Origin of the sequence: Bombilactobacillus mellifer (assembly GCF_000970795.1) — a bacterium.
GTDB classification, from domain to species: domain Bacteria; phylum Bacillota; class Bacilli; order Lactobacillales; family Lactobacillaceae; genus Bombilactobacillus; species Bombilactobacillus mellifer.
On sequence record NZ_KQ034028.1, the window covers coordinates 584,927 to 769,086 of the forward strand.

177 protein-coding genes, 2 tRNA genes, 3 pseudogenes and 3 other annotated features (1 of these 185 cut by a window edge) are annotated in these 184,160 nt (G+C 38.7%); of the genes and pseudogenes, 146 read left to right on the top strand and 36 right to left on the bottom strand.

Annotated elements, in window-relative coordinates:
* The 16 genes from thrS to JG30_RS03000 form a co-directional block, all read left to right on the top strand.
* Window positions 1-263, top strand: the 3' portion of a protein-coding gene (gene thrS / locus JG30_RS02925; protein WP_046316016.1) for a threonine--tRNA ligase. 1,681 nt of this gene lie to the left of the window's left edge; the window shows 263 of its 1,944 coding nt (coding positions 1,682-1,944); its start codon lies beyond the left edge, outside the window; its stop codon occupies window positions 261-263.
* 307 nt (window positions 264-570) lie between these two features.
* A complete protein-coding gene (locus JG30_RS02930; protein WP_046316018.1) occupies window positions 571-2,439 on the top strand; it encodes a fructose-bisphosphatase class III in 1,869 nt (622 codons plus the stop codon).
* 43 nt (window positions 2,440-2,482) lie between these two features.
* Window positions 2,483-2,593, top strand: a sequence feature (ribosomal protein L20 leader region).
* Window positions 2,594-2,642: 49 nt separating this feature from the next.
* Entirely contained in the window at window positions 2,643-3,158 is a 516-nt protein-coding gene (gene infC / locus JG30_RS02935; protein ID WP_046316020.1) for a translation initiation factor IF-3, read from the top strand.
* A gap of 16 nt (window positions 3,159-3,174) precedes the next feature.
* Entirely contained in the window at window positions 3,175-3,375 is a 201-nt protein-coding gene (rpmI, locus tag JG30_RS02940) for a 50S ribosomal protein L35 (protein WP_046316022.1), read from the top strand.
* 34 nt (window positions 3,376-3,409) lie between these two features.
* The gene (gene rplT, locus JG30_RS02945; protein WP_046316023.1) at window positions 3,410-3,766 is read left to right on the top strand and encodes a 50S ribosomal protein L20; all 357 of its coding nucleotides are present in this window, start codon (window positions 3,410-3,412) and stop codon (window positions 3,764-3,766) included.
* Window positions 3,767-3,887: 121 nt separating this feature from the next.
* On the top strand, window positions 3,888-4,397 hold the full coding sequence (locus tag JG30_RS02950) for a YqeG family HAD IIIA-type phosphatase (protein WP_282433254.1): 510 nt from the start codon (window positions 3,888-3,890) through the stop codon (window positions 4,395-4,397).
* Window positions 4,390-5,508 (top strand): ribosome biogenesis GTPase YqeH, encoded by a 1,119-nt coding sequence (gene yqeH / locus JG30_RS02955; protein ID WP_046316025.1) that lies wholly within the window; start codon window positions 4,390-4,392, stop codon window positions 5,506-5,508. The genes JG30_RS02950 and yqeH overlap by 8 nt, the downstream gene beginning before the upstream one ends.
* A 10-nt stretch (window positions 5,509-5,518) precedes the next feature.
* On the top strand, window positions 5,519-5,833 hold the full coding sequence (locus JG30_RS02960; protein ID WP_046316027.1) for a YhbY family RNA-binding protein: 315 nt from the start codon (window positions 5,519-5,521) through the stop codon (window positions 5,831-5,833).
* Between the two features lie 15 nt (window positions 5,834-5,848).
* A complete protein-coding gene (locus tag JG30_RS02965) occupies window positions 5,849-6,502 on the top strand; it encodes a nicotinate-nucleotide adenylyltransferase (RefSeq protein WP_046316028.1) in 654 nt (217 codons plus the stop codon).
* Entirely contained in the window at window positions 6,480-7,058 is a 579-nt protein-coding gene (gene yqeK / locus JG30_RS02970; RefSeq protein ID WP_046316030.1) for a bis(5'-nucleosyl)-tetraphosphatase (symmetrical) YqeK, read from the top strand. The genes JG30_RS02965 and yqeK overlap by 23 nt, the downstream gene beginning before the upstream one ends.
* A 14-nt stretch (window positions 7,059-7,072) precedes the next feature.
* Window positions 7,073-7,432 carry a ribosome silencing factor gene (gene rsfS, locus JG30_RS02975; protein ID WP_046316031.1) on the top strand — a complete coding sequence of 120 codons (360 nt, stop codon included), beginning with the start codon at window positions 7,073-7,075 and terminating at the stop codon, window positions 7,430-7,432.
* Window positions 7,429-8,577, top strand: coding sequence for a nucleotidyltransferase (locus JG30_RS02980; protein ID WP_046316033.1), 1,149 nt, complete (start codon window positions 7,429-7,431; stop codon window positions 8,575-8,577). The genes rsfS and JG30_RS02980 overlap by 4 nt, the downstream gene beginning before the upstream one ends.
* A 9-nt stretch (window positions 8,578-8,586) precedes the next feature.
* Window positions 8,587-9,147: a DUF177 domain-containing protein gene (locus tag JG30_RS02985; protein ID WP_046316035.1), complete on the top strand. Its 561-nt coding sequence runs from the start codon at window positions 8,587-8,589 to the stop codon at window positions 9,145-9,147.
* Window positions 9,148-9,208: 61 nt separating this feature from the next.
* The gene (gene gndA / locus JG30_RS02990; RefSeq protein ID WP_046316038.1) at window positions 9,209-10,627 is read left to right on the top strand and encodes an NADP-dependent phosphogluconate dehydrogenase; all 1,419 of its coding nucleotides are present in this window, start codon (window positions 9,209-9,211) and stop codon (window positions 10,625-10,627) included.
* Between the two features lie 175 nt (window positions 10,628-10,802).
* Window positions 10,803-11,492 carry a response regulator transcription factor gene (locus JG30_RS02995; RefSeq protein WP_046316039.1) on the top strand — a complete coding sequence of 230 codons (690 nt, stop codon included), beginning with the start codon at window positions 10,803-10,805 and terminating at the stop codon, window positions 11,490-11,492.
* Window positions 11,489-13,003 carry a sensor histidine kinase gene (locus JG30_RS03000; protein ID WP_046316041.1) on the top strand — a complete coding sequence of 505 codons (1,515 nt, stop codon included), beginning with the start codon at window positions 11,489-11,491 and terminating at the stop codon, window positions 13,001-13,003. The genes JG30_RS02995 and JG30_RS03000 overlap by 4 nt, the downstream gene beginning before the upstream one ends.
* Before the next feature lie 199 nt (window positions 13,004-13,202).
* On the opposite strand, the gene yidC is transcribed toward JG30_RS03000, so the two are convergent.
* Entirely contained in the window at window positions 13,203-14,198 is a 996-nt protein-coding gene (gene yidC / locus JG30_RS03005) for a membrane protein insertase YidC (RefSeq protein ID WP_046316044.1), read from the bottom strand.
* 13 nt (window positions 14,199-14,211) lie between these two features.
* The gene (locus JG30_RS03010) at window positions 14,212-14,484 is read right to left on the bottom strand and encodes an acylphosphatase (RefSeq protein ID WP_046316046.1); all 273 of its coding nucleotides are present in this window, start codon (window positions 14,482-14,484) and stop codon (window positions 14,212-14,214) included.
* Window positions 14,485-14,587: 103 nt separating this feature from the next.
* Between JG30_RS03010 and JG30_RS03015 the strand changes: the two genes are divergently transcribed.
* The 14 genes from JG30_RS03015 to JG30_RS03080 all read left to right on the top strand — a co-directional run bounded on the left by JG30_RS03015 (window position 14,588) and on the right by JG30_RS03080 (window position 27,460).
* Window positions 14,588-15,352, top strand: a complete 765-nt coding sequence (locus tag JG30_RS03015; protein ID WP_046316048.1) for a TrmH family RNA methyltransferase — start codon at window positions 14,588-14,590, stop codon at window positions 15,350-15,352.
* A 44-nt stretch (window positions 15,353-15,396) separates the two neighbouring features.
* A complete protein-coding gene (locus tag JG30_RS03020; protein ID WP_046316050.1) occupies window positions 15,397-15,894 on the top strand; it encodes an HD domain-containing protein in 498 nt (165 codons plus the stop codon).
* A gap of 29 nt (window positions 15,895-15,923) precedes the next feature.
* Window positions 15,924-16,119 (top strand) — a binding site (T-box leader).
* Between the two features lie 49 nt (window positions 16,120-16,168).
* Window positions 16,169-17,212, top strand: coding sequence for a phenylalanine--tRNA ligase subunit alpha (gene pheS, locus JG30_RS03025; RefSeq protein WP_046316052.1), 1,044 nt, complete (start codon window positions 16,169-16,171; stop codon window positions 17,210-17,212).
* A 4-nt stretch (window positions 17,213-17,216) separates the two neighbouring features.
* Window positions 17,217-19,637: a phenylalanine--tRNA ligase subunit beta gene (gene pheT / locus JG30_RS03030; RefSeq protein ID WP_046316054.1), complete on the top strand. Its 2,421-nt coding sequence runs from the start codon at window positions 17,217-17,219 to the stop codon at window positions 19,635-19,637.
* 66 nt (window positions 19,638-19,703) lie between these two features.
* The gene (mltG, locus tag JG30_RS03035; RefSeq protein WP_052725174.1) at window positions 19,704-20,861 is read left to right on the top strand and encodes an endolytic transglycosylase MltG; all 1,158 of its coding nucleotides are present in this window, start codon (window positions 19,704-19,706) and stop codon (window positions 20,859-20,861) included.
* A 449-nt stretch (window positions 20,862-21,310) separates the two neighbouring features.
* The gene (gene greA / locus JG30_RS03040) at window positions 21,311-21,787 is read left to right on the top strand and encodes a transcription elongation factor GreA (RefSeq protein ID WP_143443878.1); all 477 of its coding nucleotides are present in this window, start codon (window positions 21,311-21,313) and stop codon (window positions 21,785-21,787) included.
* Window positions 21,788-21,836: 49 nt separating this feature from the next.
* Window positions 21,837-22,130, top strand: coding sequence for a HesB/YadR/YfhF family protein (locus JG30_RS03045; protein WP_046316056.1), 294 nt, complete (start codon window positions 21,837-21,839; stop codon window positions 22,128-22,130).
* Window positions 22,131-22,229: 99 nt separating this feature from the next.
* Complete coding sequence (locus tag JG30_RS03050) at window positions 22,230-24,341, top strand: peptidoglycan D,D-transpeptidase FtsI family protein (RefSeq protein WP_046316057.1); 2,112 nt, start codon at window positions 22,230-22,232, stop codon at window positions 24,339-24,341.
* Window positions 24,342-24,413: 72 nt separating this feature from the next.
* Window positions 24,414-24,563, top strand: a complete 150-nt coding sequence (gene rpmG / locus JG30_RS03055) for a 50S ribosomal protein L33 (RefSeq protein WP_046316059.1) — start codon at window positions 24,414-24,416, stop codon at window positions 24,561-24,563.
* A 68-nt stretch (window positions 24,564-24,631) separates the two neighbouring features.
* The gene (locus tag JG30_RS03060; protein ID WP_046316060.1) at window positions 24,632-25,189 is read left to right on the top strand and encodes a 5-formyltetrahydrofolate cyclo-ligase; all 558 of its coding nucleotides are present in this window, start codon (window positions 24,632-24,634) and stop codon (window positions 25,187-25,189) included.
* Window positions 25,186-25,863, top strand: a complete 678-nt coding sequence (locus tag JG30_RS03065; RefSeq protein ID WP_046316062.1) for a rhomboid family intramembrane serine protease — start codon at window positions 25,186-25,188, stop codon at window positions 25,861-25,863. Before JG30_RS03060 ends, JG30_RS03065 begins: the two co-directional genes overlap by 4 nt.
* Complete coding sequence (locus JG30_RS03070) at window positions 25,860-26,090, top strand: YqgQ family protein (protein ID WP_232354628.1); 231 nt, start codon at window positions 25,860-25,862, stop codon at window positions 26,088-26,090. Before JG30_RS03065 ends, JG30_RS03070 begins: the two co-directional genes overlap by 4 nt.
* Window positions 26,083-27,042 (top strand): ROK family glucokinase, encoded by a 960-nt coding sequence (locus JG30_RS03075; RefSeq protein WP_046316063.1) that lies wholly within the window; start codon window positions 26,083-26,085, stop codon window positions 27,040-27,042. The genes JG30_RS03070 and JG30_RS03075 overlap by 8 nt, the downstream gene beginning before the upstream one ends.
* A gap of 16 nt (window positions 27,043-27,058) precedes the next feature.
* Window positions 27,059-27,460 (top strand): rhodanese-like domain-containing protein, encoded by a 402-nt coding sequence (locus tag JG30_RS03080; protein ID WP_046316065.1) that lies wholly within the window; start codon window positions 27,059-27,061, stop codon window positions 27,458-27,460.
* 82 nt (window positions 27,461-27,542) lie between these two features.
* Here JG30_RS03080 and JG30_RS03085 read toward each other — a convergent pair whose 3' ends face one another.
* Window positions 27,543-27,737, bottom strand: coding sequence for a DUF3042 family protein (locus tag JG30_RS03085; protein ID WP_052725175.1), 195 nt, complete (start codon window positions 27,735-27,737; stop codon window positions 27,543-27,545).
* Between the two features lie 101 nt (window positions 27,738-27,838).
* Between JG30_RS03085 and miaA the strand changes: the two genes are divergently transcribed.
* From miaA to JG30_RS03110, 5 genes are all read left to right on the top strand, one after another.
* The gene (gene miaA, locus JG30_RS03090; RefSeq protein ID WP_046316067.1) at window positions 27,839-28,768 is read left to right on the top strand and encodes a tRNA (adenosine(37)-N6)-dimethylallyltransferase MiaA; all 930 of its coding nucleotides are present in this window, start codon (window positions 27,839-27,841) and stop codon (window positions 28,766-28,768) included.
* 1 nt (window position 28,769) lies between these two features.
* On the top strand, window positions 28,770-30,020 hold the full coding sequence (locus JG30_RS03095) for a methionine gamma-lyase family protein (protein ID WP_046316069.1): 1,251 nt from the start codon (window positions 28,770-28,772) through the stop codon (window positions 30,018-30,020).
* A gap of 82 nt (window positions 30,021-30,102) precedes the next feature.
* The gene (locus JG30_RS03100; RefSeq protein ID WP_046317185.1) at window positions 30,103-30,468 is read left to right on the top strand and encodes a MerR family transcriptional regulator; all 366 of its coding nucleotides are present in this window, start codon (window positions 30,103-30,105) and stop codon (window positions 30,466-30,468) included.
* A 24-nt stretch (window positions 30,469-30,492) separates the two neighbouring features.
* Window positions 30,493-31,833 (top strand): type I glutamate--ammonia ligase, encoded by a 1,341-nt coding sequence (gene glnA, locus JG30_RS03105; protein WP_046316071.1) that lies wholly within the window; start codon window positions 30,493-30,495, stop codon window positions 31,831-31,833.
* 56 nt (window positions 31,834-31,889) lie between these two features.
* Window positions 31,890-31,963 (top strand) — tRNA-Arg (locus JG30_RS03110).
* 511 nt (window positions 31,964-32,474) lie between these two features.
* On the opposite strand, the gene JG30_RS08865 is transcribed toward JG30_RS03110, so the two are convergent.
* The 3 genes from JG30_RS08865 to JG30_RS03120 are packed head-to-tail and all read right to left on the bottom strand — an operon-like array spanning window position 32,475 to window position 33,872.
* Window positions 32,475-33,275, bottom strand: coding sequence for an ImmA/IrrE family metallo-endopeptidase (locus tag JG30_RS08865; protein ID WP_084616644.1), 801 nt, complete (start codon window positions 33,273-33,275; stop codon window positions 32,475-32,477).
* Window positions 33,218-33,547 (bottom strand): hypothetical protein, encoded by a 330-nt coding sequence (locus JG30_RS03115; RefSeq protein ID WP_046316073.1) that lies wholly within the window; start codon window positions 33,545-33,547, stop codon window positions 33,218-33,220. The genes JG30_RS08865 and JG30_RS03115 overlap by 58 nt, the downstream gene beginning before the upstream one ends.
* Window positions 33,540-33,872, bottom strand: a complete 333-nt coding sequence (locus tag JG30_RS03120) for a helix-turn-helix domain-containing protein (protein ID WP_046316076.1) — start codon at window positions 33,870-33,872, stop codon at window positions 33,540-33,542. Before JG30_RS03120 ends, JG30_RS03115 begins: the two co-directional genes overlap by 8 nt.
* Before the next feature lie 1,027 nt (window positions 33,873-34,899).
* On the opposite strand from JG30_RS03120, the gene JG30_RS03125 reads away from it, so the two are divergent.
* The 4 genes from JG30_RS03125 (at window position 34,900) to JG30_RS03140 (ending at window position 39,716) form a co-directional block, all read left to right on the top strand.
* The gene (locus JG30_RS03125; protein WP_046316078.1) at window positions 34,900-35,808 is read left to right on the top strand and encodes a DMT family transporter; all 909 of its coding nucleotides are present in this window, start codon (window positions 34,900-34,902) and stop codon (window positions 35,806-35,808) included.
* Between the two features lie 1,294 nt (window positions 35,809-37,102).
* Window positions 37,103-37,600 (top strand): hypothetical protein, encoded by a 498-nt coding sequence (locus JG30_RS03130; RefSeq protein WP_143443880.1) that lies wholly within the window; start codon window positions 37,103-37,105, stop codon window positions 37,598-37,600.
* Window positions 37,587-38,492 (top strand): ComEC/Rec2 family competence protein, encoded by a 906-nt coding sequence (locus JG30_RS03135; RefSeq protein ID WP_046316082.1) that lies wholly within the window; start codon window positions 37,587-37,589, stop codon window positions 38,490-38,492. The genes JG30_RS03130 and JG30_RS03135 overlap by 14 nt, the downstream gene beginning before the upstream one ends.
* A gap of 837 nt (window positions 38,493-39,329) precedes the next feature.
* Entirely contained in the window at window positions 39,330-39,716 is a 387-nt protein-coding gene (locus tag JG30_RS03140; RefSeq protein WP_046316083.1) for a MerR family transcriptional regulator, read from the top strand.
* A gap of 124 nt (window positions 39,717-39,840) precedes the next feature.
* Here JG30_RS03140 and JG30_RS03145 read toward each other — a convergent pair whose 3' ends face one another.
* Entirely contained in the window at window positions 39,841-41,034 is a 1,194-nt protein-coding gene (locus tag JG30_RS03145; protein WP_046316085.1) for a MalY/PatB family protein, read from the bottom strand.
* Window positions 41,035-41,258: 224 nt separating this feature from the next.
* On the opposite strand from JG30_RS03145, the gene JG30_RS03150 reads away from it, so the two are divergent.
* Entirely contained in the window at window positions 41,259-41,627 is a 369-nt protein-coding gene (locus JG30_RS03150) for a DUF3021 family protein (protein ID WP_046316087.1), read from the top strand.
* Between the two features lie 317 nt (window positions 41,628-41,944).
* On the opposite strand, the gene JG30_RS03155 is transcribed toward JG30_RS03150, so the two are convergent.
* Together JG30_RS03155 and JG30_RS03160 are read right to left on the bottom strand one after the other, a co-directional pair.
* A complete protein-coding gene (locus JG30_RS03155) occupies window positions 41,945-42,703 on the bottom strand; it encodes an SIR2 family NAD-dependent protein deacylase (RefSeq protein ID WP_052725176.1) in 759 nt (252 codons plus the stop codon).
* Window positions 42,696-43,073 (bottom strand): carboxymuconolactone decarboxylase family protein, encoded by a 378-nt coding sequence (locus tag JG30_RS03160; protein ID WP_046316089.1) that lies wholly within the window; start codon window positions 43,071-43,073, stop codon window positions 42,696-42,698. Before JG30_RS03160 ends, JG30_RS03155 begins: the two co-directional genes overlap by 8 nt.
* A gap of 360 nt (window positions 43,074-43,433) precedes the next feature.
* On the opposite strand from JG30_RS03160, the gene JG30_RS03165 reads away from it, so the two are divergent.
* The 5 genes and pseudogenes from JG30_RS03165 to JG30_RS03180 all read left to right on the top strand — a co-directional run bounded on the left by JG30_RS03165 (window position 43,434) and on the right by JG30_RS03180 (window position 46,654).
* The gene (locus JG30_RS03165; protein ID WP_245626284.1) at window positions 43,434-44,006 is read left to right on the top strand and encodes a DapH/DapD/GlmU-related protein; all 573 of its coding nucleotides are present in this window, start codon (window positions 43,434-43,436) and stop codon (window positions 44,004-44,006) included.
* Between the two features lie 35 nt (window positions 44,007-44,041).
* Window positions 44,042-44,909 (top strand): annotated as a pseudogene (locus JG30_RS03170) (aldo/keto reductase); the annotation flags it as partial.
* Window positions 44,910-45,297: 388 nt separating this feature from the next.
* On the top strand, window positions 45,298-45,420 hold the full coding sequence (locus JG30_RS09255; protein WP_282433255.1) for a hypothetical protein: 123 nt from the start codon (window positions 45,298-45,300) through the stop codon (window positions 45,418-45,420).
* Entirely contained in the window at window positions 45,420-46,352 is a 933-nt protein-coding gene (locus tag JG30_RS03175) for a plasmid recombination protein (protein WP_084616647.1), read from the top strand. The genes JG30_RS09255 and JG30_RS03175 overlap by 1 nt, the downstream gene beginning before the upstream one ends.
* A gap of 92 nt (window positions 46,353-46,444) precedes the next feature.
* Window positions 46,445-46,654: a hypothetical protein gene (locus JG30_RS03180; RefSeq protein WP_046316093.1), complete on the top strand. Its 210-nt coding sequence runs from the start codon at window positions 46,445-46,447 to the stop codon at window positions 46,652-46,654.
* 87 nt (window positions 46,655-46,741) lie between these two features.
* Here JG30_RS03180 and JG30_RS03185 read toward each other — a convergent pair whose 3' ends face one another.
* The 3 genes from JG30_RS03185 to JG30_RS09260 all read right to left on the bottom strand — a co-directional run bounded on the left by JG30_RS03185 (window position 46,742) and on the right by JG30_RS09260 (window position 47,612).
* Window positions 46,742-47,014, bottom strand: coding sequence for a hypothetical protein (locus JG30_RS03185; RefSeq protein ID WP_046316095.1), 273 nt, complete (start codon window positions 47,012-47,014; stop codon window positions 46,742-46,744).
* A 13-nt stretch (window positions 47,015-47,027) separates the two neighbouring features.
* The gene (locus JG30_RS03190) at window positions 47,028-47,306 is read right to left on the bottom strand and encodes a hypothetical protein (RefSeq protein ID WP_046316097.1); all 279 of its coding nucleotides are present in this window, start codon (window positions 47,304-47,306) and stop codon (window positions 47,028-47,030) included.
* Window positions 47,307-47,477: 171 nt separating this feature from the next.
* The gene (locus JG30_RS09260; RefSeq protein ID WP_282433256.1) at window positions 47,478-47,612 is read right to left on the bottom strand and encodes a hypothetical protein; all 135 of its coding nucleotides are present in this window, start codon (window positions 47,610-47,612) and stop codon (window positions 47,478-47,480) included.
* 245 nt (window positions 47,613-47,857) lie between these two features.
* Between JG30_RS09260 and JG30_RS08955 the strand changes: the two genes are divergently transcribed.
* From JG30_RS08955 to JG30_RS03205, 4 genes are all read left to right on the top strand, one after another.
* Window positions 47,858-47,947: a type I toxin-antitoxin system Fst family toxin gene (locus tag JG30_RS08955; protein WP_143443882.1), complete on the top strand. Its 90-nt coding sequence runs from the start codon at window positions 47,858-47,860 to the stop codon at window positions 47,945-47,947.
* Between the two features lie 527 nt (window positions 47,948-48,474).
* Window positions 48,475-49,479, top strand: coding sequence for a protein rep (locus JG30_RS03195; protein WP_046316098.1), 1,005 nt, complete (start codon window positions 48,475-48,477; stop codon window positions 49,477-49,479).
* Between the two features lie 25 nt (window positions 49,480-49,504).
* Window positions 49,505-50,380: an aldo/keto reductase gene (locus tag JG30_RS03200; protein WP_046316100.1), complete on the top strand. Its 876-nt coding sequence runs from the start codon at window positions 49,505-49,507 to the stop codon at window positions 50,378-50,380.
* A gap of 557 nt (window positions 50,381-50,937) precedes the next feature.
* Complete coding sequence (locus JG30_RS03205; protein WP_046316102.1) at window positions 50,938-52,821, top strand: BspA family leucine-rich repeat surface protein; 1,884 nt, start codon at window positions 50,938-50,940, stop codon at window positions 52,819-52,821.
* 263 nt (window positions 52,822-53,084) lie between these two features.
* Here the strand turns inward: JG30_RS03205 and JG30_RS09035 are convergent, their stop codons facing one another.
* Complete coding sequence (locus JG30_RS09035) at window positions 53,085-53,240, bottom strand: hypothetical protein (protein ID WP_218837826.1); 156 nt, start codon at window positions 53,238-53,240, stop codon at window positions 53,085-53,087.
* 241 nt (window positions 53,241-53,481) lie between these two features.
* Between JG30_RS09035 and JG30_RS03215 the strand changes: the two genes are divergently transcribed.
* The 4 genes and pseudogenes from JG30_RS03215 to JG30_RS09285 form a co-directional block, all read left to right on the top strand.
* On the top strand, window positions 53,482-53,775 hold the full coding sequence (locus JG30_RS03215; protein ID WP_143443883.1) for a hypothetical protein: 294 nt from the start codon (window positions 53,482-53,484) through the stop codon (window positions 53,773-53,775).
* 870 nt (window positions 53,776-54,645) lie between these two features.
* The gene (locus JG30_RS03225) at window positions 54,646-55,104 is read left to right on the top strand and encodes a MarR family winged helix-turn-helix transcriptional regulator (protein WP_046316111.1); all 459 of its coding nucleotides are present in this window, start codon (window positions 54,646-54,648) and stop codon (window positions 55,102-55,104) included.
* Window positions 55,105-55,129: 25 nt separating this feature from the next.
* Entirely contained in the window at window positions 55,130-56,524 is a 1,395-nt protein-coding gene (locus JG30_RS03230; protein ID WP_046316113.1) for an MDR family MFS transporter, read from the top strand.
* Between the two features lie 336 nt (window positions 56,525-56,860).
* Window positions 56,861-57,133 (top strand): annotated as a pseudogene (locus JG30_RS09285) (ABC transporter permease); the annotation flags it as partial.
* 363 nt (window positions 57,134-57,496) lie between these two features.
* On the opposite strand, the gene JG30_RS03240 reads toward JG30_RS09285, so the two are convergent.
* Both JG30_RS03240 and JG30_RS03245 read right to left on the bottom strand, forming a co-directional pair.
* On the bottom strand, window positions 57,497-58,090 hold the full coding sequence (locus JG30_RS03240) for an ATP-binding cassette domain-containing protein (RefSeq protein ID WP_046316117.1): 594 nt from the start codon (window positions 58,088-58,090) through the stop codon (window positions 57,497-57,499).
* A gap of 47 nt (window positions 58,091-58,137) precedes the next feature.
* Window positions 58,138-59,322, bottom strand: a complete 1,185-nt coding sequence (locus JG30_RS03245) for a hypothetical protein (protein ID WP_046316118.1) — start codon at window positions 59,320-59,322, stop codon at window positions 58,138-58,140.
* Between the two features lie 404 nt (window positions 59,323-59,726).
* On the opposite strand from JG30_RS03245, the gene JG30_RS08600 reads away from it, so the two are divergent.
* Window positions 59,727-61,682: an ABC transporter ATP-binding protein/permease gene (locus tag JG30_RS08600; RefSeq protein WP_052725177.1), complete on the top strand. Its 1,956-nt coding sequence runs from the start codon at window positions 59,727-59,729 to the stop codon at window positions 61,680-61,682.
* 502 nt (window positions 61,683-62,184) lie between these two features.
* Here JG30_RS08600 and JG30_RS03255 read toward each other — a convergent pair.
* The 9 genes from JG30_RS03255 to JG30_RS03295 all read right to left on the bottom strand — a co-directional run bounded on the left by JG30_RS03255 (window position 62,185) and on the right by JG30_RS03295 (window position 68,472).
* A complete protein-coding gene (locus JG30_RS03255; protein ID WP_046316119.1) occupies window positions 62,185-62,466 on the bottom strand; it encodes a type II toxin-antitoxin system YafQ family toxin in 282 nt (93 codons plus the stop codon).
* On the bottom strand, window positions 62,459-62,701 hold the full coding sequence (locus JG30_RS03260; protein ID WP_046316120.1) for a type II toxin-antitoxin system RelB/DinJ family antitoxin: 243 nt from the start codon (window positions 62,699-62,701) through the stop codon (window positions 62,459-62,461). The genes JG30_RS03255 and JG30_RS03260 overlap by 8 nt, the downstream gene beginning before the upstream one ends.
* Before the next feature lie 949 nt (window positions 62,702-63,650).
* Window positions 63,651-64,415 (bottom strand): Ltp family lipoprotein, encoded by a 765-nt coding sequence (locus JG30_RS08875; protein WP_084616649.1) that lies wholly within the window; start codon window positions 64,413-64,415, stop codon window positions 63,651-63,653.
* 134 nt (window positions 64,416-64,549) lie between these two features.
* On the bottom strand, window positions 64,550-65,194 hold the full coding sequence (locus JG30_RS03270) for a LexA family transcriptional regulator (protein ID WP_046316121.1): 645 nt from the start codon (window positions 65,192-65,194) through the stop codon (window positions 64,550-64,552).
* 63 nt (window positions 65,195-65,257) lie between these two features.
* A complete protein-coding gene (locus tag JG30_RS03275) occupies window positions 65,258-65,593 on the bottom strand; it encodes a helix-turn-helix domain-containing protein (RefSeq protein WP_071236998.1) in 336 nt (111 codons plus the stop codon).
* Window positions 65,594-65,977: 384 nt separating this feature from the next.
* A complete protein-coding gene (locus tag JG30_RS08605) occupies window positions 65,978-66,631 on the bottom strand; it encodes a LexA family protein (protein WP_052725178.1) in 654 nt (217 codons plus the stop codon).
* A gap of 56 nt (window positions 66,632-66,687) precedes the next feature.
* On the bottom strand, window positions 66,688-67,164 hold the full coding sequence (locus JG30_RS03285; RefSeq protein WP_046316123.1) for a helix-turn-helix domain-containing protein: 477 nt from the start codon (window positions 67,162-67,164) through the stop codon (window positions 66,688-66,690).
* Window positions 67,165-67,483: 319 nt separating this feature from the next.
* On the bottom strand, window positions 67,484-68,116 hold the full coding sequence (locus JG30_RS03290; protein WP_046316124.1) for a hypothetical protein: 633 nt from the start codon (window positions 68,114-68,116) through the stop codon (window positions 67,484-67,486).
* Window positions 68,117-68,133: 17 nt separating this feature from the next.
* Window positions 68,134-68,472 (bottom strand): helix-turn-helix domain-containing protein, encoded by a 339-nt coding sequence (locus tag JG30_RS03295; protein ID WP_052725179.1) that lies wholly within the window; start codon window positions 68,470-68,472, stop codon window positions 68,134-68,136.
* Between the two features lie 157 nt (window positions 68,473-68,629).
* Here JG30_RS03295 and JG30_RS03300 point away from each other — a divergent pair, with 157 nt between their 5' ends.
* Window positions 68,630-68,821 (top strand): helix-turn-helix domain-containing protein, encoded by a 192-nt coding sequence (locus tag JG30_RS03300; protein ID WP_046316126.1) that lies wholly within the window; start codon window positions 68,630-68,632, stop codon window positions 68,819-68,821.
* A gap of 608 nt (window positions 68,822-69,429) precedes the next feature.
* On the opposite strand, the gene JG30_RS03305 is transcribed toward JG30_RS03300, so the two are convergent.
* Window positions 69,430-70,248, bottom strand: a complete 819-nt coding sequence (locus tag JG30_RS03305; RefSeq protein ID WP_052725180.1) for an Ltp family lipoprotein — start codon at window positions 70,246-70,248, stop codon at window positions 69,430-69,432.
* A gap of 1,069 nt (window positions 70,249-71,317) precedes the next feature.
* Here JG30_RS03305 and JG30_RS08610 point away from each other — a divergent pair.
* From JG30_RS08610 to JG30_RS08625, 9 genes are all read left to right on the top strand, one after another.
* Window positions 71,318-73,291: a BspA family leucine-rich repeat surface protein gene (locus tag JG30_RS08610; RefSeq protein WP_052725181.1), complete on the top strand. Its 1,974-nt coding sequence runs from the start codon at window positions 71,318-71,320 to the stop codon at window positions 73,289-73,291.
* Window positions 73,292-73,587: 296 nt separating this feature from the next.
* A complete protein-coding gene (locus JG30_RS08615) occupies window positions 73,588-75,858 on the top strand; it encodes a BspA family leucine-rich repeat surface protein (RefSeq protein ID WP_052725182.1) in 2,271 nt (756 codons plus the stop codon).
* A gap of 278 nt (window positions 75,859-76,136) precedes the next feature.
* Window positions 76,137-78,623, top strand: a complete 2,487-nt coding sequence (locus JG30_RS08620) for a BspA family leucine-rich repeat surface protein (RefSeq protein ID WP_052725183.1) — start codon at window positions 76,137-76,139, stop codon at window positions 78,621-78,623.
* Between the two features lie 405 nt (window positions 78,624-79,028).
* The gene (locus JG30_RS03325) at window positions 79,029-79,325 is read left to right on the top strand and encodes a hypothetical protein (protein WP_046316127.1); all 297 of its coding nucleotides are present in this window, start codon (window positions 79,029-79,031) and stop codon (window positions 79,323-79,325) included.
* Between the two features lie 130 nt (window positions 79,326-79,455).
* Window positions 79,456-79,602, top strand: a complete 147-nt coding sequence (locus tag JG30_RS09045; protein ID WP_179854018.1) for a hypothetical protein — start codon at window positions 79,456-79,458, stop codon at window positions 79,600-79,602.
* Window positions 79,603-79,617: 15 nt separating this feature from the next.
* Window positions 79,618-80,001, top strand: coding sequence for a BspA family leucine-rich repeat surface protein (locus tag JG30_RS03330; protein WP_046316129.1), 384 nt, complete (start codon window positions 79,618-79,620; stop codon window positions 79,999-80,001).
* Window positions 80,002-80,274, top strand: coding sequence for a hypothetical protein (locus JG30_RS03335; protein ID WP_046316131.1), 273 nt, complete (start codon window positions 80,002-80,004; stop codon window positions 80,272-80,274).
* Window positions 80,217-80,342, top strand: a complete 126-nt coding sequence (locus JG30_RS09300; RefSeq protein ID WP_427846152.1) for a mucin-binding protein — start codon at window positions 80,217-80,219, stop codon at window positions 80,340-80,342. The genes JG30_RS03335 and JG30_RS09300 overlap by 58 nt, the downstream gene beginning before the upstream one ends.
* Before the next feature lie 282 nt (window positions 80,343-80,624).
* Window positions 80,625-82,910, top strand: a complete 2,286-nt coding sequence (locus JG30_RS08625) for a BspA family leucine-rich repeat surface protein (RefSeq protein ID WP_052725184.1) — start codon at window positions 80,625-80,627, stop codon at window positions 82,908-82,910.
* A 516-nt stretch (window positions 82,911-83,426) separates the two neighbouring features.
* Here JG30_RS08625 and JG30_RS03345 read toward each other — a convergent pair.
* From JG30_RS03345 to JG30_RS03350, 3 genes are all read right to left on the bottom strand, one after another.
* Window positions 83,427-84,005 carry a DNA adenine methylase gene (locus JG30_RS03345; protein ID WP_282433261.1) on the bottom strand — a complete coding sequence of 193 codons (579 nt, stop codon included), beginning with the start codon at window positions 84,003-84,005 and terminating at the stop codon, window positions 83,427-83,429.
* Complete coding sequence (locus JG30_RS09265; RefSeq protein WP_255526336.1) at window positions 83,975-84,295, bottom strand: DNA adenine methylase; 321 nt, start codon at window positions 84,293-84,295, stop codon at window positions 83,975-83,977. Before JG30_RS09265 ends, JG30_RS03345 begins: the two co-directional genes overlap by 31 nt.
* 327 nt (window positions 84,296-84,622) lie before the next feature.
* Window positions 84,623-84,856 carry a helix-turn-helix domain-containing protein gene (locus JG30_RS03350; RefSeq protein WP_046316133.1) on the bottom strand — a complete coding sequence of 78 codons (234 nt, stop codon included), beginning with the start codon at window positions 84,854-84,856 and terminating at the stop codon, window positions 84,623-84,625.
* A gap of 263 nt (window positions 84,857-85,119) precedes the next feature.
* Between JG30_RS03350 and JG30_RS03355 the strand changes: the two genes are divergently transcribed.
* The 5 genes from JG30_RS03355 to JG30_RS03375 all read left to right on the top strand — a co-directional run bounded on the left by JG30_RS03355 (window position 85,120) and on the right by JG30_RS03375 (window position 93,376).
* Complete coding sequence (locus JG30_RS03355; protein ID WP_046316135.1) at window positions 85,120-85,428, top strand: hypothetical protein; 309 nt, start codon at window positions 85,120-85,122, stop codon at window positions 85,426-85,428.
* 330 nt (window positions 85,429-85,758) lie between these two features.
* Window positions 85,759-86,931, top strand: a complete 1,173-nt coding sequence (locus JG30_RS03360) for a cation:proton antiporter (protein ID WP_046316137.1) — start codon at window positions 85,759-85,761, stop codon at window positions 86,929-86,931.
* 258 nt (window positions 86,932-87,189) lie between these two features.
* Complete coding sequence (locus JG30_RS03365; protein WP_052725185.1) at window positions 87,190-88,023, top strand: hypothetical protein; 834 nt, start codon at window positions 87,190-87,192, stop codon at window positions 88,021-88,023.
* Window positions 88,024-88,492: 469 nt separating this feature from the next.
* Window positions 88,493-90,994, top strand: coding sequence for a lectin-like domain-containing protein (locus JG30_RS03370; protein ID WP_143443884.1), 2,502 nt, complete (start codon window positions 88,493-88,495; stop codon window positions 90,992-90,994).
* A 165-nt stretch (window positions 90,995-91,159) separates the two neighbouring features.
* Window positions 91,160-93,376: a glycoside hydrolase family 3 C-terminal domain-containing protein gene (locus JG30_RS03375; protein ID WP_046316140.1), complete on the top strand. Its 2,217-nt coding sequence runs from the start codon at window positions 91,160-91,162 to the stop codon at window positions 93,374-93,376.
* Window positions 93,377-93,552: 176 nt separating this feature from the next.
* Here JG30_RS03375 and JG30_RS03380 read toward each other — a convergent pair whose 3' ends face one another.
* On the bottom strand, window positions 93,553-94,098 hold the full coding sequence (locus JG30_RS03380) for an NAD(P)H-dependent oxidoreductase (RefSeq protein WP_052725186.1): 546 nt from the start codon (window positions 94,096-94,098) through the stop codon (window positions 93,553-93,555).
* The gene (locus tag JG30_RS08630) at window positions 94,089-94,304 is read right to left on the bottom strand and encodes a hypothetical protein (RefSeq protein ID WP_052725187.1); all 216 of its coding nucleotides are present in this window, start codon (window positions 94,302-94,304) and stop codon (window positions 94,089-94,091) included. Before JG30_RS08630 ends, JG30_RS03380 begins: the two co-directional genes overlap by 10 nt.
* Before the next feature lie 782 nt (window positions 94,305-95,086).
* On the opposite strand from JG30_RS08630, the gene JG30_RS03385 reads away from it, so the two are divergent.
* The 26 genes from JG30_RS03385 to JG30_RS03510 all read left to right on the top strand — a co-directional run bounded on the left by JG30_RS03385 (window position 95,087) and on the right by JG30_RS03510 (window position 120,216).
* Window positions 95,087-99,742, top strand: coding sequence for a hypothetical protein (locus tag JG30_RS03385; RefSeq protein ID WP_046316142.1), 4,656 nt, complete (start codon window positions 95,087-95,089; stop codon window positions 99,740-99,742).
* A gap of 158 nt (window positions 99,743-99,900) precedes the next feature.
* Window positions 99,901-100,092 (top strand): CsbD family protein, encoded by a 192-nt coding sequence (locus JG30_RS03390; RefSeq protein ID WP_046316143.1) that lies wholly within the window; start codon window positions 99,901-99,903, stop codon window positions 100,090-100,092.
* A gap of 29 nt (window positions 100,093-100,121) precedes the next feature.
* A complete protein-coding gene (locus tag JG30_RS03395) occupies window positions 100,122-100,811 on the top strand; it encodes an NAD(P)H-dependent oxidoreductase (protein WP_046316145.1) in 690 nt (229 codons plus the stop codon).
* Complete coding sequence (locus JG30_RS03400; RefSeq protein WP_052725189.1) at window positions 100,801-100,980, top strand: hypothetical protein; 180 nt, start codon at window positions 100,801-100,803, stop codon at window positions 100,978-100,980. The genes JG30_RS03395 and JG30_RS03400 overlap by 11 nt, the downstream gene beginning before the upstream one ends.
* Window positions 100,981-101,071: 91 nt before the next feature.
* Window positions 101,072-101,144: a sequence feature (ribosomal protein L21 leader region), on the top strand.
* Between the two features lie 8 nt (window positions 101,145-101,152).
* Window positions 101,153-101,461: a 50S ribosomal protein L21 gene (gene rplU, locus JG30_RS03405; RefSeq protein ID WP_046316148.1), complete on the top strand. Its 309-nt coding sequence runs from the start codon at window positions 101,153-101,155 to the stop codon at window positions 101,459-101,461.
* A 7-nt stretch (window positions 101,462-101,468) separates the two neighbouring features.
* Window positions 101,469-101,822, top strand: coding sequence for a ribosomal-processing cysteine protease Prp (locus JG30_RS03410; protein ID WP_046316150.1), 354 nt, complete (start codon window positions 101,469-101,471; stop codon window positions 101,820-101,822).
* 12 nt (window positions 101,823-101,834) lie between these two features.
* A complete protein-coding gene (gene rpmA, locus JG30_RS03415) occupies window positions 101,835-102,116 on the top strand; it encodes a 50S ribosomal protein L27 (RefSeq protein WP_046316152.1) in 282 nt (93 codons plus the stop codon).
* A gap of 98 nt (window positions 102,117-102,214) precedes the next feature.
* The gene (efp, locus tag JG30_RS03420) at window positions 102,215-102,778 is read left to right on the top strand and encodes an elongation factor P (protein WP_046316154.1); all 564 of its coding nucleotides are present in this window, start codon (window positions 102,215-102,217) and stop codon (window positions 102,776-102,778) included.
* Window positions 102,779-102,794: 16 nt separating this feature from the next.
* Window positions 102,795-103,214: an Asp23/Gls24 family envelope stress response protein gene (locus JG30_RS03425; protein ID WP_046316156.1), complete on the top strand. Its 420-nt coding sequence runs from the start codon at window positions 102,795-102,797 to the stop codon at window positions 103,212-103,214.
* 14 nt (window positions 103,215-103,228) lie between these two features.
* Window positions 103,229-103,642, top strand: coding sequence for a transcription antitermination factor NusB (gene nusB / locus JG30_RS03430; protein ID WP_245626286.1), 414 nt, complete (start codon window positions 103,229-103,231; stop codon window positions 103,640-103,642).
* 67 nt (window positions 103,643-103,709) lie between these two features.
* On the top strand, window positions 103,710-104,573 hold the full coding sequence (folD, locus tag JG30_RS03435) for a bifunctional methylenetetrahydrofolate dehydrogenase/methenyltetrahydrofolate cyclohydrolase FolD (RefSeq protein WP_046316159.1): 864 nt from the start codon (window positions 103,710-103,712) through the stop codon (window positions 104,571-104,573).
* A complete protein-coding gene (xseA, locus tag JG30_RS03440; protein WP_179854019.1) occupies window positions 104,560-105,897 on the top strand; it encodes an exodeoxyribonuclease VII large subunit in 1,338 nt (445 codons plus the stop codon). The genes folD and xseA overlap by 14 nt, the downstream gene beginning before the upstream one ends.
* On the top strand, window positions 105,890-106,138 hold the full coding sequence (locus tag JG30_RS03445; RefSeq protein WP_046316163.1) for an exodeoxyribonuclease VII small subunit: 249 nt from the start codon (window positions 105,890-105,892) through the stop codon (window positions 106,136-106,138). The genes xseA and JG30_RS03445 overlap by 8 nt, the downstream gene beginning before the upstream one ends.
* A complete protein-coding gene (locus JG30_RS03450; RefSeq protein ID WP_046316165.1) occupies window positions 106,135-107,022 on the top strand; it encodes a polyprenyl synthetase family protein in 888 nt (295 codons plus the stop codon). Before JG30_RS03445 ends, JG30_RS03450 begins: the two co-directional genes overlap by 4 nt.
* On the top strand, window positions 107,019-107,843 hold the full coding sequence (locus JG30_RS03455; RefSeq protein WP_046316167.1) for a TlyA family RNA methyltransferase: 825 nt from the start codon (window positions 107,019-107,021) through the stop codon (window positions 107,841-107,843). The genes JG30_RS03450 and JG30_RS03455 overlap by 4 nt, the downstream gene beginning before the upstream one ends.
* 13 nt (window positions 107,844-107,856) lie before the next feature.
* Window positions 107,857-109,584, top strand: coding sequence for a DNA repair protein RecN (gene recN / locus JG30_RS03460; RefSeq protein ID WP_046316168.1), 1,728 nt, complete (start codon window positions 107,857-107,859; stop codon window positions 109,582-109,584).
* Between the two features lie 59 nt (window positions 109,585-109,643).
* Window positions 109,644-110,261 carry a guanylate kinase gene (gene gmk / locus JG30_RS03465; protein ID WP_046316171.1) on the top strand — a complete coding sequence of 206 codons (618 nt, stop codon included), beginning with the start codon at window positions 109,644-109,646 and terminating at the stop codon, window positions 110,259-110,261.
* Between the two features lies 1 nt (window position 110,262).
* Entirely contained in the window at window positions 110,263-110,541 is a 279-nt protein-coding gene (gene rpoZ, locus JG30_RS03470) for a DNA-directed RNA polymerase subunit omega (RefSeq protein ID WP_046316173.1), read from the top strand.
* A 91-nt stretch (window positions 110,542-110,632) separates the two neighbouring features.
* Window positions 110,633-113,032: a primosomal protein N' gene (gene priA / locus JG30_RS03475; RefSeq protein ID WP_046316175.1), complete on the top strand. Its 2,400-nt coding sequence runs from the start codon at window positions 110,633-110,635 to the stop codon at window positions 113,030-113,032.
* A 4-nt stretch (window positions 113,033-113,036) separates the two neighbouring features.
* Window positions 113,037-113,987, top strand: a complete 951-nt coding sequence (gene fmt, locus JG30_RS03480) for a methionyl-tRNA formyltransferase (RefSeq protein WP_046316177.1) — start codon at window positions 113,037-113,039, stop codon at window positions 113,985-113,987.
* Window positions 113,965-115,311, top strand: coding sequence for a 16S rRNA (cytosine(967)-C(5))-methyltransferase RsmB (gene rsmB / locus JG30_RS03485; protein ID WP_245626287.1), 1,347 nt, complete (start codon window positions 113,965-113,967; stop codon window positions 115,309-115,311). The genes fmt and rsmB overlap by 23 nt, the downstream gene beginning before the upstream one ends.
* Window positions 115,312-115,318: 7 nt before the next feature.
* Window positions 115,319-116,074, top strand: coding sequence for a Stp1/IreP family PP2C-type Ser/Thr phosphatase (locus tag JG30_RS03490; protein WP_046316180.1), 756 nt, complete (start codon window positions 115,319-115,321; stop codon window positions 116,072-116,074).
* Window positions 116,067-118,034, top strand: coding sequence for a Stk1 family PASTA domain-containing Ser/Thr kinase (gene pknB, locus JG30_RS03495; protein ID WP_046316182.1), 1,968 nt, complete (start codon window positions 116,067-116,069; stop codon window positions 118,032-118,034). Before JG30_RS03490 ends, pknB begins: the two co-directional genes overlap by 8 nt.
* Before the next feature lies 1 nt (window position 118,035).
* Window positions 118,036-118,911, top strand: a complete 876-nt coding sequence (gene rsgA, locus JG30_RS03500) for a ribosome small subunit-dependent GTPase A (RefSeq protein ID WP_046316184.1) — start codon at window positions 118,036-118,038, stop codon at window positions 118,909-118,911.
* Between the two features lie 10 nt (window positions 118,912-118,921).
* On the top strand, window positions 118,922-119,578 hold the full coding sequence (rpe, locus tag JG30_RS03505) for a ribulose-phosphate 3-epimerase (protein WP_046316186.1): 657 nt from the start codon (window positions 118,922-118,924) through the stop codon (window positions 119,576-119,578).
* Entirely contained in the window at window positions 119,578-120,216 is a 639-nt protein-coding gene (locus tag JG30_RS03510; RefSeq protein ID WP_046316188.1) for a thiamine diphosphokinase, read from the top strand. The genes rpe and JG30_RS03510 overlap by 1 nt, the downstream gene beginning before the upstream one ends.
* A gap of 32 nt (window positions 120,217-120,248) precedes the next feature.
* On the opposite strand, the gene rpmB is transcribed toward JG30_RS03510, so the two are convergent.
* A complete protein-coding gene (gene rpmB / locus JG30_RS03515; RefSeq protein ID WP_046316190.1) occupies window positions 120,249-120,434 on the bottom strand; it encodes a 50S ribosomal protein L28 in 186 nt (61 codons plus the stop codon).
* Window positions 120,435-120,658: 224 nt separating this feature from the next.
* On the opposite strand from rpmB, the gene JG30_RS03520 reads away from it, so the two are divergent.
* From JG30_RS03520 to rplS, 15 genes are all read left to right on the top strand, one after another.
* Entirely contained in the window at window positions 120,659-121,024 is a 366-nt protein-coding gene (locus JG30_RS03520; protein ID WP_046317210.1) for an Asp23/Gls24 family envelope stress response protein, read from the top strand.
* A 15-nt stretch (window positions 121,025-121,039) separates the two neighbouring features.
* The gene (locus tag JG30_RS03525; RefSeq protein WP_046316192.1) at window positions 121,040-122,713 is read left to right on the top strand and encodes a DAK2 domain-containing protein; all 1,674 of its coding nucleotides are present in this window, start codon (window positions 121,040-121,042) and stop codon (window positions 122,711-122,713) included.
* A gap of 43 nt (window positions 122,714-122,756) precedes the next feature.
* Window positions 122,757-124,784 (top strand): ATP-dependent DNA helicase RecG, encoded by a 2,028-nt coding sequence (recG, locus tag JG30_RS03530; RefSeq protein WP_046316194.1) that lies wholly within the window; start codon window positions 122,757-122,759, stop codon window positions 124,782-124,784.
* 15 nt (window positions 124,785-124,799) lie between these two features.
* A complete protein-coding gene (gene plsX, locus JG30_RS03535) occupies window positions 124,800-125,804 on the top strand; it encodes a phosphate acyltransferase PlsX (protein ID WP_046316196.1) in 1,005 nt (334 codons plus the stop codon).
* A 14-nt stretch (window positions 125,805-125,818) separates the two neighbouring features.
* Window positions 125,819-126,061, top strand: a complete 243-nt coding sequence (gene acpP, locus JG30_RS03540) for an acyl carrier protein (RefSeq protein WP_046316198.1) — start codon at window positions 125,819-125,821, stop codon at window positions 126,059-126,061.
* 64 nt (window positions 126,062-126,125) lie between these two features.
* Entirely contained in the window at window positions 126,126-126,824 is a 699-nt protein-coding gene (rnc, locus tag JG30_RS03545) for a ribonuclease III (RefSeq protein ID WP_046317212.1), read from the top strand.
* Between the two features lie 11 nt (window positions 126,825-126,835).
* Entirely contained in the window at window positions 126,836-130,390 is a 3,555-nt protein-coding gene (smc, locus tag JG30_RS03550) for a chromosome segregation protein SMC (RefSeq protein ID WP_046316200.1), read from the top strand.
* Between the two features lie 4 nt (window positions 130,391-130,394).
* Window positions 130,395-131,708, top strand: coding sequence for a signal recognition particle-docking protein FtsY (gene ftsY / locus JG30_RS03555; RefSeq protein WP_046316202.1), 1,314 nt, complete (start codon window positions 130,395-130,397; stop codon window positions 131,706-131,708).
* Complete coding sequence (locus JG30_RS03560) at window positions 131,701-132,042, top strand: putative DNA-binding protein (protein ID WP_046316204.1); 342 nt, start codon at window positions 131,701-131,703, stop codon at window positions 132,040-132,042. The genes ftsY and JG30_RS03560 overlap by 8 nt, the downstream gene beginning before the upstream one ends.
* Before the next feature lie 10 nt (window positions 132,043-132,052).
* Complete coding sequence (gene ffh / locus JG30_RS03565) at window positions 132,053-133,489, top strand: signal recognition particle protein (RefSeq protein ID WP_046316205.1); 1,437 nt, start codon at window positions 132,053-132,055, stop codon at window positions 133,487-133,489.
* An 83-nt stretch (window positions 133,490-133,572) separates the two neighbouring features.
* Window positions 133,573-133,851, top strand: coding sequence for a 30S ribosomal protein S16 (rpsP, locus tag JG30_RS03570; protein WP_046316206.1), 279 nt, complete (start codon window positions 133,573-133,575; stop codon window positions 133,849-133,851).
* Window positions 133,852-133,861: 10 nt separating this feature from the next.
* Window positions 133,862-134,107: a KH domain-containing protein gene (locus tag JG30_RS03575; protein ID WP_046316208.1), complete on the top strand. Its 246-nt coding sequence runs from the start codon at window positions 133,862-133,864 to the stop codon at window positions 134,105-134,107.
* Window positions 134,108-134,164: 57 nt separating this feature from the next.
* Window positions 134,165-134,689 carry a ribosome maturation factor RimM gene (gene rimM / locus JG30_RS03580; protein ID WP_052725190.1) on the top strand — a complete coding sequence of 175 codons (525 nt, stop codon included), beginning with the start codon at window positions 134,165-134,167 and terminating at the stop codon, window positions 134,687-134,689.
* The gene (trmD, locus tag JG30_RS03585) at window positions 134,679-135,407 is read left to right on the top strand and encodes a tRNA (guanosine(37)-N1)-methyltransferase TrmD (protein ID WP_046316211.1); all 729 of its coding nucleotides are present in this window, start codon (window positions 134,679-134,681) and stop codon (window positions 135,405-135,407) included. Before rimM ends, trmD begins: the two co-directional genes overlap by 11 nt.
* Window positions 135,408-135,524: 117 nt before the next feature.
* Complete coding sequence (rplS, locus tag JG30_RS03590; RefSeq protein WP_046316213.1) at window positions 135,525-135,881, top strand: 50S ribosomal protein L19; 357 nt, start codon at window positions 135,525-135,527, stop codon at window positions 135,879-135,881.
* 203 nt (window positions 135,882-136,084) lie between these two features.
* On the opposite strand, the gene lexA is transcribed toward rplS, so the two are convergent.
* Complete coding sequence (lexA, locus tag JG30_RS03595; protein ID WP_046316214.1) at window positions 136,085-136,711, bottom strand: transcriptional repressor LexA; 627 nt, start codon at window positions 136,709-136,711, stop codon at window positions 136,085-136,087.
* A gap of 95 nt (window positions 136,712-136,806) precedes the next feature.
* Here lexA and JG30_RS03600 point away from each other — a divergent pair, with 95 nt between their 5' ends.
* The 6 genes from JG30_RS03600 to JG30_RS03625 all read left to right on the top strand — a co-directional run bounded on the left by JG30_RS03600 (window position 136,807) and on the right by JG30_RS03625 (window position 144,398).
* Complete coding sequence (locus JG30_RS03600; protein WP_046317216.1) at window positions 136,807-137,058, top strand: DUF896 domain-containing protein; 252 nt, start codon at window positions 136,807-136,809, stop codon at window positions 137,056-137,058.
* Between the two features lie 63 nt (window positions 137,059-137,121).
* Window positions 137,122-137,337 (top strand): YneF family protein, encoded by a 216-nt coding sequence (locus JG30_RS03605; RefSeq protein WP_046316217.1) that lies wholly within the window; start codon window positions 137,122-137,124, stop codon window positions 137,335-137,337.
* Window positions 137,338-137,400: 63 nt separating this feature from the next.
* Entirely contained in the window at window positions 137,401-139,131 is a 1,731-nt protein-coding gene (locus JG30_RS03610) for an ABC transporter ATP-binding protein (RefSeq protein ID WP_046316221.1), read from the top strand.
* A gap of 16 nt (window positions 139,132-139,147) precedes the next feature.
* Window positions 139,148-140,932, top strand: coding sequence for an ABC transporter ATP-binding protein (locus JG30_RS03615; protein WP_046316224.1), 1,785 nt, complete (start codon window positions 139,148-139,150; stop codon window positions 140,930-140,932).
* 169 nt (window positions 140,933-141,101) lie between these two features.
* A complete protein-coding gene (locus JG30_RS03620) occupies window positions 141,102-143,486 on the top strand; it encodes an SH3 domain-containing protein (protein WP_052725191.1) in 2,385 nt (794 codons plus the stop codon).
* Between the two features lie 123 nt (window positions 143,487-143,609).
* Complete coding sequence (locus tag JG30_RS03625; RefSeq protein WP_046316226.1) at window positions 143,610-144,398, top strand: nucleoside phosphorylase; 789 nt, start codon at window positions 143,610-143,612, stop codon at window positions 144,396-144,398.
* Between the two features lie 44 nt (window positions 144,399-144,442).
* Here JG30_RS03625 and JG30_RS03630 read toward each other — a convergent pair whose 3' ends face one another.
* On the bottom strand, window positions 144,443-145,072 hold the full coding sequence (locus JG30_RS03630) for a lysophospholipid acyltransferase family protein (protein ID WP_046316228.1): 630 nt from the start codon (window positions 145,070-145,072) through the stop codon (window positions 144,443-144,445).
* 59 nt (window positions 145,073-145,131) lie between these two features.
* Here JG30_RS03630 and JG30_RS03635 point away from each other — a divergent pair, with 59 nt between their 5' ends.
* From JG30_RS03635 to JG30_RS08640, 29 genes and pseudogenes are all read left to right on the top strand, one after another.
* Complete coding sequence (locus JG30_RS03635) at window positions 145,132-145,851, top strand: tRNA1(Val) (adenine(37)-N6)-methyltransferase (protein ID WP_046316230.1); 720 nt, start codon at window positions 145,132-145,134, stop codon at window positions 145,849-145,851.
* Complete coding sequence (locus JG30_RS03640) at window positions 145,848-146,108, top strand: GIY-YIG nuclease family protein (protein WP_046316232.1); 261 nt, start codon at window positions 145,848-145,850, stop codon at window positions 146,106-146,108. Before JG30_RS03635 ends, JG30_RS03640 begins: the two co-directional genes overlap by 4 nt.
* Before the next feature lie 128 nt (window positions 146,109-146,236).
* Complete coding sequence (gene rpsB / locus JG30_RS03645) at window positions 146,237-147,052, top strand: 30S ribosomal protein S2 (protein ID WP_046316234.1); 816 nt, start codon at window positions 146,237-146,239, stop codon at window positions 147,050-147,052.
* An 83-nt stretch (window positions 147,053-147,135) separates the two neighbouring features.
* Entirely contained in the window at window positions 147,136-148,014 is an 879-nt protein-coding gene (gene tsf, locus JG30_RS03650) for a translation elongation factor Ts (RefSeq protein ID WP_046316236.1), read from the top strand.
* A 98-nt stretch (window positions 148,015-148,112) separates the two neighbouring features.
* Window positions 148,113-148,844 carry a UMP kinase gene (pyrH, locus tag JG30_RS03655; protein ID WP_046316238.1) on the top strand — a complete coding sequence of 244 codons (732 nt, stop codon included), beginning with the start codon at window positions 148,113-148,115 and terminating at the stop codon, window positions 148,842-148,844.
* On the top strand, window positions 148,837-149,394 hold the full coding sequence (gene frr, locus JG30_RS03660) for a ribosome recycling factor (protein ID WP_046316240.1): 558 nt from the start codon (window positions 148,837-148,839) through the stop codon (window positions 149,392-149,394). The genes pyrH and frr overlap by 8 nt, the downstream gene beginning before the upstream one ends.
* Before the next feature lie 47 nt (window positions 149,395-149,441).
* Window positions 149,442-150,158, top strand: a complete 717-nt coding sequence (uppS, locus tag JG30_RS03665) for an undecaprenyl pyrophosphate synthase (protein WP_046316242.1) — start codon at window positions 149,442-149,444, stop codon at window positions 150,156-150,158.
* A gap of 22 nt (window positions 150,159-150,180) precedes the next feature.
* Window positions 150,181-150,996: a phosphatidate cytidylyltransferase gene (locus JG30_RS03670; RefSeq protein WP_046316244.1), complete on the top strand. Its 816-nt coding sequence runs from the start codon at window positions 150,181-150,183 to the stop codon at window positions 150,994-150,996.
* A 19-nt stretch (window positions 150,997-151,015) separates the two neighbouring features.
* Window positions 151,016-152,287 (top strand): RIP metalloprotease RseP, encoded by a 1,272-nt coding sequence (gene rseP / locus JG30_RS03675; RefSeq protein WP_046316246.1) that lies wholly within the window; start codon window positions 151,016-151,018, stop codon window positions 152,285-152,287.
* A gap of 24 nt (window positions 152,288-152,311) precedes the next feature.
* The gene (locus tag JG30_RS03680; RefSeq protein ID WP_046316248.1) at window positions 152,312-154,024 is read left to right on the top strand and encodes a proline--tRNA ligase; all 1,713 of its coding nucleotides are present in this window, start codon (window positions 152,312-152,314) and stop codon (window positions 154,022-154,024) included.
* 23 nt (window positions 154,025-154,047) lie between these two features.
* Window positions 154,048-158,358, top strand: a complete 4,311-nt coding sequence (locus tag JG30_RS03685) for a PolC-type DNA polymerase III (RefSeq protein ID WP_282433257.1) — start codon at window positions 154,048-154,050, stop codon at window positions 158,356-158,358.
* Window positions 158,359-158,492: 134 nt separating this feature from the next.
* On the top strand, window positions 158,493-158,966 hold the full coding sequence (gene rimP, locus JG30_RS03690; protein WP_046316249.1) for a ribosome maturation factor RimP: 474 nt from the start codon (window positions 158,493-158,495) through the stop codon (window positions 158,964-158,966).
* A gap of 17 nt (window positions 158,967-158,983) precedes the next feature.
* A pseudogene (nusA, locus tag JG30_RS03695) lies at window positions 158,984-160,033 on the top strand (transcription termination factor NusA); the annotation flags it as partial.
* Between the two features lie 65 nt (window positions 160,034-160,098).
* Window positions 160,099-160,407 carry an RNase P modulator RnpM gene (gene rnpM / locus JG30_RS03700; RefSeq protein WP_046316251.1) on the top strand — a complete coding sequence of 103 codons (309 nt, stop codon included), beginning with the start codon at window positions 160,099-160,101 and terminating at the stop codon, window positions 160,405-160,407.
* Entirely contained in the window at window positions 160,404-160,709 is a 306-nt protein-coding gene (locus tag JG30_RS03705) for a L7Ae/L30e/S12e/Gadd45 family ribosomal protein (protein ID WP_046316253.1), read from the top strand. Before rnpM ends, JG30_RS03705 begins: the two co-directional genes overlap by 4 nt.
* A 13-nt stretch (window positions 160,710-160,722) precedes the next feature.
* Window positions 160,723-163,353 carry a translation initiation factor IF-2 gene (infB, locus tag JG30_RS03710; protein ID WP_046316255.1) on the top strand — a complete coding sequence of 877 codons (2,631 nt, stop codon included), beginning with the start codon at window positions 160,723-160,725 and terminating at the stop codon, window positions 163,351-163,353.
* A gap of 25 nt (window positions 163,354-163,378) precedes the next feature.
* Window positions 163,379-163,729 carry a 30S ribosome-binding factor RbfA gene (gene rbfA / locus JG30_RS03715; RefSeq protein WP_179854021.1) on the top strand — a complete coding sequence of 117 codons (351 nt, stop codon included), beginning with the start codon at window positions 163,379-163,381 and terminating at the stop codon, window positions 163,727-163,729.
* Window positions 163,730-163,844: 115 nt separating this feature from the next.
* Complete coding sequence (gene truB / locus JG30_RS03720; protein WP_046316258.1) at window positions 163,845-164,744, top strand: tRNA pseudouridine(55) synthase TruB; 900 nt, start codon at window positions 163,845-163,847, stop codon at window positions 164,742-164,744.
* Window positions 164,745-164,749: 5 nt separating this feature from the next.
* Window positions 164,750-165,694 carry a riboflavin biosynthesis protein RibF gene (ribF, locus tag JG30_RS03725; RefSeq protein WP_046316260.1) on the top strand — a complete coding sequence of 315 codons (945 nt, stop codon included), beginning with the start codon at window positions 164,750-164,752 and terminating at the stop codon, window positions 165,692-165,694.
* A gap of 88 nt (window positions 165,695-165,782) precedes the next feature.
* Window positions 165,783-166,856: a heat-inducible transcriptional repressor HrcA gene (gene hrcA / locus JG30_RS03730; protein ID WP_046316262.1), complete on the top strand. Its 1,074-nt coding sequence runs from the start codon at window positions 165,783-165,785 to the stop codon at window positions 166,854-166,856.
* 11 nt (window positions 166,857-166,867) lie between these two features.
* On the top strand, window positions 166,868-167,497 hold the full coding sequence (grpE, locus tag JG30_RS03735) for a nucleotide exchange factor GrpE (protein WP_046316264.1): 630 nt from the start codon (window positions 166,868-166,870) through the stop codon (window positions 167,495-167,497).
* A gap of 37 nt (window positions 167,498-167,534) precedes the next feature.
* A complete protein-coding gene (dnaK, locus tag JG30_RS03740; RefSeq protein ID WP_046316265.1) occupies window positions 167,535-169,382 on the top strand; it encodes a molecular chaperone DnaK in 1,848 nt (615 codons plus the stop codon).
* 135 nt (window positions 169,383-169,517) lie between these two features.
* Window positions 169,518-170,624, top strand: a complete 1,107-nt coding sequence (gene dnaJ, locus JG30_RS03745) for a molecular chaperone DnaJ (RefSeq protein WP_046316267.1) — start codon at window positions 169,518-169,520, stop codon at window positions 170,622-170,624.
* Window positions 170,625-170,786: 162 nt separating this feature from the next.
* Entirely contained in the window at window positions 170,787-172,628 is a 1,842-nt protein-coding gene (gene lepA, locus JG30_RS03750; protein WP_046316270.1) for a translation elongation factor 4, read from the top strand.
* Window positions 172,625-173,284: a class A sortase gene (locus JG30_RS03755; RefSeq protein ID WP_046316272.1), complete on the top strand. Its 660-nt coding sequence runs from the start codon at window positions 172,625-172,627 to the stop codon at window positions 173,282-173,284. Before lepA ends, JG30_RS03755 begins: the two co-directional genes overlap by 4 nt.
* Window positions 173,285-173,294: 10 nt before the next feature.
* Window positions 173,295-175,613 (top strand): single-stranded-DNA-specific exonuclease RecJ, encoded by a 2,319-nt coding sequence (gene recJ, locus JG30_RS03760; RefSeq protein ID WP_046316275.1) that lies wholly within the window; start codon window positions 173,295-173,297, stop codon window positions 175,611-175,613.
* Window positions 175,614-175,634: 21 nt separating this feature from the next.
* Entirely contained in the window at window positions 175,635-176,147 is a 513-nt protein-coding gene (locus JG30_RS03765; protein ID WP_232354618.1) for an adenine phosphoribosyltransferase, read from the top strand.
* 37 nt (window positions 176,148-176,184) lie between these two features.
* Window positions 176,185-176,273, top strand: a tRNA-Ser gene (locus JG30_RS03770).
* 495 nt (window positions 176,274-176,768) lie between these two features.
* Window positions 176,769-179,108: a BspA family leucine-rich repeat surface protein gene (locus tag JG30_RS08640; RefSeq protein WP_052725192.1), complete on the top strand. Its 2,340-nt coding sequence runs from the start codon at window positions 176,769-176,771 to the stop codon at window positions 179,106-179,108.
* Window positions 179,109-179,243: 135 nt separating this feature from the next.
* Here the strand turns inward: JG30_RS08640 and JG30_RS03780 are convergent, their stop codons facing one another.
* The 3 genes from JG30_RS03780 to JG30_RS03790 all read right to left on the bottom strand — a co-directional run bounded on the left by JG30_RS03780 (window position 179,244) and on the right by JG30_RS03790 (window position 182,615).
* On the bottom strand, window positions 179,244-180,461 hold the full coding sequence (locus JG30_RS03780) for an ABC transporter permease (protein ID WP_046316279.1): 1,218 nt from the start codon (window positions 180,459-180,461) through the stop codon (window positions 179,244-179,246).
* Window positions 180,454-181,350, bottom strand: a complete 897-nt coding sequence (locus JG30_RS03785) for an ABC transporter ATP-binding protein (RefSeq protein ID WP_046316281.1) — start codon at window positions 181,348-181,350, stop codon at window positions 180,454-180,456. The genes JG30_RS03780 and JG30_RS03785 overlap by 8 nt, the downstream gene beginning before the upstream one ends.
* 155 nt (window positions 181,351-181,505) lie before the next feature.
* Complete coding sequence (locus tag JG30_RS03790) at window positions 181,506-182,615, bottom strand: SLC13 family permease (protein WP_046316284.1); 1,110 nt, start codon at window positions 182,613-182,615, stop codon at window positions 181,506-181,508.
* A gap of 390 nt (window positions 182,616-183,005) precedes the next feature.
* Between JG30_RS03790 and JG30_RS09050 the strand changes: the two genes are divergently transcribed.
* Window positions 183,006-184,160: hypothetical protein (locus JG30_RS09050; RefSeq protein ID WP_046316285.1), on the top strand; the 1,155-nt coding region annotated here is incomplete at its 3' end.

Below are 184,160 nucleotides of genomic sequence, written 5' to 3' on the forward strand. Positions count from 1 at the left end.
ATACCAAAAAATTACAAGATGATATGCGTAAACAAGGCCTACGAGTGGAAATTGATGATCGCGATGATAAGATGAGTTATAAAATTCGTGAATCACAAACGCAAAAAATCCCGTATACCGTCGTCATTGGTGATCAGGAAATTAATAACGCCAGTGTTTCTGTGCGGCGCTATGGCGAAAGTGATAGTACTGAAGAAGATATTAGTATGTTTATTGATAGTGTTGTAGCGGATGTTAAAAATTATTCTCGTTCAGGCAAATAAAAACGCCGAATGTTTCTTTACAATAAAGGTCAATTTATCTTTTGACAGATAAATTGACTTTTTTTCTTTTTTAGTATCTGCGGATTATCTGAGTGGGGCTAAACAATCAGAAATTATTTTCACAGAGAAGGACAAGCAACTAATTGGTCTACTAGCTAATTTTTAGATTAATCCCATTAATAAGACTATTTGGTTTGTATTTTGATTATTGGTATAATGAAAATAAAATTGAAAGTTAACGAGGTGAGCAAGCACGCAGACATTAGCACAAAAATTACTAGCAGAAAAATATCCTACACGTGCAGCAGTGACAACAGAAATTATTAATTTAAAAGCAATCTTAAATTTGCCCAAAAGCACAGAAGCGTTTATGAGTGATATACACGGAGAGTTTGCTGCCTTTGATCATGTCTTACGCAATGGCTCCGGCAACACACGGATAAAGATTCATGCTTTATTTAATGGTCGTTTAACACTTCATAAACAAAAATTATTGGCGTTTTTAGTTTATTATCCTTCTGAACGTCTCCAAATTGTTAAAAGTCAATTGACGGCGGCGGATGATTTACAACAATGGTATTTGAATACCTTTAGTGAATTGTTGGAACTACTCAAGTTCTGTGCTTCTAAGTATACTCGCTCCAAATTGCGCAAAGCCTTAGCTCCAGAATTTGTGTATATCACGGAAGAATTGTTATATGGCGATTACAATACACAAGATAAACAGAATTACTACGCTCAGATTACCCAAGATATTATTAATTTAAATTCGGCAGATCAATTTATTATTGCTTTGTGTCATACCATTCAACGTTTGGTAGTTGATCACTTGCATGTAGTGGGTGATATTTACGATCGCGGACCAGCACCAGATAAAATTATGGAACGTTTAATGCATTATCATTCAGTGGATTTACAATGGGGTAATCATGATATTTTGTGGTTAGGGGCGGCCGCAGGTTCGCCATTATGTGTGGCTAATTTGCTGCGTATTTGCGCCCGTTATAATAATTTAGCGATTGTGGAAGATGCATATGGCATTAATTTACGTCATTTATCGATGTTGGCAGAAAAATATTATCAAGACAATCCCGGCTTTCATCCTAAACTTACGGCGCATGAAAGTCAGCCAGCAGCGGCTGAATTGGCTCAAATTACTAAAATTCATCAAGCGATTGCCATCATTCAATTTAAATTAGAAGGTGCGGCCATTGACCGTCGCCCGGAATTTCAGATGCAAGATCGGAAGTTATTAACTCAATTGAATGCCGAGCAAACCAAAATTACTTTACACCAGCAGACCTATCCAATCGTTAATGGTTGCTTCCAGACTGTTGATCCGCAACACCCTTATCGACTTTTGCCTGAAGAACAAGAAGTGATTGAGCAATTAACGCAGGCATTTAGTCATTCAGAAAAATTACATCGGCATATGGATTTCTTTATGGCCAAGGGCAGCATGTATTTGGTTTATAATAATAATCTCTTAATTCACGGTTGTGTCCCAGTAGACAAAAAAGGTCAATTTGAAGGTTTAACTTTAAAAGGTCACACTTATCGTGGTAAGGCCTTGTTTGATTTATTAGAACAAAATTTACGGACGAGTTATGCCAACCCCCAGCGCAGTGATGATCTAGCTACTGATTTATTATGGTATTTGTGGACTGGACCTAAGTCACCTTTGTTTGGTAAGCGATCCATGACAACTTTTGAACGTTACTTTATTGCTGATCCCCAGACGCACGTCGAAGTTCCGAATAGTTATTACAATTTACGACATGATGTCAAGTTCATTAATAAAATTTTAGGTGAATTTGGAATAGATCCGCATATCGGACATGTAATTAATGGACATACGCCGGTGAAGCGGGGTTGTTCACCGATCATGGCTGACGGTAAAATGTTAGTTATTGATGGCGGTTTTTCCAAACCTTATCAAAAAACCACCGGTATTGGCGGTTATACGTTGCTTTATAACTCTTATGGGCTGCAGCTGGTGACTTTGCAGCCATTTACAACGCGGCATCAAGCTATTGCACAATTGAGTGACATAGTTTCGACAAAACGAGTGGTAGAACAGGAAGTAGCTCGCAAAACAGTCGCGCAAACGGATATTGGACAACAATTACAGGCACAAATTGCTCAACTACAAGCGCTTTTAAAGACCTATAATTAGCTCTTGACAAACCATCTAGTTATGACCTAAAATATTAACTGAATTGAACAAGCAGAAGCCCCCGCTTCTCACCTATGCCCTTGGCCTCTAGGTTGATAATTGATCGACTAGATATATGATGCGGGTGCTTTAGTGCCTGCATTTTTTGTGAGTTAATTTTTCGGAGGTGGATACCCATAGCTAAAAAGAATAGCAACAATAATATGATCGTGAATGAGAAAATTCGTGCCCGTGAGGTCCGTTTGATCTCAGTTGGTGGCGAACAATTAGGTGTAAAATCAAAGTCTGAAGCCTTGCGGTTAGCAGAACAAGCTAATTTGGATTTGGTTTTGGTTTCTCCTAATGCTAAACCGCCAGTGGCGCGTATTATGGATTATGGGAAATATCGATTTGAATTGCAGAAGAAAGATCGCGAATCGCGGAAGAAACAAAAAACGGTGAGCGTCAAAGAAGTCCGGCTTAGTCCCACGATTGAACAAAATGATTTTGATACTAAACTGAAGAATGCTCGCAAGTTTCTTACCAAGGGTTCGAAAGTGAAAGTTTCAATTCGATTCCGTGGCCGAGCTATTACTCACAAAGAAATCGGTCGAGATGTTTTAGAAAAGATGGCTCACGCTACGACGGATGTGGCTACAGTCATTCAACATCCGAAAATGGATGGGCGGAGTATGTTTTTGATGCTTGCTCCAATCAGCGATAACAAAAAGAATAAGTAGCGTAGGAGGAAATTTTATGCCTAAACAAAAGACACATCGTGCATCAGTGAAACGCTTTAAAATTACTGCTAAAGGTGGTTTAAAGCGGCATCATGCTTATACCAGTCACCGTTTCCATGGCAAAACCAAGAAGCAACGTCGTCAATTAGCCAATTCAGCAATGGTTAGTGCAAGCGATATGAAACGAATCAAACAGATGCTGACACCATACAAATAATTGCATTATTCTAAACTTCTAGGAGGAATATTTTATGCCACGTGTAAAAAGTGGAACAGTGACGCATAAACGTCGCAAAAAGGTTTTAAAATTAGCTAAAGGCTATCGTGGTGCTAAACACCTACAGTTTAAAGCAGCTTCTACGCAGCTTTTTAATTCTTATAATTATGCTTTTCGGGATCGCCGCCAAGTCAAACGCGATTACCGGAAATTATGGATTGCACGGATTAATGCCGCTGCCCGGACTCATGATATGAGCTACAGTAAATTAATGCACGGCTTAAAAGTAGCCCAAGTTGATATCAATCGTAAGATGTTAGCAGACTTAGCAGTGAATGATCAACGTGCATTTAAAAAACTTGTCGATACAGCTAAAGATGCCCTGAAATAAGCTCACGTAACTAGTTTGGCACTAGTTACGTTTTTTTATAAAAAATAATCGTGTCGTAAACCAAGCCACCATAAGGTTCACGTACTAGGAGTGAATAATTCTGGGAATTTTGAAACCTGATTTGATGATAGAGCAAATTATGCAGATCACACCACAAGAATTTATTAATCAGGGAATTAAAGTCATTATTTCTGATTTAGACAACACTTTAGTTCCTTGGAATAAACCGGCGCGCAAGGATCAAACCTTGACCCAATGGATACAAGCTTTACAAGCACAAAATATCCAAGTAATTATTGCCTCGAACAACAGTCAGCAACGAGTGCAACAAGCAGTAGCTGGTTTACCTGTCACCATTATTGCCCGTACGTGTAAACCGTTACCGTTTGTGCTGCGTAAATATTTGCGTCGTCAGCAACTGAATAAAGATGAAGTGGTCATGGTGGGAGATCAATTATTAACCGATATTTTAGCCGGCAATTTGGCAGGATTGAAAACGATCTTGGTTCGCCCCTTGGTTGCCACTGATGCTAAAAAAACGCGGGTGAACCGCTTTTTTGAACGTCCACTTATGCAGTTGAATCATTGGTTGGATCCACAACTGAAATGGAGGAAACATTTCGATGAGTAAAACCGACAAAATTTATTGTATTGGTTGTGGTGCTGCCTTACAGTCAACGGCTCCAGACCAGCCAGGATATCTGCCAGCCAAAACTTTTCAAAAATATTTACAACAAGATCAATTAAACGAATTGTATTGCCAGCGGTGTTTTCGCTTGCGTCATTATAATGAAGTTGCAGAATTACCACTTAATGATGTGGATTTTCAAAATTTGTTAACCGCTATTGGTCATCAGCGTGCCCTGGTCGTCTATGTGGTGGATATTTTTAATTTTTCCGGGAGTGTCATCCGTTCGCTACGACAGTACATTGGTCATAATCCGGTGCTGTTAGTGGGTAATAAAATAGATCTATTGCCCAGCTCCTTTAATAAAAACAAAATCAAAAATTGGCTGCAACAACAAGCTAAGCGCTTGGGATTGCACCCCGTGGCGATTCAGCTGATCAGTGCCAAAAAATTAAGTCAAATAGATCAACTTTTAGCAACGATCGAACAGTATCGTCAGCAACAAGATGTTTATGTCATTGGGATGACGAATGTCGGTAAGTCGACATTAATTAATGCTATTTTACAGGCCCGCACAGAATTTAAAGAACTAGTGACTACTTCGAATTTTCCAGGAACAACGTTAAATGAAATTCGAATTCCCTTGGCTCAGGGCGGGGACTTAGTTGATACCCCGGGTATTCTGGATGCTCATCAAATGAGTAGCTATTTAACGACGTCTGATTTAAAATATATTGCGCCGCAGACGGAAATTCATCCGCGAGTTTTTCAATTACAACCCCAACAAACGCTCTTTTTTGCAGGTTTAGCACGGTTAGATTTTTTGCAGGGACCACCTAGCACTTTTGTCGCATATGTGGAAAATCATTTATATCTTCACCGGACGAAATTAAGTCATGCGGATCTTTTTTATCAACGACAAATTGGGCAATTATTAACGCCACCTCATGATCCCAAGAGTTTTGTTTTACAAGAACATACCTTAACTATTAAACAAAAAAGTGATGTTTTATTAGCAGGGCTCGGCTGGGTGGTAGTCGCAGCTGGGATAACAATCAAAGTTTATTTACCCCAAGGATTAAAGCCGACCGTCCGTCCTGCACTAATTAATTAAGGAGGCGCTAATGCTTAATAAGCAGCAACAACGATTTTTAAAAAAACGTGCCCAAAAATTACCCGCTAGTTTGCAAATTGGTAAAAATGGGCTCGCAGTAACTAATCTGGAGCAATTACAACAGCAACTTAACAATCAAGAGTTGGTGAAAGTATCGGTATTACAAAATGCAATAGTTTCACCAATCGATGTTATTACAGCAGTACAAAACTTTGATCGGCGGATTCTCAAGATTCAAGCTATTGGGCGAGTGATTGTATTTTACAAACGCGCTCCCCAAAAGGCCAAGCGCAACTTAAGCCTTGAGGTCGATCAAATCAGATAATCAAGGTGGTAGCAAATGCAAAGTGAAGTTCATCAAACAATTCAAACTAAACCGCAGTTGCAAACTGCACAAACTGATCATCATCAGCGAATCGGCATTATGGGTGGAACCTTTAATCCGCCGCATATTGGACATTTAATGGTGGCTGATCAAGTAATGTCACAACTGGGTTTGAATAAGATTATCTTTATTCCAGATGCTAACCCGCCTCATGTAGATCATAAGACTTCAATTGATGTGAACGATCGTGTGGAGATGGTTCGACGAGCCATTATTGATCATATCCATTTTGAATTAGGTTTAATGGAAGTGCACCGCGGCGGAGTTAGTTATACGTATAATACCTTAAAAGAGTTAACGACCGCGCATCCCGAAAATAAATATTATTTAATTATTGGCGGCGATATGGTAGATTATTTACCCAAGTGGTATAAGGTTGATGAAATTGTGAAAATGGTCCAATTGGTTGGAGTTTGTCGCAAAGGTTATGAAAAAAGCTCCCGTTACCCTATTATGTGGGTCAATATGCCCAAGACGGATGTCAGTTCCACTTGGATTCGACAGACTTTACAGCATGGTGGTTCAGTACGATATTTTGTGCCGGATTTAGTTTTAAGTTATATAGAAGAAAAGGGGCTTTATCAACATGCAGCTCAAGGAAACAATTGACATAGCGCAAATTCAACAGCAGATGCAGCAAAAATTATCCGATTATCGTTATCAACATTGTGTACGGACAAGTCAGCGTTCCAAGGAATTAGCACAAATGAACCACGGCGATGTTGAAAAGGCTCAAATTGCGGGCTTGATTCATGATTACGCTAAAGAGCGCAGTGATGATGAATTTCGCCAGATGATCTATCAAGAAAAGTTGGATCCAGATTTACTCAATTATAGCAATGCCATTTGGCATGGGGTTGTCGGAGCCTATTTCATTAAATATGAATTGGGCATTTACGATGAAGACATATTAAATGCGGTCCGACGTCATACTACAGCGGCAGAAAAAATGACACTTTTGGACAAGATCGTGTATATGGCGGACTACACCGAACCGGGACGTGATTTTCCCGGAGTGGAGGAAGCCCGGCAAATTACAGATACTAATTTAGATGCCGGGGTTGCTTATCAGATTGAACATACGTTATTATCTTTAATTGAAAAACAACGCCAAATTTATCCTTTAACCATTGCTAGTTATAATGCTTGGGTAGTTAAACATTAAAGTGAGGTAATTTCTTGAATAGTCAAGCAGTCATGGCTCTTGTGGTCCAAGCAGCCGATGAAAAACACGCTCATGAGCTGACGGTATTAGATATGCAAGCAGTAAGTTTAATGGCGGATTATTTTGTTATTGCTGATGCGGAAACGCAACGGCAAGTTAATGCTATCGTGGATAATATTCTGGAACAAGCAGAAGCAGCTCAAGTGAAAGTGAATCACGTGGAAGGCCAAAAGAATTCCCAATGGATTTTAATTGATTTAGGGGACGTCATTGTGCATATTTTCACTCACGAAAGTCGGGAGTTTTACCAAATTGAAAAATTATGGTCCGATGCCACCGTGGTGGATATAACGGCTTTATTGAAAAAAGCATGAAAATTTTTGGTGTTATTGCTGAATATAATCCTTTACACAAGGGGCATTTATGGCAGTTACAACAAATCCGCCACCAATTTCAACCCGACGTCCTGCTGGTAGTGATGTCGGGCAATTTTGTCCAACGAGGTGATTTGGCGATCGTTGATAAATGGCAACGTACCCAGATGGCTTTAGCTGCGGGAGTAGACTTAGTGATGGAATTACCTCTTTATGGATCCATTCAAGCGGCTAATTTATTTGCCTTAGCAGCGGTGCAAATTTTACAGGCGTTGGCTGTAACTGATCTTGTTTTTGGGACGGAAAGTCCTGATTTAGATTATTATGGAACTGCCCGCAAAATTAGGACCTTAACCACTAATTCAGCGGCTTTTAGTGATTATCGGAATACCTATGCCACCCAATATAATCAAATCATTGAACAAAATTTATCTTTAGATATGACCAAGCCTAATCAAATGTTAGGTTTGGCCTACGCCCAAGCCGCCCAAACTTTAAAGTATCCATTGGCCTTGCATGCTTTACCGCGTACGGGAGCTGTGGATCATGATCAAGCGCATCTGCAAGGAGAGTTTGCAAGTGCTTCTGCGATTCGACAGGCACTGTTACAGCAGCAGCCCTATCAACAAGCACTACCAGCGAGCAGTGAACAAATTTTACAAACTAGCCGTATCATCTCTTGGAAGGATTTTTTCCCGTTTTTAAAATATCAATTGTTAACCACGAATTTAAAGCAATTGGGACAGATTTACCAAATGAATGAAGGTTTGCAATATAAATTGCAACAAGAAATTTTGCAGGTTAATAATTTTTCCGATTTTTTGTATGCTATCAAAAGTAAACGATATACCTTTGCGCGTTTACGACGCGTTTGTTTATACACTTTATTAAATTTAACGACCACCCAGATGCAGCAAATGTGGCAGCATCCTTATCTCCATGTATTAGGTTTTAACCGTGTGGGTCAGCAGTATTTGCATCAAATTAAAAAACATGCTCCTTGGCCGTTAATTAGCAATGTTAATCAAACTTTGGGTAACCGAACCGGACTAATGGCTCGTGCCGTACAAGCGGATCAAATTTTGAATTTACTAGCAGTCAATGAACAAAATTTTGGTCGTCACCCAATTATTTGGAGAAAGTAGGTCAGATAAATGTTAAAATGGACAGTCGCAGAATTACAAAAATTCCGGCAGCACCCGTTAACCTTCAAACAAACTCTGGATTTAGAAGCGTCTCTCAAACAACGTGATTCCGCAATCATTTCGTTAGCTCCGGTGCAAGTTCAAGGTAGCTTACAAATCGATGATCCTTTTATCATAAGCCTGTTCCAAATTAAAACTACCTTAGTCTATCCATCTACGCGTAGTTTGCAACCAGTTACGTTACCAATCGCCACGACCGTCAATGAAGCCTATGCGTTAATACCCGAAAATGAAATTGAAACTGAGGTACTCGAGAGCCAGGAATTAATTTTACCCATTGAGAATAATCAAATCGATTTACAAAAAGCGGTAGCTGACAATGTTTTATTGAGTATTCCGACTCAAGTATTGACACCTCAGGAAAAAAACGATAATGTCATGCCGCATGGTCAGGATTGGGCGGTAATGTCGGAAACTGAATATGAAGAACAGCAGCGGGCTCAAAAATTAGAAAATTCTCAATTTGCACAATTAAAAAATTTATTTCCTAAAGATGAACATTCTGATTAAAAGCTGTTAATCTACCGTAATCTTTGTTAAGATTTTATCGTAAATATATAGGGGGTATTTGATGAATAAACCAACAATTGGTGTTATTGGAATGGCCGTCATGGGCAAAAATTTGGCTTTGAACATTGAGAGTCGAGGCTATACAGTAGCAATTTATAATCGGACTAACGCACGCACTGAAAAAGTGGTCGCAGATCATCCGGATAAACAATTAGTACCAAGTTACAATTTGTCTGATTTTGTAAATTCCTTAGAAAAGCCACGGCGAATCATCATGATGGTTAAGGCTGGCAAACCCACGGATGCAGTGATTGATCAGCTTTTGCCTTTATTAGATGCGGGTGATGTGCTGATTGATGGCGGAAATACATTCTTTGAAGATACCATTGCCCGCAATCAACGCTTAGATCAATCGGGCATTAATTTCATCGGCATGGGCGTTTCCGGTGGTGAGCTAGGCGCTTTAAAAGGTCCTTCGATAATGCCTGGTGGGCAAAAAGAAGCTTACGATTTGGTAGCACCTATTTTACAACAAATTGCCGCGCGAACCGATGATGGTCAACCTTGTGTAGCTTACATGGGTCCCAACGGAGCGGGGCATTATGTTAAAATGGTACACAATGGCATTGAATATGGCGATATGGAATTGATTGCGGAAAGTTATAATTTATTGCGCCATGTTGGTCAATATTCCATGCCCCAGTTAGCTCAAACTTTTAAAGAATGGAATGCCGGCGAGCTCTCCAGTTACCTGGTGGAAATTACCGCCGATATTTTGACCCGTCAAGACGATCAAGGCTCTTCCAAACCGATTGTCGATGTGATTTTGGATGCTGCGGAAAATAAAGGTACTGGTAAATGGAGTTCCCAAAGTGCTTTGGAATTAGGGGTACCCCAATCGTTGATTACTGAAGCTGTGTATGCGCGCTACATTTCAACTTTCAAAGAAGAACGGGTAGCCGCCAGTCAGGTTTTACCGCAACCGCAAACCACGGATCTGAAATTATCTGCTGATTTCAGTGAACAGGTCCGGCAGGCTTTGTATTTTAGTAAAATTATGAGCTACGCTCAAGGTTTTGCACAATTGCGTGCAGCTTCCGAGCATTATCATTGGCAGCTAAATTATGGAGAAATTGCGAATATTTGGCGCGCTGGTTGTATCATTCGGGCTCAATTTTTACAAAAAATTACGGCTGCTTACCAAAAAAATCCGGAACTAACCAATTTAATGCTCGATGATTATTTCAAAGCTATTTGTGCTAAATATCAAGCAGCTACACGCCAGGTGGTAGCTTGGGCCGTGCAAGCCGGAATTCCAGTGCCGGCCTTAAGTGCAGCTATTGCTTATTATGATTCCTATCGTAGCGCTGTGTTACCAGCGAGTCTAACTCAGGCCCAGCGGGATTATTTTGGCGCACACACTTATAAACGAGTGGATCAAGAGGGAACTTTCCATTATTCTTGGTATGAAGAGCAATAATTCAGTTAATTTAAAAAAATTTAGCAGAGCGTTGGTGAAAACGATGTTCTGTTTTTTTTATGATTCAGGGGTTAGAATTTCTTCAACAAAAGATCATACGTCCGAAAGATTATGTGATAAGATTACTGGAGAGTTATTAATAAAGTTAAATTTAAATGAAGATTTGGAGTAAATTATGGCAAAAATTCTGATTATTGAAGATGAAAAAAACTTGGCTCGTTTTGTGGAATTGGAATTACAACATGAAGGTTATCAAACACGAGTTGAATTAGACGGCCGTCAAGGTTTGGATGCTGCTTTAGCAGAAGATTGGGATGCCATTTTACTAGATTTAATGTTACCGACACTGAATGGTTTAGAAGTTTGTCGTCGCGTACGACAAGAAAAAAGTACCCCAATTATTATGATGACTGCCCGGGATTCCATTATTGATCGGGTTTCGGGTTTGGATCATGGTGCGGATGATTATATTGTAAAACCATTTGCGATTGAGGAATTATTGGCGCGGCTGCGGGCCTTGTTGCGGCGGATTGATATTGAAGACCAAAAAATGGCCCCGCACTCGACTAAAATTGAGTATCGGGATTTAATCATGGATAAAGAAGCACATACTTTAAGTCGCAACGGGAAAGTGATCGAGTTAACGCGGCGTGAATATGATTTATTTTTAACGCTTTTGAGTAATATGGGCAAAGTTCTAAGTCGTGAAGAATTACTAAAGACAGTGTGGGGCAATGATGCTACCCAAAGTGAAACGAATATCGTTGATGTTTACGTGCGTTACTTGCGTAATAAAATTGATCTCCCCGATAAAGAAAGTTATATTCAAACGGTTCGGGGAACGGGTTACGTTGTACGACCATGAAAGCAAAGTTAACTAACTTACGAATTACGATTCGATTTAAGTGGACGTGTTTTTTAAGTTTAGCCATCTTTTTAGTTTTTGGAATTTTTACCACTTTAATTTATACGTCGGTGGGTCAAGCTCTGCTGCACACCGAAGAAAATAATGTGAAAGATACAATCGCTGCAGTAGATAGCCGTTTTAATATTTATCCCCGTAACTTAACGCAGGCTCAAGTACAGCGACGTTTAGCCCCACCGGTTACTCGACGATCTCTTAATAATGAACAAAGCAAAAAAATTATTTCAGAAAATCCTGAAGTATTGTATCGTGATAGTTTGTCCAAACAATTGGCGCGCGGTGATTTGGCGATTGTCATTTATGATGCACAACGGCAACCATTGTTCAAAATCGGCGCGATTCAGGCGAAATTTGAGCGGCCCACACAAGCGCATGAAATTGTGCTCAAAAAATCCACTCATCGCTCAAGTTATTTAGAGGCGACGGCTCCGCTTTATTCGAGTCATACGAAGAAATTAATTGGTTTTGTCAAAGTAAATAATGGCTTACGCGTCTATCATCATGCATTTCGGCAACTAAATAAAAAAATGTTACTGGTGGTTATTTTTGCCATTTTACTAAGTATTATTTTGGGTTATGTTTTAACCCAGCCATTAGTGCATCGGATTAATCAAATTAATCAAACGATGGATGAGATTAATGAAGATCCGGATTCTCAAGCACGAATACCTTTACAAAAGTCTAATGATGAAATTTCTGATTTAGTTGGTCGGTTTAACAAAATGTTGGATCGACTCCAGGAATATACCAATCAACAAAAAGAATTTGTGGAGGATGTGTCGCATGAATTGCGGACTCCAGTCGCTGTTTTAGAAGGCCACCTCAAAATGCTGCAACGTTGGGGTAAAGATGATCCGCAGGTATTAGATGAGTCCATTACTGCTTCCGTAAGCGAAGTGGACCGCATGAAAAAGTTGATTCAAGAAATGCTGGATTTAACGCGCGCGGAACAAATTGAAACCAATTATACCCATGAAACAACAGAAGCCAATGAAACGATTCACCAAGCTTACAATGATTTTGTGATGTTACATCCTGATTTTAAGATCAATTTGGATGACACTATGCCCCCACATACAATGGTGCAAATATACCGGAATCATTTAATGCAAGTGTTAGTGATCTTGATGGATAATGCCGTAAAGTATTCCAGTGATCGTAAAGAAATGAATTTATCGGTTTCGACGGAAGAGAATATGTTAACCATTGCCGTCCAAGATTTTGGTGTCGGCATTGCACAGTCTGATATTAAAAGAATTTTTGATCGTTTCTATCGCGTGGATAAGGCGCGCTCTCGTGAAAGCGGCGGCAACGGTTTAGGGTTACCGATTGCTAAAAAGATTGTCGAAATGTATAAGGGCTCGATTACTGCCGAAAGTGCTTTAGGTTCAGGCACCATTTTCCGGGTAAATTTGCCATTAGTTGCGACCAAAAAACACCTTTTGAAGTGATCACTTGTGAGGTCTGTTGTCGCAAATTAGGCTAAGAGCTGGAATAAGTAGTTAGCAGCTGTCTACCATTTCTGAAATTAAAAAACAGCTTTTGGAAAATAGTCCAAGTCCTTGGCCAATGAGATAAATCCTTAGCTTTTCTAAGGGCCTTGCTTATTAAAAAACTACAAATAAAAAGCTCACTGCTAGCAGTGAGCTTTTACTTATGCGATGAATGATGTTGTTGTTTACCAGCATTTCGTTGGCGATTGCGCTGATGTTGTTGCGCTAGTTGTTTGTCAACTTGAGAGTTGGCTGTAGGCGATTGGGCGGTTTGATATTTTTGAGCTAAATCCTTAAAAGTATCTTCAGTCACCACAGTGACAATCGGATGGACTTTTAAATCAGCATCCACTTGTTGGCGTACCCGTGGCGTCACAATATAATCATTAATGGCTTGTTGAATCACAATGATTATGCCCCCGATTAAGAAATAGAGCGCTAAAGCCGCGGAGTAGGTTATACTAATAAAAAAGGTAATCGCCGGATTCATTAACAGCATCATTTGCATTTGCTGCTTTTGTTCTGCTGGCAAAGTCCGCGACTGCATCCAAGCTTGAATCACATAAAAAATTGTCGCAATTACGGCAATGATCACATTGGGCTTGGCCAATGGTGCTCCCCAGAAAGTAGCGCGCGAGATTTCAGGTGAATATTGCACGGCCTGATAAATGGCCACAAAGATTGGTAACTGCAAAAGTAACGGAAGACAGCCAATGCCGCCAGTTAATTTAATATTATTTTGGGAATACACTTTCATCATTAATTGACTAATAGCTGTTTGTTCTTCAGGAGTTTTAGCTTTCTTTTGGTGTTCCTGAATTAATTTCATTTGGGGTTGAATGACTTTTAATTTTTCCTGTTGCACGGTAGCTTTTTTTTGCTGAATTAAACTTAAAGGTAATAATAATAAGCGTACTACAAAGGAAATAATGATGATGCCCCAAGCATAACTTTCAGCCCCTCCAATAGTGCGGGAAGTGTATAACATTAAATTCTGGAACGGTACTCCTAAATATTTAAAAATAAAACCATAGGGGCCACCGGAGGGAGGCTTATTCGCCGCTCCAAAGCCATGTTGTGAACAAGCTGAGAGCGTCAGGACTACTGTAAGTAGCAGAATAATACCTAAAACTTGTTTCAAACGTTTTTTCATCTTATTCTCCAAACTAAGCAACTGTAAAGGTAGTATAGTTCGCTAAAGGTTGCTCTGAAATTTTAAATTGATGGACCTGAGCAAAACTATTAGGTCCTTCTTGCAGGTGGTGGATGAACTGTTCTAACGGCTGGGCTAAGCCTTGAGCTTCTACATGCACATGACCGTCAGGACAGTTTTGAACGCTACCTACAATATCATATTTTTTTGCGTATCTAAAAGTAGAATAGCGAAAGCCAACGCCTTGGACTAAACCATAAATATCAATACTGTAATGTTTTTCCATAGTGGCTGATCACCTCACTAAGATTTACACAATAATATCATTATAACCGAAAGTATCTTTAAACTGAAAGATCTGTTAAAATAATTATTTAGAGGACGGCTTTATGCAATTTATTTCTTCAGTCAAAAATGAACAAATTAAACAACTTAAAAAATTACACACTAAAAAAGGACGACGCCAACATCAACGCTACTTATTAGAAGGCGAACATTTAGTACAAGAGGCACTTGCAGCAAAAGTAGAGTTGAGCCAATTGTATGTGACGCAGGATTTTATCAATCATGATGTCCATCATTTAATTAAACAATACCACGATCAAACCACCCTGATTACCCCGGAAGTGGCGCAATCTTTAGCTGAAACAATCACGCCGCAAGGTATCTTTGCTGTAACCAATTTAGTCAAACCAGCGCTGCCTACTTCTTGGTCGGGTCAGTGGCTGTTATTAGATCAGGTTCAAGATCCCGGGAATGTGGGGACCATGGTTCGTACCGCAGATGCGGCTGGTTTAAAGGGTGTAGTTTTGAGTTCCGATAGTGTGGATGTCTATCAATCTAAAGTTCAACGAGCGATGCAAGGCAGTCAATTCCACCTACCTGTGTTCACGGCGGATTTGCTTCCAGTAGTTACTCAAATGCAACAGCAAAAAATACCTGTTTGGGGAACTTTGGTGGATCGTCAGGCAATATCTTATCAACAAATTGCTCCTCAGGCCAACTGGGCGCTGATCATGGGTAATGAAGCCCATGGCTTAAATTCCACGCTCACGGCAATGACTGACCAAAATATATATATTCCGTTATCAGGTCAAGCGGAATCATTAAATGTCGCCGTAGCCGCCGGAGTTTTGATGTTTAGTTTACGATAAAGTATTATTGATCGCTGGTTTTTGCAAGAGAATCGAGGGATAAAATGGGTTCAATACCAGACTGGAAAAAAGATACCAATTATTTACTCATGGTCAATGATTTATTAGTTACACCAGAGATTCAACGCTTAAAAACTATTCGCCAGCATCACTATTCCAATCGATTTGATCATTCAGTGCGGGTTTCTTATCGGAGTTATTTAATCGGTCGAAAACTACACTTAAATACGCGGGCCTTAGCTCGGGGCGGGCTCTTACATGATTTATTCTATTATGATTGGGATCCACAACAGTTAAATTTTCGCACGCATGCTTATTTACATGCGCATCTAGCTTTGAAAAACGCGGCGGCTTTGACATCTTTGAGTCCCATGGAGGCCGATATTATTGTGAAGCATATGTTTGGCGCCACCACCGAAATTCCCCGCTATTGGGAGAGTATTGTAGTTAATTTGGTAGATGACGAATGTGCAATTCAAGAAGCAATAGCCCCCAAATTCACCGCTTGGAAAAATAAGTTCTTACTCAAAAAAATTAATTGAATTTTAATTTCAAAAGTTTTAAACTGAAAACAACGACTTTGAAGGAAAGTAGTAATACGTTTGATTTATTAACAGGGACAGTTGGTAAGGTGAGAGCAGCTGATTAAATCTTGTATGAATTCATTCTGGAGTTGAAAACGTGTGTCGGCGTTAGACGACAAACAAGTGTGTCAAAGTGTTTTCTTTTTGGCAAACGAGGGTGGTACCGCGAGCTTCGTCCCTGAGGGGACGGGGCTTTTTTTATTTTTCTAGGCGGATAAACTAGGAGGTAATTATGGATTTAAAACAAACATTAAATGAGCTGCGGCAACAAGGCTTAGAGCAAATAAAAGCAGCCGCCAATCTAGAGGAGCTCAACCAAATTCGAATTAAATATCTGGGGAAAAAAGGGCCTATCAATCAAGCTTTACGGCAAATGAAGACGGTCACTGCCGAACAACGGCCACAAATCGGGGCTTTAGCAAATACCGTCCGTGATGATTTACAAACTGCAATTACGCAAACTAAGGATCAATTAAATCAAAAACAATTAGCGGTGCAATTAGCTCAAGAAACTATTGACGTCACTTTACCGGGGCGTCCACGTGCTTTAGGGACAGCCCATGTCATTACGCAAGTAATGGACGATATCGAACATTTATTTATAAGTTTAGGCTATCAAGTGATTCCTGGTCCGGAAGTGGAAGAAGATCATTACAACTTTGAAATGATGAATCTACCTAAAGATCATCCCGCGCGGGATATGCAGGATACTTTTTATATTACTAATGAGATTTTACTCCGGACCCAAACATCACCGATGCAAGCTCGCGTCATGGAACAATACGATTTTAGTCAAGGTCCCTTAAAAATGATTAGTCCGGGTAAAGTTTATCGTCGGGATACAGATGATGCTACGCATTCACATCAATTCAATCAAATTGAAGGCTTAGTTATTGATCAACATATTACCATGGCTGATTTGAAAGGAACTCTGGAACTGGTTGCGCGGCATGTTTTCGGCCAAGAACGACAAATTCGTTTACGCCCTAGTTATTTTCCATTTACGGAACCCTCAGTAGAAGTCGATGTATCTTGCTTTGCCTGCGGTGGTCAAGGCTGTCGCATTTGTAAGTATACTGGTTGGATCGAAGTTTTGGGCGCTGGTATGGTGCATCCCAATGTTTTAGTAAACTGTGGAATTGATCCGCAAGTCTATGGTGGTTTTGCATTTGGGTTAGGACCGGATCGTTTTGCGATGCTCAAATACGGGATTAATGATATTCGCGAATTATACGCTAATGATGTCCGTTTCTTAGAACAATTTCAGGGGGAATAGTTAAATGAAAATTTCAACAAAATGGTTAGCGCAATATGTCAATTTGCCGGAAACACCCGTTGAATTAGCGCAACGAGAATCTGTAACTGGTATTGAAGTCGATGAAATCATCCAACCGGCTGCCGGCTTAAAAAAACTTGTAGTTGGTCAAATAACTAAACTAACAGCTCATCCCAATTCTGATCATCTAAATATTTGTCAAGTAGACGTGGGCACCGATGAACCTTTGCAAATTATTTGTGGGGCCCCCAATGTAGCCGCAGGTCAAAAAGTCATCGTAGCCTTGCCGGGCGCGCGCATTGCCAATAATCAAAAAATTAAACGCAGCAAAATGCGCGGTGAAGAATCTCAAGGAATGATTTGTTCGCTGCAAGAAATTGGGTTTGATGAGACGGTTGTGCCGGAAGAATTTAAAAATGGAATTTACGTTTTTCCTGACGAAGTAACGGTTTCCTTAGGTGATGATGTGTATGGCTATTTAGGGATGGACGATACTATTTTAGATTTTGATATTACGCCCAATCGCGCGGATACTTTAGGCATGCGCGGTACCGCTTGGGAAGTGGCCGCGATGTATGATGAACAGCCGCATTTTCAACATCCGCAGTTAACTGAAGCTGCCCAGCCAGCTCAAGATGTTTTGAAAGTGAACGTGGCTGATCAACAGTTAATACCTATTTATCGTACCCGGGTAGTGAAGAATGTTCAGGTCAAACCGAGTCCATTATGGTTACAAATTCATTTATGGAATAATGGGATCCGCCCCATTAATAACATTGTAGATATTACAAACTATATCATGTTAGATTACGGCCAACCCTTACATGCATTTGATTATGATAAATTGGCTGGCTCGCAAATCAATGTGCGGTTAGCCAAACCCCAGGAAGCTTTCCAAGGCTTGAATGGTCAAGATTACGAATTAACAGATCAAGATATCGTGATTGCCGATGAGCAGCAAGCCGTAGCACTAGGGGGCATAATGGGTGGTAATTTCACTAAAATTTCAGATACCACACACACAGTGGTACTGGAGGCAGCCTATTTTGACCCGGTACACGTCCGCAAAACAGCCCAGCGGCATAACTTGCGGACGGAAGCCTCGATTCGGCACGAAAAGGGTCTGGATTTGTCGGCCACGCCCGAAGCCTTAGATATGGCCGCCCAATTGTTAACCCAGCTGGGTGAAGGAACGGTTTTAAAAGATCAAATTATTGGCGCCCAATGTCCACTGGAATTACCCAAAATAAAAATTACTACTGCACGGATTAATCATGTTTTGGGAACCCAGATTACACAAGCCGAAGTGATTGCGATTTTTAAACGTTTGGGCTTTAAGGTTACTAGCCAAGGTGAGCAATTAGTGGTTGAAGTCCCACTACGTCGCTGGGATATTAGTTTAGATGCCGACTTAATTGAAGAAGTAGTGCGGATTTATGGTTTTGACAAACTGCCGAGCACTTTACCAGTGGAGGCACAAACTCCGGGACATTGGGAACCACAACAGCAGTTTTATAAAGCGGCCCAAGCCACAATGCGCGCACTGGGTTATGATGAGGCCATTAGTTATGCGCTATTAAATCAAACTCAGGCACAAGCTTTTACCGATGCAGAAACTACGGCGGTGCAGTTAGCTTGGCCGATGACTCAGGATCATGAATTTTTACGGCAAAATTTAGTTAGCGGACTTTTAAATGATTTAGTGTACAATATTGCCCGCAAACAAACAGATCTGGCGCTGTTTGAACAAGGTCGAGTTTTTCAAAAAGTACACGCTCAAGATGCCCGTCCGCAAGAAATTGAGATGATTGCAGGGGTCAAGACCGGCCAAGTGGCACAGTCCAATTGGCAGCAAGCGTCACGAATGATTGATTTTTATGATCTCAAAGGAGATGTGGAAGCTTTATTATCATCCTTTAATAAGCAAGCGGACATTAGTTTTGTGGCAACAGATCAATTAGCTCAATTACATCCAGGTCAAAGTGCTTGGATTCAAGTTGATCAACAAATTGTCGGTTTTCTGGGTAAATTACATCCGCATTATGCCCACCAGTTAAATTTGCCTGCGACTTTTGTGTTCCAACTTAACTTAGAAAAAATTTGGCAGTTACCAAAACGTAGTCAAATTGATCATCCGGCACCTAAATACCCGGCGGTCACACGAGATATCGCCATTGAAGTCGCTAAGCACGTGACAAATGCCGCTGTGGAGCAAGTAATTCAAACCAACGCGGGTCCATATTTAACACAAATTCAATTATTTGATGTTTACGCCGGAGAAAATATTGCCGCCGGAGAAAAATCTTTGGCTTACCGCTTAACTTTTCAAGATCCGCAAGCGACCCTGACCGATACCGTAGTTAACCAACATTTAGCCGCTATTCAAACGGCCTTAACGGCGCAATTAGCAGCAAAAATTCGTTAAAAATCAACTAAAAGCCAAAAAGTTGTGTATAATTAATCATCGAGATTAATATTTGGAGGAACTATTGTGGCTAATTCTGACAAAAAACATGAGCCAGAATCTGATTTGAAACGGCAGATCCAAAACAAAAAACAAAGTTTTCAGCAGGAACAAAAAGTTGCTAATCATATTGCCTACTGGATTGTCGGGATCTTAGTGATTTTATTATTGATTCTGGGAGTCCTAGGATATAATTTTGTACAAGAATCTTTGCAACCTTTTGATCGCTCCGATCATCAAGAAGTCGAAGTAAAGATTCCAATCGGTTCTTCTAATAAACAAATTGCGTCGAAATTACAAGAGAAAAAAGTTATCCGCAGTGCTACTGTCTTTAATTATTATGTTAAGTCGCATAATTATACAGATTTTCAAGCGGGATACTATACGTTTAAACCTTCCATGACATTAACCCAGATTGTGGCACGGCTGCAAAAGGGTGGCAGCTCGGAACCTATTGGGGATCCCAACCGCAATGTCTTGATACGTGAAGGAGTAACTGTAGATCAAATTGGAACTGTCATCGCTCAGCGGACTAGTTTTAGTAAAAAACAATTTTTAACACTGATGAAAGACCAAACTTTTATGCGGCAATTGCAACGTAAATATCCGCAATTGTTGAACTCATCTTTAGATTCACAAGATGTCCGGTATCATTTGGAAGGTTATTTATTTCCGGCGACTTACCCCTATTATCGGGGCATGTCGTTGAAAAAATTGGTAATAGAAATGGTCGCCAAAACCAATCAGGAATTGTTGCCCTATTATGATCAGATCAAAGAAAAAAAATTGACCGTTCAGCAATGTCTCACTTTAGCATCGCTCATTGAGCGCGAAGGAGTCACCCAAAATGATCGGCGTAAAATCTCCGGAGTTTTTTACAATCGAATTGATGCTCATATGCCGTTACAGTCCGATATTTCCGTTATGTACGCTTTAAATAAGCATAAACATAGTTTGACTAATAAAGATACTGCGGTAAAATCACCATATAACTTGTATAAAAATACTGGCTTTGGTCCGGGACCATTTAATTCGCCTAGTCTGAATTCTGTCCAGGCAGTATTGAATCCTCTAGAGCGCGATAAGGGCTATCTGTACTTTGTGGCTAATTTGAAGACCGGTGAGGTCAAATATTCAACTAGCTATGCTCAACATTTACAAAAAAATTCTAAAATGGGGCAATAAGCACCTAAGGCTGACATTTAAGTCGGCCTTTTTGGCGAAAATAAATTAGTTCTTCGTGTCTGAAAACTCGAATAACGCAAGATGTATGCAGAACTTTATTTCTGTGTAAATTACTGCTTATAAGACATTTTTGGACCAGTTTTTGTTATTAAATGTTCAAGCACAGGCTATTCCAGCTGGTCTTTGGAATCATTTGTAAGCATTGCAGTATAGCGAAGCAGATGTTAATAAGCCAATTGGAAAATGTGCGCGTTGTTATTTTTATATAAGTTGAGCCTTTATGGAAAAGTTAGGAATTGGAAGTAACGCAGCGCTTGCAACGGTGGGATTGGGATGTTGGTTTCCTTTCAGAACTAGGCAACCAGCATTTTCAATGTGAGTTTTTGATTGGTAAATAGTGGCAAAATTGCATAAAATAAGAATAACTGATAATAAATGAGGTGTAATTAGTGGCTAATAAAAAATATCCGATGACCGCTAAAGGAAAACAAAAATTAGAAGCTGAATTAGAAAATTTAAAATTAAAAAAACGCCCAGAAATTATTGAACGAATTAAAATTGCCCGGGGTTTCGGCGATTTGTCAGAAAATTCGGAATATACCTCTGCCAAAGATGAACAAAGTGTAGTAGAATCGCGTATTTCGGAAATTCAGACCATGCTGCAGTATGCCGATGTGGTAGATGTCACAGAAGTGGATTCCAACGAAGTTTCGGTGGGTAAAAAAGTTACCTTTCAAGAAGCTGATGAAGAACCGGAAACCTATCAAATCGTTGGGGCCGCTGAATCCGATCCAACTAGTGGTAAAATCAGCAATGACTCACCGATTGCTCAGTCTTTATTAGGTAAAAAAGTTGGAGAGACCGTTTCCATTACTACTCCAGGAGGATCGTTTGACGTCAAAATCATTAACGTTACTAATGAATAAAATTCGCTTTCCATACTGATCTGAGGTATCCTAAGGTGAGGTGAAGTTTATGGCGATCACAATAAGTCCGCAAGCGCAAAAATGGTATCAAGACAATTTAGAACTTGTCCCGGGAGACGGGATTCATTTTTATGGTAAAGTCTACGGAAAAACCAACGTTCATGAGGGATTTTCCTTAGCTTTTATTAAATCCAAACCGCAACAACCATATTACCAAGTTCAGTATAATGGTATTTCCTATTATTACGATGATGAAGATGTTTGGTTTTTTGAGGGCTTAAATTTAGCAATTGAATACGATGAACAAACAGATAGTCCCATATACAATTTTTCGGAAGACTAACAGGCTCAATATTAAAGGGGGAGGGCACGGAAGTACAATTTCGTGCCCCGCCTTTTTTTGTTATAATGGCTAGGTAATTTATCCTGAGGAGATTCTATTGTGAAATTATTGCAACGATTCAATAAATCCAAAACGACCAAATCCCTGTTACCTTTTCGTCTTAATCTCTTATTATTCTTGGTCTTTTGTTTATTTGCTTTATTAATTGGGCAACTGGCGTATTTACAATTATTAAATGCTACGAAATTTAAAGCGGAAGTTGAACGTTCTGATCGCACAGTAATTAGTGGTAATGTCCCGCGAGGATTAATTTACGATTCTAAGGGACGCTTAATTGTCGGCAATGAGCCCAGTAGTGCAATTACTTATACTAAAAGCGCCGGTGTTAAAACGGCTGACATGTATCAAATCGCTAATCGTCTCCAAAAATATATCACTGTTGATACGGATAATCTGACCCCGCGAAATAAAATTGATTATTATTTGGCCGATAGCAAGCAAAATAAAAAAATTACCCAACTCGTGACGCACAATCTCAGTGCGGAAAAAAGGGAAAGTTTAACTGATTCGCAAATTTACAATCGAGAAGTTCAGTATGTGAAAAAGAAATTAAAAATTTCTTTAACACCCGAACAAGAACAAGCAGCGGCAATTTTTGAAAAAATGAGTTCCGCTTATCAGTTTTCCACAGTGTACATTAAAAATTATCACGCCACTGCGAAGGAAGTAGCTGAAGTTAGCGAGCATCAAGCGGAGTTGCCGGGCGTTCAAATCGGGATTGATTCGCAGCGATCCTATCCGATGGGCGATTCGATGAGTAGTGTGATTGGCCAAGTTTCGACGGAAAAACAAGGTTTGCCGGACGATCGTATTAATGAATTTTTGGCGCAAGGCTATTCTCGTAATGATCGGGTTGGTACCAGTTATTTAGAACAAGAATATGAACCGATTTTACGAGGTAGTAAATCACAAACGCAAATTTCGGTGGGTTCCAATAACCGGCTTATTGATTCAGTACAAAAATATAAAGGTGCTCAAGGATCGAATCTGAATTTAACCATTGATTCAGAATTTCAAAAAAAAGTGGATCAGGCGGTTCGTAGTACTTTTGCTACAGCCCAGTCCAATGGTGCAGCACAGTATTCGGACGGAGCTTATGCGGTAGCGATGAATCCCAAAACCGGAGCGCTTTTAGCGTTATCAGGAGTGCATTATGATCCGCAAACTAATAAGACTTCAGATGATGCCTTAGGCGTTTTGAATCGTACCTTTGTGATGGGGTCGGCAGTTAAAGGAGCGACCGTTATGGGCGGCTTAATGTCCGGCGCGATTACTCCGGAAAATAGTGTGCAATCCGATGAGCCGATTTATTTACCGAGTACGCCAATTAAAAAGTCGGTTTATCCCGTGGGCACTTTTGGGGCACTTTCGGCGCAGCAAGCCTTGGAAGTCTCCTCTAATATTTATATGATGCGTTTAGTAATGCGGGAAGCTCACGCCAAATATATTCCGCATCAATATATCAAAATGGATCCGGATATTTTTCAAAAAATGCGGGCCAATTATAACCTCTTTGGCCTAGGTGTGAAGACGGGGATTGATCTGCCCGGTGAATCGGCCGGAATTGCCGGACCAACAATGGAAAATGGCGCTTTGAAATCTGGTTCAGCCTTGGATGAAGCTTACGGGAACTATGATGCTTATACTTTGATGCAAATGTGTCAATATGTTTCTACAATCGCCAATGGCGGCTATCGGATGCGGCCTTATATTGTGAAATCGATTCAAAAAAGCAATCGGGACGGCTCTGTCGGAGCGGTACTCAATGAAACTCAACCGCAAGTGTTAAATCGGATCGACTGCACTGCCAGTCAACTGAATGTGGTGAAAACTGGATTTTATAATGTGGTTCATGGTAGCAATGATTGGACGACCGCACGTCCCTTAGCTAAAATTAAACAAACGGTTGCGGGGAAAACGGGGACTGCACAGTCCTTTTATTATGATCCCAACAATCCTAATAATCCTAATCCTCCCCAAACAATTACTTTAAGTATGGTAGCTTATGCACCGGCAGATGATCCTCAAATTGCTGTGGCAGTAGTGTTACCGAATTTAAGCAGCGAAAAAGGCCAGTATAATTTAAACTTGGTCAAAAATATTTTGAATGATTATTTTGGTAATAGCGATACAGAAGACAAAAGTAAATAACTCTAGTCAAAAATTAAGAATAATGATAGAATGTAAAAGTCGTATATGATGTAATAAAGGAGTTTATTAATTATGCGTGTAAATATTACACTAGAATGCACTGAATGCCATGAACGTAATTATTTAACCAGTAAAAATAAACGCAATAATCCAAGTCGGATGGAATTAAAAAAATATTGTCCGCGGGAACGTAAAGTGACAGTGCATCGTGAAACTAAGTAAAACAACAGGTTCGCTCCTGTTGTTTTTTTATTAATCAAAACTAAAATGTCAAAATCGAAGGGATTATATTGCTGACTAAACCACAAATGCGCGCGCAGCAAACAGCGCGGATTGCAAACCAAATTCAACAAAAACCAGAACAAATAGCGCAATTAGAAACACGCTTGTTGCAGCTGCCCCAATTTCAACAAGCTCAAACGGTAGCTATTACTTACAGTATGTCGCAAGAAATTCCCACTCATAAAATTATCCAGACCGCACAACAGCAGAAAAAACATGTGTTTTTGCCGCAAACCTTACCTCATCACCAAATGGTTTTCCGACAAATCAATGAGACCACGCAATGGCAGCGATCCAAGTTTGGCGTCTGGGAACCGCAAACGGGCCCCATTTTAACTCAGGGGGCAGATTTAACGGTAGTGCCCTGTTTAGCTGTGGCAGCTGATTCACATAAACGTTTAGGATTTGGCGGCGGCTTTTATGACCGTTATTTAGCACAAGTCAAAACTTACAGTGTGGTATTAGTCTTACCTGTTATGTTATTTGCCACTGCGGCATGGCCGGAAGCGGCTTATGATTATCCGATTACGGAAATCATTTCCAGTACAAAGGAGATTAACGCATGATCTGGCAACGATTACGGCGCATACCTTGGGCAACATTTTTGTTATTATTGATCCAAATCCTAGTCTTTATTTGGGAAACCCTGAATGGCGGCAGTTTAAATTCCAATACGTTAATTCGGGCTGGGGCTAAGTTAGATGTCTTACTTGTACAAGGACAATGGTGGCGGTTAGTGAGCCCCATTTTTGTACACATTGGCTGGGAACATCTTTTAATTAATTCTTTGACGCTTTATTTTTTGGGAATGGGCTTAGAACCTTTATATGGTAGTGGCCGCTTTTTAGTAATCTATTTACTGAGCGGTGTTGGCGGTAATCTTTGTAGTTTTGCTTTAGGAAACTTGCAAAGTGTATCGGCAGGTGCAAGTACTTCTTTATTTGGCTTATTTGGTTTGTATGTGGCTTTAGGAGTAATTTTTCGAAATAATCCGGCTGTGCGGCAATGGTCACGCCAATTTTTAGTTTTAATCGTTTTGAATTTGGTTTTCGATTTATTTTTAGGTCAAATTGATATTTGGGGTCATATTGGCGGTGCTATTTTTGGTTTTTTGTTAGGAACTGTAGTAGCCAAGCAGCAATTTTTAGATGCGATCCCCACTAGATGGCGTATAATAAATACTATAGTTTTGGTGATCATTGCGGTTGCTTTATATCAGATAGGGGTTCGGCGGATATGAGAGAAACCAATATTCATACTTTGTACGATGTACAACAAGTATTGAAACAATTTGGTATTTTTATTCATGTGGGCCAACGGCTCTGGGATATTGAACTCATGGCTATCGAACTCGATCGCTTATATCATGAAGGGGTCATTGATCAAGCTATTTTTATTACGTCAAAAATGGTTCTCCAACATGAACACACCATTGAAGAACGGAGGCAAAAACGAATTCATGGATAAAAAGTTAATTGGCGTGGATTTAGGGGGAACGACGACTAAATTTGCCATTGTTAATTTGCAAGGCAATGTACAGCAACGTTGGAGTATCCAAACCAATGTGTTAGAAAATGGCAATCAAATCATTCCGGATATTATAAGTTCTATTAATCATCACTTGGAAATGTATCAGTTACCTGCAGAACAAATTTTGGGAATTGGAATCGGGACCCCAGGCAGTGTCGATTACAAAACCGGTAGCGTGACTAGTGCCTATAATTTAAGCTGGGATCACCGAGTAGCGGTGAAAGAACAATTAGAAGCAGCGACGAAAATTCCCGTGCTGGTTGAAAATGATGCTAATGTAGCAGCCTTAGGCGAACGTTGGCAAGGTGCGGGAAATAATGCCGCCAATGTGGTTTTTGTGACGCTCGGCACTGGTGTTGGTGGTGGTATTATCACTCATGGACAAATTGTTCATGGTCACGGTGGCTCAGCTGGTGAAATTGGCCATATGATCATTGAACCCTCAGGTTACCGTTGCACTTGTGGAAATCAAGGGTGTTTAGAAACTGTAGCTTCGGCTACAGGCATTGTTCACGTAGCACGCGATGCGGCTCAAGAATATGCTGGTGATTCCGCCCTGAAGGCTTTATTAGACGATGGACAGAATATTACTGCCAAAGATGTCTTTGATTTAGCTAAGCAAAATGATGTTTTAGCTTTACATGTGGTTAATCATGTTTGCAATCAATTAGGCCTAGCCTTCAGCATTATTGGGGTAACTTTAAATCCGCAGTATATTGTGATCGGCGGGGGAGTATCCAATGCAGGGGACTTTTTATTAGATCGAGTGCAACAGGCTTTTGAAAAATATGCTTTTGCCGATATTGGACACACTACCACATTAACATTAGCCACTTTAGGCAATGAAGCAGGAGTTATTGGAGCTGCTTCACTAGTACTAGATAAATAATCGTGAGGTGAACTTTTTGTCGTTTGTATATACATTGTTGATCGTTATTTTAATTTTTGTTGCTTATTATGGTTTAGCTTGGCTATATTATCGCTGGCGGGCAAAGCAATTGGGAGGCGAATTAGATGCTTCGACTTTTGAGCATAATATGCGCAAAGCCCAATTGATTGATTTACGTGAAAAAAAATACTTTGATTCCGGTCATATTCTAGGGGCACGTAATTTACCCTATACTCAATTGAAAATGCTGCTGTCTCAATTGCGACCTGATTTGCCGGTTTATTTATATGAAGAAGGCGATAATTTAAGTATTCGAGCTGCAGCCAGACTTAAGAAAAAAGGCTTTCAAGATGTCAAGTGGCTCAAACATGGTTTTAATGAATGGAAAGGTAAGACCAAAAAAACAACTAAATTATAAGGATCACAAAAAGGGCTGGGACAATATTTTATGAGTCTCAGCCTTTTCCTTAGTATAATCAATTTTAGTTAAATACTTATGATTAACGCATGGGGCTTTGATGAGCCGAATGCGCTTTGCGATTAGCTTTACGACGATTAGTGGCAATGCGGTCATCTTCATCATTAAGCGGCTGGATCACTTTTTTGTGATAAGCCATTACTGAACCAGCAACTGCTCCAGCTGTTGCTAAAGCGCCCAAAGCCATCCCAGCCAATAAATTTCCTTTTTTGGTCACTAAGACACACCTCCTCGAAGTTCTTATTCTCATTATCGATAATTATTTTTATAATTTCAACTAAAAACTAACAAAATTTCAAAATAAAGGAAGTTCAGTTTATGACGCTCAAGGCCGTGGTTTTACTGGGACCTACAGCAGTAGGGAAAACGGCGTTAAGTCTCCGCTTAGCGCAATATTTTGGCGGAACGGTTATTTCCGGTGATTCCATGCAAATTTATCGCCACTTAAATATTGGCACTGCCAAAATTTTACCGCAGCAGCAGCAGGGGATCCCACATCGACTCATTGATATCTGTGATGTAGATCAACCATATACTGTCCGTGATTTTCAAATAGCTGCACAACAACTCATAGAACAATTAAATGCCCGCCAACAATTGCCTTTAATAGTTGGTGGAACTGGTTTTTATTTGAAAGCCTTAATTGACAACTTGCCTTTAGGTGACGATCCCCAACAAAAGAATGCGGGATCGCTACGTACGCAACTGCGCAAGCAATATCAACAACCGCAAGGTCCCCAAAGATTATGGCACCAACTAGCACAGCTGGATGCAGTCGCGGCTGCCAAAATTCCTCCAACCAATCAGCGGCGTTTGCTGCGGGCTTTAGAAGTCATCTTAAGTTCCGGCCACAAGTTTAGTGAACAACCTCAAAGTCCCAGTTCTACGCGATTTTTAGTTTTAGGATTAACGACTCCACGTTCGCTCTTATATCAACGAATTAATCAGCGGGTCGATCAAATGGTGCAAGCTGGTTTGCTCCAAGAAGCACAGTGGCTTTATGAACGACGGGCGCAAGCACCACAAGCTTGTCAGGCTATTGGTTATAAAGAATGGTTTCCTTATTTTGAACATCAAAGCTCGCAAGCACAGGCTGTTGCTTTAATTAAACGTAATTCGCGCCGATTTGCTAAACGGCAATTGACTTATTTTCGACATCAACTAACGGTGCACTGGTATGATTTATTAACTCAACCACAACAAGAACAACGGCTATGGGCCGTTGTCGAAAAATTTTGGAGGCATTGATATGAATTGGATCACAACTTTACCACAACGATTACAAGACTTGATTCCGCAAGTAGATCAACAAATTCAACCACAATTGGCGATCATTGATCAACGAATTGATGACAATCAAGCCAAGGTCTTACAGGCGTTTCAAGATCAGCAATTAGCTGAAACGCACTTAAATGGGACAACTGGCTATGGTAATAATGATTTGGGAAGAGAAGTACTGGACGCAATGTATGCCCAAATTTTTAAAGCCGAAGCAGCCTTAGTCCGCCCCCAATTTGTTTCCGGAACACATACTTTAGCTGTGGGCTTATTTGGCTGTTTGCTCCCAGGTCAAAAATTATTATATTTAACAGGCAAACCCTATGATACCATGCAGCAGGTGATTGGCATTGCGGGTGATGGCCGCGGCTCCTTGAAAGAATATGGAGTCAAGTTTCGTTATCAACCCCTAACAGATGCAGGAACAGTGGATTTTGACCATTTAACGGCAACTCTTCAAGAATTTGCTCCTGATGTGGTCGCCATTCAACGTTCCCGTGGATATGATCCCCGTCCCAGTTTTACGGTCCAGCAAATTGCACAGTTAATTGCTTTTGTCCGCCAGATCCTTCCTAACGTGATTGTGTTTGTTGATAATTGTTACGGTGAATTTGCGGAGACCCAAGAACCGACGGAAGTGGGTGCCGACCTCATGGGAGGTTCCTTAATTAAAAATGCAGGTGCCGGATTAGCTTTAACTGGCGGTTATCTGGTCGGCAGGCAAGATTTAATTGAACGCGCCGCGATTCATTTGACAGCTCCGGGAATTGGCAGCGATGGCGGAGCTACTGGTAGTAATTTACGGGCAATGATTGAAGGATTATTTTTAGCGCCTCAGGTAACAGGAAATGCGATTAAAGGAGCCATTTTTGCTGCCGCCTTATTAACACAGTTAGGGTTTCAAGTGACCCCGCAATGGGATGAACCCCGAACGGATTTAATTCAAACGATTTTGTTGGGTAGCCCGGAAAAAATGGTGCAATTTGCCCGCGCTATTCAAAAATACTCACCAGTGGATTCATTTGTCACCCCTGAACCCAGTATGATGGATGGATATGTGGATCCGATTATTATGGCCGCCGGAACTTTTGTACAGGGGTCCACCATTGAACTGTCCGCTGATGGTCCATTGCGTCCGCCTTACGCCTTGTATTTACAAGGTGGGTTATCCTATGCCCATGTCCGAATTGCTTTGGCACATGCTTGTGCGGAAATTTTATAATTGATGTCAACTTTGCTGACACAATTTGTTGACGCTGTTTTCGAATATTGGTATAGTAGGCATATGTTCGAGGTTAATGACCGTGGGTGAGAAAGAATTACGTAAAAACATGTCCATATTGCCAGTTAGTACCGTTTCCAAGTTAACGGGATTAACCCCCCGCCAGTTACGTTATTATGAGCGCTTCGAATTGGTATACCCCAAGCGCAGTGCTGGTAACCAACGTTTATACTCGCTCAATGATATTGAACGATTACTGGAGATCAAAGATTATTTGGATTCTGGAATGACGATGCAAGAAATTCGACGCGTTTTGAGTAAAACTAATGCACCACAAATTTCCAATGATCCGGACAGTCTAAGCGATACCGAGGCGCGAAAAATCTTTCATAAAGAGATGTTGCGCGTAGGTCGTTGGGAGAACCATGGCTCGAATAATCTATGGTAAAAGAATAAGGAGAGAATGGGTTCAATGACAAGAAAACAGTATACTGCGGATGATATTCGCCAAATTGCCAAAGATGAGGATGTAGCATTTTTACGATTAATGTTTACAGACATTAATGGCGTTTTAAAAAATGTCGAAGTACCAATTGATCAATTAGACAAAGTTTTGGCTAATAAAGCCACCTTAGACGGCTCTTCAATCGAAGGTTTTGTCCGCATTGAAGAAAGTGATATGTTACTATACCCGGATTTGAATACGTGGTTAATTTTCCCTTGGAATGCCGAGCATGGTAAAGTTGCCCGTTTAATTTGTGATATTCATATGTCAGATGGTAGTGAATTTGCTGGGGATCCCCGGAATAATTTACGGCGGATTGTGCAACAAATGCATCGTGCTGGTTTCACTGCTTTTAATATTGGTCCGGAACCAGAGTTTTTCTTATTTAAACTCGATGACAAAGGTGAGCCAACCTTAAATCTAAATGATAATGGCGGATACTTTGACTTTGAACCAGTGGATTTAGGTGAAAATTGTCGGCGGGATATTGTTTTAGAATTGGAAAAAATGGGCTTTGAGGTTGAAGCCAGTCATCATGAAGTTGCACCCGGACAACATGAGATTGATTTTAAATATGCAGACGCCATTGAAGCAGCCGATAACATTCAAACCTTTAAGCTAGTTGTCCGGACTGTGGCCCGAAAACATGGTCTCCATGCGACCTTTATGGCCAAACCTTTAGAGGGTATTAATGGTTCGGGTATGCATATTAATATGTCTTTATTTAATGAGCAGGGTAATGCTTTCTACGATCCCACAACACCAAATCAATTATCACAGTCAGCGATGTATTTCTTAAATGGTTTGATGGAACATGCGCGGGCATTAACTGCGGTTAATAATCCGACTGTGAACTCTTATAAACGACTAGTACCAGGTTTTGAAGCCCCTGTTTATGTAGCTTGGTCAGGTAAAAATCGTTCACCTTTAATTCGAATTCCACAAGCTCGGGGTGCAGGCACCCGGTTAGAATTGCGGAGTGTTGATCCCACAGCCAATCCTTATTTAGCCATTGCCGCTATTTTAGCGAGTGGATTAGCGGGCATTAAGGAGCAAAAAAATCCAGTGCCGCCAGTTAATCGCAATATTTATACCATGAGTGAAAAAGCCCGGCGGGATAATCATATCTTTGATTTACCGTCTACTTTACACAATGCCTTGAAAGCTCTCAAAGAAGACGACGTGGTCGTGGATGCCTTAGGGAAACATCTTTATAAGAGTTTTCTCGATTCCCGAGAATTAGAGTGGTCCGCTTATCGGCAAACGGTTTCGCAGTGGGAGCGGGATCAATATCTGAAACGTTTTTAGAATTAAATCCCGGTATTGACAAGTATCAATTTTATTCATTATAATGGTACTTGTTTGTCGCAGTGGCTCAGCTGGATAGAGCAACGGTCTTCTAAACCGTAGGTCGTGAGTTCGAATCTCACCTGCGACATTATTAGCAATAAGTAACCGTAATTCAATTCTGGATTACGCTTTTATTTTTCATTGAAACTTGGATACTTATAGGAATTTTAATCGTGTTAAAGTTAAATTATTTTTGAGTATGTCGGATTGGCTTATCAAGAAAGTAATATTCAAAGTTTCGAAACAAAATAAAAAGACATACATTTAATTGTATGTGCTTTTTATTTGGATAATAGCTTAAAAACCTTTTTCCTAACAGTTATCTTTAAACAGAGGAGTTTAAACTTACAAAGTAACATTAATATCTGTATAATTTAATATTTCAGGGATGTAATCCAATTTTCTTCTCTGGTGAATCGGAAAAAAACTTCATTATCTATTTTCTTTATAATTATAGAATTCTTGTGTATATGGATTATTTTTCTTTACTCATCTATGTCAGTTATTTTCATAGAGTCCTTCATAATAGTTCAAATTTGTGTTTTCCTATAACACCCACCATTTTATATTAAAAATTATTGTTTTCTGGAACTTAAATGCTAATTTTTAGTAGTTTGTTCTCCACATACTGGGCAAAAATTAGCACGTCTTGGTAACAATATAAGATTGCATGGATAATTTGATTTACAAGTATTTCTAATAATATAACCACATTTTTTACAATTATTTAGTTCTGGATCGATTATGGGAGTATTGCAATTAGGACAATAATCAGGAATAACTATATGATTATCATCTAAATTGTTTAAAATAATAGAATTTTCTTCAAATTGTTCATGGAAATAAAAAAAGTTAGTAGGTACTACAAAAAACAAGTCTGTAGAATTGCATATTATGCAATGCTTTTGATTTTTAAATGTTTGTTGAGAACATTTACATTTTTTACAATATGTAAATGCAAAATTTTTTGAACAATGCTTATTATTTGGCATATATGAATTTTGGCGTCCTTCAAAGTAATTAACTTTATAAAAATATTTTCTATACGCGCTGAAATCGTCACCATTATCATCAATAAAGTATCTTTTTGCATTTTTTTTATAGAAGGATATTACGTTTGAAGCTGATTCTGGACTTATGTCCAGGCATTTTCCTATATATTCCTTGGTGGAATATATAGGAAACTTTTCAACCAGAAAAACGGGAGCTAGAAGTTCTCTAGCAAATCTATTAGCTTCATGCTCGAATTTAGAATTTTTACCATCATTCGAACTATTTCTTCTAAAATTATTTGTGCTTTTATCATAAAAATGCCTTAATACATAGTGTCCTAATTCATGGGCTAATGTGAATCTAATTCTTTGAACAGGTTTTTTTGAACAATCAGAATCAAATAGCACATTATATTTTTTTTAAATAATCTTTGAGTAGCACCATCATTGGATCTTAGCATTAATGCAATATCATTAGCACTAACTTTATCATGATTATTTTTTATATTAGAATTGAGCTCCTCAGCATAATCTGTAAAAGACTTTAATCTTATTGTTGAAAATCTTTTATAAAGATCTATTAAAGAAAAAGGAAATTTATATATTCCTGCGTCTATTATTGTATTCCATGCCATAATAGAAGCTCTGTCGTAGTCAGCAAATTCATCATTATTACTCATTATTATTTTTCTCCTCATATTTCATAGCTAATTCAAGTATTTTAATTGCACGTTTTCTTTGCTCTGGGGTATATTCTTCTGCCATTCTTTGCAAAGTCTGTACATCTTTATCAGGATTAATCTTGTTCTTGCTAGTATCTCTTCCTAACAAATAGTCTGTTGAAACATTTAAATACTTAGCAACAGCGACAATATTTTCTGATTTGGGACTATGCTTATCCCATTTTGCCATGCTTCCATTAGAAAGTTGTAAATCTCTTTCTATTTGAGCAATACTTATATGTTTATCATTAACTAAATCCTTAATTCGTTGATATATGCTCATTTCAGCCTCCTCTGAAAATTTTATTATTCTTCATTCGATTTTGTGAGTGAGATAGTACGAAAATAATTCGTATGTTAAGAATCTAAGTACATTAGAATTGTATCTTGAACCATCCACAAAATTAATTATAGAAAGTTTTCAGATATATGTCAATACAATTATTAATTTATACATATGAAAAAATTCAGTGATATAAAAATCATACTTATGCTTACTTTTGTATTACTTACGCAATTAAACATTTATATATCAAGTAAAGCCACTATGATAATTTAAGTAACCGTAATTCAGTGATTGAATTACGGTTTTTTTTACGTATTAGTCCAATGTGTGTACTATATATTCTACACTTTATAGGTAAATGCCTTTAGGGTTCTTTAAGATGTCTCTATACTAAAATACTTCAGCATTTTGTCAGGTGAGGTTACCTGTATGCAAGTCGATCCTTGAAATGATTATTTCTAGTCTTCAAGTACTTGTGAATCAAGCTAAGAATAATTGTTCCGCCCTGATTTATAGACCCTTCATCAAAAAATCAAGTGAGATAGTTTTCGCTTTTGGAAACACTTCCCAATTCAAGCTATGATAATTATTGACAAATTTACTAAAAAAATTATTACTGTGCTTGGGTAACTACTAGAACTAATTTAATTAGCAAACTGCTGCCTAGCTTTGATATTGGACGTTCAATTAAATAATTTTTTTACTTTAGGTAATACATCATATGATTCACTATTCTGGAGGAAAAGTTAGCGTCAAGTCACAAAGTTCCCAGAAATAAAAAATGAAAGGCCTCTTCAGAGGCCTTTTTCTTGTCATTATGCTGTTTTACTCTAGTTTGTAAATAGCAAATTTCGGGTTCACTATCATAAAAAATGAGCAGAGTTGATTGGAGGATAATGTATAATTAAATTTAATATCTGGCACTATTAGAAAGATAATAAAAATGAACCTTTACATGTTTTGGAATCAAAAAATGTTTAATAATTAGAAGCATATTTCAAATGAAATTTGAGGAGCCGGCCTTATGACTAAATCAAGACAAGGTATTTTCTATGCAATTGTAGGTGCTATATTTTGGGGAGCTTCAGGCACCATAGCGCAAGGTCTTTTTTCCAGGGGTAAGCTGTCCCCGCTTTGGCTAGTCGGAATACGCTTGTTTTTTGCGGGTCTGTTATTACTCATCTGGTATCAACTGACAACTGGAAAAACAAGCAATAGTTTTAGTATTTGGCAAAAGGGGAATGATGCCAAAACGTTAATTTTATTTTCTTATTTAGGGATGCTGCCGTCACAACTGACATATTTTTTGGCTATCAATTATGGCAATGCACCCACGGCTACAGTGCTGCAATTTTTAGGACCAATTTTCATTATTATATATTTAGCGTTGGCACAAAGAACTTGGCCCCAAAGAATAAATATTATTTCTATTCTGTTAGCAGTCTGCGGGACTTTTTTATTAGTAACTAATGGTCATTTTAATTCACTTTCGTTGTCTCCACTAGCGCTGTTGTGGGGGATCGGCGCTGGGCTTAGCCAAGCAAGTTATACATTATTGCCCGGGAGGTTGCTAACAAAATATGATCCGCGTTTAGTAGTGGGTTGGGCAATGCTCTTGGGTAGTTTACCTTTTATTCCTTATATAGCATTTTATCCACTGCCTCAACTAAATGGATACCTATTGGGAAATATTTTATTTATTATCATTTTTGGAACCATGTTGGCTTATTTATTTTATTTAACTAGTTTACGTTTCATCCAACCCTCAGTAACTTCGATGCTCTCCTCTTTTGAACCTTTAACGGCCACAGTGTTATCGTTTATATTTCTTCAAACCGTTTTAGGGAAATTGCAAATAATCGGAGCTGGTGCAATTTTGGCGACGCTTTTTCTACAATTAATCCCCGCAAAAGAAAAAAAGCTTAAAAAATGAAATTTATACTGGAGGTTTTTTAAAAGCATATTCCTTTAATTACTTGTGAAATTATTTGCTAATCTAGGAATTTTTTGGCCTCGAATTGAAAATCCTTAAGTTTCATTAGTTATGCGATATAAATTTATTGGATCAATATATATTTCCTCGATCAAATTACATTTGTATATTACAGTATATTTTGGTTTACAATTATGCATCAACAAAAATAAAACGGTTTCAAATAGAAGAACTGTGCTAGAATATTAATATAAATCATTAATTATGAAACTGTGAGGTGAATATCATAATAGCATCCAACTTAAAAAATAATTTCATTAAGCCATTAACACTACTAAATTGATTGCGTCTACAGGCTTAGGATCTTATGCATCAGTTACTAACGCTTATATTACAGTAATTACTACTGTGTATAACGGATCACTTTAGTAGTAAATCAGGTGACAAGACCACTGATGTTGTAAATCATATTGGAAACGTTATTAATACAACAAATAAATTAAATACTCATAAGCCAGGTACCAATTCTAATAGTAATACAGTAGTCGATAATACCAGTAAATCAAACACTGGTTCAATTGATACAAATGCAACAGTTACAACAAAACCTAATGAAAACAACAATACAGCAGGTAATATTGTGAAGAATCCAAATACTGAAGTGAAACCAGGCACTGCTCAAGTTCTAAAACCTAATTCCATGGTTGACAATTCTACCGAAAAAAAAAGACTTCAATTTCGGCAATACTGCTATAGGTTCCACCGCTGATTTAAATAAGGCCAATCATTTACCACAAATTGACACAGAAAACAAGGACTTTTAACTACAATTATCAGGGTAATTAAAAATGCTTTCATTAAAACAAATAATTTTATTAATTAATATTTCAAAAAACAATAGTAATATAGAAACTTTCAAATTCTATTAGTGTAAGTATTACGCTACAAAGATCTGAATCATCTAACAAATAACAAATTTGTTAGATTTATAGCAAATTGTGAGTTAAAAGAGGTCGCTAGAGAATTAATTTATTTGATCGAAATGCTAAACAAATCAGCAACAAATAGTTTGTAACAAGAATGATGACTTTTCAACTAGAAATCTATAAGGTATAGTTAAATGTATGATTTAAAAAAATACAAAACTAAAGATATTCCGTATTTTATATGTGCTAATTCCATTATTATTATTCTATTTTCAACTAAAATATCACATAAGTATTTTGTTGATAATTATGATTTCATTTTTAGCTTATTTACTTTTTTTGGAAACATGGGAGTTATATATATATATATGAATATTTTAGATAGCATATTGTCAACAGATGTAAAAAATATTTTGGTTTTTGGTAGAATCACTAACCTGCCTGGAAATAAAGCACTATCAAAATTGTTTTGTGGAAATTATTCTGATCCCAGAGTATCAACAATTGGTTTAAAAAAATTTTATAAAATTACTTGGTGTGAAATTAAAAAAAATAAACAAGATGAATTATATCAAAACAAAAAATGGTATGAACAATATATAGCTGTAAAAAATGAAAGTATAATTTTCTTTTCAAACTCAAATTATCTTTTGGCACGTGATATAAGTGTTCTGTCCATTGTTTTTGTTATATTTTATCCAATAATGCTAATGTTTCCATATATTTATTATAATTATAAAGTACACATTTATTTTATAATTAATTGGATTGTAACTACTTATTCAGCTCACAAAGCTGGGGAAAAATTTGCAAATAATGTCTTAATTGAAAATTATATAAAAGGAGAAAATAATGAGCATAGTTAAGTTTTTTAATGTCAGTAATGGTGATATGTCTTATATTAAACACAATTCTGATAGTTTTTCTATCATTGATTGTAATTTACCAGAAGATAAACAATATAGAACAAAAATTCTAAATGAAATTAAAGATATAAGAAATAAAAAGGGTATATTTAGGTTCATTTCCACTCATCCTGATGAAGATCACTTTCATGGATTGGAATCCATAAATAAAATATGTCCTATCGAGAGTTTTTACTGTGTTAAAAATAACGTAACGAAACCAGACATAACACCGTCTTTTAAAGAATATTGTAATTTAAGAGACAAAGCCTTTTATATATACAAGGGCTGTAGTAGAAAATGGTTGAATCAAGGAGACGAAGAAAGAGGAAGTGCCGGGATAAAAATACTATGGCCTGATACGTCCAATGAAGATTTCAAGCTGTCACTTAAGCAGGCAGATAACAGTCCTAATAATATTTCTCCGATTATACTGTACTCTATTCAGGATAATGCAAAATTTTTATGGATGGGAGATTTGGAAACTGACTTTATGAATAAAATAAAATCTGCCGTTGATTGGCCTAAAATAGATGTATTGTTAGCCCCACACCACGGTAGAAAAAGCGGTCATATTCCCAGTGAAATTTTAGAAAAACTGAATCCTAAACTAATAATTTTAGGGCATGCAGAATCTAAAGATATGGATTATTACACTGGATGGAATACGATTTTAAAAAAGCATAGTGGGGATATTACAATTGAATGTAGTAATCACTTTATGAATATATGGGTCGAAGAGCCAAAATATGTCGAAGAGCTAAAACATGAAATTACAGAACTGATAAATAACCCTCAAAAATTAGACTTAAGCAAATCATTACACTATATTGGTAGTATTAGTGTTAATTAAATGTATTTATACATTTGAAAAAATTGGAAGAAATGGAGTATAAAGTATTGTTCAAGAAAATAGCAATCTATTTAAGTGCTAGTTTAGGACCCTCACAACAATATAATAACCTTTAAGTTTAACATTTAACCATAAAAAGTGAAGAAAAGGTTCTTTTACAAAATTTTCCTTTGTCCATTTTTAGTAAAAGCAAAACTATCATTTCTTCGTTTATTATTGCCCAAACATTTACTATATTTTATACTTTGGTGTTAGTGAATAAGATATTGCGCTAGTTGAAGATTTTGTTTAAAAATTTGAATTAATTAGCGTATTTGATTGCTTACCTTGACCTGCTTTCCATGTTTCAAATGTTGAGGATAAAACTCCTATTTAAAAAAATAATTGAATCATGTTATATTCTAGCGTATGGATTTAATATCAACGCCAGTAAAAAACTATTGATTTGAAAAGTTTTTATATTCGAATGTCTAACGCCATAAGTGATTTAAAAATTTGAAAAGTCTCTTAAATGTAAATCCATTACTTACAGGTTTTAAAGAATAAAAGTTATCAAATTATCATGATTAAAGTGGAGATAACTTAAAAAAGGGCTTAATTTTGGATATTTTGAATTCTGAGATGGAAACTATCCAACTGCAAATTTAAGTTAATGAAGATTTCTTAAAAATAATTCAAATTATTTTTTTCGTTGGTATGCAACTCTTGAATATAACGCGTAAGCATGCTGTTGTTTGGCTTATTTTTCAACTATAATAAAGAAGTGTTAGTACTATAATTATAATTAACTCATTCCCTAGGTAAATAAAATATTGTAAAAAAATGGACTGATTACTAGTGAGCGCAAAAAAATATAAAATTGGAGAAATTTCGCAGATAACCCACTTAACAATTGATACTTTACGGTATTATGAAAAAGAAAAGCTAATATCTCCCGAAAGGGATAAAAATAATGTTCGGGTTTATTATGATAATGACATCAAATGGATTCAATTTATTAAAAGGTTAAAACAGACCGGAATGCCGATCAAAAATATCAAAGAATATTCCAATTTAAGAGATCAAGGTGACAGTACAATTAATGCCAGATTGTCATTGCTATATGAACAAAAAGCAAGATTGGAAGAAAATTATCGCCAATTAGAAGAACACATTTTATTTTTGAATAATAAAATAGACTTTTATAAAGCAAGATTGGAAAGCCAACAGTACGCCAAGAACTAATGGAAAGGTTCTTGAACGTGTCAGTACAAATGTAAATGATTGCTATTTGTATATGAACAAATTATCACTATGTATGCAAAATACAGCTCCGCGGCAGTAAAAGACACTTCCAGGGAGCTGTATTTTATTTCTTGTGCAAGTGATTTAAACCGTTTATTAATCTTTGAATACCTTGTTTTAAAACGGCTTTAGAAGTTGCATAATTTAATCTAATAAATAAACCGTCATTATTATTGAGCCCAAAATCTTTATTAGATTGAATCCCGATGCCACTATTATTTAATTCATGCAACAGATCCTTTTCAGAACAATGTAAATAACTGACATCAATCCACGCTAAATAGGTAGACTGGCTGTTGGTAACTATAGCTGGGGTTTTACTTTCAATTTCTTTAGTTAACCATTGAAGATTACTTGCTAAATAGACTAATAATCGTTGCAGCCATTTTTCACAAATGGGATTTTCATAAGCTGCCTTCAATGCGGGTAACGCAAAAGAAGTAGGCCACTCAGGATTAGAAGAATATTGTGCAGTGCTTTTCATCTTCTTCAAATAGGTGTTATTGGTAGTGTGGTAATATGAAAATTGCAGCCCAGCTACGTTGAATGTTTTCGATAAAGATTTAAAAGTTATTATTTGGTTACTATATTCTGGACAAATAGACGCTACGGGATAATATTGATAACCTGGTAATATTAAATCACTATGGATATCATCCGAAAGAATAATTACTTGGTGTTGTTGACAAATATTAACGAAGTGGCGTAATTCGTCGGGGGACCAAACTCTACCAGTGGGATTATGGGGGTTACATAAAATAGCCATTTTCACATGATTCGCAACAATTTGAGATTCCAATTTATCCCAATTAAAGAAATAACTTTTCTCTTCTCTAATGAGATCATTTTTTACTAATACTCTTTTGCTATGCTCAATAGCAGATCTAAAATGCCCATATAACGGACTTTGGACGATGATTGAATCATTTTCTTGGGTTAAAGCTCTAATAGCCAGACTGATTCCATTAATTACTCCTGAACTATAACCCAGATTTTCCGGTTTAACATTCCAATTATTTCTTTTTTTTAACCATTCGGCTATGACCTGTGGTATGTCTGTGAGCTCAGGATACTCTACATAACCATAGATTCCTAGTTCGGCATACTTTCTAATTGCAGAGATAATAGGCTCAGGGGCTTTGAGATCCATATCTGCAATCCACATAGGAATTAAATTGGAATTCTGGTAAATTGATTGGGCACCATCCCATTTCATACTATAAGTATTTTTACGATTAATTATTTGGTCAAAACTCATGATATTTTACACTCTTTTTGCTGATTGCTTTAATTAAAAAAACTGGGTATTGTACTTTATTTGGCTGAATTTCAAAGTGTTGTGTCTGGCACTTTTGTCTCAAAGATAGTCCGATTAAATTTCATATTTTCCAGACAATAATGTAACTATTATTATAAATTGAACTATGATAAAATTTTAATATAAAAGTTTTGACAATGAACTACTAAATTAAGGAAAAATTTATGCGTTATATTTTATCGGCAATTATCCGGGGAATTATTCCTTTTGTGATTATGAGTTCACTTGCTGGAATTATGAAATTACAGCGGCTGGAGGACTACCAGGTTAAATCGACTTTTCTCACAGGTTTAATTGTGACAATAGTTGTTGCAGCCTCAGTTATTTATGAAGTTGAAAGTTGTTCCTTGATCAAACAATCAATCATTCACTTTCTAATTATGCTAATAACTGTGTATCCTTGTTTGGTATGGAGTAACTGGTTTCCCCATACAACAATATTCGACTTGTTGAAAATATTTGGTCTATTTCTGCTGGTCGGGATCGTTTTATGGATCGTATCATATATTGTGTTTGATAAAATTTTGAAGTAATAATTTCGGGCAACAACCGACAAATCCAGAAGATTATATCTAGGGATTGCGATAGTTAATTATATTCATGTTGACCGCCAACCCTAGGCCTCCAAATAATGGCTTTACTTTTCTCCTTTTTTATACATATACCAAAGTCCCTGATATTGAGACTTCTGGGTTTGCAACTGGTGCTTGTGGTCATTGTTGCACCAATAAGGGTTGACGGGGCCAGACTTTCTAACTTTAATGATGAACGTTCTGGCCGCTGGCACGGACTTATAACTGACAGCTTTCGACAACATTTCGAGATACATTGATTCCAATAAAAGATTAGATTAAAGCTGCAACTTTTTTTGCAGAATCTTAAAGACTTCATTAGCATTCTGAGTGATGTTTACAACGTTTTTATCATTATGGCGGGAGTTATATTTATTGTTAATAACAAATATAACTCCTTTATTGTCAAAAGAAGAAAAGCTTCTGCGGGTTCCAACGACAATCAGCACATCCGCTTTTTTGATCTCTGCTTCGCCTTTTTTTACAGCTGCGGGATAACTTGCTAAACCGCGTAAAACAAACTCGGGAATGACTGTCGAACCGCAGTTTTTACATAAGGGGATTTTCTTTTGATCGTAAGCTAATAGATCCCAGTCATATTTTTTATTACAACTACAACATCTGTTCCGTCGCATATTACCCCAATATTCCACTACATTTTTGGCACCGGCCTTTTGATGTAAAGTATCAATATTCGTAGTTATTAGGCTTTTTAAAATGCCAGCCCTCTCTAATTGCGAAAGTACTTGATGTGTACTATTAGGAACTGCATAAGGCTGAAAAAAAGTTTTTCTATATAATCTATAAAATTCCGTTGGATTATTTATGGCAAAATTCGGATTTAATAACCCAAAAACTCCCATACGCAAATGGGCGTAACTAAACAAACCATCGTTTTTGAGAATTTCGTTGATTCCATCGAGATCGGGAATTCCAGAATCTGTGGAAGCTCCCGCCCCGGTAAAAGCGACTAAGTGCTTGGATGCTTGGATTTTGTGACATAAAAAATCTATATTTTCTATATCTACGTTATTCACGATTCTTGAATACTTCCTTAGCAACATTAATGGCGTTGAGAACTTTGGGAAAGCCGACATAAGGTAGACATTGGATAAATGTTTCTATAATTTCTGTTTCGCTTAAGCCGACATTTAAAGCAGCATTTATGTGAACGTCTAATTGAGCAGCAGTATCACCTTGAGTTAACAAACTGGTAATTGTAATCATTTCTCTTTGCTTCAAGTCCAGCGTAGGTCGGTTGTAAATATCACCAAAAGCAAATTCAAAAATATATTTTCCCACATCTGGCGCAATATCCTTTAAAGAATTCATCACATTATCAGCCGCTGGGCCATCAACTTGAGCGAGTGTCTTTTTTCCTAAGTCTAATCTATTTAGTTCTGTCATTACTGCAACCTCCTTAATTTGTAAATATCTTGCAAATCAATATTTACAAATTAAGAATATAAAGGCTGGAGTTTACTCCATGTCAAGCAATTTTTAAAATTTATTTAATAAAGACATAGGAGATGATATATTTTACAACTGCCAAGCAACAACCTAAGCTGATCTGATAAAACGTTAAGCTTTTTCAATGAGGATAAGCTTGGCTTTTGATCGTCAGAAACCACCTGGCAGGTACTTTTAATCGCTGAGAAAATTGCCGGCAGTTATTTTTATGTTTTTGGTACATAGTACGTCATGATAGTTTAGCATTAGACATTCTGTTGAAACACACCTAGGATAAAGGCAGAGGATGTGATGACTGTGGGAAATCCTGTTTTAAAAGAACTGATTAATGGGGGAAAAGTCGTCTTTGACAGTTCACTTCAACAACAAGTAGATCAGCTTGTAGCGCAAACCACGAGTCAATTATTATTATTACAATTCAATCAAACTGCTACGAAAGCTGCGCAATTGAAAGCCATGGAAGCCATTTTAGGTTATCCTGTTCCCGAAACATTGCGGATTAATCCACCGTGGCAGGTGGATTTAGGTGCACACACCTTTATCGGGGAAAATGTATTTATTAATCGAGATTGTTTATTCATGGATCTGGGTGGAATTTTTTTGGAAGATAATGTGTTGTTAGCACCACGAGTGTCCTTGCTGTCCATGAATCACGCGGAAGCACCCACTCAACGGCAAAATCTAATTTTAAAAGCGGTGCACATCAAAAAAGGTGCTTGGATTGGTGCAGGCGCCACAGTGCTGCCCGGTGTAACTGTGGGGGAAAATGCGATCATGGGTGCCGGAGCCATTGTCACCAAAGATGTGCCGGCTAATATGGTGGTGGCCGGAACTCCCGCTCAAATTTTGCGACCGATTAAAACATCTTAATCATTATGTTCATAATGAAAGAATTCGATGAGACGATGGGATATGCGTATCTTGGTAAAACCGATCTGAGAGTATCGAAAATTTGTGTTGGAGGGATGAGCTTTGGTCAACCGCAAACAATGCACGACTGGACTTTAGATAAATCACAAACTGAACAAGTAGTGCAGCATGCTTTGGCATTAGGATTTAACTTTTTTGATACTGCTAATGGTTATTCTGCCGGTACCGGCGAAGAATATTTAGGACAAGCCCTGAAAAAATATCGCACGTGATCAAGTAGTCATTGCGTCGAAGGTATATTTTAACCCGGGACGTTTGTCTAAAACAGCAATTAAACGTGAAATCGAGGGAACCTTAAAGCGATTAGTAACTGACTATCTCGATCTGTACATTATTCATCGCTTTGATTATGAAACACCAATTGAAGAAACCATGGAAACTTTAAATGAATTGGTGCAAGAGGGTAAAGTACGGGCCCTGGGAGCTTCTGCAATGTACGGTTATCAATTTTATAATATGCAATTAGTGGCGCGTGACCATGGATGGACGCCTTTTTCTGTGATGGAAAATCATTATAATCTCTTATATCGAGAAGATGAGCATGAACTGATTCCAATTTGTAAACAATGGAATGTTTCTTTAATGCCATATAGTCCATTGGCTTCCGGCAGACTGGCGAGACCAACTTGGTCAGCGAATACTCTACGTAGTAAAACAGATCGCGTTGCCCGCGGCAAATATGATCATACTTTTGAAGCTGATCATCAGATTGCCAAAAGAGTATATGAGATTTCCCAAAAATATCAGGCCACTATGGCGCAGGTAGCTCTTGCTTGGCAGTGGGCTAAGAGAGTAACCTCTCCAATCGTTGGGGCTACTAAATCCCGCTATTTGGATGATGCGGAAAATGGAGATTTGATTGATACCGATAGTCCAGATGATGATGCGGAATTAGGAACAGAAGTGGTTATTGCTCGTTGGGATTGGAAGCGCAGAGATTATTATATTGTGAAGCCGACGCAGGGGATTTTCAGTTTTCAAGTCGGAGATACGCGCTGTTATAGTTCTGGAGTGCTGTCTTGATTTTTGGGTTTTGGGTTTGCCAATGGACGTGAAATTTTTCTGCTTCAACAGAAATTTTGAGCTGTCCTTTGGGCAACATTTGCGTTAGCATTTGTTGCGGTTTTTGCCCCGCATGGCTCGCAGATTTACGTAGTAAGTCTAGCTAGCTAGCAAGCTATCTATTATAAGTTAATATCTGCTATAATTGAGTTATTGTGGGGGTTTTAAGATGGCTAAATATTTGAGTATTAACCGTAAAAAAGTTAAAGCAAGTAAGTCAGTTAATGGTTTGGTGAAAGAGTATTTTCGTGATGAAAAAATGCTGATAAATTTGATGATGGCCACCGTCTAATTGATGTTGCTAAAACTAAAGATAATGTTATTTTGTATCATTCTCGGTCAAATAATTTGGATCAAGCTCGCCGTAAATCAATTAAAGTTGTGAATCAGAAGCGTTCTGAACGTCCTGATGATTTTGTTCGTCGTGCTGATTATTCTTCTGAAAAAAGTTATAAGTCTGCTCTTAATTCTGCTCGGAGAAAGTTGCGGAAAGATGGAGTTGATGTAATTACTTCTGTGGTTCAACCTAGTGCTGATTTTATTAATCAGTTTGACCGTTCACAGCAGATTAAATTTTTTCATGATTGCCTAGATGTTATGAATAGTGACCGTGAAACTTATGGTCGTACTTTGGCAGCTGTTGTTCATTTTGATGAGAATATTCCGCACATGCAGGTAATTTCTTCGACTATTTCTTTGCAGACTTTAAATTTTATGACAAAAAAAATGTTTGGTAACAAAACTAAAATGAGTCGAGACCAAACAAAATTTGTGGAAGCTGTTCAGGCTAAGGGTTGGCAGGTTGAACGAGGACTGCAACGCGTTAATAATCCTGATTATCAAAATTTTAAAACTGAAGCCGAACTAAAAGAATTGCAAGTCAATCGTTTTACTGATGAGAAAATTTTTCAGGCTGAAAAAGTAATTAATCAAGCTCGTTTAGAACAGGAAAAGTCTCTTAAATTTTTCAAAGAATCTCAAAATAAATTAGCTGATTTGGAAAGCAAACATCAACAATTTGATAAAAAAGTTTCTAAAACTAAAGATTTAATCGACCATATAAGTGATGAAATAAATCCTCAAAGTAAAATTGAACGGAAACTTAATTTGGCTGTTAATTTTAGCAGTAATCATCTTTATAATCCCTTTGAAATTAGCATTGAAGTTTTTTTTAAATCTTTGAAGTCAGTTAAAAAAAGTTTGAAGATTGGAAAAATGAACTGACTCAGCGGGAGAAAAAATTAGAAGAAAGAGAGCAAGAACTTAGATTAAAAGAAAAAAATTTAAGTCAAACTTATTATGATTTTTTTGAGATTTTGGGTGGAATAAAGGATGAAAAGGATAAAGATATTACTCAAAAAGTTATTCAAGAACGAGGGCTTTTAGATAATTCTGGTACCTGGCATAGCGTTTTGGAAATTTTATTATCTAAAATCCAAGAAGCTAATCAACAGCAGAGTGAAAAATTAGCCTCTGTGGTCGATAGAAGTATTAAGAATGATAAAAGTACCTCTCGTTCTTCCTAATGGTATAAGAAGCGTTTAAGGGCTTATAGACGCAATTTGGAACGTGATATGTAAACAAAAGGACTAGATTTATTCTAGTCCTTTTGTTTACATATAATTCCAATATTTTCCTTTTGGATTTCCATTTCTTCTTATATTTGCATCTAATATAATAAATATTATGCTGATTATAACTAGTACTGCTTCTATTATTAATAATAAATTTGCATATGGTCTTATTTTTATTAAAAATAATGATAAAGTCCATAGTAATAAGCTTATATCTAGTGTTATTAAAGTTAATTTATTTATTTTATTCATTGTATTTGTATATTTTGTTGGGTATTTTTTTGTTATTTCTTTAAAGAAGGTTTTTTTCATTTTTTCTCCCCCTTTATTGTGCGTATGAACCTGCATACCAGCATCCACGCATCATGTATACTTTTCCGTTTTGAGTATTTGTAATTTTAATTGCCCAGTTTACAGAACTTAAGAAGCTTTTTACAGCTCCGAAATAATTTCCTGCATATGCTCGGAATAATCCATAATAAAATGTTCCGATAAATCCTACTGATTTTGCTGCTTGTAATGCCCCTTTTGATAAATAGAGATTGGCATTACCATTACTAATTCTACCATACCAAACAATTTTGCTTACTTCGTAGGATCTCATTAATCCTAAATTGCCTAATTGATTTGGATTTGCTCCTTGTGCAATTAAGTATTGTCTAAGTTCAATATCTGAAATTGTTACTGTTGTTTGGTTGTTTTTTGCATCGTATTGAACTTCACTATAATTTTTGATATTAACATTGTTGTTTTTTTGTTCTAATTCTTTATTAAACTATTGTTGATTTGTTGCAGTTACATCTTGTTGATTATTTAATGTAGCTGCACTAGCTATTGATGGAGTTGTTGCTGCGCCTAGTGAAATAGCTAAAAGGGTAATTACACTTGCTCTTTTAATATTTTGTTTCATTGGTGACACCTCCATGTTTTTATTAAATTTTCTATACTCAGATTATATCTAAAAGTAAAATTAAAAGTAAATATATTTTTAATATTATTTTTATATAATCTTAAAAACAGATGTTTAAACGCTGTTTTAATGGAGTCAATTTCTAATTTTTTCTAATTTTATTTCTTAGGATTATATTAAAAATATATTATTTGTTTTTGTTATAATTATTTTTGGCAACTAGCCCCGAGAGGGGGTGTGTTTAGTTGCTGAAGGATATATTTGTCTTGTTTATCGCTCCAATAATTGTTGGAGTAGTTTTAAAACCCTTTGCTTACTGGTTAGATAAGCATTAGGATAATCCAAAATTAGTTGCCATCTAATCACACAAAAAAAGCCATTCCTATTAACGGTAGGATTAGCTTTTGTGTTTCATTGCTAAGATATATTTGTCTCTGTACTTTTATTATATCACGACCCTATAAAATAAAAAGCGAGAACGACGTCAAGGATCAGCAGTGGAGATTTTTTTGCCAAAGGTTTCCCTGCCCAATGGCGAGTTAACAGGGGTTTGGGGTGTTTAACCCCCGAGGTTTTGAAATGAGCAAAGCGAATTTCTCTTATCTTGATACATACTAGATACATACTAGAAACAACTACGTTTTTTTTAGTGATTGCATTTTTTTTTAGAAGTAATAATAAAATTAATTTGTTGTGAGTTATTGATTTTAAACATAAAAAAAACACTCACGTTTGTTCCATGATTTAGCGGTCAGGAAACGTGAGAGTTCTAAAAATTTTACGTAATCCATTATAAATGAAATTACATAGAATGCAAATTATTTAGAGCTCTTACCGTGAGAAAAAGGTGGGAGCTTTTAAAATGTCAGATTTAATTTTAACCAGTCAAAAGTTAGTAGATAAGACCCGTAAAGGTAAGTTGAGACCTTGGTCTTCAAAGAAAAAAGATAATACTTTATATGCCAAATATTTGGCTCAATTGCACTTTAATAAAGCGGATAATGTGCGACAATGTGGTGAAACTTTGACCTTTAAAAAGTTGCCTAATGGTCGTCTAAAATTATTTCAAACTTGGTTTTGTAAGTCTAAACTTTGTCCACTTTGCAATTGGAGAAGGTCGCTTAAAAGTTCTAATCAGTTGCAGAAATTGTTGCAGGTTGCACTTCAAAAAGAACCTCAAGGTCGATTTTTATTTTTAACTTTGACCCAAGAAAATTCTACTGGTGAAACTCTGAAACAAGATATTTCTCGTATGAGTAAGGCAGTTAATCGGCTTTTAAATTATAAAAAAGTTTCGCAAAATTTGTTGGGTTATGTGCGCAGTTTGGAAGTTACTGTGAACGATCAAGACTTGGAAAATATTACTTATCATGCTCATTGTCATGTTTTATTATTCATGAAACGTGAGTACTTTTCGGATTCGCAAAATTATTTGGAACAGTCGGAATGGACTAACTTATGGCGTCGCGCTTTAAAAGTTGATTACCAACCTATCGTGCATATTCAGGCAGTAAAGAAAAATTCAAAACGTCAAAATAAAAATTCTTTGTTGTCTGCTGCTCAAGAAACTGCCAAATATCAGGTTAAGTCTGCGGATATTTTTACGGGTTTTGCTGATCTTGATTTGGAAGTTATTGATGTTTTAGAGAAAGCTTTGTCTGGCACTCGGCAGATTAGTTTTGGTGGATTATTTAAAAAATTGCGTCATGATTTGCAGTTGGATGATGCGGTGGGAGCCTTTAATTTAAATCTCACAGCTGAAGACCTTAATTACTTGGAAGAATTGTACGTTCCCCATAAAATTGTGGGGGCCATCGATCATAATCCACCTGAAGATATGATGTTGCTTGATGAAGATCCAGCTTAGTGTTTTGTAATAAGAAGGTGAATTTATGACGACTGTAGCACAAATAAGTCTTCGTAATGGTGTCAAAATGCCGCAAGAAGGCTTGGGAGTTTTCCAAATTAATGATCCTAAGTTGTGTGAGGAGACGGTTTTACATGCATTACACAGCGGCTATCGTTTGTTCGATACTGCCAGCAGTTATCAAAATGAACAGGCCGTAGGCCAAGCTTTGAAAAAGAGCCAAATACCAAGATCCAATGTATTTTTAACTACTAAAGCTTATATTCAAGAAATGGGTTACCAGCCCACACTGAATGCTTTTGATAAGTCTTGTCGCCGATTAGGTACAGATTATCTAGACTTATATTTGATTCATATGCCTTTGAATGACTATTTTGGCAGTTGGCGAGCACTGGAAAAACTATATAAAGATGGACGTGTGCGGGCCATTGGAGTCTGCAATTTTACTTCTACCGAATTATTAGATCTGATTTTCAATGTTCAGATCCCGCCAATGATTAACCAGATTGAAAATCATCCTTTGTATCAAAGAACACAAGAACTTGATTTTATGCGTCAGCAAAAAGTGCAACCAGAGGCGTGGGCGCCTTTTGCTGAGGGAAGAAGGGGGATTTTTCAAAATGAGCTCCTTCAAAAGATTGCGATGCATCACGGTAAAACTGTAGCCCAATTAATTTTACGATGGAATATTCAACGCGGAATGGTCGTTATTCCGAAATCAACACATCAACAAAGAATTCAAGAAAATTTAGATATTTGGTATTTTTCTCTAAGTCCGGCTGAAATGAATAGCATTGGCTCTTTAGATGAAAACAAGCCGCAGATGTTGGATCTTAATCGCCTCAGTGAAGTACGTCGCGTGTACAATTATTTAACTAATCCCGTTGTCACAAGTCTTTAACCACACAAAAAAAAAACGGATGGTTGAACCTGCAGACTGGTTTTTAAATAAATGCTCATAAAATTGAATTCGCTTGGTTGAAAATTAATTTTTGATTAAGATAATTAATCTGGTGCAAATAATTTAACATAACAAGTCGAATTAAATTACTAAAGATAAATTGATATAACAACTAAACCAATTAATAGAAAAAGCACTAGCTATAGATTTAGCCAGTGCTTTTTTGGTTGTGAAAGAAACAAAGGTGTAGAGGTCTGGAAACTTATCCGGACATGTGTATTGTATCACATAAGTAGCATTTATTTAAGACTGTATTTAAGAAATTAATCTTAAAATTAAATTTAAGCATGCTTTTTTGAAAATAGTTTCATTTGGTTACAAATATTCGAATTATTACGCCGTTTCAATAATAAAGCTGAATATAATCAGAAATGTGGTTAATATACTATAAAAATATAATAATAGTATTAATTTATTTGATAAATTAGTGCTATGATACTTATGAAGCCGGTTTCATGTTATAACTATTGTTTTTGTTGAAAGGAGATATCTTGATAATGATGAAAACTCCAAGTAAGAGATGGACTTTGACGACGACCTTTGTCGGCTTAGTCTGTGGTTTAGTGTTAACGCAAAACAAACTTTACGCCGATACGATGTCAACTACGCCTGATCAAACACCGATTGCCGCTGTTCAAAAATCTACTGAACCGCAACCTGTATCTCTGGCTGCTCAGGCAAAGAAAGATAATAATGTTCAACCAGCCACACCAGTGACTAATGCCACTTCCACTGCTGCAGAAAATACACAGACATCGCAACCAGAAACACAAGAATCCCAAACAAGCACTGCTGCGACTGATCAGCCAGCAGTGACAGATCAAAAACCAAATACTGCTACACAGCAGCCAGGGACGGGTTCTTCAACATCTGAAGCTAAACCAGTGGCGACTGATCAACCAGTAACTCCAAATTCAGTAAAGACCACCCAATCGACAGCTTCTGATAAGACAACCACTCAATCTCAGCAACCAGCAGCTCAAGCAGCAACTGATCCCAACCAAAATACCGAAACATTGATTGCCAACGGTCAATCTGGCACAGCTAAATGGGATTATGTTAAAAACAATAAAACAGGTGAAAATATTTTAAAGATTCATGCTGGCCAATTGAGTGAAACTAAAGTATTCAATTGGTCGGGTGTTTCTTATTATTTAAATAAAATAATCATTGATCCTAATGTCTATGCACCCAAAAATGCTGACTACTTATTTAGTGATTTAAGACAATTAAAAACTATCGAGGGTTTAGCTAATCTCCAAGTGCAGTATACGCAGTATATGCACGAAATGTTTGCCAATGATCCCTTACTGGATGATATTGATTTAAGTTTTTGGCCTACTTATCGAGTCACAGATATGAGCAATATGTTTTATAATGATAAGAGTCTGACCAATTTTAATTTGGATTATCTTGATACTGGCAACGTACTTGATATGCAATACATGTTTTATGGTACAGGGATTACTAATATTGATTTAACTACTCTGGATTTATCCAAAGTTCAAAATATGAGCTATATGTTTGCCAATTCTCAATTACAAAGTGCAGATTTTAGTAATTTAGATATTTCTAATGTGACTAATATGCATGGCATGTTTTGGTATTCGAAATTACAAGATGTTAATTTGGAAAATGTAAATGCGGCTAATGTTACAGACATGAGTTATATGTTTTATAATACTCAGCTAAAAGATCTGAAATTGAACGGTATTAAAACACCAAAATTACTCGATATGAGTTATATGTTCGCTAACTGTGCGCTTAGTGATCTCGATTTGAGAGCCTTGGATACCACTATGGTAAAAGATATGAACCATCTATTCTTCAATGATTTATTTTTGATGAATGTTAATTTAAGCTATTTAAATACTGCCAATGTACAAAATATGAATGGAATGTTTGCCCAATGTGAAAATCTTCAGAATCTTAATGTTGGATGTTGGGATACCAGTAAGGTTACAAATATGGGATCCATGTTTTCTGATTGTAAAAATTTGCTTACTTTGGATTTAAGCAACTTTAATACGCAAAAGGTCACCACAGTGCAACAGATGTTTATGGGAGATACTAAATTAACCAGTTTAGATATTCGCAGTTTTGATCTAACTAATGCCTACTCTGGAGATATGCTGTATGCAACCAGATTTTTAAATCGTTTAGTCTTAGGTGCAAAGACCTTTATTGCTAATGCACGTTTAACTGATGTACCGCGGGTCGGATTCAAAGTTCCTGGAACCAATTATCGAGTTAATTCTTCTAATTGGGTTGCCGTGAATGGTCCACAAACGGGGCAGAAATTCACTTCGAAACAATTGATGGATTCTAATAATAGAGTAGCGGGTGCAACTATTTATCAATGGGACACACGTGTGAGTTAGTATTACACAGTTAAACATTCAAAAAGTGCTGGTCAATTAAAGACCAGTGCTTTTTTATATTTAAATTTTGCAAATGCTCATCAAATACAATTTATTTAGTGGATTGAATAAAGCTTTTTAACTAATTAATAATTATGGTTTATTATTCAAATGGATTGTAAAAAATTTGATTATCCCAAAATCACATAAAGATTGGTATCTATAAACATTGATTTTTTAATCTATTAATAGTGGGAAAATCTAGAGTTTTTATTTATTATTTGTTAATGAACATTATCTAAAATAAGTTTCATGGAATTGCCAAATTCAATAGCAAAGTGTTCATTATGATCAAATACCAGCTCGTCTGGTGCTGCAGAAGAAATGTACAACCATAAATTAATTTTTAACCCTAAGCCTGTTACATAAAATTGATGCATTGCATAAGCTCCAATATCAAAATGATCTGAGGCTAAAAAAATCTTCCCTAACATAACCATTGTGGCATTTGGGGCTGGAGTCACGGTAGCTTCATCTGTTGGATTGACAATAACTTTGGATGATAATATTTAGATTGGCTTAAATTTTATTACCAAGGTGCCAGTACTGCAGTCTTTAGAAGGTTATAAACCTTTTGTCTATTACAATATACAATTCCCAGATGGAACTGTGGCAACCAATATGATGACAATTTTAGATAAGGAGAGCAATTTTAAAGAGGGTAATTGTGATGTTCAATACGGTAATAATTATTTTCGGGGTAATTTGACTGATTATAGCGTTCATATTGAAGATCCGCAAAAACAGTTTACTATTGATTTAAATTTACATCGGGAAATTAGTTCTTGGCGTCTTGGTAGTGCGTTTGCACAAAGAAGTGATATACAAACATTTACTTGGTTATGTGCCGCTCCAAAAGGTGAGGTGAATGGATTTTGGCGCTATCAAGATAAGAAACTTTCTTTCCATGGTTAAGGGTATCACGATTATCAATGGGCAACAGACGTTAATTATACCTTTTGGAATAGATGGCTTTGGGGCCGTCAACAAACTCAAGATTATACTGTACTGTTATTTGATCTTGTATCGACACAAGCAACTGGAGCGCAACAATTTCCGTGGTTTTTTGTTCAAGATAAAGATGGAAATGTGATATTTGATAATATCGAAAAAACTGCTGATATAGATATTAAAATTGAGAGTACGCGTGAGGATAAAGGTAGCGGTAAAGTATTTCCGCAGTTATCACGTTATGCTTTTCATAAAAATAATCTCTAAGCTAGTTATATCCTCAATGCAAAAGAAGATTTTGTTTTTAACAATCATTAGCAACTAGCGCCGGAATCAATTAAAAAGGAATATGATAAATTAGGATATTATCCAACTTATACCCAAACAAGTGCCGATGCCCATTTTATTTTGAAAGAGAAGGGGGAAACATTAGTAGATTTTTCTGGGGAATGCTTTATGAGATATCTAGTATGTGGTCCAATTATTTGCTTGGTGCTTCTGATAAGGAGAACATTCAAAAAGTTGATCCCCTTGCGCTGGCTGCCCAATTACATATCCAAAATAATAAAAATACCTTGTAATAGTCAATGTTTAGGTAATTATTGAAAAATAATATTCAATAAACACAGATATGTAGTCTATTTGAGTATAGTTATGCAAAAATTTAGTTGGTAATCCAATGAAGGATTTCGATTTATTTTAAATTAGAATACTAGCCTTAAAGTATAATTCACAGGCTGCTATGAAAATTAATCGTTGACTAAGTTTATTTTTAAGCAGTTTTTTATTGCTTTTAAGCAAATAGGTAGTAAACTACATTTTGAGGTGTTAAATATGCAAAATAATAAAATTAACAGTTTAGGTCCTTTAATTAAAGTGGCTAATAACTTAATAGAAAAAGAATTGAATAATAACATGAGACAGTTATTTACGGAATTTAATTTAACTGGTCCCCAAGTTGCCTTATTAACTTATCTTTATGAGGCACAAAGTCGAACTGTTTCTCAAAAAGAATTAGAAACAGTTTTTGTAATTAGCCATCCAACCATTCGTAGTATTGTAAAACGCTTAGAACAAAGACAATTAATTAATATTTCTACTTTAAAAAGTGATCGCCGGCAAACGATTCTTTCCTTATCGGCTTCAGGTTCAACTTTAATCAAAAATAATATCGGTAAAATTTATCAGGTTATGAATCAAATCAATCAAAAAATCACTCAAGATATTACTTCTGACGAGCAGCAACAATTAATTACATCAATACAAAAAATCGTCCACAATTTTACTAAGTAGTAAACTACATTAAAGAGGAAAAATCATGCAAATTAATATAAAAAAACGTAATATTATGATGATTATTTTATTGTCGGGAGCCTTTATTTCCTTATTAGCAGAAACATTCTTAAATAATGCCTTAGTAACTATTATGAAGGCTTTTCAAGTTAACCAAGCTACGGCTCAGTGGTTATCAACGGGTTATTTATTGATTGTGGGAGTCATGATTCCATTATCGGCTTGGATATTTGAAAGATTTTCCACACGCAATAGCTATTTAGTAATGTTATCCATATTTATTGTCGGTTCGCTGTTGTGTTTAACAGCTACTAATTTTTATATTTTGTTAAGTGGGCGCATGATTGAAGCAGTTGCTGCTGGTGCATTGATGCCCTTTATTCAAAATGTTATTTTTCAATTATTTGATCCAAAGCAGCGGGGAATAGCTTTAGGGATGACAGGTCTAGTAATTGCTTTTGGCCCAGCAGTAGGTCCAACTATTTCAGGAATAATTTTAAAATATTATGATTGGCGGATGCTTTTTATAATTTTAACTATTGCCAGTTTAGTTATTTTGATTTGGGCATTTATAAGTTTTTCTGAAATTAATACTCCGCATAAGATTAGTTTGGATTGGTTGTCTTTTGGTGAATCTATTGTAGGATTTGGCCTTATTTTATTTATCTTTTCTGAGATTGGTAATACGGGCCGCATTACGCTAACACAAAGCATTATTTTATTAGTGGGTATCATCATTTTATTTTTATTTGGTAGAAGACAACTTCAGCTAGTAGAACCTTTATTAAATATTCGGGTATTTGTAAATAGTCAATTTAATTGGACTACAACCTTAAGTACACTGAGTAATTTAGCAATGGTAGGCATTGAACTGGTATTACCAATGTATTTACAAACTACGCGTCATGAAACTGCTCTGAGTACCGGCTTAATTATGCTGCCGGGAGCAATCATTATGGGAATCTTTAATCCATTATCAGGTTATCTTTTTGATAAGTTAGGTATAAGAACCATTTCGTTTATTGGATTTATTACTCTATTTATAGGTACATTTCCAATGGCTTTTTTCACAGCAAATACATCAGTTTGGCTTATTGTTTTAAGTTATGCTGTCAGAATGATGGGGATTGCGTTAACGATGATGACGACTTTTACCGCGGGAATAAATTCTTTAGATGCAGCGGATACTGCTTATGGTAATGCGGCATCTTCAACTATTCGTCAAATTGGGGGATCTTTAGGGACAGCAATTTCTATGACTATCGTTAGTTTAGGATCATTTGCGGCTATTAATAACGGACAATCTACTAATGCAGCCGCTGCAGTTGGATTTCACTGGGCTTTTTATTTTATGATCGGAATTGCTATTATAGGTGTTTTAATTTCGTTTAAATTACCACACCAACAGCAAGCAAAATAATTACGGGATATAAAATATCACAAATTCCCAAAATATTTGTGATCAAAATAGTTGGTTTTTGATTTTTAAGCTCTTTACGATAATAGATATATTTTAAATTGATATTTTCAATTTAAACAAAGTTTTAATTCGTTTTTTAAGTACTCTAATTCTTCCACAGCGGGCAATTTATGATAATTAATTATATTTTTTAAAATGATAATTATCATAGACGAAATAATATCAATGGTTAATTTATGAGTTTCTATATCTATATTGCTTCAATCGGTATCAGTAATTAAATCACGAAGTTGATTGTAAAAGCTAGAATCATCTTAGTTTTAGTATCTTTAGCTTCTGGCTTTTGGCATTTTGATCTCTGCGTTGGCCGGATCAGAATTTCAAATGATGTAGTTTTTGCCCTTGGCCATTGTGCCGCAAGTCTTCTTTTCGGGAATTATCCCGCTGGATTCAATGGCTACCTGGGTTCAATATATTGTCAAGGTTTGGCCGTTAACATAATCTGGAGATTCGCTTACCCAGATTATTATTTATGGTAAAAATTTAACGAATCTCGGAGGAGATATTTTGGCCTTGTTAATATTTCTTGTTGTTCTTTTATTTTTAAATAAAAACGTTATCGTAAAGTTTAAGCAAAAGCACGATGCTATTGGGCCTTATAAAACAAGTAATCCAAGTCTAAAAAATAAACTTACAGCATTGTCAAAAAAGCCTCTAATTCAAAGGCGGCTTTTTAGTGTGGTCATAAGTCAGTTTTAAGGCTTACAGAATTAAATCAGATTCATAATCAATGTCCTATCGATAATAAAATCTCAATTGAAAAATATAAAACCCCATTTAGTAAAAATTATGAATTATAGAAATGATTATTTTCAAGCGTATGCCAATAAAAAAGCGTTGTTTTAGTTTGTATTTTTTCCAAAAAGGCCCGAGTGCTTTAGTTTGCTTTTTTTAAACATAAAAATTCGAAGATTATTGCAGAATGATTTCTTTGGCAACTGTTAAATTTTCTTCTTTAAAATTATGCGCAGTTAACAAAATCAATTTGTCTTTGGCAAGACTATTAATTATTGTTACCAATTTCAGAACAGTTTGTTGATCTAATCCTGAAAACGGTTCGTCTAAAACCATATACTTGCTTGGATTCAATAGGGCAGCAATAATTAATGCTTTTTTCTTTTGACCCAGAGATAGAGTGGATATATTTTGATCTAACAAAGAATTATCAAATCCCAATTGGGCTTGAAATCGTTTGATTTGGCTCCAAGATTGTTCTGGCTTCAATTTCCAAAGTTTAATTGTATATTCATAAAAAATCCGCGCAGATATACCTTGGAAAAATATTTCTGAAGAATCTGGAACATAAGACCAGTCTAAGTTCGCAGCAGGTATATCACCTGCGGCTGGTTTCATTATTCCTAATATCAATTTTAATAAGGTGGACTTCCCACTACCATTTTTTCCTTTGATCCAAGTTAATCCCGGATCAGGTACGGTAAGTGAAAAATCATTTAAGATAACTTTAGATGGACTATACATAAAGGTTACATTGTTCAGTAACTTCATTATCTTGACCTCATTCATACCACGTAGGTTTTGCGGTAGTCAATTTATTAATTTTTTAAGAGTTTATTTTTATATAATTTTATTGATAAAAAAGAAACAGCCGAATATAAAACTAAAAACATCAGTATACTGAGCACAATCTGTGGCAATTTAAATCGGAATAAGTAATACGAGAATAGTATCAAGCTGTTTAAATATAAGGGCCACTGGTCGATTAAAGAAAATCTATAATTATTTATTAAATTTATAGAAAGTAAATGTTTTTTTTGTAATTTTAAGCCCTTTACATATTGTATGGAAATTAGATTGATTGTATTTAGTATCCATCCAATAAAAAAGTTGACTATTGATAATAAGGAAAATTGGGATAGTAATAAAAATATAAACAATATTAAGCTAACGGGAATTATAAAAGCTAAATCTAACAGCACATATCTTAATAATGTTGTCACAATGGTTTTCTTTTTAATTGCTAGGAAATAATCATACTCTCGAAAAACAGCTAGAAAATAGTATCCCCATAAAGGAAAAGAAAAACTCATGGCGCTAATGACGACCCCCGTTATGATAGAAGTCATTGGGGAATTAAATATCAATAAACTAGATTTAAAAAATGATATTCCGAATATTAGAATTATTGAGAAAATAAAAGCTATTAGGGGTTTAATTAAAATATTTAGGGGAATTCTTAAAAAAATTACTTGTGGCAAATTAAGTTTAAGAGATTTACTCTTTATGCCATTAAGATAAATTTTGAAATTATTATGGCAAAAGTAAAGGATTGGAAAAGAAATTAAACAGATAAAAATAAAAACAACTGCTGCAATATTGACATGTAGGGCAAGATCAAGGGCGATAATCGGCGAGCCAATTATTATATTTTTAACAACATTGACAAGATACTGCTTGGGGATACTTGTTTTGAAAAAAATTTTTAAAGTTTTTTCGGTCTTAGCATTAAAATAACCATAATCTTCATAGATAGGAGCAGTACCTGAAATAAAATAAAGTAGAAAGACTACAATGTCCCATAATGAAAAATCAAATATGGCATTGTAGCTCTTCATAAACTGGACAATTGGCAGTGACGATAAAGATAAAATTATGATTGTTCCGCTTAAGTAAGGAGCTATTAAAATGGGTAAGTTATAGGATTTTATTAATTTTTTATCGTCCCAGAATCCTTTTCTAGCTAAGAATAATAATCTCAGTACGCTAAAAAAGCTACTCATAATTAATACCTCTCTGACTATATTTTGAGTAAATAGCCTTGTAATGCGAAATAAATTTTAATAAAATGTTTGAAATAAGTTTAGACTAATATTTTTGATTATAAACGTTGTGCCAATTATAATGTGTTCCATTTTTATGTAAGTATAACATTGAGAAGTTAATATTGATAATTTTCATAAGTTTTATCTATGAAAATGCTGTTAATTTGTTTCCCATGGTTGTCCTAATAAAATTTAAAATAATGCCTTTGGTAATTCTCCCGCACATCCCCAGATAACAACGTTCATCACTTTAATTTTTATAGTAATAAGCACAAGACTGTTATTACTAAAGCATTTTTATCAATAAGCTGAATGTTCAGAGTATCTATTTAATCAGAAAGCGCGAAAGGTGCTGCTCCCGTATGAAAATAATCGAGTTACAACACATCTATAAAACCTATGATTTAGATAGTACTGCCCATGAATCAGTGCTGCGCGATGTTAATTTATCTATCAATGATGGCGAATTTCTAATAATCGAAGGTCCTTCTGGTGGAGGGAAAACAACTATTTTAAATATTATTAGTGGTTTAGATACCGAATATGAAGGTACTTTACTGTATAAAGATAAGGTGTTGACTGGAATCTCAGCTACTGATTTAACCAGTTATAGAGAACAAAATATAGGCTTTGTTTTTCAAACTTTTAATTTAATACCTCATTTATCAGTCATTGAAAATGTAATATTGCCCATGAAGATGAATAATACGAAAAATGCCAAAAAACGGGCTCTAAATTTATTAGATAAAGTAGGAATGAAGCCGTATTTTAATAAAAATGTCACCAAATTGTCAGGGGGGCAAAAACAAAGAGTTGCTATTGCCAGAGCACTGGCTAACAATCCCAACATTATAATAGCTGACGAACCCACAGGTTCTTTAGACAGTAAGTCGCAAAGTAAAATTATGAAGATCTTAAGGGGATTAGCTGATGAAGGCAAGACCATCATTGTAGTAACGCATAATAATGAAATACTATCTTATGGAGATCGGGTAGTTTATGTCAAAGATGGGCAAATTAATAATCAGGGTGCAAATCTCGCAGTAGTAGCCGACAAGCAAAAAAGGCCGCAATATCAGCCCCTCAAAAGTCATATAAATTATCAACAAATATTTAAAATTGGTTGGAAAAACTTTCGACAAAGAATTTGGCGCAACATTATAATTGCTCTGGCAATGTCTATTGGATTAATTGGCGTCCTGTTATCCTTAGGACTAGGGAACGGGATTACCAAGATGTTGCAATCCGAAGATATTAAAAATCAAATACCCACGACGATCCAGATACAAGCCAATCCTGAATCCGGGATAGCTTTAAACACTGGAGATTCCGCTAGTATTAAAAAAGCCGCTGGAAAAAAGCTGAAATACATCTCTAATATTCAAAATTATTCTTTAACACAAGTAAAAATAAAAAATAAAAAATTGGTTTTTAAGAAGGAGCATCCCAATTATGCGCAACTGAATAACCTCGTTCCTGATGTCTCAGAATCGCGTAAATTACTGCAAATTGATGGAGTCAGTTCCGGGCAAAGATATAAAAATATTAAAGAACACGGACTAACGGTGACTAAAAAATTTATCAAAGAATTTAATCAAGGAAATCATACGAAATATACTGTTAACTCGATCTTGAATCAAGATGTAGCTTTAACAGTACAAATGGGCAATAATAACGTTACTCATAAGACCAAGATTATCCGAGTTCAAAACGGTGATAATGCCATGTTTTTGTCGACCATGGAACTAAACCAATTAGTGGGGAGTCATCCTAAGCAAATTGCCTATTATTTGTTGGAATTAAAGAATCCGAAAAATAATGATGCAGTTTTGAAAAAAATTAATCAGAATAAAAAATTTAATGCGCTGTCCTCAGGCAATATTTTAAAAACTGTGATTCAATTTATTAATGTGATTCAAGGATTATTGATCTTCATGTCACTGCAAGCGATAATCGTATCGATATGTATGTTGGGCATTGTTTTGTTTATCAATGTTATTGAACGTACTAAAGAAATTGGGATTATGAAATCTTTAGGATATCAAAATAAAGATATTGCCGGAATTTTTATCTCTGAAGGAATGTGTATTGCGATAATCTCTTATTTGACAGCGGTCATTGTCTCCGTAATAATTGGCCAATTAATCAATGTAGGAGTTAATCATTTTGCTCAATTTACCGTCAAGGTTTATCAGACTTTTGGCAGTGCTCTGTTGATAGTGTTCTTAGCGACAGTCTTCATGGTTTTAATTGCCATATTTGTGCCGATTCGAAAAATTAATAAATTGGATGCATCCGAGTCGATACGCTATGAATGAGGTTAGTAGATAGAAAAGGGCTGTAAAACCAAGGCCATGCCCCTTGGGTTTCGGCAATGGGACAATTAAGATCGCAAATTGTAAAAACTCAAAGGGAAACCTCAAAGAAAAATATTGGAATTATATCAAATAAAAAGGACTAGATTACAACTAGTTCTTTTTTACATATTACATGTAACACTTCACTTATAAGACTTTGAGCGCCATTGTACTATTTTGAAGATTAAAAGTACTTTTATCAGCGACAATGGGCGCAATATTCTGTTTTAAAATCACACTTGTAGAATTTTTTGAGTTAGAGTTCAAAATAAAATCAAGTTTGTGGTTCTTTGGGCAAAGCCATCGTCAGGAAAATTTTTAATGTTAAAGATTCAGCAAAGTATAGCTTATACAGAAATTTTTTTCTAAAGTTACACAAATAATGACCAATAGATACATGAGTCCTTACTCAAAGAATCTCATAATAATTGTTTATCTAAAGGCTTTTGTTGAAAGGGGCCCCTTACTCAAAAAGATCTGAATGCGAACCAGTATCGATAAACCGTACAAAATCACCATCATATTTATAAATTAATAACCAATCTGGTTTGATATGCAATTCACGTTCAGGCTTTCGATTAACTAAAGGGTGATCATTGTAACGTGGTTCTAGTGGCTTATCTTGTAATAGTTTAAGATAAACAACTTCAAAATCTTCTTTTTTATAGTGACCACCTTTTAAAATTGTCTTATAATGCTTTTTAAATTGACGTTCAAAGGCAGGTCTATAAACAAATTCAATCATTTAGCCAATTCAATCCCTCCTGAGGATCATTAAATTCAATGTAATCTTGGCTCTTAATAGCTGTTTTTAAACGGGGATTGGGCTGAGATACTTCAAAGGGGATTCCGCCGGCCTCAATGGATTTTTTGGCAAAGATACGGAATGCTTCTCCAGGAGTTAAGCCCACGCGACGAAGAACAATTTCAAACTCCCTTTTTTCTTTATCGTCCATTCGAAAATGTACCTGACTAGTCATGAATAACACCTCCAGCCTTATGGTACCGTATGGTACCATAAAAAGCAATTGCTTTAATTAAAGTCTTCTCCGCAAAAGGCTTTGAAAAAATGCAAGGTGCAAATATGAAACAACTAGGTGACGATGAACGCAAAACACTTAAATTCTAAATTGAAACACTGGAACGCAGGGACGCGTTAAATAGTAATAAATATCCTGGTTAAAAAAGAAATTAATATAAAAATGAGAACACAATAATGGCTGATAAAAATAATTTTTATAAAATAATGAGCTTGTGACTTTAGAAAAAAACACAACTAATAAAACAACAAAGAAAAGTTCTGCTGATAAAAGAAAAACTATCAAAGTAGATACAGAGGCCAAAACCGAAATTGATATAATCAAGGTTTTAGCAAATATTAAGTATGACTATGAAACAATTCAATTACTAATAGATTATTATAAATAAGAATTCATTACAGCCGATAAAAAGAAAACAATTTACTTCTCTACTTGAAGCAATATCGGATAAATATTAGTATTTGATGAGTAATTCTTTTTCACACAAGCATTAGCTAATTAACGGTAATTTGATCAATTTAAAATCGAACTTAACCAATGAGAGTAAATCTCAGAACAAGACTTTACCGTTGTAACCGCCTGCCAAAAAATATAGTTACTATAGCGAATATATTAAATATATTTACTATAGTCAGTAAAAAAATAGCCTCACTCTTCAAGGAGTGGGGCTTTATTCATCCATAGGGTTTTTTGTTTGTGTTGTGTGCAGCACTACTTTGCCAATGATATTAAAGTGCCAGGCGTCTTTATATAAATAATTAAATCGTTCCTTGGTTTTTCTGTAATACGATGAACAAAGGGTATAATCTGAGCTTTCTTGTCAATAAACTTTGGATTTGATATTTTTGCAATAAAAAAAGCCCGATCAATGGGCTAAACAAAATAAATATTAATTGTCATGGAGATGTTGCACAGCGTAATCGGCTTGCTCAGCAGTGAATTTTTCGCCAGCACTAGAAGTTAATTGTTCACGTATATCGTTTTCTGACATGGCCATATCTTGTTGATAGCTTTTAGCTTTCTTTAAAGCATTTTCATTCCAATTAGCATTTAAGTGATCTAGTGCATATTTAGCAGCATCTTCGGAAAACTTACCGCCCGCGTCAGAAACTAGTTGATCATGTATACTCTTTTCCGACATGTTTTGTACATTACAATAATAATTTGCTTGTTTCAAGGCATTAGAATAGTCAGCTGGTATAGAAGACTCACTAGTATCAGAATCCGATTGTGAAGAGTCGGAAATACTATCTTCTGATGAAGAATTTGTTTCCTGGGCCTTTTTGTGAGACTTGTGAGAAGTCTTTTTGTTATCGCTATTACTTATTTTTTCGACTTCAGCGAGTTTGCTAGCATGGCGGCCGTTAAAATAAGTATTGGCTATTGTTGCCGCTAACTGTCCTGACTTATACGGTGCATTAGCATAGCTTTTTTTACCATGAATTTCATCTATGTAGGACTGCAAAGCTTTTTCAGTAGTTTCGCCATAATGAATGATCAAAGTATTTAATTTTCTATTAGACGCGTTGGTTTTTAGTTTATTTACTTTTTGATCAATGTTAGATTTGGCTTTTTTAGCTCCACTGACCGCCTTTTTATCAGTCATACTGGCTTTTTGAGAATCAATAATTACTTGACAATACTGATTTTCCATATAGTAAAAATTCTTTTGCAGTTCCCCCTTGGATAAATTTGCTATACACCCGGATAAAAATAAGACTGATATCGAGATCACAAACAGCCTTAAAGTTTTTTTAAGTATCACTCTTAACCCCCAATGAAGCGTCTTTAGTTATACTTTCTTTTTATCTGTACCAGCTTGCCGGCTATCGTAATTAAATTGCAATCCTCACCGACAAAAGTTCTAGGTGGATAATTCGGGTTAGAAGCAGTTAAAACAATCGTATTTTTATTCTTGAATACGTGTTTTAATGTTCCTTCTTCTCCATCGACAATTACAGCACAAATATCACCATCTCCAAAAATAGACGTCTTTTTAATTAAAGCTAAATCTCCATCTCCGATCATATCCCCAATCATGGAATCCCCGTATACCTTAAGCCAATAATAATCAAAATCCGATTCAATTTTATCGCAATCCACTGATGCCAAACCATCGTGATTTTCTTCTGCGATGCCTTTAGGTCCTGCTTTAATTGAACCTACCACAGGAACTTGGATAACATTAAATTCAGAACGCATTTTTGTTGGATCTAAAGGCTCTTCGGTAATATCCGATGTTTCTACATTGAAGTGATCCGCCAGTTTTTGAACACTTAATGGCCGAGGATAGCTGTTACCTAAAAACCAATCTCTTACAGTTTGTTTAGGCAATTTTAATTTTCTAGAAATGTCATTGGGCTTTTCGCCTGTTTTACTAGCTAAACGCTGCAGATTAGATGAAACAACCTGTCTTGGATTTCGTCTGATCATTTAAAAACTCCAAATTAAAATATTGTTTATACAATATAACCGTGATGATATAAAAGTTATAAATTATATTTCATTACTTAGTATTTTGCGGACTCGTTCTTTTTCATCTGCAGTAAGTGCATTGCCTAGCTTTTCCCACTTTGATTCTTCTTCTTTTTTGGAAGAACCATTGGGACGCTGATTGTATGGTGGAAAATCAAAAAAATCTTGTACAGATATTCCAAGTCCTTCACATAAAAGCCTTAATGTATCTGCTTTAGGAACACCTGTTGGTCTTTGAATTAAAGAACTTATAGTAGATTGTTTAACGCCCGAAAGTGTAGCAAGTCTATTCATGGACATATCACGATCAATTAACAATTTATATAGTCGGTTAATGATTAATTCATGATCATTCATCTTGTGAGCTCCTAACGCTTTGACGCTAACAAATATCATATTAACTATCAAGATTTTTAAATCTTATATCGTAAATACATTATTTTTTAAATTATATATAAAGAACGCAATGACATTGAATTGAAGGGTGGTGAAGATTTTGTAAAAGAATATACGAGCCAAATAAATATTCCGAAGGATCATTTTAACTCATTGTTGAAATGGAAGAGCGACAAAATAAGCAGAAATCACATTAACGGATGTAACTCCTGCTGACGGTTATAGTGTCAGATTAAAGCCTTTGGATAAATTTGCTATACACCTGGATAAAAATACGATCGATATCGATACAAAAAACAGCCTTAAAGCACTTTAAAGTATCACTTCTTTTCCTTCTGAGCGTCTTTAGTTATACTTTCTTTTTATTTGTACCAGTTTGCCAGCTATCGTAATTAAGTTGCACTCCTCATTTACAAATATTCTTGGTGGGTAATTGGGATTGAAACCCGTCAAAATTATTATATTGTCACGCTTTTCAACATGCTTTAAGGTTCCTTCTTCACCATCGACAATTACGGCACAAATATCCCCATTTTCAAATCCTGGAGTTTGTTTAATTAAGGCTAGATCACCTTCTAAAATTCCATCACCAATCATAGAGTCCCCAACAACTCTTAACCAATAATAATTATATGATGGATCAATATCTTTAACCAGTACTGCAGAGTACCCAGAATAATCTAGTTGGGCAATGCCATTAGGGCCTGCTTTGATTGACCTAACAATAGGGTAATCTACAATACCAAATGCACGGCGTGGATCACTGAGATCTGATTTATTTTCTAAGATATCAGAACTATTAACGCCAAAAAAATTGGCTAACTTTTTCACGTTGTGAATACGGGGATATTTACTGGCATTAACCCAACTTCTTACAGAAGACTCTGGTAATTTAAGCTGCCTTGCTAATTCTGTTTGTGTGATACCTTGTTTATTCAATAAGTTAGATAAATTTTGAGCGACTATTTTTCGTGCTTCTAAAGCACTGTTATCTGTCATATTAAATTCCAAACTCTTATAGATACGAGTGTTAATTCCGTGTTTTTAGCGCGGTGTTATTTTTCAGTTTCATTGTAAGGAGGGAAATCAAAAAATTCAGTAAAAGAGATTCCCAGACCTTCACATATTTTAAATACCGTATCAATTCTGGGGGAAGAACCCCTATTAATAATGCTACTTAAAGTAGTCGCAGACAAGCCCGCAAGGGTAGCAACACGGTTCATTGTCATGTTCTTCTGATTTAAATAAAAGTATAAACGCTTTGTAAATAGAGTATTGTGTTCATTTTCAAAAGTTACTTTTCCTGAACTGTAACCTCTTAAATAAGCTATATCCACATGGAAAAAAGAGGATATAGCTTGCCATACATAGTATTGAGGTTCATTCTCGCCACTTTCCCAACGAGATATGGCAGCATACGAAACAGGTTTAAGATCTATATCTGTTTTTGCAATAAATTGGTTGAATTGATCTGCAAGATCTTTTTGAGTAAGGCCAATGTTTAAACGTTCCTTTTTAATATTATTTTTCATAAAAGTTCCTCTGTTTGTATAAATGTGTAAATTCGTATATCTATTTTATGTTTATCATAAACTATAGTAATGATATTTACGAAATAGTAAATACAAGGAGAAAAACATAAAAAAAATATCAACATGCACAAATTGAATTGCTAAAAATAAGGGGGAAAATAGCAGAAGTCAACGGATGCAACTCCTGCTGATGATTATAGTTTCAGATTAACTCCCAAATACAATTAGCCTTTCGGTAGTTAGGGGCCATATTCATGAAAGTCACGTGATTAAATCTTGCCATTCACCCCATGAATAAACAATTCGGAGTTATAGCAGATCAGTCAAGAAAAGTAGGCTGATTATATAGCTTACAAAAATCAGAAGCTGCAGACATTAAAATACCAAGATCTTTATTTTTTACATCATCTAGGGTCATAAGTTTTTGATCTTGTAAATTTAATATAGCCACTTTAGTATCGGCATCTCTTTTATCTTTTGTAGCTTCATTTAGTAATAAAATAGAAGGTTCATACGTTGACCGTTCGTTTGCCTTTTTTAAACGATACTCTACCCTCAATAAATACTTTTGACCATCAATTATGATATTAAACTCGGGAGCTACACGAACTGTTAAGTCTCCTGCATCATAACGCCAAGACGCTTTAGTATTATGATTTTCCAAACATTCATATGAATGGTTACTAAAAAAATCTTTTAGGTTCTGTACATCTAGCTTGAAATTGTTTTTTTTATTATTTTTCTCGGAAGTCTTGTCTATTATCGAATTAAATGCGTCAAAAGTATGCTCTCCCTTTAGAACTTTTGGTAATTCGTCTCGTATTGGTTTCCAGTAGTCACTCGCAGGAGAATATACACTGTGTTTTATACGGTCCATTGCGCTTTTTTTAGCGTCAATGGTTTTTGAGGTACTTACTGAAATGAATTGTGATAACGAAATATTAATTTCCATTTCTTCGTCTCCATATACTAAATATCATCACTTAGTATTTTGCGGACTCGTTCTTTTTCGTCTGCAGTAAGTGCATTACCTAACTTTTCCCACCTTGATTCTTCTTCTTTTTTGGAAGAACCATCGGGTCGCTGATTGTAGGGCGGAAAATCAAGTAATTCAGTTAACGATATTCCCAAGCCTCTAGCAATAGATTGTAGTGTATCAAGTCTGGGCTCCTTGGTTCTACCTATCAGAATATCGCTTAATGAAGATTGACGCATTCCACCAAGCATCGCAACTCTATTTGGGGTTACGTCTCTTGCTGCAAATAAACTATTTAGTCTTTTGATAAGTGGTGATTTGTAATTATTCATCATTAGCCCCTAACGGTATACCGATACTTTTATTTTATCTATATATTCATAAAATTCAGAACAAAGCTGCAAAATTGTCGGTTTTACCGTTTATTTTTATGCTTAAACTGGTTATATAAAAATATATTAACGTTTTACCGTAAATGTGATGAGAGTATTGAATATTGTAATTGTTATTAAAGATAGTCGACATAAGTATCAAATGTCTCAGTCTGATTTGGGACTTAAAGGTGGCTTGCTACAAACAAACATTAGTGATATTGAACATGGCGCTGATCCAACATGGAATAAGATGGCCAAATTAGCAAAAGTCTTAGATTTAAAAACTGAGGATCTGTTACCGAAATAAACAAGTAACACTTTATCTTAATAATCACAGATAAATTGGTGAACTATTAGATATAAGAGTTCAATTTATCGTCGGTGAAAATGTAAGACAAACATGGGGTTATCATATGAAAAGAGCTTTAACCAAACAAGATTTAATAAAGAGTTTTTTTAATAGAAGCAAAATAATATTTCTGAAAAAGAAGCTGCCCAGGGTATATCCTTATAACCTTTTTTATAAGGGACACCAATGACCCAAAGTATCGCAAAAATAAATTGAAATATTAACAAATCTTTAAAGTAACTTGCATATTGATTGTCACTTACTAAAAAGATAACAATGATGTCAATAATAACGATCATCCATTCGACAGCTTTTATTGGTCTTATTTTACAAGTTGCCGTATCTTTTCACTGTATAAAACATAATCTTGTTGAAGTGGTTAAGCACATATGGATTTTTACATATAGTTATATCTTTCCCAGGTTCTGTCCGTAGTCCAGTAACAAAAGAGTAAATCTTAGCTTTCTTGTCAATAAACAATAATCTATCTGTTTAGATTTAATAACGTTTGAATTTGATATTTTTATAGTAAAAAAGCCCAATAAATGGGCTAAACACAAGAAATATTATTTGTCATGGAGATGTTGCATAGCGTAGTCGGCTTGTTCTGCAGTGAATTTTTCACCTGAACTAGAAGTTAATTGATCACGAATCGCGCTTTCTGACATGGCCATGTCGTCTTGATAGTTTTTAGCTTTCTTTAAAGCATTTTCATTCCAATTAGCATTTAAGTGATCTAGGGCATATTTAGCAGCATCTTCAGAAAACTTACCGCCCATGTCAGAAACTAGTTGATCGTGTACTGCTTGTGCTGACATATGTTGCATACCAGCATAATTTTTTGCCTGCTTCAAAGCATTTGTATAGTCCGCTGGTACAGAAGATTTATTCGTATTGGATTTAGGTTGCGGATTACTTTCTTTGGCTTGATCACTTGCAGAATTAGTCACTTGCGATTTTGGTTGTTTCTTGATCGGCTGAGCACTTTGTGATTTTGATTGTGTTTTTTCCGATTTAGGATTATTAGTAGTCTTAGTAGATTTGGAAGAAGATCCAGATCCAGCACTTCCGCCAATAGCAAAAATCAACACGACAACGATCAGCCAAAACCACCACTTTTTATAAAAACGTTTTTTAGGTTTTTGCGGCGGTTGAGGTGGTTGCTGGTAGCCGCCATTATTTGGGTTGGAATAGTTAGGATTAGGCGGTTGTTGAGGCATTTGCTGATTATAATTAGTATTTGGTTGCTGATAATATGGCCCATTTTGTGGTTGTTGGGGTGGTTGTTGTGATTGTCCTGGTTGCTGATAATTAGGATTCGGCTGTCCTGGATTATATTGTTGGTTATTATTACCATTAGTTCTTCTATATAAATTGCGCGACATACTATTACTCCCTCTCAGTTATGTAAGCAGCTTTTTAAGTCATCAGTATTTGGACTAATCTAATTACACTTACTTTTCATTTGTGCCAATTTGTCAGCAATTGTAATTTCATTGCAATCTCCATTTTCAAAAATAGATAGTTTTTAACTAAAGCTAAATCTTTATCTAAAATTTATTACCAATTGTCAAATTATAAGACACTGGCTAACAATATTTATTAGCTGATCTTCACAACATAAAATTATTTTTTAAAACTGCTAATTAATTAATGTTTTTAGAAATTGGAAATTAAAAAGTATAAATATAGAAATTTTAATATCTCGAATTTCGAATCTTTTGTTGGTCTTTGAATTAAAGAATTTATATTAGATTGCATAACACTGGAACATGCCATAGTTAATCATTATATTTTAATTATATAATAATTTATATAGTTAGTTAATGACTTTACGTTAGACAAATTATAAAAAACTAATGTTTCAATTTAATTTTAAATAAAAAAATAGATTATTTCAAAAAGCCAAACATACAGACCCAGTATCTGAACTGTTTGGAGACAATACAAATGGTGGGGAGAGTGAAAATAGAAGTACCCAGTTATGAGCCAACAAACATGAACCTGCATTTAGATGCGTTAACCGCAAGGTTTATGGAAGACTTTGTTGTAATGAAGAAAAAGCACTGGCTGCAGATGGAGTCAGTGCTTTTCTTGTGAAAGAAACAAAGCTATAGAGGTCTGACAGGTTTCAAAACTTATCAGGACATGTGTATTATATCACATATTCTGGAAAATGAGGAACTTAAGTAATAATTTCACAATTACAATCAATAAATACCTATTCTTAATATCAATTATGCTGTGTTCAATATCGTTATTACTAATATACAATATAAAATTATTAGTCCATTAAAAATCGATAATAAATACAAACTTAAATATAAAAATAATTAATATAAGATAAAAATATCGTAATAATATTAATCAATTAGTTAATTTAGTGCTATGATACATATGAAGCCGGCTTCATGCTATAAATTATTGTTTTTGTTGAAGGGAGATATCTTGATAATGATGAAAACTCCAGGTAAGAGTTGGGCTTTAACGACGACCTTTGTCGGTTTAGTTTGTGGTTTAGTGTTAACGCAAAATAAACTTTACGCTGATACGGTAACCACAACTCCTGAGCAAACGCCAATTGCTAATGTTCAAAAATCAACTGACTCACAATATGCTGTTTCCACTACTCAGGCGACTAACGGCAACGCTACTCCACAAGTGGCACCAGTTACTAATACCACCTCCGCCACTGACAGAAATACACAGAAGTCGCAATCAGCTACGCAAGATTCCAAAGCTAATGCGGCTGTTACTGATCAGCCAGCACTGACAAATCAAACTCCGAATACCACTACACAGCAGTCGGGGGTGAATTCTCCACAACCGGAAACCAAACCAGTGGCGACTGACCAACCAGTAAATCAAAATTCAGGAAAGACCACCCAATCGACAGTTTCTAATAACACAACCACTCAGTCTCAGCAACCCGCAGCTCAAGCAGCAACTGATCCGACGCAAAATACCGAAACATTGATTACCAATGGGCAGTCTGGCACGGCTAAATGGGATTATGTAAAAAACAACACGACAGGTGAATACGTTTTAAAAATTCATGCTGGTCAATTGGGGTATTATCCGATATATTGTTGGGCATATAGAAATGGAGAAGGAAATTTTTTTAAAGCTCAATTAAATAAAATAATTATTGATCCTAATGTTTATACACCACAAAATGCTAGTGGTTTATTTGAAGAATTACACCATTTAAAAACTATTGAGGGTTTAGTTAATCTTCAGGTGCAATATACGCAGTATATGAGTTATATGTTTGCTGATGATCCGTTATTAAATAATGTTGATTTGAGTTTTTGGCCTACTTATCGGGTCACAGATATGAGTTATATGTTTTTAAATGATAAAAGTCTGACTAATTTGAATTTAGATTATCTGGAGACTGGCAGAGTGCTTGACTTTCAACACATGTTTGATGGAACTGGGATTACCAATATTGATTTAAGTACTTTTGATTTGTCTCATGTTAAGAATATGAGCTATATGTTCGCCAATTCTCAATTACAGACGATTGATCTTAGTTATTTAAATTGTTCAGAAGTAACTGATATGAGTTACATGTTTGCCAATTCTCAATTACAAAATGCAGATCTAAGTAATTTAGATATCGCCAATGTAACCACCATGTATGCGATGTTTTCGAATTCAAAATTACAAGATGTTAATTTGGAAAATGTGAATGCAGCCAACGTTACAAACATGAGTGCAATGTTTCAGGATACTCCATTAAAAGATCTTAAATTAAATGGTATTAAAACACCAAAATTACTCGACATGAGTTATATGTTTGCTAATTGTTCGATTAGTGATCTCGATTTGAGAGCTTTGAATACTGCTGCGGTAAAAAATATGAACCATCTATTTTTTAATGCTCTCTCTTTAGTAAATGTCAATTTGAGCTATTTAAATACTGCTAACGTAGAAAATATGAATTCAATGTTTGCACAATGTGAAAATCTGCAAAATGTCGATGTTAGCTGCTGGGATACCAGCCAGGTCACGGATATGGGAGCTATGTTTTCTGATTGTAAGAATCTGCGCACTTTAGATTTAAGTAACTTTAATACGCAAAAAGTCACCACGGTGCAACAGATGTTTATGGGCGATAATAGATTAACCAGTTTGGATATCCGCAATTTTGACCTAACTAATGCGAATAATACAGATATGCTGTATGCAACAAGATTTTTAAATCGTTTAGTTCTTGGTGCAAAGACCCTGATTAACAATGCTAATATAGGTGATGTTCCACGAGCAGGATTTAAGGTGCCCGGGACTAACAATAGAGTTCAATCATCTAATTGGGTAGCAGTTAATGGTCCGCAGACTGGTCAAAAATTCACCTCTAAACAATTGATGGATTCCAAGAATAGAGCAGATGGAGCCACCACTTACCAATGGGATGTCATTTAATCTTGAAATTATGCTTGCTGATTATAAAAACACTGACTATTAATACGTCAGTGTTTTTTGGTATCAAAAAACGATCATAATCTTCAATATACTTTTTAATTAACGAGCAAACATATTTTGCAATCAAAAAAAATTTCAATAATTCTGAATAAGTCAATTGAAGGTAAATGATCGGCTGATGAATGTATTGTTGAAAATACCAAAAAAATAATCCTTTTATTAGTAAAGTGCTAAAATGCATTTGTAACCAGTTTTATAAGGTTATTTCTAAGTTTACATAAGGAGGAAGAATTGTTTTGAATCAAAAGAAAAGTATCGTGCTAACTACCACGTTTGTGGGTTTAGTATGCGGGTTCGTCTTAACCCAACAACAAGCGGTTGCGGCAGCTACAAATGCTCCAGATTCCACACCCACGAGTATGGTGGCTCCAGATAGTACAGCAGCTACTACATCTGCGAAACCTGCTGAACCTACCCAAAAGGAACAGCCTGTCAATCAACAGACTAGCACACAAAAGGCTGTTACTAGTACGGACACTGTTAACGGGATTGCTAACCATAATGAAACTCCTGTGAACCAATCTTCGGAGGATTCTGCAACAACTACAGCTGCGCAATCAACTACTGCTAATATCAATACGACCACTCCATTACAACCACAACAGGAAACTGTTGTTCAGAACAAGGTAGCTCTTTCGTCTGCCGGTAGTGCTACTAATAAGACTACTCAACCAGCGAGTCAACCTGTAATCTCGCAAGCGGTCCAGGAAAGCAATAGCTCCAATACTGCTTCAACTACTAAAGATTCTCAAGTAGAGACGATTGCCCAAGGAACTTGGGGCACTAGTAACTGGGAGTATACGCACCAAGGGGCTGATTATATTTTACATTTTCATGCAGGAACTTTAGGTGCCAGCAGTCATGGCGAAAAGATAACCAATGATGGTTTCTATCATATCCTGGGAAGTATTGGTGCCAGTTCGGCAGTCTTTAATGGCAATTGGAACTGGAATGACGAATTGACACAAATTGTCATTGATCCCGGTGTGATAGCTAATGAAGATGCCAGTTATTTATTTGCCGAACTAAGTCATCTCAGCAAGATTATAGGTTTAGAAAATCTGGATACTTCGCACGTGACGCAGATGCGGGCCATGTTTAAAGATTGTGCGCAGTTAACGGGTTTAGATTTAAATCACTGGAACACGACTCAAGTGACCAGCATGGATGAAATGTTTTATGGATGCCAGAATTTAGCGACACTCGCGCTGGAAAACTTCCAAACTGCCCACGTGGTTGGGATGCATCAGATGTTTGCTGCTTGTCGCAGCCTCACAAAATTGGATCTCAGTCATTTTAATACGGCTAAAGTTATTTATATGGACGCTATGTTTGAAAATTGTACACAGTTGGTGCAGTTATCATTAAATAACTTTACAACCGCCCAAGCCATCTACTTGAATGCCATGTTTAAAAACTGTATTAATTTGCGAAGTTTAGATTTAAGCTCCTTTGATATGAGTAGTGTGCCTTATGTAGACGACATGTTTGCCAATTGTGATAGTTTGAACCATCTGGTTTTGGGAGTCAAAACTATTTTAAAACCTCAAATGAATTTACCTCGAGTTCCTAAACTCGGTTTTAGAGTACCTGGTACTGATCGGGTAGTCGCCTCACCCTATTGGATAGCCACCAGTGGTTATCAACAGGGGCACAAGTATACTGCTACTGAGTTAATGGAATTAACCGGACGCGATCAGATTACGACTTATGATTGGGACAGTAAACCCGCCTTTACTCAAACCACGGAAACTAAAGGTGTCACACGCGCTATTAGAATTCATCAACTAGATGGTAATACAAAGACTGAAATTCAATCTGTCATGTTAGCGCGCCCCGTCACGCTGAATGCAGACGGCTCTAAAACTTACGGTGTCTGGTCCACAGCGCAATGGGATGCTTATGCGATTCCTGAAATTGCTGGTTATACCGCCAGTGTCAATCAAATACCGGCTCAGACAGTGGACAGCAACACTACAAATCAAACCATTGATGTTTACTATGAACCCCAGGAACAAACAGTCGAAATTCAATATTTAGATCATGGTCAAATTGTCGGTACCCAAAAAATAACGGGTTACACAGGCGATACCATTATGCCGAATTACCATGCTCCGCAAGGTTATGAAATTACTTCTATCACTCCTGCCACTATTACAATTGATGGTTCGGGTAAACAAATCGTTCAGGTAAATGTCAGCCACAAACAAGAAACCAGCGTGGAGTACAAGACAGTCATCCGTACGATTAATCTGCACCAAATTAATGGTCAAATGAAGACCTACAAACAAACGGTTTTATTACAACGAGGTGTCCAAATGGACGCGGTAACCGGTAATAAAACATACGGGCAATGGAATACGGGCTATTGGGATGCCTTTAACATTCCAGTTATAGATGGTTATACTGCTAGTCAAGACCAAGTAGCAGCGCAACTGGTCACGGATCAAGACAGTGATCAAACTGTTGATGTCTACTATACTCCTACAAATACCAACTGGCTCTAGATAACTAGAGTGTTAATAATTCTGGGTCCTCGAAAGAGGGCCTTTTTTATGTGATAAATTCAATCATGGTATATTAGGAGGCTACTAGCAGCAGAAAACCTAATTATTTTTATCATGTAGTTAATTGAATGAGAATTAACTTCAGCGCTAGCTCAGTGTTTGTTGTTTGTTGCAAATATCCAAAATAGATTAATTGTTTTCTTAGTAAAGTGCTAAGATAAATTTGTAACCGGTTTTATAAGGTCACATCTAACTTTACATAAGGAGGAGGAATTATTTTGAACCAAAAGAAAAGCATTGCACTGACTACGACATTCGTAGGGTTAGTGTGTGGTTTTGTCTTAACCCAACAACAAGCAGCTGCGGCAGCTACAAATGCTCCAGACCCCACAACCACAAGTATGGTAGCCTCGCAGAGTGCAGCAACTTCTAAATCTGCTGAACCTACCCAAAAGGAACAGCCTATCAATCAACAGACTAGCACACAGAAGGCTGTTACTAATACAGAAAATGTTAGCGAGACTGGTAAACAGAACCAAACTGCTGGAACTCAGACTATAGGTTCATCTGCAACAACTACAACTGCACAACCAGCTACTGCCAGTAACAATCCGATCACTTCAGCACCAACACAACAGGCAGCCGTTTCTTCAGCCAGCAAAGCTAATGAAACTACTCAGCCAGTAACCCCACCTACAGCACCAACGGTTCCGCAAGCTACCAAGGTCACAAATAGCGCCAATACCGCCTTAACCACAACGGATTCCCAACAAGTAGAGACGATTGCCCAAGGTACTTGGGGCACCAGTAAGTGGGAATATACGGAGCAAGGTTTTGACTATATCTTACATTTCCACGAGGGGACCTTCGGTGCTAGCAGCCATAAAAGTATAAAAGATCCAAATAATAGTTCTGTATACCATGCCTTAGGTAGCATAGGTTCTAGCCCCGAAGTTTTCAACGGTAATTGGCAATGGAGTAATGCACTGACGCAAATTATCATTGATCCCGGCGTCAAAGCCAATCAGGATTCCAGTTATTTATTTTCGGATTTGTACAAGCTTCAACAAATCGTTGGTTTAGGCAATCTTGATACTAATAACGTTAAGAATATGGCAGATATGTTTGATGGGTGCGAAGAATTAACTAATTTAGATGTCAGCAAGTTTGATACGACTAACGTTACTAATATGTATGAAATGTTTGATGATTGCTCAAAAGTAACTAGTTTAGATGTTAGCAATTTCAACACTGCTAACGTTACTGACATGTTTGGAATGTTTGAGGGATGCTACTTTTTAACTAATTTAGATCTTCACAATTTCAATACTGCTAATGTTTCTAATATGGCTAAGATGTTTCGGGGTTGCAGTCATTTAACTAATTTAGATGTCAGCAACTTCAATACCACTAATGTTACTGATATGTATTGGATGTTTGAGTATTGCTCTAGTTTAACTAGTTTAGATCTCAGCAACTTCAATACTACCAAGGTTTATGATATGGATAGGATGTTTGAGTTGTGCTGTGGATTGACTAGTTTAGATCTCAGCAATTTTGATACTGCTAACGTTACTAATATGTATGAAATGTTTGATTGGTGTTGGGGATTAACCAATTTAGATCTTAGCAATTTTGATACTGCTAACGTTAAGAATATGGCAGATATGTTTGATAGGTGCTCGGAATTAACCAAGTTAGATCTCAGTCATTTCAATACGTCTAAAGTTACTAGTATGTGGAATATGTTTGCTGCTTGTGATAACTTAAATCATTTGATTTTAGGGCCTAACATGCTTTTGAATACCAAAACTTACTTACCAGACTTACCAGATGTCCCAGAAACTGGGACTAAAATTCCTGGGACTAATCGGAGAGTAACTTCACCTTATTGGGTAGCCACCAGTGGTTATCAACAGGGGCACAAATATACTTCTAATGAGTTAATGGAATTAACCGGACGCGATCAGATTACGACTTATGATTGGGACAGTGCTCCCGCCTTTACTCAAACGACGGAAACTAAAACGAAAGATCGGACTATTGTAATTCATCAACCAGACGGGAATACAAAGACGGAGATTCAATCCGTAATGATATCACGTACCATTACCCTGAATGCAGACGGTTCCAAGACTTATGGAAACTGGTCGTCCGCCCAATGGGATGGTTATGCTATTCCCGAGTTTGCCGGTTATACTGCCAGCGTCAGTCAAATACCGGCGCAGACAGTGGATGGGAATACGGAAGATCAAACCATTGATGTTTACTATGCACCGCAGGAACAAACAGTGGAGATTCAATATTTAGCTAATGGTCAAATTGTGGGTACACAAAAAATAACGGGTTACACAGGTGACACGATCATGCCGAATTACCATGCACCACAAGGTTATGAAATCACCTCTTTAACACCGGCGACTGTTACGATTGATGGTACCGGCAAGCAAATTATTCAAGTACAAGTGAGTCCGAAACTCAATGACAGCGTGGAACATAAAACACTCACCCGAACCATTAACCTTCATCTTCCTGATGGAACAATGCGTGTTTCTAAACAAACAGCATTATTGGAACGGCAAGTAACTATTAATGCCGTGACCGGTGAAAAAATCTATGGTGCCTGGAACACAGGTGATTGGAAAGCCTTGAACGTACCAACCTTAGCTGGTTATACTGCCAGTCAAGACCAGGTAGCCGCCCAACAGGTCACGGGAGCAGACAGTGATCAAACGGTTGATGTTTACTATACTCCGAATAACTAGTTTTTTAAGCAAAACCCTTCCTACAAGGAAGGGCTTTTTTTATGTAATAAATTCATTATATATTAGAAAGCTACTAAGTAATCAGTTACTGATTTTAAATAGCCGAAAAACTAATTATTTCTACAGCTTCGTTAATTGTATTTCAGCTAATGGAGTTCCTTGATCATGATCATTGTGAATACTCAAAATAGATTAATTTATTTCTTCATAAAGTGCTAAGATAAATTTGTAATCGGTTCTATAAGTTTACATTTTAAACTTACATAAAGAGGAGGAATTATTTTGAATCAAAAGAAAAGTATCGCACTGACCACAACATTCGTGGGTTTAGTGTGTGGGTTCGTCTTAACCCAATAACAAGCGGCTGCGGCAGCTATAAATGCTCCACACCCCATAGCCACGAGTATGGTGGCTCCGCAGAATACAGCAACTGTTACATCTGCGAAATCTGATGAACCTAACCAAAAGGAACAGCCTGTCAATCAGCAGACTAGCACACAAAAGGCTGTTACTAATACAGACAATGTTAGTGATATTGTTAACCAAAACCAAACTTCTAGAACTCAGTCTATAGGTTCATCTGCAACAACTACAATTGCACAACCAGCTACTCCCAGTAACAATCCGACCACTTCAGCACCAACACAACAGGCAGCCGCTTCTTCACAGCCAGCAAGGCTAATGAAACTACTCAGCCAGTAGCCAACCTACAGTACCAACGGCTCCGCAGGCTACCAAGGCCACAAATAGCACCAACACCTCCTCAACTACCACAAGTCCTCAAGTAGAAACAATTGTCCAAGGTACTTGGGGCACCAGTAAGTGGGAATATATGCACCAAGGTGATGATTATATTTTACATTTCCATGCAGGCACCTTAGGCGCTAGCAGCCAGAAAACTATAACAGATTCACATAATCATTATTATATGCATTTGGGTATCATTGGCGCTAGTTCCGAAATCTTCAACGGTAATTGACAATGGAATGAAAAATTGACACAAATTATCATTGATCCAGGTGTTATAGCTAATCAGTATTCCAGTTATTTATTTGGACATTTAAAAAATTTACAAAAGATTACTGGTCTAGCCAATCTTGATACCGCGAACGTTACTAATATGGCGGGTATTTTTGGTGATTGCTCAAAATTAACTAGTTTAGATCTCAGTAATTGGGATACTACTAGTCTGGATGAGAATCAATTTGGGGCTATATTTCTCGGAGCAATTAAACTTAATCACCTTGTGTTAGGTGCAAGAACAGTAATTGGTGATAATTTACCAGGTGTCCCAAATGTTGGCACCAGAGTGCCTGGTACTGATTGGGTAGCCACCAGTGGTTATCAACAGGAGAACAAGTATACTTCTACTGAGTGAATGGAATTAACCGGACGCGATCAAGTTACGACTTATGATTGGGACAGTAAACCCGCCTTTACCCAAACGACGGAAACTCAAACTAAGGTGCGCACTATCAATATTTACCGGCCTAATGGGCAAGTCAAAACTTATCTCCAAACTGCAGTTATTAGTCGCCCGGTAACTATTAATGCGGATGGTTCTAAAACCTATGGTAATTGGTCCACAGATCAATGGGAGTCTTATGTGGTTCAGGAATTGCAGGGTACACAGCCAGTCAAAAGCAAGTAGCTGCCCAACAAGTCACAGATCAAGATAGTGATCAAACGGTGGATGTTTATTATACTCCAAAGAACTAATTTTTATAGCTACAGTGTTTTTTTAAGCAAAGCTCTTTATAGGAAAGGCTTTTTTATGTAATCCATTCCTTAGGGTATATAGAAATCTAATAGACAGTGGCAGAAAAGCCAATTATTTCTTCGATTTAACCAATGGCATTTAAACCAATTTAATCAATTAGTCTTTATTTGCCGCAAATATTAAAAAATATATTAATCTTATTCTTAATAAAGTGCTAAAATACACTTATAAAGTATTTTTATGATATTATAACCAAGTTTACATAAGGAGGAGGAATTATTGTGAATCAAAAGAAAAGGATTGCACTTACCACGACATTTGTGGGGTTAGTTTGTGGGTTCGTCTTAACCCAACAACAAGCGGCGTCGGCCGCTACAAATGCTCCAGACTCTACAACCACGAGTATGTTGGCGCCAGAGAATACAGCAGCTGCTACATCTGCGGAACCTACCCAAAAGGAACAGCCGGTCAATCAGCAGACTAGCACACAAAAGGCTGTTACTAGTATGGACACCGTTAGCGAGACTACTAATCAGAACCGAATTCTTGGAACTCAGGCTCCTGCGACGAACACAAGTACACAATCAGCTAGTTCCAGTAACAATATAACTAATTCCGCACCAACACAACAGGCAGCCGCTTCTTCAGTCAGCAAGACTAATGAGGCTACTAGCCCTATAAGTCAACCTACAACACCAAAGAACTCTAAAGCGATAACGAATAGTCTCAATGCCTCTTCACTAACCACTGATCCCCAAACAGACACGATTGCCCAAGGTACTTGGGGCACCAGTAAGTGGGAATATACGCACCAAGGCGCTAATTATATCTTACATTTCCATGCAGGGACCTTCGGTACTAGCAGACAAGGGTATACTGATAATCATAGTCATTTCGTCGGTAGCATCGGTGCTAGTTCTGAAATTTTGAACTGTAATTGGCAATGGATTAAAGAGCTTACACAAATTTTCATTGATCCCGGAGTAATCGCCAATCAGGATTCCAGTTATTTATTTGCAGGATTAGAGAATCTTCAACAGATTATTGGCTTAGCCAATCTCGATACAACTAAGATTACAAATATGTCTCGGATGTTTCATGAATGCTACTCATTAGCCAGTTTAGATGTTAGCCATTTCAATACGGCTAACGTTACTAATATGTCTTGGATGTTTACTGAATGCTACTCATTAGCCAGTTTAGATGTTAGCCATTTCAATACGGCTAACGTTACTGATATGTCTTGGATGTTTAAAAATTGCAGTGGAATAACCAGTTTAGATGTTAGCAAGTTCGATACCACTAACGTTACTGATATGTCTTGGATGTTTGCGTATTGTACAGGATTAACCAGTTTAGATCTCAGTCACTTCAATACGTCCAAAGTTACTAATATGCGTGATATGTTTAATTATTGCATGAACTTAACCAGTTTAGATCTTAGTAATTTCAATACTGATAAGGTTACTGATATGTATGGTATGTTTAAAGATTGCTTGGAATTAACCAGTTTAGATCTCAGTAATTTTAATACGGCTAATGTTACCAATACGTCTTGGATGTTTGAAGATATCTTCAGATTAAACCATTTGATTTTAGGTTCCCAAATTTACTTTAAGTATACTGATCTTAAAAGTGTACCAAATACCGGCACCAAAATTCCTGGTACTAATCGAGTTGTCGCCTCACCTTATTGGGTAGCCACCAGTGGTTACCAACAGGGACACAAGTATACTTCTGATGAATTAATGAATTTAACCGTCCGTGATCAGGTTACGACTTATGATTGGGACAGTGCTCCCGCCTTTACTCAAACGACGGAAACTAAAACGAAAGATCGGACTATTGTAATTCATCAACCAGACGGGAATACAAAGACGGAGATTCAATCCGTAATGATATCACGTACCATTACCCTGAATGCAGACGGTTCCAAGACTTATGGAAACTGGTCGTCCGCCCAATGGGATGGTTATGCCCTTCCCGAGTTTGCCGGTTATACTGCCAGCGTCAGTCAAATACCGGCGCAGACAGTGGACGGGAATACGGAAGATCAAACCATTGATGTTTACTATGCGCCGCAGGAACAAACAGTGGAGATACAATATTTAGCTAATGGTCAAATTGTGGGTACACAAAAAATAACGGGTTACACAGGTGACACGATCATGCCGAATTACCATGCACCACAAGGTTATGAAATCACCTCTTTAACACCGGCGACTATTACGATTGATGGTTCGGGCAAGCAAATTATTCAAGTACAAGTGAGTCCGAAACTCAATGACAGCGTGGAACATAAAACACTCACCAGAACCATTAACCTTCATCTTCCTGATGGAACAATGCGTGTTTCTAAACAAACAGCATTATTGGAACGGCAAGTAACTATTAATGCCGTGACCGGTGAAAAAATCTATGGTGCCTGGAACACAGGTGATTGGAAAGCCTTGAACGTGCCAACCTTAGCTGGTTATACTGCCAGTCAAGACCAGGTAGCAGCCCAACAGGTTACGGGAGAAGATACTGATCAAACTGTTGATGTCTACTACACTCCAACTAACTAACCTTGAATGAATTACAAACTAAAAAAGAACTGCTTTTCTAGTGAGCGGTTCTTTTTTATTAACAGGTAGATTAGGAACACCAACAATTAATGTCGCATGCTGTTTCAATCCACCTATGCGAAATCGAAATAACAGCTTGCATACTGTACCTCAAGACTCTGATAAATTGTATTTTCCAAATGCAAGCTTCGCATGGCTTCTTTTAAACTAATACTCTTATTTAATGTGTTGACTATTTAACTAGAGCTGGAGAGGAGGATTTGCTGCAAAAAGATATGGTGATTTGGAATTGGCAATCCATAATTGAACTGAGCATCTAAAGTAACTAATAATATATACAATCAGATTATGTTTTTTGTCAGAACGATAAGGATTTTTATTCTACGTGTCAAGCACAATGTTTATAAAATTAACAGCTAATTCGGACGTTGTTTTTAGGCATTAAGTTTTACCTGGCCAAGAAATCGTTATGTAATTGGAGGTCTACACTGTGTGTACAGTCATGGGTTAGGTTAATTATGTTGCAACTTGCGAGTGGTAATTCATTATTAAAACTTCGTCCACGGGACCACGACCCGTTTTTTTGGAGTTAATTTTTCTGTTAGCTTTCACCGTTTTAATATTATAAAAATCAGAATCATAGAGTTCTGAAATTAGAGGGACGCTGGCATTAGACAGCATAACATTGACCTTTTTTTGGGTTAATTCTTGGAAGGTTTTACACAAACGTAATTGTTCCTGGGTATTAAAACCATTCAAAGTGTAACCGACAAAGGTCCGTTTGTCGCTGGAAAAGGACGCATACGGCGGATCAAGATAGACAAAGTCACCAGGGTGAGTCTGTCGCAAAGCCGCCGCATAATCGCCATTTAAAATTTGCACATCCATCGCATTTAAATAACTGGATACCGCCTGCAGGTTCTCACGATTGAAAATTGAAGGATTTTTATATTTGCCATAAGGGACATTAATTTGCCCGCGCGAATTGACACGAAATAAACCATTAAAGCCGGTTTTATTTAAATAAATAAAGCGGGCGGCTCTTTCTACAGGACTTTTTGTATCTAAAGTGCCATTACGATCCCATTGTCTAATTTGATAATAATAGTCGCGACAATTTTTTTTTTAAATTCTTGTAAAATAGCAATTAGTTCATCCACATTAGTTTTTATTACGCGATAAGAATTGATCAATTCAGCGTTGTAGTCATTAATTATAACTTTTGGTAATTGTAAATTTAAAAAGACGGCTCCACCGCCGACAAAGGGTTCATAATAATGATCAATGACAGGTGGTAAATTTTTCCTTATTTCCGGTAATAATTGTTTTTTGCCGCCGGCCCACTTAACAAAAGGTTGAACTAATTTATTCTTGCTGCAGATCATTTATTTTCCTTTATAGTTAATTAATTATGTTAATTCTGATTGTTGCCAAAAGATATACCCAAACTCATCAGAATAAAATTATCACACTTTCATTATACCAATAAATGATCAATCAAACACTTATTTTTATTTAATTATTAACTAATGAGCTGATTTCCTGGTCAAAACAAAAAGTTTAATCATAAAACTATAAAAGCCCGGGTGACTGCTAGCTATTTGACGTAGTGACTGGGCTTTTTCGTAGAATCAAAAAAGTCTTTTAGTATTCCGGAGGCCTTAATTAGGTAGCTTTGAAGAAGATCTAACTATAATTTGTTTTGGGATGAACTATTTATTATAGGGAGGAAAGTCAAAAAAGTCTTTGACGGATACATTGAGGCCGTTGCAAACTTTATAAATCGTATCCAATTTGGGGGCAGATTTGCGATAGACAATATTACTCAAGGTAGAATTAGTTACGCCGGCTAATACTGAAACACGGTGAAGCGTTAAATTTTTCTGTCGCATGTAATAATACATACGCTCCGTAAATAAATCACCGTGGTTAATTTTTTCTTCCATAGGTGTCTCCTTAATGATAATGGTGAACTTATACTTTAAGCCTACCAATTTGTTGCAATTTTATTTACCCAATTGGGTTTATTTTTTACCCAAATGAGTCTATTATAAGGATAGAATCTTAACAATAGCGAGTTCGTCAATAATCGTCCCTAATTTTTAATAATAGCTGTTTGATTTGCAGATGGAATTTAATGTTCAGAATGGAAGGTTTTTCTTGAAATAACTAAAGCCTAATGACCTGTTTATTCTTAGGAGAAGAGTTTATGACATATGATCAACATTTACAGCAGCTGGCATTGGACAATTGTAATGATGTTTATGAAATTACTTGTCAATTGGAAGAATTACGAGTGATTAAAGATAGTCTGGTCCAAATTGCGGGCTCCGTAGATCAAATTTTACAGACTGCTCCAGGTTTGGAGCCCAGGACATCGCGTTATGCATTGGAAGAGGTGCGGGATAATCTGATGTTGATTGATTTGAGTTTTAATCCGGTTTTGAGCGAGATGAAACATGTCAGTAACCAATTGCAACTGTCAGCGACAAAATTATGCGAACATACTTCGAAGTGACAGACAATCGGCTCCACACCCTGACATTTTTAATTTTCTGAAATACTTGGTCAAATTGGTCAATAAAGAAATGGGGAATTCATTTTAGTATGACTTCCAATGATTACTGGGATAAGACCTGAATTTGTCTCATTTTTGCGGGCTGGATGCTGGAAATGAAAAGGCGAGTTGCAAAAGTTTCACGATTTTTGTAAGATGGTTGAGAATTAAAAAATATTAAAATTTGAATATCTGATGGTTGGAGTGAAAGCTTTCAAGAATTGTCTCTTGGTTTGGGTTGCCAAGGGCAATTTTTGAAGGCTTTTTTTGGTAAGGTGAAAGGGTTAAAGTATGCAATTTTTAAGTTCTTTGAGTTTGATTTTACTGACAACTTTGATTTTAGGACAGGTGAGTCTGCGGTTAAAGTTACCCTTAGTAGTAGGGCAATTATTGGCGGGAATTATAATTGGACCTACGTTCTGCAATTGGGTCCAACCCAGTCATTGGCTCCAGCTTTTTTCTGACATAGGGGTCATTTTATTAATGTTTTTGGCAGGCTTAGAGAGTAAGATAGATTTATTAAAGAAGTATCTCAAGCCCAGCATGATTGTAGCTGTTAGTGGGATATTGCTTCCTATTGCTGTAGGTTATTTAATCGGTTTAATGTTTGAGTTTACAAAATTTGAGAGTTTATTTTTAGGGATTGTTTTTGCAGCGACTTCCGTTTCGATTTCGGCCGAAGTGCTGCAAGAAATGGATAGTTTGACCAGCCGGGAAGGGACCACTATTTTAGGAGCGGCGGTGGTAGATGATATCTTAGCTGTTTTGCTGGTCAGTATGATTAGTAATTTAAACATCAAAGGTACAGCAATATCAATGATGCATCTAGGAATATTGTTGCGTGCTTTAGTGCTTCTGCTGGCTTACTTTGTATTGTTATTTATTGCTGGTCGCTGGCTGATTCCTCGTTTGTTACGGCTGAGTTCAAAGTGGCAAGGAGCAGTCACAACGACGACTATGGCACTCATCATTTGCTGGCTTTTAGCATATTTGGCAGATTATTTTGGCTTGAGTGCTGTGATTGGAGCGTTTTTTGCAGGCTTGAGTATGAGTCTGACTCCATTTAAAAAAATCATTAATCAAAGTATTACACAAATTGGCTATGCGGTCTTTATTCCTGTGTTTTTGGCGAGCATTGGTTTACGCCTCACGTTGACCGGTATTCTCCAAGATTTCGCGTTATTTTTGATCTTAACGATTGGAGGAATAGTTTCTAAATTATGGGGTGCTGGCCTGGGTGCCAGATTATCTGGTTTTAACAGGCATAGTGCACTGGCTATCGGCGCTGGAATGATTTCGCGAGGAGAGATGGCTTTAGTAGTTGCGCAAATGGGCTTACAAAACCATCTTTTGTCGGCAGCGCGTTATTCCGCAGTTATTGGGGCTATTATAATGACTACAGTTTTGGCGCCTTTCTTTTTAAAGGCAGCACTGGCATCAGTTGTGCGGCACTCCCAGTCCTAGGATTAATTGTTGGTGCCAGTTCAGGTTGTTTCTGCGTGTGGAAGATGGGCCAGAGTTTAAAGCCAGTTAAACTTATTTTGCAGGGACTGGTTAGTTTTAAATAAACCATATATCAAAAGTTGGATTAATTTAGCCTGCAATTATTGAAACCCGGAATTTGGTATTTACCAGCTCAGTTTCCAGCTCGTTTGCTTATCTAAGAGTAAACAGTTAAAAATTTATTACCATTTGCGATTGTAAGTGAGAAAGTGGCCGTCTATGATTTCCTTAACACAGTTCAATGCAATTTTTAATCAATTAACTTTAGCGAGTATTACTATTTTAATTATTTTTTTGATTTTTAGTTTAATTTTACTGCCCTTCTTGTTAATTGTAATCGTTTCCCAATTAGGTCAAGTGGCTAAAAAGGTATTAGTCCAAACTTTAGGCGGAAAAAGTCAAATTATCGTGGGTGGTTTAGGTGTGATTATCCATGAACTATCCCATACCATCGTGGCGTTATTATTTGGACATCATATTACCAAGTTACGTTTATTAAATATCCAAAAAAATACTGCTAGTTTAGGCTCTGTAGAACATTATTATAACGCTCATAATTTATATCAGAGAATGGGTAACTTTTTTATCGGTTTAGCTCCTTTCTATGGTTGTGCCTTCTGTTTAGAAATACTCCAGAATTGGTTTTTTCAAACGGGATTTGTCTACCAACAATGGGGCATGCTACTAACAAGTGGTGAAACTATACGTCAAGGGATGCTAGCCACACTGGTATTGCCTGCGTTGAAGGCCATTTTTGTGCCCTTGCGGGGTCGGACTTTGGGGTTTTTGTTGTTAGTGTTACTGATAAGTAGCACGGGATTTAGCTTGTCGAACAATGATTTACGATCAGCGGTTAAAGGCATCTTACCTTTAGCAATTTTGTGCAGTGTGGTGGGAATTCTTATGGCCTGGTTGGGACAAACAGTCAAATTGGTGTCAGGTGTGTGGGTCCTTGTTAATTGTTGTTTATTATTGGCGATTAAGGCCATTATTTTTATACTGATCGCGTTACTTCCATTATTACTTTTATTATTTATCAGACGGTTATTTTAATATCTTTTTTTTACATTAAATGATGCTATTTGGAAATTATCATATCAATTGGACCTTGACGGTATCGATTCTACATTATCTTTTGGCGATTTAGATCAAAATTTTTTTAATAATTTTAATTGCATATACCAGAATATTATAATATATTGAAGTTACATAACATGAAAACGATTGCGAGAACTACGCCGGATGGAATTTATAAAAAGTCAATTATAATAATTGAATATTAATGATATTATAAAAATATTACTTTAGCAGTGTAATACAGGTTTTTTTGCCCATACTCAATGAATAATTTTTGATGTTTTCTGTAAAATAATGACTTTTAGCGAGCTGGCTGGAATTATTATAGGGTTAGATTTAAGCTATCAGATTTAATACAGATTAGTTATTAGTAGTTATTTAACTTTATTAATTGATAAAAATGATCTAACATTATTGTGAATATAATAATAAACCGGGTGAAAATATGATATGGAGAAGAGTGATACTTTTACTGGTAAGTTTTAGTTTTTTTGGTGGGCAAGTTAACAGTGCCGAGGCAGCTTCTCAACAAGAAGCGATAAGTGCTTCTGCGACTGGGCAAAACAGTCAAAGTTTTAATCAGGCACTCCAACGACTTCAAGGTCGTGATGCGGGAGGCAATGATAATGATGCTATAGAAATTCAAGATAATTCCGCTAATGATTTTTTTACGCCATGGGGTTCGGCTCAGGTGTTAGCCAATGAAGATGGTAGTTGGAATGAGATAAGTATTAATGATGCCAAACAGTTTTTAAGAGGTTCAGTAAATTTAAATACTACCTTGGATATGTCTCAAAGTTTTAATCTGTCATGGTTAGTGAAAATTGACCGCAGCGCCGGAACAGCGATTGGCGATGGTTTAGGCTTTGTACTTCATCCATTATATAAGCCTGGAGAAAACCGGATTGATAGTCGAACGGGAGATACAAATGCCACACTATTACCGAAATATTTTGGACGATTGGCAAACCTTTCTGCCATTAATTCCGATCCTGGTGATGGAAATAAGCAATTCCTGGGTCAAACCATTGTTTCACCTGGAGTGGCAGGTGGCGATTTAGGAATGAACGACTTAATGAACGTTATTGGTTTTAAAATTGATACTTATAAGAATAAAAACGGAATGGAATTTTCTAATGGACTGAAAACTTATTATGGCGCTAATCCTGATGCTGGAGAGAGTGACCCTGACCCTGATTACCCGGTTAATGATACTTATGCTCTGGGTTCATTTATCGATACTGATTGTACAGGATTTATGTATTATCCGAAAGGAACTACAACTCAGTGGACCGAGGACAATCCGAGTGGGTGGAAACATTTAAATGGTAGCGATAATACAAGCCCTAAAATTGTAGATGGTCAGTGGCATCAAATGACTATTAAATATGACTCAATTCATAATGTTTTTTCGGTGTCCATTGCACCTGATCCTGCGTCAACAGCTAGTACTTCTGAGCCAACGGTCAATTGGCAACGTACACTAACCGATTCTGAATTAAGTGTTATTAATGGCAAATCAGATATTCCAGGTAAAAAGATGTGGGCCTTATCCATTGCTGGTAGTACCGGTGCAGCTGTGGAAAAGAATACGATAAAAAATATTTCGGGGAAATTTCATTCCGGAGAGCCGATCATCATGGTGCGCGCAGTTGATGAAAACGGCAAACAATTGACAAATAGTAAGTATGTTATTCAATCTGAATGGAACCAAAATCATCCGACAGAAACTAATTTTCAAGATACTAATACGCAGCCTACGATTACTGCTAATAATATTACTTATAAGCGCTCCCAAGTTAATCTGACAACCTATGGGAGCAGTAATGCACAAACACAGCGCTTAACCAATTTTCAACAGACCGGCGATAAGTGGGCTGTCAGTGGAATTCCTTTTGACCATTTTAAAGTCTTATCCTATGTTTATCGCCGACAGATCAATAATAGTACAACTAATCCTGTCCCGGCGCAGATAAAATTACAAAAGAATGGAGTTGATGTCAGTTCACCGGTTACACTTAGCTTCGGCGATGCAATTACCTTGAAGTATTTGGTGACTAATAATTCGGGCCCTTCCATCTGGAAGGGTGTGACGGCTGTACACAAGCTCCCACAAGATTTTAAATTACAGCCAAATAACCAGAAAGGCACTGGGGTGAGTGTTACTGCAGACAATATCATAAAAGTAGAAATGAGAACAAGTAATGATAGTAATATCTTAGCAAGTGGAGATACTGGCGCCAATTCCGCCACTTTTGTTTATCAGGGTTGGAATCCAGTGCAATTAACTGCTAAGGAAACAACTCTCTTTACACGAGCTGCTAATCAACCTGGAGAAACGTTGCAGGCCCATATTTATGATCAATCAGAACAGCTGGTCGATGCTAGTGGGCAACCGGTCTTAGGGTCTTATTTTTATCAAAGTAGTAATGATGCAGCGCCTTTAAAAGCTGCCACCAGTGATGATACGGATGTCGGTAATCATGTGCCCGTATCCAATGCCTTTACTATTGCAAAAGATTTTCTACAATTAGCTGTACCACCTAAAATGGATTTTGGAACTGTCTTTTTACCCTTTAGCGATAATTTGAATCATAATATCTACTCTCAAGATAAACAAGAGTTTGAAGTAAGAAATACGCTTTCGAGTGCAGTAGCGACTTGGTATGTGACCGCTAAGGTCAACAATGTGTTACAGGAGGTAAATGATCAAGGTCAAGTGGTAAGCCACGGACAGACTCTGCCTGCCAGCTCCTTAATGTTTGAAGGCCAGCCATTAAATACTGCTGTAAAGATAAAAACGTCCTCGACTTCAGCTGGAGCCACAACTTCTTGGTCCTATGATCCAAAAGAAAGTCAAGGTATTTATTTACAGGCGAAATCCGGGACCTCCTTCAAACGTTTTAAAGGCTATATTGATTACACACTGGTTAACTCTCCACAATAAAAAGTCGTCTTTTTAAAGACGACTTTTTATTATTCAAAAACTTTGTGAATTTTTCTTGATTAACTATAGTATAATAGTATAGATAAGTAAATTCTTAATCTGGATGCACTTTTAATTCCGGAATAAGCAATTTACCAAAAAAAGGAAGGACAAGAAATCGTTTAGATGTTTGATTTAGCTTTTGTTCAACAGTTAACCTTGCCGGAAAAAGCGGCATTAGTAACTGGTCAAGATTACTGGTATACAGCGCAGATTGCTGCGCACAAAATTCCCTCTATCATGATGACCGATGGACCATCCGGATTACGAAAGCAAGCACAAAGTGCAGATGCTTTGGGTTTGAATGGCAGTGTGGAAGCGATTTGTTTTCCCGGATCGGCGTTAACTGCCAGTTCGTTTGATCAATCTTTGTTATATCAATTAGGCCAACAGCTGGGACAAGCTGCACGGGCCAATCAAGTAAGCATTCTGCTCGGACCGGGGATTAATATTAAGAGATCACCGCTAGCGGGACGCAATTTTGAATATTTATCTGAAGACCCATTTGTAGCTGGGGAATTAGCCACCAGCTATGTGCAAGGTGTCCAAAGTCAAGGTGTGGGCGTAAGTGTAAAACACTTTGCTGCGAATAATCGGGAAAATCAGCGGTTCACCGCGTCTTCCAACATTGATGAACGGGCTTTGCGTGAGATTTATTTAAGTGCATTTGAAAAAGTTGTTAAAAAAGCCCACCCAGCGACGATCATGTGTTCTTATAATGCGCTCAATGGGATCCTCAATTCCCAAAATTATCGGTTGTTAACGCAAATATTGCGGAATGAATGGGGCTTTGCCGGAGTAGTGCTATCGGACTGGGGAGCCGTGGCCGATCATGTAGCCGCCATTAAAGCCGGACTGGATCTAGAAATGCCGGGCAATGGTGAGGAATCAGTTCAGCAGATTGTGCACGCCGTTCAGCAAGGGGAATTGGAAGAATCTCTTTTAGATACGGCCGTATTACGCGTCTTACAGTTAGTGGAAAAATATGGTCTAACCCAAGATAAGCAGCCCCTAACTTATAGTAAAGAGGCGCAGCATAAATTTGCTCAAAAAGCAGCAGAAGATAGTATGATTTTGTTAAAAAATGAAGAACAGATTTTGCCTTTACAAAAGTCTGATAAAATTGCGCTGATTGGAGAATTAGCCCGCCAACCACGTTATCAAGGCGGCGGCAGCTCTCATGTCAATTCTTATCAAGTTGTGGCTCCTTTAACCGCGGCTCAACAAAGTGATTACGCGGTAGAATTTGCGGCGGGCTATACTTTAGATTCTAAGGACTCGGCGCCACAACTAGCTGATCAAGCACTTCAATTAGCACAGCGTAGTGATAAAGTGGTCTTCTTTGCGGGCGTCCCAGAGCAAGATGAATCCGAAGGTTTCGATAAAAAGTCGCTGGATTTACCTAGGAATCAGGTTGAGTTATTAACTCGAATTGCACAAGTTAATCCGCAGATCATTGTTGTTTTACAAAATGGTTCAGTTGTCACGATGCCTTGGGCGCCGCAGGTGCAAGCAATTTTAGAAACCTATTTGGCCGGTGAAGCTGTGGGTGCGGCTACTTGGAATATTTTGACCGGAGCAGTGAATCCGTCGGGCAAATTGGCTGAAACTTTTCCATTGCAATTGGCGGATAATCCGACTTATGGAACGTTTAATACCAATACTACAGCGGAAAATTATTATGAAAGCATTTATGTGGGTTATCGGTATTATGATACAAAACAAAAACCGGTCCGTTATCCCTTTGGCCATGGTCTCAGTTACACCACTTTCAGTTATAGCGATTTAAAGATTAATTCCACTAACGATCAAGTGGAAGTCACTTTTAAGCTGACCAATACAGGCTCCGTGACTGGACGAGAGGTAGCGCAATTGTATATCCGGAATTTGACGAGTGCTGTGGACATGCCGTGGCAGGAATTAAAAGGCTTTCAAAAAATAACTTTACAACCCGGTGCCAGTCAAGTTGTCCATTTCACCTTAAAACGTCGGAGTTTTGCCTGGTATAATAGTCAAGCACACAAATGGCAAGTGGATAATGGATCATATGAGATTAGAATAGGTCAATCCTCACGGCAAATTAAATTGCGACAGACCATTGAAGTGCAACTCGGAGTAGAGCCGAAGGAAGATTTGAATTTAAATACCTATTTAAAGGATATTATTTATCGTGAGGATCTTCAAAAACCGCTGGCTCAAGCCGGATTACAAACCAGCATCGAACAAATACTCACTGCACAAAGCAATAGCACCTTGTTAGAAAATATGCCGCTGCGGGCTTTAGTTATGTTGGGTGCCAAAATGAGCCAAATCCAAACTTTTTTGCATTTAGTCCGACAATAAGACTATCAATGCTTACAAGCCAGGAATAATAAATAAAACCGCTCCTTGATGCAGGAGCGGTTTTTATATCTGCTAATGAAAATTTAATGATATTAAAATCTGTCAGTTAGACAGATTATTTATAGTTCTAAACACAACTTAGATAAGCGTTTTGTTGGCTTGTCAGATCAGCAGGTTTAAGATAATAGATCGCGCTGGAGGTGTTGTCGTAAAGTTGCCCGTAAGCGATTTAATTGGGAAGCATAATCCGGAGCGAAATTGCGGGGGCTTTGATCGTTCATAAAACGGCCGGCATTGTGCATTCCCCAAAAGTGCGCGGTATCTTCATCAAAAGTTTTAAAGGCTTGCATATACTGATCCCACAAGGCGTCGTTGTGACCAAGGCCATCGTGAAGATACCCTTGACCGCCGCCTAAGTAACCGCAATTCATAATCGTGTATAACTGTTTACCAGTCAGTAAACCTTCCAGGCCCTGTGGACCGCGGCGATAAGCAAAACCATAGGCGAAGACTTTTTCCATGTAGCCTTTGACAATACTGACGGGCGCATCGTGCCAATTAGGATAAGCAAAAATAAGAATCTGGGCTTGAGCAATTAATCGCTGTTCTTGTTGTAAATAGTCTGGAACAGGGCCTTGACCGTCCTTTACATAATAGAATTCCGCCGGCCGTAATACCGGATCAAAGTTTAAATCATATAAATCACGTAATTCTACTTGCAATGTTGCTGCTCCAAAAAAGCCATAGTGGTATAGATGAAATCGTAAGTTAAACTGTATTTACGCGGTTCGCCTGCGATGATAAGTACTTTGGTTAAAGAGGATGAAGTAGAATGAAATCCCTGCGGCGTATAATTTTGCCGCAAAGAAGCTGGGACAATGGTTGCAGAAGTCGGGGTTTGACCCGACAAAATTGATTCCAAGTTCATGAAGGAAAACCACCTTCCATTTAATATTGCCTTAATTCTGAAGACTGAGAGCTGTAAGACAACAATGAAAAACCCATCCGAGATAGGATGGGCAGGGTTTAAAAATAAGATTGTGTTAAAAATTTCAGAGCAAGCACAATTAAAATCACTGGAACAGCTAACCATAATAAATGTAGCAAAAAGAACAAGCCCGCCACAATTAATATAAACCAGCCAATACCCCAGAGAGAGAATTTAAATATTTTCCATAGAATTAATAAGCAGAAAATAGAAATTAGAAGCAACAAAAACCACCTCATTTATGTACATAATTTTACAGGTTCCACAGCTCAATTGCCAGCTTTTTTAATTAAATTTTCAAATTTTCTCACTAGTTTAAAAGGGCTGAAGTAAATGTCATGCTTGGTTTGTAAAGAGAATTTATAAAATAAATGCGCCAGTAAAGAATCTTAGAAGGCTAACTTTGTGAAACCCAGCCTAATTTTCACCAATATTGAGCGTATTGATAGAAAAGAAAATCAGTCAAAATAAATTAAGCCAGAAAATAAATTCAAAACAATTAATATAATTATCAAAAAATAATTAAACATCAAAAGAAACTATTAATATATTCAAAATATGTTAAATAATCATTTTTTATTATTTAAAGCTATATTTAAACATAATTGAAAAATTATCTAAGACTGCTAAAATAAATTTTGTAATAACCAATTAAATTTTTTTGAAGATAATATTTATATAATGATTTAACAATTAAATTAGCTTCGCTGGAGATGGAAATTGTGAAACAAACAAAAAAATTGTATCAAATTCTTTACTTGATGGTATTTGTATGTCTGGGACTAGGAAGTTATTCCACAGCGGAGGCTGACGATTTACTGGGAAATAGCCGTCCAAATATAATGGATTTAGCATCTTCAATGTTGCCATCTAGATTAAATATTGATTCGTATAAGGCTGGTATTCCAGTATCACCTCAAAGATATCTGGATGAAGCAAAAGAACAATATACTAGTAAGCAAGTACAAAATAATCTTACTAAATCTTATCAAGCACCTACTAGTACAGATATGAGAACAAAAGATCCTATTCATAAATTTAATGAGCGAGATATTGTCTTGTCTAAAGATGGGACGACTGCTCATGTTTATACTGTTCGCGGTTATCTTCAGGCACTTTACGATACGAGACGTTATGTGGATTCTTCAGGTAATGATAGTTCTGATTCTGTCGATAGCGTTGCTACATCATCTAGTATTAAGACAGTTAAAATTGAAAATGATTTAGATTTTGGTGTAGTAATGGGAAACGGAGGTGGAGGTCCAACAAATAGCAATACTATGCCAGATAAGTACCCCGAAAATAACAAGGACACTTATGACATGGATTATCATACCGTAAATTTTTTTCATTTACATAATCGTGATTATACTGCTGATGGTTATAATCCATGTCATGTAATGCATGGTAAATTTACAATTGATGGCCAAGGACATTATATTAATTTTGCAGATTATGGTACGGCTATATATAGTACCGATAAATTAAAGGATACTGATTATCAGGAGGATTGGCAATTTAAAAATGCTCATTTATATGAAGTTGATTTTTATGGTGTTTTTAGTGCTAATAAAGGGCATTCTCATGCTAGTAATATTGAAAATGGTCATGCCGGTGAAACGGGATATGACTATACACGCGTGACATATGGACCTAATATTGATTTTACAGGAGCACAGTTAACATGGTCTACTGTTGATAGTGATTGTTTGCAAATTGATATTGAAGGTAAGGTGACCGCTCGATCTGTGCCATTTTATAAGTACAATGGATATATATATAAAACACACAGTTCTTCTGGTGATCAGCAGATCTTTCAAGCATATCGGGTTTTTTTTAAATCAGGATCTGATTTTACTGGTTATTCCGTCAATTCAAACTGCATTGAGACCTCTGGTGCTCCGGTAACGATTGATGGTAAACAAGAGCCCAGTCGAGTTACCCTTCAGGACGGCGCTAAAGTTGAATTGCACCCGCATGGATTTAGTGGTGAGTATATGCAAGATGAGACTAAAAATGCTGGTATTGCCATGCGAGCTAGTCAATCCCAATTAGTACTGAACGGAAGTGCTAAATTAAATATCATTTGTGATACAGAACCTGTTATTACTTCTGGCATTAATCCTGGATCTACAGAAGAAACATATTTGGATACTTATAATAAATCACAATTTTCTAGTGATCAATCATCTAGTGATCAATTAAAAATTCATCATTATCCGGAAAGTTCCAAAAACAGTACAAGCGATAAAGATCAAAAGCTTCGTGCCTGTGGCGCTTGGTATATGGGATCTAATTCTAAAATTCAATTTAAACCTAATGTGGATGGAGATAGTCCTCAATTTAATACTGAAGCACGTGCTCCTTTGCAAGACGGTCATAACTTAATTTATTTACAGTCTGGTATCGCTGATTTGAATCATGGCGCTTTTACCGTTAAGGGTTCTGATTTAGGTTCCTATACAGGGAGTCTAATGAAAATTGCCCAAAATGCTACAATTAATGTTGCCAAGGGTGGAGACTTTCAGATTAGCGGTGATGGCAGCAATCGCATTACTTTATTAGAAGCAGGTAATTCTTTTGGCGTTTCCATTAATAATCCTAAAAACGTTTCTTTGGATTTAAGGAAAAATACCCAGAGAGTCGGTCAGGGAAACTCTGATACATTTTTTAATGGAAAGTCCACTAATTCTGGGAATGCTTCCAACATTGTAACTACGTCTTCTACTTCTACAAATGGTAATGCTCCTGTAATTGATGCACGGGATATTTCTTTACAAGCTGAAGGCGATAGTACCACATCTCCTTTTAAAGCAGGTAAATATCCTCCTCAACAACCAGGAGCAGATAATACAGGTAATTTGGTAGATTTAGGCATGAATCCGGAGAAGGATTCGGAGGGGCAAGTAAAGGAATACCCAAAAGGAGTAGTTGCAACTAACAAAGCTCAGTATGGGGATGCTCCCAAAAAAGTGCAACGTGTGCAGTTGCCATTTGTCCAAGACTTAATTTATGCAACTAACTTATTAAACGGGACTAACAAAATATATCTCTATAGTAAAAATATTGAGCGGGACGCTGATCATTTTTCCAAAGCAATGAAGGAGATGGGCGGTAAGGAATTTGATTATGTTAAATTTAGTGGTTTAAATACTAGTCAATTAACTCGTTATCCTTTAGGTATTACACCAGGCTTTGGAGAGATTAACGGTCAAGTAACTACAGTTAAAAATAATGATTCCTCTAATGACGATATTGATCCTAACCCCCCTAAAATCCGGTTAGTTTTAACAGGTGTTCAAGATGAAGCCACAAAAAAAACTTTTAATATTGATTTAGGTACAATGTTTAATAAAAAAGCCGGTTTCTGGGGATACTATGAATCGGGTGACCCTAAAAAACCTGTAGAAGTAGAAGTAACTCCTGATCTCATCAAAGCCGATGGGTCTTTAGATACAAATAATCCAGGAACGGAAATTTCAGATAGTGATTCACGACCGAGATATTTAGATGATGAAACCGAGAAAAAAGCTGGTGATAAAGGTGATTCAAATTCTGTAGTTACCTGGCATGATAAAAATAATTTTACTATAAACTTGTCTCAAGCGTTCAAGAAATATAATGCCTATGCTGAAGATTACAATAAAAATCACGAGTCCGGAAAGCTGCCAAAACTGGATTATCCTGACGTCCCGGATAATCCAAATGATCCAAAAATGACAGAGGCACAAAAGCAGCAATGGAAAAAATTCAAAGATGCCCTTAAAAATGCTACATTCAGCCTTTCGACGGTTACTAATTTTCAGGAATCGAGAGCGACTAATATTAAAGTAGCTCCGTTCTATTTTAATATTGATGATAATCGTAGTGACAATCCAGATCATGTTTATTTATTGGGACAAACAATTTTGTTACCTATCTATTATGTTGATGGCAACGAAAACGTTAAAGGTTTACACTTTCAAGGTTCCATAGTGGACAAAGATAATAAGCCGGTAATTATGGACAATAAAGAGTTAACAAATGTCAAGTTTCCCGAAATACCTTTTAACGATAAATTAAGGAATAAAGAGTTATTCAAGAAAGTGCCATTGGGTACAGGATTAACGCAACCCGATAAGTTAAAGGGTGCTTCTGAAGCAACTTTTACTGTCAAAATTCAAGGAAATGATGTGAACAAATCATCTGGTACTGCAATAAGTTATTGGCCAACTGATCGCAACAAGACGGTTGATTATCAATATAAATTATTGCGTTTACCTTATTTCCAAGCGCAGTCCATAATAAAAGACAAAACCAAGAAGAAGTTAAAGTTTGACGGTGAACCGCAATATCCTAATTTTAAACCCACTGCTACAGACGCAGACACGTCCGAAACAGGCCATAAGGGTACAGGTTTTTATACTGTTGAAACAAGATTTGAAGCTTTGGCTGATCAACCAGTTTCAAGTATAAAATTTGATCATCTAAATAGTGATTCAAACGTCACGAATGTTGTTGATAACGAACATCCTGTCACGGTCAATATGAAATCCTCGGCTTTCGATAAAACAATAACTTTAAATGTGAATAATAGTAGTAATTTAAGCGGTGATACTTTGACCCCTGCAGATTTTGGATTGGACAGTACTGACTTTCCAAAAGCTACAACCTTTACTTTCACCCACTATTTTAAATTTAATTCGACAGCTCCCTATACGACTTTCCAACTGGGAAGTGATCGGATGCTCAATGAATCACTAAATTATCCCGATCAGATTTTAGGTAAGTCAGAGGCACTCAAGGGTTATATAGCTGGCGCTGATTCTGGAACAGGAGATACACAAGATACAAAAGCGTTAAAATTACAGGTTCCTACAGAAATAACGTTTGGGGATTATTTAGCTTTTTCAAAAGCGGCCCATAGGGATGGCTATCGTTACTCTAAAAATGGTCAAGTAGTTAAGGGTCAATCCTTAAAAATTACTAATGAGAATAGTAAATCGATTCAGGCTTCTCTAAATGCTCAGCTCGTTGGTTTGCCAATTTTCCATATTGAAGAAATTAACGACGAAACTACCAGAGTCATTAAAACGGTAAAAGAATACTTTGGCTATCAAATGGCCTTCCCAATTAAAGATGATAATGGCGATGATAATTATGAGCCGATTAACATGGAACCCTCAATAGTTTATTCTGGCAATATTCCTGGGGGACAGCCTCTAGATCTGACTGACAAAGTAGCGAATAACTTTTATTTTAGAACTCTAAAGAATGATCCTCTATATTTATCAGCTGCCGAGGCTACTCATTGGAAAAAATTTTTCGGCACAAAAGAAGGCGAAGGGAACGATAAGTTGTTTATTAACTGGACTTTGGTATCTAGTTTGAATAATTAATAAAATAAAAAAACTACTAGTTTAGCCGGTAGTTTTTTTATTTTGGCAATTTGAAATTTCGTAAACCGTGTTAAGGCTTTGGAGAAGACAAGTCGTTTTACTTTTCTTTTGGACAATTATGGCTAAAATAAAATTAGTTTGTTAAGGAGGAAGTAATTATGGGAGAGATGAAAGATAAAGTTCAAGGTAAAGTTAATGAAGGTGCGGGTAAAGTAACCAATAATGATACTCAAGAATTGAAGGGTAAAGCCCAACAAATGGCGGGTAAAGTTAAAGAAAAATTTGGTGATATGAAAGATAATGTTGCGGATAAGGTCAATGATGTGATTGACAAGTCTGATAACAAATAATTAAAATCCTCTCTAGGGAGGATTTTTTAATGGAAATTAATTCACCAAAAACGTTGATTGTAGTAGCACATCCGCATATTGCCGATTCAACTACCCAACAATTTTTACAAGCCGCGGTTCACCAAACATCGGCTATTTGGCATCACATTGATGGTTTGAATTCATTAGATGTCCAGCAAGAACGGCAATTGTTGGCAGCAGCTGATCGAATTATTTTCCAGTTTCCGTTATATTGGTATGCTGCACCAGCCAGTTTGAAAAAATGGCAAGAGCAGGTACTGTCAACTAATTTTATTCAACAGCAATTGGCTCATAAGCAGTTAGGGTTGGTGGTAACAACAGGATTACCACAAAAGGCTTTTCAAACGGGAGGCAGTGCTTCTTTTACGTTAGATCAGCTTTTGGCACCATTTTATGCTTTCGGCCAGCAAGCGCAGATGCAATGTTTACCCAAATTTGCAATTTATCAGTTTTCTTATTTAACAGAGAGACAACAGCAACAATTATTTATGGATTATCAACGGTATTTAACACAACCTTCTCCAGATAACTTATTAAATCGCAGCAACTGGTATTTAAATTATCTGCAACAACATCCCCAGTTACCGCAGCAAGCCTTACTGATTGATTATTTAACTCAACAAATTTTAGCCTTAGATAATCTCCAAACTACTTGGAATTTAATTAAAGAAGCGGAGGATGATCGGCTTGACATCTAAACCCAATTGGTGGCAACAATTATGTAACGAGCAGCGGACACAGGCGACTAGTTATGAAGAACAAGCTTTTTGGCAAGGATTAAGTACACTTTTTGACCAACAAATACAACGTCAAAAACAACTACAGGGTCAAATTGATGGTCAACTGTGGGATCATCAATCCTGGTAGTTGGGGGAGATCAATTGCATCGCAATCACGATATTCGGCGTTGACGGGATATCGTTTTTTGTGTATGATAGTGTAGTTGTAATTGTGGTCGCCACAGCTGCAACCGCACATGGCTAGGTTAAAGTCTGTATCAGACACCTAGAATGGCGAGTTTAAGAATGGAGGTGTACACATGTACGCAATTATTAAAACGGGCGGCAAACAATATAAGGTCGAAGAAAATCAACCTATTTATGTTGAAAAATTAGCCGCTGCTGAAGGCGAAGAAGTGGTTTTTGATCAAGTTTTGTTGGTTGGTAGTCGTGCAATTACTGTCGGTCAGCCAACAATTGCTAATGCAAAAGTTACGGGAACTGTTGCCAAGCAAGGCAAAGAAAAGAAAGTTGTTACTTTCAAATATAAGCCGAAAAAGCATTCCCATACTAAAAAAGGCCATCGGCAACCTTATACTAAAGTCGTAATTTCAAAGATTGAAGTTTAATTAACTGATGATTCTAGCTCAGTTTTGGCGCAATAAGTCCCAGCAGGTTGTGGCTTTGGAGATAACTGGACACGCGGATGCGGGACCTTATGGTCAAGATATTGTTTGTGCGGCAGTGTCGGCAGTAACAATTGGAACAATTAATTCGTTACAGCAAATTGCTCATGCAAACCCCCAAGTTCAAGAAGATAGTGAAGCTGGTGGTTATTTAAAGTGTCGGGTGGATTATCAATCTTTGACTAAGGTGCAAGATTTGATTGCTGCACAAACTTTGATGTTGCATTGTTGCCAAACTATACAAGCTATTGCTACTAATTATGCTGACTTTATTCAAGTTAAGATAGAAGACTTTTCCAGTTAGGAGGTTAGTACTATGTTAGAAATGAATTTACAATTTTTCGCTCACCACAAGGGGGGCGGTTCCACTACCAATGGCCGGAACTCTGCGGGTCGGCGTTTAGGTGCTAAACGAGCTGATGGGCAACCTATTACAGCGGGTGCAATTATCTATCGGCAACGGGGCACTAAAATTCATCCTGGTTCCAATGTAGGTCGCGGAAGTGATGATACGTTGTTTGCTTTGAAGACCGGAGTGGTCAAGTTCGAACGATTGGGTCGTGATCGCAAGCAAGTATCTGTGGTGACCGAAAAGTAAAGCCGAAGCCGCAAAAGCGGCTTTTTTATTTTCCAAAACTTGCTTTTGAATACGATCAATTGATATAGTATAGACAATAGAATTAGGGAGCTAAGTTTATGATTTCAGTGAATGATTTTAAAAATGGTTTAACAATTGAAGTTAATCATGACCTATGGCGGATTGTGGAATTTCAGCATGTTAAGCCGGGTAAGGGTGGCGCTTTTGTCCGCTCTAAATTAAAAAATTTGCGCACCGGGGCCGTGCAGGAAAAAACTTTTCGCGCCACCGAGAAGGTTGAACAAGCACAAATTGATAATAAAAAAATGCAGTATTTATATGCAGATGGAAATAGCTATGTCTTCATGGATACGACTACGTATGAACAACTGGCTCTGCCACAAAAAGTCATGGGTGATGCTTTAAATTATTTGACCGAAAATATGGAAGTTAATGTCATTATGCATGATGGAGAGACCTTAGGAATTGAATTACCTAATGTGGTCGACTTAAAAGTGACAGCTACAGAGCCGGGTATCAAAGGAGATACTTCTTCAGGTGGTTCTAAGCCGGCTACGATGGAAACTGGATTAGTTGTCCAAGTACCGTTTTTTGTGAATGTCGGTGACTTGTTAACTATTAATACTACTGATGGTACCTATAGCTCACGGGCAAATAAATAGTTAAGGGGACACAACGATGGCAGATAATAATTACATTGTAATTGACCATGATAATGACCATAATTTGGGTGAGATTAAGATTACACAGAATGTCATTGAGATTTTATTAGGAATTGCAGCTTCTCAAGTAGAAGGTGTTTATGCCATGCAAGGTAATCTGTCCAGCAACTTGCATTCTTTGATTGGTCGGTCGAGTCGCGGCAAGGGTGTAAATGTTTCGTATGATCCGCAGACAAATGAATTAGCTGCCGATTTGTACGTTTATTTAAAGTATGGTTATCCTGTGCCTCAGGTGGCCATGCAATTACAAAAGACTTTAAACCAACAAGTAAAGCTGATGACCGATATGACAATGAATGCCATTAATATTCATGTTGTGGGAGTTTTGGCTCCTAAATCCCACGGTGAGCCTAAAGTAGCGTCTGAAAATAATTAGAAAGTGGAATGAACGTGACTGTAACTCGACATAATGTACGTGAAATGGCTCTCCAAGCTTTGTTTATTGCAAGTAGTCATCCTGATTTGGCAATTACTGCCGCTCTCCAACAAGTGTTGCACTATTGGCAAGTTGAACAGTGTCCGGAGTATTTGACTTTTTTAGTTACTGGTGTCTGGGACGAGCGGACACAATTGGATCAGCAATTATCACAATATTTAAAAACTGGCTGGCAAATTCAGCGCTTAAGTCGCATCGATTTGAATATTCTTCGTTTAGGGCTGTTCGAAATTAAAAATAGTCCAGCTATTCCGGCAAAGGTAGCAATTAATGAAGCTTTAGAATTAGTCAATCAATATAGTACTGCGGATGCTAAAAAATTTATCAACGGTGTGTTGTCCAATTTTATACCAGATTCCGCAGAATAATAAATGGTAAATAACTGATAAGTGCTGGAGCAGATTGTGACAGCACTTTTTTAAAAGGAGGAAATAAATGAGCGCCATAATTATGAGTGGAACTCAAGTAGCGCAACAAGCGGATGCAGAGTTCCAGCAACGCATACAACATTTGAAACAGCGACAAATAACGCCCGGGTTGGCGGTCGTATTAATTGGTGATGATCCGGCGAGTGCTATTTATGTACGCAATAAGCAGCGCCGAGCTCAGAAATTAGGAATTAACTATCAATTACATCATCTAGCTGCCAGTGTAACCCAAGCGGAGCTTTTAACCTTGATTCAACAGTTGAATCAAGATCCCGACGTAGATGGGGTGATGGTCCAAATGCCGGTGCCGCCTCAAATTGATGCGACAACAGTGATGAATACAATTGATCCGGATAAAGATGTTGATGGCTTCAGTGTGGTTAATGTAGGACGCCTTTGGAGTGGCGAGTCGGGTAATTTCCCCGGGACGCCTCGTGGGATTATGCGGTTGTTAGCAGCGTATCAGATACATCTTGCCGGTCAGCAAGCCGTAGTGATTGGCCGCAGTAATATTGTGGGTAAGCCGATGGCTTCTTTATTATTAAGAGCTAACGCTACAGTAACTGTAGCTCATTCTAAAACCCGGAATTTAGCTGCTATTGCCCGGCAGGCGGATATTTTGATCGTGGCAATTGGTCAGCCGGAAATGATTACTGCCCAATATGTTAAGCCAGGAGCTACTGTAATTGATGTCGGTATGAATCACAATGCCCAAGGTAAACTGGTTGGTGATGTACAATTTGCTGATGTCCAAGAAATAGCAGGTTTTATCACGCCAGTGCCAGGAGGGGTGGGTCCAATGACGATTACAGGTTTATTAGATCAAGTAATCACATTAGCAGAACAGCGGGCGCAGCGTGATGACCACTGAGTACTTAACGGTCAGTGCCTTAACTCAATATTTAAAACGCAAATTTGACGCTGATCCTTATCTGAAGCGGGTTTACTTAACTGGGGAAATCTCCAACTTTCGCTTGCGACCTAAACACCAATATTTTTCTTTAAAAGATAAACATGCCAAAATTTCAGCCATAATGTTTCATAGTGCTTTTGCTAAATTGAAATTTCAGCCGGAAGAGGGCATGAAGGTATTGGTCAGTGGCTATGTTTCTCTTTATGAGGCTTCAGGTCAATATCAGATTTATGTAGAATCAATGCAGCCTGATGGTGTGGGCGCCTTATATCAAGCCTTCGAGCAATTAAAAGCTAAATTACAAAAAGAAGGTGTTTTTGCTTTACCGAAGCAGCCGATTAGTAAATTTCCCCGCCGCATTGCGATTATTACTAGTCCTTCCGGAGCAGTTATTCGGGATATTATTACGACAGTGCAGCGACGTTTTCCGATTGTGCAATTGGTATTGTTTTCGGCCCAAGTCCAAGGTCAAGCGGCAGCTGCTAGTTTGGTTGCCCGTTTGCAACAAGTAAATGAATTAGGCAATTTTGATACTATTATTATGGGGCGCGGTGGCGGTTCTATTGAAGATTTATGGCCTTTTAATGAAGAGTCTGTGGCGCGCGCAATCATTGCATCTAAAATTCCGGTGATTTCATCTGTGGGTCATGAAACCGATACAACAATTGCGGACTTAGTGGCGGATTTGCGTGCAGCGACGCCAACTGCAGCGGCCGAGTTGGCCACGCCGGTTTTAGCAGATTTACTTTTAGAGATTCAACAATTAAATGTCCAATTACTGCAGGCTTTGCGTAACCTCCTAGCTCACAAGCGCCAACAGCTGACTTTTTTGCAAAACAATTATTTATTTACCCATCCCCAAAATCTTTATCGCGAATATCTCCAACAAGTGGATCAATTGACTACGGCTTTGTTTGAGACTATGCAACAGCAATTACAAGCTCAGCGTCAAACCTGGCGAATCACTCATCAAGCATTGATGTTTCAACAGCCGCCTTTACAACATATGCAACAGCAAGTATTACAATCGCAACATGAATTATTGTACAGTTATCAGACTTATTTACAGCAGCATCGTGCACAATTTAAACATGTGATCGCAACGTTAGATAGTTTAAGTCCACTGAAAACCCTCCAGCGTGGTTATGCCATTGTGCAGAAAAAGCAACAAGTGATTACCAGGATTCAACAGTTGCAAGTGGGTGAGCAGGTGCAGGTTCAATTACAAGATGGTCAGTGGCAAGCACAAGTATTACGGATTGAGGCGAAGAATAATGACTAAAGAAAAAACCTTTGAGGAAAATTTAACAACTTTACAACAAATTGTGGACCGGCTGCAAAAAGGAGATGTGCCTTTAGAAGAGGCTATGAATCAATTTCAGCAGGGAGTCCAACTCAGTCAAAAGCTTAATAAGACCTTGTCGCAGGCAGAAGAAAAGTTAACGCAGGTCATGGATGAAGAGGGGCAAACGAGTGACTTTCAGTTGCCACCCGCAACGGCCAAACAGGATTCAGAACAATGAATCAATTTCAAGCTTTTCATCAACAATATTTAGCCGAATTTAATCACTATTTAGATGAACATTTACGCCAGGAAATAAAACAGCCGGAATTACAAGCTGGTATGCTTTATTCCGTGGAAGCTGGCGGCAAAAGGTTACGTCCTTTTTTACTCTTAGCAGCTTTGAAGACCTGTGCACCTCAAGTTAATCCCCGAGATTATTTTCGTGTCGCCGGGGCAATAGAATTACTGCATACGTATTCTTTAATTCATGACGATCTGCCGGAAATGGATAATGATGATTATCGACGCGGTCATTTAACGAACCATAAAAAATTCACGGTGGGTAGAGCTGTCTTAGCCGGTGATGGCTTGTTGACGCATGCTTTTTCGTGGTTAGCCACCACCAAACTGACTGCAGCTTTACAAGTGAAACTGATTCAAATCTTAGCTCAAGCTGCGGGGCCTCAACAAATGGTAGCTGGACAGATGACCGATATTGTGCATGCAGGTGATCATCTATCGGTTGCTCAAGTGGAACAATTAGATGCTCAAAAAACCGGTGCTTTAATTACGGCTGCCGTTTTGATGGGCGCATATTGTGGGCAGGCTTCGCCACAACTTCGACAACAATTACAAATTTATGCTCAAAATTTTGGATTAGCTTTTCAAATTTACGATGATTTATTGGATTTGCGGGGCAATGCCAAACAATTAGGCAAAGCAGTCGGAAAAGACCAGGCGGCGGGAAAAAACACTTACCCCGAAGTACTCGGCCTCAAAGCGGCCCGTGCGCAATTAACGCAAGCTCTTGCAGCGGCTCGCGCGGCCTTGGCGTTACTTCCAGACTCCACGGTTCTTTTAGAGGATGCTTTGGCTTACTTCGATTTAGGAGCAGTACAATGAAAAAGGAACGAGTCGATGTGCTAGTCGTACAACAAAAATTGGTAGCTTCACGCGAGCAGGCTAAAAGGGCCATTATGGCGGGTGAGGTTTATACGGCGGATAATTTGCGTTTAGACAAACCCGGCATTAAGATTCCTAGTGATAGTCAATTACATTTAAAACAATTACCGCATACCCGCTATGTTGGTCGCGGAGCTTATAAGTTAGTTAAAGCCTTACAAACGTTTCAGCTTGATTTGACTGATTGTTTGTGTTTAGATATCGGGGCTTCCACTGGCGGCTTTACAGATGTAGCTTTACAACAAGGGGCACGAGAAGTTTATGCTTTGGATGTCGGTTATAATCAGTTAGCTTGGAAGTTAAGAACTGATCCGCGGGTGCGAGTCATGGAACGAGTCAATTTTCGCTATAGTCAACCTGAGGATTTTGTCGATGGCTTACCAGAGTTTGCGATGACGGATGTTTCGTTTATCTCCTTAAAATTAATCCTACCACCGCTGACTAAAATTTTAGTGCCCGAACATGATGCAGTTTGTTTGATTAAACCGCAATTTGAAGCGGGCCCTCAAAATGTGGGCAAACACGGGGTTGTACGGGATCCTGTTATTCATAACCGAGTTTTAAACGAGATTATCCAGTTTTGTTTAGCGCAGCACTATGATGTTTTAGGTTTGGATTTTTCACCGATTACCGGTGGAGCAGGTAATATTGAATTTTTGATTCATTTGCGCTTGAGTCAAACTCCGGGACATCTAGCTGCTGGCGTGAATGTTGAACAAGTAGTGCAAATGGCACATCAAACATTGCCTGTGCGAAACTAAGCGAGGTGTCTGAATGTTACAAGAATTAGTTATTCAAAATGTTGCGATCATTGAACAAGTTGAAGTTACTTTTCATTCTGGGCTGTCAGCTTTTACTGGTGAAACTGGTGCCGGCAAATCAATCATCATGGATGCCTTAGGCTTATTGATTGGCAATCGCGGGCGCAGTGAATTGGTTCGGACAGGCAGCAGCAAAGCTATTGTGCAAGGGCAATTTAGTTTAGAAGCTGTTAACCAGTCGCAAATTAAGCAACTATGCCAACAACAAGGGGTGGACTTGCCGATTGCAGACCCTACGCTGATTATTAAACGGGAGTTGCATAAAAATGGCCGTAATCTCTGTCGTGTAAACGGCACGTTAGTACCGTTAGCTTTTTTAAAAAAATTAGGTCCTTATTTAGTAGATATTAGCGGACAAAATCAAAGTCAAAGTTTATTAGATCCCCAGACGCATCTGCATTTATTGGACGAATTTGGTCAAAAACCATTGCAGCAAAGTCTTGCCGCATATCAAAAAGAATTTGCCAAGTATCAACAAATTCGTCAGCAGTTAGCAGAGGTTCAGCATAATCAGCAACAGTTAGCACAACAGAGGGATATGTTGCAATTTCAAGTCCAAGAAATTACAGCGGCAAATTTGCAGCCTCAAGAAGAAGAGGAGTTAACTTCCCAGTTGCAACAATTAACTAATTTTGAAAAAATACATGAAAGTTTAGCCACTGCTTATTTGGATTTAGCGCAACGAACTCCCAGTATTATGGACCGCTTAGGTGAAGTGTTGCAACAGATGCAAACCATTAGTGATTATGATCCGGAATATCAAGAAATCACGCACGAGATTGAAAGTTCTTTTTATGATTTGCAGGATAGTCAGGAACGTATTCGTCAACAATTAGATCAACAGGAATATGAACCGGGCAAAGTTGATGAGTTGCAAACGCGATTGCAATTAATTCGGAATTTGGAAAAGAAATACGGTGCCAGTATTTCTGAAGTTTTGGCTTTTGGACAACAAGCCCAGACCAAGCTAACCCAGCTAGAGCAACAATTACAAGATCCTCAGCAATTAGAGCAGCAATTACAAACACAGACTTCTGTTGTACAACAAAAAGCTCAGCGGTTGTCCCAACAACGCCATCAAGTAGCTCGGCAATTAGAGCAGAAAATTCAAGAACAATTAGCCGCCATGTATATGGAGCAAACGCGCTTTCAGATTCAATTTACCACGACCGACTTTACTCGTTGGGGTCAAGAATCTTTGGAATTCTTTTTACAGGCTAATCCGGGAGAAGAATTATTACCTTTGGCGAAAATTGCTTCCGGCGGTGAGTTATCACGGATTATGTTAGCTTTGAAAACGGTGCTTGCACAATACCAAGCCGTCGAGACTTTAGTTTTTGATGAAATCGATACTGGGGTAAGTGGTCGTGTCGCGCAGGCAATTGGAGAAAAACTGGCCCAAATTGCAACTCAAGTGCAGGTTTTATGTATTACCCATTTGCCTCAAGTGGCGGCCGTCAGTGACACGCAATACCTGGTTGATAAGCAGATTCAAAAAAAACATACCGTAACGACGGTGCAAACCTTATCACCCCAGCAACGAGTGGCAGTAATTGCCCAAATGTTGGAAGGTACCAAAGTCACTACAATTACAAAACAGCATGCTCAAGAATTATTACAACTAGCCCATCCCACATTGACTTTTGCCAAGAGTGATCAGGGACAACAGACTTTGACTTGAAAAATTTCAGAAAATGTAGCAATATAGAAGGTAAATAATTTTGGTCAAAGGGTGTTAGTATGTCATCGGAAAAGGGAATGCTGATTGTTTTATCGGGTCCATCAGGTGTGGGCAAAGGGACGGTGCGTAAAGCCATGCTCAAAGATGCAACCAATAAATTCAAGTATTCAGTTTCAATGACAACTCGTCCTATGCGGCCGGGAGAACAAGATGGCGTGGATTATTTTTTTCGAACTAAGGCGCAATTTGAAGAACAAATTCGTCAAGGAGGCATGTTAGAGTACGCGCAATATGTCGATCACTATTATGGAACCCCACTGAAATATGTCCAAGATAATCTCAATAACGGTTGGGATGTTTTTCTAGAAATCGAGGTTAACGGTGCTTTACAAGTCCGCAAAAAAATGCCGGATGGCGTCTTTATTTTTTTAACTCCGCCGGATTTGGCTAGTTTACGCCATCGAATTACGGGTCGGGGATCCGAAGATCAATCGACGATTGAAAAACGGATGGAACAGGCCCGACAAGAAATAAAAATGATGTCGAATTATGATTATGCTGTGGTCAATGATCAGGTACCGCAAGCGGTGAAACGAATTGAAAAAATCGTTCAAAGCGAACATTTGCGGGTTTCGCGAGTCATTGACAGTTATCGCAAAATGATTGGAGACAAATAATATGATTTCATATCCTTCCATTGATAAATTATTAGATCAAATTGGTTCCCGCTACTCGTTAGCAGTTTTGTCTGCTAAGCGGGCTCATGAGTTGGATGATGGCGATGAAAAAATGTTGACCAGCTATCAATCGCCGCGCTCCGTGGGTCAGGCATTGGAAGAAATTGCTGCGGATAAAATCGAGATTGATCCCGATTCTATTTTGATGGAGCGTAACGCGGAGCGCGTTGAGTTACTGGAAGAAACCCGAGAAGAGGCTCAAGAGTCGCAACATGAGTAAGAGATTGGCTATTTATTAAGGGATTATTTTGTCTCCATTAGAAAATCAGCTTCTAATGGAGTTTTTTGCGTCATAAAGGAGTGGTACAGGCTTGTATGCTCAAGTAGTTGTCGATGTGCCGACTCAGCAAACGGATCATTCATTTGATTATTTGATTCCGGCAGCTTTAGAGAAGTTCATTGTTGCCGGACAACGGGTGGTGGTACCTTTTGGTCGCAGCGGGCGGCGTGTACAAGGCTTTGTTGTCGGTACTAGTACCACTAGTAGTTATGCCCAAAAATGCAAACCGATCGCCTATTTAATTGATTTGCAACCGGTGTTAAGCTCAGAATTATTACAATTATCGCAATGGTTAGCCAACCGGACTTTTGCTTTTTGGGTTGATTGCTTACAAACCATGTTACCAAACGTGATGCGCGCCAAATATTCAAAAAAAGCTTGGGCTTTAACTTCGACTGTACGTCAATCGGCGTTATTTCAAGGTGCCGCGGCCATCTCAGTCCCTAATGATTTAACCCAGCAACGCCAACTGGCTCAATGGCAAAAGCAAGGACAAGTGCGGATTGACTACTTGGTTGAAAACAAAGCGCAGACGCGTCAACAATTAGTTTTAAACCGAGTAGCTAATCAAGATTATGCACACATTGTCACGCAGGTTAAGCCTCAAGCTACCAAACAGCGGCAGTTGTTGCAGTTATTTATTGATCATCCGGACTGGCAACAAATAACTTATACGGCTTTACAACAAAAATATCAGATTGGTAATAGTGTCATCAAAGCTGCTATTGCACATGGTTGGTTTACGCGCTCTCAAATTGAGATTCGCCGCAATCCTTATACGAATCCGGTGACTCCCTCGTCACCTCAAGTTTTGACCGCGGAACAGCGCAAAGCTTACCAAACGATTATTACTAGCGCTTCCCGGCCAGTTTTATTAGAAGGTGTTACAGGGAGTGGGAAAACCGAAGTTTATTTACAAGTCATTGAACATTTTTTACAGCAACATAAAACAGCTTTAATGTTAGTGCCGGAAATCTCTTTAACCCCACAGATGGTAACCCGGGTGCGGGCACGTTTTGGCGGCCAAGTGGCTGTTTTGCATAGTGGTTTATCCCAAGGTGAACGTTATGACGAATGGCGGCGAATTAATCAACAACAAGCCCAGGTGGTAGTAGGAGCCCGTTCGGCAGTGTTTGCTCCCTTGCGGCATTTGGGAGTGATCATCATCGATGAAGAGCATGAAGCCAGTTATAAACAAATTGACAATCCCCGTTATCATGCTCGGGATGTGGCTTTATGGCGGGGACGCTATCATCATTGCCCTGTAGTTTTAGGGAGTGCGACTCCCAGCTTAGAATCTCGAGCTCGTGGTCAAAAACGCGTATATCAACTAGTGCAAATGCCGCATCGGGTTTACAATCAACCCTTACCACAAGTTCAGATTGTTGATTTACGTGAACAACAGAATTTGGCACTGGAATTAAATTCACCGCTGCAAGTAGATTTGTCCCAACCGCTGATAACGGCTTTACACCAGTGTTTAAAAAAGCACGAACAAGCGATTCTCTTATTAAATCGACGTGGTTATGCGAATTTTTTGCTTTGCCGCAATTGTGGTTTTGTGCCGCATTGTCCTAATTGTGATATAACTTTGACCGTTCATTTACAAGAGCATTGCTTGTTGTGCCATTATTGTGGCCATCGGGAGCCGATTATGAAGCAGTGTCAGGTTTGTGGCAGTTCCAAATTACGCTTAAGTGGCACCGGTACGCAAAAAGTAGAAACCCAATTACAAGAATTACTGCCGCAAGCCCGGGTGTTGCGAATGGACAATGATACCACCACGCGTAAAGGTGCACATCAAAGAATTTTACAACAATTTGCACAGCAACAAGCCGATATCTTATTAGGTACGCAAATGATTGCGAAAGGACTGGATTTTCCTAATGTCACTTTAGTGGGAGTTATTAATGCGGATACAGGTCTAGGGATTAACGATTTTCGGGCCAATGAGCGGACGTTTCAATTATTAACGCAGGTAAGTGGGCGTGCGGGACGAAAGCAAAAATTAGGCCAGGTTTTCATCCAAACTTATAATCCGGATAATTATGCGATTCAATTAGCTTCTCAGCAAGACTATGAAGCTTTTTACCGACAAGAAATGCAATTTCGGCATCAAGGGAACTATCCGCCTTACTTTTTTTTGATTAAAATTACAATTTCCCACCAGGAGCGCGCGCAGGCTTTTAAGATGGCTTATAATGTAGCTAAACGGATTAAACCCATCTTGCAACCGCGAGAACAATTACTAGGTCCTGTACAGCCTACGGTGGCGCGCATCAAGAATCGGTATTATTATCAAATTATTATTAAATATCGTCACAATCAGTCCCTAGGGCAATTGCTGCACCAGATTATGAACAATGTACAGATAGATAAAAAACGTGGTTTTGCAATAGCCATTGACAATGAACCACAGCAAATGGAGTAAATTAATGACAAAAATAGTTTTTATGGGAACCCCCCAATTTGCAGTTAATATTCTAGCTGGTTTGCTAACGGATACAGCCGCCTATGAGATCTTGGCGGTAGTGACGCAGCCCGATCGCCGTGTAGGCCGGCGGCAGCGACTGCAGGAAAATCCGGTGAAGTCTTTTGCTACGGCGCATCATTTGCCGGTCATGCAACCAGAACGTCTGGCGCAAAGTGTTGAGTTGCAGCAAATTATTGAGTTGCAGCCCGATTTGATTATTACAGCAGCTTATGGGCAGTTTTTACCGCCAGAATTGTTGGCGGCACCGCGGCTAGCTGCCGTTAATGTTCACGGTTCATTATTACCCAAAAACCGCGGTGGAGCACCCATTCAACGGGCTATTATGAATGGGGATACGCAAACGGGAATCACCTTAATGTACATGGCAGCGCAAATGGATGCCGGCGATATTATCAGCCAACAAGCGGTACCCATTGAAGCGACGGATACTGCAGGCAGTTTATTTGAAAAATTAAGCCTGGTCGGCCGCGACCTTTTGTTGACAACTTTGCCGCAAATTATTGCAGGGACTAATGAGCGGATTCCGCAAGATGATTCTCAAGCTACTTTTACCCCGAATATTAAGCCAACCGAAGAGTTAATTAATATTAATCAACCTGCTACCCAAATTAACCGGCAGGTACGCGGATTGAACCCCGATCCGGTGGCTTATTTATGGTTAGATGGTTTACGGACAAAAATTTATCAAGCGACCGTAGTCGATCAAGCGACCACCTTGACTCCGGGTCATGTGGTAGCCCGGACTAAAAAGCATTTATGGATCGCAGCGGGAGAACAAACGGTTTTATCTTTAGATGAAATTCAACCCGCCGGTAAATCTCGAATGTCCATTGCGGCTTTCTTAAATGGCAAAGGAAAGGACATTCAAATTGGCGATCAAATCATTAAATGATAATCCCCGCTATTGGGCAGCCCGCATTGTGACCCAGGTCTTACAGGGCCAAGGCTATTCCAATTTTTTGTTAAATCAGTGTCTCAGTCGACAACTTTTAAAACCTGTTGACCAGGATCTGTTAGTGCAATTAGTTTATGGAACTTTACAGCATAAATTAACTTTGGATTATTATTTACAGCCGCTGATCAAAAAACCCCAAAATCTGGCGCCGTTAATTTTGAATCTTTTGCGCATTTCAGTTTATCAGCTTTATTATTTGGATCGAATTCCGGATCGGGCGATTTTTTATGAGGCCACAAAAATCGCCAAAAAAGTTGAAAATCCTGGTGCCGGGAAACTGGTAACCGCTATTTTACGCAACTTGCAACGTCAAGGACAAAAACCAGTACAAACCGCAGATCCCAAAAACCAATTGAGTATCGAATATAGTGTACCGCTTTGGGTGATTGAAAAATTAACGGCCCAAATTGGTTGGACGAAAACGCAAACCTTAGTCCACAGTTTAAATCAACCGCCAAAAAATGCTGTTCGAGTGAATTTACAAAAAACTAATTTGCCCGATTTACAGCAACAATTGGCAACACAAAATATCAGCACGCAACCCAGTGTTTTAAGTCCTGTCGGGCTCGTCAGCCAACAGGGAGCTATTACGCAAAGTTCGCTATTACAGCAAGGTCTTTACACGGTTCAAGATGAAAGTGCGATGTTAGTAGCGCCTGCTTTACAAGTTGGTCCCCAACATCGAATTCTAGATGCCTGTGCGGCACCAGGTGGTAAGACTACCCAATTAGCCAGCTATTTAGAACCAGAGGGCCAAATCACTGCCTTAGATTTGCACGCGACAAAATTACGACTGATTGAAGCAAATGCCCGGCGACTGGGAGTGCAAAATTACATTCAGACTCAGGCTTTGGATGCGCGGCAAGCAGATCAACATTTGCCGGCGCAAAGTTATGATCGGATCTTAGTAGATGCTCCGTGTTCAGGCTTTGGCTTGATGCGCCGCAAACCAGAAATTCGTTATTTACGTGATGCAAAGGCCTTGACTTCGTTAGCCCAGGTGCAAAAAGATATTTTGACGAGTGTGGCACCGTTGCTGAAAGTCGGCGGTCTGTTGGTTTATAGTACCTGCACGATTTTTGAGGAAGAAAATCAACAAATCGTGCACAATTTTTTAACAACTCATCGCGAATTTACGCTCGCACCGGTAGTGACTACTTGGCCGTTAAAAGTGCTGCATCGTGGTGAATTTGTTCAAATTTTTCCAGATGATTTTCAAACAGATGGTTTTTTTATTGCTTGTTTAAAAAAGACGAGGTGACAACTTTATGGACGTAGCCTACCGTACCGATATTGGACGTCAACGGGATAATAACGAAGATTATGTTCAAATCTACCGTAATCAGCAGAAAGTAACTTTTGCGGTGGTCGCTGATGGGATGGGCGGTCACTTAGGAGGCGATATTGCTTCTGATATGGTGGTAACTCACTTCGGCGAGGCATTTGAAAAAACCGATTCTGCAGATATTCATACGATTGCTCATTGGGCTAAACAGCTCTTAACCTTAGAAAATAAACGGGTCATACAAGCCTCACAAAAAAAAGTGGAACTTACGAATATGGGAACTACTTTGGTGGGAGCATTTGTTTTTCCTACCAAGCTGTTAGTGGTTAATGTAGGTGATAGCCGTTGTTATTTATATCGCCATTCACAATTGCGGCAATTGAGTTTTGACCATTCGTTAGTTAATGAACTGTTGATTTCGGGCGCGATTACAGCACAAGAAGCCAAGCACCATCCTAATAAAAATATTATTACCCAAAGTCTGGGAGTTTCAGAAGGAGTTAGTCCGACCTTTGGCTTTTTTGATTTACAAACGCAAGATCAAATTTTGTTATGTAGTGATGGATTGACAAATATGGTCGATGATGACCAAATTGCGCAGGTTTTAGCAGAAAGTCAAACTTCAGAGAAAAAATGTGATCAACTGATAACCGCCGCTAATGCTGCTGGTGGGCAAGACAATATTACCGTTTTACTCATTGATTTGCAGGCAGATCGCGAGGACTCTGCTCATGATTAATAAGGGAGATCTCATTGCGGATCGTTATTTAATCTTAGATACTTTGGGCGAAGGCGGGATGTCTAATGTTTATTTAGCCGAAGACCAATTTTTGCACCGGAAAGTAGCCCTTAAAAGTTTACGATTCGACGTTCAAAATAATCCGCAAATTAAAATTCGTTTTAAGCGTGAATCCATTGCGATGAGTGAATTGTCCAGCCCCTACATTGTCAATATTTTAGATGTAGGTGATGACGATTCATTTCCGTATATTGTAATGGAATACGTGGCAGGTTCGACTTTAAAGCAGTATATCCATCAACATTATCCGCTCGAGTATCCCTTAGTGGTTCGTTTTATGATGGAAATTTTGCAAGGCGTGACAGTGGCCCACCGTCACGGGATTATTCATCGCGATTTAAAACCTCAAAATGTGATGATTACGCCTAGCAATCACGTCAAGGTCTCGGATTTTGGGATTGCGTTGTCGTTAGGTGAACAGTCAATTACACAAACTGACTCCACATTGGGTTCAGTCCACTATATGGCTCCGGAACGAGTACGTGGCGAGCGCGCCACCGCCCAATCGGATATTTATTCACTGGGAATTATTTTATATGAAATGTTGACCGGTAAATTACCTTTTGACGGCGAAACTTCGTTGGCTATTGCCTTAAAGCACTTTAACGAAGAAATTCCCGACATGAAAAAAGCGCTTCCGGATTTGCCGCAACCGTTAGAAAATGTGGTTTTAAAAGCAACCGCCAAAGATCCCAAGCAGCGCTATTCCAGTACACAAGCGATGGCCAATGACCTGCGGACGGCTTTAGACCCGAACCGGGCGCAAGAGCCGAAGTTTGTGGCGCTACCTGTGAAAACGGGTTCCAACTTAGAAGCTACGAAGGTCATGCCTAATTTAAGCAAAAATGATGCCCCCAAAACCCAAGCTACACCGCCTAAGCCTCGGCGTCGTTGGTGGCGTAAAAAAAGATGGTGGCTGTTCGGATTGCTTTTACTAGGGTTGATCCTCTTAGGTGGTTGGCTCTTTTGGGGTCGAGCCGAAGTTGCCGTCCCGGATGTTAATAATCTGAGTTTAAGTCAGGCAAACAACAGACTAGTCGCTGCAAAACTCAAACCGGGAGCAGTAATCAAGCAAACCAGTGCTACGGTTCCTGCAAAAAAGGTGATCCGCACTATTCCTAATCATGGTGTGCGTTTGAAAACTGGGGCCAAGGTGAAGCTGGTTATCAGTTCGGGCAGTAAAAAGCAGCGTGTACCCAATGTTGTTGGGCTTAATTATGCAGCAGCCGCGGCTAAACTGCGAGGTCAAGGTTATCAAGTGCAACGGGTGAATCGTTATTCCAAAAATGTTTCGTCTGGCATCGTGTTGCGGCAAAGCCCCAAATATGCTCATGCACGTCAAAAAGTTCGATTAGTTGTGTCTTTAGGACCCCATCGGCATAATCTGACAGTTAAAGATTTAACCGGTTATAGTTTACGCAGTGCCCGCGATTATGCTGATGAAGTGGGTTTAACTTTAGTAGTGAAAGAACAGGCCTCTGATTCGGTCGATAAAGGCTTAATTATTAGTCAAGATCCTAGTCCCGGCACGCGCGTAACTCCGGGCTCTGATTTAACGGTTGTGGTGTCTACGGGAGCAGCAAATAATAAGAATTCCAATGACAAAACCAGTGATAATGATGCGGCTAATAACGATCACGGTGCTAATACAAACACGCCACAAAATTATGAAAAAACCGTGACCATTCCTTATGACAGTCAGAATGCTACCGGCAGTAATCAAGTTCAAATTTATTTAAAAGATAACAATCGTAATTTAACGGACTTGTATAAAGCTATGACAATTAAAGCTGATACGAATGTGGTTTTACCCTTTGTTTTAAAAAAGGGCGATACTGGTCAATATCGCATTGTCCGTGACGGCCAAGTGATTGAGTCGCAAACGGTAACAGGTAATTAAAATGAAACAAACTGGAAAAATTATCCAATCCTTAAGCGGTTTTTATGATGTCCAAACAGCTGACCATCAAATTATCCGTACGCGCGCCCGGGGAAATTTTCGCAAACGCAAAATCAAACCCATAGTGGGTGATGTAGTTGATTTTGAAAATGAATATCTATTAAAAATTTATCCCCGCAAAAATCAATTAGTGCGACCGTTGATTGCTAATGTCGATCAGGCCTTAGTGGTCATGAGTAGTATTCAACCAGCTTTTTCTTTTAATTTATTAGATCGTTTTTTAGTGATCTTGCAAGCCCAGCAAGTCCAACCGCTCATTTACGTCAGTAAAACGGATTTGATTACTCCAACGCGGGCCGATAGTTTACAGGCTTCTCTAAAATATTATGAAACTTGGGGATATCCGGTCTTTTGGGGAGCGGCAGCCCAGACTCGGTTACTGAAAGCTCTGGCGCAGCAAGAAACAGTTTTAGCCGGGCAAACGGGCGTTGGAAAGTCTACCTTACTAAATCAACTTGTACCCGCTTTGAATTTAAAAACCAATGCGATTTCACAGAGTTTGAATCGTGGTAAGCATACGACACGCCGAGTAACTTTGTATCCGTTACAGTCGGGCTTGATTGCCGACACACCGGGATTTTCTTCTTTAGATTGGCAAAAAGTTACCGCTGGTCAATTAGCCACTTTATATCCGGATTTACACTACTATAGTAAGCAATGTAAGTATCGTGGTTGTTTGCATTTACAAGAGCCCCATTGTGGTGTTAAAGCTGCAGTTAATGCTGGACAGATATTAACACAACGGTATCAAAATTATTGCCAATTTCAACAGGAATTATCACAACAACGCCCAGTTTATCAAAAAACAAAAAAGTGAGGTTTTCTTTATGGTAAAACAAATGATCGCGCCGTCAATTTTAAGTGCCCAGCGCTTAAATTTGCAAGCAGATATTGATCAAGCAGTGGCTGCAGGTGTTGATATGCTGCACATTGATCTCATGGATGGCGTCTTTGTGCCTACGCTATCTTTTGGCCCCGCATTTATTAAAGATATTCGAACCATTACCCAGGTACCTTTGGATGCCCATCTAATGGTTTGCAATCCAGAACATTATTTAGATGAAGTGATTGCTGCCGGAGCTGATTTAATCAATGTACATGTGGAAAGTACGCAACATATTTTTCGTTTGATCCAGCTTATTCATGCCGCTCATAAAAAAGCCGGTGTGGTTTTGAATCCCGGAACTGCAGTGACGACGATCGCCCCGCTATTAGCTACTGTGGATAATGTTTTAGTGATGACGGTCAATCCGGGGTTTGGCGGTCAAGCCTTCATCGATGCAATGCTGGAAAAAATTCAACAACTGGCCCAATTAAAAGCGCAGCATAACTACAATTACACGATTGAAGTTGATGGCGGAATTAACGATCAAACTATTCAACAATGTGCTCAGGCGGGAGCTAATATCTTTGTCGCTGGTTCTTATATTTTTGACCATCAAATCGCTTCCCAAATTCAAAAATTACAGCAGGCTTTAAAATAATGGACCAGATTAATTTGCTGTTAGGAGGGCCCACAAAGAATTTACCGCCGTTAGATGACATTGCGGGACCTTGGATTGGTGTAGACCATGGGAATATTACCTTGCTGCAGCAGCATATTACGCCAATGATTAGTGTGGGTGATTTTGATTCCTTAACGACTGTTGAACGCGCAATGATGGAAGCACAGGTGACAGATATTCGTTATGCCAATCCCATTAAAGATTGGACGGATTCGCAATTAGCGTTGCAAGTGGCTTTAGATGACTGTCAGGCCCAGCATCTAACTTTATATGGCGCCACCGGAGCCCGATTGGATCACGAGTTAGTTAATCTTTTTTTGCCGCTTGATTTACACAATTCTGCTGATATGGCCAAATTACAACTAGTTGATCGGCAAAATGTAATTGATTTTTATCCACCGGGGCATTATCAAATTAAGCGATTACCGCAAATGAAATATTTAGCATTCTTTAATTTAACCCCCGTTCAGCAATTAACGATTCAAAAAGCCAAATATCAATTGGCAGCGACGGATTTTGCTCGACCCACGAGTTTAGCCAGCAATGAATTCGTCGGTCCAACAGTGAACTTTTCTTTTACGCAAGGAGTTGTAGCGGTCATTCAAAGTTGCGATTAAAAAAAGACTAACTCATAAGTTAGTCTTTTTTATTAAACGCGGGTCACTTTACCTGACTTTAAAGCCCGGGTGGAAACCCAAACGCGTTTTGGTTTACCATCAACTAAGATCCGAACTTTTTGTAAATTAGCTTTCCAAGAACGTCGTGATGAATTCAAAGCGTGTGAACGCTTATTACCAAAACGAGTTTTGCGTCCGGTAATAATATCTTTGGCCATGGGACAAACCTCCTTGTCCTAGTTAAACTTGCGTATGGTATAATACCTGAATCATACTACCATTTTACTTTAGCGATTTCAAGTACAGATCCTTGACAGTGTCAATTAAAAGTTTCTGGGCTTATAATGGTCGGCTGGCTGGTGAAATAAGGGTAAGACTTTTTAAAAGTTTCGGGCTATGATAGAATTTATTGATGAGACGATTATGAATCGGGGTGCAAATTGTGGCAATATTGATCAATACTAAATTAGGGAATGTTGATATTTCAAATGAGGTTATTGCTTCGATTGTCGGTTGTGCAGCAACGGATATTTACGGCATCGTCGGCATGGCTAGTAAAAATCAGCTCCGCGACGGTTTTAATGAAATTTTAAAGCGTGAAAATTATACCAAAGGTGTCGTTGTCCGCCAGGAAGACTCGGGAACGGTAGTGGATGTTTATATTATTGTCGGTTATGGTGTAAAGATATCGGAAGTTTGTCGTAATGTTCAAAGTAAAGTCAAATATAATCTTGAAACTATGCTTGGAGCACCTACTGCAAAAGTAAATGTTTACGTGCAAGGTGTCAAAGTTTTAGAAGAGGATTAATTGGAGGAATCGCAGTTGGCAGTTCAAGAAATTACTGCGGCTGAATTTACAGCTATGATTCGCATGGCGTCCCATCGTTTAAGCCAAAATGCGGAATTTGTAAATTCGCTTAATGTTTTCCCTGTACCTGATGGAGATACAGGAACAAATATGAATTTAACTTTTCAATCTGGGTATAAAGCCGTTAACGAAGCGCAAACAACCCATGTGGGAGAATTAGCGCAACACTTGGCTAAGGGACTGCTCATGGGAGCCCGTGGCAATTCCGGAGTGATTACTTCACAAATTTTTCGGGGCTTTGCCAAAAGTGTAGCCGCCAAAGCTACTTTAAGTCCGCAAGATTTAGCGCAGGCTTTAGCCGATGGCGTGACGACAGTTTACCAAGCCGTTATGAAGCCTGTCGAAGGAACAATTTTAACAGTGGCCCGCGGCGCTAGTGAAGCCGTGGCCAAAATGAGTGATACCGCACAAACCACCACTGACATTATGACTACTGCGGTCCAAGGGGCGAAAAGTGCTTTGGCAACAACGCCGGATCTCTTGCCGGTTCTCAAAGAAGTTGGTGTGGTGGATTCCGGCGGACAAGGGTTGGTTTTCATTTACGAAGGTTTTCTGGAAGCCTTGGGTGGTAACATCAGTACAAGTGACCAATATCAACCTGATGAAGCTGAAATGGACGAAATGTTGAATGCGGCACATCATCAGTCAGTACAAACGCAATTTAATAATGCGGATATTGCCAATGGTTTTTGTACAGAAATGATGGTGCAATTAGGCCAAAATCCCACTTCTGATGATGCTTTTGACTATGAGGAGTTTCGCAACTATTTAAATGAATTGGGTGATTCTTTATTAGTTGTGGCCGATGAAGAAGTGGTGAAAGTCCATGTGCACACGCAACATCCCCAAAAAATCTTTACACAGGGACGCCGCTATGGTGAACTCAGTAAAATTAAAATTGATAATATGCGCATTCAACATGAGACGATTGTCGAAGCCGAACAAAAGCCTGCCGCGAAAGCGCAACCCCAATTAGATTACGGGGTCATTGCGGTCGTCTCAGGGAAGGGATTACAAGAATTATTTCAGAGTTTAGGGGTAACCACGATTATAAGTGGCGGTCAAACGATGAATCCGTCCACACAAGATATTGTCAATGCCATTAACCAATGTAATGCTAAGCGCGTGTTAGTCTTACCCAATAATGGAAATATTATTATGGCTGCCGAACAGGCTCAAGAGGTAGCTAAGATACCAGTTGCAATTATTCCAAGTAAAACGATCGCACAAGGCATGACAGCTTTGTTGTCTTTTGATCCTAATGCTTCTTTATCAGAGAATCAAACTGATATGACAGAAGCTTTAAGCACAGTAGTGAGTGGTCAGATTACCCGCGCCATTCGCGATAGTGAAGTGGATGATTTGCAGATTCATCAAGATGATTATTTAGGAATTGTCGATAATAAAATCACTGTCAATGGCACCGATTTGTTATCCGTCTGTCAACAAATGTTGACTCGTATGGTCGGCGAAGATAGTGAGGTTGTAACTATTTTAGTAGGCGCGGCCGGTTCGCAAGCCACCGCGCAACAAATTGTGGCCATGATTGGCGAACAATATCCGGATCTCGAATGTGAGATTCACGAAGGGGATCAACCCGTTTATCCTTATTTAATTGCAGTAGAATAAATTAAATTGAGCGGCGGCCAAGGCCGCTTTTTTTGGAGAAAAAATGCAAGCACTATTACAAGCAGTTACTTCTTTGCCGGGAGTGGGACCCAAAACTCAGCAAAACTTAGCTGACTTAGGCATTGAGACTATTCAAGATTTACTCTACTATTTTCCCCGACGGTATGAGGATTTAGTAGTGAAGTCTTTAGCAGAAGCTGCTGACCAAGAAAAAATTGTCTTACAGGGGGTAGTAGCCAGTCCCGCTATCTTAAAACATTTAGGTGCAAAGCGCTCATTAGTTATTGTGCGCTTGCTCGTTGAAAATGAATCGATACCGGTCACTTTTTTTAATCAGCCGTGGCTTAAAAAACGGTTTGAGACTGGGCAAGTGTGTGATATTTATGGTCGTTGGGAAGCTGTTAAGCGCTCTTTAATAGGAATGAAAATTATTCATCAGCCGACCAACGATGCTTCGAAGGTAGATGCGATCTATCCGACCAATAAAAAAGTGCCGCAAAAGTTATTGATTAAACTTATAAAAGCAGCCTATCAAAAATATCATACTGACTTAGTTGATCCGATCGGAACCAAGCTGGAACAAAAGTATCAACTATTATCCGAAGCACAAATGGTTCGTGCAATGCATTTTCCACAAAATATTCAACAAGCACGAGCAGCTCGACGCAGTGCTAAATTTCATGAATTATTTTTATATCATGCTCAACTGGCTTTGCTCAAGCAAACGAATCAACAAAATAGTCGAGGGTTACCAGAAAATTATGATGCAGCTTATGTGCAGCAGTTTATTGAACATTTTGGTTTTTCTTTAACAGCCTCTCAACAGCGCGTGCTGACTGAAATTTTGCAAGATATGTCTCAGCCGCAAGCGATGAATCGTTTATTACAAGGTGACGTAGGTAGTGGTAAAACCGCCGTCGCGGCTACTGCGATGTTTGCAGCGATCACGTCCGGTTATCAAACAGTATTAATGGCTCCCACAGAAATCTTAGCCCAACAACATTATTTAAAATTACGTCCTTTGTTTGCGCAATTTCAAATGACCACGGTTTTATTAACTAGTTCACTGACTGCTAAAGAGCATCAAGCAGCCTTGGAGGCCATTGCTGCGGGTCGTTATAATTTGATTATCGGCACGCAAGCTTTGTTTCAAACTGCTGTCAATTATCGCAATTTGGGCTTAGTGGTCATTGATGAACAGCATCGTTTTGGCGTAGAACAACGTCGGGCTTTACGTCAAAAGGGGCGGGATCCGGATATGTTATTGATGACAGCCACCCCGATTCCGCGTACGTTAGCCATTACTTATTACGGGGAATTAGATTTATCAGTGATCGATGAATTGCCTGCGGGTCGAAAACAGATTGCGACTTATTGGTTGCGGTTTAATAAATTGGATCAAGTTCAGCGGTTTTTAGCAATGCAGTTAAGACAACAAGCGCAAGTCTTTGTTGTTGCCCCTTTAATTAGTGAATCCGAAAAAGTCAACTTGTACAATGCAGAAGAAGTTTACCAACAGTTAACGCAAAGCTTTGCCCAATATAAAGTGGCTTTATTACATGGACAGATGGATGCGCAAGCTAAAGCACAGGTAATGGCGGATTTTCAAGCGCAAAAAATCGATATTTTGGTGGCAACGACAGTCGTAGAAGTTGGAGTCGATGTTCCGAATGCTACGGTCATGGTGATTTATAATGCAGATCGGTTTGGCTTATCGCAATTGCACCAATTACGAGGACGCGTCGGCCGTGGGAAGCGGCAATCTTACTGTATTTTAATTGCTAATCCCCATAATGAGACTGCCTTACAACGTTTACGGATTATGACGCAAACTAATGATGGTTTTAAATTAGCACAAAAAGATTTAGAATTACGGGGGGCTGGAGATTTTTTTGGCAATAAACAGTCCGGACTGCCTAGTTTTAAGGTAGCAGACCCAGTGGCTGATCAAGCCATCCTGTTTGCTGCCTATCAAGAAGTACAAACAATTTTTAGTCAGGATCCAACCTTAACTCAGCATCCGGCTTTGCGAACTTGTTTAAAAAATCAAACACCAGCCATTTTAGATTAATGATGAGGAGACAGTATGAAAATAGCGATTGATGCAATGGGCGGCGATCAAGCACCTCAAGTGATTGTACAAGGGGTTGAACGAGCACGGGATGAATTTACCGACCTAGAATTTAGCCTATTTGGCAAGCAACGCGAAATTCAAAAGTATTTAAAAAAAGCTGATCGAATTGAGATTATTCAGACTGATAGTCAAATTTTAGGTACAGATGAACCGATGAAAGCCATTCGGCATAAAAAGGATTCATCTTTAGTTTTGGCGGCTCAAGCAGTCAAACATCATGAGGCAGATGCCTTATATTCTTTGGGGAATACCGGAGCTTTATTGGCGGCGGGCATTTTTATTGTGGGGCGCTTACCGCAAGTAGCTCGTCCCGCCTTGATGCCTATTTTGCCTTCTTTAAATAATCCACAGGGCTTTTGTTATTTAGATGCAGGCGCTAATGCGGAAAGTAAAGTCAATTATTTAGAACAATGGGCAGTGATGGGTTCCGTTTATGCTCAACAAGTTAAGGGTATTGCTAAACCGCGGGTGGCGTTATTAAATAATGGTAGCGAGTTTGATAAGGGTGATCGCACTCATCAAACTGCTTACCAAACTTTACAAGCTTTGCCGGATCTGAATTTTATTGGCAACCTTGAAGCGGATCAGTTATTAGTATGTGAAGCAGATGTTATTGTCACTGATGGCTTTACCGGCAATGCCGTTTTAAAAACTATGGAAGGCAGTGTTAAAGTTTTGCTGCGCCAACTAAAACAAGCGTTGCTGAATAACGGTGCGCGTGCCAAATTAGGAGCGTGGTTAGCCCAGCCGGCTTTAAAATCGTTGCAGCAATTTTTTGATGTGGCTAGTTACGGTGGAGCTGTATTGATGGGAACTCAAGCTCCTGTCGTGAAATCGCACGGAGCTTCCGATGCCCGCACCGTTTATTATGCTTTGTCGCAATTGAGAATGATGTATAATAAGGGTATGCTAGATCAAGTAACCGATTATTTTCAAAAAAACAACGTAAATCATTAACGGAGTGAATGTCGATGGAAAAACAACAGGTCTTTGATAAAATTGCGCAATTATTAGCGGAACGTTTTAATGTAGCAGCAGACAGTATTACGAGTGACACCAATTTTCAAAATGATTTACAGGCGGATTCAATTGATATGGTCGAATTCGAATTGGAGCTGGAAGATGACTTTGGGGCTGAAATCCCGGATGAAGAAGCGGCAAAAATCCAAACAGTAGGTCAAGCTGTCGATTATATTGTTAGTCATCAAAATTAAGACAACTTAATTAATTAAAAAAGGCGCAAAGCCTTTTTTCTTTAGAAAGGAAGGGATTTTGGTTTTGTTGAGTCCAGAGTTAATTACCTTGCTGCGTCAAAAATATCAAATTGTTTTCAAAAATTATGACCTACTACAGTCAGCCCTGACACATGCTTCCTATGCGAATGAGCATCGTGAATTGCATATTCAAGATTACGAACGTTTAGAATTTTTAGGCGATGCGGTTTTAGAATTAAATGTCTCCCAATATATTTTTCGCAAATTTCCACAGTTACCTGAAGGTCAATTAACTAAGTTGCGTGCAGCCATCGTGTGCACCGCGAGTTTTGCTAAATTTTGTCAAGAAGTAGGTTTACCCCCTTTTATTTTATTGGGAAATGGTGAAGAAAAGGCAGGAGCCCGTAAACGTGACACCTTGTTAGAAGACGTTTTTGAAGCTTTTAATGGCGCCTTATATTTAGATCAAGGTAATGAAGCAGTGATGAGATTTTTACGGCAGACCGTTTTTGAACATATTGATGCCGGTGAATTTAGTGACGATAATGATTTCAAAACCGAATTGCAGGAAGAATTACAGCAAAACGGCGATGTAGATATTAATTATCGAGTCTTGCGGCAAGAAGGCGAAGATGAAACGACGAAGTTTATCGTGCAATTATATATTAACCAGCAGCCCCATACGACTGGCAGCGGGCATAGTAAAAAAATTGCCGAACAGCAGGCCGCACAAAAATATTTGAATCAGTTACATCAAAAATAGGGGGATTAAAAGTGACCCTAAAGGCAGTAGAAATTAGTGGTTTTAAATCCTTTGCAGACAAAACTGCGCTGTATTTTGATCAAGGAATTACCGGTATTGTCGGACCTAATGGCAGTGGCAAAAGTAACCTGGCGGAAGCGATTCGTTGGGTGATTGGTGAGCAGTCAGCTAAAAGTTTACGCGGTTCTAAAATGCAGGATATTATCTTTGCCGGCAGTGATCAACGCCCAGCGTTAAATGTGGCTACAGTAAGTTTACAATTTGATAACCATGATCGGCGATTATCTATTGCCCAAGATGAGGTGGCAATTCGTCGTCGCTTATTTCGTAATGGTGACAGTGAATTTTGGCTCAATAACCAAAAAGTGCGGTTGAAAGATATTAGTTCTCTATTTATTGCTGCAGGTTTAGGCAAAAATTCGTTGGCCATTATTTCACAGGGCCAAGTGGAAGCAGTCTTTAATAGTAAACCGGAACAACGACGATATATCATTGAAGGACCGGCAGGAGTAGCTAATTTTAAACATAAAAAAGCGGAAGCTCAACAACAGTTGGAACAAACAGACGCGAATCTGAAACGGGTCGCCGATATTGTGCAAGAATTAACCCGACAAGTAGAACCGTTGAAAGCACAAGCTCAACAGGCTCAAGAATACCAAACACAAAAACAACAGTATGATTATTGGCAGCAGTTAACTTTGGCTTTTGAAATCCAACAATTAGCTGATCAAAAACAAACTGCATTAACCACGGCCAAACAATTGCAAACGCAGTTAGCGGATTTGGAAAGCCAATTAACGCGTACGCAACAGCAAGTAGCGGCCAATCAACAACAAGATCAACAATTAACGACGGCGATTGATCATTATCAGACTCAATTAACCAGTCTTAGCCGTCAATTAGAAGTTCTTAAAGGCAAACAAGCGCTCGCAGCACAGCAGTCTGATTTTAATGTCACGAATCAATCGGCTTTTACTGCACAGTTGACCAAATTACAAGATCAAAGCCAAACTTTGCAGCAAACTCAGCGCCAACAGCAAGAACAAGTGGCTAGTATTCAACAGCGGGTGCATCAGTTACAACAGCAGATCAAGAATTTGCAAGCAGATTTTAGTGCTGACCCTGAGGAAATGTCGCGTAAGATTGAACAAACGCAGCAACAATATTTAACCTTGTTGCAGCAACAGACTTCGCTGCATAATCAAAAAATTTATTTACAACGTCAGCTGCAGCAATCGCAAGCAGAATCTGATCAGCTCCAAAAACAAATGCAAGAACAACAGCAAACCCAACAACAAGCCCAACAAGAGTTGGCGGATTTGACTAATAAGCAACAAGCAGCTCAACAACAACAAGAGCAGCTGCAACAACAAATACAACAACAGCAAAAAACGGTTCAACAAAAACAAGAGCAGTTGTCCCGCCAACAGCAAGCCGCGGATAAAGTAGTGCAGCACTGGCAACAGACACAGGCTGAACAACGTTCACTGCAACGCATCGTCCAGCAGCATCAAGGGTATTACCAAGGAGTACGAGCAGTTTTAAAAGCCCAATTACCTGGCGTTGTGGGCGTCGTGGCAGAGTTGATTCAAGTTCCGGAGCAGTTTCAAATTGCTTTACAAAGTGCGGCAGCTACCCAATTGCAGTATATAGTAACGCAGATGCAAGCTGATGCTCGTCAAGCCATTGACTATTTACGCCAACACCACGCTGGGCGGGCAACTTTTTTACCTCGTAATGTCATCCAAGCTCGCAAAATTGCTCCCCGCGATGTTGCTGCTTTACAGCAAAAGGCCGGCTATTTAGGCATTGCCAGTGATTTAATTCAGATCACCGATGGTTTGCAAAATATTAATGAAAATCTGTTCGGATCGCTTTTAGTAGTGCAAACGCTCGAAGCTGCGATTGCCATTAGTAATTTGATTCATCATCGTTGGCGGGTTGTGACGCTACAAGGGGATTTAATTAATCCTGGTGGTTCGATGACCGGTGGTCAAGTCAAAGTGACTAATGAACTATTGTCACAAAAAACCCGTCTGCACAAATTAACCCGTACAATGGAACAACTACAACAGCAAGTGCAGCAGCAAAAAGCAGGCGTCCAAAAAGCGCAAGGTGCCTTAGAACAAAAGCATCATCAACTGCAAACACTAGATGATCAAGTCCAGCAGCAAAAGCAAATTGCACAAAAGTTAGATAATCAGTTACAAGTTAAACAACATCAAAAGCAGACCCAGCAACAACAATTACAAGCGCTCAGCTTTCAGCAACAACGTTTTGGAAAACAAATTCAAGCAAATCAAGCTCAACTGCAAGATAGCACAAAACAAAAGGCTGCCATCGAACGTCAGCTCACTGCTAAAAAACAATTGTTGACTCAACAAAAAACTTTATTAGATGATTTTGATCAACAAAAACAAAATTATGAGCAGCAGCTGCAAACGTTACAAACGCAGCTGGCTGTGGCCACTAATGAACTAAATAATCAACAACAACTATTACGTGCAACGCAGCAAGACACAAAAGCTAATCAACAACAAATTGCTGATCTGAAGCAACGCTTAGCACAATTGCAAACTGCAACACAAGATTTACATGCGACCCATCAGGATGTCGATCAGCAGATGGCAAAAATTACTAGCCAAATTAAAACTGCTCAGGAGCAATTAGCTGAGCAACAAAAACTACGCAAACAAATTCAAGTCAAGGCCCCAACTTTAGAAGAAAAATATCAACAGCTTTTTAAGCAACAAAAGAAGTTGGCAGCCGCTCAAGAGGACAATGCGGTGACTTTGGCTAATTATAAAAATCAAATGCAACGCCGTTTGCAGGAATTAGAAACGACTTATCAGATGAGTTTTGAAGTGGCCGCGGCACAATTGGCTGCAACTCAATTTGAGCCGCAACATGCGCAAACTCAGCTGAAGCAGTTACAGCAGCAGCTAACCGAAATAGGTTCTGTCAATTTGAATGCGATTGAAGAATATGAACAGGTCAAGGATCGTTATGAATTTTTACAAAAGCAGCAAGCAGATTTAATTACCGCACGACAGCAATTACAAACCACTATGCAAGAAATGGATCACGAAGTGGCCACCCGCTTTGAACAGATGTTCACACAGGTAGCGGCGGCATTTGAAGTGATCTTTCCCAAAATGTTCGGGGGCGGTAAAGCACAGTTGGTGCTGACGCAACCAGATGATCTATTAACAACCGGAATTGAAATTGTCGCCCAGCCTCCCGGCAAAAAATTGCAACAATTAAGTTTACTGTCTGGTGGTGAACGGGCTTTAACTGTTATTACTTTATTATTTGCGATTATTAAGGTACAACCGGTACCCTTTTGCGTTTTAGATGAAGTAGAGGCCTCTTTAGATGAAGCTAACGTAACCCGTTTTGCAAGCTATTTAAATAAATACGATACAAAAACTCAATTTATTGTGATTACCCATCGACGAGGAACTATGATGCGCACGCAACGCTTATACGGAATTACAATGCAAGAGTCCGGCGTCTCTACTGTTGTTTCCATAAAATTACCACTGACTAATCAGGAGGTGTCATAAGTTCATGGGACTATTTGACATTTTTAAAAAAAAGACCAACACCGCTGCACAAACTGAGGCTTCACCACAAACAGCGCCAGACAAGGATTCTGACCAGCCAGCTACGACTGCTGATTCAGCCGATACACTCGATACACCCGCCAAAAAATCTGACAGTCCAAAGCAAAAACCGACACCGGATGCATCTGAGCCTCAAGAGCAACCTACTGAGTCAACCAGTATTTCGGGCAATCCGGAACCTCCAGCTACGGATTCAAAGTCACAGACTGCAACCCCTGAGCAGGCCAGCTCCACCGCTGAACCAACTACCACCACTGAGGGTAAGGAGGCTATTTCTCAAGAAACAGGATCTACCGCAGCTGACACGGCGAAATACAATGCGGGATTAACGAAAACTCGGCATCGGTTGCGGGATCGGTTTAATGCTTTTTTGGCTAATTTTCGAAGCGTCGACGAAGAATTTTTTGATGATTTAGAAGATCTCTTAATTCAATCGGATGTGGGTTACGAAATGGCCTTAAAAATTTCAGATGCTTTACGTAATGAAGTTAAATTGCAAAATGCACAATCTAAAGCCGAAGTTTCCCGCGTTATTGTTCAAAAAATGGCGGAAATTTATTATCAAGATAGTCAAAATCAAGATTATCACTTAAACATCAACGTTCAACGTCCTTTAAATGTTATTTTATTTGTGGGAGTGAATGGGGCCGGTAAGACTACCACAATTGGTAAATTAGCTGCACGTCTGAAAAAAGATGGGCAAAAAGTGATCTTGGCGGCGGCTGATACTTTTCGGGCTGGAGCAATTGAGCAGTTACAAGTTTGGGGTAGTAAGGTGGGAGTCCAAACAGTAGCTCATGTTGCTGGCAGTGATCCCGCTTCGGTCGTTTATGATGCTTTGCAGTTAGCTCAACAAGAACATGCTAATGTTTTATTAGTGGACACTGCGGGCCGCTTACAAAATAATACTAATCTCATGAAAGAATTGGAAAAAATTAAACGGATTATTACGCGGGAAATTCCAGATGCTCCGCATGAAGTATTACTTGTCATCGATGCAACCACGGGGCAAAATGCCTTAGTTCAAGCTAAACAATTTCAAAAAGCTACCCAAGTCACGGGTTTAGTTTTAGCTAAACTGGACGGTTCTTCGCAAGGAGGTATTGTTTTAGCCATTAATGATGAATTGCATTTACCAGTGAAATTGGTCGGTTTGGGCGAACAGATGGATGATTTGCGTGATTTTGATCCGGAGATCTACGCTCAAGGGCTGTTTAGTCAACTCTTTCAAGATGAGGCGGCCAATAGCCATGAATGAGGATTTGTTAAAAACCACGCGGATTAACCTGTTGGCGGATTTTTATCAAAATTTATTAACGCCCACTCAAATTCAGTATATTAATTTGTATTATAGTGATGATTATTCTTTAGGCGAAATCGCCCAATTGCATCATGTCAGCCGTCAGGCCGTATATGATAATTTAAAACGAACAGTGACTACTTTAGAGAACTACGAACAGCGACTGCATTTATATCGGAATTTTAACCAACGCCAGCAACTAATTGATCAAATCCAGCAATGCATTGTCAAAAAATATCCGAATGATGTACACTTGAAAGCGTTAGTAGATCAGTTAGCTCAACTGGAATAGGAGAGATTTTATGGCATTTGAAGGTTTAAGCGAACGTTTACAAAATACTTTTGCAAAATTACGCGGTAAGGGTAAAGTTACAAAAGCTGACGTGCAAGAAATGATGCGCGAGGTCCGATTAGCCTTATTGGAAGCGGACGTTAATTTTGATGTCACGAAAAATTTTATTAAAACCGTCCAAGAACGTGCCGTGGGGAGTGAAGTACTCGATAGTCTAACTCCGGCACAGCAAGTTATTAAAATCGTCAATGAAGAATTAACCAAGATTATGGGTTCTTCCGCCGTCTTATTAAATCAAGCTTCTCATATTCCCACGGTGATTATGCTGGTGGGTCTACAAGGCTCTGGGAAAACCACATCTGCGGGCAAATTAGTTAAATATTTACAAGCTGAAAAAAATGCGCGTCCACTCTTAATTGCAGCAGATGTCTATCGCCCGGCGGCCATTGACCAGTTACAAACTATCGGCCAGCAGGTCCAAGTTCCGGTTTATGATGAAGGTACGAACCAAGACCCGGTGGAAATTGTTCGTCATGGCTTAGAAACCGCGCAAGCCAAAAAGAATGATTATGTTTTAATAGATACCGCGGGCCGCTTGGAAATTGATGACCAATTGATGAGTGAATTAAGTCGGATCAAACAAGTGGCGCAGCCGACGGAAATTTTACTGGTTGTTGATTCTATGACCGGTCAAGCAGCCACGCATGTTGCCGAAGGGTTTAATGACCGTTTAGATATTAGTGGGGTTATTTTAACTAAATTAGACGGTGATACTCGGGGCGGAGCGGCGCTATCTATTCGGGCTGTCACTGGCAAACCCATCAAGTTTGTAGGTTCCGGGGAAAAATTAGATGCGCTGGAAGTGTTTCATCCAGATCGGATGGCAGATCGGATTCTGGGCATGGGTGATGTTTTAACACTCATTGAAAAAGCGGAAAAGGACTACGATGAAAAACAGGCCGCCGCTTTAACCCGGAAAATGCAAGAGAATACTTTTGATTTTAATGATTTTGTCGATCAATTGGAACAAATGCAAAAAATGGGTCCCATGGATGAAATTATGAAAATGATGCCAGGCATGGCGGCCAATCCTGCCTTAAAAAATGTCCACATGGATCCTCAAGATATTGAACATCTCAAAGCGGTTGTCTATTCGATGACTCCCCAAGAACGTCAGACCCCAGAACTCTTGAATCCTTCTCGGCGACGGCGGATCGCGACCGGTTCTGGCCGACCATTAGTGGAAGTCAATCGCATGATCAAACAATTTAAGCAGATGCAAACCTTAATGCAAAAGATGTCCAAAGGTAATTTTAACGGTATGGAACAAATGATGGGCCCCGGCTTACAAGGAAAAATTGGCAAAATGGCGATGGGATCAATGGTGCGGCGTACTAAAAAACGTAAGAAAAAACGGTTAAAAAAGGTCAAGCGATTTAAATCGTAATCTGTAAAGAATTTTTCCTTTACACACTGTAGCAATTTCAGTATAATAAATCAGGTTAAGAAATTATTTGGAGGAATTTAACTATGACAGTAAAAATTCGGATGCGGCGGATGGGTAGTAAAAGACGCCCCTTCTATCGAATTGTAGTGGCGGATTCCAGATCTCCGCGTGATGGTCGTTTTATTCAAGAAATTGGACATTATAATCCTTTAAATGACGATCAACTTAAAATTGATGCCGCTGCTGCTTTAGAATGGATGCAAAAGGGTGCTCAACCGTCCGATACGGTGCGTAATTTGTTTCAAAAACAAGGCATCATGAAACAATATCATGAAGCTAAATTAGCCCATAAAGCTCAATAGAGAATGTGTAATGCAAGCAGTAATTACTAATTTAATTAAAGCGATTGTGCTGCCTTTGGCCGATAGCCCTGAATTGGTGCAGATTCAAACCACCACAACGCCGGACAGTTTGATTTTTGATTTACATGTCAGCGCCAAAGATGCTGGTCGGATTATTGGTAAACAAGGACGAGTCGCTCAAGCGATCCGCACTGTTGTCTATTCACAAAATAATGATCAGAATCGACGTATTAAATTAAATATTATTCCAGAATAAATAAAAGCGGTTGGACAGTAAGTGTCAAAGCCGCTTTTATTTTCGAGGTTTTTCAAGATGACAGAAATGCAATATCTCCGAGTGGGCCGTGTTCTCAGTTTTCATGGTTTACAAGGAGAAATGAAATTACAAGTGATCTCAGATGATCCTGAACAACGTTTTGCGCCCCAAACGCAATTATCTTTGCAACACGATACCCAAAGACAGGCCGTGACGGTGCAAACCTCGCGGCCATATAAAGGTTTTTGGCTGGTGAAATTTGTCGAAATTAATGATTTGACAGAGGCCGAAATTTATCGTAATTGGGAAGTTATGATTGCCACGGACCAATTATCTCCTTTACCAACCGGTCAATATTATTATAAGGATATTATGGGCATTAAAGTTGTCGATCAACAACGGGGTTATTTGGGACAAGTGAGCGATATTTTAGCATTAGGTCCCAATGATGTCTGGGTCATTACGAATTCCGCCGGACAAGAAATTCTCATCCCTATTATTAAAAGTGTTTTATTGCAAGTAAATTTGTCGGAGGCTACAGCCACTGTAGATCTGCCTGAAGGTTTAATTGATGAAAATTGATATTTTAACTTTATTTCCCCAAATGTTTGTTCCACTCAATGAGTCCTTACTGGGGAAAGCCCAAGCCAAACAATTATTAGAAATTGCTATATGCGATTTTCGCCAATATGCGACTAATAAACAACATCATGTTGATGATACACCTTATGGGGGCGGTGCAGGGATGCTCTTGCAACCACAGCCTATTTATCGGGCTATGGATGCCATTAATGCGCAAGACACCGGCAAAAAGCGTGTTATTTTATTGGATCCGGCGGGGCAAAAATTTAATCAAGCATTGGCCCAAGACTTAGCCCAAGAGCAGCATTTAGTTTTTATTTGCGGTCATTATGAGGGCTTTGATGAACGGATTGAGCGTTTAGCTACCGATAAAGTATCACTGGGTGATTTTGTACTGACTGGAGGCGAAATGGCAGCCATGGTAATGATTGATGCCTTGGCGCGGTTTGTGCCGGGGGTCTTAGGCAATGAAACATCAGCTTATTCGGATTCTTTTAGCGCCGGGTTACTGGAATATCCGCAATATACTCGTCCAGCAGAATATCGGGGGATGAAAGTCCCCGAAATTTTATTAAGTGGCAATCACCAAAAAATTGCCCAATGGCGTCGTCAGCAAGCCCTAAAAAAAACCTGGTTGCAACGCCCCGATTTACTGGCCCAAACAGCTTTAACTACTGCGGATTTGAATTATCTTGATACTTTAACTTCGGAAGATTAGACTTTACAATTTATAAAATCATGCTATAGTGGAGTTTGTGTGATTACACAAATCAGCCGATATTCCGCTGTTATGTTCCGATTTTCATGAGTGTCGGTAAATAAAGGAGGGGCTCTTATGCAAAGCCCATTAATTGATCAAGTAACCAAATCTCAATTGCGTACCGATCTGCCAGATTTTCGTCCCGGAGATACTATTCGTGTCCATGCGAAAGTTGTTGAAGGTAATCGGGAACGGATTCAGATTTTTGAAGGCGTGGTTATCAAACGTCGGGGTAGCGGCATTAGTGCTACTTACACTGTCCGTAAAATCAGCAGTGGCGTCGGTGTGGAAAGAACTTTTCCTTTACATTCACCTCGGGTAGCCAAAATTGAGGTCGTTCGTCAAGGCCGGGTACGGCGGGCAAAGCTTTATTACTTGCGTTCCTTACGTGGAAAAGCAGCGCGTATCCCAGAAAAACGGCGTAATAAATAACTATCAAAAGTCTGACCGTCAGGGTCAGATTTTTTTGATGGAATTAAGAGCAGCTAGGTATCAATCTGTAAAAACTAATTATTCAAAGGTTGGAACAAATTAGTCTATAAGCTAAGTTATGTGAATTAAAAAAATCATCAACTGTCTTACCCGCAATGCTAATTTTTTCGTTGCAAAAAAAAGACCAGTTTATATAACTGGTCTTAATTAATAGTTGCCCGATACAGGGCCACCACTTTGCCGAGAATTTGCACATTAGGTAGGATAATCGGTTCATAAGCCTCATTTTCCGGCTGCAAACGAATTTGATGCGCTTCTTTAAAGAAACGCTTACAAGTGGCTTCATTATCCGCATTCATCGCAATGACAATTTCACCATTTTCGGCTGTGGCTTGCTGGCGGACGATCACAGCGTCACCATCCAAAATGCCGGCATTAATCATACTATCGCCTTGAATGGTCAGCATGAATAAATTTTGATCCGTCACTTTTAAGTTCGGCGGTAAAGGGAAAAAATCACTAGCTTGTTCTTGAAGGGCCAGGATAGGAGCGCCGGCAGTAACGATGCCTAACATCGGGATTTGTTCTTGGGTTAGCCCCAGAGCTTGGCGACCGCTCTTGGTAATTTCTAAGGTACGAGGCTTAGTCGGATCACGTTGAATAAAACCACGTTTTTGCAAACGCTGCAAATAACCGTGGACGGTTGAGGTAGAAGAAAGTCCCACAGTCTGACAAATTTCGCGGACCGTTGGGGGATAGCCTAAATTATGAACGTGATCCGAAATACAACGTAAAACCTCCAATTGTTTTGCAGTAATTGATTGACTCATAATAAAACTCCTAGTATCTTATATTAATAAGATAGCATAGTCCAGAAATGGTTTCAAACAGGTGTTCGTTAGGAGAGAAACAAAAAGTGCCACAAATGAATGTTAGTAAACGACAACGGGAATTAATTTCTCGAATCAATGAATTAGCGCAAAAACAGAAAACGCAAGGCCTGGATTTAACCGAAAAACGTGAGCAAGCCGCTTTACGTCAACAATATTTGGCTAATTTTCGCCAAGGATTAAAAGATCAGATCGAACATACCGTTTTATATGATAAGCAAGGTCATGAAATTACTTCGCATAAAGTCCGCCAGATTCAACATAAGCATGGCTGGCGTCCAGATTAATTTTGCGAAATCGTCTAAAGTTTTATAAACTAGTAATGTATTTTAAATTAAAGGATGATTGAAATGGGAATAACAATTGTAGTGGGCATTGTGATGCTACTAATTGGTTTGGCTGCGGGGTTCTTTGGAGCTCGAGCTTACATGAAAAAATATTTACAAGATAATCCGCCAATTTCAGCGGATATGATGCGGCAAATGATGGCTCAAATGGGACAAAAACCCTCACAAAAGAAACTAAATCAAATGATGCAAATGATGAAAAATCAAGCCAAGAAATAAATATTTTGATTGTAAAAGCAGCGCATGCTGCTTTTTTAATTGTCACGGAAGTTGAGGTTATTGATGGGAATCTTTAAAAAATTATGGTGGTTTTTTTATAAACAAAAACGGCGCTATCTAATTGGAATTCTTTTTCTTTTTTTAACAGCACTTTCTAATTTAATCATTCCGCGGGCGATTGGTCAGTTTGCCGATTGGGCTAATCAGCGCCAACTGACTGCTGGACATTTGGGGCAGCTGTTAGGGATTATTTTAGCTGCAGGACTGGGACAATATATTTTTCGGTATGCTTGGCGCAACCAGATTTGGGGCGGGGCCGCGGATTTAGAACGGCAGCTGCGCAGTCAATTATTTTGGCATTATTTGAATATGGATGATACCTTTTTTCAACGTCATCGGATAGGCGATTTAATGGCGCGTTGTACTAATGATATCACTGCTGTCCAAAATGTGGCCGGTATTGGGATTTTAACCTTTGCCGATTCCATTATTACGGGGGGCACCACAATTATTGCAATGATTTTGTTTGTGGATTGGAAATTAACTTTAATTGCTATTATCCCTCTGCCTTTTTTGGCGCTAATGGCAGCGGTTTTAGGCCGCTTACTGCATCAACGTTTTGCGCAAGCCCAAGCGGCATTTTCCCAATTAAGTAATAAGACGCAAGAAAGTATGACGGGAATTAAGGTAATTAAAACGTTAGGCCAAGAAACCGAAGATATTGCAGATTTTAATCAACAAGTAGACCGAACCATCGCGATAAATCGTCAAGTTAATTTCATCGATGCGCTGTTTGATCCGACCACCGGTTTTATTATTGGTTTGACGTTTGTGATTACGATTTTATATGGTTCTCATTTAATTTTGCAGCAGGTAATTACGATTGGTCAATTAATTGCTTTTGTGGGTTATATTAATAATTTAGTTTGGCCGATGTTTGCTATTGGCCGGTTATTTAATGTCTTAGAACGGGGCAATGCGAGCTATGATCGGATTCAGAGTATTTTGCATGAACCTTCCTTAATTGCCGAACACCCAAACGCCAACCTTAGTCTGAATCGGCCGGATTTAGATTTTAATATTCAGTCGTTTACTTATCCCGATGGACAACAGCCAGTTTTATCAAAAGTGCAGTTTACTTTGCCGTTTGGCCAAACATTGGGAATTGTTGGCCGCGTGGGTTCCGGTAAAAGCACAATTGTCAAATTATTACTGCGGCGTTTTGATCAATACCAGGGTTTAATTAAAATTGGTGGTCACGATATTCGTTCATATTCTTTAGACACCTTACTGCAAACGATTGGTTATGTTCCGCAAACCAGTTTTTTATTTTCCACAACTGTCCAAAACAATATTCGCTTTGGAGATTATGCTACTAATCAACAGCAAGTCCAAAAAGCAGCTCAACTGGGAGATATCGATCAGGATATTCAAAATTTAACAGATGGCTATCAGACTTTAGTTGGTGAACGGGGCATTTCGTTATCGGGCGGACAAAAACAACGGGTCTCTATTGCCCGTGCTTTAGTTAAACAGCCGCAAATTTTAATTTTAGATGATTCGACCTCGGCAGTGGATGCCAAAACTGAAGTCGAGATTACTCATAATTTACGTACCAATGCTCCTAAGCAATCGACGATTATTATTTCTCAACGTCTCCGTAGTGTAATGGATGCCGATCAAATTATTGTGCTGGAGGCAGGCCAAATTATCCAACGCGGCAAGCATGTGGATTTGATCCAACAACCTGGTTGGTATGCTGATATGTGGCAACGTCAACAAATGAATTATTGAAAAGGCGGTATGCATAATGGAAACAACCCAACAAAAGTATCAAAGTTTAACTACTAAAGAACAATTACATATTGTTCATCGTTTATTGGGCTTTGCTGCTCAATATCGCCAGTCTTTTTTGTTATCGATGGTCGCGGTGCTTGTTCAGTCAGTAATGAACATGTTATTGCCGCGTTTTTTACAGCATTACATGGATACGTATCTGGTGCGCACAACTTTGGCTGAAAAAATTATTATCGTTAGTGCAGCCTTTTATTTGCTGGGAGTAATTATTCGATCCGCGGCTCAATTCACGACCACTTTTGCTTTTAATATGGGTAGTGAATATATGTTAGAAAGTTTGCGCCGCGCTTTATTTGCCAAATTGCATCGTCTGGGCATGAGTTATTTTGACCGCACACCGGCAGGTTCAATTGTGTCACGTGTCAATAATGATACCGCATCCATTGCCGATTTTATGCAGGTTTTTTTATCGGGAATGGTAGGTATTTTTGCGATCGTTACAGCTTTTATTGCCATGTGGTTAACGGATCGGACGGCGGCTTTAGCAGTTTTGGCTTTTTTGCCACTGCTGATTTTATCAATTTGGGTTTACAGCAAATATAGCTCCAGTGCTTATCGTTATATGCGCCAAAAATTAAGTGAAATTAATACACGGATTAGCGAAACTATTCAAGGAATTGAAATTATTCAAAATTTTCGTCAGCAACCTCGTATTCGCCAAGAGTTTGAACAAACTAATCAAGAATATCTGCAATCACGGCGCTCGATGATTAAAATTAATTCGTTATTATTGTCGCCAATTGTTAATTTGTTATATACTTTAGCCCTAATCGCCGCGTTGTATGTTTTAGGATTGCATACACATTTGGGTCTGTTACAAGCGGGGATGATTTATGCTTTTACAACTTATATTAGTCAATTCTTTAATCCCATCACAAATATGATGGATAATCTGTCATTTTTCCAAGATGGGGTCGTAGCTGGCTATCGCTCTTTTAAAATTTTAGATAGTCAAGAATATGGTCCGCAACAAACGGTTGCTGACAATACACCTTGCATTACCGCCGGAGCCATTGAATTTCGCCATGTCAGTTTTGCTTATCCTAATGGTCCGGAAGTTTTACATGATATCTCCTTTAAGGTTCCAGCCGGAGCTAGCTTAGGGATTGTCGGACATACGGGTAGTGGTAAAAGTACCTTAATCAATATTATGTTGCGTTTTTATGAATATGGTCAGGGCCAGATCTTAATTGATGGCCACGATCTGCGCCAAATTCCTCAGGCGCAACTTCGTCAAAAAATCGGTTTGGTTTTGCAAGATTCTTATTTGTTTTATGGGGATATTAATTTTAATATTCGATTATATAATCAAAATATTTCTGACCGCCAAATTCAAGCGGCCGCCCAATTAGTTGATGCCGATGAGTTTATTCAACAGTTGCCACAGCAGTATCAAACTGTGATTAACCCTGGCGGCAGCAGCTTATCGGCTGGACAACGGCAATTAATTTCTTTTGCGCGAACTATTGCTGCGGATCCTAAAATTTTAGTGTTAGATGAGGCCACTGCCAATATCGATACCGAAACGGAAGATTTAATTCAAGCCAGCTTGAAACGAATGCAGCAGGGACGCACAACGATCGCGATTGCACACCGCTTATCCACCATTAAACATGCTAATCATATTTTGGTATTGGACCAAGGTCGAATTGTAGAGTATGGCACGCATCAAAGTCTCTTGCAACAGCGGGGAAAATACTATGAACTGTATAAATTGCAAGAACAAGATGCGATTTAATGTGCGGGCGTTAATCTGCGATAAATTATTTGAATGAATCCATGTTTCCAGTCTAACAACTCGAAATAAATATGTTAAAATTATCCTAATAGTGATTAAACGTTTGGGGGAGCTTGAACTACTCTAAATGTAAGTTTCAATTACTGTATTTGATGAAGGGGTTAAAAACATGCAAAAGAACAATCTTGCTAAAACGGTGACCTTGACGTTACTGTGTCCCGTATTATTAACTGGACTCAGTGTGCATAAAGCATCTGCCGCTACTGAGCAACAGCCGCAACAAACAGACGTCAATCAGTCACAAGAAGCTGACACGGCAACTACTGGGACTAGCAACACTAAAAAAGCCACGGTTCCAAATGCCAAACCGGATACTAAATCAGATGCTGCCGACGAAACGGTAACAAGTCGAGTTGCAAATAACAATTTGACCCAGCAAACTTTAGCTACAACAAGTGCGCCATTATCAGATGCTGCTGCAAAGACTTCTGCAACGGACGGGACATCAGCTGTAACCAATGCAGCCGATACTTCGGTGGCTAATAACCAGCTGACAGAACCCACAACTTCCGTTGCTCCAACGGCGAATCAAACTGATACGGCAGCTGAATCTCAACCGTCCCAATCGGATGAGCCAGTCAGCAATGCAAATAGCAACAATGTGAATCAATCGGAAACCAATACAGCGGCGACTGGATCAACGACGAGTACTAATAACCAGTCTACGAACCCTGCTGCCAATCAACCGACAACTGATCAGTCAAGTCTGGATTCGCGCGGGGTTGATTACCGAAATGAATTTTTGAATCAAATTAAACAAGCAGTAATTGCAGGCTGGGGAAAATATGGGGTTTTACCTTCCGTAGCGGCCGCTCAAGCCATTAATGAAAGTGGCTGGGGCCAATCTTCTTTAGCACAACAAGGGAATAATCTCTTTGGGATTAAAGCCGATGCCAGTTGGCATGGAGCCGTTATTAATTATCCTACTCAAGAACAAAACCCTAATGGATCCATCGTGACCGTCAATGCTAATTTCCGAAAATACAACAATTGGGGAGAAAGTATTGATGATCATGGAAAATTTTTAGTCCAAAACTCCCGTTATCGTAATTTATTAGGTCAAAAAGATGCTTGGACAGTAGCTAATTTACTACATCAAGATGGTTACGCTACGGCTTTAAATTATGCTGATAGCTTGATGCAATTGATCCGGCAATTTAATTTAACTGCTTGGGATCAAGAAGCCTTTAGATTGGCACAAAGTCCATATCAACCAGAAACTAACGATAGCAATACTTATTATTTCCAGTACGCAACTAATATCCGTACGGCTCCCAGCCTGCAAGCTCCAGTTGTAGGTCAATATGCACCTGGAGATTCGGTACGTTACATTAGTACTGTTCAAGCTGACGGTTTTACTTGGTTAAAATATTTATCTTATTCGGGTAGTTTTCGCTATGTAGCGGCAACTAATGATGCAGCGTTACCTAGTCAACCGACTACCCCAACCCAACCAACAACCCCAACAAAGCCGACTACACCTACTACTCCGAACAATGTCACTAATCAAAATGGCACCTATACTTTTACTGTCAATACCAACATTCGCACGGCGGCCAGCACCCAAGCTTCAGTTGTCGGAATGTATGCCGCCGGAGAGTCGGTGCGCTACAATGGTATTTTACAAGCTGATGGTTATACGTGGTTACGTTACGTGGCGGCTTCCGGGAATACCCGCTATGTAGCAGTCGTGGATGGGACTGTTAATTCGAGCTCGACACCGACTACCCCAACCCAACCGACAACTCCGACACAGCCGATCACACCGACTACTCCAAACAATGTAGCTAATCAAAACGGCACCTATACTTTTACCGTCAACACCAACATTCGCACGGCGGCCAGCACCCAAGCTTCGATTGTCGGAATGTATGCTGCTGGAGAGTCGGTACGCTATAACGGTACTTTACAAGCTGATGGTTATACGTGGTTACGGTATGTAGCAGCTTCCGGGAATACTCGGTATGTAGCGGTCGTAGATGGTAATTTAACTAATTCGGGAACCAATAATTCACAGTCTTCACAAAGTGCTTCCCGTCCAGTTCAGGATAATTCTGTCAGCAATGAAGCTGGGACTTTTACATTCCAGTATGATACTAATATTCGCACAGCGGCCAATACTCAAGCTCAAGTGGTCGGAATGTATGCTGCCGGCGAAACAGTCCGCTATAATGCCAAGATCCAAGCAGATGGTTATACATGGTTAAGATATACGTCCGCTTCCGGCAATACCCGTTATGTGGCTGCCATTACTAATTCAGGTCCAGTTATGAATAACCCGGTTAGCACAACTGGCAATAATGCTAGTGGCAACTATCAGTTTACGGCAAACACGAATATTCGAACGGCACCTTCTACAACTGCGCAGGTGGTTGGCTTATACAATGCCGGTGAAGTGGTGCACTATATTGGTCAAGTACAAGCCGAGGGGTATACTTGGTTGAAATATGTTGCACTTTCCGGCAATGTACGCTATGTTGCTGTCGTTAACTAAATTATTGAAATAATTTTACTAAGTATTCCAGCGATGATTTAAACTAGTGTCAGGCTAGTTGATCATCGCTTTTTTCGAATAACTGCTGCGCAATGGTCGGCAATAGTTAAGGAGTTTTCTTATATGACCTTTCAATCAAGACAATGGCCGATTTTAGACTTTGATCCCAGTCCAGAAGCACTTTTAAATCCGACTCATGAAAATTTAGGCTTACAAGTCCCCCGCCAATTTGTCATGGCTTTTGTCGGCAAACAGGTTCCACTTTATGCTTGGAGTCATCATGCCCGCCGATTAGGGACTTTTAGCTGCGTCTCCCAAAAAATTCCTATCTATCAGGTAAAGGGCAAGCATAGATCTATCGGCATTTGCGCAGCGCCAGTAGGAGCTGCTCTGGCGGTCCAATTGTTGGATTGGTTGATTGGGTATGGAGCGCAACAAATTATTGTTACCGGATCTTGCGGGACGTTAAATGCCTTGCCGGAAAATAAATTTCTCATTCCGACCGCTGCTTTACGGGATGAAGGCACTTCTTATCACTATTTACCTCCACAGCGGTGGGTAGCTTTAGATTCTAAATTAATTGCCCAATTACAACAAACGTTATTCAAACATGGCTATGATTGTACTTTGTGCCGAACATGGACAACAGATGGCTTTTTTCGCGAAACTCAAGATTTGGTTAATTGTCGGCAACAAGAGGGATGCTCTGTGGTAGAAATGGAATGTGCGGCTTTGGCAGCATGTGCACAATTTCGTAAAGTTCAGTTGGCCCAACTATTATATAGTGCTGATACTTTAGCCGCTGGGCAGCATCAAAATCGGCACTGGGGTCGCCAAGTTCAAGGATTGGCCTTAAGACTGAGCATTGCCAGCTTGCAAGAAATGCCGGCAACTGAAAAAAAGGAGCCTTGATGAACTAAAAATAGCTGCTTATTACAGCAGCTATTTTACATAGGTTATTTTTTTTTCGGTAAAGGCCGATAATGAAAACTAGGATCAATACTATAATCAATCGCATCCCAGGCTTGTTGCATTTGCTGATTAACGATTTCGGTGTTTTGCTCTGTCATCTTCATATCCTTGGCAATTTTAATAGGTTGCCCGAATTTGATAGTACAGCGCTGCCTTTTTAAAAAACCCGTAAAAGTAATGGGACCTTGGTAAACCACAGGCACTAAAGGTTTTTTAGATAACTTAGCAATGAGTACTGCACCACCTTTGAGTTGTGTGGAATAACGTGTTCCCGAAGGAAACATGATCAGACTTAAATGGCGGGCATTGAGATCACGCACGGGAGTTTTGATCGTCGAGGGTCCGGGATGTTGCCGATCTACTGGAAAAGCATTCGCATGTTTTAAAATAAAACGGATAAATGGATTTTGAAAGAGTTCTTTTTTCGCCATAAAAGCACACGGCGTAGGGCTGACCGCTAAAGCAAATAAAAGTGGTTCCCACCAAGTTCGGTGGGGAGCCACGATGATATAAGAATCGTTTGGAGGTAATTGTTGGCGGTTTTCATAATGAACATTACCATTGAGAATCCAAACAATCCCTCGTACAATATGTACCATGAATTTATAAAACATAAGACAACCTCAAAAAATTATTTTCGCTATACATTATAGCAAATTAAGGACAGTAATAAATGACAAAAACCAAAGAACGGGTACCAGGCTTTGATTTAGATTTATTCCAAGACACGGAATTGTTTCGCAGTTCCATTGATTCAGTGCTGCTTGCAAACTGGATTCAATTGAAACCGCAGCAAAAATTAGTGGATTTATGTAGTGGTAGTGGATTAATCGGCTTGTGTTTAGCGCAAAAATTTCAAGTGCCTACCGTGTTATTGGAATTACAGGCTGCTCTGGCACAGCTGGCGCAAGAAACAATCACTTATAATCATTTACAATCGCATGCCAAAATTATTCACACCGATATTAAACAGGCTTTACATTACGTTGGGCATGATAGTATAGATGTAATTACTTGTAATCCGCCTTATTTCAAAGCGCAACATAGTCCGATTTTGGGAAAATCGCTTTCCCAAAATATAGCGCGGCATGAATTATATTTTGATTTACCCTTATTAGGGCAAATTGCCAGTGCGCTTTTAAAGGACAATGGTCTGTTATACTTGGTTTATCGCTTAGATCGCTTTTTTGAATTGGCACAAGTTTTACAAACTTATCATCTACCTATTAAAGAAACGCTCTTTATTTATCCGCACCAAAATGCTTCGGCTAATTTAGTTTTAATTAAATGTCGCAAAACACGCCGGCAGAGTGGTTATAAAGTTTGGCCGGGCTTAGTTTTATACACAGAAGATGGGCATTATAGTAAACAACTGCGGGCTTTTTGCTCATGAAGACCTCACCACAGTATTCAGTTTATATTGTTGAATGTCAAGACCATACGCTCTATACTGGGATGGCGCGCAATGTTTCACAACGAATTGCCCAACATAATGCGGGCACGGGTGCAAAATACACTCGAGCCCGCCGGCCGGTAGTTTTACGCTATCAAGAAGTAGTTGGTAGTCGTTCGCAAGCTTTGAAACGGGAATGGGCTATTAAACAATTGTCACGCAAGCAAAAATTAAAATTAATTCAATCTCAATCTTGATTATTAGGGCTAGTTCGATTAAAATGACTAGTTGTACTAAATACACACGTTAATTAGGACTGGTGGTGCGTCTAAGACGTTCAAAGTCTGACAAAATTAACGGCGGAAAAAACCATGGAGGAAATTTTATGTCAGTTTTATCAATGAAACAATTGTTAGAAGCAGGGGTTCATTTTGGACACCAAACACGGCGTTGGAATCCGAAAATGAAGCCGTATATTTTTACCCAAAGAAACGGAATCTACATTATCGATCTACAAAAAACAGTACACATGATCGATGATGCGTATAACTTCGTAAAAGATGTAGCCGCTGACGATGGAGTTTTCCTATTTGTAGGAACCAAAAAGCAAGCCCAAGATTCCATCGCGGAAGAAGCTACACGTGCGGGTCAATTTTATGTAAATCACCGTTGGTTAGGGGGAACTTTAACCAATTGGGATACTATTCAAAGTCGGATTAAACGATTAAAACAAATTAAAAAAATGGCGGAAGATGGAACCTTTGAACGGCTTCCGAAAAAAGAAACCGCCTTATTAGTTAAACAACAACAAAAACTAGAAAAATTCTTAGGCGGAATTGAAGATATGCCACGGATTCCCGATGTTATGTTTATTGTGGATCCCCATAAAGAAAGCATTGCAGTTAAAGAAGCGCATAAATTGAATATTCCTATTGTTGCAATGGTGGATACAAACACCGATCCTGATGATATCGATGTTATTATTCCTTCAAACGATGATGCTATTCGAGCTGTGCGTTTGATCACTTCCAAAATGGCAGATGCAGTCATTGAAGGTCATCAAGGTGAAGATAATGATGATGTTGAGGAAGCTGATTTTAACCCTGATAGTTCAGCACCAGTAGCAGATACTGTGGGTAATCAAAAAGCGGATTCGATCGAAGAAGTAGTCGCTCAAGAAGCCACAGACGATAACGAGTAATAATTTTTCAGATGACAAGCTATCTTGTAAATTATGATTCAAGATAGTTTTTGTGGTGTGAGTATTTAAAAAAGGAGAATAAGATGACCAAAATTACTGCGGCTCAAGTTAAAGAGCTTCGGGATAAAACCAGTGTGGGCATGATGGATGCTAAAAAAGCCTTGGTGGCCGCTGATGGTGACATGCAAAAGGCAATTGATGAACTACGTGAAAAAGGAGTAGCCAAGGCAGCTAAAAAGAGCAGTCGTATTGCAGCGGAAGGTTTAGCTGCGATTAAAATTGCAGGTAATGCAGCAGCAATGGTTGAAGTTAATTCGGAAACGGATTTTGTAGCTTCTAACGAAAAGTTCACAACCTTAGTTGATCAAATTGCGCAGGCCCTAGTTGAGCAACAACCAGCTGATTTAACAGCAGCTCAACAACTTAAGTTAGCTAATGGCGATACGATTGCTGCAGCGATCACTAACTTAACAGCGGTAATTGGGGAAAAGATCACTTTACGACGTTTTAAAATTGTAACTAAAACAGCTACCCAAAATTTTGGTTCTTATTTGCATAATGGCGGTCAAGTGGCTAGTTTAGTAGTGTTGGAAGGCGCTGATGAAGCTACGGCACATGATGTGGCTATGCATGTGGCAGCAATTAATCCTGAATATTTGCAACGTGATCAAGTAGATGCTGCTGTTTTAGACCATCAAAAAGAAATCTTTACGCAAGAAACTTTAAATGAAGGCAAACCTGAAAAAATTGTTCCTAAAATTGTGGAAGGTCGCTTAAATAAATATTTATCGGAAATTTGTTTGGCTGATCAAGATTTTGTTAAAGATCCAGATCAAACTGTTAGTCACTATGTAGCTTCTAAAGGTGGACAATTAGTTAATTTTGTGCGCTATGAAGTTGGAGAAGGCATTGAAAAACGGCAAGACAACTTTGTCGATGAAGTCATGGGTCAAATTAAGTAAAAGCGCAGAAGCGCTTTTTTTTTGGGCAGATATCTGAGACTGTCTAAATAAATTGGGTATGTTAGAATAAAAAGAAGAATTTGACAAGGAGCTTAGTAATGACTGTTAAATATCAACGAGTTGTTTTAAAATTAAGTGGTGAAGCTTTAGCCGGTGACAAGGGATTTGGCATTAATCCGCCGGTTATTGCGGAAATCGCAGAACAAATTAAAAAAGTGCATCAGTTAGGAGTCGAAATCGCGATCGTTTGTGGTGGTGGCAATATTTGGCGTGGTGAAACCGGAGCCGAAATGGGCATGGACCGGGCGCAAGCTGACTATATTGGAATGTTAGCTACCGTCATGAATGGTTTGGCTTTACAAGATGCTTTAGAAACTGTGGGAGTACCTACTCGGGTTCAAACTTCCATTGAAATGCGGCAAGTCGCTGAGCCTTACATTCGCCGCAAAGCTATTCGTCATCTGGAAAAAGGACGGGTCGTAATTTTTTCCTGCGGCACTGGTAGTCCCTATTTTTCGACAGATACTACTTCAGTTTTACGAGCTGCAGAAATTAATGCAGATGTGATTTTAATGGCTAAAAATGGCGTTGATGGAGTTTATTCGGCGGATCCGCTCAAAGATCCACAAGCAGTTAAATACGATGAATTAACACAATTAGAAGTGATTAATAAACAATTAGGAATTATGGATTCCACTGCGAGCTCACTGTCCATGGATAATGATATCCCACTGGTAGTCTTCAATCTTAATAAAACCGATAATATTGTTCGCGTAGTGGAAGGTGAACAAATCGGGACAACCATTACAGGAGGCAACAAAAATGAGTAACCCTTTAATTGATAAAACGGATTCACACATGCAAAAAAGTCTCACAGCTTTACGCCGGGAATTGAGTCATATTCGTGCGGGACGTGCTAATGTTAGTTTATTAAATGGAATTAACGTGGATTGTTACGGCACTACGATGCCTTTGAACCAAGTAGCTTCCATTTCGACACCGGAAGCGCGGGTATTACTAGTTTCCCCGTTTGATAAATCCACTTTAAAAGATATTGAAAAATCACTTCTGCAATCCGATCTGGGTATTAATCCAGCCAATGATGGCAGTGTCATTCGTTTAGTAATTCCGCAATTAACGGGGGAACGACGTCAGGAATTGGCTAAAGAAGTTAATAAAATTGCGGAAACAGCTAAAATTAGCATTCGTAATATTCGACGTGAAGCGATGGATGAAGTCAAAAAGCAACAAAAGAAGAATGAAATTACGGATGATGAATTGCACGATTTAGAAAAGCAAGTGCAAAAAGTAACCGATAAAAATATTCAGCAAGTGGATACTATGGCAGCCAAAAAGTCTCAGGAAATCACGGCTGTTTAAACAATTTTTTAAATTTATGACTAATTTCGACATTGAGGAGCTGCATTATGATAGAGTCACCTTTACCTAAACATGTGGCAATTATTATGGATGGCAATGGTCGTTGGGCAAAACGGCGTGGATTGCCGCGCGTAGCCGGTCATAAAGCGGGCATGAATAATTTAAAAACTATCGCTTTGGCAGCAAATGATTTACACATTAAGGCGTTGACGGTTTATGCCTTTTCCACGGAAAATTGGCGGCGACCACAGCAAGAAGTTCAATTTTTAATGAATTTGCCTGTTGATTTTTTTGGCAGCTTTATGCCTGACATTCAGGCCCACAATGTCCGTATTCTAATTACCGGTTTTTGGCAGCAATTGCCCAGCAAAACTCGTCAAGTCTGTCAACGGGCAGTAGCGGAAACGGCGGCCAACACCGGAATGATTTTGAATTTTGCTTTCAATTACGGAGGACGCAGCGATATTTTACAAGCCGTACAGCGGATTTGCCAAGACTGTCAAAATCAAACTTTGTCTCCTGATCAGATTTCAGAAGCAACTTTTGCCCGCTATTTAAAGTCTGCCCAATTACAAGATTTACAAGATCCGGACTTATTAATTCGAACTAGTGGAGAAGAGCGGATGTCTAATTTTTATCTGTGGGAATTAGCTTATGCGGAGCTAGTTTTTGTTCCTGAAATGTGGCCCGACTATTCACCTACTAATTTACAGCGTGATCTTCAAGTCTTTCAACACCGGAACCGGCGTTTTGGGGGATTATAATTTGAGTAAGTGAGGTTATTTTTTGAAAACAAGAATCATTACAGCCATAGTGGCTTTAGCAATTTTTATTCCAATTCTCATTGCTGGTGGTTTGTGGATTGATCTAGCAGCCTCCGTTTTATCCGTGATTGGATTATCAGAAGTTTATATTATGCGCAAACGGATTATTGTTTCGATGGATTTTCTGATTGCTGCGATCGGAGTCTTGTTACTGTCCTTACCGGAAAAAGCTTTAACCTGGCTTCCTCACGATTTTTCACGTTTTGACTTAGCGTACGTGTTTGTGGCTTTATTATTAGTTTTAATGGTGTTTACGAAAAATAATTTTAACTTTGAAGACGCTGGGGTCACGATTTTATCGATGTTTTATATTGGCAATGGCTTTCACTACTTAGCGGCCATTCGAAACTCTGATTCTGGGGGCTTATCCTTATTATTATTTGGGATGATTATCGTTTGGGTAACCGACAGTGGGGCCTATTTTGTAGGCCGTAAATTTGGCAAGCACAAATTATACCCGGCAATTAGTCCCAATAAAACTTGGGAAGGTTCACTGGGAGGCGTGATTTTAGCAGTGGTTTTCGCCCTGATTTATATGTTTGGTTTCCAACAATACCAAAATATTCCTACCATTCCGCAAAATACGTTGCTGTTAATTGTCATTACTATAGTTTTATCAGTTGCAGGACAGCTGGGCGATTTAGTGGAATCTGCTTATAAACGCTACTACGGTGTCAAAGATTCGGGTAAAATTTTGCCAGGACACGGTGGAATCTTAGATCGCTTTGATAGTATGCTTTTTGTATTGCCCTTGATTCACTCGTTAGGTTTTATCTAATTCAGAGGGAGGATCTTTTGTGGTTGCAATTCTCACATTTATCGTTGTTTTCGGGTTAATTGTCCTAGTTCATGAATTTGGCCATTATTTTTGGTCTAAACATTCGGGGATTTTAGTGCGCCAATTTTCCATTGGAATGGGCCCTAAGTTAGTATCTTATACCAAAAATCACACTTTATACACGATTCGGCTGTTACCATTGGGAGGCTATGTATTAATGGCCGGAGCCGAAGATGACGATGAGGAATTGAAACCGGGTGTGATGGTGGGCTTAAAATTAAACGCCGCCAATAAAGTAGTATGCATTGATAATTCACAAACCGACCATGATGCTTCGTTGATGCCCGTCCAAATAGTACAAGCTGATTTACAAAAAGATTTATTTATTGAAGGGTACGTGGCTGGCGATGATCGTCAATTACAGCGTTTTGAAGTGGACCATGATGCCACGTTAATCGACGAAACGCACACGGCTATGCAAATTGCTCCTATTGATGTGCAATTTAATTCAGCTAGTTTATGGAATCGGTTTTTAACTAATGCTGCTGGTCCCTTTAATAATTTGGTGTTTGGGGTCTTGCTATACGTAGTTAGTGCTTTTATGCTGGGTGGAGCTCCAGTCAATCGTCCCCAACTAGGAGCCATTGCGCCGAATTCACCGGCGGCACAAGCACATTTACAACCGAATGACCAAATATTGGCCATCAATCAACATAAGATTGCTACTTGGGATCAAATGGCGCGGACCATCACTAAATACCCTGGTCAGGAAATTACTTTACAAATCAAAACGTCACATCAAAAAATTAAGCAAGTTAAATTGACTCCCAAAAAAGTTACTAATGGTTCGCAAAAAGTCGGACAAATCGGAGTTATGCAGGCGCGCAATGCAGCTGTAGGCCCTACTTTAAAATATGGGGTGCAATCGGGATTTCAAACGGTAGGTTTAATTTTTCAAGCGTTAAAACAAATGGTAACCGGGGGCTTCAATCTAAATCAATTAGGCGGACCGGTAGCAATTTACTCGGAAACCTCGCAAGTCGCAGCTATGGGCTTTAAACAAGTAGTAGTTTTTATTGCTTGGCTGTCGATCAATTTGGGAATTATGAATTTACTGCCCATTCCCGCTTTGGATGGTGGTAAACTGTTACTAAATGTAATTGAAGCTTTACGTCAAAAACCAATCTCCCAAAAGACGGAAATTGCGGTCAATCTAGTTGGAGTCGCGTTTTTACTTGTGTTAATGGTTGCTGTTACTTGGAATGACATCACACGCTTTTTTATTAAATGATAAGTACTAAAAAGGAGGGGCCAGATGAAACAATCACAAATTTTTATTCCTACATTAAAAGAAATTCCCAGTGATGCGGAAGCTAAAAGTCATCAATTAATGCTGCGAGGAGGCTTTATTCGCCAAGTTTCGGCAGGTATTTATGCTTATTTGCCGCTAGCAGTTCGGGTTTTACACAATATTGAACAAATCGTCCGTGAGGAAATGGAGCAGATTGATGCGATTGAAATGTTAGCACCTGCGATTTTGCCGGGAGAATTATGGCAAGAGAGTGGACGTTATGCCACTTACGGTGATAATTTATTCAAATTAAAAGATCGTCATGAGCGCAATTTTATTTTGGGACCGACGCATGAAGAAACCTTAACTTACTTAATTCGTGATCAATTAAATTCATATAAAAAAATGCCGAAGATTTTATATCAAATTCAGGCCAAATATCGTGATGAAGATCGACCACGTTATGGTTTATTGCGTGGCCGCGAGTTTATCATGAAAGATGGCTACTCATTTTCGGCTAATCAAGCACAATTAGACGATGCTTTTAATAAAATGGAGCAGGCGTACACTAATATTTTCAACCGTTGTGCGCTTGATTATCGCGTAATTCTGGGTGATTCTGGTGACATGGGCGGTAATGCTTCCAAGGAATTCTCTGCCGTGGCGGAAATTGGCGAAGATACAATTGTCTATTCTGATAGCAGTGACTATGCGGCCAATTTAGAAATGGCTCAAAGTATAATTCAACCGAATCCACAAGAAACAGCTCAACCGCTACAAACGGTGGCCACTCCTCATACCCCTACAGTAGAATCAGTAGCTGCTTTCTTAAAAGTTACACCCAAGCAAGTGATCAAGAGTCGGGCTTATGTTGTTGATGAGCAGCCAGTCCTAGTGTTAATTCGAGGGGACTCTGAAGTCAATGAAACTAAGCTGAAAAATGTTTTAAACGCTCAACAAGATGTCCAAATGGCGACGGATGAGCAAGTGGAATCGATGTTTCACAGTGTAGCCGGCTTCATGGGTCCGTTTGATTTGCCAGAGACGGTGAAAATAGTAGCTGACTCATCATTAAAGGGCTTGTGTAATGGCGTAACCGGCGCTAATCAAAAAGATCTACATTGGCAAAATGTTAATTTAGAACGGGATCTGCACTTGAGTGATCAAGATTTTGTAGATGTCCGTACGGTTCAACCGGGAGAATTATCCCCAGATCATCAAGGCAGCCTCCAATTCACACGAGGTATTGAAATTGGCCATATTTTCAAATTAGGTACAAGATATTCTGAAACTTTAAAAGCTACCTTTCTAGATGAAAATGGCCGCCAGCAACCGGTGATTATGGGTTCTTATGGCATTGGTATTAGCCGGTTGCTATCTGCAATTGTCGAACAGCATTGTGACGATGCCGGCATTATATGGCCTTGGCAGCTGGCTCCATATCAAGTTCATGTGGTCATCATTAATACGAAGGATGAAGATCAAGTGCAGCTAGCTTCTGAAGTGGAGGCTTCTTTGCAGAATGCCGGTTTTTCGGTTTTGGTTGATGATCGTTCTGAACGGCCGGGAGTTAAGTTTGCTGAAGCTGATTTAATTGGGAGTCCGGTACGTATTACCGTCGGCAAAAAAGCCAGTGATAAAATTTTAGAAATTAAATTACGTAATCAAACCGATTCCGTTGAAGTCAATGAAAATGATCTTATTGATTCGATGAAGATCCTTTTGAAAAATTATTAATGCATTAGCAACGAGGTGTTCTTTTGACACAACCAAATGCGTCGCAATTGTTTCAAACCTTAATACAACAATTACATTTACCTGCCAATTTACAGCAATTAACTTTGCTGGAATCAGGACAAATAAAAAAAGTGGAAGTCCATACTGTTTCGCAGCGCTGGACTTTTATTTTTGAATTTGCGGATATTTTACCATTCGATGTTTTTCGAGTTTTTAATGAGCATTTACAAACGGCTTTTGCAGGAGTTAAACAAGTTGATTTTGTAATACAAATTGCTCATCCGAGCTTAGATCAACAACTGCTGAATCAATATTGGGCTTATGTCGTCAGCCAAGTACAGCCCCAGTCGTCAGCTTTGAAACAGTTAGCTTGTCAAAAAGGTTTGACACTGCAAGATGATCGTGTCTTTTTAGAAGTTAATAATCAAGTTGTGAAAGATTATTTGACGCATAAGTGTTTAGATCTGATTGAGGCCACCTACCAAAAGCTGGGATTTCCCCAGTTCCATATTCAGGTGGTAGTGGACGATTCTCAAATTCAAACACAGATGGCCGAATTAGAGCAAAAACAGCTTGCGGAACAACAACAATTAGCTGCGCAAGTTTCACAAACTGCCTCTACGAAAACGACATCCCAGTCGGCACCGGCCCCCAGCACCATTTGGGGTAAAAAGATTAACTCACAAACACCTATCACTTCCATGGTTGATATTGTGGAGGAACAACAATCAGTAGTTGTGGAAGGTTACGTTTTTAGTAGTGAGATCCGCAAACTCCGGTCCGAGCGGCAGTTATTAATTTTAGAGGTGACGGATTATACTTCTTCCTTTGTGGTGAAAAAATTTTCCCGGACTAATGATCCTGAAGACGTTTTTGCGGATCTGAAACAAGGTATTTGGCTGAGGATTCGCGGTTCCGTTCAAGAAGACAGTTATTCGCATGAATTGGTAATCAATGCATTTGATCTGAATTTGATCAAAAAAATTGGCCGCCAAGATCAAGCTGCAGAAAAACGCATTGAACTGCATGTGCATACAAATATGAGTCAAATGGATGCGGTTAGTTCAACTACTGCTTTGGTACAACGTGCAGCGGATTGGGGTCAACCGGCGATTGCTATTACTGATCATTCTACCGTTCAAGCTTTCCCGGATGCCCATAGTGCAGGCGAAAAACTAGGTGTCAAAATTATTTACGGGGTGGAAGTCAATCTGGTTGATGAAGGAGATCCCATTGCCTACAATTTACGGGATCAAGAGTTGGAGCATGCCGAATATGTCATTTTTGATGTAGAAACTACCGGTTTATCGGCGGTTTATGATTCCATTATTGAATTAGCTGCCGTTAAAATGAAAGACGGTAAAGTAATTGCAGAATTTGATGAGTTTATTGATCCTCAACATCCATTATCTGCCACTACTATTAACTTAACCTCGATAACTGACGAAATGGTGCAGGGGAGTAATACTGAAGCGCAAGCGATTCAAAAATTTGCCAAATTTAGCGGCGATGATATTTTGGTGGGTCACAATGTAACTTTTGATATTGGTTTTTTAAATGCCGCCCGACAGCGACAGCATTTATCTGCCGTCCAGGTTCCTGTGTTGGATACCTTAGAATTGTCACGAACTCTGCATTCAGAATATCGCAATCATAAACTAGATAGTTTAGCTAAACGTTATAATATTAAATTGGAGCACCATCATCGGGCTAACTCGGATGCCGCCACGACCGGTTATTTGATGTATCAATTACTGGCAGAGTTAAAAGCAAAGTTTCAAACCACTAACGTTCAACAACTCAATGATCACATTGGGGGCCCTGAAGCGTATAAACAAGCCCGTCCCTATCATGCCACGTTGTTGGCACAAACGCAGGCAGGTTTGAAAAACCTTTTTAAAATTGTTTCGGCTTCGATGACCGAATATTATTTTCGAACACCGCGGGTCCCACGTAATCTTTTAAATCGTTATCGACAAGGCATTATCGTCGGTTCGGCATGCAGTTCAGGCGAGGTTTTCACCGCCATGATGCAAAAAGGATATGCTGAGGCTTATCAAAAAGCCCAATATTATGATTATTTAGAAGTCATGCCACCGGCGATTTATCAACCTTTGTTGGATCAAAAGCTGATTGCTGATCAAAAAGCGCTTGAGGAAATTTTGACCAACATCGTCCGTTTGGGTGATGAATTACAAAAGCCGGTCGTAGCTACGGGCGATGTACATTATTTAGATGCCAAAGACGCCATTTATCGCGATATTATTGTCAAAGCTGTGAAGAGTAATCCCTTAGCGCGGCAAAAACTCCCGGTCGCTGATTTCAAAACTACCGAGGAAATGCTTGCGGCGTTTGATTGGTTAGATGAAAAAAAAGCTTATCAAATAGTCGTCGAAAATACGCATACTGTCGCCGATTGGATTGCAGACGACATTACCCCTGTGAAGGATAAACTTTATACTCCTAAAATGGCGGGCTCGGAACAAGAAATTCAGGACCTGACTTATAGTAAGGCGCACGAACTTTATGGCGATCCGCTGCCGCCGATTGTCCAGAACCGGTTGGACAAAGAATTGAAAAGTATTATTGGCAATGGATTTTCAGTCATTTATTTAATTGCGCAGCGTTTGGTATATAAAAGTAATAAGGATGGTTATTTAGTTGGTTCGCGGGGATCGGTAGGTTCTAGTTTAGTAGCAACGATGACCGGAATTACTGAAGTAAATCCGTTACCGCCCCATTATCGTTGTCCCAAATGTCACTATACGCAATTTTTTGAAAATGGCGAAATCGGGTCAGGCTTTGATTTGCCAGCTAAAAATTGTCCAGAATGTGGAACGCCTTTAAAGAAGGACGGTCACGATATTCCCTTTGAAACTTTTTTGGGTTTCAATGGTGATAAAGTCCCCGATATTGATTTAAATTTCTCGGGGGATTATCAGCCGATTGCGCATAATTATACTAAAGTGTTATTTGGTGAAGATCATGTCTTTCGTGCTGGAACCATTGGGACCGTCGCCGATCGAACAGCGTATGGTTATGTCAGCAATTATGAAGAACTGACGGATCAAAAATTTCGGGGGGCCGAAAAAGATCGCCTAGCCGCCGGAGCCACAGGAGTTAAACGCACTACTGGACAACATCCAGCGGGCATTATTGTGGTGCCGGATGATATGGATATTTATGATTTCACTCCGATCCAATATCCGGCTGACGACCAAAATGCTGCTTGGAAAACAACACATTTTGATTTTCATTCTATTCATGATAATATTTTAAAACTGGATATTTTGGGACATGATGACCCGACGATGATTCGGATGTTACAAGATTTATCCGGCATTGATCCGCAAACGATTCCTACTGATGATCCAGGGGTTATGGCGTTATTTTCCGGAACTGAATCCTTAGGAGTAACACCAGAACAAATTAATTCAAAAATGGGTACTTTAGGCATTCCCGAATTTGGGACACGTTTTGTGCGCGGAATGTTGGAGGAAACGCATCCGACGACCTTTGCCGAATTACTGCAGATTTCCGGCTTGTCTCATGGTACGGATGTCTGGTTAGGTAATGCTGAAGATTATATTCAGCAAGGGGTCGTGACGTTAAAAGATGTTATTGGTTGTCGGGATAATATCATGATGGACTTGATTCATTGGGGGATGGATCCGAATTTGTCCTTTCAAATCATGGAACACGTGCGCAAAGGGCGGGGAATCCCGGAAGAATGGCAAGCTCAAATGCGGGCCAATAAAAAAGTTCCTGATTGGTATATTGATTCTTGTCTCAAGATCAAATACATGTTTCCTAAAGCTCATGCCACAGCCTATATTATGATGGCTTTACGGATCGCTTATTTTAAAGTCCATTTTCCAATTATTTATTATTGTGCTTATTTCTCTGTGCGCTGTGATACCTTTGATTTAAAAGCCATGTCTCAAGGTAAAGCCGCAGTTAAAAGTGCAATGAAAGTAATTAATGATCAAGGTAATGATGCCACGGCAAAAGACAAAAGTTTATTGACGGTTTTAGAAATTGCCAATGAATGTCTGGAACGGGGGATTCAAATAAAAATGGTCGATATCGAACGCTCGGATGCGATGAATTTTCAGATTCTGGACGAGCACACTTTATTAGCTCCTTTTATTGCGGTTCCTAGTTTAGGTCTCAATGTGGCCAAACAAATCGTAGCCGCACGGGAGGAACAACCATTTTTATCTAAAGAAGATTTAGCTCAACGTGGGAAAGTGTCGCAAACCATCATTAATTATTTAACTGAAAATCACGTACTCGACCAATTACCAGATGAAAATCAATTATCATTATTTTAATTAAATTCTTGCAAAACCTAAGAGTTTATATTAAACTAATAGTTAAGTTGATTTTAGATGACGAGTGAGCAGAGATGCTCACTCTTTTTATTGTAGCCTACGTCAATCAGCTAGTTTGGCAAAGGAGTGTTTAATTGAGTACAGTTACCGAAAAAGTCACAGCTTTGGTGCAGCCGATTTTACAAGCCCATGGGTTTTATTTGGTGGACTTGAATTATGTCAAAGAAGGCACCAATTGGTACTTACGGGTTTTTATTGATAAACCTGGCGGAATTGATATTGAGGAATGTGCTTTAGTGAACCAAGAATTAAGCGACCAATTAGATGTTGCGGATCCGGATCCGATTCCCAATGCATACTTTTTAGAAGTTTCCTCACCGGGAGCGGAACGACCAATTAAAACTGAAACCGACTTGAAGTTGGCTGTTGACCAATATATACATGTCAGCTTATATCAAAAAATCAATGGTCAAAAAGTTTATGAAGGTTATTTAGATCGGTTTGATTCACATGACATATATTTAACTTATCGGGCAAAAACCCAGACAAAACAAGTAGTGTTACCCAGAAACAAAATAGCTGCAATGCGTTTAGCTATTGAGTTTTAGTAGTTAGGAGAAGCAAAATGAGTAAAGAATTAATGGATGCTTTCAGTGCTTTAGAAAAGGAAAAAGGCATTTCTAAAGAAGTGATTGTTGAAGCAATGGAAGCAGCACTCTTATCCGCTTATAAGCGTAATTATGGACAATCGCAAAATGTGGAAGTTAATTTTGATGAGCAAAAAGGCGATTTTCATGTTTATACGGTAAAAGAAGTCGTTGCCAATGTGGCAGATGAACGTTTTGAAATTAGTTTAGACGATGCACAAAGTATCAATAAAGGCTACGAAATTGGAGATCATATTAATGAAGAAGTTACTCCAAGTGACTTTGGACGAATCGCCGCGCAAACAGCTAAACAAGTGGTGATGCAGCGGGTACGCGAGGCCGAACGTAACAATATTTATGCCGAATATAGCCAATACCAAGATGAAATTATTCAAGGTGTGGTGCAACGGCGGGATAATCGCTTTGTGTATATTAATTTTGGCCGCGTGGAAGCAGTAATGGGACATAATGATCAAATTCCCGGTGAAACTTATCAACCCCAGGATCGCATTAAAGTTTATGTATCCAAAGTCGAAAATACAACTAAAGGACCGCAAATTTTTGTTTCGCGAACCAATGCCGGATTAGTCAAGCGGCTCTTTGAACAAGAAGTTCCCGAAATTTATGACGGGACCGTGGAAATTGTTTCCATAGCTCGAGAAGCGGGCGATCGCACGAAAATTGCGGTCAAATCAGACAATCCTAATGTCGATCCGGTAGGAACCACAGTCGGTCCGCGTGGTCAACGCGTACAAGCTGTAGTTGATGAATTACATGGTGAAAACATCGACGTGGTCAAGTGGGAAGAAGATCCATCTGATTTTATTGCGAATGCTTTAAATCCCGCAGAAGTGATTGCCGTACAATTTGATGATGAAACGAATCCTAAATCTTGTATTGTGATTGTACCGGATTATCATTTGTCTTTGGCAATTGGCAAACGGGGACAAAATGCGCGCCTAGCTGCCAAATTAACCAATTTTAAAATTGACATCAAGCCGGAATCAGCAGTGGAATTTGTGGACGAAACTGGAAATGAAATTGATGATCCTAATTTAGAGTAAATGTTTTAAAATGTAAGGTGGTGATGACGTTGAAGCAACGCAAAGTGCCAATGCGCAAAGATGTGTTAACCAATGAAATGGCTCCCAAACGGTTATTAGTCCGCATTGTCAAAAATAAAGAAGGACAAGTCAGTTTGGATCCGACCGGTAAAAAACCGGGGCGGGGAGCCTATGTTGGTTTGAATGCGGCCGCTGTCAAACAAGCTCAACAAAAACATAGTTTAGATAAAATTTTAGAAACTAAACTCAGTGATGATTTTTATCAAGAGTTGTATGATTATGTTGAGCACCAACAGGCTCGCTTCGATTTGTTTGGTGAATTAGGTAAAAAACATTGAATGATCAAGCAATTTTAAATCTTTTAGGGTTAGCTTTCCGAGCTCAAAAAGTAGTGAGTGGGTTTGATTTAGTTTTACAAGCGATCGCACATCAACGAGTGAGCTTTGTCTTTGTGGCGCAAGAGACTAGTCCCAAAACGCTCAAAGAATTACAATATCAGTTGAGTAAAACTAAAATTCCCTCTTTTCAAAAATTTTCACAGGCCCAATTAAGTAAAGCAATTGGTCGTTCTCGTAAAATTATTGCCATTACGGATCCCGGTTTTGCTAGACGCTTTCAAGAATTAGTCACGAAAAATTAAGGAGTGTGAATTTATGGGGAAAAAACGCGTTTATGAATTAGCAAAGGAATTATCCATTCCCAGTAAAGAACTAGTCAATTTGGCTCAACGCAATAAAATGGATATTGCTTCCCACATGGCAGTCTTAGAGACTTCACAAATTCAGCAATTAACCAAACTGGTGCAACAACAAACAACAGCTAAAAGCCAAAATGCATCACAAGCTGCGGTTAAACAACATCCACAGCATGCTGGTTCGGAAAAAACTAAAATTAAAATTACGGCTATTCGCCGTTCAGAAAAAAATAACACCGAGAAAAAGGAAAATAAAAAGCCGAACAACCAAGCGCGGACGGCGAATAATAATCGATCTAGTCAAAATACAACGCGCAATCGCAATCAAAATTCGAATCAAAACCGGAATCGCACTAATCGCAATACTAACGGTGATCGCCGCTCATCCATGATGAATCGTGCTAGTGCTGGTCGCAAACATTTGGCCCAATATAAGCAAAATGCTCAAGCCTCAGTAGAAGAAATTGATAAATCGCGGCAACAAGCTGCAGCTAACCATCAAAAGCGGGCTAAACGGCCAGTCACTTCAACTACATCAGCTACAGCACGACCAACAGCGCAGAAAAAAACAACGGCTACAAAAACCAACAATTATCGCAATCATCGAACTTCTACCCCCAAAGCTCCTGCTATGCCGCAACCAGTAGCAGCGGAACAGAAGGAAAAACAAGCGAGTGAAAATAAGCGCCAGCATGAATTCACCAATAATCGGCGCAAAAATGAACATATCGATTATCGTAATAAACCCAAGCATAAAAATAAGCGTAAACTGAAAAAAAGACAAGTTAATAAGCCTAAAAAAGTGTTACCACAGCGTAAAGAGCGGCCATTACCAGAAACGTTGGAATATACAGTCGGGATGAATGCCCAAGATCTAGGGAAAATTTTGCATCGTGAGCCGGCAGAAATTGTGAAAAAGTTATTCATGTTAGGTATCATGGTCAACCAAAATCAATCCTTAGATAAAGATACAATTGAATTATTAGCCACAGACTACGATATCAATGCCCAAGAAAAAGTAGAAGAAGATATTACTGATTTAGATACTTTCTTTGAAGCTGAAGTTAGCAACACTGATAATTTAGAAAGTCGGCCGCCGGTAGTTACTATTATGGGACATGTTGATCATGGGAAAACTACCTTATTGGACAATTTGCGAAACAGTCATGTGACCGCCGGAGAAGCAGGTGGAATCACTCAGCATATTGGTGCTTACCAAGTCAAATTAGATAATCGCTTAATTACCTTCTTAGATACCCCGGGGCACGCAGCCTTTTCTAATATGCGGGCCCGCGGAGCGGATATTACAGACATTGTCGTTTTAGTGGTGGCTGCAGATGATGGAGTAATGCCGCAAACGATTGAGGCTATTAACCATGCAAAGGCCGCCAAAGATCCGATTATTGTAGCTATCAATAAAATCGATAAGCCTGATGCTAATCCGCAACATGTCACCGAGGAATTAATGAAATATGAATTAATCCCTGAAGAATACGGTGGCGATACCATTTTCGTAAATATTTCCGCTAAAAAAGGCACTGGGATCGATGATTTATTGCAAATGATTTTGCTGGAAGCAGATGTTTTAGAGTTAAAGGCCAATCCCAAACAAAAGGCAGTCGGCACGGTTATTGAAGCTCGCTTAGATAAAGGCCGCGGTCCGGTGGCAAGTCTTTTAGTGCAACAAGGGACTCTGCACAAAGGTGATCCGATCGTAGTGGGCAATACCTTTGGCCGCGTACGGGTTATGACCGACGATCGGGGGCGGCGAATTAAAGAAGCTCTACCTTCCCAACCGGTCATGATTACTGGTCTAAATGATGTGCCGCAATCTGCTGATAAATTTGTGGTCTTTGATGATGAAAAAACCGCCCGCTCGGCCGGTGAAGAACGGGCTAAACAGGCACAAATGGAAGAACGCAAGCGCACTAATGCGGTCACTTTAGACAACTTGTTTGATACCATGAAACAAAATGATATGAAAGAAGTCGACGTCGTTATTAAAGCTGACGTCCAGGGTTCGGTCGAAGCCTTACAAAACAGCTTGGAAAAAATTGATGTCGAAGGCGTCCGGGTGAATATTATTCATGCCGCGGTCGGAGCTATTAATGAAAGTGATGTTACCTTAGCTTCAGCAAGTAATGCCATTATCATTGGTTTTAACGTTCGACCAACGAATCAAGCTAAAATTCAAGCAGATGAAGAAAATGTCGATATCCGATTGCATAATGTCATTTATAAAGCCATTGATGAAATTGAATCGGCCATGAAGGGCTTGTTGGAGCCAGTCTATGAAGAAAAAGTCACGGGTAATTTAACCGTTCGCGAAACTTATAAAGTATCCAAAGTGGGCACAATTGCCGGCTGTATTGTGGATAGCGGGTTAATTCAACGTGATAGTGGCGTGCGGCTGATTCGCGATGGAATTGTCATTTACCAAGGGAAATTGGCATCCTTAAAACGATTTAAAGATGACGTTAAAGAAGTCAAACAGGGTTTTGAATGTGGTTTAACCATTGCTGATTACAATGATATTAAAATCGATGACCAATTAGAAGCCTATGTCATGCAAGAAGTTCAAGTAGAATAATTGACCATCCTAAAGGAGGATTGCGATGCAACATCGAGTTGGACGTCTGGAACAAGAAATTCAGCGGGAAGTCAATGATCTTCTTTTGAAGCAAGTGCGTGATCCTCGAGTACAAGGGATTACGATTACCGGAGTTGAAGTTACAGGTGATTTGCAGCAAGCCACCATTTATTTCAGCATCTTAGCAGATCAAGCTAGTGCTGCAACGCGTGCTCTAGCCGGTCTCAATCATGCCAAAGGGTTGATTCGGCGGGAACTAGGGCATCGCTTATCTATCTATAAAACGCCGGAAATCTTTTTTAAACAAGATCAATCGATTCGTTATGGCGAACATATTGATCAATTATTAAAACAGTTACATGAACGTGAACAGTAATTATTCAGATGAAGATCGGATGAAAAACTAAAGTGTCTCAGAGGATAAGTTCTGAGGCGCTTTTTTGTAATGGCCTAATTATGCTATAATTTTATCTGTGAATTGAGGTGACAAAATGAATGGCATTGTGCCACTCTATAAACCTAAAGGCAACACCAGCGGCGCTTGCGTTTATCGCCTGCGCCACTTACTGCAAGAGAAAAAAATAGGACATACAGGGACCTTAGATCCTGACGTCGATGGAGTTTTAGTCTTATGTGTCGGACAAGCTACGAAGCTGGTTAATCGTTTGATGGACTCTCATAAAATTTATCAAGGTCAAGTAACATTAGGCGTCGCCACTACAACGGAAGACGCGAGTGGTGAAGTGATCGCCCACAAACCTTTAGCTCAGCCGTTTGACAAACAGGTGATTCAAGCGGCCATGCAACAATTAACGGGAACCATTGATCAAACACCACCACTGTATTCGGCCGTGAAAGTGAAAGGACGGCGCTTATATGAATATGCCCGCTTGCACGAACCAGTTGAGCGACCAACAAGACGAGTAACGATTTACAATTTTCAAATGCTTGCCGATCCCTTTTTTAATACTGCTACCCAGCAGCAAACAATCAATTTTACAGTTGAATGTTCAAAAGGAACTTATATTCGCACTTTAGCTGTTCAGTTAGGAGAATTATTGCAGGTTCCGGCACATATGAGTGCTTTGACGCGTAGTTATGGAAGTGGTTTTGGGTTGGCGCAAACCTTTAGTTTCACCGATATCGAAACGCAATTAGCCCAAGGACGCAGAGATTTTTTGTTACCTCTGGATTGTGCCATTCCACAAATGTCGCACTATGAATTAAGTCCACTTCAATGGCAATTGGTACAAAATGGACATTGGCTAACGCTGCCAGAGCAAACCGCTCCAGAATTAGCTTTGTACTATCACCGGGTATTAAAGGCGATATATCAGCGACAAACACAACGTTTTGTCCCCCAATTAATGTTGTTAAATAATGACAGGTGAGCAAATTGCAAGTAAAAAAGCTTAAATTTGGAAAACATAATTTCCAGCAAGTTATCCAGCCGCAAGTCTTGGTCGCTGGTTTTTTTGATGGTGTTCATTTGGGTCACCAGAGTGTAATTAAGACGGGAGTGAGACTGGCCCGAACTAAAAATATGCCGGTGAGTGTTTTGACTTTTGATCGTCATCCAGCGCTAGTTTATAGTCCACAGCCGCCGGCTTACTATCAATATTTGTCACCTTTACAACGTAAATTAGAGTTATTGGACAATCTAGGTGTTGATCGGGTGTATATTGCTGAATTTAATCCCGATTTTGCCCATTTACGACCGCAGTCTTTTGTGGAACAGTTTTTAATCCCACTGCATCTGGATACTTTAGTGGCGGGGTTTGATTGGACGTTTGGTCCCAAAACTCAAGCCAATATGGAGACCTTACGGCAGTTGGCCCAAGGGCGTTTTACAGTTTTGAAAGTTCCTAAATTGCAGTTCGATCAACAAAAAATTTCTTCGACGCATATCCGTCAATTCTTAAAGACCCATCAGATTGCGGCAGCTAATTTAATGCTCAATTATAATTACCAAAATAGCGGTGTCGTCGTACACGGTTTTCATCGGGGGCGGCGGTTAGGTTTTCCCACCGCCAATTTAGACATTCCTTTGGAACAATTAATTCCAGCGATTGGAGTGTATGTTACCCGCGTTCGAGTGGGGCAAGATTGGTATCCGGCCATGACTTCGATTGGGCGCAATGTGACTTTTAATCATGGAAATAATCCTTTAACTGTCGAGGCTAATCTTTTAGATTTTCAAGGTGATTTATACGGACAGACCATGAAAATCGAATGGTTAAAGTATTTACGCAAAGAGATCAAATTTGCGAATGCTTCGGAGTTAATTCAACAAATGCAGCAGGATCAATTACAAACTCAAAAATATTTTCAAAAAGTTTAGCAAGCATCTTGACACAGTGCTAAGAGATTGCTATATTTGATAATGTTAGCACTCCGATAAAAAGAGTGCTAAAGCGAGGTGATTTAGTTTGATAACTGATCGTCAAGCACTAATTTTAAAAGCAATTGTGCAACAATATATTGAAACTGGACAGCCAGTAGGATCTAAGGCGCTAATGGATTTGTTACCGACACATGTCAGTTCGGCAACGATTCGTAATGATATGGCCAGTTTAGAAAAAGATGGTCTGATTGAAAAAATCCATTTATCGTCCGGACGGATCCCCTCGGTTCGAGGTTATCGTTATTATTTAGATAATTTATTAAAACCGATTAATATTTCTGATCAAACTAGTGAATTGATTCAATCGGATTTTGCGAAGCAAGAGTTTAACCGGATTGATGAAATTGTAGCGCAGTCAGCAAAGATTCTATCAACATTAACCAGTTATACGGCGATTGCTTTGGGTCCAGAAAGTAAAAATACTAAATTAACCGGCTTTCGGATAGTCGAACTCAATGATAATCAAATTATGGCGATTATTGTAACCAGCGATGGTGCAGTCTTTAACCAAGTTTATAAAGTTCCGCGCAATAGTTCCGGGGAACAAATTGAGGAAATAGTCCGCATCATTAATGATCAACTAGTGGGCGAGACACTGGCAACAGTTTCCCACCGCTTACAGACGGATTTTCCGCAGTTGGTATCCCGCTATTTACAAACGCCTAATGGCTTTTTAGCAATGTTTGATCGATTTTTAGATAAAGTAACGGCAGACCATTTCTTTGTCGATGGAAAGTCCAACTTATTTAATTACGTCGATGCACGGAATACTTCTAATTTGAAGTATTTGTATTCATTGTTTGACAGTGATTATTATTTAGCACGACTTTTAGGCTTAGACCAAAATGACACTCATGATGAAGATGAACACGGTATTCAGGTTCATTTAGGATATGAGTTAGATCCGCAAACCTTAAAAAATTATAGTTTAATTACAGCTAAATATAGTGTAGGCAGCCATGGGCAAGGGTTAATTGCCCTTTTGGGTCCTACGAATATGCCGTACTCGCAATTGATTGGCTTAATTGCTTCGCTGCGGCAAGAGTTAGCCAAACAGTTACGTGAGTATTTTAGTGATTTAAATGGTAATTCAAGTTAGGAGGAATTGACTTGACCAAACGAGATCCAGAAGCAACGGAGTTCCCTTCCGAAAAGGACTTAAAGAAAACTGCCAATTCTGCGCAGGCTAATTTGAAAGCCTCTCAGCCTGAAACAAAGCAAAAAGCAGCCGCTCAAACTGCACAGTCAGCTGATAATGATAATGAAGCAGTGATTGATAAATTATTAGATAAGAATCAAGAATTGGAAAAGAAATTACGTGCCAGTCAAGATCAGTATTTACGGGCGGAAGCAGAAATTCAAAACATAAAACGACATAATCAAATGGAACAGGCTGATTTGATCAAGTATGATGGTCAAAAATTAGCGACCGCCATTTTGCCGTCATTGGATAATCTGCAACGAGCTTTGCAAGCACAAAGTTCCAATAAAGCACAAGAAGAGAGTATTCTAACTGGTGTAAAGATGGTTTTAAAACATTTACAACAGGCTTTAAAAGAAAATCAAGTTGAAGAAATTCCGGCGGCGGGTCAAAAATTTGATCCGACTTTGCATCAAGCAGTACAAACCGTACCGGCGGATGATCAACATCCGGCCGAAACTGTGGTCGAAGTTTTACAAACAGGTTATAAATTGAAAGATCGAGTTTTACGTCCTAGTATGGTAGTCGTGGCTCAGTAAATAAATTGAGAATGTATAAAAGGGAAGGTATTGTTATATGTCAAAAATAATTGGAATTGACTTGGGAACTACAAACTCTGCAGTAGCTGTTTTGGAAGGCGGCGAACCGAAGATTATTGCTAATCCGGAAGGCGGTCGGACGACTCCTTCAGTGGTAGCTTTTAAAGATGGAGAGACACAAGTTGGTGAAGTTGCTAAGCGGCAAGCTATTACCAATCCCAATACCATTTCTTCAATTAAGCGTCATATGGGAGAAGCCGGTTACAAAGTTAATGTAGATGGCAAAGATTATACCCCACAAGAAATTTCCGCAATGATCTTACAATATATCAAGAATTTTTCTGAAAAATATCTAGGCGATAAGGTTACTGAAGCAGTAATTACCGTTCCGGCATACTTCAATGATTCACAACGTCAGGCTACAAAAGATGCAGGTAAAATTGCAGGCCTGGAGGTTAAACGGATTATTAATGAACCTACCGCTTCTGCTTTGGCTTATGGCTTGGATAAAGGTGATGCTGATGAAAAAGTTCTCGTTTATGATTTAGGTGGCGGAACTTTTGACGTTTCCATTTTGGAATTAGGTGACGGAGTCTTTCAAGTATTATCAACCAATGGGGATACTCATTTGGGCGGTGATGATTTTGATAAGGCCATTATGGATTGGTTAGTGGCGGACTTCAAGGCGCAAAATGACATTGATTTATCCCAAGATAAAATGGCTTTACAACGTTTGAAAGATGCCGCTGAAAAAGCTAAAAAAGATTTATCCGGTGTTAGTGAAACTGAAATCAGTCTGCCGTTTATTTCAGCTGGTGCAAATGGTCCATTACATTTGCAGACCACATTGTCCCGCGCTAAATTTAATGAATTAACAGCTGACCTAGTAGAGAAGACCCGGATTCCGGTCGAGAATGCTTTAAAAGATGCTGATTTATCAGCAAGCGACATTAATAAAGTAATTTTAAATGGTGGTTCTACCCGAATCCCAGCTGTTCAAGAAGCAGTGCAAAAATGGACCGGCAAGGAACCAGATCATTCAATTAATCCTGATGAAGCGGTGGCTTTAGGAGCAGCTATTCAAGGCGGCGTGATTACCGGCGATGTGAAAGATGTGGTTTTACTGGATGTTACTCCTTTGTCCTTAGGTATTGAAACGATGGGCGGAGTCTTTACCAAATTAATTGATCGTAATACCACGATTCCTACCAGCAAATCCCAAGTCTTTTCTACAGCGGCTGATAATCAACCAGCAGTGGACATTCATGTTTTGCAAGGTGAGCGGTCCATGGCGGCGGATAACAAGACTTTAGGCCGTTTCCAATTAACGGACATTCCTGCTGCACCCCGTGGTGTGCCACAGATTGAAGTTAAATTTGACATTGACAAAAATGGGATTGTGAATGTGTCGGCGAAAGATTTAGGTACCGGCAAGTCACAAAAAATCACCATTAAGAGTTCCTCCGGTTTATCAGACGAAGAAATTGAACGGATGAAAAAAGAAGCCAAGGAAAACGAAGCTTCCGATAAGAAACGCAAAGAAGAAGCCGACTTACGCAATGAAGTTGATCAGTTAATCTTTACTACAGATAAAACCTTAAAGGATGTTAAGGGTAAAGTTTCGGAAGACGAAATCAAAAAAGCTCAAGATGCTGAAGAAGCTTTGAAGAAGGCTCAGGCAGATAATAATCTCGATGAAATGAAGACCAAAAAGGATGATTTGAACAAGATTATCCAGGATATGTCAGTCAAATTATACCAACAAGCACAACAAGAACGGCAAGCTCAAGGCAAGTCAAATGGTGAGAGCTCTCAAAAAAATGATGCGGATAAAGATACCGTCGATGGTGACTTTAAAGAAGTTAATCCGGATGACAAGAAATAATTAGCTGACAAGTAGTTGCAACTGATGAAATAGCGAGATTGACGCGCTGAACTAATTAAGGAGACTACAGGACCAAGACTTAACGAGATTGTCTTGGTCTTGTTTGGTGAATGGAAGAAAGGTGAGGATTAACTAATGGATCCTTATGAAACTTTAGGATTAGATCGGAATGCTTCGGAAGATGAAATTCGAAAGGCTTACCGGAAGCTGTCCAAAAAGTATCATCCCGACCTCAATAAAGCTCCCGATGCGGAAAAGAAATTTAAAGAAGTTAATGATGCTTATGATATTTTAAAAGATCCGCAGAAAAAAGCTCAATATGATCAATTTGGATCCACCGGTGATCAGCAAGGCGGCTTTGGCAGTCAAGGCTTCAGTAGTGATGATTTTGGCGGCTTTGGCGATATTTTTAACTCTTTCTTCGGAGGAGGAGCAAGTCGGCGTGACCCATCAGCTCCGCGTCAAGGCCGAGATTTGGAATACCGGATGCATTTGAAGTTTGATGAGGCCATATTCGGCGGCAAACAGACGATTCGTTATAATCGCCAAGAACAATGTAATACTTGCCATGGTTCCGGGGCTAAACCGGGGACTTCACCGCAGACCTGTCATAAATGCCACGGGACGGGTTACATTCAGGTGAGTCAAAGAACGCCCTTAGGTATGATGCGCAGCCAACAAGTGTGCGATGTCTGTGGTGGAACTGGCAAAGAAATTTTGGAAAAGTGTCCCACTTGCAGTGGCCGCGGCAAAATTACCAAGAGTCATGCTGTTGAAGTTGATATTCCTGCCGGAATTGAAGATGGACAACGCATGCGCTTAGATGGTCAAGGCGCGGCAGGCGATAATCAAGGACCTTATGGTGATTTGTATGTATACTTTGATGTCGCCCCTAGCAAAGACTTTGAACGCGATGGTTCAACCATTTACTCACGGGTAATGGTCTCTTTTCCACAAGCCGCTCTCGGCGATGAAATTAATGTCAAAACCGTCCGAGGTTCTGTAGCTTTGACAATTCCCGCCGGTACACAAACCGGGACAGTCTTCCGCTTAAAAGGTCAAGGCGCGCCGCGTTTACATGGTGGAGTCGGTGATCAGAAAGTTACCGTCGAGATCGTTACTCCCAAACATTTAAATGCTAAACAAAAAGAAGCCTTACAAGCATACGCAAATTTGGGGGGCGGCAAAGTCAAAGAGCAGGATCGGAATTTGTTTGACCGCATGCGTGATAAGTTTAAGTAAAGTTTGATAACCATAATGCTACTAATTGAAAACCGTGACGAACAATAGAAGTTGGTCATGGTTTTTTTTATCAAAAAGGAGAGTGGGTTTTGTTAAAAAAATTGGTATAATAATTAAGATAAAAAGTAAACTTAGGAACATTTTAATCAAAGGAGTTAGAGCATGCCACAAGTTGATTTAGTTGATCGTCAAAAATATATTCGCAATTTTTCCATTGTGGCACATATTGATCACGGCAAATCGACGATTGCCGATCGGATTTTAGAAATGACGGATACCATTGCAAAACGCGATATGGAAAATCAAGTTTTAGATGATATGGACATCGAACGTGAGCGGGGCATCACCATTAAACTAAATGCAGTGGAGCTGCATTATCAAGCACATGATGGCCATACGTATACCTTTCACTTAATTGATACTCCCGGCCACGTGGACTTTTCGTATGAAGTCTCACGCAGTTTAGCCGCCTGTGAGGGAGCCTTGTTAGTAGTAGACGCCGCCCAAGGGGTTGAAGCCCAGACAATGGCGAATGCTTATTTAGCGGTGGATAATGATTTGGAAATTGTGCCGGTGATTAATAAAATTGATTTACCTTCGGCTGATCCCGCAGCTGTTAAAACACAGATTGAAGAAATGGTGGGCATTGATGCTCAAAATGCAGTTTTGACTAGTGCAAAAAAGGGCACAGGCATTGCTGAATTATTAGAACGAATTGTCCAAGATATTCCTGCTCCACAAGGGGATCTGCACAAGCCGCTGAAAGCGTTAATCTTTGATTCTGTCTATGATAGTTATCGTGGCGTAGTGTTAAGCATTCGTGTTTTAGATGGTCAAGTTAAAGTAGGCGATCGCATTGAACTGATGAATAATGGCAAGCAATTTGAAGTGACCGAAGTGGGCGTCATGTCGCCTAAAGCTGTTCCACGAGAGCGTTTAATGGTGGGCGATGTTGGTTATTTAACCGCCAGCATTAAAAATGTGCAAGATACGCGGGTGGGTGATACGATTACATTAGCAGCTCATCCAGCCCAAAAAGCTCTGCCCGGATATCGGCAAATTACCCCGATGGTTTATTCAGGGATGTATCCTGTGGACAACAATAAATATGGTGATTTGCGCGAATCATTAGAAAAGTTACAGTTAAATGACGCTTCTTTAGAATTTGAACCAGAAACCTCTCAAGCTTTAGGTTTTGGCTTTCGGGTCGGCTTTTTAGGTTTATTGCATATGGATGTGATTCAAGAACGCTTGGAGCGGGAATTTAATTTAGATTTAATTATGACAGCCCCCTCAGTTAATTACCGGGTGCTGTTAAATGATGGTCAAGAAAAGATCATTGATAATCCCGCAAAACTGCCGGATCCTGCAGAAATTAAAGAAATTCAAGAACCGATGGTTCAAGCTGAAATAATGGTACCCAAAGACTATGTCGGCCCTGTCATGGAATTAGCTCAGCGAAAGCGGGGCCAATTTGACACGATGTCTTATTTAGATGACTACCATGTTAAAGTCATTTATAAATTACCCTTAGCGGAAATTATTTTTGATTTCTTTGATAGTTTAAAATCAAGTACCCACGGTTATGCTTCGTTAGACTATAATATTGTGGGCTATGAAGTTTCGAAAATGGTCAAAATGGATATCTTGTTGAATGGCGAGCCAGTCGATGCTTTAAGCTTTATTGTGCATCAAGATTTTGCCTATGATCGCGGCCGTAAAATTGTGCGGAAGTTAAAAACGATTATCCCTCGTCAACAGTTTGAAGTAGCGATTCAGGCAGCCATTGGGAATAAAATAGTTGCTCGTTCAACAGTTAAAGCTTATCGTAAAGATGTTACCGGCCCCTTATATGGCGGTGATCAAACGCGGAAAAATAAATTATTGGATAAACAAAAGCGGGGGAAAAAGCGGATGAAAGATGTCGGACATGTAAGTGTGCCGCAAGCTGCTTTTATGGCTGTCCTGCAAATGGATGATGATGACTTGAAGGGATCAAAATGAAAAAATTTCTGAAAATCTTTGTCACGGTGGCGTTATTGTTAGTAGCGTTGGCGCTCATTTTTAATGAACCGCTCAAATCATATTGCGTCAAATATTTAGCCCAGGATCGGCTTACAAAATTGACCAAAGATCAAGTACGGCAGAACAATTTACGTTCAGTTTCTTATGATTTTAAAAAAGTGAAACCCATTAGTTCAAAACAAGTTTTGAAAGCTTCGGTGCAGAATAATGCCCCAGCCATAGGTAAAATTGCAGTTCCTTCTGTCAAATTGAAATTGCCCATTGTTAAGGGGATTGATGATAATGCTTTGTCCACTGGAGCCGGAACTATGAAACCTGACGAAAAGATGGGTAAAGGTAATTATGCTCTAGCCGGTCATTATATGACGGACAAGGGCGCCTTACTGTCACCGATTGTCGATGTACAGTTAGATGATTTGATCTACATTACGGATTTAAAAAGTGTGTATACGTATAAAGTAACTTTGAAAAAACGTATTGCCCCGGACGCGGTGTGGACGATTAATGATCAAAAAGGGCGAAAGTTAATTTCTTTAATTACTTGCGCTGATGGTGGTGCCAATCGCTGGGTAATTCAAGGTAACTTAGTGCGTTCGCGCGTGGCTAATCGTGCGACGTTAGCAGTTTTTGGATAGGAGTTAGGTAGTGGGTTTATTGTATCGTTGGAATGCCCAACAGGTATTAAATTCCGAACAAATTAAACAACTGTGTCAAAGCACCAAATTGAGCGCCCCAGTTATTCAACTGTTATTACAACGGGGATTAGATACCACTGCTAAGATAAAGCAATTTTTAAATCCAAACTTGTCCCAGTTGCATGATCCATATTTGTTGCATGATATGTCTTCAGCAGTACGCAGGATCAATCAAGCGATTACTCAACATGAAAAAATGATTATTTACGGGGACTACGATGCCGACGGGATTACCAGTACGGTAATTTTAAAAACGGCCATTGAACAATTAGGCGGGCAAGTAGATTATTATTTGCCGGATCGGTTTACCGATGGCTATGGCCCGAATTTAAGTCGTTACCAAAAATTAGGCGCCGCGGGTTATCAATTAATTATTACCGTGGATAACGGTGTCAGTGGCATGGCAGCCTTATCGTGGGCTCGAGATCAGGGAATTGACGTTGTGGTCACAGATCATCATAAACTGCCTCAACAGCTACCACCAGCGGTAGCCATTGTTCATCCTCAATATCCACAAACTGCTTATCCGTGCCCAGCTCTATGTGGAGCCGGGGTGGCTTTTAAAGTGGCTACAGCTTTATTGCAACGTATTCCGGTAGAACTTTTAGATCTGGCAGCAATTGGAACAATTGCCGATGTAGTGGACTTAGTGGATGAAAATCGGGTATTAGTAGCTGGCGGCTTGCAACAAATACAACAACATCCGCGCTTAGGAATAAAACAGCTGGCTCAAAAAGCCCATTTACAGATATCTAATTTCAGTGAGGAAGATATCGGCTTTCAAATTGCTCCGCGACTCAATGCTTTGGGGCGGTTAGACCAAGCTGCCAAAGGGGTCGAACTACTAGCCAGTACGGATGAGTCAACGACCCATGCCTTAGCTCAAGAAATTGACCACATCAATCAAAAACGCAAACAATTATGTCAAGAAGTTTATGAACAGGCTTTAGTAATGGCTAATGCGCAAATTCAAACGGGTGCAAAATTTTTGGTGATTTTCGATCCTAATTGGCATCAGGGAATTTTAGGAATTGTAGCCGGCCGCATCTTACAGCAAACTAAACGCCCCACTTTGGTTTTAACCCAGAATGCTCAAGGACAAGCAGTGGGCAGTGGCCGCAGTGAGGCTAATCTGGATCTTTATGCTACTTTGGCACCTTGGAAAGAAAAATTTCTGGCTTTTGGCGGACATGCGCAGGCTTGTGGTTTGACCATGGAAGTTTCTGCGGTGGCTGATTTACAAATCCAAGTGAATCAATTACCCAATGTACAACAACTGAAAATTACGCAATTTCCCCGTCAATCTTACGATTTAGCATTAGATATCGCGCAAATTAATCTGGACTTATATCAGCAGTTACGTCAACTGGCTCCTTTTGGGCATGCCAATGCGCAACCCGTGCTGCGGATTACCGGTTTTCAAACTTCACGGGTCCAATATCTCGGTAAAAAAGCGCACACCCACCTGAAAATCAATTTGTGGCACCAACAACAGTGCCTAGAGGCCATCGGTTTTAATCTCGGTAGTCAATTGCCCGTCATCCAGAAATTAGGCTTAAATGCGGTTTATGGGACGCTATTGATTAATCATTGGCATAATCGTCCGCGGTTACAAGTGAATTTATCCGATGTTGAAATTTTACAACAACAGCAAGTAGCTCTCATCCAGCATCAAAGATTTCGGGATTGGCGCAACTTTGCCGAGATCGAATTCAACCAATATCCTGATAATTTAATTTTCTTTCACCAAAAGAATTTACGCCAATTTCAAAAAAAGTATCCGCAAAGTAAATGTTATTGGAGTCAACAATTACCTAAGGCGTTGACATCCGGTATGTTAGTCGATCGACCGGCTAATTTGACAGAATTTTTGACTATTTGCCGCCAATTCCAATGGGATCAATTGGACTTAAGCTTTCGTACCCAATATCCGCAATATTATCAGTTGCAGCTTTCTAAAGACCAAACCCAGGAGTGTTTAAAATATTTTTGGGCCCATCATGACTTAACAGAGAATGATTTGCCGGCTATTGCTTCGTATTTAGGATTGACAGATTTGGAGATTAGAGTATTATTAAATATGTTTGTGGAATTAAAATTTATTAAGATTAATCAGGGGGTTTTACAACGACCGCTCGTTGTAAATAAAGTGCCCTTTAGTCAGTCATCTACTTATCGGCAATTGCAGCTGCTGAAGGAAGTACAAACCCGGTTAATCGAATCAAAATTTACTGATTTAGTACAGTGGATTGTTCAAAGCAGTAAATAAACCGGAGGAGTTTTCATTTTCATGGACTATAAACAGTACGTCGCCAATGTACCAGATTTTCCTGAACCGGGTGTGTTATTTCGTGATATTTCACCATTGATGGCTAATGGTCCGGTTTATTCCGCAGCTACCGATGAAATCGCGGATTATGCTCAAAAGTTGGGCACGGAAATGATTGTGGGTCCGGAAGCACGTGGCTTTATTGTAGGGTGTCCAGTGGCTTATAAATTGGGAGTTGGGTTTTCACCTGCTCGTAAAAAGGGCAAATTACCGCGGGAAACAGTCTCGGTAACTTATGATTTGGAATATGGTCAAGCATCTTTGTATATGCAAAAGGATGCGGTGCAACCGGGACAAAAAGTATTAGTAGTTGACGATTTAATGGCCACCGGTGGTACATTAGCGGCGACAATTAAATTAGTCGAAGAATTAGGTGGGATTGTCGTAGGAACAGCGTTTTTAATTGAGTTAACAGATTTACATGGGCGCGATAAAATAAAAGGCTATGACATGTTTACTTTGATGCAATATTAATTTATTATATAAAAGCAGCTATTAGCTGTTTGATTATGGAGAGTTGGCAGAGTGGTAATGCACCGGACTCGAAATCCGGCGAACCGGTTAGTAATCGGCGCGCAGGTTCAAATCCTGTACTCTCCTTAAATGAGTTTTATGATGATTGGAAAAACCAGCTTATTATTATTACAATAAGCTGGTTTTTTTGTTAACATGAATTATTTTTAATGTTGGCAAATAGCAAAGCAGTTATAAAATTAAGTCTCAGATGTCAGTTACGTAATCTAAATTTCTAATAGGCACCTGAGTGAAGCAAATTAAATGATATTTTAAACTTGCGACAGAAAATTATAAAATTTTATTAAAGCAAACATTATGTATTGCGGACATTTTAAAGATGATATTTTAAATTAGGTAATAAGTAAACCATTATAAATAACCAAAATATAAGACCGTATAAAATAAAGTATAAGCTTTTAATCACAAAAAAGAAACTAAATGAGCGATAACTATCAAATAAATTATTTTTTTTGAAAAATATTAAAAGAAACCATCTCTTTATTAAATAAAGTGCTACAATGCATTTATAAAGTATTTTTATAATACAATAAGCAAGTTACATAAGGAGGGTGAATTATTGTGAACCAAAAGAAAAGGATTGCACTGACCACGACATTCGTGGGGCTAGTATGCGGTTTTGTCTTAACCCAACAACAAGCGGCGGCAGCCTCTACGAATGCTCCAGACCCCACAACCACGAGTATGTTGGCTCCAGAGAATACAGCAGCTGCTACATCTGTGAAGCCTGCAGAACCTAGTCAAAATGATCAGCCTGCCAATCAGCAGACTAACTCTCAAAAAGCTGTAACTAATGAGAATAGTACTACTACCCAGGTTCAAAATCCTGGGAGCCAGTCTAAGGTTTCTACGACGACACCAACGGTTACGCAACCAAATAATACAAATAGTTCTGCTACACCAGCGCCATCACAAAAAACGGCCGCTGCTAAGAACACGGAAGCTACTTCGTTAGCCAGGCACGTTCATGAGGCTACTAACCAAGTAAGCCAACCTATAGCACCAACGGCTCCGCAAGCTACCAAGTCCACAAATAGCCCAAACAATAACTCAACAACTACGGCTTCTCAAGATCCCCAAGTCGAAACGATTGCCCAAGGCACCTGGGGTACCAGTAAGTGGGAATATACGCACCAAGGTGATGATTATATCTTACATTTCCATGCAGGAACCTTAGGCGCTAGCAGTCAGAAAACTATAATAGATCCAGATAGTGGTTATCCTCAATATTTCTTAGGCGGCATAGGTGCTAGCCCCGAAATCTTTAATGGCAATAAAGAGTGGAGTGACGCACTAACACAAATTATCATTGATCCGGGCGTCAGAGCTAATCAAAATTCCAGTTATTTATTTGGATATTTAGAAAATCTACAAAAGATTGTTGGTTTAGCCAATCTCGACACCGCTAACGTTACCAATATGTCAGGAATGTTTAAAAATTGCCACAATTTAATGAACTTAGATCTCAGCAATTTTGACACGGCTAACGTTACTAATATGAGTTATATGTTTAAAGATTACCAAGGAGCTAACTTAGATTTCAGTCATTTGGATACTGCTAACGTAACTGATATGTCGGGAATGTTTGAAGATTATCAAGGCTCCACACTCGATTTAAGTCATTTTAATACCGCTAACGTTACCGATATGTCTTGGATGTTTGCGGGTTGTGAGAACTTAACCCGTTTAGATTTCAGCAATTTTAATACCGCTAAAGTTACTGATATGTCTTTTATGTTTAGTTATCATTTTGGAGTAAAAAATTTAGATCTTAGCCATTTCGATACATCTCGTGTTACTAATATGAGTTACATGTTTGAAAAAAACGACGTTCTGGAAAGATTAAATCTTAGTAATTTTGATACGACCAAGGTTACTGATATGACGTGGATGTTTGATGTTTATGACTTAAATCATTTGATTTTAGGCCCTAAAACTCTTTTTAATACCTACGACATTGGATTACCCAATGTCCCAGAAACCGGTGCCAAAATTCCTGGTACTAATCGCGTAGTCGTCTCACCTTATTGGGTAGCCACCAGTGGTTATCAACAGGGGCATAAATATACTTCTAATGAGTTAATGGAATTAACCGGACGTGATCAGGTTACTACTTATGATTGGGACAGCAAGCCCGCCTTTACTCAAACGACGGAAACTAAAACCAAAGATCGGACTATTGTAATTCATCAACCAGACGGGAATACAAAGACGGAGATTCAATCCGTAATGATATCACGTACCATTACCCTGAATGCGGACGGTTCCAAGACTTATGGAAACTGGTCGTCCGCCCAATGGGATGGTTATGCTATTCCCGAGTTTGCCGGTTATACTGCCAGCGTCAGTCAAATACCGGCGCAGACAGTGGATGGGAATACGGAAGATCAAACCATTGATGTTTACTATGCACCGCAGGAACAAACAGTGGAGATTCAATATTTAGCTAATGGTCAAATTGTGGGTACACAAAAAATAACGGGTTATACAGGTGACACGATTATGCCGAATTACCATGCACCTCAAGGTTATGAAATCACCTCTTTAACACCGGCGACTGTTACGATTGATGGTACCGGCAAGCAAATTATTCAAGTACAAGTGAGTCCGAAACTCAATGACAGCGTGGAACATAAAACACTCACCCGAACCATTAACCTTCATCTTCCTGATGGAACAATGCGTGTTTCTAAACAAACAGCATTATTGGAACGGCAAGTAACTATTAATGCCGTGACCGGTGAAAAAATCTATGGTGCCTGGAACACAGGTAATTGGAAAGCCTTGAACGTGCCAACTTTAGCTGGTTATACTGCCAGTCAAGACCAGGTAGCCGCCCAACAGGTTACGGGAGCCGACAGTGATCAAACGGTCGACGTTTACTATATGCCAAATAACTAATCTTAATAAAGATTAAATTAAAAAAGAACCGTTCACTCATTGAACGGTTCTTTTGATCTCAATATGAAATGAAAAACACAACTGCGATCTTTAATTAAATATGGAATTTACATTCAAAACACTAATATTATGTGGCTAACTATAAGCGAGCCCACGTTTTAGCCGTTTCCAAAAACTGGTATCATCAGTTTGCAAAATTACGCCTTGATAGATTTTACTAATATATATTAGCAAGCCAATAATACTTACTATTAAAATTGCTAGCGACAAAATAACTTCCACATTACCCACATGACCATTAATTATACGAATTGGCATCATGAATGAGGAAAAGAATGGCACATAGGATAATACTTGCGGCAGAATTTGTTCTGGATTAGAAATAAAGGCAGACGACAGGAAAAAGGCAATGAGGGAAAGCATCGTAGTACTTTGAGCAGCCTTCGAAGAATCTTCCGGCTTAGCTACTAAAGCTCCTGAAAAAGCTGCCAATATCGTATAAATAATTACACCAAGAATCAGGAAAATGAGATTGATATTTACCAAATTGCCCAAAATTTTATTTATTATTACCTGGTTGTCATGCATGAAAGAAGCCGTAATTTTTGCATGCAATGCCCAGCGGTAAGTTGCCCAGCCGCCAACAATATATATTACGAGTTGAGTAATAATTACACCAAAAATACCCAGAATTTTACCTAAGAAATATTTTGCCGCAGTTGTACTGGAAAAAATGATTTCCATAATCTTCGTACCCTTTTCAGAGGCTATTTCTTGAGCGGTAATGCTACTGTAGGAAAGCAAAACCATATAAACGACCATAATCACGATAATCAAAGACACCATTTTAACCAATTTATCTCCCTGATGATTTTTCTGAAGTACTTCGCGATATTTTGGCTGCTGCTGTAAGGCTTTAATTTGACGTGGCGCCAATTGCGCTTGCTGCAAATTAAGTTGACTCTGCAAGACTTGTAAATAGCTTTTTACTTTGGGTTTCAATTCATCATCAATAGGTGACGCTCCGTGATAAACTGCCTTAACCTGGTTTTTTTGCGTTTCAAATACCAAGTAGCCATCAATTTTTTCTTTTTTGACAGCCTTTTTAGCAGAATCAGTGGTTTTAATTTTAGAATCAACATATTTATCATTATTTTTAATAAAGTTTTGGCGAACTTGCTTATTGGAGCTGATAACTGCAATCTGACTGTCTGAATCAGAATTAGCACCAATAGCTCCTCCTAAAGCACTACAACCAATGATAAAAAATGGTCCCAGAATTAAAAGCAGAAAAGACCAAGATTTAACTTGATGCCAATAGGTTTGCAGTGTTACGGTCCATAACTTATTCATGTTGTTCACCAGCTTCCATTCGAAATATTTCGTCCAGGGTTGGTGGCTGTTGTCGAAATTCTTCAACATATTTACCATGGGTTAGAGCAGCAAAGACTTCCGGGCCACTCTTTTCGTCGTCAATCCGTAATAGATATTGCCCATGTAATTGCTTTTCCACTGTTTTAACGTGCGGCAGTTGCTGCAATTCTGCAAGTGATTTGGTGGTTTTGCAAAAAATTTCCGTTTTGCCAAATGAGTCCCGCACAGAATCAATGGAGCCACTTAAAATAACTTTTCCTTTTTTTAACATAATTAAACTATCGCAAATTTCTTCGACATTGGACATATCATGGCTGGAAAAGATGATCACCGCATCCCGCTTTTTGGCATCCAAAACTGCGTTTTTGAGGAGATCGGCATTAACCGGATCTAACCCACTAAAGGGCTCGTCCAAAATAATTAATTGAGGTTGATGAATCAAAGTACATATTAACTGTACTTTTTGCTGGTTACCCTTCGAAAGAGTTTTTATTTTGTCAGTTTTTTTGCCTTGGACATCAAAACGTTTCAGCCACTGATCAATTTGCGGCTTTATTTCTTTGGCGGGCCGATTTTTTAATTTCGCCAAATAAACTATTTGTTGTTCAATTGTCATTTTAGGCAATAAACTGCGTTCTTCCGGTAAGTAACCAATGGCATTAAAAGTTTTTTCCGTAAGGGGTTGATCTTGCCAGGTAATAGTACCGTCATAATTTAGAAAATTTAAAATGCTATGAAAAGTAGTCGTTTTGCCGGCACCATTTTGACCAATTAAACCCATAATTTCACCAGGGCGAATTGTAAAATTCACATCTCGAAGGGCAGATACTTTATCAAACTTTTTGCTTAAATGCTGAACTGTTAACATAAATTCCTCCTTATAATAAAGTCGCTATTATTATACTATTACCGAATACATGCCGGCAATTTTTGTCAGCAGTTGTGCCAAATTTGGATGAATCAACATTGCTGAAAAGAGAATTGACTTCTTGTATCCAGAGCAGAATTCAAGTATCTACATACTTAGCGCCACTGTAAGTAAAAAAATCCCAATATTCCTAAAATTAGAAGACTCAAAAAATTGACCCAAGTAAAAACTTTGATAAAAACTCTAATTTGGGTGGTTTTATTGAGTTGAATTAATTGTTTCAAAGCTAGCAAATTAGCTAATGAAGCGACGATCGAACCGAGGCCGCCAATATTGACTCCTAAAAACAGAGCGGGTACAGCCTGGGTAAACTTAGCCAGTAAAATGACCGTAGGAACATTACTAATAAACTGGCTGGTGATTAAACCCAGTAGATAAACGGCAGCTGGTGACTGGATTAAAGCTTGTATTGCCTGGGTAATAGCTTGATTATGATTTAATTCACTGACGAATATGAAAAAACAGACAAATGTTAATAATAATGCGTAGTCCAGGCGTTGATAAATTTGGCGATCAATGATCCAGCCACATACTACAGTCACGATTACAGCCATTTGCTTGGGAACCAGATTAAAAATGCCTCCCAGATTGATCGCAATTAAGCCGCCGGCGAGAAGCCAAGCGGGCCATTTAATCACTTTTTTGTTTCGATGATGGGTGATAATCGGTTGGTTTGGTAAAAAAGTACAAAAAAACATTAATAAAATAAAACTAGCGCCTGCCAAAGGGGCCGCTAATTTAAAAAAAGTCGTAATGTTTAAGTGATAGAAATTAATGAGAAATAAATTTTGGGGATTACCCATGGGCGTCAAAGCACTCCCCAAATTGGCTGCGATAACAATTAAGGTCAAAGGATAGGCTGTTTCTATTTTTTGTTGTTGGGCTAAATTGATAAACATAGGGACCAACGTCAAAATGGCAACATCGTTAGTCAAAAACATCGCACTAAAAAAAGCAAGCAAGATAAATAAACGACATATTTGACGTGTATTAGCTGAGTGATGCAACATCTGAGAACTACAAGTATTGAGAATCTGAAAAGATTGCAATATTTGCACACAAACCATCAAAGAAAATAAATTTTCAATTGTGGACCAATTAATATCACTCATTTGAGGCCGGCCACAAGTGAGGCCGATGCAAGCGCAGCTCGCGGAAACGACTAAAATTTTATCTTGTAATAAATATCTGGCGATTTTTTGCATTTAAAGACCACTTCTTAAATTCAAAAGTTAGATTTCAGCTATCTGCCAATAGATAATACATAGATTATAAGTTTTGAGACTTTATCTAGAAAGTGATTATCCCATGAATGAAGGTAATATATTATAGCATCTTGGGGTTGATGATAGTCCTATTCGAAAGTACTAAAATAGTTAATAAATATTTCCAAAAAATACCAACATAATAAATCTAAATTCCTTTTTATGAAAAAAGATTACTTGCTATAAGCATATGCTAAAAACTATAAAATTTAGTGTAAATAGTCTAATTTTTATTTTTCATGAATAAAATTAATAATGTTTAATTGTAAGTGAAAATTATGTTAATATCTATCATATATATGTTGGCGTTTAAATAATGGAGAAATATTTATGAAAAATAAGACTAAAAAATTGTTTCATCTAAGCTGGCTCCAATCTTTGATATTCATTATCGCTTTTATCAGTAGTCTAGCCAGCAGTCCACTGGTACTTCAGGCGCGCTCAAGTGTAAATAATACTGCGCGTTTTAGCGATCAATTCATTAAGGCGTCCCTTCCACTCTTGGGGCAGGACCTTTTGCGCCAATCTGATGATAAAAATGCAGCAGTCTATGATAACGATGATGATGATTTTAAAGATTTACCTAATGACAATCTACCAGAGCCTACTAATCCCAGTTATCGCGAATATCAACTACCTACTTTATCGACAAAAGATTTGGTTGTGCACTTGGTGCCTGGTAAAAGTTTGACCGGTAGTAACATTAATTTACCCAATTTAACTGCTAGTGATTTGAGTACTTTAACGAAAAGTAATATTAACATCGATTCCAGTTCTAAATTACAAGAAGCAGAAGCGCAAGTAGGCTATGATGCTGCAAAACAGAATTTAAATATTAGTTTAACCGACACGGCCCTAATGAAAACCAACGGTGCCGGAACACAGTTAGTATTAAATATTCAATCACCGAATAATTTGCGCAAGGATCAAGTCGTAATCGGCATCTGGCGTAATTATGTTAAACATCCGTTTGGTGAGATTGATCTGGGCAATAAGTTACATTTACAATACATGTTGAATAATGACAGCACCTGGACCGGTAATGATCCTGATACAGCATTAATGTATGCAATTCCTAATTTTCGGATCAGAGATGAGTCGCAAAATAAAATAATTGATACCATGTTTGCTGGTTCTGGTATTACTGGTTGGCGCAAAGTTAGTAATTTGTGGGTGGGAACTGATCCCACTCCAGATGTATATGGAACACAAAGTCAGTACAATTTGGACCATCAGGTCAATCCGGCTAACCATTCCTATGTAATTAAGGATTCCCAAGATTCTAATACTATTCTTTTCCAATTTGACAGCACACCCATATTAACTATAGATAATGTTTCGCTTCAATGTCGACTGCGTGTTTTGTCTAAATTAGAAAAGTCTTCCACTGGGCAATACATCATTTTAAAACAAAAATTTATTAATTATACGGTAGATAATAACAATAAGCCTGTGGATTTACCACAGGTTTGGTTTTACCGTAAA

Coding starts and splice junctions, on each gene's coding strand:
- infC (WP_046316020.1), top strand. CDS start 2,643: ATGATCGTGAATGAGAAAATTCGTGCCCGTGAGGTCCGTTTGATCTCA.
- rpmI (WP_046316022.1), top strand. CDS start 3,175: ATGCCTAAACAAAAGACACATCGTGCATCAGTGAAACGCTTTAAAATT.
- rplT (WP_046316023.1), top strand. CDS start 3,410: ATGCCACGTGTAAAAAGTGGAACAGTGACGCATAAACGTCGCAAAAAG.
- yqeH (WP_046316025.1), top strand. CDS start 4,390: ATGAGTAAAACCGACAAAATTTATTGTATTGGTTGTGGTGCTGCCTTA.
- JG30_RS02960 (WP_046316027.1), top strand. CDS start 5,519: ATGCTTAATAAGCAGCAACAACGATTTTTAAAAAAACGTGCCCAAAAA.
- JG30_RS02965 (WP_046316028.1), top strand. CDS start 5,849: ATGCAAAGTGAAGTTCATCAAACAATTCAAACTAAACCGCAGTTGCAA.
- yqeK (WP_046316030.1), top strand. CDS start 6,480: ATGCAGCTCAAGGAAACAATTGACATAGCGCAAATTCAACAGCAGATG.
- JG30_RS02980 (WP_046316033.1), top strand. CDS start 7,429: ATGAAAATTTTTGGTGTTATTGCTGAATATAATCCTTTACACAAGGGG.
- JG30_RS02985 (WP_046316035.1), top strand. CDS start 8,587: ATGTTAAAATGGACAGTCGCAGAATTACAAAAATTCCGGCAGCACCCG.
- gndA (WP_046316038.1), top strand. CDS start 9,209: ATGAATAAACCAACAATTGGTGTTATTGGAATGGCCGTCATGGGCAAA.
- JG30_RS02995 (WP_046316039.1), top strand. CDS start 10,803: ATGGCAAAAATTCTGATTATTGAAGATGAAAAAAACTTGGCTCGTTTT.
- JG30_RS03000 (WP_046316041.1), top strand. CDS start 11,489: ATGAAAGCAAAGTTAACTAACTTACGAATTACGATTCGATTTAAGTGG.
- yidC (WP_046316044.1), bottom strand. CDS start 14,198: ATGAAAAAACGTTTGAAACAAGTTTTAGGTATTATTCTGCTACTTACA.
- JG30_RS03010 (WP_046316046.1), bottom strand. CDS start 14,484: ATGGAAAAACATTACAGTATTGATATTTATGGTTTAGTCCAAGGCGTT.
- JG30_RS03015 (WP_046316048.1), top strand. CDS start 14,588: ATGCAATTTATTTCTTCAGTCAAAAATGAACAAATTAAACAACTTAAA.
- JG30_RS03020 (WP_046316050.1), top strand. CDS start 15,397: ATGGGTTCAATACCAGACTGGAAAAAAGATACCAATTATTTACTCATG.
- pheS (WP_046316052.1), top strand. CDS start 16,169: ATGGATTTAAAACAAACATTAAATGAGCTGCGGCAACAAGGCTTAGAG.
- pheT (WP_046316054.1), top strand. CDS start 17,217: ATGAAAATTTCAACAAAATGGTTAGCGCAATATGTCAATTTGCCGGAA.
- JG30_RS03045 (WP_046316056.1), top strand. CDS start 21,837: ATGGCGATCACAATAAGTCCGCAAGCGCAAAAATGGTATCAAGACAAT.
- rpmG (WP_046316059.1), top strand. CDS start 24,414: ATGCGTGTAAATATTACACTAGAATGCACTGAATGCCATGAACGTAAT.
- JG30_RS03065 (WP_046316062.1), top strand. CDS start 25,186: ATGATCTGGCAACGATTACGGCGCATACCTTGGGCAACATTTTTGTTA.
- JG30_RS03070 (WP_232354628.1), top strand. CDS start 25,860: ATGAGAGAAACCAATATTCATACTTTGTACGATGTACAACAAGTATTG.
- JG30_RS03075 (WP_046316063.1), top strand. CDS start 26,083: ATGGATAAAAAGTTAATTGGCGTGGATTTAGGGGGAACGACGACTAAA.
- miaA (WP_046316067.1), top strand. CDS start 27,839: ATGACGCTCAAGGCCGTGGTTTTACTGGGACCTACAGCAGTAGGGAAA.
- JG30_RS03095 (WP_046316069.1), top strand. CDS start 28,770: ATGAATTGGATCACAACTTTACCACAACGATTACAAGACTTGATTCCG.
- glnA (WP_046316071.1), top strand. CDS start 30,493: ATGACAAGAAAACAGTATACTGCGGATGATATTCGCCAAATTGCCAAA.
- JG30_RS03115 (WP_046316073.1), bottom strand. CDS start 33,547: ATGAGTAATAATGATGAATTTGCTGACTACGACAGAGCTTCTATTATG.
- JG30_RS03120 (WP_046316076.1), bottom strand. CDS start 33,872: ATGAGCATATATCAACGAATTAAGGATTTAGTTAATGATAAACATATA.
- JG30_RS03125 (WP_046316078.1), top strand. CDS start 34,900: ATGACTAAATCAAGACAAGGTATTTTCTATGCAATTGTAGGTGCTATA.
- JG30_RS03130 (WP_143443880.1), top strand. CDS start 37,103: ATGAATATTTTAGATAGCATATTGTCAACAGATGTAAAAAATATTTTG.
- JG30_RS03135 (WP_046316082.1), top strand. CDS start 37,587: ATGAGCATAGTTAAGTTTTTTAATGTCAGTAATGGTGATATGTCTTAT.
- JG30_RS03145 (WP_046316085.1), bottom strand. CDS start 41,034: ATGAGTTTTGACCAAATAATTAATCGTAAAAATACTTATAGTATGAAA.
- JG30_RS03150 (WP_046316087.1), top strand. CDS start 41,259: ATGCGTTATATTTTATCGGCAATTATCCGGGGAATTATTCCTTTTGTG.
- JG30_RS03160 (WP_046316089.1), bottom strand. CDS start 43,073: ATGACAGAACTAAATAGATTAGACTTAGGAAAAAAGACACTCGCTCAA.
- JG30_RS09255 (WP_282433255.1), top strand. CDS start 45,298: ATGGCTAAATATTTGAGTATTAACCGTAAAAAAGTTAAAGCAAGTAAG.
- JG30_RS03185 (WP_046316095.1), bottom strand. CDS start 47,014: ATGAAAAAAACCTTCTTTAAAGAAATAACAAAAAAATACCCAACAAAA.
- JG30_RS03190 (WP_046316097.1), bottom strand. CDS start 47,306: ATGAGATCCTACGAAGTAAGCAAAATTGTTTGGTATGGTAGAATTAGT.
- JG30_RS09260 (WP_282433256.1), bottom strand. CDS start 47,612: ATGAAACAAAATATTAAAAGAGCAAGTGTAATTACCCTTTTAGCTATT.
- JG30_RS03195 (WP_046316098.1), top strand. CDS start 48,475: ATGTCAGATTTAATTTTAACCAGTCAAAAGTTAGTAGATAAGACCCGT.
- JG30_RS03200 (WP_046316100.1), top strand. CDS start 49,505: ATGACGACTGTAGCACAAATAAGTCTTCGTAATGGTGTCAAAATGCCG.
- JG30_RS03205 (WP_046316102.1), top strand. CDS start 50,938: ATGATGAAAACTCCAAGTAAGAGATGGACTTTGACGACGACCTTTGTC.
- JG30_RS09035 (WP_218837826.1), bottom strand. CDS start 53,240: ATGCATCAATTTTATGTAACAGGCTTAGGGTTAAAAATTAATTTATGG.
- JG30_RS03215 (WP_143443883.1), top strand. CDS start 53,482: ATGATGACAATTTTAGATAAGGAGAGCAATTTTAAAGAGGGTAATTGT.
- JG30_RS03225 (WP_046316111.1), top strand. CDS start 54,646: ATGCAAAATAATAAAATTAACAGTTTAGGTCCTTTAATTAAAGTGGCT.
- JG30_RS03230 (WP_046316113.1), top strand. CDS start 55,130: ATGCAAATTAATATAAAAAAACGTAATATTATGATGATTATTTTATTG.
- JG30_RS03240 (WP_046316117.1), bottom strand. CDS start 58,090: ATGAAGTTACTGAACAATGTAACCTTTATGTATAGTCCATCTAAAGTT.
- JG30_RS03245 (WP_046316118.1), bottom strand. CDS start 59,322: ATGAGTAGCTTTTTTAGCGTACTGAGATTATTATTCTTAGCTAGAAAA.
- JG30_RS08600 (WP_052725177.1), top strand. CDS start 59,727: ATGAAAATAATCGAGTTACAACACATCTATAAAACCTATGATTTAGAT.
- JG30_RS03255 (WP_046316119.1), bottom strand. CDS start 62,466: ATGATTGAATTTGTTTATAGACCTGCCTTTGAACGTCAATTTAAAAAG.
- JG30_RS03260 (WP_046316120.1), bottom strand. CDS start 62,701: ATGACTAGTCAGGTACATTTTCGAATGGACGATAAAGAAAAAAGGGAG.
- JG30_RS08875 (WP_084616649.1), bottom strand. CDS start 64,415: ATGGAAAATCAGTATTGTCAAGTAATTATTGATTCTCAAAAAGCCAGT.
- JG30_RS03270 (WP_046316121.1), bottom strand. CDS start 65,194: ATGATCAGACGAAATCCAAGACAGGTTGTTTCATCTAATCTGCAGCGT.
- JG30_RS03275 (WP_071236998.1), bottom strand. CDS start 65,593: ATGAATGATCATGAATTAATCATTAACCGACTATATAAATTGTTAATT.
- JG30_RS08605 (WP_052725178.1), bottom strand. CDS start 66,631: ATGACAGATAACAGTGCTTTAGAAGCACGAAAAATAGTCGCTCAAAAT.
- JG30_RS03285 (WP_046316123.1), bottom strand. CDS start 67,164: ATGAAAAATAATATTAAAAAGGAACGTTTAAACATTGGCCTTACTCAA.
- JG30_RS03290 (WP_046316124.1), bottom strand. CDS start 68,116: ATGGAAATTAATATTTCGTTATCACAATTCATTTCAGTAAGTACCTCA.
- JG30_RS03295 (WP_052725179.1), bottom strand. CDS start 68,472: ATGAATAATTACAAATCACCACTTATCAAAAGACTAAATAGTTTATTT.
- JG30_RS03305 (WP_052725180.1), bottom strand. CDS start 70,248: ATGTCGCGCAATTTATATAGAAGAACTAATGGTAATAATAACCAACAA.
- JG30_RS08610 (WP_052725181.1), top strand. CDS start 71,318: ATGATGAAAACTCCAGGTAAGAGTTGGGCTTTAACGACGACCTTTGTC.
- JG30_RS03325 (WP_046316127.1), top strand. CDS start 79,029: ATGGTGGCTCCGCAGAATACAGCAACTGTTACATCTGCGAAATCTGAT.
- JG30_RS09045 (WP_179854018.1), top strand. CDS start 79,456: ATGCACCAAGGTGATGATTATATTTTACATTTCCATGCAGGCACCTTA.
- JG30_RS03335 (WP_046316131.1), top strand. CDS start 80,002: ATGGAATTAACCGGACGCGATCAAGTTACGACTTATGATTGGGACAGT.
- JG30_RS09300 (WP_427846152.1), top strand. CDS start 80,217: ATGGGAGTCTTATGTGGTTCAGGAATTGCAGGGTACACAGCCAGTCAA.
- JG30_RS09265 (WP_255526336.1), bottom strand. CDS start 84,295: ATGATCTGCAGCAAGAATAAATTAGTTCAACCTTTTGTTAAGTGGGCC.
- JG30_RS03350 (WP_046316133.1), bottom strand. CDS start 84,856: ATGGAAGAAAAAATTAACCACGGTGATTTATTTACGGAGCGTATGTAT.
- JG30_RS03355 (WP_046316135.1), top strand. CDS start 85,120: ATGACATATGATCAACATTTACAGCAGCTGGCATTGGACAATTGTAAT.
- JG30_RS03360 (WP_046316137.1), top strand. CDS start 85,759: ATGCAATTTTTAAGTTCTTTGAGTTTGATTTTACTGACAACTTTGATT.
- JG30_RS03365 (WP_052725185.1), top strand. CDS start 87,190: ATGATTTCCTTAACACAGTTCAATGCAATTTTTAATCAATTAACTTTA.
- JG30_RS03370 (WP_143443884.1), top strand. CDS start 88,493: ATGATATGGAGAAGAGTGATACTTTTACTGGTAAGTTTTAGTTTTTTT.
- JG30_RS03375 (WP_046316140.1), top strand. CDS start 91,160: ATGTTTGATTTAGCTTTTGTTCAACAGTTAACCTTGCCGGAAAAAGCG.
- JG30_RS08630 (WP_052725187.1), bottom strand. CDS start 94,304: ATGAACTTGGAATCAATTTTGTCGGGTCAAACCCCGACTTCTGCAACC.
- JG30_RS03390 (WP_046316143.1), top strand. CDS start 99,901: ATGGGAGAGATGAAAGATAAAGTTCAAGGTAAAGTTAATGAAGGTGCG.
- JG30_RS03395 (WP_046316145.1), top strand. CDS start 100,122: ATGGAAATTAATTCACCAAAAACGTTGATTGTAGTAGCACATCCGCAT.
- rplU (WP_046316148.1), top strand. CDS start 101,153: ATGTACGCAATTATTAAAACGGGCGGCAAACAATATAAGGTCGAAGAA.
- JG30_RS03410 (WP_046316150.1), top strand. CDS start 101,469: ATGATTCTAGCTCAGTTTTGGCGCAATAAGTCCCAGCAGGTTGTGGCT.
- rpmA (WP_046316152.1), top strand. CDS start 101,835: ATGTTAGAAATGAATTTACAATTTTTCGCTCACCACAAGGGGGGCGGT.
- efp (WP_046316154.1), top strand. CDS start 102,215: ATGATTTCAGTGAATGATTTTAAAAATGGTTTAACAATTGAAGTTAAT.
- JG30_RS03425 (WP_046316156.1), top strand. CDS start 102,795: ATGGCAGATAATAATTACATTGTAATTGACCATGATAATGACCATAAT.
- folD (WP_046316159.1), top strand. CDS start 103,710: ATGAGCGCCATAATTATGAGTGGAACTCAAGTAGCGCAACAAGCGGAT.
- JG30_RS03445 (WP_046316163.1), top strand. CDS start 105,890: ATGACTAAAGAAAAAACCTTTGAGGAAAATTTAACAACTTTACAACAA.
- JG30_RS03450 (WP_046316165.1), top strand. CDS start 106,135: ATGAATCAATTTCAAGCTTTTCATCAACAATATTTAGCCGAATTTAAT.
- JG30_RS03455 (WP_046316167.1), top strand. CDS start 107,019: ATGAAAAAGGAACGAGTCGATGTGCTAGTCGTACAACAAAAATTGGTA.
- recN (WP_046316168.1), top strand. CDS start 107,857: ATGTTACAAGAATTAGTTATTCAAAATGTTGCGATCATTGAACAAGTT.
- gmk (WP_046316171.1), top strand. CDS start 109,644: ATGTCATCGGAAAAGGGAATGCTGATTGTTTTATCGGGTCCATCAGGT.
- rpoZ (WP_046316173.1), top strand. CDS start 110,263: ATGATTTCATATCCTTCCATTGATAAATTATTAGATCAAATTGGTTCC.
- fmt (WP_046316177.1), top strand. CDS start 113,037: ATGACAAAAATAGTTTTTATGGGAACCCCCCAATTTGCAGTTAATATT.
- JG30_RS03490 (WP_046316180.1), top strand. CDS start 115,319: ATGGACGTAGCCTACCGTACCGATATTGGACGTCAACGGGATAATAAC.
- pknB (WP_046316182.1), top strand. CDS start 116,067: ATGATTAATAAGGGAGATCTCATTGCGGATCGTTATTTAATCTTAGAT.
- rsgA (WP_046316184.1), top strand. CDS start 118,036: ATGAAACAAACTGGAAAAATTATCCAATCCTTAAGCGGTTTTTATGAT.
- rpe (WP_046316186.1), top strand. CDS start 118,922: ATGGTAAAACAAATGATCGCGCCGTCAATTTTAAGTGCCCAGCGCTTA.
- JG30_RS03510 (WP_046316188.1), top strand. CDS start 119,578: ATGGACCAGATTAATTTGCTGTTAGGAGGGCCCACAAAGAATTTACCG.
- rpmB (WP_046316190.1), bottom strand. CDS start 120,434: ATGGCCAAAGATATTATTACCGGACGCAAAACTCGTTTTGGTAATAAG.
- recG (WP_046316194.1), top strand. CDS start 122,757: ATGCAAGCACTATTACAAGCAGTTACTTCTTTGCCGGGAGTGGGACCC.
- plsX (WP_046316196.1), top strand. CDS start 124,800: ATGAAAATAGCGATTGATGCAATGGGCGGCGATCAAGCACCTCAAGTG.
- acpP (WP_046316198.1), top strand. CDS start 125,819: ATGGAAAAACAACAGGTCTTTGATAAAATTGCGCAATTATTAGCGGAA.
- ftsY (WP_046316202.1), top strand. CDS start 130,395: ATGGGACTATTTGACATTTTTAAAAAAAAGACCAACACCGCTGCACAA.
- JG30_RS03560 (WP_046316204.1), top strand. CDS start 131,701: ATGAATGAGGATTTGTTAAAAACCACGCGGATTAACCTGTTGGCGGAT.
- ffh (WP_046316205.1), top strand. CDS start 132,053: ATGGCATTTGAAGGTTTAAGCGAACGTTTACAAAATACTTTTGCAAAA.
- rpsP (WP_046316206.1), top strand. CDS start 133,573: ATGACAGTAAAAATTCGGATGCGGCGGATGGGTAGTAAAAGACGCCCC.
- JG30_RS03575 (WP_046316208.1), top strand. CDS start 133,862: ATGCAAGCAGTAATTACTAATTTAATTAAAGCGATTGTGCTGCCTTTG.
- rimM (WP_052725190.1), top strand. CDS start 134,165: ATGACAGAAATGCAATATCTCCGAGTGGGCCGTGTTCTCAGTTTTCAT.
- trmD (WP_046316211.1), top strand. CDS start 134,679: ATGAAAATTGATATTTTAACTTTATTTCCCCAAATGTTTGTTCCACTC.
- rplS (WP_046316213.1), top strand. CDS start 135,525: ATGCAAAGCCCATTAATTGATCAAGTAACCAAATCTCAATTGCGTACC.
- lexA (WP_046316214.1), bottom strand. CDS start 136,711: ATGAGTCAATCAATTACTGCAAAACAATTGGAGGTTTTACGTTGTATT.
- JG30_RS03600 (WP_046317216.1), top strand. CDS start 136,807: ATGAATGTTAGTAAACGACAACGGGAATTAATTTCTCGAATCAATGAA.
- JG30_RS03605 (WP_046316217.1), top strand. CDS start 137,122: ATGGGAATAACAATTGTAGTGGGCATTGTGATGCTACTAATTGGTTTG.
- JG30_RS03610 (WP_046316221.1), top strand. CDS start 137,401: ATGGGAATCTTTAAAAAATTATGGTGGTTTTTTTATAAACAAAAACGG.
- JG30_RS03615 (WP_046316224.1), top strand. CDS start 139,148: ATGGAAACAACCCAACAAAAGTATCAAAGTTTAACTACTAAAGAACAA.
- JG30_RS03620 (WP_052725191.1), top strand. CDS start 141,102: ATGCAAAAGAACAATCTTGCTAAAACGGTGACCTTGACGTTACTGTGT.
- JG30_RS03625 (WP_046316226.1), top strand. CDS start 143,610: ATGACCTTTCAATCAAGACAATGGCCGATTTTAGACTTTGATCCCAGT.
- JG30_RS03630 (WP_046316228.1), bottom strand. CDS start 145,072: ATGTTTTATAAATTCATGGTACATATTGTACGAGGGATTGTTTGGATT.
- JG30_RS03635 (WP_046316230.1), top strand. CDS start 145,132: ATGACAAAAACCAAAGAACGGGTACCAGGCTTTGATTTAGATTTATTC.
- JG30_RS03640 (WP_046316232.1), top strand. CDS start 145,848: ATGAAGACCTCACCACAGTATTCAGTTTATATTGTTGAATGTCAAGAC.
- rpsB (WP_046316234.1), top strand. CDS start 146,237: ATGTCAGTTTTATCAATGAAACAATTGTTAGAAGCAGGGGTTCATTTT.
- tsf (WP_046316236.1), top strand. CDS start 147,136: ATGACCAAAATTACTGCGGCTCAAGTTAAAGAGCTTCGGGATAAAACC.
- pyrH (WP_046316238.1), top strand. CDS start 148,113: ATGACTGTTAAATATCAACGAGTTGTTTTAAAATTAAGTGGTGAAGCT.
- frr (WP_046316240.1), top strand. CDS start 148,837: ATGAGTAACCCTTTAATTGATAAAACGGATTCACACATGCAAAAAAGT.
- uppS (WP_046316242.1), top strand. CDS start 149,442: ATGATAGAGTCACCTTTACCTAAACATGTGGCAATTATTATGGATGGC.
- JG30_RS03680 (WP_046316248.1), top strand. CDS start 152,312: ATGAAACAATCACAAATTTTTATTCCTACATTAAAAGAAATTCCCAGT.
- infB (WP_046316255.1), top strand. CDS start 160,723: ATGGGGAAAAAACGCGTTTATGAATTAGCAAAGGAATTATCCATTCCC.
- rbfA (WP_179854021.1), top strand. CDS start 163,379: ATGCAACATCGAGTTGGACGTCTGGAACAAGAAATTCAGCGGGAAGTC.
- truB (WP_046316258.1), top strand. CDS start 163,845: ATGAATGGCATTGTGCCACTCTATAAACCTAAAGGCAACACCAGCGGC.
- dnaK (WP_046316265.1), top strand. CDS start 167,535: ATGTCAAAAATAATTGGAATTGACTTGGGAACTACAAACTCTGCAGTA.
- dnaJ (WP_046316267.1), top strand. CDS start 169,518: ATGGATCCTTATGAAACTTTAGGATTAGATCGGAATGCTTCGGAAGAT.
- lepA (WP_046316270.1), top strand. CDS start 170,787: ATGCCACAAGTTGATTTAGTTGATCGTCAAAAATATATTCGCAATTTT.
- JG30_RS03755 (WP_046316272.1), top strand. CDS start 172,625: ATGAAAAAATTTCTGAAAATCTTTGTCACGGTGGCGTTATTGTTAGTA.
- JG30_RS03765 (WP_232354618.1), top strand. CDS start 175,635: ATGGACTATAAACAGTACGTCGCCAATGTACCAGATTTTCCTGAACCG.
- JG30_RS03780 (WP_046316279.1), bottom strand. CDS start 180,461: ATGAATAAGTTATGGACCGTAACACTGCAAACCTATTGGCATCAAGTT.
- JG30_RS03785 (WP_046316281.1), bottom strand. CDS start 181,350: ATGTTAACAGTTCAGCATTTAAGCAAAAAGTTTGATAAAGTATCTGCC.
- JG30_RS03790 (WP_046316284.1), bottom strand. CDS start 182,615: ATGCAAAAAATCGCCAGATATTTATTACAAGATAAAATTTTAGTCGTT.